Annotated in this window: 189 protein-coding genes, 3 tRNA genes and 1 other RNA gene (2 of these 193 running past the window's edge); 111 read left to right on the top strand and 82 right to left on the bottom strand. The window is 52.6% G+C overall.

The features are described 5' to 3' along the window. From ptsP to thyA, 3 genes are all read left to right on the top strand, one after another. Window positions 1-321: the 3' portion of a phosphoenolpyruvate--protein phosphotransferase gene (ptsP, locus tag MYB54_RS16965; RefSeq protein WP_248721090.1), read on the top strand. It extends 1,926 nt beyond the left edge of the window; only the last 321 of its 2,247 coding nucleotides appear in the window; the start codon falls outside the window, past its left edge; its stop codon occupies window positions 319-321. Between the two features lie 226 nt (window positions 322-547). After that, window positions 548-1,414 (top strand): prolipoprotein diacylglyceryl transferase, encoded by an 867-nt coding sequence (gene lgt / locus MYB54_RS16960; protein ID WP_010286783.1) that lies wholly within the window; start codon window positions 548-550, stop codon window positions 1,412-1,414. Between the two features lie 36 nt (window positions 1,415-1,450). Further along, window positions 1,451-2,245 carry a thymidylate synthase gene (gene thyA, locus MYB54_RS16955; RefSeq protein ID WP_039312476.1) on the top strand — a complete coding sequence of 265 codons (795 nt, stop codon included), beginning with the start codon at window positions 1,451-1,453 and terminating at the stop codon, window positions 2,243-2,245. Window positions 2,246-2,290: 45 nt separating this feature from the next. Here thyA and MYB54_RS16950 read toward each other — a convergent pair whose 3' ends face one another. Beyond that, window positions 2,291-2,527 carry a hypothetical protein gene (locus tag MYB54_RS16950; protein WP_014914409.1) on the bottom strand — a complete coding sequence of 79 codons (237 nt, stop codon included), beginning with the start codon at window positions 2,525-2,527 and terminating at the stop codon, window positions 2,291-2,293. A gap of 316 nt (window positions 2,528-2,843) precedes the next feature. On the opposite strand from MYB54_RS16950, the gene MYB54_RS16945 reads away from it, so the two are divergent. The 8 genes from MYB54_RS16945 (at window position 2,844) to recD (ending at window position 16,730) form a co-directional block, all read left to right on the top strand. Then, a complete protein-coding gene (locus MYB54_RS16945) occupies window positions 2,844-3,347 on the top strand; it encodes a prepilin peptidase-dependent protein (RefSeq protein WP_248721089.1) in 504 nt (167 codons plus the stop codon). Then, window positions 3,341-3,967 carry a prepilin peptidase-dependent protein gene (locus MYB54_RS16940; RefSeq protein ID WP_248721088.1) on the top strand — a complete coding sequence of 209 codons (627 nt, stop codon included), beginning with the start codon at window positions 3,341-3,343 and terminating at the stop codon, window positions 3,965-3,967. Before MYB54_RS16945 ends, MYB54_RS16940 begins: the two co-directional genes overlap by 7 nt. Continuing rightward, window positions 3,964-4,419: a YgdB family protein gene (locus MYB54_RS16935; protein WP_241262334.1), complete on the top strand. Its 456-nt coding sequence runs from the start codon at window positions 3,964-3,966 to the stop codon at window positions 4,417-4,419. Before MYB54_RS16940 ends, MYB54_RS16935 begins: the two co-directional genes overlap by 4 nt. After that, entirely contained in the window at window positions 4,406-4,801 is a 396-nt protein-coding gene (locus tag MYB54_RS16930) for a prepilin-type N-terminal cleavage/methylation domain-containing protein (RefSeq protein WP_039525072.1), read from the top strand. The genes MYB54_RS16935 and MYB54_RS16930 overlap by 14 nt, the downstream gene beginning before the upstream one ends. Window positions 4,802-4,858: 57 nt before the next feature. Further along, window positions 4,859-8,257 (top strand): exodeoxyribonuclease V subunit gamma, encoded by a 3,399-nt coding sequence (gene recC, locus MYB54_RS16925; protein WP_206555232.1) that lies wholly within the window; start codon window positions 4,859-4,861, stop codon window positions 8,255-8,257. Window positions 8,258-8,353: 96 nt separating this feature from the next. Further along, window positions 8,354-11,290, top strand: coding sequence for a pitrilysin (gene ptrA, locus MYB54_RS16920; protein ID WP_206555233.1), 2,937 nt, complete (start codon window positions 8,354-8,356; stop codon window positions 11,288-11,290). Further along, window positions 11,287-14,868, top strand: coding sequence for an exodeoxyribonuclease V subunit beta (gene recB, locus MYB54_RS16915; RefSeq protein ID WP_248721087.1), 3,582 nt, complete (start codon window positions 11,287-11,289; stop codon window positions 14,866-14,868). The genes ptrA and recB overlap by 4 nt, the downstream gene beginning before the upstream one ends. Then, complete coding sequence (recD, locus tag MYB54_RS16910; RefSeq protein WP_248721086.1) at window positions 14,865-16,730, top strand: exodeoxyribonuclease V subunit alpha; 1,866 nt, start codon at window positions 14,865-14,867, stop codon at window positions 16,728-16,730. Before recB ends, recD begins: the two co-directional genes overlap by 4 nt. A 157-nt stretch (window positions 16,731-16,887) precedes the next feature. Here recD and MYB54_RS16905 read toward each other — a convergent pair whose 3' ends face one another. Further along, entirely contained in the window at window positions 16,888-17,910 is a 1,023-nt protein-coding gene (locus tag MYB54_RS16905; RefSeq protein WP_371928248.1) for a LacI family DNA-binding transcriptional regulator, read from the bottom strand. A 314-nt stretch (window positions 17,911-18,224) separates the two neighbouring features. Between MYB54_RS16905 and MYB54_RS16900 the strand changes: the two genes are divergently transcribed. Next, complete coding sequence (locus MYB54_RS16900; protein WP_010286465.1) at window positions 18,225-19,421, top strand: L-talarate/galactarate dehydratase; 1,197 nt, start codon at window positions 18,225-18,227, stop codon at window positions 19,419-19,421. An 83-nt stretch (window positions 19,422-19,504) separates the two neighbouring features. On the opposite strand, the gene argA is transcribed toward MYB54_RS16900, so the two are convergent. Next, window positions 19,505-20,848: an amino-acid N-acetyltransferase gene (gene argA / locus MYB54_RS16895; RefSeq protein ID WP_170310700.1), complete on the bottom strand. Its 1,344-nt coding sequence runs from the start codon at window positions 20,846-20,848 to the stop codon at window positions 19,505-19,507. 436 nt (window positions 20,849-21,284) lie between these two features. Here argA and amiC point away from each other — a divergent pair, with 436 nt between their 5' ends. Continuing rightward, window positions 21,285-22,529 carry an N-acetylmuramoyl-L-alanine amidase AmiC gene (gene amiC / locus MYB54_RS16890; protein ID WP_248721085.1) on the top strand — a complete coding sequence of 415 codons (1,245 nt, stop codon included), beginning with the start codon at window positions 21,285-21,287 and terminating at the stop codon, window positions 22,527-22,529. Window positions 22,530-22,691: 162 nt separating this feature from the next. Here the strand turns inward: amiC and MYB54_RS16885 are convergent. The 3 genes from MYB54_RS16885 to MYB54_RS16875 all read right to left on the bottom strand — a co-directional run bounded on the left by MYB54_RS16885 (window position 22,692) and on the right by MYB54_RS16875 (window position 23,035). After that, window positions 22,692-22,768: transfer RNA gene (locus tag MYB54_RS16885), tRNA-Met, on the bottom strand. Between the two features lie 56 nt (window positions 22,769-22,824). Further along, window positions 22,825-22,901: transfer RNA gene (locus MYB54_RS16880), tRNA-Met, on the bottom strand. Window positions 22,902-22,958: 57 nt separating this feature from the next. Further along, window positions 22,959-23,035: transfer RNA gene (locus tag MYB54_RS16875), tRNA-Met, on the bottom strand. A 271-nt stretch (window positions 23,036-23,306) separates the two neighbouring features. Here MYB54_RS16875 and mltA point away from each other — a divergent pair. Further along, window positions 23,307-24,437, top strand: a complete 1,131-nt coding sequence (mltA, locus tag MYB54_RS16870) for a murein transglycosylase A (protein WP_039502769.1) — start codon at window positions 23,307-23,309, stop codon at window positions 24,435-24,437. A gap of 87 nt (window positions 24,438-24,524) precedes the next feature. Here mltA and MYB54_RS16865 read toward each other — a convergent pair whose 3' ends face one another. From MYB54_RS16865 to MYB54_RS16835, 7 genes are all read right to left on the bottom strand, one after another. After that, the gene (locus MYB54_RS16865; RefSeq protein WP_040034983.1) at window positions 24,525-25,442 is read right to left on the bottom strand and encodes a 4-hydroxy-tetrahydrodipicolinate synthase family protein; all 918 of its coding nucleotides are present in this window, start codon (window positions 25,440-25,442) and stop codon (window positions 24,525-24,527) included. Window positions 25,443-25,485: 43 nt separating this feature from the next. After that, on the bottom strand, window positions 25,486-26,187 hold the full coding sequence (locus tag MYB54_RS16860) for a TetR/AcrR family transcriptional regulator (RefSeq protein ID WP_039520853.1): 702 nt from the start codon (window positions 26,185-26,187) through the stop codon (window positions 25,486-25,488). A gap of 122 nt (window positions 26,188-26,309) precedes the next feature. Continuing rightward, on the bottom strand, window positions 26,310-27,512 hold the full coding sequence (locus tag MYB54_RS16855) for a M20 aminoacylase family protein (RefSeq protein ID WP_248721980.1): 1,203 nt from the start codon (window positions 27,510-27,512) through the stop codon (window positions 26,310-26,312). 49 nt (window positions 27,513-27,561) lie between these two features. Next, complete coding sequence (locus MYB54_RS16850) at window positions 27,562-29,283, bottom strand: ABC transporter ATP-binding protein (protein WP_248721084.1); 1,722 nt, start codon at window positions 29,281-29,283, stop codon at window positions 27,562-27,564. Next, entirely contained in the window at window positions 29,280-30,215 is a 936-nt protein-coding gene (locus tag MYB54_RS16845; protein WP_248721083.1) for an ABC transporter permease, read from the bottom strand. Before MYB54_RS16845 ends, MYB54_RS16850 begins: the two co-directional genes overlap by 4 nt. Before the next feature lies 1 nt (window position 30,216). Continuing rightward, a complete protein-coding gene (locus tag MYB54_RS16840) occupies window positions 30,217-31,203 on the bottom strand; it encodes an ABC transporter permease (protein ID WP_014914428.1) in 987 nt (328 codons plus the stop codon). Window positions 31,204-31,256: 53 nt separating this feature from the next. Further along, on the bottom strand, window positions 31,257-32,843 hold the full coding sequence (locus tag MYB54_RS16835; RefSeq protein ID WP_248721082.1) for an ABC transporter substrate-binding protein: 1,587 nt from the start codon (window positions 32,841-32,843) through the stop codon (window positions 31,257-31,259). A 409-nt stretch (window positions 32,844-33,252) separates the two neighbouring features. Here MYB54_RS16835 and MYB54_RS16830 point away from each other — a divergent pair, with 409 nt between their 5' ends. Together MYB54_RS16830 and tcdA are read left to right on the top strand one after the other, a co-directional pair. Next, a complete protein-coding gene (locus tag MYB54_RS16830) occupies window positions 33,253-35,511 on the top strand; it encodes a molybdopterin-dependent oxidoreductase (RefSeq protein WP_248721081.1) in 2,259 nt (752 codons plus the stop codon). Window positions 35,512-35,579: 68 nt separating this feature from the next. Continuing rightward, a complete protein-coding gene (gene tcdA / locus MYB54_RS16825; protein ID WP_010284764.1) occupies window positions 35,580-36,398 on the top strand; it encodes a tRNA cyclic N6-threonylcarbamoyladenosine(37) synthase TcdA in 819 nt (272 codons plus the stop codon). A 15-nt stretch (window positions 36,399-36,413) separates the two neighbouring features. On the opposite strand, the gene csdE is transcribed toward tcdA, so the two are convergent. Next, on the bottom strand, window positions 36,414-36,869 hold the full coding sequence (gene csdE, locus MYB54_RS16820) for a cysteine desulfurase sulfur acceptor subunit CsdE (RefSeq protein ID WP_248721080.1): 456 nt from the start codon (window positions 36,867-36,869) through the stop codon (window positions 36,414-36,416). 3 nt (window positions 36,870-36,872) lie between these two features. Then, entirely contained in the window at window positions 36,873-38,078 is a 1,206-nt protein-coding gene (csdA, locus tag MYB54_RS16815; RefSeq protein WP_248721079.1) for a cysteine desulfurase CsdA, read from the bottom strand. A gap of 183 nt (window positions 38,079-38,261) precedes the next feature. Between csdA and MYB54_RS16810 the strand changes: the two genes are divergently transcribed. From MYB54_RS16810 to rlmM, 4 genes are all read left to right on the top strand, one after another. After that, window positions 38,262-38,483 carry a YgdI/YgdR family lipoprotein gene (locus MYB54_RS16810; RefSeq protein WP_005975888.1) on the top strand — a complete coding sequence of 74 codons (222 nt, stop codon included), beginning with the start codon at window positions 38,262-38,264 and terminating at the stop codon, window positions 38,481-38,483. A 537-nt stretch (window positions 38,484-39,020) separates the two neighbouring features. Beyond that, window positions 39,021-39,944 carry a transcriptional regulator GcvA gene (locus MYB54_RS16805; protein ID WP_010296350.1) on the top strand — a complete coding sequence of 308 codons (924 nt, stop codon included), beginning with the start codon at window positions 39,021-39,023 and terminating at the stop codon, window positions 39,942-39,944. 140 nt (window positions 39,945-40,084) lie between these two features. Beyond that, on the top strand, window positions 40,085-40,480 hold the full coding sequence (locus MYB54_RS16800; protein ID WP_039276086.1) for a DUF423 domain-containing protein: 396 nt from the start codon (window positions 40,085-40,087) through the stop codon (window positions 40,478-40,480). Next, entirely contained in the window at window positions 40,473-41,573 is a 1,101-nt protein-coding gene (gene rlmM, locus MYB54_RS16795; RefSeq protein ID WP_010284783.1) for a 23S rRNA (cytidine(2498)-2'-O)-methyltransferase RlmM, read from the top strand. Before MYB54_RS16800 ends, rlmM begins: the two co-directional genes overlap by 8 nt. A gap of 54 nt (window positions 41,574-41,627) precedes the next feature. Here rlmM and xni read toward each other — a convergent pair whose 3' ends face one another. From xni to queF, 3 genes are all read right to left on the bottom strand, one after another. Further along, on the bottom strand, window positions 41,628-42,410 hold the full coding sequence (gene xni, locus MYB54_RS16790) for a flap endonuclease Xni (RefSeq protein WP_039525111.1): 783 nt from the start codon (window positions 42,408-42,410) through the stop codon (window positions 41,628-41,630). Between the two features lie 71 nt (window positions 42,411-42,481). Next, window positions 42,482-43,846, bottom strand: a complete 1,365-nt coding sequence (gene ppnN / locus MYB54_RS16785) for a nucleotide 5'-monophosphate nucleosidase PpnN (protein WP_010284789.1) — start codon at window positions 43,844-43,846, stop codon at window positions 42,482-42,484. Between the two features lie 436 nt (window positions 43,847-44,282). Continuing rightward, entirely contained in the window at window positions 44,283-45,131 is an 849-nt protein-coding gene (gene queF / locus MYB54_RS16780; RefSeq protein ID WP_040043720.1) for an NADPH-dependent 7-cyano-7-deazaguanine reductase QueF, read from the bottom strand. Between the two features lie 70 nt (window positions 45,132-45,201). Between queF and syd the strand changes: the two genes are divergently transcribed. The 6 genes from syd (at window position 45,202) to MYB54_RS16750 (ending at window position 50,815) form a co-directional block, all read left to right on the top strand. Continuing rightward, entirely contained in the window at window positions 45,202-45,750 is a 549-nt protein-coding gene (gene syd / locus MYB54_RS16775; protein ID WP_039467062.1) for a SecY-interacting protein, read from the top strand. A gap of 904 nt (window positions 45,751-46,654) precedes the next feature. Then, window positions 46,655-48,331, top strand: a complete 1,677-nt coding sequence (locus MYB54_RS16770; RefSeq protein WP_248721078.1) for an amidohydrolase — start codon at window positions 46,655-46,657, stop codon at window positions 48,329-48,331. Between the two features lie 294 nt (window positions 48,332-48,625). After that, window positions 48,626-49,072 carry a MarR family winged helix-turn-helix transcriptional regulator gene (locus tag MYB54_RS16765; protein ID WP_039284039.1) on the top strand — a complete coding sequence of 149 codons (447 nt, stop codon included), beginning with the start codon at window positions 48,626-48,628 and terminating at the stop codon, window positions 49,070-49,072. Between the two features lie 91 nt (window positions 49,073-49,163). Then, window positions 49,164-49,514: a YqcC family protein gene (locus tag MYB54_RS16760; RefSeq protein WP_014914442.1), complete on the top strand. Its 351-nt coding sequence runs from the start codon at window positions 49,164-49,166 to the stop codon at window positions 49,512-49,514. Then, a complete protein-coding gene (gene truC, locus MYB54_RS16755; protein ID WP_010284807.1) occupies window positions 49,507-50,292 on the top strand; it encodes a tRNA pseudouridine(65) synthase TruC in 786 nt (261 codons plus the stop codon). Before MYB54_RS16760 ends, truC begins: the two co-directional genes overlap by 8 nt. A 67-nt stretch (window positions 50,293-50,359) precedes the next feature. Then, window positions 50,360-50,815: a flavodoxin gene (locus MYB54_RS16750; protein WP_248721077.1), complete on the top strand. Its 456-nt coding sequence runs from the start codon at window positions 50,360-50,362 to the stop codon at window positions 50,813-50,815. Between the two features lie 72 nt (window positions 50,816-50,887). Here MYB54_RS16750 and MYB54_RS16745 read toward each other — a convergent pair whose 3' ends face one another. The 4 genes from MYB54_RS16745 to map all read right to left on the bottom strand — a co-directional run bounded on the left by MYB54_RS16745 (window position 50,888) and on the right by map (window position 56,033). Beyond that, window positions 50,888-51,277, bottom strand: coding sequence for a DUF3461 family protein (locus tag MYB54_RS16745; protein WP_010296391.1), 390 nt, complete (start codon window positions 51,275-51,277; stop codon window positions 50,888-50,890). Between the two features lie 278 nt (window positions 51,278-51,555). After that, on the bottom strand, window positions 51,556-52,383 hold the full coding sequence (dapD, locus tag MYB54_RS16740) for a 2,3,4,5-tetrahydropyridine-2,6-dicarboxylate N-succinyltransferase (RefSeq protein ID WP_039276072.1): 828 nt from the start codon (window positions 52,381-52,383) through the stop codon (window positions 51,556-51,558). Between the two features lie 28 nt (window positions 52,384-52,411). Beyond that, complete coding sequence (gene glnD, locus MYB54_RS16735; protein WP_039502955.1) at window positions 52,412-55,126, bottom strand: bifunctional uridylyltransferase/uridylyl-removing protein GlnD; 2,715 nt, start codon at window positions 55,124-55,126, stop codon at window positions 52,412-52,414. Window positions 55,127-55,238: 112 nt separating this feature from the next. Beyond that, window positions 55,239-56,033: a type I methionyl aminopeptidase gene (gene map / locus MYB54_RS16730; RefSeq protein ID WP_014914446.1), complete on the bottom strand. Its 795-nt coding sequence runs from the start codon at window positions 56,031-56,033 to the stop codon at window positions 55,239-55,241. A gap of 344 nt (window positions 56,034-56,377) precedes the next feature. Between map and rpsB the strand changes: the two genes are divergently transcribed. The 19 genes from rpsB to tilS all read left to right on the top strand — a co-directional run bounded on the left by rpsB (window position 56,378) and on the right by tilS (window position 77,978). Further along, window positions 56,378-57,103 (top strand): 30S ribosomal protein S2, encoded by a 726-nt coding sequence (gene rpsB / locus MYB54_RS16725; protein WP_010284816.1) that lies wholly within the window; start codon window positions 56,378-56,380, stop codon window positions 57,101-57,103. 134 nt (window positions 57,104-57,237) lie between these two features. Then, a complete protein-coding gene (gene tsf / locus MYB54_RS16720) occupies window positions 57,238-58,089 on the top strand; it encodes a translation elongation factor Ts (RefSeq protein WP_010296401.1) in 852 nt (283 codons plus the stop codon). A 155-nt stretch (window positions 58,090-58,244) separates the two neighbouring features. Then, a complete protein-coding gene (gene pyrH, locus MYB54_RS16715; protein ID WP_010284821.1) occupies window positions 58,245-58,970 on the top strand; it encodes a UMP kinase in 726 nt (241 codons plus the stop codon). Window positions 58,971-59,106: 136 nt separating this feature from the next. Further along, the gene (gene frr / locus MYB54_RS16710; RefSeq protein WP_010284822.1) at window positions 59,107-59,664 is read left to right on the top strand and encodes a ribosome recycling factor; all 558 of its coding nucleotides are present in this window, start codon (window positions 59,107-59,109) and stop codon (window positions 59,662-59,664) included. Window positions 59,665-59,908: 244 nt separating this feature from the next. After that, window positions 59,909-61,105: a 1-deoxy-D-xylulose-5-phosphate reductoisomerase gene (ispC, locus tag MYB54_RS16705; RefSeq protein ID WP_010284823.1), complete on the top strand. Its 1,197-nt coding sequence runs from the start codon at window positions 59,909-59,911 to the stop codon at window positions 61,103-61,105. 198 nt (window positions 61,106-61,303) lie between these two features. Next, window positions 61,304-62,065 (top strand): (2E,6E)-farnesyl-diphosphate-specific ditrans,polycis-undecaprenyl-diphosphate synthase, encoded by a 762-nt coding sequence (ispU, locus tag MYB54_RS16700; RefSeq protein ID WP_010284825.1) that lies wholly within the window; start codon window positions 61,304-61,306, stop codon window positions 62,063-62,065. A gap of 9 nt (window positions 62,066-62,074) precedes the next feature. Then, a complete protein-coding gene (gene cdsA / locus MYB54_RS16695) occupies window positions 62,075-62,932 on the top strand; it encodes a phosphatidate cytidylyltransferase (protein WP_014914450.1) in 858 nt (285 codons plus the stop codon). 21 nt (window positions 62,933-62,953) lie between these two features. Further along, window positions 62,954-64,309 carry a sigma E protease regulator RseP gene (gene rseP / locus MYB54_RS16690; RefSeq protein ID WP_010284833.1) on the top strand — a complete coding sequence of 452 codons (1,356 nt, stop codon included), beginning with the start codon at window positions 62,954-62,956 and terminating at the stop codon, window positions 64,307-64,309. Window positions 64,310-64,344: 35 nt separating this feature from the next. Beyond that, window positions 64,345-66,774, top strand: a complete 2,430-nt coding sequence (gene bamA / locus MYB54_RS16685; RefSeq protein ID WP_014914451.1) for an outer membrane protein assembly factor BamA — start codon at window positions 64,345-64,347, stop codon at window positions 66,772-66,774. Between the two features lie 177 nt (window positions 66,775-66,951). Then, window positions 66,952-67,449, top strand: coding sequence for a molecular chaperone Skp (gene skp / locus MYB54_RS16680; protein WP_014914452.1), 498 nt, complete (start codon window positions 66,952-66,954; stop codon window positions 67,447-67,449). 3 nt (window positions 67,450-67,452) lie between these two features. Then, window positions 67,453-68,475 carry a UDP-3-O-(3-hydroxymyristoyl)glucosamine N-acyltransferase gene (lpxD, locus tag MYB54_RS16675; protein ID WP_014914453.1) on the top strand — a complete coding sequence of 341 codons (1,023 nt, stop codon included), beginning with the start codon at window positions 67,453-67,455 and terminating at the stop codon, window positions 68,473-68,475. A gap of 101 nt (window positions 68,476-68,576) precedes the next feature. Then, window positions 68,577-69,032 carry a 3-hydroxyacyl-ACP dehydratase FabZ gene (gene fabZ, locus MYB54_RS16670; protein ID WP_010284842.1) on the top strand — a complete coding sequence of 152 codons (456 nt, stop codon included), beginning with the start codon at window positions 68,577-68,579 and terminating at the stop codon, window positions 69,030-69,032. A 4-nt stretch (window positions 69,033-69,036) separates the two neighbouring features. Then, on the top strand, window positions 69,037-69,825 hold the full coding sequence (gene lpxA / locus MYB54_RS16665) for an acyl-ACP--UDP-N-acetylglucosamine O-acyltransferase (protein ID WP_010284845.1): 789 nt from the start codon (window positions 69,037-69,039) through the stop codon (window positions 69,823-69,825). Window positions 69,826-69,828: 3 nt separating this feature from the next. Beyond that, a complete protein-coding gene (lpxB, locus tag MYB54_RS16660; protein WP_248721076.1) occupies window positions 69,829-70,980 on the top strand; it encodes a lipid-A-disaccharide synthase in 1,152 nt (383 codons plus the stop codon). 21 nt (window positions 70,981-71,001) lie between these two features. Then, entirely contained in the window at window positions 71,002-71,598 is a 597-nt protein-coding gene (rnhB, locus tag MYB54_RS16655; protein WP_010284848.1) for a ribonuclease HII, read from the top strand. A gap of 85 nt (window positions 71,599-71,683) precedes the next feature. Further along, window positions 71,684-75,166 (top strand): DNA polymerase III subunit alpha, encoded by a 3,483-nt coding sequence (dnaE, locus tag MYB54_RS16650; RefSeq protein ID WP_039467040.1) that lies wholly within the window; start codon window positions 71,684-71,686, stop codon window positions 75,164-75,166. A 12-nt stretch (window positions 75,167-75,178) separates the two neighbouring features. Then, window positions 75,179-76,138 carry an acetyl-CoA carboxylase carboxyl transferase subunit alpha gene (gene accA, locus MYB54_RS16645; RefSeq protein ID WP_010296434.1) on the top strand — a complete coding sequence of 320 codons (960 nt, stop codon included), beginning with the start codon at window positions 75,179-75,181 and terminating at the stop codon, window positions 76,136-76,138. A gap of 126 nt (window positions 76,139-76,264) precedes the next feature. Continuing rightward, window positions 76,265-76,654 carry a VOC family protein gene (locus MYB54_RS16640; protein ID WP_248721075.1) on the top strand — a complete coding sequence of 130 codons (390 nt, stop codon included), beginning with the start codon at window positions 76,265-76,267 and terminating at the stop codon, window positions 76,652-76,654. Further along, window positions 76,644-77,978, top strand: coding sequence for a tRNA lysidine(34) synthetase TilS (tilS, locus tag MYB54_RS16635; protein WP_248721074.1), 1,335 nt, complete (start codon window positions 76,644-76,646; stop codon window positions 77,976-77,978). Before MYB54_RS16640 ends, tilS begins: the two co-directional genes overlap by 11 nt. Before the next feature lie 142 nt (window positions 77,979-78,120). Here the strand turns inward: tilS and rof are convergent, their stop codons facing one another. Next, window positions 78,121-78,381, bottom strand: a complete 261-nt coding sequence (rof, locus tag MYB54_RS16630; protein WP_029367608.1) for a Rho-binding antiterminator — start codon at window positions 78,379-78,381, stop codon at window positions 78,121-78,123. Beyond that, window positions 78,368-78,568 (bottom strand): YaeP family protein, encoded by a 201-nt coding sequence (locus MYB54_RS16625; RefSeq protein WP_010285748.1) that lies wholly within the window; start codon window positions 78,566-78,568, stop codon window positions 78,368-78,370. The genes rof and MYB54_RS16625 overlap by 14 nt, the downstream gene beginning before the upstream one ends. Window positions 78,569-78,808: 240 nt before the next feature. On the opposite strand from MYB54_RS16625, the gene MYB54_RS16620 reads away from it, so the two are divergent. Continuing rightward, window positions 78,809-79,363, top strand: coding sequence for a YaeQ family protein (locus MYB54_RS16620; RefSeq protein ID WP_039284068.1), 555 nt, complete (start codon window positions 78,809-78,811; stop codon window positions 79,361-79,363). 73 nt (window positions 79,364-79,436) lie between these two features. Further along, window positions 79,437-80,132, top strand: coding sequence for an envelope stress response activation lipoprotein NlpE (gene nlpE / locus MYB54_RS16615; protein WP_205567207.1), 696 nt, complete (start codon window positions 79,437-79,439; stop codon window positions 80,130-80,132). A gap of 57 nt (window positions 80,133-80,189) precedes the next feature. On the opposite strand, the gene mutS is transcribed toward nlpE, so the two are convergent. Further along, on the bottom strand, window positions 80,190-82,754 hold the full coding sequence (gene mutS, locus MYB54_RS16610; protein WP_039502816.1) for a DNA mismatch repair protein MutS: 2,565 nt from the start codon (window positions 82,752-82,754) through the stop codon (window positions 80,190-80,192). Between the two features lie 521 nt (window positions 82,755-83,275). On the opposite strand from mutS, the gene MYB54_RS16605 reads away from it, so the two are divergent. Further along, window positions 83,276-83,650 carry a hypothetical protein gene (locus tag MYB54_RS16605; RefSeq protein ID WP_248721073.1) on the top strand — a complete coding sequence of 125 codons (375 nt, stop codon included), beginning with the start codon at window positions 83,276-83,278 and terminating at the stop codon, window positions 83,648-83,650. Window positions 83,651-83,981: 331 nt separating this feature from the next. After that, window positions 83,982-84,677: a hypothetical protein gene (locus tag MYB54_RS16600; RefSeq protein ID WP_146207457.1), complete on the top strand. Its 696-nt coding sequence runs from the start codon at window positions 83,982-83,984 to the stop codon at window positions 84,675-84,677. 202 nt (window positions 84,678-84,879) lie between these two features. Here the strand turns inward: MYB54_RS16600 and MYB54_RS16595 are convergent, their stop codons facing one another. Beyond that, on the bottom strand, window positions 84,880-85,359 hold the full coding sequence (locus tag MYB54_RS16595) for an Hcp family type VI secretion system effector (RefSeq protein WP_039552255.1): 480 nt from the start codon (window positions 85,357-85,359) through the stop codon (window positions 84,880-84,882). A gap of 197 nt (window positions 85,360-85,556) precedes the next feature. On the opposite strand from MYB54_RS16595, the gene MYB54_RS22110 reads away from it, so the two are divergent. Continuing rightward, entirely contained in the window at window positions 85,557-85,742 is a 186-nt protein-coding gene (locus tag MYB54_RS22110; RefSeq protein WP_039466968.1) for a DUF4225 domain-containing protein, read from the top strand. Between the two features lie 14 nt (window positions 85,743-85,756). Here the strand turns inward: MYB54_RS22110 and MYB54_RS16590 are convergent, their stop codons facing one another. The 11 genes from MYB54_RS16590 to fecI all read right to left on the bottom strand — a co-directional run bounded on the left by MYB54_RS16590 (window position 85,757) and on the right by fecI (window position 95,781). Continuing rightward, window positions 85,757-86,101: a hypothetical protein gene (locus MYB54_RS16590; protein WP_205594317.1), complete on the bottom strand. Its 345-nt coding sequence runs from the start codon at window positions 86,099-86,101 to the stop codon at window positions 85,757-85,759. Continuing rightward, entirely contained in the window at window positions 86,094-86,435 is a 342-nt protein-coding gene (locus tag MYB54_RS16585) for a hypothetical protein (protein WP_248721072.1), read from the bottom strand. Before MYB54_RS16585 ends, MYB54_RS16590 begins: the two co-directional genes overlap by 8 nt. A 75-nt stretch (window positions 86,436-86,510) precedes the next feature. Then, the gene (locus MYB54_RS16580) at window positions 86,511-86,990 is read right to left on the bottom strand and encodes an Hcp family type VI secretion system effector (RefSeq protein ID WP_205604483.1); all 480 of its coding nucleotides are present in this window, start codon (window positions 86,988-86,990) and stop codon (window positions 86,511-86,513) included. A 326-nt stretch (window positions 86,991-87,316) separates the two neighbouring features. Beyond that, a complete protein-coding gene (locus MYB54_RS16575) occupies window positions 87,317-87,946 on the bottom strand; it encodes a glutathione S-transferase family protein (protein WP_248721071.1) in 630 nt (209 codons plus the stop codon). 196 nt (window positions 87,947-88,142) lie between these two features. After that, window positions 88,143-88,910, bottom strand: coding sequence for a Fe(3+) dicitrate ABC transporter ATP-binding protein FecE (gene fecE, locus MYB54_RS16570; protein WP_248721070.1), 768 nt, complete (start codon window positions 88,908-88,910; stop codon window positions 88,143-88,145). Continuing rightward, window positions 88,911-89,870, bottom strand: a complete 960-nt coding sequence (fecD, locus tag MYB54_RS16565; RefSeq protein ID WP_248721069.1) for a Fe(3+) dicitrate ABC transporter permease subunit FecD — start codon at window positions 89,868-89,870, stop codon at window positions 88,911-88,913. Further along, window positions 89,870-90,865, bottom strand: a complete 996-nt coding sequence (gene fecC, locus MYB54_RS16560; RefSeq protein ID WP_248721068.1) for an iron-dicitrate ABC transporter permease FecC — start codon at window positions 90,863-90,865, stop codon at window positions 89,870-89,872. Before fecC ends, fecD begins: the two co-directional genes overlap by 1 nt. Beyond that, complete coding sequence (locus tag MYB54_RS16555; protein WP_248721067.1) at window positions 90,862-91,776, bottom strand: Fe(3+) dicitrate ABC transporter substrate-binding protein FecB; 915 nt, start codon at window positions 91,774-91,776, stop codon at window positions 90,862-90,864. Before MYB54_RS16555 ends, fecC begins: the two co-directional genes overlap by 4 nt. 89 nt (window positions 91,777-91,865) lie before the next feature. Next, a complete protein-coding gene (gene fecA / locus MYB54_RS16550) occupies window positions 91,866-94,214 on the bottom strand; it encodes a TonB-dependent Fe(3+) dicitrate receptor FecA (protein WP_248721066.1) in 2,349 nt (782 codons plus the stop codon). A gap of 92 nt (window positions 94,215-94,306) precedes the next feature. Next, on the bottom strand, window positions 94,307-95,263 hold the full coding sequence (gene fecR / locus MYB54_RS16545; protein WP_014914471.1) for a ferric citrate uptake sigma factor regulator FecR: 957 nt from the start codon (window positions 95,261-95,263) through the stop codon (window positions 94,307-94,309). Beyond that, window positions 95,260-95,781, bottom strand: a complete 522-nt coding sequence (gene fecI / locus MYB54_RS16540) for a ferric citrate uptake sigma factor FecI (RefSeq protein ID WP_043901961.1) — start codon at window positions 95,779-95,781, stop codon at window positions 95,260-95,262. Before fecI ends, fecR begins: the two co-directional genes overlap by 4 nt. 314 nt (window positions 95,782-96,095) lie before the next feature. On the opposite strand from fecI, the gene MYB54_RS16535 reads away from it, so the two are divergent. From MYB54_RS16535 to MYB54_RS16520, 4 genes are all read left to right on the top strand, one after another. Beyond that, window positions 96,096-97,718: an EAL domain-containing protein gene (locus MYB54_RS16535; RefSeq protein WP_014914474.1), complete on the top strand. Its 1,623-nt coding sequence runs from the start codon at window positions 96,096-96,098 to the stop codon at window positions 97,716-97,718. A 119-nt stretch (window positions 97,719-97,837) separates the two neighbouring features. Continuing rightward, entirely contained in the window at window positions 97,838-98,179 is a 342-nt protein-coding gene (locus MYB54_RS16530; protein ID WP_014914475.1) for a zinc ribbon domain-containing protein YjdM, read from the top strand. A 138-nt stretch (window positions 98,180-98,317) separates the two neighbouring features. After that, window positions 98,318-99,403, top strand: a complete 1,086-nt coding sequence (mltB, locus tag MYB54_RS16525) for a lytic murein transglycosylase B (RefSeq protein WP_014914476.1) — start codon at window positions 98,318-98,320, stop codon at window positions 99,401-99,403. Between the two features lie 489 nt (window positions 99,404-99,892). After that, window positions 99,893-100,618, top strand: coding sequence for a sulfite exporter TauE/SafE family protein (locus MYB54_RS16520; protein WP_205622685.1), 726 nt, complete (start codon window positions 99,893-99,895; stop codon window positions 100,616-100,618). Here MYB54_RS16520 and MYB54_RS16515 read toward each other — a convergent pair. The 6 genes from MYB54_RS16515 to MYB54_RS16490 form a co-directional block, all read right to left on the bottom strand. Beyond that, window positions 100,615-101,511 carry a LysR family transcriptional regulator gene (locus tag MYB54_RS16515; RefSeq protein ID WP_014914478.1) on the bottom strand — a complete coding sequence of 299 codons (897 nt, stop codon included), beginning with the start codon at window positions 101,509-101,511 and terminating at the stop codon, window positions 100,615-100,617. The two genes, MYB54_RS16520 and MYB54_RS16515, sit on opposite strands and share 4 nt — an antisense overlap. A 79-nt stretch (window positions 101,512-101,590) precedes the next feature. Next, window positions 101,591-102,298, bottom strand: a complete 708-nt coding sequence (locus MYB54_RS16510; RefSeq protein WP_014914479.1) for a GGDEF domain-containing protein — start codon at window positions 102,296-102,298, stop codon at window positions 101,591-101,593. Beyond that, window positions 102,285-102,737, bottom strand: coding sequence for a DUF1987 domain-containing protein (locus tag MYB54_RS16505; protein WP_014914480.1), 453 nt, complete (start codon window positions 102,735-102,737; stop codon window positions 102,285-102,287). The genes MYB54_RS16510 and MYB54_RS16505 overlap by 14 nt, the downstream gene beginning before the upstream one ends. Before the next feature lies 1 nt (window position 102,738). After that, on the bottom strand, window positions 102,739-103,293 hold the full coding sequence (locus MYB54_RS16500) for a SiaB family protein kinase (protein ID WP_014914481.1): 555 nt from the start codon (window positions 103,291-103,293) through the stop codon (window positions 102,739-102,741). A 13-nt stretch (window positions 103,294-103,306) separates the two neighbouring features. Continuing rightward, window positions 103,307-104,551, bottom strand: a complete 1,245-nt coding sequence (locus MYB54_RS16495) for a SpoIIE family protein phosphatase (RefSeq protein WP_043901823.1) — start codon at window positions 104,549-104,551, stop codon at window positions 103,307-103,309. Window positions 104,552-104,636: 85 nt separating this feature from the next. After that, window positions 104,637-105,830 carry an alpha/beta hydrolase gene (locus MYB54_RS16490; RefSeq protein ID WP_014914483.1) on the bottom strand — a complete coding sequence of 398 codons (1,194 nt, stop codon included), beginning with the start codon at window positions 105,828-105,830 and terminating at the stop codon, window positions 104,637-104,639. A gap of 212 nt (window positions 105,831-106,042) precedes the next feature. Here MYB54_RS16490 and MYB54_RS16485 point away from each other — a divergent pair, with 212 nt between their 5' ends. Both MYB54_RS16485 and uxuA read left to right on the top strand, forming a co-directional pair. Next, the gene (locus tag MYB54_RS16485) at window positions 106,043-106,777 is read left to right on the top strand and encodes an FCD domain-containing protein (protein WP_014914484.1); all 735 of its coding nucleotides are present in this window, start codon (window positions 106,043-106,045) and stop codon (window positions 106,775-106,777) included. Window positions 106,778-107,188: 411 nt separating this feature from the next. Next, on the top strand, window positions 107,189-108,385 hold the full coding sequence (gene uxuA, locus MYB54_RS16480; RefSeq protein WP_014914485.1) for a mannonate dehydratase: 1,197 nt from the start codon (window positions 107,189-107,191) through the stop codon (window positions 108,383-108,385). 103 nt (window positions 108,386-108,488) lie between these two features. Here the strand turns inward: uxuA and pelI are convergent, their stop codons facing one another. Beyond that, entirely contained in the window at window positions 108,489-109,532 is a 1,044-nt protein-coding gene (pelI, locus tag MYB54_RS16475; RefSeq protein WP_014914486.1) for a pectate lyase PelI, read from the bottom strand. Window positions 109,533-110,110: 578 nt separating this feature from the next. Between pelI and MYB54_RS16470 the strand changes: the two genes are divergently transcribed. Next, window positions 110,111-111,319, top strand: coding sequence for a glycoside hydrolase family 28 protein (locus MYB54_RS16470; protein ID WP_014914487.1), 1,209 nt, complete (start codon window positions 110,111-110,113; stop codon window positions 111,317-111,319). Between the two features lie 74 nt (window positions 111,320-111,393). Here MYB54_RS16470 and MYB54_RS16465 read toward each other — a convergent pair whose 3' ends face one another. From MYB54_RS16465 to MYB54_RS16450, 4 genes are all read right to left on the bottom strand, one after another. Continuing rightward, window positions 111,394-112,563: an HlyD family type I secretion periplasmic adaptor subunit gene (locus MYB54_RS16465; protein ID WP_039497311.1), complete on the bottom strand. Its 1,170-nt coding sequence runs from the start codon at window positions 112,561-112,563 to the stop codon at window positions 111,394-111,396. 11 nt (window positions 112,564-112,574) lie between these two features. Next, a complete protein-coding gene (locus MYB54_RS16460) occupies window positions 112,575-114,713 on the bottom strand; it encodes a type I secretion system permease/ATPase (RefSeq protein WP_205604494.1) in 2,139 nt (712 codons plus the stop codon). A gap of 39 nt (window positions 114,714-114,752) precedes the next feature. Further along, the gene (locus MYB54_RS16455) at window positions 114,753-116,180 is read right to left on the bottom strand and encodes a TolC family outer membrane protein (protein WP_205592539.1); all 1,428 of its coding nucleotides are present in this window, start codon (window positions 116,178-116,180) and stop codon (window positions 114,753-114,755) included. 396 nt (window positions 116,181-116,576) lie between these two features. Further along, the gene (locus MYB54_RS16450; RefSeq protein ID WP_248721065.1) at window positions 116,577-131,189 is read right to left on the bottom strand and encodes an Ig-like domain-containing protein; all 14,613 of its coding nucleotides are present in this window, start codon (window positions 131,187-131,189) and stop codon (window positions 116,577-116,579) included. 722 nt (window positions 131,190-131,911) lie between these two features. On the opposite strand from MYB54_RS16450, the gene MYB54_RS16445 reads away from it, so the two are divergent. The 7 genes from MYB54_RS16445 to MYB54_RS16415 all read left to right on the top strand — a co-directional run bounded on the left by MYB54_RS16445 (window position 131,912) and on the right by MYB54_RS16415 (window position 139,686). Continuing rightward, window positions 131,912-133,558, top strand: coding sequence for a multidrug ABC transporter permease/ATP-binding protein (locus tag MYB54_RS16445; protein WP_205541354.1), 1,647 nt, complete (start codon window positions 131,912-131,914; stop codon window positions 133,556-133,558). Window positions 133,559-133,764: 206 nt separating this feature from the next. Then, window positions 133,765-134,814: a type II asparaginase gene (locus MYB54_RS16440; protein ID WP_043901824.1), complete on the top strand. Its 1,050-nt coding sequence runs from the start codon at window positions 133,765-133,767 to the stop codon at window positions 134,812-134,814. A 408-nt stretch (window positions 134,815-135,222) separates the two neighbouring features. Beyond that, window positions 135,223-135,744: a shikimate kinase AroL gene (aroL, locus tag MYB54_RS16435; protein ID WP_014914494.1), complete on the top strand. Its 522-nt coding sequence runs from the start codon at window positions 135,223-135,225 to the stop codon at window positions 135,742-135,744. A gap of 139 nt (window positions 135,745-135,883) precedes the next feature. Beyond that, a complete protein-coding gene (gene ppnP / locus MYB54_RS16430; RefSeq protein WP_005975968.1) occupies window positions 135,884-136,168 on the top strand; it encodes a pyrimidine/purine nucleoside phosphorylase in 285 nt (94 codons plus the stop codon). A gap of 262 nt (window positions 136,169-136,430) precedes the next feature. After that, complete coding sequence (locus tag MYB54_RS16425; RefSeq protein WP_248721064.1) at window positions 136,431-137,711, top strand: nucleoside permease; 1,281 nt, start codon at window positions 136,431-136,433, stop codon at window positions 137,709-137,711. Next, window positions 137,708-138,709 (top strand): ADP-ribosylglycohydrolase family protein, encoded by a 1,002-nt coding sequence (locus tag MYB54_RS16420; RefSeq protein ID WP_014914496.1) that lies wholly within the window; start codon window positions 137,708-137,710, stop codon window positions 138,707-138,709. Before MYB54_RS16425 ends, MYB54_RS16420 begins: the two co-directional genes overlap by 4 nt. After that, window positions 138,709-139,686, top strand: coding sequence for a PfkB family carbohydrate kinase (locus MYB54_RS16415; RefSeq protein ID WP_248721063.1), 978 nt, complete (start codon window positions 138,709-138,711; stop codon window positions 139,684-139,686). Before MYB54_RS16420 ends, MYB54_RS16415 begins: the two co-directional genes overlap by 1 nt. Here MYB54_RS16415 and MYB54_RS16410 read toward each other — a convergent pair. Next, the gene (locus MYB54_RS16410; RefSeq protein ID WP_010281787.1) at window positions 139,660-140,406 is read right to left on the bottom strand and encodes a GntR family transcriptional regulator; all 747 of its coding nucleotides are present in this window, start codon (window positions 140,404-140,406) and stop codon (window positions 139,660-139,662) included. The genes MYB54_RS16415 and MYB54_RS16410 overlap by 27 nt on opposite strands. A gap of 536 nt (window positions 140,407-140,942) precedes the next feature. Between MYB54_RS16410 and MYB54_RS16405 the strand changes: the two genes are divergently transcribed. Then, window positions 140,943-142,733 (top strand): methyl-accepting chemotaxis protein, encoded by a 1,791-nt coding sequence (locus tag MYB54_RS16405; protein WP_039497326.1) that lies wholly within the window; start codon window positions 140,943-140,945, stop codon window positions 142,731-142,733. A 92-nt stretch (window positions 142,734-142,825) separates the two neighbouring features. Here MYB54_RS16405 and rdgC read toward each other — a convergent pair whose 3' ends face one another. After that, complete coding sequence (rdgC, locus tag MYB54_RS16400) at window positions 142,826-143,755, bottom strand: recombination-associated protein RdgC (RefSeq protein ID WP_010281791.1); 930 nt, start codon at window positions 143,753-143,755, stop codon at window positions 142,826-142,828. Between the two features lie 286 nt (window positions 143,756-144,041). Here rdgC and mak point away from each other — a divergent pair, with 286 nt between their 5' ends. Next, entirely contained in the window at window positions 144,042-144,953 is a 912-nt protein-coding gene (gene mak, locus MYB54_RS16395; RefSeq protein WP_039497328.1) for a fructokinase, read from the top strand. An 18-nt stretch (window positions 144,954-144,971) separates the two neighbouring features. On the opposite strand, the gene MYB54_RS16390 is transcribed toward mak, so the two are convergent. Together MYB54_RS16390 and sbcD are read right to left on the bottom strand one after the other, a co-directional pair. After that, window positions 144,972-148,655, bottom strand: a complete 3,684-nt coding sequence (locus tag MYB54_RS16390) for an AAA family ATPase (protein ID WP_248721062.1) — start codon at window positions 148,653-148,655, stop codon at window positions 144,972-144,974. Then, entirely contained in the window at window positions 148,652-149,878 is a 1,227-nt protein-coding gene (sbcD, locus tag MYB54_RS16385; protein WP_205592533.1) for an exonuclease subunit SbcD, read from the bottom strand. The genes MYB54_RS16390 and sbcD overlap by 4 nt, the downstream gene beginning before the upstream one ends. Window positions 149,879-150,172: 294 nt before the next feature. Here sbcD and phoB point away from each other — a divergent pair, with 294 nt between their 5' ends. From phoB to proY, 6 genes are all read left to right on the top strand, one after another. After that, window positions 150,173-150,862, top strand: coding sequence for a phosphate response regulator transcription factor PhoB (phoB, locus tag MYB54_RS16380; protein ID WP_005975981.1), 690 nt, complete (start codon window positions 150,173-150,175; stop codon window positions 150,860-150,862). Between the two features lie 27 nt (window positions 150,863-150,889). Then, window positions 150,890-152,212, top strand: coding sequence for a phosphate regulon sensor histidine kinase PhoR (phoR, locus tag MYB54_RS16375; RefSeq protein WP_039275418.1), 1,323 nt, complete (start codon window positions 150,890-150,892; stop codon window positions 152,210-152,212). A gap of 15 nt (window positions 152,213-152,227) precedes the next feature. After that, window positions 152,228-153,166 (top strand): PstS family phosphate ABC transporter substrate-binding protein, encoded by a 939-nt coding sequence (locus MYB54_RS16370; RefSeq protein ID WP_039525212.1) that lies wholly within the window; start codon window positions 152,228-152,230, stop codon window positions 153,164-153,166. A 244-nt stretch (window positions 153,167-153,410) separates the two neighbouring features. Beyond that, window positions 153,411-154,517, top strand: coding sequence for a cobalamin-independent methionine synthase II family protein (locus MYB54_RS16365; protein WP_039284165.1), 1,107 nt, complete (start codon window positions 153,411-153,413; stop codon window positions 154,515-154,517). 603 nt (window positions 154,518-155,120) lie between these two features. Beyond that, on the top strand, window positions 155,121-156,440 hold the full coding sequence (brnQ, locus tag MYB54_RS16360) for a branched-chain amino acid transport system II carrier protein (RefSeq protein ID WP_014914506.1): 1,320 nt from the start codon (window positions 155,121-155,123) through the stop codon (window positions 156,438-156,440). A gap of 141 nt (window positions 156,441-156,581) precedes the next feature. Next, the gene (gene proY / locus MYB54_RS16355; RefSeq protein WP_039516734.1) at window positions 156,582-157,958 is read left to right on the top strand and encodes a proline-specific permease ProY; all 1,377 of its coding nucleotides are present in this window, start codon (window positions 156,582-156,584) and stop codon (window positions 157,956-157,958) included. 199 nt (window positions 157,959-158,157) lie between these two features. Here proY and MYB54_RS16350 read toward each other — a convergent pair whose 3' ends face one another. The 3 genes from MYB54_RS16350 to MYB54_RS16340 all read right to left on the bottom strand — a co-directional run bounded on the left by MYB54_RS16350 (window position 158,158) and on the right by MYB54_RS16340 (window position 161,051). Beyond that, a complete protein-coding gene (locus MYB54_RS16350; RefSeq protein ID WP_039557128.1) occupies window positions 158,158-159,432 on the bottom strand; it encodes a mechanosensitive ion channel family protein in 1,275 nt (424 codons plus the stop codon). Between the two features lie 223 nt (window positions 159,433-159,655). Continuing rightward, on the bottom strand, window positions 159,656-160,258 hold the full coding sequence (locus tag MYB54_RS16345; RefSeq protein WP_010299049.1) for a peroxiredoxin C: 603 nt from the start codon (window positions 160,256-160,258) through the stop codon (window positions 159,656-159,658). 211 nt (window positions 160,259-160,469) lie between these two features. After that, a complete protein-coding gene (locus tag MYB54_RS16340) occupies window positions 160,470-161,051 on the bottom strand; it encodes an acyl carrier protein phosphodiesterase (protein WP_039274427.1) in 582 nt (193 codons plus the stop codon). Between the two features lie 131 nt (window positions 161,052-161,182). On the opposite strand from MYB54_RS16340, the gene queA reads away from it, so the two are divergent. The 5 genes from queA to secF all read left to right on the top strand — a co-directional run bounded on the left by queA (window position 161,183) and on the right by secF (window position 166,810). Continuing rightward, complete coding sequence (queA, locus tag MYB54_RS16335) at window positions 161,183-162,250, top strand: tRNA preQ1(34) S-adenosylmethionine ribosyltransferase-isomerase QueA (RefSeq protein ID WP_248721061.1); 1,068 nt, start codon at window positions 161,183-161,185, stop codon at window positions 162,248-162,250. A gap of 96 nt (window positions 162,251-162,346) precedes the next feature. Further along, a complete protein-coding gene (tgt, locus tag MYB54_RS16330; protein ID WP_014914511.1) occupies window positions 162,347-163,492 on the top strand; it encodes a tRNA guanosine(34) transglycosylase Tgt in 1,146 nt (381 codons plus the stop codon). A 126-nt stretch (window positions 163,493-163,618) separates the two neighbouring features. Then, entirely contained in the window at window positions 163,619-163,951 is a 333-nt protein-coding gene (gene yajC / locus MYB54_RS16325; RefSeq protein WP_010282033.1) for a preprotein translocase subunit YajC, read from the top strand. A gap of 27 nt (window positions 163,952-163,978) precedes the next feature. After that, a complete protein-coding gene (gene secD / locus MYB54_RS16320) occupies window positions 163,979-165,826 on the top strand; it encodes a protein translocase subunit SecD (RefSeq protein WP_071822569.1) in 1,848 nt (615 codons plus the stop codon). A gap of 72 nt (window positions 165,827-165,898) precedes the next feature. Beyond that, window positions 165,899-166,810 carry a protein translocase subunit SecF gene (secF, locus tag MYB54_RS16315; RefSeq protein ID WP_043901963.1) on the top strand — a complete coding sequence of 304 codons (912 nt, stop codon included), beginning with the start codon at window positions 165,899-165,901 and terminating at the stop codon, window positions 166,808-166,810. A gap of 75 nt (window positions 166,811-166,885) precedes the next feature. Here the strand turns inward: secF and MYB54_RS16310 are convergent, their stop codons facing one another. Beyond that, window positions 166,886-167,455, bottom strand: coding sequence for a SadB/YajI family lipoprotein (locus MYB54_RS16310; RefSeq protein WP_010282039.1), 570 nt, complete (start codon window positions 167,453-167,455; stop codon window positions 166,886-166,888). 219 nt (window positions 167,456-167,674) lie between these two features. Here MYB54_RS16310 and nrdR point away from each other — a divergent pair, with 219 nt between their 5' ends. The 6 genes from nrdR (at window position 167,675) to pgpA (ending at window position 171,887) form a co-directional block, all read left to right on the top strand. Then, window positions 167,675-168,124: a transcriptional regulator NrdR gene (nrdR, locus tag MYB54_RS16305; protein ID WP_010282042.1), complete on the top strand. Its 450-nt coding sequence runs from the start codon at window positions 167,675-167,677 to the stop codon at window positions 168,122-168,124. Window positions 168,125-168,159: 35 nt separating this feature from the next. Continuing rightward, the gene (ribD, locus tag MYB54_RS16300; RefSeq protein WP_248721060.1) at window positions 168,160-169,296 is read left to right on the top strand and encodes a bifunctional diaminohydroxyphosphoribosylaminopyrimidine deaminase/5-amino-6-(5-phosphoribosylamino)uracil reductase RibD; all 1,137 of its coding nucleotides are present in this window, start codon (window positions 168,160-168,162) and stop codon (window positions 169,294-169,296) included. 110 nt (window positions 169,297-169,406) lie between these two features. Then, window positions 169,407-169,883: a 6,7-dimethyl-8-ribityllumazine synthase gene (gene ribH, locus MYB54_RS16295; RefSeq protein WP_012773708.1), complete on the top strand. Its 477-nt coding sequence runs from the start codon at window positions 169,407-169,409 to the stop codon at window positions 169,881-169,883. A 24-nt stretch (window positions 169,884-169,907) separates the two neighbouring features. After that, on the top strand, window positions 169,908-170,327 hold the full coding sequence (gene nusB / locus MYB54_RS16290) for a transcription antitermination factor NusB (protein ID WP_014914514.1): 420 nt from the start codon (window positions 169,908-169,910) through the stop codon (window positions 170,325-170,327). 68 nt (window positions 170,328-170,395) lie between these two features. Then, on the top strand, window positions 170,396-171,376 hold the full coding sequence (gene thiL / locus MYB54_RS16285) for a thiamine-phosphate kinase (protein ID WP_014914515.1): 981 nt from the start codon (window positions 170,396-170,398) through the stop codon (window positions 171,374-171,376). Then, window positions 171,351-171,887, top strand: coding sequence for a phosphatidylglycerophosphatase A (gene pgpA / locus MYB54_RS16280; protein ID WP_248721059.1), 537 nt, complete (start codon window positions 171,351-171,353; stop codon window positions 171,885-171,887). The genes thiL and pgpA overlap by 26 nt, the downstream gene beginning before the upstream one ends. 68 nt (window positions 171,888-171,955) lie before the next feature. On the opposite strand, the gene dxs is transcribed toward pgpA, so the two are convergent. From dxs to xseB, 3 genes are read right to left on the bottom strand one after another with little or no spacing between them, the layout of a single operon-like run. Beyond that, window positions 171,956-173,821 carry a 1-deoxy-D-xylulose-5-phosphate synthase gene (gene dxs / locus MYB54_RS16275; protein ID WP_014914516.1) on the bottom strand — a complete coding sequence of 622 codons (1,866 nt, stop codon included), beginning with the start codon at window positions 173,819-173,821 and terminating at the stop codon, window positions 171,956-171,958. Between the two features lie 18 nt (window positions 173,822-173,839). Next, complete coding sequence (gene ispA, locus MYB54_RS16270) at window positions 173,840-174,751, bottom strand: (2E,6E)-farnesyl diphosphate synthase (RefSeq protein ID WP_014914517.1); 912 nt, start codon at window positions 174,749-174,751, stop codon at window positions 173,840-173,842. After that, window positions 174,748-174,996, bottom strand: coding sequence for an exodeoxyribonuclease VII small subunit (xseB, locus tag MYB54_RS16265; protein ID WP_010282080.1), 249 nt, complete (start codon window positions 174,994-174,996; stop codon window positions 174,748-174,750). The genes ispA and xseB overlap by 4 nt, the downstream gene beginning before the upstream one ends. Before the next feature lie 252 nt (window positions 174,997-175,248). Here xseB and thiI point away from each other — a divergent pair, with 252 nt between their 5' ends. Continuing rightward, entirely contained in the window at window positions 175,249-176,697 is a 1,449-nt protein-coding gene (gene thiI, locus MYB54_RS16260) for a tRNA uracil 4-sulfurtransferase ThiI (protein WP_014914518.1), read from the top strand. A 35-nt stretch (window positions 176,698-176,732) separates the two neighbouring features. Here thiI and yajL read toward each other — a convergent pair whose 3' ends face one another. Together yajL and panE are read right to left on the bottom strand one after the other, a co-directional pair. Then, entirely contained in the window at window positions 176,733-177,323 is a 591-nt protein-coding gene (yajL, locus tag MYB54_RS16255) for a protein deglycase YajL (protein ID WP_014914519.1), read from the bottom strand. Further along, window positions 177,286-178,194 carry a 2-dehydropantoate 2-reductase gene (gene panE, locus MYB54_RS16250; protein WP_014914520.1) on the bottom strand — a complete coding sequence of 303 codons (909 nt, stop codon included), beginning with the start codon at window positions 178,192-178,194 and terminating at the stop codon, window positions 177,286-177,288. Before panE ends, yajL begins: the two co-directional genes overlap by 38 nt. A gap of 188 nt (window positions 178,195-178,382) precedes the next feature. Between panE and MYB54_RS16245 the strand changes: the two genes are divergently transcribed. Continuing rightward, the gene (locus MYB54_RS16245) at window positions 178,383-178,874 is read left to right on the top strand and encodes a YajQ family cyclic di-GMP-binding protein (protein ID WP_014914521.1); all 492 of its coding nucleotides are present in this window, start codon (window positions 178,383-178,385) and stop codon (window positions 178,872-178,874) included. A 55-nt stretch (window positions 178,875-178,929) separates the two neighbouring features. Here MYB54_RS16245 and MYB54_RS16240 read toward each other — a convergent pair whose 3' ends face one another. The 8 genes from MYB54_RS16240 to MYB54_RS16205 form a co-directional block, all read right to left on the bottom strand. Then, window positions 178,930-180,294, bottom strand: coding sequence for an MFS transporter (locus tag MYB54_RS16240; RefSeq protein ID WP_248721058.1), 1,365 nt, complete (start codon window positions 180,292-180,294; stop codon window positions 178,930-178,932). 237 nt (window positions 180,295-180,531) lie between these two features. Continuing rightward, complete coding sequence (gene cyoE, locus MYB54_RS16235) at window positions 180,532-181,422, bottom strand: heme o synthase (protein WP_010282097.1); 891 nt, start codon at window positions 181,420-181,422, stop codon at window positions 180,532-180,534. Between the two features lie 14 nt (window positions 181,423-181,436). Next, the gene (locus tag MYB54_RS16230) at window positions 181,437-181,769 is read right to left on the bottom strand and encodes a cytochrome o ubiquinol oxidase subunit IV (RefSeq protein WP_010282099.1); all 333 of its coding nucleotides are present in this window, start codon (window positions 181,767-181,769) and stop codon (window positions 181,437-181,439) included. Next, entirely contained in the window at window positions 181,769-182,383 is a 615-nt protein-coding gene (locus MYB54_RS16225) for a cytochrome o ubiquinol oxidase subunit III (RefSeq protein ID WP_014914524.1), read from the bottom strand. Before MYB54_RS16225 ends, MYB54_RS16230 begins: the two co-directional genes overlap by 1 nt. Continuing rightward, window positions 182,373-184,364: a cytochrome o ubiquinol oxidase subunit I gene (gene cyoB / locus MYB54_RS16220; protein WP_014914525.1), complete on the bottom strand. Its 1,992-nt coding sequence runs from the start codon at window positions 184,362-184,364 to the stop codon at window positions 182,373-182,375. The genes MYB54_RS16225 and cyoB overlap by 11 nt, the downstream gene beginning before the upstream one ends. Window positions 184,365-184,368: 4 nt before the next feature. After that, a complete protein-coding gene (gene cyoA / locus MYB54_RS16215) occupies window positions 184,369-185,331 on the bottom strand; it encodes a cytochrome o ubiquinol oxidase subunit II (protein WP_014914526.1) in 963 nt (320 codons plus the stop codon). 425 nt (window positions 185,332-185,756) lie between these two features. After that, window positions 185,757-187,244, bottom strand: a complete 1,488-nt coding sequence (ampG, locus tag MYB54_RS16210) for a muropeptide MFS transporter AmpG (protein WP_014914527.1) — start codon at window positions 187,242-187,244, stop codon at window positions 185,757-185,759. 59 nt (window positions 187,245-187,303) lie between these two features. Continuing rightward, window positions 187,304-187,882 carry a lipoprotein gene (locus tag MYB54_RS16205; RefSeq protein WP_014914528.1) on the bottom strand — a complete coding sequence of 193 codons (579 nt, stop codon included), beginning with the start codon at window positions 187,880-187,882 and terminating at the stop codon, window positions 187,304-187,306. 324 nt (window positions 187,883-188,206) lie between these two features. On the opposite strand from MYB54_RS16205, the gene bolA reads away from it, so the two are divergent. From bolA to MYB54_RS16160, 9 genes are all read left to right on the top strand, one after another. Next, window positions 188,207-188,521 (top strand): transcriptional regulator BolA, encoded by a 315-nt coding sequence (gene bolA, locus MYB54_RS16200; protein WP_014914529.1) that lies wholly within the window; start codon window positions 188,207-188,209, stop codon window positions 188,519-188,521. A gap of 314 nt (window positions 188,522-188,835) precedes the next feature. Further along, the gene (gene tig, locus MYB54_RS16195) at window positions 188,836-190,140 is read left to right on the top strand and encodes a trigger factor (protein WP_248721057.1); all 1,305 of its coding nucleotides are present in this window, start codon (window positions 188,836-188,838) and stop codon (window positions 190,138-190,140) included. Between the two features lie 521 nt (window positions 190,141-190,661). Continuing rightward, complete coding sequence (gene clpP, locus MYB54_RS16190; protein ID WP_010282141.1) at window positions 190,662-191,285, top strand: ATP-dependent Clp endopeptidase proteolytic subunit ClpP; 624 nt, start codon at window positions 190,662-190,664, stop codon at window positions 191,283-191,285. Window positions 191,286-191,448: 163 nt separating this feature from the next. Then, complete coding sequence (gene clpX / locus MYB54_RS16185) at window positions 191,449-192,723, top strand: ATP-dependent protease ATP-binding subunit ClpX (RefSeq protein WP_010282142.1); 1,275 nt, start codon at window positions 191,449-191,451, stop codon at window positions 192,721-192,723. A 192-nt stretch (window positions 192,724-192,915) separates the two neighbouring features. Further along, on the top strand, window positions 192,916-195,297 hold the full coding sequence (lon, locus tag MYB54_RS16180) for an endopeptidase La (RefSeq protein WP_010282144.1): 2,382 nt from the start codon (window positions 192,916-192,918) through the stop codon (window positions 195,295-195,297). Window positions 195,298-195,494: 197 nt separating this feature from the next. Continuing rightward, on the top strand, window positions 195,495-195,767 hold the full coding sequence (hupB, locus tag MYB54_RS16175; RefSeq protein ID WP_005976031.1) for a nucleoid-associated protein HU-beta: 273 nt from the start codon (window positions 195,495-195,497) through the stop codon (window positions 195,765-195,767). A 268-nt stretch (window positions 195,768-196,035) separates the two neighbouring features. After that, window positions 196,036-197,916 carry a peptidylprolyl isomerase gene (ppiD, locus tag MYB54_RS16170; protein ID WP_119872111.1) on the top strand — a complete coding sequence of 627 codons (1,881 nt, stop codon included), beginning with the start codon at window positions 196,036-196,038 and terminating at the stop codon, window positions 197,914-197,916. 138 nt (window positions 197,917-198,054) lie between these two features. Beyond that, a complete protein-coding gene (locus tag MYB54_RS16165; protein WP_014914531.1) occupies window positions 198,055-198,420 on the top strand; it encodes a helix-hairpin-helix domain-containing protein in 366 nt (121 codons plus the stop codon). A gap of 105 nt (window positions 198,421-198,525) precedes the next feature. Further along, entirely contained in the window at window positions 198,526-198,924 is a 399-nt protein-coding gene (locus MYB54_RS16160; RefSeq protein WP_014914532.1) for an acyl-CoA thioesterase, read from the top strand. Between the two features lie 96 nt (window positions 198,925-199,020). Here the strand turns inward: MYB54_RS16160 and queC are convergent, their stop codons facing one another. Both queC and MYB54_RS16150 read right to left on the bottom strand, forming a co-directional pair. Continuing rightward, the gene (gene queC, locus MYB54_RS16155; protein ID WP_010282163.1) at window positions 199,021-199,716 is read right to left on the bottom strand and encodes a 7-cyano-7-deazaguanine synthase QueC; all 696 of its coding nucleotides are present in this window, start codon (window positions 199,714-199,716) and stop codon (window positions 199,021-199,023) included. A 162-nt stretch (window positions 199,717-199,878) separates the two neighbouring features. Next, a complete protein-coding gene (locus MYB54_RS16150) occupies window positions 199,879-200,955 on the bottom strand; it encodes a PLP-dependent cysteine synthase family protein (protein WP_180774632.1) in 1,077 nt (358 codons plus the stop codon). Between the two features lie 370 nt (window positions 200,956-201,325). Here MYB54_RS16150 and MYB54_RS16145 point away from each other — a divergent pair, with 370 nt between their 5' ends. The 5 genes from MYB54_RS16145 to amtB all read left to right on the top strand — a co-directional run bounded on the left by MYB54_RS16145 (window position 201,326) and on the right by amtB (window position 207,431). Next, a complete protein-coding gene (locus tag MYB54_RS16145; RefSeq protein ID WP_005976040.1) occupies window positions 201,326-201,787 on the top strand; it encodes an Lrp/AsnC family transcriptional regulator in 462 nt (153 codons plus the stop codon). A gap of 78 nt (window positions 201,788-201,865) precedes the next feature. Beyond that, window positions 201,866-203,635 (top strand): SmdA family multidrug ABC transporter permease/ATP-binding protein, encoded by a 1,770-nt coding sequence (locus MYB54_RS16140; protein ID WP_248721056.1) that lies wholly within the window; start codon window positions 201,866-201,868, stop codon window positions 203,633-203,635. Continuing rightward, window positions 203,628-205,406 (top strand): SmdB family multidrug efflux ABC transporter permease/ATP-binding protein, encoded by a 1,779-nt coding sequence (locus MYB54_RS16135; RefSeq protein ID WP_248721055.1) that lies wholly within the window; start codon window positions 203,628-203,630, stop codon window positions 205,404-205,406. Before MYB54_RS16140 ends, MYB54_RS16135 begins: the two co-directional genes overlap by 8 nt. A gap of 360 nt (window positions 205,407-205,766) precedes the next feature. After that, on the top strand, window positions 205,767-206,105 hold the full coding sequence (glnK, locus tag MYB54_RS16130; protein WP_002208627.1) for a P-II family nitrogen regulator: 339 nt from the start codon (window positions 205,767-205,769) through the stop codon (window positions 206,103-206,105). 39 nt (window positions 206,106-206,144) lie between these two features. Next, window positions 206,145-207,431 carry an ammonium transporter AmtB gene (amtB, locus tag MYB54_RS16125; protein WP_185893748.1) on the top strand — a complete coding sequence of 429 codons (1,287 nt, stop codon included), beginning with the start codon at window positions 206,145-206,147 and terminating at the stop codon, window positions 207,429-207,431. A gap of 139 nt (window positions 207,432-207,570) precedes the next feature. On the opposite strand, the gene tesB is transcribed toward amtB, so the two are convergent. Continuing rightward, window positions 207,571-208,434: an acyl-CoA thioesterase II gene (tesB, locus tag MYB54_RS16120; RefSeq protein WP_014914538.1), complete on the bottom strand. Its 864-nt coding sequence runs from the start codon at window positions 208,432-208,434 to the stop codon at window positions 207,571-207,573. A 212-nt stretch (window positions 208,435-208,646) separates the two neighbouring features. On the opposite strand from tesB, the gene MYB54_RS16115 reads away from it, so the two are divergent. Beyond that, window positions 208,647-209,228: a YbaY family lipoprotein gene (locus MYB54_RS16115; RefSeq protein ID WP_014914539.1), complete on the top strand. Its 582-nt coding sequence runs from the start codon at window positions 208,647-208,649 to the stop codon at window positions 209,226-209,228. Between the two features lie 19 nt (window positions 209,229-209,247). On the opposite strand, the gene MYB54_RS16110 is transcribed toward MYB54_RS16115, so the two are convergent. Then, window positions 209,248-209,568 carry an MGMT family protein gene (locus MYB54_RS16110; protein ID WP_010282239.1) on the bottom strand — a complete coding sequence of 107 codons (321 nt, stop codon included), beginning with the start codon at window positions 209,566-209,568 and terminating at the stop codon, window positions 209,248-209,250. Window positions 209,569-209,753: 185 nt separating this feature from the next. On the opposite strand from MYB54_RS16110, the gene ffs reads away from it, so the two are divergent. Further along, window positions 209,754-209,850: signal recognition particle sRNA small type (ffs, locus tag MYB54_RS16105), an RNA gene on the top strand. 583 nt (window positions 209,851-210,433) lie between these two features. Here the strand turns inward: ffs and MYB54_RS16100 are convergent. The 6 genes from MYB54_RS16100 to MYB54_RS16075 all read right to left on the bottom strand — a co-directional run bounded on the left by MYB54_RS16100 (window position 210,434) and on the right by MYB54_RS16075 (window position 216,648). Continuing rightward, window positions 210,434-210,637 (bottom strand): HHA domain-containing protein, encoded by a 204-nt coding sequence (locus tag MYB54_RS16100; protein ID WP_005976087.1) that lies wholly within the window; start codon window positions 210,635-210,637, stop codon window positions 210,434-210,436. 53 nt (window positions 210,638-210,690) lie between these two features. Next, on the bottom strand, window positions 210,691-211,059 hold the full coding sequence (tomB, locus tag MYB54_RS16095; RefSeq protein WP_010282247.1) for an Hha toxicity modulator TomB: 369 nt from the start codon (window positions 211,057-211,059) through the stop codon (window positions 210,691-210,693). A gap of 598 nt (window positions 211,060-211,657) precedes the next feature. Beyond that, a complete protein-coding gene (ykgO, locus tag MYB54_RS16090; RefSeq protein WP_005976091.1) occupies window positions 211,658-211,801 on the bottom strand; it encodes a type B 50S ribosomal protein L36 in 144 nt (47 codons plus the stop codon). Between the two features lie 17 nt (window positions 211,802-211,818). Beyond that, window positions 211,819-212,067, bottom strand: coding sequence for a type B 50S ribosomal protein L31 (locus MYB54_RS16085; RefSeq protein ID WP_014914542.1), 249 nt, complete (start codon window positions 212,065-212,067; stop codon window positions 211,819-211,821). 230 nt (window positions 212,068-212,297) lie between these two features. Next, window positions 212,298-215,426: an efflux RND transporter permease subunit gene (locus MYB54_RS16080; RefSeq protein ID WP_014914543.1), complete on the bottom strand. Its 3,129-nt coding sequence runs from the start codon at window positions 215,424-215,426 to the stop codon at window positions 212,298-212,300. A 28-nt stretch (window positions 215,427-215,454) separates the two neighbouring features. Then, on the bottom strand, window positions 215,455-216,648 hold the full coding sequence (locus MYB54_RS16075; RefSeq protein WP_248721054.1) for an efflux RND transporter periplasmic adaptor subunit: 1,194 nt from the start codon (window positions 216,646-216,648) through the stop codon (window positions 215,455-215,457). 164 nt (window positions 216,649-216,812) lie between these two features. On the opposite strand from MYB54_RS16075, the gene acrR reads away from it, so the two are divergent. Then, window positions 216,813-217,454 carry a multidrug efflux transporter transcriptional repressor AcrR gene (gene acrR, locus MYB54_RS16070; RefSeq protein WP_014914545.1) on the top strand — a complete coding sequence of 214 codons (642 nt, stop codon included), beginning with the start codon at window positions 216,813-216,815 and terminating at the stop codon, window positions 217,452-217,454. A gap of 56 nt (window positions 217,455-217,510) precedes the next feature. Here acrR and rsmS read toward each other — a convergent pair whose 3' ends face one another. Beyond that, the gene (gene rsmS, locus MYB54_RS16065; RefSeq protein WP_014914546.1) at window positions 217,511-217,681 is read right to left on the bottom strand and encodes a pleiotropic regulatory protein RsmS; all 171 of its coding nucleotides are present in this window, start codon (window positions 217,679-217,681) and stop codon (window positions 217,511-217,513) included. 37 nt (window positions 217,682-217,718) lie between these two features. Continuing rightward, on the bottom strand, window positions 217,719-218,255 hold the full coding sequence (gene priC, locus MYB54_RS16060; RefSeq protein WP_014914547.1) for a primosomal replication protein PriC: 537 nt from the start codon (window positions 218,253-218,255) through the stop codon (window positions 217,719-217,721). A gap of 208 nt (window positions 218,256-218,463) precedes the next feature. On the opposite strand from priC, the gene MYB54_RS16055 reads away from it, so the two are divergent. The 8 genes from MYB54_RS16055 (at window position 218,464) to hemH (ending at window position 226,910) form a co-directional block, all read left to right on the top strand. Beyond that, window positions 218,464-218,859 (top strand): DUF454 family protein, encoded by a 396-nt coding sequence (locus MYB54_RS16055; RefSeq protein ID WP_014914548.1) that lies wholly within the window; start codon window positions 218,464-218,466, stop codon window positions 218,857-218,859. A 217-nt stretch (window positions 218,860-219,076) separates the two neighbouring features. Then, complete coding sequence (gene apt / locus MYB54_RS16050; protein ID WP_014914549.1) at window positions 219,077-219,631, top strand: adenine phosphoribosyltransferase; 555 nt, start codon at window positions 219,077-219,079, stop codon at window positions 219,629-219,631. Between the two features lie 74 nt (window positions 219,632-219,705). After that, window positions 219,706-221,778, top strand: coding sequence for a DNA polymerase III subunit gamma/tau (gene dnaX / locus MYB54_RS16045; RefSeq protein ID WP_248721053.1), 2,073 nt, complete (start codon window positions 219,706-219,708; stop codon window positions 221,776-221,778). A 40-nt stretch (window positions 221,779-221,818) separates the two neighbouring features. Then, window positions 221,819-222,148 (top strand): YbaB/EbfC family nucleoid-associated protein, encoded by a 330-nt coding sequence (locus tag MYB54_RS16040; RefSeq protein ID WP_010286242.1) that lies wholly within the window; start codon window positions 221,819-221,821, stop codon window positions 222,146-222,148. Next, window positions 222,148-222,753, top strand: a complete 606-nt coding sequence (recR, locus tag MYB54_RS16035; protein ID WP_014914551.1) for a recombination mediator RecR — start codon at window positions 222,148-222,150, stop codon at window positions 222,751-222,753. The genes MYB54_RS16040 and recR overlap by 1 nt, the downstream gene beginning before the upstream one ends. 180 nt (window positions 222,754-222,933) lie before the next feature. Further along, window positions 222,934-224,817, top strand: a complete 1,884-nt coding sequence (gene htpG / locus MYB54_RS16030) for a molecular chaperone HtpG (RefSeq protein ID WP_180774649.1) — start codon at window positions 222,934-222,936, stop codon at window positions 224,815-224,817. Window positions 224,818-225,080: 263 nt separating this feature from the next. After that, entirely contained in the window at window positions 225,081-225,725 is a 645-nt protein-coding gene (gene adk, locus MYB54_RS16025) for an adenylate kinase (RefSeq protein ID WP_010286252.1), read from the top strand. Between the two features lie 222 nt (window positions 225,726-225,947). After that, window positions 225,948-226,910: a ferrochelatase gene (gene hemH, locus MYB54_RS16020; protein ID WP_157765230.1), complete on the top strand. Its 963-nt coding sequence runs from the start codon at window positions 225,948-225,950 to the stop codon at window positions 226,908-226,910. A gap of 103 nt (window positions 226,911-227,013) precedes the next feature. On the opposite strand, the gene ybaL is transcribed toward hemH, so the two are convergent. Beyond that, a complete protein-coding gene (ybaL, locus tag MYB54_RS16015; protein WP_014914554.1) occupies window positions 227,014-228,699 on the bottom strand; it encodes a YbaL family putative K(+) efflux transporter in 1,686 nt (561 codons plus the stop codon). Between the two features lie 668 nt (window positions 228,700-229,367). Between ybaL and ushA the strand changes: the two genes are divergently transcribed. Beyond that, window positions 229,368-230,686, top strand: partial view of a bifunctional UDP-sugar hydrolase/5'-nucleotidase UshA gene (ushA, locus tag MYB54_RS16010; protein WP_039499043.1) — the 5' portion only. Its footprint extends 331 nt past the window's final position; 1,319 of the gene's 1,650 nt are visible here — the first part of the coding sequence; its start codon is at window positions 229,368-229,370; its stop codon lies beyond the right edge, outside the window.

The raw sequence follows: 230,686 nt of genomic DNA, 5'->3' as shown, positions 1-230,686 counted from the left end.
CTGCATCCTTCCATGTTGCAGGCGTTGAATATGATCGCCGTCGAGTGCGAGCGGCATAATATTCCGCTTTCCGTGTGTGGTGAAATGGCGGGCGAAGCGCTCGGCGCACTGCTGCTAACCGGGCTGGGCTATCGCTCACTCAGTATGAACGGACGTAGCGTTGCGCGAATTAAATATCTGCTGCGCCAAATTACGCTGGCGGAATCGCAGGCGTTGGTGAAGCAACTACTCGGTGCGCAGAGTGCGACGGAAGTTCGACAGTGGGCCGCGATCTTCATGGAAGAGCGCGGATTGGGCGGCTTGATTCGCGGCGGACGCTAATCCGTCGCGGTGCGGTATTGACGGAGACATCAAGATTTAATTGCGAGTAAATGTTTAACAACGACTCAATGTTTTACAGAACTTTTCCCCTCCGCGATCAACGAGCGTGGGTGCGTATGCTATGATTCGCCACCGCGGTTCGCAGGAACAGATTCATTCTCCTGCCTTTTGCCTATCAATGACGATCCCAAAAGTAGGGATAACACAATAAAATATGTGGTGAATGATGACGACAAGCTATCTGGCGTTTCCTCAGTTTGATCCCGTGATTTTCTCAATCGGCCCGCTGGCGCTGCACTGGTATGGGCTGATGTATCTGGTGGGTTTTGTATTTGCCATGTGGTTGGCGGTGCGTCGGGCGAATAAACCGGGTAGCGGCTGGACCAAAGATGAAGTAGAAAACCTGCTGTATATGGGGTTCCTTGGGGTCTTCGTCGGTGGGCGTTTGGGCTACGTCCTGTTTTATGCCTTCCCGTCATTTCTTGAAAACCCGCTCTATCTTTTCAAAGTCTGGGATGGCGGTATGTCGTTCCACGGCGGCTTAATGGGCGTTATCTGCGTCATGCTGTGGTTCGCTCATCGTACCAAACGCCATTTCTTCCAGGTTGCTGATTTTATTGCTCCTCTGATTCCTTTCGGGCTTGGTGCTGGCCGACTGGGCAACTTCATCAATGGCGAACTGTGGGGACGCGTGACGACGGATACGCCGTGGGCCATGCTGTTTCCTGGTTCGCGCGGCGAAGATATGGCGCTGGCCGTCAGTAACCCGCAATGGCAGGCGATTTTCAATCAGTACGGCATGCTGCCGCGTCATCCTTCCCAGCTGTATCAAATGATGTTGGAAGGTGTGGCGCTGTTTATCATTCTGAATATCTTTATTCGTAAATCTCGGCCGATGGGCAGCGTTTCAGGGCTTTTCCTGATCGGTTATGGCATGTTCCGAATCATTACTGAATTCTTCCGCCAGCCGGATGCGCAGCTGGGGCTGTTCGGCGGCCTGTTCAGCATGGGGCAAATTCTGTCTCTGCCGATGGTGATCGCTGGTATTCTGATGATGGTCTGGGCCTACCGCCGTCAGCCTGCACAGCAATAATCCGCCGTCCTTCTTTAATATTTGTGGTGAGGTAGTATGAAACAGTATCTGGATCTGATGAAAAAAGTGCTTGAAGAGGGCACGCCGAAAGCCGACCGTACCGGCACGGGCACGCGTTCTATTTTCGGCCATCAGATGCGTTTCAACTTGCAGGACGGGTTTCCGCTGGTTACCACCAAAAAATGCCACCTGCGTTCGATTATTCATGAGTTGCTCTGGTTCCTGAACGGCGATACCAATGTTGCTTATCTGCATGAAAATAAAGTCAGTATTTGGGACGAATGGGCGGATGAGAACGGCGATTTGGGGCCGGTTTACGGTAAACAGTGGCGTTCGTGGGGCGCTGCCGACGGTCGTGAGATCGACCAGTTGAAGAATGTTCTGACCCAGTTGAGACAAGATCCAGATTCTCGCCGTATTATCGTGTCTGCCTGGAACGTGGGTGAGTTGGACAAAATGGCGCTGGCACCGTGCCACGCGTTTTTCCAGTTCTACGTGGCGGATGGCAAACTCTCTTGCCAGCTTTATCAGCGCTCGTGCGATATCTTCCTCGGTCTGCCGTTCAATATCGCCAGCTATGCGCTGCTGGTGCATATGGTGGCGCAGCAGTGCGATCTGGATGTCGGTGATTTCGTCTGGACTGGCGGCGACACGCATCTGTACAACAACCATCTGGAACAGACGAATCTACAGTTGAGCCGTGAACCACGCGCGCTGCCTAAACTGGTGATTAAGCGCCGTCCGGATACGCTGTTCGACTACCGCTTCGAGGACTTTGAAATCGAGGGATACGATCCACATCCCGCCATCAAAGCACCGGTTGCGATCTAAAGCCTCTCCCATGTTTTCGAGGGCCGCGTCATGCGGCCCTTTTTGTTATTTCTCTTCGTGCAACGGACCTACCGCTTCCTGAATCGATGGTGCTGGGGAGTTTTTAATCCCATCTGCCGCGATAGACATGAGAGTAAATAATTCTTCCTCACTGGTCATTTGCATTTTGCGGCCAGCATGAGATTTCATCTGTCGAGATGACACTGTTGCACGGTAATCTGTCGGCTCTTTATTCATAACCACCTCGCAAAATGACGATTTATTAGCCACATTGTCGCGCATTATTTACTCTTCCTCAATGTGCTATCTCCGATTTGAATACGATATGAACCAGTTGAGTAAATCATCTGCTTTCTCTCACCGTTATTGATTTCATTTCGATCTCCTCATCCTGAGTTCGATTCCTCCTTGCCACCGACTTACTCGGGGTGCGACATTACCTCCTTCACCGCGTGGTTTTTCCTGCTATTCCCTCGTTTTCCCTAGCTCCCCGCACGCTTTTTCTGTTGTTACACCGTTGCAGTAAAACATTGCGAGCCGCCGCGTATAACGTGGTTAACACGCTGTTTTTACAGATAAGACTCACTATCCTGACGCCATGAAAACAGGGAATCGACAACGGCGAGGGTTCACCTTGCTTGAATTATTGGTGGTGCTGACGATTGTGGCGCTAATGGCGGGCGGTGGTTTGCATGGCTGGATGCAGTACCAACAGGCAATCCGTCTGGAACAGAGTGCGCAGCAACTGCTGGACTTTTTGAGTCGGGTTCAGGCGAATGCTTACTGGCATAACGAAACCCGTACGGTGAAGCTCATACCGCAGGGGGAGCTATGGTGCATGGTGGCGGGGCAGAATGAAAAACAGGCAGAGGAGACGTGCCGTGAGAACCATTCGGGGCAGTTCGTTCGCCGTACGCAAGATGTTGTGCTGGCAAAGTTCACAAGCAACGTTTTTACGTTCTTTGGCTTGCGTAACGCGGCACAGGCTGGGCACATCTCGTTGTCGAATTCTGCGGGTCAGCTACGCCTCATCATCTCGGTGAGAGGACGTATACGTCTGTGCAGCGAGGCGCAGGTTGTCCTGGCGATTCCCCTATGCTGAAACCGCTCGTGTTTAAACAAACAAAATTGAGGCAACCAAGGCCGGAGTATAAGCAGCGTGGATTCACTCTGCCGGAAATCCTGTTAGCACTGAGTTTAGGGAGTCTGATTATGCTGTCGGCGGCGCAGTTGTATCCTCTGCTACGCAGTCAAAGCCAGGACAGCGCACAGCTTTTCCGGCTGGAGCAATTGTTCAGTCAGGTGGCGATGGGGGTTGAGAAAGATATCCGTCGTGCTGGTTTTTGTGCGGGAACCTGTCAGGGAAAGGCAATTAGCATAGGGAAGTATCCGGGCGAGGCGGAAAACAGCTGTCTGAATGTCTCTTACGATCTGAACCGAAATGGGGTTTGGGATGGTGGGGAACAGCAGGATGCCGAGTCTTTTGGCTATCGCCTGCGCGGTCGGTCGTTGGAAATCCAGAGTGGGGCGCATAACTGTCAGGGCGACAGGTGGGAGAAGCTGTTTGATCCGCAAGAGGTGGTGCTCACGGTGTTCCGGTTACAGCGCCTGTCTGCACAAAATGATGCGGCGTTATATGAATTACAGCTCGCTGGTTATTGGGCCAAGCGTCCTGCCGTTCGGCAGCATACTTCCCGCCTTATTCTTGGTCGCAACCAATGAGAAAAGGACATCAGGAGGGAAGTGGAACGCTGGCTATGGTGCTGCTCATCGCCATTATCGGCCTGCTGTTGATGTCTGGTTTGCAGCGCCAGCTTGATGCTGCCATTCAGGTGGGGAACGATGAACGGCACTATCTGCGAGCGTTCAATCAGGCATTGTCCTCGCTGAACTGGGGAAGGGGACAGCATTGGAGCACGCTAACGGAAAACTGGCAGTGCCAGCAGTTGTCGGCAGAACAGCTCGTAGTGTGCCTGCGTGCGGCCTCGGATGGAGAGCAAGGATTACTGCGTGGCGAAGGGGCTCTCCCTGCTTCAGCGCGACCGTTGACGTTGTACCAACGGGTGTCCTTTTCGGCACTGTCGTCGGGCCAGATTGCGATTAAACCATTGGGTAACGGCTGGCTGGATTTTTGTCCTGATAAGGAGGCGACACGCTGTGATGCAACGGAATAGCGCGCTGAACAAGGGGATTGTGAGCCACCAATCTGGCTTTAGCCTGCCGGAGACGCTGGTGGCGGCGCTGCTGTTTGCCGTGTCGCTGATGGGGCTACTGCAATATCACCAAATCTTGCAGCAGTCATTTCAACACCAGTTGCAGCAGCGTCAGGCCTGGCGATTTGCGATGCAGCAGTTGGAGGCCTATGAAGCGGGTGTTCGGTATAATCCGTCTGATATTGATAATACCGCGTCTCTTGCGAGTAAAAACTGGCAGTTTAGTGTGTCAGAGCAGCTCCAGAATGGAGAATGCCGTCAGGTAACGGCAAGAGTCATGACGCCACGTCGCTATCAGGCTACACTAAACCGTTGGTTTTGCCTGTCATCGCCTGTTGGGTAGGCATACTTGGGTAAACTATGAACTATAAATCGTAAGCCGCGGCGAGCAGGAGCCAGAATGTTTAGAATCTATCACTCTAATCAGTTAGATATCTTGAAAAGACTGATGGTTGAGCTGATAAAACGTCAGCCGCTTGCGGATCCCTTCCAGCAGGAAGTGATTTTAGTTCAAAGCCCGGGGATGGCGCAGTGGCTGCAAATTGAACTGGCTGGACACTTCGGGATTGCTGCCAATATTCAATTCCCGCTGCCCGGTGTTTTTTTGTGGAATATGTGTCGCCATGTGCTGCCGGATATTCCAAAAGAAAGCGCCTTCAGCAAGGATGCGATGACGTGGAAGCTCATGCATTTGCTGCCCGATTTGTTGACTCAGCCTGATTTTGCGGCCCTTAACCACTATTTGCAGGATGACGATAACCAGCGCAAGCTGCATCAGCTTGCCGGACGCGTAGCGGATCTTTTCGATCAATACCTGATTTATCGCCCGGAATGGATCAAGGCATGGCAAGAAGGGAAACAGGTTGACGATCTCGGCGGGAATCAGCTGTGGCAGTCCGCGCTGTGGCGCGCGCTGGTGGATTACACGCGCGAGCTGGCGCAGCCCGAATGGCACCATGCGATTCTGTATCAACGCTTTATTACTGCGTTAGAACAGGCAAGAACGTGCCCGAAAGGCCTGCCGCCACGCGTTTTTATCTGCGGTATTTCGGCGTTACCCCCCATCTATTTACAGGCGTTGAACGCACTGGCGCGCCATATTGATGTGCACCTGCTATTTACCAATCCCTGTCGCCATTACTGGAGTGACATTCAGGATTATAAATTTCTGGCGAAGCTAAAAGCCCGCAACCGCCGCTTACATCGCTTTGATGGCGAACAGACTGATGAAACCCGCCCGCTCTTTCGCGATCCTTCACAGGCAGAAACGTTGTTCAACGACGACGGTAAACAGTCGATTAATAATCCGCTGCTGGCATCGTGGGGAAAGCTGGGGCGCGATAACCTGTATCTGCTGGCTGATTTGGATAGCGTGCAGGAGATCGACGCTTTTGTTGAGTCGGATGGCGAAAATCTGCTGCAAACCTTGCAGCGCGATATTCTTGAGTTGGAAGACCACGCGGTAGTGGCCGTCAGCCATGAAACGCAGAACACCAGCATGCAAAAACGCCTGCTGGCTCTCGACGATCGTTCGATCGATTTCCACGCTTGCCACAGCCCGCAGCGTGAAGTGGAAGTGCTTCACGATCGGCTGCTGGCCATGATGGCTGACGATCCTGAACTGATGCCGCGCGATGTCATTGTGATGATGGCGGATATCGACAGCTATACGCCGTTTATTCAGGCGGTGTTTGGCAACGCGCCAGATAACCGCTACCTGCCTTTTGCCATCTCCGATCAGCGTGCGCGACATGCGCATCCCGCCTTGCAGGCGGTAATCAGCCTGCTAGATTTACCGACGAGCCGTTTTACGGCGGAACAGGTTCTGGCATTGCTTGAAGTGCCCGCGCTGGCCGCGCGTTTCGGTATTCAGGAAGAAGGGCTACGGCGTCTGCGCCTGTGGGTGGTGGAATCCGGTGTGCGCTGGGGACTGGATGACGACAACGTACGCGATCTGATGCTGCCGCCAACAGGGCAGCATACGTGGCGTTTTGGCCTGACGAGAATGCTGCTGGGCTATGCGATGGACAGTCAGGTCGGCGATTGGCAGGGTGTGCTGCCTTATGATGAATCCAGCGGATTGATTGCGGAACTGGCCGGTCAACTGGCTGAACTGCTGATGCAGATCCACCATTGGCGTCAGCGCCTGTCTCAGCCGCGCGTGCTTGTTGATTGGTTACCGTTATGTCGAGAGCTGATCGAAACCTTCTTTGACGCTGACAGTGAGACCGAAGCGGCGCTGGCATTAGTTGAAAAACAGTGGCAGTACGTGATTGGTATGGGCACGATGGCGCATTATCCGCAACAGGTACCAATCTCCCGGTTACGTGATGAACTGTCGCGTCGTCTCGATCAGGAGCGACTCAGCCAGCGTTTTCTTGCTGGTTCGATCAACTTTTGTACGCTGATGCCGATGCGTTCCATTCCGTTCAAGGTTGTGTGTTTGTTGGGCATGAATGACGGCGTTTATCCTCGAACGCTTCCACCTCTCGGATTCGATCTGATGGGGCGGAAAATCAAGCGCGGCGATCGTAGCCGACGTGATGATGACCGCTATCTATTTCTTGAGGCGCTGCTGTCGGCGCAGCACAAACTCTATATCAGCTATATCGGGCGCTCGATCCAGGATAATACGCGTCGCTATCCTTCCGTATTGGTCAGCGAACTGACGGAATATATCGCGCAAAGTTACGTCCTGCCGGGCGATGAAGCGCTGGATATCGATAGCAGCGCGGAGCGCGTGGTGAAGCACCTTTGCCGCGAACATAGCCGTATGCCTTTTGATGCGAATAACTTCCTGTCTGCACCGCAGCCGTTGAGTTTTGCGGCCGAGTGGCTGGCGGCGGCGAACCGAAAAGGGGAAGCTCAGCCTGATTTCGATCGCGAAGCGCTGTCCGCAAGAGCGAGTGATAGGGATGTCAGTCTGGACGATTTGAAGCGTTTTTATCGTCATCCTGTGCGAGCCTTTTTTCAACTGCGGCTTGGTGTGAGTTTTATGCTGCACAGCGATGAGCTGTTGGATGAAGAGCCCTTTGTGGTTGATAGCCTTAACCGCTATCAGTTGAATAGCGAGTTGCTTAATACCTTGATTAATGAAGGCGATACGGAAAAACTGTATCGCCGTGCCAGAGCCGCGGGTGAGTTACCCTATGGTGCGTTCGGCGAAATTTACTGGCAGGAACAGCAGCAGGAGATGGCGCAGTTGGCTGCGCGTGTGCGTGATGAATTAACGCCGTCGCTGTCGGTGAGTCGGGAAGTCGATATCCTCCTTGACGGCGTGCGCGTCAGCGGCTGGCTGAATCAGGTGCAGCCGGATGGTTTGCTGCGCTGGCGTCCCGGCACGCTTTCCATGAAGGATGGCATTACGCTGTGGTTGGAGCATCTGGCCTACTGTGCAACGGGCGGGCAGGGTGAAAGCCGACTGTATGGGCGGGAAGAGACGGCGTGGCGCTTTGCTGCCTTGTCGGAAGTACAGGCCAGAGAACATTTGGCTGTCATGCTGGATGGTTATCGTCAGGGAATGAGCAAGCCGCTGTTATTGCTCAATAAAGCGGGGAGCGCCTGGCTGGCTGAATGTTATGATCGCGAAAGCGATAGCCTGCGGTCGGATGAGGAGGCGCAGAACAAAGCGCGCGCCCGTTTACTGCAAGCATGGCAGGGCAACATGGGAATGCGGGGTGAGGGGGAGGATTATTACCTGCAACGCATTATCCGTGAGTTGGATGAAAAGCGAATGAATGAGGTGATTGAAGCGGCGCAAATCTGGCTACTGCCACCGTTCCGCTCTAATCTGGCGTGATGAGTTTGTTTTGGGTAATGCCCGAGTCGATTTCGAGGTGCGAGAAGATAACGCACTGTAACGTGAAAAGTGATGGATATGAAGTTGGAGAATTGCATGCGTAAACAGTGGGTCTGGATTACCGGGTGGTTTCTTTTATTCACATTCTGGCTTCCGGCGAGTTGGGCTGATACGGGCTGGCAGCCGCTGGCTCAGACGATTCGAAAAAGCGAAAAAGATCCGCGGCAATATCAGGCGATCAAACTGGATAATGGAATGACCGTTCTGCTGGTTTCCGATCTGCAGGCACCCAAATCGCTGGCATCACTGGCGCTGCCTATTGGCTCGCTGGACGACCCCAATAATCAACTGGGATTAGCGCACTACCTCGAACACATGGTGCTGATGGGATCGAAACGTTACCCAGAGCCAGAGGCGCTGTCCGAGTTTTTGAAAAAGCATGGCGGTAGCCACAATGCCAGCACGGCGTCTTACCGCACGGCGTTTTATCTGGAAGTGGAAAATGACGCACTGCGGCCAGCTGTCGATCGGATGGCGGACGCGATTGCGGAACCGCTGCTCGATCCGGTGAATGCCGATCGTGAGCGTAATGCGGTCAATGCGGAATTAACGATGGCGCGTTCGCGCGATGGTCACCGCATGGCGCAGGTAGGGGCGGAAACGCTGAACCCGGCGCACCCAAGCGCGCGTTTTTCGGGTGGCAATCTTGAAACCCTGAGCGATAAACCCGGCAGCAAACTGCATGATGAGCTGGTGAAGTTCTATCAGCAATATTACTCCGCCAACCTGATGAAAGGGGTGATTTACAGCAATCAACCTCTGCCTGAACTGGCGAAACTGGCGGTTGATACCTTCGGGCGCATTCCTAATCACAACGCCAGCGTTCCTGCGGTTACCGTTCCTGTGACGACGGAAAAGCAGCGCGGCGTAATGATTCACTATGTTCCTGCTCAGCCGAGAAAACAGCTGCGCATTGAGTTTCGCGTCAGCGATATTAGCCAGGAATTTCGCAGCAAGACGGATACCTACATAAGCTATCTGCTTGGCAACCGCAGCCAGAATACGCTCTCTGACTGGTTGCAAAAGGAAGGGCTGGTTGAGTCTATCGGTGCGGGTTCTTCGCCGATCATCGACCGTAATGGCGGCATGTTCGCTATTTCAGCCTCGCTGACCGATAAAGGCCTGGCACAGCGTGATGAAGTGATCGCTGCGATATTCCGTTACCTGCAACAAATCCGCACAGAAGGGATTCAGCAGCGCTATTTTGATGAGATCGCGCATGTTCTGGATCTGGATTTCCGCTATCCATCCATCAGCCGTGATATGGACTACATCGAATGGTTGGTTGATACCATGCTGCGCGTGCCGGTCGAACATACGCTGGATGCGCAGTATGTTGCCGATCGCTACGATCCGAAAGCTATCGCCGCACGACTGGACGAGATGACGCCGCAGAACGCGCGCGTCTGGGTCATCAGCCCGAATGAGCCGCATAATAAAGTGGCCTATTTTGTCGATGCGCCGTACGAGATGAATAAAATCCCGTCAGCCACATTCGCAAAATGGAAAACGCTGGGGCAGAAAATGTCACTGTCGTTGCCGACGATCAACCCCTATATCCCGGATGATTTCTCCCTGATCAAAGCCGATAAGGCGATCACTAAACCGACACTTCTGCTGAATCAGCCGGGGCTGCGCGTGCTGTATATGCCAAGCCACTACTTCGCTGATGAGCCGAAAGCGGAAATCACGCTATTCCTGCGTAATCAGGAAGCGCGCAGTACCGCCCGTAATCAGGTGCTGTTTGCGTTAAACGATTATCTGGCAGGTCTGGCGCTGGATGAACTCAGCTATCAGGCTTCGATCGGCGGCATCAGTTTCTCCACCCGTAGCAATGATGGTCTGGTGATTAGCGCCAATGGCTATACCCAGCATTTGCCACGGTTGCTGCTGACGTTGGCGGATGGCTACGCCTCCTTTACCTCGACGGAAGCACAGCTGGAGCAGGCGAAATCCTGGTACATACAGCAATTGGATGCGGTAGAGAAATCAAAAGCTTTTGAACAGGCGTTACAGCCGGTTCAGGCGATATCGCAATTGCCTTACTTTGAGCGTGCAGAACGTCGTAACCTGCTGAAGGATATCCGTTTACAGGACGTGGTTAACTACCGCAAAGACCTGCTGCAAAAAGCCACGCCGGAAATGCTGGTCGTCGGCAATCTGGCACCAGAACGAGTTACCGAGCTGGCGAATACGCTGAAGGCGCATCTGAAGGCTGGTGGCGAGAATCTGTCGCGCAGCGATGATGTCAAAGTCAGTAAGCCGCAGCTTGCTAATCTACAGCGCCCGGGCAGCAGCACGGATTCTGCGTTAGCAGCGGTGTATGTACCGACGGGGTATTCGGAAACGGAAAGCATGGCGTATAGCTCGGTGCTGGGGCAGATCGTTCAGCCTTGGTTCTACAGCCAACTGAGAACGGAAGAGCAACTGGGTTACGCGGTGTTTGCCTTCCCGACGACGGTCGGCCGACAGATGGGCATTGCCTTCCTGCTGCAAAGCAACAGCAAACAGCCTGCTTATCTGTATCAGCGTTATGAAGATTTTTACCTGAAAGCGCAAAAACGACTGCGTGAAATGAGTGAAGAAGAGTTCACGCAGTATAAGCAGGGCGTGATGAATGAACTGAACCAGCGTCCGCAAACCTTAGGTGAAGAGGCTAGCCGACTGCGTCGCGATCTGGATCGGGAAAACTTCGCTTTTGATTCACGCGAGAAACTGCTCGAACAAATCAAACCGCTGACGGTCACGCAACTGGCAGACTTCTTCCAGAAGGCGCTGAAGCCTGAAGGATTGGCGATTCTGTCGCAGGTTTCCGGCAGCCATCATGGTAAAGCCGACTATGCCGCACCGAAAGGATGGCATACCTACGCGGATGCGTCTTCATTGCAGAAAACGTTACCGCGTGAGAAAGCGCCTACGATGATCCCTGCGCCAGCAGCATCGACAGCGGTCGGTAAGGTTTCAGCAGAATGAAAAATGCCGCGCCGCAATCATTAGACGTTATGACGTTGCCGCTCCTCGGGGAGCGGCTGATTGAGGCGTCGGCCGGAACGGGGAAAACCTATACGCTGGCTGCGCTTTACCTGCGCCTGCTATTGGGGCTGGGGAAGCAAGCCGCGTATCCACGCCCACTACTGGTCGAGGAAATTCTGGTTGTGACCTTTACGGAGGCTGCGACCGAAGAGCTGCGGGAGCGTATTCGTGCCAGAATTCACGCGTTGCGCATCGCCTGCCTGCGTAAAAGCGCGCAGGGTGAAGAGGCAGAGAAGCCTAAAGATACGTCGCTAGCGCAGCTGCTGGCGGAGATTTCGGATCACCGCGATGCGGCCGACGTATTGCTGGCGGCCGAACGACAAATGGACGAAGCGGCGATCTACACGATCCACGGCTTCTGCCAGCGTATGCTCAGTACCAATGCGTTTGAATCCGGCGTGCTTTTCGAACAGGTGCTGATAGAAGATGAACAGCCGCTGCGCCGTCAGGCCTGCGCTGATTTCTGGCGTCGTTACTGCTATCCGCTGCCAGTCGAAGTCGCACGCATTGTCGGTCTGGAGTGGAAAGGGCCGGAAAACCTGTTGGCCGATCTGGCGCCTTATCTGCACGGTGAAGCGCCTGCGTTTCGCTTGCCGCCAGAAGAAGATGAAACGCTGCTGAGTCGACATGAGAAGATCGTGGCGACGATCGATGCATACAAACAACATTGGCTGGCGTCAGCCGCGGATCTGGAAGCGCTGATTAGTGCTTCTGGCGTCGATAAACGCAGCTACAGCAGTAAGCATCTTCCCAACTGGCTACAGAAAGTCACGCTGTGGGCAGAGCAGCCGACGCTGGATTATCAACTGCCGAAAGATCTGGTGAGATTTTCCCAGCAAACGCTAATCGAGAAAACGAAGAAAGGCGAACCGCCTGTCCATACCCTCTTTGAGGAGACCGAACGGCTGCTTGAAGCGCCACTGTCGCTGCGCGATTTAGTCATTGTTCGCGCGCTGTCGGCGATCCGCGAGTCGGTGAGTGAGGAAAAACGACAGCGAGCAGAACTGGGGTTTGACGATCTGCTGAGCCGTTTGGATGTTGCGTTGCAACAGCCTGGCGGGGAACAGCTTGCCAGCGCCATTCGCGAACGCTATCCGGTGGCGATGATCGATGAATTTCAGGATACCGATCCTCAACAGTACCGTATTTTCCGAACGCTGTACGTCGGGCAGCCGCAGTGTGGGCTATTGCTGATCGGTGACCCTAAGCAGGCTATTTATGCGTTTCGCGGTGCGGATATTTTTACCTACATGCACGCGCGCGGAGAAGTCGCTGCGCATTATACGCTGGGTACGAACTGGCGCTCGTCGCACCAGATGGTACATGGCGTTAATCGTCTGTTTGAACGCCTCGACTCTCCTTTTATTTTTCAAAACATTCCTTTCCTGCCGGTCAAGCCTGCTGAGTCTAAGCGCGGTTTGGTGTTTGAGGTCGCGGGGCAGCCTCAGCCTGCGCTGCAATTCTGGCTAACGGGTTCAGAACCGATTGGCGTAGGAGATTATCAACAGCAGATGGCGCGTCAGTGTGCGGCGCAGATTCGTGACTGGCTGGCGGCCAGTCAGCGCAATGAAGCCTGGCTGGTTACTGACGACTCCCGCCGTTTGGTCAGGGCATCCGACATGAGTGTGCTGGTGCGTAGCCGGCGTGAAGCCTCGCTGATTCGTGACGCGCTGAGCCGTTTGTCCATTCCCTCTGTATATCTGTCCAATCGCGACAGCGTATTCAGCACGCCGGAAGCCAGTGATATGTTGTGGCTGTTGCAGGCGGTGCTGGCACCGGAACAGGAACGCACGTTACGCAGCGCGATGGCGACGGCTCTGATGGGGCTGGATGCCGAACAGGTTGATGCATTAGGTCAAAGCGAAGCCGCGTGGGATGCGTTGGTAGATGAATTTGCGGGCTACCGTACTCTGTGGCGTCAGCGCGGCGTACTGCCGATGCTGCGTGCGCTGATGAACCAACATCAGCTGGCGGAGAACCTGCTGGCGAGCGCGGAGGGTGAACGCCGCATTACCGATATTCTGCATATCGGTGAGTTATTGCAGGATGCCTCTGCAACCCTTGATAGCGAACATGCGCTGGTGCGCTGGTTATCACAGCAGATTGTCCAACCTAATCCGCAGGCAGAGAATCAGCAGCTACGTCTGGAAAGCGATCGTCACCTGGTGCAGATCGTGACGATCCATAAATCGAAAGGGCTCGAATACCCGCTGGTATGGCTGCCTTTCATCAGTAACTTCCGCGTGCAGGATCAGGGGATTTATCACGATCGCGAGAGCTATCAGGCTGTATTGGATCTGCAAAACAATGAAGAAAGCCAGACGCTAGCGGAAGAAGAGCGGCTGGCGGAAGATTTACGTTTGCTGTATGTCGCGCTAACCCGTTCTATCTACCACTGTAGCGTAGGCGTTGCGCCGGTTCAGCGATCGCGTAAGAAAGACGGCAGCAGCGATATGCACCAGAGCGCGCTGGGCTATTTACTCCAGCGCGGTAAAGAAGCTGAAGCTGCCACGTTAGTCAGCGAGCTGGAAGGCATGGTTGGCGACGGTATCGCATTAACGCCGCTACAGGCGACGGAAGAACAGCGTTGGCAGCCGGATAGACCGGAACTGGCAGAGCTGCGGGCTCGCCACATCGAACGCCAGCTGCGCGACGGCTGGCGAGTAACCAGCTATTCGGGGCTTCAGCAGCAGGGTTCTGCAAGCGCGCAGGATCTGGTGCCGCGTCTGGATATCGAAGCGATAGGCGAGCGGCAGGAGGCGGATGAAACCCAGCTGACGCCGCATACGTTCCCGCGCGGCGCGAGTCCGGGAACGTTTTTGCATAGCCTGTTTGAAACGCTGGATTTTACTCAGCCCGTTGAGGATGACTGGCTAGCCGAGCAGTTGCAACTACAGGGATTTGAAGCGCACTGGCACCCGGTGTTAAAGGCGTGGATGGATACGCTTTTGCATACGCCGCTTAATGAGCAAGGGATCGTGCTATCGTCGCTGGATAACGCCGATAAGCAGGCCGAATTACAGTTCTATATACCGATTGATGCGCCAATACAGGCGGCGCAGCTCGATCGGCTGGCGAAACATCACGACTCGCTATCTGCACGCTGTCCGGCGCTCTCTTTTCAGCAGGTGAAAGGCATGCTGAAAGGGTTTATCGATCTGGTGTTCCGCTGGGAAGGGCGCTATTACCTGCTGGACTATAAGTCCAATTGGCTCGGCCCTGATGCCAGTGCGTACACCCAAACAGCCATGATGCAGTCGATGGCCGAACATCGCTATGACCTGCAATACCAGCTCTACACGCTGGCTTTGCATCGCTATCTCCGTCATCGCATTGCGGATTATGACTATGAGCGCCACTTTGGCGGGGTGTTTTATCTGTTTTTACGCGGCGTTGAAGCGTCTCACCCCGGCAATGGCATCTTTGCCTGTCGTCCCTCTGCTGAATTTGTTTTCGGGCTTGATGCGCTCTTTAAGGGAAAGACGCCTGACGATGCTGATACAGGAGTTCCCTCATGATTGCGTTACTTGAAATGGCGCTGACGCGGCGGTTACTGCGCCCGCTGGATGTTCAGTTCGCCAGAATGCTGGCGGATGAGACAAAGCCCGATCTGCTGTTGGCCGCGGCCTGCCTGAGTGCACATTCGGGCGCGGGGCACGTGTGTTTGCCGCTGGAGAACTTGCAGGCCCAGACGCTGTTTGACGGCCGCGAGCCTGAGCTGGCACAACAGCTGCTCACGGAGGCAGGGCTAAACACGGTTGCCGCATGGCGGCAGCGCTTACTGACGTCCGATGCCGTCAGCGACGGCAGCCAGCCGACGCCGCTGGTGCTGCAAGGAGAAAAGCTGTATTTACAGCGTAGCTGGCAGAGTGAAGGCCGCGTGGCGCGGTTTATCGCCAGCGAGCGCGATACGATCCCCGTTGATGAACCAGCGATCCGAGCGGTTCTGGATCGGCTGTTTCCTGACGTGGGCGAAGGGGTTAACTGGCAGAAGGTCGCTGCGGCTGTCGCCTTGACGCGCCGCATTGCGGTGATTTCCGGCGGGCCGGGAACGGGGAAAACCACGACGGTGGCCAAATTGCTGGCGGCGCTAATTGAGCTGAATACGGGAGAAACGTTACGTATTCAACTGGCTGCGCCGACCGGGAAAGCGGCTGCGCGGCTCACGGAATCGCTGGGGCAGGCTCTGCACCGTCTTGCGGTGGATCCATTGTTGCGGGATGCGTTTCCGCAGGAAGCGACAACCCTGCACCGGCTGTTGGGGGCGGTGACAGACAGTCAGCGCCTGCGTCACCATCAGGACAACCCGTTACATTTGGATGTGCTGATTGTGGATGAGGCGTCGATGGTCGATCTGCCGATGATGGCAAACGTGATCGCCGCGCTTCCGCCACACGCCAGAATTATCTTTCTGGGTGACCGCGATCAGCTGGCGTCCGTCGAGGCGGGTGCGGTGTTGGGCGATATCTGTCGTTTTGCCGAGGCTGGCTATAGCCGTGCACGGGCGCAGCAATTGCAGCGGCTGACGGGCTGTAAGCTGGATGAACGCGGTCCTGAAGGGCAAACGACAGTCAGTGACAGTATCTGTCTGTTGCGCCGGAGCTACCGTTTCGATCCGCATTCCGGTATTGGCCAACTGGCGCTGGCGGTGAACGGCGGCGATGATGCTCGTGTGCGTACGGTGTTAAACGGCGAGTTTGCTGACATTACCTGTAGCCCGTTAACCGAGGCTGAAGAGTATCAGGCCATGCTGGCGCAGTGTGTCGCAGGGTATCGTGATTATCTGCAACTTATTGCGACGGGAGCCACGCCGGACGCTGTGCTGCTTGCCTTCCAGCGCTATCGCCAGCTATGTGCATTGCGCGAAGGGCCATTTGGCGTAGCAGGGCTGAATCAGCGCATCGAGCAGGCTTTGCATCAGGCTAGGCTGATTCAGCGTAGCCGTAATCCGCTTAACCGCTGGTATCCCGGCCGACCGGTCATGATTGAACGTAACGATGCCGCATTAGGCCTGTTCAATGGGGATATCGGTATTGCCATGATGGGAGACAACGGAGAGCTGCGCGTATTTTTCCCGTTGCCAAATGGCGAAACCAAAGACGTTACGCCAAGCCGTCTGCCGCCGCATGAAACGGCCTATGCGATGACGGTGCATAAATCGCAGGGATCGGAGTTCGATCATACGGCGCTGGTGCTGCCGAACCACTATTTACCGGTGCTGACGCGAGAGCTGGTGTATACCGCCATCACGCGTGCACGCCAGCGTTTGTCACTCTATACCGATGTCCGCATTCTCTGTCGGGCGGTGAAAACGCCAACGCAGCGCTATAGCGGCCTGGAAGAGAGAATTAGCGCGCTGATGAATGGCGATACACCTTAACGCATTTGCGTTGCAGACTGGCAAGGCCCACGGCGGGCCGAGTCGGTAAAGGCAGCTAACGTACATGCAGTTTGACGTGTGGCGGATAGAACGTCAGGTGGTTAGAACGTCAAATGAATAGAGCGTCAAATGAATAGAACGTCAAATGAATAGAACGTCAGGCGGATTCGCGTTCAATCAGCGAAAAACCGATATCCACGATAGGGGAGGGCACGCTTTTCCCCTCAATCTTTTCTGCCAGCATTGCCGCCGCGTCGGTGCCGATCTTCCAGCGATCGACTCTGACCGTGGTAATGGTCGGTGTGCTGTGTGCAGCGAAATCGAGATCGCCAAACCCCATGACTGCCAGTTGCTTCGGTACGTCTAATCCTCTGGCGGCGGCTTCGATCATCACGCCCTGCGCCAGCGTATCGGAACTGCAAATAATGGCATCAAAGTCCTCTCCATCGGCGAGCAGATCGCTCAGCCCTTGACGTCCTAACGCCAGCGTCGCAGGCCACGGGGCAATGGCTTCATACACGTAGCTTCCCGGCTGTTTTTGTATGACGTCGTAAATCCCTTTCTTACGCAATCCGGCACGTGCGTCTTCAGTCCACACCAGACCGAAGCGTGAATGTCCTTTGCCCAGCAAATAATGCCCGATGGCGTTCCCGATGCTTTCATGAGAAAAACCGACCAGCATATCGAGCGGCGTCGGGGTGAGATCCCAGATTTCGACGACGGGGATCGTGGCGTTGAGCAGAAGACGTTTGAGCTCGGGCGTGTGGTGAATTCCGGTGAGGACGATGCCGTCCGGGCGACGAGAAAGCAGGGTAGCGACAAGCTCTGCCTCGGATTCATTGGTATAGCCAGCGACGCACAGCAGCATGTGGTAACCGCGTGCGGCCAGCTCATCGCTGATCGCCTGAACAGTATCAACGAACATGTTGTTATTGATTTGTGGCACCACTACGGCAATCAGCTTACTGCGTCGGGAGGCGAGCCCGCCCGCTAACATATTGGGGATATAACCCGTGGCGCGGACGGCTTCCATCACCTTGTTCACGGTTTCTGCACGAACAATCTTCGGATTGTTCAACGCGCGGCTGACGGTCATGGGCGAAATACCTGCGGCACGCGCCACATCTTCAAGCGTGGGAGCACGTGGCGGCATGCTGCTGGCGTTCTTATCGCGTTTCAATCACGGGTTCCCTTCTGAGGCTGCGCGCGCATTCACATGTCGCTGGATTATCGTTGATGGCACATCGGTTTACCAGTCGCCTGTGTTTCTGAAAACCTGCCGAATTGTCTCGCCTTTTCGGGCTAGCTGGGCTGTATTCCCGCTGTATCCTCTTACTTTTTTTGGTGATTGCGCAATCATTAATTTTGTCTCTCGATGCATGGTTTTATCGTGATAATGATTATTATGTGATCTGCATTGCATGTTTTTTCTTCATTTATCGCTATCTTCCTTCTGTTTATGAATGTTAGCGCAATCATTTTACGAGGTGAGACATGACCATCAGTGCAAATTCAGCAGCGGTTAGCTATGCAAAAGTCACGAACGTCAGAACGGCCGCCGAGTCGGGCGATCGAATCGAATGGGTAAAACTCTCTCTGGCATTTTTGCCGCTGGCAACGCCGGTGAGTGATGCGAAAGTACTGACCGGAAGGCAGAAACCGCTGACCGAAGTTGCCATTATTTTTGCGGAAATCCGCAGTCGTGATGGGTTTGAAGGAGTCGGATTCAGCTATTCCAAGCGGGCGGGTGGACAGGGCATTTATGCTCACGCGAAAGAGATTGCCGATAATCTGCTGGGCGAAGATCCAAACGATATCGATAAGATCTATACCAAGCTGCTGTGGGCTGGCGCATCGGTTGGCCGCAGTGGGATGGCGGTGCAGGCGATTTCTCCGCTCGACATCGCGCTGTGGGATATGAAAGCCAAGCGTGCGGGTTTGCCTCTTTCGAAGCTGCTCGGCTCACACCGTGATTCCGTGCAGTGCTACAACACCTCCGGTGGCTTCCTGCATACGCCATTGGATCAGGTATTAAAGAATGTCGTGATCTCCCGTGAAAGCGGTATCGGTGGGATCAAACTGAAAGTCGGGCAGCCGAATACGGCGGAGGATATCCGTCGCCTCACGGCGGTGCGCGAAGCGCTGGGAGATGACTTCCCGCTGATGGTGGATGCCAATCAACAGTGGGATCGTGAAACGGCGATTCGGATGGGCAGAAAGATGGAAGCCTTTAACCTGATCTGGATTGAAGAGCCGCTGGATGCCTACGATGTGGAAGGCCATGCGGCGCTGACGGCGGCGCTGGATACGCCGATTGCGACTGGCGAGATGTTGACCAGCTTCCGCGAGCATGAACAATTGATCCTCGGTAACGCCAGTGATTTCGTCCAGCCGGATGCACCGCGCGTGGGGGGGATTTCACCTTTCCTGAAAATCATGGACCTGGCCGCGAAGCACGGCCGTAAACTGGCACCGCATTTTGCGATGGAAGTGCACTTGCATCTGGCGGCGGCCTATCCGATTGAGCCCTGGCTGGAACACTTCGAGTGGCTGAATCCGCTCTTCAACGAGCAACTAGAGCTGCGCGATGGGCGCATGTGGGTATCCGATCGTCTGGGGTTAGGATTTACGCTGAGTGAACAGGCAAGGAAGTGGACAACGCTGAGCTGTGAGTTTGGCAAACAGCCATAAGCGGATGAAAACGTCGTGAGAGAATGAAAACAACGTGGCCGATTTTACGATCGGCCACGAGAAGTGTTATCGAGCGGAATAGCTCAGAGATCCAGCACCAGAATCTTCGAGCGACGCTGGTAGTTATACAGCGCCTGCTTTTTCTTCGGCAGCATTTCCACTTCGGCGGGTAAAAAGCCGCGCTCCTGGAACCAGTGGATGCTGTGCGTCGTCAGCACGAACAGCTTTTGCAGACCCTGCTGACGCGCCTGAGCGGCAACGCGCAGTAACAGCATATCGCCGCGCGATGAGCTGCGGTAATCCGGATGAACCGCGACGCAGGCCATTTCGCCGATGCTTTCTTCCGGGAACGGATAAAGTGCGGCGCAGGCGATAGTCAGGTTATCGCGTACCACGACGGTGAATTTGTCGATCTCCATTTCCAACTGCTCGCGTGAGCGTCTGACCAGAATGCCTTGTTCTTCCAGCGGGCGAATCAGCTCCAGAATACCGCCAATATCATTGATGGTCGCACGGCGAACCTGCTCGGCGCTTTCCATCACGATCTGCGTACCGATACCGTCGCGTGAGAACAGTTCTTGCAGCAGCGCGCCGTCGTCCTGATAGCTGATCAGGTGGCTACGGCGTACGCCGCTGCGGCAGGCTTTGACCGCGCCGCGCAGGAACCGGACCGTACCCGAATGGTAATCACCAGCCTGTTCCAGTGCATCAATACGCTGCTGCGCATCGTCAGGGAACAGCTCGGAAATGATGTTGCCTTCTTCATTGGTTACGCCCTGCGAGGAGCAGAAACCGATCATCTTTTCCGCTTTCAGCTTAATAGCGAGCTGGGTTGCGACCTCTTCCGAGGTTAAATTGAAACTTTCACCGGTGACTGAAACCGCAACCGGGCCGAGCAGCACAATTGCACCGCTATTCAGCTGGCGGTGAACGGCTTCTTCATCAATGCGGCGAATACGGCCGCTATGGCAGTAGTCCACACCATCATCCACGCCAAGCGGCTGCGCGATAATAAAGTTACCGCTGACGACATTAATGTGGGCACCTTGCAGCGGCGTGTTGTTCAGGCTCATCGACAGCCGGGCGGTGATGTCCAACTGCAACATTCCTGCCGCCTGCTTGACCAGTTCCAGCGTGGTGCTGTCGGTGATGCGGGTATTTTTATGGTAGAGAGGCTCGTAGTGATGCGTTGTCAGGTTGGCATCGATCTGGGGGCGAGCACCATAAACGACCACCAGCTTGATCCCCAGACTGTGTAGCAGCCCGATATCATTTACGATGCTAGAGAAGTTGGCATGTTCAATGGCTTCGCCACCTAACATGATGACAAACGTTTTGCCACGGTGGGCATTGATATAGGGAACTGAATGGCGGAAGCCCTGAACCAGTTCTGTACTCCGTTCCTTCACTGCGAGCCCTCTTTGCATTTTTATTCGTAATTTCTGTATTTTTATTCTTTATGACGTAAAAGGCAAGAGGAAGTATTAACCAGAAAAGTCAGGATTCTGTTTCATCTTGCTACCATGCCCTAAATAATTCGAGTTGCGTGAAGGCGGCAACCGCGCGAGTCCCCGGGAGCTTACATAAGTAAGTGACTGGGGTGAGCAAGGACAAATCGGCTTAGCCGATTTGAACGCCGCTTGCGGCGGCCCTTCAGGGCGAGGTTTAGAGATAAGCCGAGTATTGCCAACGCACATGCGGCTTGAAGTATGACGGGCATGCAAAGGATTTTTGCATGACAGCGTGGAGCAGATTCGTTAAAGTTTTTGACAATTTTTACCTTTATTCATTTTTTAATGGCCTATCCCGTGCATTCGCAACACAACAATGCAGGATAGCGCACAGCAATCAGATCGGAGTGGCATGTCTCATTCGAATCATCATCTGACTCGACGGCGTCTATTACAAAGCGCAGCAGCAACCTGGCTGTTAAGCGTAAGTGGTGTAGGAATAGCAGCGACGACGCAGGTCGTGGCCGTGCGCGTCTGGCCGTCCTCCGCCTACACCCGCGTCACATTGGAATCTAATCACCCGCTGAAATATAAACAGTTTAGTCTGAGTAATCCTGAACGCATCGTGGTGGATATCGAAAATGTTCATCTGAACAGCGTGCTGAAGGAGATCGCCAGCCAGTTTAAGTCAGATAGCGACCCGCTGATTAAAGAAGCGCGCATCGGCCAGTTTGATAAAACCACTGTGCGCCTGGTGTTGGAGCTCAAGCAGCAGGCGACGACCAAAGTCTTTACGCTGGGGCCAGTGGCTGAATTCAAGCACCGACTGGTGCTGGATTTGTATCCCTCGGCAGGGCGCTACGACAACGAAGACGATCCGCTGCTGGCGCTGCTGGAGGATTACAACAAAGGCGATCTGGAACGTACGCTGCCAGCAGAAGCGCCGAAAGCCGGGAAAGCCGGACGGGATCGTCCGCTGATTATCATGCTCGACCCCGGTCACGGCGGTGAAGATCCCGGTGCGATTGGCAAGAATAAAACGCGCGAGAAAGATATCGTGCTACAAATTGCCCGCCGCTTGCGTAAGCTGATCGACAATGAATCCAACATGAAAGCCTATATGACGCGTAATGAAGATGTGTTCATTCCGCTGCGCGTACGGGTGGCGAAAGCGCGTAAGCAGCGTGCCGATCTGTTCATTTCGATTCATGCGGATGCGTTTACTAATCGATCGGCAAGAGGATCGTCGGTTTTTGCCCTCTCGAAGAAAGGGGCAACCAGTACTGCCGCCAGATTCCTGGCAGAGACCCAGAACGAATCGGATTTGATCGGTGGCGTGAGCATGAGTGGCGATCGCTATCTGGATCACACCATGTTCGATCTGGTGCAGACCGTGACGATTGGCGACAGCCTGAAGTTTGGTAAAGAGATCCTGACTCGGTTGGGCAGGGTGAATCGTCTGCATAAAAACAGTGTCGATCAGGCCGGGTTTGCGGTATTGAAAGCGCCGGATATTCCTTCTGTTCTGGTTGAGACGGCATTTATCAGCAATCTGGAAGAAGAGCGCAAGCTACGTACCAGCCATTTCCAGCAGCAAATTGCGGAATCCATTTTTGCAGGAATTAAAGCCTACTTTGCCAGTCAGGCTGAGCGGTAGTTGATGTTGCCGATGTAGAACGCACGATGACCGCGCCTAACTGGCGCGGTTCAGAGGAATGATGTCTGGGGCATGGTACGTATAAATAGGTAGTACGTAGAAAACAAAAAAGCACCCATTAAGGTGCTTTATCGCGCAGTTCTTAATTTAAAGAACCTTAATTGGTTGCGGGGGCCGGATTCGAACCGACGACCTTCGGGTTATGAGCCCGACGAGCTACCAGGCTGCTCCACCCCGCGTCCGTAATGACTTATTTTACTGCTTTCACATTTCTTGATGGACGACTCACATCAATTGGTTGCGGGGGCCGGATTCGAACCGACGACCTTCGGGTTATGAGCCCGACGAGCTACCAGGCTGCTCCACCCCGCGTCCGTACTGACTTATTTTTACTGCTTTCACATCTCTTGATGGACGACTCACATCAATTGGTTGCGGGGGCCGGATTTGAACCGACGACCTTCGGGTTATGAGCCCGACGAGCTACCAGGCTGCTCCACCCCGCGTCCGTGGATGCGCACTATACTCTCCATGAGCATTGATGCAACCTATTTCTATAAAAAGCGCGGTATTGGGTTGTCAGGTGATTGATTTACCACCTGATAGGTTGTTTTATGACCGCTGCGTGGCGATAAGCAGAACTCCTGGCTTTTGTTACGCCGCGTGCCGAACGGCATACGCTCGAACCGTGGATTTATATGCTGTCCCATTCCTTTATCGATAGCCGTTTGTTATCGTTCGACGGTAAATTTTTTGATGTAAAAAGCGAGCGCAAAGATGAAGGGACGGTGGGGAAAATACGTGCTGACCGCAGTGGTCATTGCCATTCTGGCGGGGTGCCAATCCAGGCCAACCGATCGCGGGCAGCAATATAAAGATGGTCACCTCAACCAGCCTCTGGAATTGGTGAATGAACCTAATGCCAAAGGAAAACCGGTCAACGCACGGGATTTCATGACCCAGGTCTCTGAAATTCGGTCGGCGTCACCTAATCTGTACTCGCGCAATAATACGACCTTTCAGGCGATTGAAAACTGGATGATGTCCGGTGCCGATACTCGCGAACTGAGCAAGTTTGGTCTGAATGCCTGGCAGATGGAAGGCGTTGATAACTTTGGTAACGTGCAGTTTACCGGTTACTACACGCCGGTGTTGCAGGCGCGTCATACCCGTCAGGGCGAATTCCGCCATCCTTTATATGCCATGCCGTCAAAGGGCAAAAAGAACCGCCGACTGCCAGATCGTGCCGGTATTTATGCCGGTGCGCTGGATGAGCGTCTGGTTCTCGCCTGGACCAATTCGCTGGTCGATAACTTCATGATGGAAGTACAAGGCAGCGCCTATATTGATTTTGGCGATGGACGCCCGCTGACGTTCTTCGGCTATGCGGGCAAAAACGGCCACGCTTACCGCAGTATTGGTAAAGTGCTGATCGACCGTGGTGAAGTGCCGCGTGAAGAGATGTCGATGCAGGCCATCCGCAAGTGGGCGGAGCAGCACACCGAGTATGAAGTGCGTGAACTGTTTGAGCAGAATCCTTCCTTTGTGTTCTTTAAGCCAATGATGTCTGCGCCCGTCAAAGGCGCAAGCGCGGTGCCGCTGGTGGCGAAAGCCTCCGTTGCCTCTGACCGTTCGCTGATTCCGGCAGGCACGGCTCTGTTAATGGAAGTGCCGCTGCTGGATAACGTTGGTAAATTCACCGGCAAGTATGAAATGCGCCTGATGATCGCGCTGGATGTCGGCGGGGCGATTAAAGGCCAGCACTTCGATATGTATCAGGGCATTGGGCCGGATGCAGGTCACTCGGCGGGTTTCTACAACCACTATGGCCGGGTCTGGGTGTTGAAGAACGCGCAAAGCAGCCCGACGAACAGTTCAGGATCGCTGTTAGTCAACAATCCACAGTAATCGTTCTTTCGTCTGAAATCTCAGAAGTGGTGTTAGGATGAACCACTTCTGAGATGAAATACTTGCTCTCCACGCGCCAGAACAGAATCAGCTTTTAAAGCCGTATTTGCTGCTCAATCCTAATTCGTTCACGATACGAACGCCGGAATCCAACGCTTCGCCCTGCAAGCCCCGCAGCGGACGGCGCAGGCTGCCTGCCGGTAACCCGACTGCCTTCATCAATGATTTCACCGCCACGGGATTGATTGCCGAGTAGGTATAGTGCAGCAGCGGCAACAGATGCTGATACGCCTTACGGAAGCGTTCTGCATCCTCGCCGTTTTTCCACGGACGAGAAATTTCGGCTAGTTCTGCTGGTGCAATATTGCCCGTCATGTTGGCAGTTCCATGTCCCCCCAACGACATCGTTGGCACCACCAGACCCAGATTGGGCGAGTCGCAGCACATTACCGACACATCGGGATTGCCTGCCAGCACTTGTGCAACCTGGCCCACGCGGGTGGTGGATTCTTTATGAATAACGTAGTTTGGGTGTTGGAAAATACGCAGCAGCGATGTCCAGTGCAGATCCGTTTTTACACGTGGTGGGTTGTTATAAATCCCTAATGGCAAATCGGTCGCATCTGCAATTTCCAGAAAGTAGCTTTCGATGTCACTCTCACTGGCACAGATATAGGCGGGGGCGGCGATAATGGCACCGTCTGCGCCGTTGTCATGTGCATAGCGCACATAGTCAATGGTGGTATCGGTATTGTTACCGGTACAGCCATAGAACAGCTTCATTTTGCTGGTGCTGTATTGTGCGGTTCGGCGGATGATCGCTTTTCTCTCATCTGGGGACAGCATGGACACTTCCCCGGTTGAGCCCATAATCAAAACGGCAGCCGTGCCGTTGTCTTCCTGGAATTTTAATAACGCTTCAAATGCGCCGAAATCCACGCTGCCATCGTCATTGAAAGGTGTAATGAGGGCAACGAATGACCCTTCAATTTTTTCTCTGCTCATGTCTGTTTCCTGTCGGTTTAAACGTGTTACGAATAACGAAAAATCAGGACTGAAGGGATGTCTCAGTCAGTGGTTTGGCGGTAAAACCCGCCTCGACAAAACGTAATAGGTGCGATAGCACGCGATCGTCATCGCGGTTGTCACACAGCCCTTTGGAGAGCAGCGCCAGACGGCCAGAACGCGGATCGGCGTCGGTTAACACATGCATGGCGGCACCGCGGGCAAATTCATAACGCCAGATCACTTCCGCGCGCGATAACGCCGGTAGCGCACGAGAAAATGCATCGATAAAACGGTGAGCGACGTGATCGAACTGCGCTGAAAGCAGGGCAGTGACCTCCAGACCTGGCGTAGCCCGCAGATGCTGTAACAGGCGAACGACAATGCGTCCGCCGTCGGGCGTGCGAGCCGTTTTAACCAGCGGGCGCAAGAGCGCATCCAGCAGCGCGGCAACGGGCAGTTCATCACCGTGATTAGCCTTTTCCACCTCATCCAGCAGACGCGTTCTTTCGTCATTTAACGGGCCGAGAACGTTGTCCAATACGGCACGCAGTAACCCTTCTTTCGAACCAAAGTAATAATTCACCGATGCCACATTCACGTTGGTGGCTTCCGTTATTTCGCGAATCGTCGTTAGCTCACTGCCTTTGCAGGCGAAGATCGTGATGGCCTCACGCAGGATGCGCTGCTTAATGTCAGCCTCTTTTTCTTTGCTTTGATCTTTGGTTTTCAATAACGCCACCATGATTCATCCTTTTTGCTCACGCTCGCCGTCGGATGCACCGACGTCATGCATTGTTAGATTGAGGTCGTGGGGAAATGCGCTCCCGCTAGACTCGGTTCCTGATAACGTCAGTTCTGGATAACTCACTCCTTGGTAAACCCAGTCCTTGGTAAACCCAATTCTTGATAAACCAATGTCGCCCAATAGCGGATCCCTAATGGGATCAGCGCATCATTAAAGTCGTAGTGCGGGGTGTGTAGGTGATGCACGTTGGGCGCATTTTTTTCGCTGTTACCCAGCATCATGAAGGCACCGGGGCGCTGCTCCAGCATGTAGGCAAAATCTTCTGCACCCAGCAGCGGCGTCATTGCGGTGTTAACCTGTTCGAATCCGACGACCTGCGCGGCAGCGTTAACGGCTAACTGCGTGGCGTGCGTATCGTTAACCAGCGCGGGATACTGCCGTTCATAATGCACGTCGGCCGTTGCGCCAAAACCTTGTGCGGTGCTGTGTGCCAGCTCTCGCAGGCGCGTTTCCAGCAGGTGGCGAACGCTCGGCGAATAGCTCCGTCCGGTTCCTTTAAGGATGACGTTATCCGGGATAACGTTTGGGGAATGGCTGTCACCGCCCTGAATATGACCGATGCTGAGCACCGCCGCGTCCATCGCAGGGACGTTGCGGCTGACGATGGTTTGCAGGCCCAGCATAAATTGCGCGGCGGGCAGCGTCGGATCGATAGAGAGGTGCACGCCTGAACCACCGTGTCCGCCCGTGCCGTGAAACGTGACCTGCCAGGTGTCGCTGGCCGCCAGCATCGGGCCGCTGCGAATCGCGAATTGACCCACCTCGATACCGGGTTTGTTATGCAGGCCAAACAGTCGGTTGCAGGGGAACCTGGTCAGCAGGCCGTCATTGAGCATGGCAAGTCCGCCACCTAATCCTTCTTCTGCGGGCTGGAAAATAAAATGTACCGTGCCAGCAAAGTCGGGGTGCTGAGACAAATAGCGTGCGGCACCCAGCAGCATGGTGGTGTGCCCATCGTGTCCGCAGGCATGCATTTTCCCTGCATGCACCGAGGCATAGGGCAGATCCGTTTTCTCATTGATATACAGCGCATCCATGTCTGCCCGCAGGCCGATGCTGTCTTCACCGGGATAACGGCCACGTAGGGTGGCGACCACGCCCGTTCCACCGATGCCGGTGGTGACGGCAAGCCCCCATGCCGCCAGCTTTTCCGCCACCAGTTGCGCAGTAGCAACCTCTTCAAAGCCGATTTCTGGGTGCTGATGAATATGGTGACGAATCGCAATCAGCTCAGGTAAAAAATCCTGAATGACCGATTCCATCGCTGCTTGATCAATAGCGGTTGATGTATTCACTTGGCGTTCACTGTGCTTATCCATGCGCCTGCCTGCTCATCAGCTGTGGAGATACAGGCGTTTCGCGCTGCCCGCCGCCGGGGACGGCATCGATCAGTTTGCGGGTGTACGGGTGCTGTGGCTGATGCCAGATGCTGTGGTGATCGCCACTTTCCACGCAGCGCCCGTTTTGCATCACCATGACCCGGTCGGCGATATAGCGTACTACCGCGAGATCGTGGGAAATAAATAGCAGCGACAGGCCCATTTCGTTTTTTAACTCAACCAACAGATTGAGGATCTGCGCCTGAATAGAGACATCAAGTGCGGACACCGGCTCGTCGCAAATCACCAGCGAAGGACGTACCACCAGCGCACGGGCAATACCGATACGCTGGCGCTGGCCACCGGAAAATTCATGGGGATAGCGGCTCAGGCTGCTTTGCGGCAGACCAACACGATCGATGATATTTTTGATCGCCTGCTGTCGCTGCGCACGATCGCCAAGGCCGTGCACAATCAGCGGCGTTTCAAGGATATGCTGAATGCTGTGGCGTGGATTCAGCGACGCATAAGGGTCTTGAAAAATCATCTGTACCCGCTGACGCAGTGCTTTCAGCCGTGATTCTTTTAGCGTGGTGATGTCTTGCCCATCGAACACGATCTGCCCGTGTGAAGGTGGTAGCAGGCGCAGAATGGTTTTGGACAGGGTGGATTTACCACAGCCGGATTCGCCCACCAGACCGAGCGTTTCACCGGGCAAAATAGTCAGTGACACATCGTCAACGGCGAGCACCTTGCCCTGCGCGGTTGAATAGCGAGTATGAATATTTTTCAGCGAGAGCAGCGGTGGCTGGCTCGTATCGGTGGCTCGGTGAATTAAGGTGGGCGGCGTCAGCAGCGTAAAGCCTTCATCCATTGGCGCGTGATGGATTTCCGCCAGCCGATGGGTGCGGTAGTGCCTGTCCTGATCCATGTGCAGCGATGTCGCTAACAGCCCGCGCGTGTAGCTGTGCTTGGGGGCGAAATGGTGTGTGGATGACTGAAACAGGTCGGCTGCCTGTGCTTCTTCTACCTTTTGCCCGGCATACATCACCGCTACACGGTCGGCCCATTGCGCCACCAGCCCAAGATCGTGGGTAATCAGCAGCAGGCTCATCGAGAATTCACGCCGCAGGTTATCCAGCAGCGCCAGAATCTGTGCCTGAATGGTGACGTCCAGCGCCGTGGTCGGTTCATCGGCAATGAGCAGACGCGGACGGCAAGCCACTGCCATAGCGATCATGACGCGCTGACGCTGTCCGCCAGACAGGTTATGTGGGTAGTCATCCACCCGGCGCGCTGGTTCAGGGATCTTGACCAGATCCAACAGCTCGATGGCGCGCGTCTGTGCTTGTGCGGGCGTCAGCGTTTCATGCAACCGCAGTGTTTCGCTAATCTGTTGCCCGATGGAAAGTACTGGATTGAGCGAGGTCATCGGTTCCTGAAAAATCATCGACAGCGCATTACCACGCAGCTGGCGCATCTGCCGGTCTGGTAGAGTAAGTAGATCCTGTCCATCAAACAGGATGCGCCCGCTGATTGTTCCCGGTTCGGCGACCAATCGCATCAGGGACAGCGCCGTCGCGGATTTACCGCAGCCGGATTCGCCGACCAGCGCCAGCGTTTCTCCGGCGTTAATCGTCAGGTTGAGTCCTCGAACGGCCTGATGACCGGGAAAATCAACGCGTAAATCTTGAATATCGACCAGCGGCTTCATGCGCTTCTCCCCCGTAACCGTGGATTCAGGGCATCGTTCAATGCGTCGCCCACCAGATTCAGTGACAGCACGGTTAAGACCAGCGCGGTGCCGGGCAAGGCGGTAAGAAACCAGGCGGTACGCAGCGATTCTCGGCCCGCGCCGATCATGCTGCCCCAGCTCACGCGGTTCGGATCGCCAAAGCCCAAGAAGGAGAGTGCGGATTCAATCAAAATGGCCGAGGCGACCATGACCGACGTGGTGACGATGATCGACGGCAGCGCGTTCGGTAGCATTTCCTGAAAGATGATGCGCAGGCTGGAAAATCCCTGACTGCGTGCGGCTAACACAAAATCGCTTTCACGCAGCGAGCGAAACTCGGCCCGCACCAGACGTGCAATCGTCGGCCAGGAGGCAATACCGATGGCCAGTGAAATCAGCGTCACCGAAGGGGAACCGATGGCGACCAACACCACGACTAACAAAAAGGTCGGGAAGGTCTGGAACAGTTCGGTGATGTGAACCAGCAGGTCATCAACCCGACCGCCAAAATAGCCCGCCAGCGCACCGACGACGGTGCCAATTAACAGGCTGACGATGACCGCCGAGAAGCCAATCTGCAAAGAAACCTGTGAACCGTGGACGATTCCAGCGGCGACATCCCGGCCCATCGAATCGGTTCCTAACGGGAAATCAGGATTTTCGCCCGGCCACAAGAAAGGCTGAGCGACCATATCCAGCGGATCGCCGGGATACAGCAACGGTGCGAAAGCGGCCATCAGAAATACCGTAATCAGCAACAGCAGGCCAGCCATCCCGGCGGGGTTGCGGACAAATGCACGCACCTCCGGTGACAGGCGAAAAGGCATTTTTAACGGGCGAGTTGCTGCTGAGCTAACGCCGTCCGCTGCGGCTTTCTTCGGTGTGAGATTTTCAGGAGAAAAGTGATTCATATCAGCGCGCCTTAATTCGGGGATCGAGCCAGGATTGCAGTAAGTCCACCAGCACGTTAGCCAAAATGACTAAGAAGGCGGAAAGCAGCAGGACGCCTAACAAGACGTTGAAGTCACGTGCCATTACCGCTTCCAGCGCCAGACGGCCCAGTCCCGGCCAGCTAAAGACCGTCTCGACCACAGCCGCCCCGCCCAGCAGATTGCCGAAGTGCATACCGGCAACGGTCGTGATAGGCAGCAGCGCACAGCGTAGAATGTGCCTGACGGTAACCCACAGCGGCGACAGCCCTTTGGCATGTGCGGTGCGCACGAAATCCTGCTGGGCAATTTCCAACATGGCCGCGCGGGTCAGGCGGGCGTAAATGGCGATAAAAAAGCTGCTCAGTGCCACAACCGGAAGGATGGCATGCTGCAACATATCCTTGAAATATGCCCAGCCAGTGAGGTTCGCGCCGATGGTGATATTGCCGCCGCTTGGTAGCCAATCAAGATGTACGGAAAACAGAATCAGCGTCATCAGGCCGATCCAGAATCCCGGCGTGGAGTAGAGCAGAAGTGCGATCAGCGAGAGCAGGCGGTCGGGCCATTTACCCGCCCACACCGCCATGATCGTTCCCAGCGTTATGCCGATGATGATGGCGAAAACCTGTGACAGCAGCATCAGGAACAGTGTGCCCGGTAGCCGTGACAGGATCAGATCCATTACCGGCGCGTTGTAGCGAGGCGAAAAGCCGAGGCTGAACTGCGCCAAATTGCCCAAATAAACCGAAAGCTGTTGCAGTATGGGTTGATCGAGACCGAACTGAGCGCGCAGGTGTGCCATCGTCGCTTCGGTTGCATTGCCTGCCTCGCCAGCCAGCACATCCACGGCGTCTCCCGGTACCAGCTGCAACAGGAAAAACACCAGAATGATAATGCCAATCGCCGTTGGCAGCGCGTGAAGCAGGGTACGCCATAGTACGCGCCCGATTCGTTCTACTTTATTCATCACATACCTTCATGAGAGTTCCCCTGCCCGCGCAGGGGAATGTCGTATTACGATTACTGATCCAGCCACACGTCGGCCAGACTGCCGTTGACGCCCTGAATATCGGTGACGACGTTATGTACGCGCTTGTTGTAAATCGTCTGGCGCTTAATTTGGAGCAGGTTTAAATCGGGAATATCCGTGGCGATGATGCGCTGGAACTGCTTGTACAGCTCCACGCGTTTTTCAGGATCGGTTTCTACCGAGGCCTGCTCAAGCAAACGATCTACTTCTGGATTGCTGTAATGTGAGCCGTTGCCGAAAGGTACGCCCGGTTGATAGGTTTTTGACCAGTACAGACGCTGTACGCCCACGGCAGGATCGAACAGGTTCGAGATGGAACCATTGTTGAAGTCAAAGTCGCGGTCGGTATAAACGCGCTTAACGAAGGTGGCGAAATCCTGTGAGCGAATGGTGACGTCAATCCCCACTTTGGCCAGTGCGGATTTGAGGTATTCCGCCACGCGTTTGAAGCTATCGCCATAGGGCATGAAATCATGTACCAGCTTGAAGCGGATACCGTTTGCCTGACGTGGGAAGCCGGCTTCGTCCAGCAGTTTGTTCGCTTTGGCAATATCGAAGCCATAAGGTGACGGCGTGGCATCATGGAACTGCGCCAGCTCTGGCGTAATCGGCGTCGGTGAACTGACCGCATAGCCGTACCACACCACATTTTTCAACACATCAATATTGATGCTGTGCGCAATGGCCTGGCGAACCTTCAGATTCTTCAGGTAAGGGTTATCCAGATTGAACTCAATGCGGGTTTGCGTTGGGCTGTAACCGTAGCCAGCGGTTTCAATGCCCAGCTTGGGGTTTTTCTTGATGCGTTCAATTTCACTCAGCGGAACGGGAGAGTCGCTTCCCAGATCGAGCGCGCCGGTTTCAAGCGCAATTGTGCGAGTGGCGGCATCGGGAATAATCTTCACCACCAGTTTATCGACGTAAGGCTTGGGACTGTCCCAGTAGTTCGGGTTACGTTCATACAGGATATGGCTGCCACGAACCCATTCTTTGAAGACGAACGGGCCGGTTCCAATCGGTGCGGTATTGTGGGGATTCGACAGAATGTCTGTGCCTTCGTATAAGTGTTTCGGCACGATAGGCGCTTCGTTAGCGGAGAACGTGCTCAGCAGGTAAGGTGCGGGTTTTGACAGTTCCAGGATCGCGGTATACGGATCCGGGGTTTTCACTTCGGTGACGTTAGCAAACGTGCCCTGACCGCGTGAATTGTATTTTTTGACGGTCAGAATAGAAAACGCGACGTCCGCAGAGGTGAAGTCTTGCCCATCATGCCATTTCACGCCTTTACGCAAATGGAACGTATATTGTTTGCCGTCCGGGCTTACTGACCAACTGGTCGCCAGCTGCGGGGTCGGCTTCATATCGAAATCGTAATTCAACAGACCTTCAATCACCTTGGCGTTGACCTTCATCACTGCGCCGCTGGTGCTGACCAGACTGGTTAATACGGGCGGTTCAGGCTCGGCCAAAAAGTTCAGCGTGCCGCCGCGCTTTGGCGTCTGCGTTTCTGCCTGTGCGGCAAGGCCGAAGAGCGAAGACGTCAGAATCAACGCTGACAAGAATAGATTTTTTTTCATATTTCCCATCCGTATGCAGAGGGCAGCGTTGTGCGCTCCGCCTTTATTTTTTTAATGGCGTGTTTTGAATGATGTGTTTTGGGTGAAAAAACCGTTCTCTTCAGGAGGAAGAGAAATCAGGCTGAATTAAGTCAACATCGGGGCAGTAAAATAGCGTCATTACCGTTGCTGTGTGGCGTAATGGGTTTCATGCTGCGTTCCTGGTTTGAATAACGAAAAAATAATAAAACTGCCTGAACCACTTCTTTATTTTCTGGTTAAACCCTAGCCCAACGTGTGTTTTAAACGAACGTTTAAATATGGATAAGTAATGTCACATTACGCATAAGCTATTCACGCTTCTTGCTGTTGGGGACACAGATAATTCGAGTTATTATCCAGCCTGCTAATTACTTATCCTGAGGTTGTCATGGCGATTAAACGTTATCCACATCTTGCGCACTGGGGCGCGTTTACCGCTGTGGTTGAAGACGGCAAACTGATTCGCTGCGAGCCATTTGCCGACGATCCGGCACCGTCCGCCATGCTAGATTCCATCGTGCCGCTGGTGTATTCCGACCGACGTATCCGTCGGCCTTCGGTGCGTCGCTCCTGGCTTCAGAAACGCGAAAACAACGACAGAACGCTGCGTGGCCGGGAAGACTTTGTTGAAGTAGATTGGGACGTCGCGCTCGATCTGGTCGCGCAGGAAAATCGCCGTATCCGCGATCGCTACGGTGCGGACGGCCTTTTTGCCGGTTCTTACGGCTGGTCGTCTGCCGGGCGCTATCACCACGCGCGTTCTCAGGTTCGACGCTTCTATTTCTCCGGCGGCGGCGCGGTCGATCAGCAGGGCAATTACAGCTGGGGGGCGGCGCAGTTCTTCCTGCCGTACGTGATTGGCACCTTTCATCCGCTGACGGGCAAGGTCACCGAATGGCGCAGCGTTGCCGAACATTGTGATATTTTCCTCGCGTTTGGCGGTCTGGCGCTGAAAAACGCACAGGTGGCATCCGGCGGGGCCGGGCACCACACGCTTAAGCCCGCGCTGGAAGCGCTGGTGGCGAAAGGAATTCCGGTCATCAACATCAGCCCGATGCGCGATGACTGCCCTGAATTTGTGAATGCCGAGTGGATTCCAATTCGCCCGAATACCGATGTCGCCTTGATGCTGGCACTGGGCTATGAGATTCAGCGTTTGGGCGCTGACGATAAGGATTTCCTGCAACGCTACTGCGTCGGTTATGAACAACTGAGTGACTATTTGCACGGTCGCGGCGACGGCGTGGTGAAAACCCCCGAATGGGCCAGCGACATCACAGGCATTCCCGCCGAGCGCATCCGACGTCTGGCGCAGCAGTTGATCGGCGTACGCAGTTTCATTACCTGTTCTTACTCCGTGCAGCGCGCCCATCGTGGCGAACAGCCTTACTGGATGATGATTGCGCTGTCTTCCATGCTGGGCCAGGTGGGGTTACCGGGCGGCGGATTCTCCTTCGGCCACGGTTCGATGAACAGCGTCGGCAACGAGCGTATTTCAACGCCTGCGCCAGCGTCTCCATCAACCCCGAACGCGGGGAAGGCGATTCCCGTGGCGCGTATCGCCGATATGCTACTGCATCCGGGAACGCCTTATACCTTTCAGGGCGAAACCCACACTTATCCCGATATTCATCTGATTCACTGGGCGGGCGGTAACCCGTTCCATCATCACCAGCAGTTGAACCGTTTGGTGGACGGCTGGCGCAAGCCGGATACGGTGATTGTGCAGGATATCGTCTGGACGCCAGCGGCGCAGATGGCGGATATCGTGCTGCCCGTCACCACGACACTAGAGCGTAATGATATCGGTGGGTCGTCTCGCGATCGCTTTATCTTTGCCATGCATCAGGCGATTGCGCCGCAGCATCAGGCGCGTAATGACGTGGATATTTTCAGCGAATTGGCAGAGCGTCTGGGTTATGGCGAGGCGTTCACGCAAAATCGCAGCGAGCAGCAGTGGCTGGAACACCTTTATGAGGAATGCCGTTCAAGGCAGCGAGATGCCGCTGACCGCTGGCCGTCATTTGAGGATTTCTGGCAGCAGGGACATGTGGAAATCCCGATGGATGAAAAGCCGTTTGTGTTCTTTGAGGATTTCCGCCGCGATCCGCAGCAGCATGCGCTCAGTACGCCAAGCGGTAAAATTGAACTGTTTAGCTCAGCCATCGCCAGCTATGGCTATGCGGATTTTGCGCCGCATCCTGAATGGCAGCCTCCCGTTGAATGGCTGGGTGCCAAAAGCACGGAAGAGTGGCCGCTGCACTTTATTTCCATTCAGCCGTCCGACCGTTTGCACAGCCAACTGGCCGCTACACCGCAGGTTGCCGCGAATAAGACCGCAGGAAAAGAGACGCTTTACATGCACCCGCAGGACGCCGCTGCGAGGGATATCGTCGATCGCTCGCAGGTGGAAGTCAGAAACGCGCGTGGCCGTATTCTGGCGGGCGTACAAATTACCGACGGCGTCACACCGGGCGTGGTGATTATGTCCACCGGTGCCTGGTTTGAGCCCGGCTTCGGCCAGAAAACGTGGCATCCGGTTGAACAATCAGGAAATGCGAATGTACTGACGCTGGATATCGGCACGTCGCCGCTGACGCAGGGACCGAACGCCATGAGCTGTCTGGTGGATGTCGTGCGGGTTTAGCGCTATTCTGAGCCGCTTTTTCTCGCGGTTTTATTTTCCTGTGATTTTGTTTTCGTAAGGTTGGTTGAATGAGTACGCAATTATCCGAAGCCTATTTGCAACGCTTCGGCGGCACCGCGCGGTTGTATGGGCAACAGGCGCTGGCGCTGTTTTCTCAGGCTCACGTTTGCGTGATTGGTATTGGTGGCGTCGGCTCTTGGGCGGCTGAGGCGCTGGCACGTACCGGCATCGGCGCGATCACGCTGATCGATATGGATGATGTGTGTGTCAGTAACACCAACCGGCAGATTCACGCGCTGCGTCAGCACACCGGACAGTCGAAGACGGAGGTGATGGCCGAACGTATTCTGGCGATCAACCCGGAATGCCGCGTCACCTGCGTGGATGATTTCATTAGCGCAGAAAATGTGGCCGAGCTGCTCGACCAGAACTTCAGCTATGTGATTGACGCTATCGACAGCGTGCGTCCGAAGGCAGCGCTGCTCTCCTACTGCCGGCGCTATAAGATCCCGGTGGTGACAACCGGCGGTGCGGGCGGGCAGATCGATCCGACCCGCATTGAAGTCGTCGATCTGGCGAAAACGATTCAGGATCCGCTAGCCGCCAAGCTGCGTGAGCGGTTAAAGCACGATTTTAACGTGGTGAAGAACAGCAAAGGAAAGCTGGGCATCGACTGCGTGTTTTCCAGCGAACCGCTGGTGTATCCGCAGCCTGACGGTTCCGTCTGTGCGTCGCGCAGTACGGCTGATGGGGTGATGCGTATGGATTGTGCGTCAGGCTTTGGCGCTGCGACGATGGTCACCGCAACCTTTGGATTTGTTGCGGTATCTCATGCGCTGAAGAAGATGATAGCGAAAAGGGAAAGGGCGTCTGCGCCGCAGAAATAAATAGCGCGAATACCGCTATTTGTCCGCAGCCTCTTGTTCAGCAATCTCCTTGATTCTGGCGGCCAGCGCCGCCAGTCCGCTTGAACGCGAAGCGCTGAGCTGCGCGCGAAGCCCTAGCTTATCGAACAGCGCCAGCGGATCGTGCTGCAATAGCGCTTCTGGCGTTTCTCCCTCTACGGCGGTTAACAAGACCGCCAGTAATCCCCGCACAATGCGCCCGTCGCTGTCGCCGTAAAAATGCAGCCTGCCGTCTTCCTGACGTTGATGACCTAGCCAGACGCGATTTTCACAGCCGGATAATGAAATCTCCTCGGTTTTCAGCTCGTCTGGCAACGTTGGTAACGCCTTTGCCAGCAAAATGAGCTGCCGATAGCGATCTTCCCATGCGCGGCAGGCATCGAAGCGGGCCAGCAGGTCGGCGACAGTGGTGTGGTGGCCAAAAGGATGCGTGGTGTCAGTTGTCTGGGTCATGGTTTAGTCGATCAGTAATTCAAGGGCGTTGCCCACTGCGGCGATCAGCGCAGCAACATCTTGTTGGTTGTTATACGGGGCAAACGAAGCGCGGAGCGTGCCGCTGACACCGAGTGCGTCCATCAGCGGCTGCGCACAGTGATGTCCGGCGCGCAGTGCGATGCCGCTTTCGGCTAGCAGCGTAACCAGATCGCTGTGGTGCACATCGGCAATATCAAAGGACAGCACGCTGGAATGCGGGCTACGGAAGCTGCGAAAGCCGGGGAACTGCGCTAAATACGTTTCGGCAAGCTGCGCTAACTGCTGGCTATGCTGCTCTGCGGCGTGCCAATCCAGCGTAGTCAGCCAGTCGAGTGCCGCAGACAGGCCAAGCACGCCGGCAATGTGCGGCGTTCCCGCTTCAAAGCGCTGTGGAATCGCCTGCGGTTTGAAACTGTCAAAGGACACCTGCGTCATCATCTTCCCGCCGCCTTGCCACGGCATCATGCTTTCCAGCAAGGCGGTTTTGCCGTACAGCACGCCAATCCCGGTTGGGGCATAAAGCTTGTGTCCGGAAAATGCGTAGAAATCGATATCCAGCGCCTGCACATCGGGTGGGCAATGAACGATGCCCTGTGCGCCGTCAACTATCACCACCGCACCATAGCGGTGAGCCAGCGCAATCGCACGCGCCAGATCGGGCTGGCCGCCTGTCACGTTTGACATCTGTCCCAGCGCCAGCAGGCGGGTTTTTGGCGTGATCAGCGTGGCGAGCTGTTCGATATCCGGTAACAAGTCCGCGCCTATCGGTAACTTCACGATATTCGCGCCCGTTTGCTGCGCCACCATCAGCCACGGAATGAGGTTAGCGTGATGTTCCGTTTCGCTCACGACGATCTCGTCGCCGGGTTGAAGGCGAGGGCGCGCATAGCTCTGCGCGACCAGATTGATCGCTTCCGTCGTGCCTCTGGTCCAGACAATGGAACGCGGATCGTCTGCGTGGAGCAACGCGGCAACTTGCTCACGAGCGCCTTCAAAACGCTGCGTTAACGCCTGCGCGCCGCGATGCTGGCTGCGATGCACCGTACCACTCTCGCTGCCATAGAACGCCTGCACAGCATTAATGACGGGCTGCGGCTTCAGTGCGGTCGCGGCGCTATCAAGATAGACAGTTGAATGCTGGAGAGCGGGGAACTGTTGGCGAAAGGTGGCGGGGTTAAACGGTGTCATGAGCATCCTCTTTTGGAGGGCAGATCCTGTCCCATTTTGTCGAGAGAGACAAGTTTAGGACTATGCCTAATGCGATTTTATGGAAAAAAAAGCAACTATTGCTACGCTTTAAAGTGTTAATTTTCAGGATTTCCTGATGAATAAGGTTAACTAGAAAACATTTAAATTCATTGAGGGTTAACTATGAAGAATAAAATTTCTATTTTTGCCGCTATCGTGATGGCGTTTTCTCTGGCAGCCTGTTCCAGTAATTACGTCATGCATACCAATGACGGTCGTACCATCGTCGCAGAGGGGAAACCGAAGGTTGATGATGAGACGGGTATGATCAGCTATACCGATGCCTACGGTCAGCAGCAGCAAATTAACCGTGATAATGTGAAAGAAATGGCGAAAGGGAAATAGTGCCGTTTGCCCATCATCACACGTTGCCTGTTAAGCTGTGCCAGATGCTAGATCAGCGTGCCATGGCATTCAGGCGTGAATCGTAAGCAAAAAAAAGCACCGCAATTTGCGGTGCTACACAAAAAATCACTTTGGACAGACAGGGTAAATGTACAGGAAGTGAATAGGGTAGACTCGCTACCACATCTGCAAAAGGCAGACAAACAAATAGCAAACACAACATCACAACCACAAGCCAAAAGCACCTCAGGTCACCCCTCCGCACTTTTCGTTCCGGCCCAGGAAGTTGCGCTAATATAGGTATTTGCTGGTACATCCTCAACGGACAAATTATAATGTCTCGGATTACAAAAACTAATATATGTACCCGTCATCTTTTCGTTGTGGAGAGGTTGGTCGCTGTCGATTATTTTGATCGTGTAGACAGCGGATCGGCTGGGGCGATTTCCGATTGTCGCCTTTCTGCACCTTAAGCGTTATTGGGTACGAATGTGCCTGATAAATCGCTGATTTAGCGTAAACCAAAAGATTTCATTCATGTCAAAACGTCTCCCTCCGCTCAACGCATTGCGCGTTTTTGATGCGGCGGCTCGCCATTTAAGTTTTACCAAAGCGGCAGAAGAACTGTTTGTTACGCAGGCTGCCGTCAGCCACCAGATTAAGTCACTGGAAGATTTCCTGGGGCTTAAATTATTCCGCCGTCGTAATCGCTCCCTGCTACTGACGGAGGAAGGACAAAGTTACTATCTTGATATCAAAGAGATCTTCTCCTCTTTGAATGAGGCAACCCGTAAGCTGCAATCCCGCAGCGCCAAAGGCGCATTAACGGTCAGCCTGCTGCCTAGCTTTGCCATTCATTGGCTGGTGCCGCGTCTTTCGAGTTTTAACTCCGACTACCCAGGGATTGATGTGCGTATTCAGGCGGTGGATCGCGATGAAGATCGGCTGGCGGATGACGTGGATGTCGCGATTTTCTACGGTCGGGGAAACTGGCCGGGGCTGCGGGTAGAAAAGCTGTACGCCGAATATCTGTTGCCAGTTTGCTCGCCGGTGCTGCTGACGGGGAATCATCCGTTAAAAACGCCGGACGATCTGGTTGCACATACGCTGCTGCACGATGCGTCGCGTCGTGACTGGCTGTCCTATACGCGCCAGCTTGGCGTGCAGATTAACGTGCAGCAAGGGCCGATTTTCAGCCACAGCGCGATGGTGTTGCAGGCGGCCATCCACGGGCAGGGCGTCGCGCTGGCAAATAATGTGATGGCGCAGACGGAAATCGAAGCGGGGCGACTGGTGTGTCCGTTTAACGATGTGTTGGTCAGCCGGAATGCTTTTTATCTGGTATGTCATGACAGTCAGGCAGAACTGGGTAAAATAGCCGCCTTTCGCCATTGGATTCTGGCGCGGGCAGCCAGTGAACAGGAAAAATTTCGCTTCCGCTATGACAACGGCACGCGCTGAAGCCGTGTCAGCTGGCTGATTAACCGAATAACTCACGTAGATAACTACGTTTCAGACTGATGACAGATCTATTTGCAGAATGAGAATGGCGGTCTTTGTCAGCAACCTCGTTTATAGGTAATAACGTATAGGTAATAACGATGAATAGTCGTTTCATGCTGGTGTTTGCTGCTATCAGTGGCTTCACTTTTGTCGCGCTGGGCGCGTTTGGCTCTCACGTTCTCAGCAAAACGCTGGGTGTAACGGAGCTGGGTTGGTTGAAAACCGGCCTTGAATATCAGGCATTTCACACGCTGGCGATTTTGGCGCTAGCGGTTGCGATGCAACAGCGAACCAATCTGTGGTTTTACTGGAGCAGCGTTTTTCTGGCGTTGGGAACGGTACTCTTCAGCGGAAGTTTGTACTGTCTGGCGCTTTCTCACCTGAAACTGTGGGTTTATGTGACGCCGATTGGCGGAGCCTGTTTTCTGGTGGGGTGGATATTATTATTGATTGGCGCACTGCGTCTGAAGAGAAAGGCTGAACGCCATGAATAAAGTCATTTTGTATTGCCGTCCTGGGTTTGAGAAAGAGTGTGCGGCAGAAATAACGGAAAAAGCCACGCAGCATAATGCGTTCGGCTTCGCACGGGTAAAAGAGAACAGTGGCTACGTCGTGTTTGAATGCTATCAGCATGAAGATGCCGAACGTCTGGTCAAAACGCTGCCGTTTCATGAGCTGATTTTTGCTCGCCAGATGTTCGTGAGCGGTGAACTGCTACGCGACCTGCCGCCAGAAGACCGCATCACGCCCATCGTTGGTATGCTGACTGGAGCCATTGAACGCGCGGGAGAGCTGCGCGTTGAAGTTCCCGACACCAATGAAAGCAAAGAGCTGATGAAGTTCTGCCGCAAATTCACCGTGCCGCTGCGCGCGGCATTGCGCGAACACAAAATTCTGCTGGGTTATGAAAAAGCGGATCGCCCGGTGCTCCATGTGCTGTTCATTGCGCCCGGCTGCTGCTATGCCGGTTACTCTTATAGCAATAACAATTCACCGTTTTATATGGGGATCCCACGCCTCAAGTTCCCTTCTGATGCACCAAGCCGCTCGACACTGAAGCTGGAAGAAGCGTTTCACGTCTTTATTCCTGCAGACGAGTGGGATGAGCGTCTGGGCAGCGGTATGTACGCGGTGGATTTAGGTGCCTGCCCCGGCGGCTGGACTTACCAACTGGTTAAACGCAGCATGATGGTTTATGCGGTAGACAACGGCCCAATGGCACCGAGCCTGATGGACACCGGACAGGTGATGCACCATCAGGCGGATGGTTTCCGCTTCGAGGTACCGCGTAATAACGTGTATTGGCTGGTGTGCGATATGGTGGAGAAACCGGCGAAAGTCACCAGCCTGATGAGTGATTGGCTGATCAAAGGCTGGTGTCGTGAAGCGATATTCAACCTGAAGTTGCCGATGAAGAAGCGCTATGAAGAGGTATCGCAGAATCTTGCCGTGCTGCGCGAACGCCTAAGCGAAAATGGCGTTAATGCTGAAGTGCATGCCAAGCATTTGTATCATGACCGTGAAGAAATCACCGTGCATGTTCGTCGTTTCTGGAGCGCAGTGCCCGGCCGTCGCGACGAGCGATAGTCTCGATCTGGTGCGTATCTGGGAGTCACTCAGGTACGCATCCGTATTTATCTGCTAGTGAGAATGCGGCTGAGCGCTATTCTGCACCGGCAGCCTCAACTGTTGAAGATTGCCATTAAGCGTTAAATCGGTACGCAGCGTCGCAACCTGACGGCTGATCAGTGCCATTTCTTTATGCTGCTCCAGCTTCTTACGCCACTTCTCTGGTACGGTTTCCAACTGCTGATACAACGCCTCCAGACTCCCTGCCTGTTGCAAAAGCTGTGTGGCACTTTTAGGACCGATTCCTGCGACGCCCGGAATCTTACTGCTGCTAATGCCTGCCAGCCCCCAGTAGTCCGTAAGCTGCTGCGGTGACACACCAAATTCCTGTTCGATAAACGGCAGATCCAGCCAGCGTTTCTGAAAGTAATCCCTGATCTGAATGTGTGGTGCCAGTAGCTGGCAATACCCTTTGTCAGTCGACACGATCGTTGCCTGATGACCTGCGGATGACAGCTTGGCGGCCAGCGTAGCGGCCAGATCGTCAGCTTCATTGCCGGGACTATGCCAGCTTGCTACGCCGACGGCGGCAAATGCCGCTTTAATCTGCGGGAGTTCCTGCTTCAGATTCTCCGGCATTGGCGTGCGTCCTGCTTTGTAGTCCGGTAGGAGCTGGTGACGCCAGCTGGTATCGCGATCTTCATCATCAAAGACGGCGACAGCATGCGTAGGCTGACTGTTTTGTATGAGTTGATGCAGCGCATGTTGGCATGCTGTGATACAGGGAGAACCTTGTACCGCATGAATGCGACGTATCAGATTGAGCGCGTCGACAATCAGCAAATGGACGGGCATCGCGTAATTCCTGATGTGATAAGAGGGGGAAGCCAGGCTTCCCCACAGAGGTACGACCGAGCGGTAAACCGTTAGGAGCAGATTTCGTAGCAGGGGATATAGGCGCTGCCGGGCAGCTTCATGCGCTGTTGTGCGACAAAGCCCTGTAGCAGCGTATCCATGCTTTTCATCATCTGCGGGTCACCGTGAATTTTGTACGGCCCACGTTGCTCAATCGCCTGAATACCGACTTCCTTCACATTACCAGCCACAATGCCGGAGAACGCCCGACGCAGCGCGGCAGCCAACTCTTCAGCGGGCTGATTAGGATGCAGGTTGAGGTCGGCCATATTTTCATGTGTCGGCTCAAAAGGCAGTTGCAGATCGGGTGCGATGCGCAGTGACCAGTTAAAGCTGTAGGCATCGCCCGTGTGGCGGCGACTTTCTTTCACCTGCGGCATCGCTTTCTTCATCTGACGGGCGACTTCTGCGGCATCATTAATGATGATCGAGTAGTAACGACGCGCCTGACGGCCCAGCGTGCTAACAATGAATTCGTCCAGTACGCGGAAATAGTCTGCACTTTCCTCCGGCCCGGTCAGGATAATCGGCAGCACCTGCTCGCTGTTTTCCGGGTTCATCATAATGCCCAGCAGATAGAGGAACTCTTCCGCCGTTCCAACCCCGCCGGGGAAAATAATGATGCCGTGTCCGATACGGACAAACGCTTCCAGACGCTTTTCGATATCCGGCATGATAATCAGTTCATTGACCAGCGGATTCGGTGGTTCAGCGGCAATGATGGACGGTTCAGTCATGCCGATGAACCGTCCTTCTTTATAGCGCTGCTGCGCGTGACCGACAGCGGCACCTTTCATTGGTGCTTCCATCGCACCCGGACCGCAGCCCGTGCAGATATTCAGTTCACGCAGGCCGAGCTGACTGCCTACCTTACGGCCATACTGGTATTCGATTTCATTAATCGAGTGGCCGCCCCAGCAAACCACCATGTTCGGTTCTTCCCCGACGTGGAGCGCTCTGGCATTACGCAGGATAGAGAACACCAGATTGGTGATATGGGCGGAATTTTCCAGATTCAGGTTCTGATAGCGACCTGCGCTGGCGATTTGGCCATTGACGAACAGAATGTCGCGCAATACGGCGAACAGGTTAGCCTGCAAGGCTCGAATGATGTTGCCGTCAACGAAGGCGTCTTCCGGCGGGTTCACCAATTCCAGTTTGACGCCGCGCTCGCGGCGCAGCACGTTGATATCAAAATCTTCATAACGAGACAGCAGCTCTTTACTGTTATCTGTCTGGCTACCGGAATTCAGTACGGCGAGGGAACAGTTGCGAAACAAACGGTAGAGATCGCTGCTGGCTGTGCTTTTCAGCATGTCCACTTCCAACTGCGATAACAAATCCATCGATCCCAATGGGCTGATATGTGTAATCAATTTTGCTCCTTGAAACGCAATATAATTCGCGATGCCATGCTGGCTGCCGAGAGCACGTTCCGTTGTTACACGCTCGACGTTTCAGCAGCACGGCACGAATGTCATTCATTTAAGGCGCTACGCGCATGCGTTAAATACCGCGAGCCTAAATGAAACCTACTTGAGCACCGTTCAGACGTTATGGATCTTTTGTTGTCTGGCACACCACCTTAACGCGCTGCCATCATTTTTTCCAATGTTGGCGGCAGTCTGCTGCCTAACTTGCGTGACGCTACGCATATACCCGTCATACTTCAAGTTGCATGTGCGTTGGCTGCGTTCAGTTACCCGAATCACTTACTTGAGTAAGCTCATCGGGATTCCTTCGCTTGCCGCCTGCCTGAAACTCGAATTATTTAGGGTATCTTATCGTGCGGAGCTGTGATTTATCGGTCGGTTACTGGCGCGGCAGGCGGCCATTTGGCGCGTTAAACGGTGTGTTGCTGCGCCACGGATTGATGTCCAGCCCGCCGCGGCGGGTATAACGGGCATACACGCTGAGTTTTTCCGGCTGGTAGTAGCGCATGATGTCGTTAAAAATTCGTTCCACACACTGTTCGTGAAATTCGTTATGATGACGAAATGAGACAATGTAGCGCAGCAGTGCTTCACGGTTGATGCGCTTGCCGCAGTAGTGAATCTGTACTGAGCCCCAGTCGGGCTGATGGGTGATCAAACAGTTGGATTTCAGCAGGTGGCTGACCAGCGTTTCTTCAACGACTGGTGCGTCCTGTTCGTTGGTCGCCAGATAGTCGGCGTTGAAGTCGTAGCTGTCGATCTGAATGTCCTGGTCGTCGATGCACTCGCCTGTGAATCCCGCTATCGGCTGGCCTTCAAGCTCGCTGAGTTTGAAAAGCGTGATGCTGACATCCCCCTGTGCGCAATGCGCCAGATCCTTGGCTAACGTTGCGCGTACGCTTTCCCAACTGTCGAATGCCGTCTGATTAAAGCTGTTCAGATACAGCTTAAAACTTTTTGATTCAATCAGATTCAGGCTTTCCGCATTGAGATGCATTTCACCAACGGCTACCTGAGGCACGCCGCGATTGTTCAGCCAGGAAAGCTCATAGAGCGTCCAGATATCCGCGCCATGAAAAGGCAGGCTGTCAGGATAAATGCCGAGTGGATCGCGGTTCAGGCTACGTGGCACGGGTTGCAGAAGTGCGGCATCATAGCGGTCATGATAGGGAGTGGGTTTGCCCAGTGTCAGCCCGCTCAGGGCTTGATGCTTGTCATAGACGGACATGCTGTTACCTTGATGTGATAAGCGTGATGGCGAATAGTGTAACCTGACTAAAAGAGTGATGAGAAAAATTATGGAGCATGAGGTTGTTTCAGCGCTGACGGCGTTCACCCAGCGCTATGTTGCCTGCTGGCAGCAGGAAAAGGGGCATCTGCCCGCCAGTGAAGCACTTTACGGTATACCTTCCCCGTGTATTGTCGAAAATCATGACGATACGGTTTACTGGTTGCCACAGCCTTTTGTGCCTTCAGCCGCATTGGATGGTGTGGAACGTGCGCTGGAAATCAGCCTGCATCCTGATGTCCATGCTTTTTACACCGCGCAGTATGCCGGGGATATGACGGCGCAGTTTGATTCGCTATCGTGCCAGCTGTTGCAGGTATGGAGCGAAGAGGATTTCACCCGGATGCAGGAGAATTTGATTGGCCATTTATTAACGCAGAAGCGCCTTAAGCTCACACCGACGCTGTTTTTAGCAACGACCGATTCAGAGCTGACAATGGTGTCGCTGTGTAATGTTTCCGGGGAAATCATCCTGGAAGAATTCGGCACCAAAAAGCGTCAGACCTTAGCGCCAACGCTAGCGGTGTTTCTTTCTGGCCTTAATCCATTAGCGGTCTAATGGTTAATCGAATTTCACTTTCTGCTTTGTGAGAGATCTCTTACATTCTCTGTAAGAAATGTCTTATCTTTAATGTTGAAAATATGTTTCATTTTTATTTTTTCATTATTAATTAGATGATTATAAGAAAAATCCGCAAGGTCACTTAAGGGGTGTTGAGAAACACTGTCAATTACCCCTTGCTGAAAGCTGACAATTAATACATCTTATTACTTAAGTTAGTAACCGGTTACAGTGTGTGTAACCGTTACTATAAGTAACAAAATAACGTTACTGCACTCGGGTTATTTTCAGGAAGAAACATTGTTTCAGGAAGAGGCATTGTTTTAGGAAGAAACGCTGTTTTAAGGATAAACACTGTTTTAGGAAGAAACAGTCGCTTCAGGAAGAAGCGTTGTTTTCAGGAAGAAGAACGGTTTTCAGGAAGAAACATGGTTTCAGGATGAAATCAGGGACACCTCCAGGAAGGAGACCGAGAGCCGATTAGGAATATCGGTGGGGCAGGAGCCTAAAGGGATTGAATCACGGAAGATACAGGATGGAAACGTCAGGACGAAAGTGGGACGCCAGCAAGGATTGTGGGTTAGGACGACCAAAAAGGAAAAGTTTTCACGGATGAGCAGGGATGCAAATGTGTAGCGGGATAGCTATAAAACGAACCGGGGGTACTGAGCAATCAGTACCCCCAATTTTTTGCCTGTACTATTTTTTCCTGTACTACAAACCCCTTTCCCCCGAATGCAGGGATGTCGCGCTAGCGAATCAGCAATGCGCAAAACGTGATACCTAAGTCATCGCTGAATATTGACGTTGAATCAGCGTTCAGAATTTGCAGTTAGTCTGAAAATTTACTAAATTACGGTTTTAGTAATTTATCGGACTATTTAGCAAAGGAAACGCAGTGATGAAACTCAATGTAAAAATGCTGTCAGTCACACTGGGCCTGTTTACCAGCCACGCTTTCGCACACACCGTCTATGAAAATGCACGGATTTATACCGTTAACGATCGGCAGCCAACGGCGTCCGTTCTGGTGGTGGATCAGGGCAAAATTGTCTACGTCGGTGGAAATGATGGGGCAAAGCCATTCAAAGCAACGGCTACCGAGCTGGTGGATTTAGAAGGAAAAACGCTACTGCCTGGCTTTATTGAAAGTCACGCTCACCCTGCAACAGTCGCCGTGATGGAAGCGGGTGATTTTGTGTATGTTGACGGCGCAGCAGCCCTGCCGCAGATTCTTAGCCAATTAAAAGCGTATTTGTCCGCACACCCGAAAGCTAACTATTTGCTGGCGCAAGGATTTAATGTTGCCTCGCTGGGGTTGCCGCCAGGGGCGTTGCCGACTGCCGCTGATTTAGACACGGTGTCTGAGAGCGTTCCGATCGTGGTCTATGACAGCGGTATGCACGCCGGGTGGGCGAATAGCGCTGCGTTGAAGGTCGCCCACGTCGATGCGAACACGCCCGATCCTATTCCGGGTAAGCATTATTTTGAGCGCGATACCAAAGGCAACCCTACCGGTTTTATGCACGAAAGTGCGATGCACAATGTTGTCGATGCACAGCAATTTAACGCGGTAGAAAACGTTGCCGAGAAACTCCAACCGATTTTAAAGACCTACCACTCGCTGGGTTTTACGGCGATTACCGACGTCGGCGATACGTTTAGCACGACAGTGGCTGCCATTGCCCGCTTAAACGATCAGGGGAAGTTGAAGGTATATTATCAGCGCGGTTATTTTTATGATGCGGCCAAATCGACTGAACAAAATATTGCCAGCCTTAAAGCCCTGCGTGAAAAATATCATCAGGGTAATTTGTCGATGAATCTGTATAAATTATTTATGGATGGCACGATTGAAATGGATTCAGGAGCGATGTACCAGCCTTATCCCAACGGTAACGTCGTCGAGCCATTTTTAAGCCAGCAGCAGATTAACGACAATGTCGCTGCGGCGTTGAAAGCGGGCTTCTCTGTGCATGTACACGCGATAGGTGATAAAGCCCAGCAGTCGATTTTAGACGCCTTTGAGGCTAACAAAAAAATCAATCCGCAGTTGGCCCGCGTGATTGCCCACAATCAGGTATTTGAACCGCAGGGCGTGCAGAAGTTTGCTGCGATGAAGGACAATTTATTCCTGCAAACGACGCCAAACTGGACGGTGGTCAATGAAAAAGATGAGACCAAAACCAAAATTGGTCAGGATGCCTACAATCATCAATATCTGCTCGGACAAGCGGCACGCGAGGGCGTCGCGGTAACGTTCGGCTCTGACTATCCTGCGAATACCTTTGATGCAGTGAACCCGTTCAGTCAAATGTATCACGCCATCAAACGCGGTCAGCCAAATGCTGGCTACCTTCCTCCAACCGAGGCGGCAATGACGTTAGATCAAAGCTTGCGGGCTTACACGATTAATGGCGCGAAACAGCTTGGTATTAGCGAGATAACCGGCAGTCTTGAGGAAGGAAAGAATGCCGACTTTATTATCGTGGATACCGATATTGGCAGCGTGGGGCTGGAAAAAATGAAAGATACCAAGGTGTTGGCAACCTATTTCAAAGGGGAAAAAGTGTACTAACGTACATCGTACCCAATACCGTTCGTATCCAATACAATTTGTATCCACTATAGTGCGGCGGCATGGAAGGCCGTCGCCGAATGACTTCCCCGGAAGCTGGCAAGCATCAGTGACTGGGGAAGTGACAACGCTGAGTCGAGTGGTTGTCGTTCCCAATAGCGCAAAGCCTATGGATGGGACGGGTAATTCTATCAATGCCTCTGTCACCCGAAATATGTTGGGTAGATAATGCAGTGAGTGGATTTTATTATCCTGGCGATTTTAAGCGCTTAGCCCATTTGTAGGATATTTCATATGCATCGATTAGATGAGTTAGGCAGACAACTCAATCACCTTGATAACTTGTTTCAGCAATGGATGAAGAAGTTAGGCTTTAATCAAAACGCCTTTGCGGTGCTGCACTCTTTGGCGGTATCCCCAGATGGAAAATGCACGCAAAAATATATTTGTGAGCGATGGAGCCTGCCTAAACAAACCGTGTTTAGCATCTGCAAGTTATTCAAAGAACAAGGGCTGATTGATATCACCGAAAGCGAACATGATAAGCGGGAAAAGATCCTGACGCTGACTGAGCTGGGGAAAAAGCGCACTCAACCGATTTTGACGCAATCGCAGATATTAAGTGAGCGCGCTTTTGGGGCGCTGGGTCAGGAACGAACGCAGCAACTTTTCTCCAATTTAGAGGGATTTTGCACGCTGTTTGAGCAAGAGATGGAGAATGTACCTGGGGTGAGTGAGTAGCAGAGTTGTCTTTTCACTGGCGATTGGGTCAGGCTGATATCAGTGCTATGCTTTGCCGCCATTACTGTTGGCGTCAAGGGCGAGAAACCGCATGAGTAGAGAGAACCAGGTTCGTCAGTCATTATTCGATATTGAACGTGCATTGAGGGAAAGCCCTTTCTGGCAGGTTGTTCCGCCGGAAGAGGCGGCGTTTAACAGCACGGAGCCTTTCAGCCTCGATACCATGAAACCCGAAGAGTGGTTGCAGTGGGTCTTTTTGCCGCGCATGCATGCCTTATTGGACAGCGAGCTAGCACTGCCCGCTGAGCTGGTTTTACTGCCTTATTTCGAAGAAGCGCTGGAAGGGTCGCCAGAAGAGACGGCGGCGGTTCTGTTGCGTATCGGGCTGCTTGATGAGCTGTTCCGCCCGGATGCACAGGATGGCGCAGCGCACGATGCTTGAGATTATTTATCAGGATGAGCATCTGGTTGCCGTCAATAAACCCAGCGGCTGGTTAGTCCATCGTAGTTGGCTGGATCGCAAAGAAAAAGTCGTGGTGATGCAGACCGTGCGCGATCAGATCGGCCAGCACGTGTATACCGTTCATCGTCTCGACAGGCCGACATCCGGTGTGTTGCTGCTTGCGCTGTCCAGCGAGGTCGCACGTGCGTTATCCCAGCAGTTTGAATCGCATCAGATGCAGAAAATGTATCATGCCGTTGTGCGGGGCTATGTGCTGGATGATGGTGTGATCGATTATGCGCTCACCGAAGAGCTGGACAAGATCGCCGACAAGTTTACCAATCCTGATAAGGCACCGCAGCCTGCTGTTACGCATTACCGTTCCCTGGCGCAGGTCGAGATGCCGGTTGCCATCGGCCGTTACCCAACGGCACGCTACAGTCTGATGGAGCTGAAACCACAGACCGGGCGCAAACACCAACTCCGCCGCCATATGTCACATATCCACCATCCGATTATCGGTGATACCGCGCACGGCGACTTGCGACACAATCGCGGTATGGAATCGCACTTCTCCTGCGGCAGGCTCATGCTGCATGCCAGCGAGTTACAGCTGAATCATCCGGTGAGCGGGCAGCCATTGACGTTGCAGGCGCGTTGGGATGCGCCGTGGCAGGGGGTGATGACTCAGTTTGGCTGGCAGGGGATTCTCCCTGAGTTTGAAGGGGTTGAGTTTCCCGCCGACTCAGGTCAGGATAGCGAGCATTTCGTCGAGTAATAGCGGTCTTATTACCACCGTCTTATTTTTGTATTACATATATCGAATTAAAAAGGGAGTCAGAAGCATGGCGCAGATTGGTATTTTTGTTGGTACGGTCTACGGGAATGCATTGCTGGTGGCCGAAGAAGCCGAAAATATTCTCAGAGATCGTGGACACGAAGTTAAGGTCTTTGAAGATGCGACGCTGGAATCCTGGCTGGACTACCGCGAGCAGACGGTTTTAGTTGTCACGTCGACGACGGGACAGGGCCAGTTGCCTGATTCTATTGTTCCGCTTTACGCCGCACTGCGTGAAAAAGGCGGTTACCAGCCCGCGCTGCGCTATGGCGTGATTGCGCTGGGTGACAGCAGTTACCCGAATTTCTGCGCGGGTGGCCATCTGTTCGATGCGTTATTGCAGGAAATCGGTGCTAAGCGCCTGGGTGATGTTTTGGAAATTGATGCTGTCGATCATCCAGAACCAGAAGTGATGTCATGCCCGTGGGTTGAAGCATGGGCGGATTTAGTTGACGCGCAATGATGCCGTGCTGAAATGACAAACGGGAGCCTGATGTGCTCCCGTTTTCGTTTGCGGCCTGTTGAGATCATCGCCTTAGCGATTCTTGGTCAGCTTCTCTAAATCCGCTTCGATTTCGGTAATTTTGTTGGAAACGACGCTTTCCAGATGACGCAGATCGTCAAGGATTTTGCGTTTCAGATCGACTTCAACCTGTTCCTGCTGGCAGATCTTGTCTAATTCATCAATCACATAGCGCAGATTTGGGCTGATCTCGTTGATCTCTTTGTAGCCCTGTCCAGAGTTATCTGCCACGACGGTCTTGCGCTGGCGCGGATACTTGAACTTCACGCTTTTAGCGAAAAACTCGCCCTTATCTTTACGGAAATAGATCTTCAGGATGTCGTTGTTCGCTTCCTGACGCAGGCTATAGCGATCGATATCATCGGGATTGGTAATGCCCAGGCTTTTTAGATTGTCATACATAGCGTCACCTTCTCGGTTTTTAGATAGTCCTGATTATCATGCCAGCGAGAACCTACGCTGTTTATACTCGTCATACTTCAAGCTGCATGTGCGTTGGCTGCGTTCAGTCACCCGAATCACTTACTTGAGTAAGCTCATCGGGACTCCTTCTCTTGCCGCCTTCCTGCAACTCGAATTATTTAGGGTATACCCGCCATACCGAAGTATTTAGGGAACATATAAATAACTTATCGTTCGTACATAAAAAAACGGCGGGTGATTAACCCGCCGCTTCTAGTTTAGTCGATGGTGCGTAATAACTCATTGATACCCACTTTTCCGCGGGTTTTCGCATCCACTTTCTTCACAATGACGGCACAGTACAGGCTGTAGCTGCCATCTTTGGACGGGAGGTTGCCGGAAACCACAACGGAGCCAGCTGGTACGCGGCCATAGTGGATTTCGCCAGTTTCACGATCGTAAATACGGGTGCTTTGGCCGATGAACACGCCCATGGAGATGACGGAACCTTCTTCTACGATCACGCCTTCTACCACTTCAGAACGCGCGCCGATGAAGCAGTTGTCTTCGATGATGGTCGGGTTAGCCTGCAGTGGCTCCAGAACGCCGCCGATGCCGACGCCGCCGGACAGGTGAACGTTTTTACCGATCTGAGCACAAGAACCGACAGTTGCCCACGTATCCACCATGGTGCCTTCATCAACGTAAGCACCGATGTTGACGTAAGACGGCATCAGTACGGTATTACGTGCAATAAACGCACCTTGACGCACGCTGGCGGGAGGCACTACGCGGAACCCTTCACGCTGGAAACGAGCTTCATCATAGTTTGCAAATTTCATCGGCACTTTGTCGTAATAACGAGTTTCCGCGCCTTCCATTACCTGGTTATCGTTAATACGGAAAGAGAGCAGCACGGCTTTCTTCAGCCACTGATGGGTAACCCACTGGCCGTCGATTTTCTCTGCAACGCGCAGGGCGCCGCTATCCAGCAGACTGATAGCCTGATTGACGGCTTCACGCGTGACGGTGTCTGCGTTTGCCGGAGTGATTTCAGCGCGACGCTCGAAAGCCGTCTCAATGATGTTCTGTAATTGTTGGTGCATCCTGATTTCTCTTTCCTGATTGTAAAAATTAACTCAATGGTACTTTATCGTTTGGGTTAAGGGCTTCTGTCAACCGTTCTTGCAATTTAAGGCGTAAATCCGGCTTTAATGCCCGCCTGTCGCTGTCGGCCAGAATGAAAAGATCCTCTACCCGCTCGCCGATTGTGGAAATGCGCGCACCGTGCAGCGACAGGTTGAGATCGGCAAAAATTTCACCGATACGTGCCAGCAGCCCCGGTTGGTCAAGCGCGCTGAGCTCCATGTAGCTACGTCTGTCCGTATGTGTCGGCAGAAAGTTGACTTCGGTTGGCACGCTGAAATGACGCAACTTGGGTGACGGTCGGCGCACGCGCGGGTGTTGATAGTGCCGATGTGTCAGCGCCTGTTCCAGCGCGTGGCGTATCATTTCATGCCGATCCTGCGCCAGCGGGCTGCCGTCCGGTTCCAGCACGATGAACGTATCCATCGCCATGCCGTCGCGGCTGGTAAAAATCTGCGCATCGTGCACGCTGAGGTTGCGTCTATCCAGTTCACCGGCGACCGCCGCGAAAAGATAAGGTCTGTCCGGGCTCCAGATAAAGATCTCTGTACCGCCACGGCTGGCCTGATGGCTGATCAGCACCAGCGGTTTGTTGACATCATGCTCCAGCAAGTGGCGCGCGTGCCAGGCAAGCTGATTTGGCGAATGGCGCAGGAAATAATCGGCTCGGCAGCGGCTCCAGATGTGGTGCAGCGCTTCTTCATCAATATTGTCCATACGCAGCAGCGCCAGTGCCTGCAAGCGGTGATGCCGGACGCGTTCGCGTAAATCTGGCGTATTTTGCATGCCGCGGCGCAGTTGTTTTTCCGTCGCGAAATAGAGTTCACGCAACAGGCTCTGTTTCCAGCTGTTCCACAGCGTTTCATTGGTGGCGCAGATATCGGCAACCGTCAGGCTAACCAGATAGCGCAGACGGGTTTCGCTCTGCACTTCCGTAGCAAATTGCTGAATGACGGTGGGATCCTGAATATCACGACGCTGTGCGGTGACGGACATCAGCAGGTGGCAGCGCACCAGCCAGGAAACCAGCTGAGCTTCACGCGAATTCAGCCCGTGCAGCGCGGCAAACTCCAGCACATCCTGTGCACCCAGTTCCGAGTGATCGCCCCCGCGACCTTTCGCGATATCGTGGAACAGCGCGGCCAGCAGCAATAATTCGGGCTGCGGCAGGCGAGGGTAGAGCTCGACGCACAGCGGATGCTGTGGTCGCGTATCCTCGTCGGCGAAGCTTTCCAGCTTGAGCAGAACGCGGATCGTGTGCTCATCTACCGTATAGGCGTGAAACAGATCGAACTGCATCTGACCGACGATGTTCCCCCACAGCGGCATATATGCCCACAGCACGCTGTGGCGATGCATTGGCAGTAGCGCACGGCTTACTGCATGCGGGTGGCGCAGAATATTCATGAACAGCTGGCGCGCTTCTGGGATGGTGCAAAGCGGGCTGGCGAGATGGCGACGAGCATGGCGCAGTTGGCGCAGCGTGGTGGAGTAAATGCCGCTGATGTCACGGTTGCGTACCATCAGGTAGAACATGCGCATGATGGCTTCCGGCTTTTTGATAAACAGGTTTTCATCGCGCAGGTCCAGCAGATTGCCGCGTAGCTGAAATTCATCGTCAATCGGGCGGGGCTTTTCACTCGCGTCCAGCGCCAAAATTGCTTCGTCAAAGAGCTGCAACAGCATCTGGTTCAACTCGCTGACGCGACGCGTCATACGGTAGAAATCCTTCATCATGCGCTCGACTGGCGTGTTGCCTTCACCCTGATATTGCAGCAGCTGTGCGACGTTCAACTGCCTGTCGAACAGCAGCCGATTGTCGTAACGCGGCAGGATCAGATGCAGGGCGAAGCGGATGCGCCACAAAAAGCTTTGGCACTCGTTCAGCTCTTTACGTTCCGCCTCGGTTAGAAAGCCGAAACCGACCATTTCATTGAGCGAGGTTGCGCCGAAGTGACGTCTCGCGACCCACAGCAGCGTGTGAATGTCGCGTAGCCCGCCCGGGCTGCTCTTGATGTCGGGCTCCAGATTGTAGCTGGTGCTGTGGTAGCGCTGATGGCGTTCCTGTTGTTCGGCGATTTTTGCCGGGAAAAACGTGTCTGATGGCCAAAATTCATCACTGAATACGTTTTTTTGCAGCGAGAGAAAGAGGGCGACGTCGCCGCATATCATGCGGGATTCGATCAGGTTGGTGGCAACGGAAATATCTGCGCGTCCTTCCTGTAAGCACTCTTCCAGCGTTCTGACGCTATGGCCGACTTCCAGCTTCAAATCCCACAGTAGGGTGATGAATTGGCCGACGCGTTGGGAATGTTCTTCACTCAGCGCTGTCTGGCTCAATACCAGCACGTCGATATCGGAAAGTGGGTGTAGTTCACCGCGGCCATATCCGCCTACGGCGACCAGCGACGTTTGCGCGATATTTTCAAAGCCGTAGAAATACCATAGCCGCTGCAACAGGCGATCGATGAACAAGGTTCTGGCATCAATCAGCTTTTCTGCGCTGACTCCGGAGCGGAATTCTGAACCGAGCCAAAGCTGAAACAGTTCCAACTGCTGTTTTAACGTCTGACAATCTAGCATGTCATCCGCGTAGGTCAGCGGTGAAGCGGGCAACTGTGCGGGTGCAATGGGGTCTATAGGGCTGTTTGATGAGGCAGCGTCAGGTGGTGTACTGTCTGGCGAAAAGCGGTTATCTGTCATAGCGCAGCCCATAAAAAAACGCAGCGCGCGTTTTTCAACGTCGCTTGCGGCGGCCCGAAGGGGGGCGTACTTTTGCACGCCATAAAAAAGCCGGCATCTGCCGGCTTAGTGTTTACTGTTCATGCGTGATGATGTTGGGGATGGTGTCATCCTTTCGCAACGTCATTATTTCGCAGCCGTTATCGGTTACCACAATAGTATGCTCGTACTGTGCCGACAAGCTGCGATCTTTGGTTTTTACCGTCCAGCCGTCTTTCATCGTACGAATACGGTAATCACCGGCATTGAGCATAGGCTCGATCGTGAATGCCATACCCGCTTGCAGCACGACGCCACCGTCGTCTGCATCGTAGTGCAGCACCTGTGGCTCTTCGTGGAAGCCCTTGCCGATGCCGTGACCGCAATACTCACGCACTACGGAGAAGTTATTCCCTTCCGCAAATTGCTGGATCGCTTTGCCCAGCGTGCGCAGGCGAATGCCCGGCTTAACCATTTTCAGTGCCAGATAGAGGCTTTCCTGCGTGATGCGGCAGAGGCGCTCACCCAGAATGGTGGGTTTGCCGACGATAAACATTTTTGACGTATCGCCGTGGAAATCGTCTTTGATCACGGTGACGTCGATGTTGACGATATCGCCGTCTTTCAAAATGCGTTCTTCGCTAGGAATGCCGTGGCACACCACTTCGTTGATGGAGATGCAGACGGATTTCGGGAAGCCGTGGTAGCCCAGACAAGCAGAAATGGCCTGCTGCTTGTTGGTGATGTGATCGTGACAGATTCTGTCTAATTCGGCAGTGCTCACGCCCGGTACCACGTGGGGTTCGATGATTTCCAGGACTTCGGCAGCCAGACGGCCAGCTACGCGCATTTTTTCGATGTCTTCAGGAGTTTTAATTGAAATTGCCATTGATGATTGTCCGCAGGTGCTTATTAAGCACAAAAATTAAGAGCGATAACTAATAACTTATGTTACCAGCCATGCCGTTGGCTTGCCAAACTATCATTCTGATTTGTGGACGATTGAATAACAAATGTTGGTGTCGCTGGGGGATTTATGGTATAAAGCGCGCCGATGATCCGGCTGGATATCGGTTACACGGTATTCAACCACATCGACTAAACTCACTTTGTGTAAATAACACACACATGTCGGCACGTTCGCCGGGGTGCTCCTGAGGTGTTTCACCGGATGGGGTCGGCGCAATGGGACATGTGGAGGCATAACCCCATACTTAATTAATAGAGGTAATCATGGCAACTGTTTCCATGCGCGATATGCTCAAGGCTGGCGTACACTTTGGTCACCAGACCCGTTACTGGAACCCGAAAATGAAGCCATTCATCTTCGGTGCACGTAACAAAGTTCACATCATCAACCTTGAAAAAACTGTACCAATGTTCAACGACGCTCTGGCTGAGCTGAGCAAAATTGCTTCTCGCAAAGGCAAAATTCTGTTCGTTGGTACTAAGCGCGCAGCAAGCGAAGCGGTAAAAGATGCAGCCAACAACTGCGATCAGTTCTTCGTGAACCATCGTTGGTTGGGCGGTATGCTGACTAACTGGAAAACCGTTCGTCAGTCCATCAAACGTTTGAAAGATCTGGAAACCCAATCTCAAGACGGCACGTTCGACAAGCTGACCAAAAAAGAGGCGCTGATGCGCACTCGTGAACTGGACAAGCTGGAAAACAGCCTGGGCGGTATCAAAGATATGGGCGGTCTGCCAGACGCGCTGTTCGTTATCGACGCCGATCACGAGCACATCGCAATCAAAGAAGCTAACAACCTGGGTATTCCGGTATTCGCAGTGGTTGATACCAACTCCGATCCAGATGGCGTTGACTACATCATCCCTGGTAACGATGACGCAATCCGTGCAGTTAGCCTGTACCTGAGCGCTGTTGCTACTGCTGTCCGCGAAGGCCGTTCTCAAGATCTGGCTGTGCAGGCAGAAGAAGGCTTAGTAGAAGCTGAATAATAAGTCTGGCTCGTTGAGCCCTTATTAACCAGGTAGTACTAGTTTGGTTAGGGGCCTTTTTATGGCCCCTTTTTCACTTTTAAAGCTGTTTGGTCGTGACGACCAGGCAGAACAAATCTTCCGAGGATTTTAGAATGGCTGAAATTACCGCATCCCTGGTAAAAGAGCTGCGTGAGCGTACCGCTGCGGGCATGATGGAATGTAAGAAAGCGCTGGTTGAAGCTAACGGCGACATCGAGCTGGCAATCGAAAACATGCGTAAATCTGGCGCAATTAAAGCAGCTAAGAAAGCAGGTAACGTTGCTGCTGATGGCGTGATCAAGACTAAGATCGACGGTAACTACGCTGTGATCCTGGAAGTTAACTGCCAGACCGACTTCGTTGCTAAAGACGGTGGTTTCCAGGCATTTGCTGACAAAGTGCTGGACGCTGCGGTTGCAGGCAAAATCACTGACGTTGACGTGTTGAAAGCACAGTTCGAAGAAGAGCGTGTTGCTCTGGTTGCGAAAATTGGTGAGAACATCAACATTCGTCGCGTTTCCGCTCTGGAAGGCGAAGTTCTGGGTAACTACCAACACGGTGCGCGCATCGGTGTTCTGGTTGCCGCTAAAGGCGCTGACGAAGAGCTGGTTAAACACCTGGCTATGCACGTTGCAGCAAGCAAACCAGAATTCGTTAAGCCAGAAGACGTGTCTGCTGAAGTGGTAGAAAAAGAGTACCAGGTTCAGTTAGAAATCGCGATGCAGTCTGGCAAGCCGAAAGAAATCGCAGAGAAAATGGTTGAAGGCCGTATGAAGAAATTCACCGGTGAAGTTTCTCTGACGGGTCAGCCTTTCGTTATGGATCCAGCTAAGTCTGTTGGTCAACTGCTGAAAGAGCACAACGCTGACGTGACTAACTTCATCCGTTTCGAAGTGGGTGAAGGTATTGAGAAAGTTGAGACTGACTTTGCTGCTGAAGTTGCAGCAATGAGTAAGCAGTCTTAATAGCAAAAAAAAGAGCCGCCAGTTGGCGGTTCCTTTTTATCCAGCCCAAAGAGTTTTCGTTTGCTTGGTTTCCTGCATTCAGATAGGAGCCGAGTGGAACAGTTTTGATTTTTACAATCCCCCAATACGACGACAGCCTGTAGGATAAGAACACCATGGCAACCAATGCAAAACCCGTCTATCAACGAATCCTGCTGAAGCTCAGTGGCGAAGCTTTACAGGGAACTGAAGGTTTTGGTATCGATGCGAGCATTCTGGATCGCATGGCTCAGGAAGTGAAAGAACTGGTTGAGTTAGGCATTCAGGTCGGTGTGGTTATCGGCGGTGGTAACCTGTTTCGTGGCGCGGGTCTGGCTAAAGCGGGTATGAACCGCGTTGTGGGCGACCACATGGGAATGCTGGCGACCGTCATGAATGGTCTGGCAATGCGTGATGCGTTGCACCGTGCCTATGTGAACGCTCGCCTGATGTCTGCTATTCCGCTGAATGGCGTCTGTGATAACTACAGCTGGGCAGAGGCGATTAGCCTGCTGCGTAATAACCGCGTAGTGATCTTCTCCGCCGGAACAGGCAATCCTTTCTTCACCACGGATTCTGCGGCTTGTCTGCGCGGCATTGAGATTGAAGCGGATGTCGTATTGAAAGCGACAAAAGTCGATGGCGTCTATTCTGCCGATCCAGTGAAAGATCCTTCAGCGACGATGTACGAAACGCTAACCTATCAAGACGTGTTAGAACGTGAGCTGAAAGTCATGGATCTTGCGGCGTTCACGCTGGCACGCGACCATAATTTACCAATCCGTGTTTTCAACATGAACAAGCCTGGCGCACTGCGTCGCGTTGTCATGGGTGAAAAAGAAGGGACGTTGATTAGTCAGTAATAACGGCTCACGCCAATTATGGGGTACTATACTCCCCAGTATTGCGCCATACGCCAGCCGCGCGCTGGCATTAATTATTCACCGGGTCATGTACTGACATGGCCTGCCAGGCAACCAGTTTTCAAGGGTTCACAACGTGACTAATGAAATCAGAAAAGATGCTGAAACGCGCATGGACAAATGTGTTGAAGCGTTTAAAAACCAGATCAACAGAATCCGCACCGGCCGTGCATCACCGAGTATTCTTGATGGCATTCAGGTTGAATACTATGGCAGCGCAACGCCACTGCGCCAACTTGCTAACATCGTGGTAGAAGACTCCCGTACGCTGGCGATTTCGGTATTCGATCGTTCGCTTGGCCCGGCAGTTGAGAAAGCGATCATGGCTTCCGACCTCGGCCTGAACCCGTCTTCTGCTGGTACCGTAATCCGTGTTCCGTTGCCACCGCTGACGGAAGAGCGCCGTAAAGACCTGATCAAAGTGGTTCGTGGCGAAGCAGAGCAGGGTCGTATCTCCGTACGTAACGTGCGCCGTGATGCTAACGACAAGTTTAAAGCACTGTTGAAAGACAAAGCGATCAGTGAAGACGAAGAACGTCGCGCTCAGGACGACGTGCAGAAGCTGACTGACAACTTTATTAAGAAAGTTGACGTTGCTCTGGCAGAGAAAGAAGCGGAGCTGATGGAGTTCTAATCAGCCTGTTGAATAGTGCGTCGCAGGGAATCTGTGGGCTTGCCCTCTTTTTTCCGGCGGCGCTTTATTTTATGGTTATACAAGGAATGGGTGAAGGCTAGCCCCTCTGGGTAGTAAACAATTTTTTGCTGTGTATGTGCCTGCGGCTATCGTGACTGTGATCGATAGCAGAGATATATCATGGTAATCGTCTCAGACTCGTGTACCTTCCTGTCATCAAATCCGGTTATTCAGAGCATTTTTAATGAAGCAACTGACAATTCTTGGTTCCACTGGCTCTATTGGCGTCAGTTCGCTGGCCGTCATTAAAGCCAATCCCGATAAATTTGCCGTACGCGCGTTATCCGCCGGGTACAACGTCAAGTTGATGCTGGAGCAGTGCCTCACTTTCCAACCCGCCTATGCCTCAATGGCTGATGAAGCCTCAGCAACTGCCCTGCGCCAGCAGTTGGCGGAATATGGTTGCAAAACGGAGGTGCTGGCTGGCGAGCAGGCCGCGTGTGACCTTGCTGCATTAGAGGGGGTCGATCAGGTCATGGCCGCGATTGTGGGTGCGGCGGGGTTATTACCAACACTAGCGGCAATTCATGCCGGAAAACAGGTGTTGTTGGCGAACAAAGAATCACTGGTTACCTGCGGACGTCTCTTTATGGACGCCGTGGCGCAAAGTGGCGCACAGCTTTTACCGATTGATAGCGAACATAATGCGATTTTTCAGAGTTTACCTGAGCAAATTCAGCGACAATTAGGCTACGCTTCATTGTCGCAGCATGGGGTCGAACGTATTGTTCTGACCGGTTCCGGTGGGCCGTTTCGTGAAACTCCGGTGTCGGCACTGGCAGACATGACGCCCGATCAGGCGTGTGCGCATCCAAACTGGTCAATGGGGCGAAAAATTTCGGTTGATTCTGCCACGATGATGAACAAAGGGCTGGAGTATATCGAAGCGCGCTGGCTGTTTAATGCTTCTGCCGAACAGATGGAAGTCATTATTCATCCGCAGTCCGTGATTCACTCGATGGTGCGTTACCGTGATGGCAGCGTTCTGGCGCAGTTGGGATCGCCCGATATGCGTACGCCGATTGCCCATGCAATGGCTTATCCTGAACGTGTGGCATCAGGTGCAAAAGCGTTAGATTTTTGCCAGATTGGCGCGCTGACATTTTTGGCACCGGACTATGCACGCTATCCTTGTTTACAGCTCGCTATTGATGCTTGTAATCATGGTCAGTCGGCCACCACGGCATTAAACGCCGCAAATGAAATTGCGGTAGCGGCATTTTTGCAGTCGCAGATCCGTTTTACGGATATTGCCGCGGTAAATCGCCATGTTATTGAACAACTTACATTACCAGAACCCAGTAGCGTTGATGATGTTCTGTTTATCGACCGCTGGGCCAGACAGGTCGCAACACAGGCCCTGACACATTACGCGCGATAGCGGGATAGCGCCGTGGCACAATTTGTTCATGTGCGGTGGAGGTGGTATAGTCTGCGCCACTCAATGGTTGATTATGCGAAAGTTGTTTAATCGACCGTGAAGCTAAGCCGTGATCGTTCACGGCTTTTTTTGCGCTAACGGGGTCTGATGTTACGGAAGGACTGTTGTATTTCTTGCTTGAGGAAATAAGTACGCGTTATGCCGTCCGATAATCAAAAAAATACTAACGATCTGCCATCCGCCGGGCCGCGGCATGTTGCCATTATCATGGATGGCAATGGTCGCTGGGCAAAAAGCCGGGGGAAAATGCGGATTTTTGGCCATCAGGCTGGTGTAAAGGCTGTGCGGCGTTCGGTCAGTTTTGCAGTGAGCCAAGGGCTGGACGCACTGACACTTTACGCATTTAGCAGTGAAAACTGGAACCGTCCGGCGCAGGAAGTTTCCGCACTCATGGAACTGTTTGTTAGAGCGCTGGATAGCGAAGTGAAAAGCCTGCACAAGCACAATGTTCGCTTGCGGGTCATTGGCGATATCGGCCGCTTCAGTCCGCGTTTACAAGAGCGAATCCGCCGTTCAGAAGCACTGACGGAAAAGAATCAGGGGCTCACACTGAATATTGCCGCGAATTATGGCGGCCGTTGGGATATTATTCAGGGAGTACGGCAACTTGCAGAGCAGGTGCAGGAAGGCATTCTACGCCCTGATAGCATTAATGAAGCGTCATTATGTCAGTACATCTGTCTGCATGATCTGGCTCCGGTTGATTTGGTGATCAGAACCGGTGGAGAACACCGCATCAGTAATTTTCTTCTGTGGCAAATTGCTTATGCTGAACTTTACTTTACTGATGTCCTCTGGCCTGATTTCGATGAACAAGTCTTTGAAGGTGCGCTGAATGCTTTTGCACAACGCGAGCGCCGCTTCGGGGGAACAACACCTATCGATGCTGATGCATCCTAGGGGGAACTTTTGCTGAAGTATCGCCTGATTACTGCTTTTATTTTGATCCCGATTGTTATTGCAGCACTTTTCTTGCTGCCTCCTCTGGGATTCACGCTTGTTACGCTGGCTGTCTGTATGCTGGCGGCATGGGAATGGGGTCAGTTGGCAGGGTTTGCCTCTTATGGTCAACGCCTGTGGCTCGCGATCCTGTGTGGTTTCTTGCTGGCGCTGATGCTGTTATCACTCCCGGCCTACCATTATTCCGTCCATATTCCGCAAATCAGTATCGCGCTCTGGTCATCACTGGTGTGGTGGGGTGTCGCGCTGCTGTTGGTGCTGTTCTATCCGGCTTCCGCCTCATTCTGGCGTCATTCGCGTACATTGCGGTTGGTGTTCGGTATCATGACGATCGTGCCGTTTTTCTGGGGCATGGTCGCGCTTCGTCATTACAATTACGCGATTAACCCATTTGCTGGTGCCTGGTGGCTGCTGTACGTCATGCTGCTGGTGTGGGGCGCGGACAGCGGTGCCTACATGTTCGGTAAACTGTTTGGTAAGCGTAAGCTCGCGCCAAAAGTTTCGCCGGGCAAAACCTGGGAAGGCTTTCTCGGTGGTCTGGCAACCTCAGCGCTCATCTCCGTGCTGTTTAGCCTGTATGCGCCATTAACGGTAGCGCCATCGACGTTGTTGATGTGTTCTATCGCCGCTGCGCTGGCCTCGGTGTTGGGTGATTTGACGGAAAGTATGTTCAAACGCGAGGCGGGCATCAAAGACAGTAGCCATTTGATTCCGGGGCACGGTGGTGTGCTCGATCGTATCGACAGCCTGACTGCTGCGGTTCCTGTGTTCTCTTGCCTGATGCTGCTGCTGTTTAAAGTGGCTTAGAATAAAGCGGTAGAGCTATTTATGCTGAGTTTTCTCTGGAATCTTGCCGCGTTTATCATCGCACTGGGTGTGCTGGTCACTGTCCATGAATTTGGACATTTCTGGGTAGCGCGCCGCTGTGGTGTGAAGGTCGAACGCTTCTCCGTCGGTTTCGGACGTGCGCTATGGCGTCGTCGCGATCGTACCGGTACAGAATTTGTGATTGCGCTGATCCCGCTTGGCGGCTACGTGAAGATGCTGGATGAGCGCGTCGACACCGTTGCGCCAGAATTTCGTCACCAATCATTTAATAGCAAAACGGTCTGGCAGCGTGCGGCTATCGTTAGCGCGGGTCCGATTGCCAATTTCCTGTTTGCCATTGTGGCGTACTGGCTGGTGTTTATTCTCGGCGTACCGGGCGTGCGTCCGGTAGTGGGTGAAATACTGCCCAACTCCATTGCGGCGCAGGCGGAAATGTCGGCGGGAACGGAACTAAAGTCCGTTGACGGTATCGAAACGCCTGATTGGGATACTGCGCGTCTGGCCCTGATCGGTAAAATCGGCGATAGCGATGTTGTGATCGGAACCGCACCTTTAGGCTCTGATCGTGTCGTTCAGAAAACGCTGGATTTACGCGAGTGGCAGTTTGAGCCTGATAAGCAAGATCCTGCCGCTTCGCTCGGGATTATTCCGCGTGGGCCGCAAATTGAGCCGGTACTGCATCAGGTGCAGGCTGGGTCGGCGGCGGAAAAAGCAGGTTTGCAAGTCGGAGATAGGATCGTTAAAGTCGACGGGCAGGCGCTAGCGCAATGGCGTGATTTTGTTATCGCCGTGCGTGACAACCCCGGACAATCTATTGCTCTGGAGGTGGAGCGCAACGGCTCAACAGTCCCGTTGACGTTAACGCCAGACAGCAAATCTGTGGGAAGTGGCAGAGTTGAAGGGCTGGCAGGCGTTATGCCAAGTGTGACGCCGCTGCCTGAAGAATACAGGACTGTGCGCCAGTATGGGCCGTTCAGTGCGATCTACCAGGCAACAGATAAAACCTGGCAACTGATGAAATTGACCGTCAGTATGTTAGGGAAACTGGTTATGGGGGATGTTAAGCTGAACAACCTGAGTGGTCCCATTTCGATTGCTCAGGGCGCAGGAATGTCAGCAGATTATGGATTGATTTATTACCTGATGTTTTTGGCCTTAATCAGCGTCAATTTGGGGATCATCAATCTGTTCCCTCTGCCGGTATTGGATGGTGGACACCTGCTCTTTCTTGCGGTTGAAAAGTTGAAGGGCAGGCCGGTTTCTGAGCGTGTGCAGGACGTTAGCTATCGCATTGGTACAGTGTTGCTGATGTTGTTAATGGGACTCGCACTTTTCAATGATTTCTCTCGTCTCTAGGCGCGGGATTAGGTTAGGAAAAACGCATAACAACGATGGCGATCAAAAAGTTGCTCATAGCGTCGCTGCTGTTTAGCAGCGCAACCGTATACGGTGCAGACGGGTTCGTAGTGAAGGACATTCATTTCGAGGGCCTGCAAAGGGTTGCCGTCGGGGCGGCATTACTCAGTATGCCAGTCCGCGTTGGTGATACCATCGGTGACGATGATATCGGTAACACCATCCGTGCCTTGTTTGCGACCGGAAATTTTGAAGATGTTCGTGTCCTGCGCGATGGCGAAACGCTGATTGTGCAGGTGAAAGAACGTCCAACCATCGCCAGCGTCACGTTTTCCGGCAATAAGTCAGTCAAAGACGACATGCTGAAAGAAAACCTGGAGGCCTCTGGCGTGCGCGTCGGTGAAGCGTTAGACCGCACTGCGCTCACCAGCATCGAAAAAGGACTGGAAGATTTCTACTACAGCGTGGGCAAGTACAGTGCGTCGGTTAAAGCCGTTGTCACACCACTCCCGCGTAACCGCGTAGACCTGAAACTGGTCTTCACGGAAGGCGTTTCCGCCAAGATCCAGCAGATTAACATTGTCGGTAACAAAGCGTTCAGCTCCGACGAATTGATCTCTCGTTTCCAACTGCGTGATGAAGTGCCGTGGTGGAACGTGGTCGGCGATCGTAAATACCAGAAACAAAAACTGTCTGGCGATCTGGAAACGTTACGGAGTTTCTATCTGGATCGCGGCTATGCGCGTTTCAACATCGATTCCACACAGGTGAGCCTGACGCCAGATAAAAAAGGCATCTACATCACCATCAATATGACGGAAGGCGAACAGTACAAGCTGTCCGGCGTAGCGGTGAAAGGCAATCTGGCTGGTCACTCTGCGGAAATCGAAGGGTTGACGAAGATTGAACCGGGTGAACTCTACAACGGGACGAAAGTGACCCGGATGGAAGAGGACATCAAGAAGCTGCTGGGTCGTTATGGCTATGCCTATCCACGTGTGGTCACACAGCCGGAAATTAATGACGCAGACAAGACGGTGAAATTAAACATCAACGTTGATGCCGGTAACCGTTTCTATGTGCGTCATATCCGCTTTGACGGTAACGACACGTCTAAAGACTCCGTTCTGCGCCGTGAAATGCGTCAGATGGAAGGTGCCTGGTTAGGCAACGATCTGGTTGAGCAGGGCAAAGAGCGTTTAAACCGTCTGGGATACTTTGAAAGCGTTGATGTAGAAACGCAGCGTGTTCCCGGCGTGGCCGATCAGGTTGATGTCACGTATAAAGTCAAAGAGCGTAATACGGGGACATTCAACTTTGGTGTCGGTTTCGGTACAGAAAGTGGCGTGAGTTTCCAGGCTGGGGTCCAGCAGGACAACTGGCTGGGAACGGGTAATTCCGTTGGTATCAGCGGGACTAAAAACGACTACCAGACGTATGTTGAGCTGTCACTGACCGACCCGTACTTTACCGTCGATGGCGTTAGCCTCGGTGGCCGCATATTCTATAACAAATTTGAGGCATCAGACGCCGATCTGTCCGACTACACTAACGTGAGTTATGGCGTTGGTAGCACCTTGGGCTTCCCGATTAACGAGAATAACTCACTGCGTGTCGGTCTGGATTATGTGCATAACGATCTGTCGGATATGAGACCGCAGGTGGCGATGTGGCGTTATCTGGATTCCGTGGGCGTTAATCCATCTGTGGTTCAGGAAGGGAATAAATCTAGCGCTGACTTCAAAGCGAACGATTTCTTCCTGAATACCGGATGGTCGTATAACAATCTGGATCGTGGCTACTTCCCGACGAAAGGCACACGTGCGTCTGCGAATGCCAAGATTGCCGTACCGGGTTCGGACAACGAATACTACAAACTGACGTTTGATTCGGCGAGCTACTACCCGTTGAGCGATAGCGGTAACTGGGTGGTTATGGGCCGTACGCGCGCAGGTTTTGCGGATGGTATCGGTAGCAAAGAAGTGCCGTTCTACGACAACTTCTATGCGGGTGGTTCCAGTACGGTACGTGGCTTCCAGTCGAATACGATTGGTCCTAAAGCGGCGTATTACCGGTGTGCTGCGGGTGCGACGTCTTATTCCAATTGTCCGATTGATTCGACCAATCTGGATGACGCCGTTGGCGGTAACGCGATGGCGGTATTGAGTGCGGAACTGATCGTGCCAACACCATTCATCAGCGATAAATATGCGAGCTCCGTACGTACGTCCTTCTTTGTGGATGGCGGTACGGTATGGGATACCAACTGGAAAAATACACCTGCAACGATTGCCGCGGGCGTGCCGGATTACAGCAAGGCGAGTAACTTCCGTGTTTCCAGCGGTATCGCGTTGCAATGGATGTCTCCGCTTGGGCCATTGGTCTTCTCCTATGCCCAGCCGGTTAAAAAGTACGATGGAGACAAGTCGGAGCAATTCCAGTTTAACATTGGCAAAACCTGGTAGTGTGACGTCAATAGGTCGTATGCAGGGAATGTCGCATCATGATTCGTTGAGACGAGCCTTTCGTTGATATGAATAGTTCATGGGTATGAATGGTCGAACATAAGACCTTCATACCATGACGCGATGCTCATAATTAAAGTGTTAAGACACAAATTAGGTTAGGTTGAGGAGTTTATAGTGAAAAAGTGGTTATGTGCCGCAGGCCTCGGTTTAGCATTGGCTGCTTCAGCCAGCGTTCAGGCTGCTGACAAAATTGCCGTTGTTAACGTTTCCAGCATTTTCCAACAGCTGCCGCAGCGTGAAACCGTTGGCAAACAGCTGGAAAACGAATTCAAAGGTCGTGCTTCTGAACTGCAATCGATGGAAAACGATTTACAGGGCAAGATGCAGAAACTGCAACGTGATGGTTCTACCATGAAAGCGAGCGAGCGCAGCAAAATGGAGAAGGACGTCATGGCGCAGCGCGAGCAGTTCTCGACTAAAGCGCAGGCTTTTGATCAAGACAACCGCCGCCGTCAGATGGAAGAACGTAACAAAATCCTGAGCCGTATTCAGGATGCGGTGAAAGCCGTTGCAACCAAAGAAGGTTATGATGTTGTGATTGACGCTAACGCTGTTGCGTATGTCGCCAATGCGAAAGACATTACTGCCGATGTGCTGAAACAGGTTAAATAATACATGTATTCAATTCGACTGGACGCGTTAGCTCAACAGTTGGATGCACAATTACACGGTGATGGCGATATCGTCATCACCGGTGTTGCTTCTATGCATTCAGCAAAAACTGGGCAAATTACGTTTCTTTCCGACAGTCGTTACCGTGAGCAACTGGCCGGGACGCAAGCGTCAGCGGTCGTGCTGACGGAAGCGGATTTACCTTACTGTCAGGTTGCGGCGCTGGTAGTGAAGAATCCCTATCTGACCTATGCGCGTATGGCGCAACTGTTGGATACGACACCGCAACCAGCAACTGATATTGCACCGAGTGCGGTTATTGCTCCAGACGCGACGCTGGGCCAGAACGTGTCCATTGGTGCAAATGCCGTTATCGAATCTGGCGCACAGCTGGGTGATGGTGTTGTCATTGGCCCTGGCTGTTTTATCGGTAAAGATGCCCGCATTGGTGCCGGTACGCGTTTATGGGCAAATGTAACGATTTATCACCGCGTTGAGCTGGGTGAGCATTGCCTGATCCAGTCGGGAACCGTGATCGGTTCTGACGGCTTTGGCTATGCTAACGATCGCGGCAACTGGGTGAAGATCCCACAGCTGGGTACAGTCAGAATTGGCGATCGGGTTGAGATCGGTGCGAGCACAACCATCGATCGTGGTGCGTTGGATGATACGGTCATTGGTAATGGTGTTATCATTGATAACCAATGTCAGATTGCGCACAACGTTGTGATTGGCGACAATACCGCGGTAGCGGGTGGCGTCATTATGGCGGGGAGCTTGAAAATTGGTCGTTATTGCATGATCGGTGGTGCCAGCGTGATTAACGGGCACATGGAGATCTGCGATAAAGTGACGGTAACGGGAATGGGGATGGTCATGCGACCAATCACTGAACCTGGGGTATACTCTTCGGGCATTCCTTTGCAACCCAACAAAGTGTGGCGCAAAACTGCAGCGCTGGTGATGAATATTGATGAGATAAGCAAACGGTTGAAAGCCGTTGAACGAAAAGTCGATAACGTTTAATCACTCGCGTTTTATTTGCGGCCTGCCTGAAGACACCTAATTTAGGGTCTGCGCAGGCCGTGTTGTTGATGGCATCAGTTTTTATGGACAGGAAGAGTATTTTGACTACTGACACTCATACTCTGCATATTGAAGAGATTTTAGAATTATTACCGCACCGTTTCCCGTTTTTGCTGGTTGATCGGGTACTGGATTTTGAAGAAGGGAAGTTTCTGCGGGCGGTGAAAAACGTCTCTTTCAACGAACCCTTCTTCCAGGGCCATTTCCCGGGCAAACCGATTTTTCCCGGCGTGCTGATTCTGGAAGCCATGGCTCAGGCCACCGGTATTCTTGCGTTTAAAAGCGTAGGTAAACTGGAACCGGGTGAGCTGTACTATTTCGCCGCTGTAGACGAAGCGCGCTTTAAGCGCCCCGTGCAGCCAGGCGATCAAATGATCCTTGAAGTTGAATTCATCAAAGAGCGTCGCGGCGTTGCGCGCTTTAAAGGTGTTGCCAAAGTTGATGGCGAAGTGGCCTGTGAAGCGTCAATGATGTGTGCTCGCCGTCGGGAGTCCTGATAACGTGATTGATCAAACCGCCTTTATTCACCCTAGTTCGATTGTTGAAGACGGTGCCATTATTGGTGCTGGCGTTCATATTGGCCCGTTCTGCTATATCGGTTCTCAGGTTGAGATCGGTGCGGGGACGGTGCTGAAATCACATGTCGTCGTCAATGGCGTCACTAAAATTGGTCGCGACAACGAAATCTATCAGTTCACGTCAATTGGTGAAGTGAATCAGGATCTCAAATATGCCGGGGAACCGACCCGCGTTGAGATTGGCGATCGTAACCGCATCCGTGAAAGCGTCACGATTCATCGTGGCACGACACAGGGCGGCGGGTTGACTAAAGTCGGTAGCGATAACCTGTTGATGATCAACACGCATATCGCACATGACTGCGTAGTGGGCAATCGTTGTATTCTGGCGAATAACGCGACGCTGGGTGGCCACGTTTCCGTCGATGATTTTGCGATTATCGGTGGGATGACGGCCGTGCACCAGTTCTGCATTATCGGTGCCCACGTCATGGTTGGCGGATGTTCCGGTGTAGCGCAAGACGTGCCGCCGTATGTGATCGCGCAGGGTAACCACGCCACGCCGTTTGGCCTGAATATTGAAGGCCTGAAGCGTCGTGGATTCGAAAAAGACACCCTGCACGCGATTCGTAACGCGTACAAGCTCCTCTACCGCAGCGGCAGAACACTGGACGAAGTGAAACCGGAAATTGAAGCGCTGGCGGCTGAACACCCGGCTGTGCAGGCGTTTACCGATTTCTTTGCCCGTTCTACTCGCGGCATCATTCGTTAATCCATGTCATCACGTCCTTTGACTATTGGGCTGGTCGCCGGAGAAACTTCCGGCGACATCCTTGGCGCAGGCCTGATCCGGGCGCTTAAAGAAAAGGTGCCTGATGCGCGGTTTGTCGGCGTTGCCGGGCCACGTATGCAGGCCGAAGGCTGTGAAGCCTGGTACGAGATGGAAGAGTTGGCTGTCATGGGCATTGTTGAGGTGCTTGGACGACTTCCCCGCCTGCTGAAAATTCGGCGAGATTTAACCCAGCGCTTTAGCGAACTTCAACCCGATGTTTTCGTGGGCATTGATGCACCTGATTTCAATATCACGCTAGAGGGCAACCTCAAAAAGCGCGGTATCAATACCATTCACTACGTCAGTCCTTCCGTATGGGCATGGCGTCAAAAACGCGTTTTCAAAATAGGTAAAGCGACCAATCTGGTGCTGGCTTTTTTGCCTTTTGAAAAAGCGTTTTACGATCGTTTCAATGTACCTTGTCGCTTTATCGGTCATACGATGGCCGATGCGATGCCGCTGCACCCCGATAAGCTGGCTGCACGTGCGACGCTGGGTATTGCACCGGATGTACCTTGTCTGGCGCTGCTGCCGGGCAGTCGCGGTGCAGAAGTTGAAATGCTTAGCGAAGATTTTCTCAATACGGCTGTGTTACTACGCCAGCATTTTACCGATCTGGAAATCGTGGTTCCGCTGGTCAACAGCAAGCGCCGTGAACAGTTCGAGCGGATAAAAAGTAGCGTGGCGCCCGATCTACGCGTACATCTGCTGGATGGGCAAGCGCGAGAAGCCATGATTGCCAGTGATGCCGCTCTGTTGGCATCGGGTACGGCAGCGCTGGAGTGCATGCTGGCTAAATGTCCGATGGTTGTAGGGTATCGCATGAAGCCCTTTACCTTCTGGCTGGCGCAGCGCCTTGTCAAAACACCGTGGGTGTCTCTGCCGAATTTGCTGGCGGGACGTGAGCTGGTGGCCGAACAGCTACAGACGGACTGTACGCCGGACAAGCTGGCCGCTGCGCTGCTGCCTCTGTTTGCCGATACAGAAAAAATGGCTGAGCTACGCGCGACGTTTGTGGATTTGCACCAGCAGATCGGCTGTAACGCCGATGAGCAAGCGGCTCAGGCGGTGCTGGAATTAGTCAAGCCGTGTTAATAAAACCATGTTAATAAGATCATGAGTGAAATATTTGTCTATCCGCAGGCGAGCTGTATCGCTGGCGTTGATGAAGTGGGCCGTGGCCCTCTGGTTGGTGCGGTCGTAACGGCTGCGGTGATTCTTGACCCGACTAGGCCAATTGTCGGGCTGGCGGACTCCAAAAAGCTGAGTGAAAAACGTCGACTGTCGCTCTATGATGAAATCAAAGAGAAGGCATTGGCGTGGAGCCTTGGCCGTGCGGAGCCGGAAGAGATTGACCAATTGAATATCCTGCATGCTACCATGCTGGCAATGCAGCGTGCGGTTGCCGGGTTGGCTGTCGTGCCTGATTTTGTTCTCATTGATGGCAATCGTTGCCCGGCTTTGCCGATGCCCGCTCAGGCGGTCGTAAAAGGGGATAGCCGCGTGGCAGAAATCAGCGCGGCCTCGATTATGGCGAAAGTGACTCGCGATCGTGAGATGGTCGAGTTGGATCAACGCTTCCCCGCTTATGGTTTTGCCCAACACAAAGGCTATCCAACGGCTTTTCATCTGGAGAAACTGGCCGCACTGGGTGCCACTGAGTTTCACCGTCGGAGCTTCGCGCCAGTCAGACGTGCATTAGGTCTGGCGTAAACATCATCATTAACTCTCGGTATGGCGTGGGCACGTAAGCGTGCCGTTGCCATGCTGACTAATCGATAAATTCTGGGATCTGGAGATGGCCGAACCACGTTTTGTTCACCTGCGTGTTCACAGTGACTATTCCATGATCGATGGGCTGGCCAAAGTCGGTCCGCTGGTAAAAAAAGCGGCGGCACTCGGCATGCCAGCGCTGGCGATTACTGATTTTACCAACCTGTGTGGGCTGGTTAAATTCTATGGCGGCGCGCATGGCGCGGGAATCAAGCCCATTATCGGCGCAGATTTCTGTGTCGAAAGCGACGAATTGGGGGATGAGCTCGCGCATCTTACCGTCCTGGCCATGAATAATGCTGGCTACCAGAATCTTACGCTGCTGATTTCCCACGCTTATCAACGAGGCTATGGCGCTGCCGGGCCGACGATTGACCGGGATTGGCTTGTTGAACATCAGGAAGGGCTGATTTTACTGTCTGGCGGCCGCCGGGGTGATGTCGGTCGATTTTTGCTGCGTGGTAACCAGACGCAGGCCGAACAATGTCTGGCCTTTTATCAGGAACACTTCCCCCAGCGTTACTATCTGGAACTGATCCGCACGTCCCGCCCCGATGAAGAAAGCTATTTGCACGCCGCCGTCGAACTGGCGACGAAGCACGGGGTGCCCGTGGTGGCAACCAATGAAGTGTGTTTTATCAGCACCGATGATTTTGACGCTCACGAAATCCGCGTGGCCATTCACGATGGCTACACGCTTGACGATCCCAAGCGTCCACGTAATTACAGCCCACAGCAGTACATGCGTTCCGAAGAAGAAATGTGCGAGCTGTTCGCGGATATCCCCGAAGCGCTGGCGAACAGCGTTGAAATTGCCAAGCGTTGTAACGTAACGATTCGTTTGGGTGAATATTTCCTGCCGCAGTTCCCAACGGGCGACATGAGTACGGAAGACTTTCTGGTTCAGTGCTCGAAAAAGGGGCTGGAGGAGCGTCTCGAATTCCTGTTCCCCGATCCGGAAGTGCGCGCTGAGCGTCGGCCTGAATATGATGAACGTCTGGATATTGAACTGGGCGTTATCAACCAGATGGGGTTCCCCGGCTACTTCCTGATCGTAATGGAATTTATTCAGTGGTCGAAGGATAACGATGTGCCTGTTGGACCGGGACGTGGTTCCGGTGCGGGTTCGTTAGTGGCCTATGCGCTGAAAATCACCGATCTTGATCCGCTGGAATTCGACCTGCTGTTCGAACGCTTCCTCAATCCTGAACGTGTTTCCATGCCTGACTTTGACGTCGATTTCTGTATGGAAAAACGCGACAAGGTCATCGATCACGTCGCGGAAATGTACGGGCGTGATGCGGTATCGCAGATTATCACCTTCGGTACGATGGCGGCGAAAGCGGTTATTCGTGACGTAGGCCGCGTGCTTGGGCACCCTTATGGGTTTGTCGATCGTATTTCAAAGCTGGTGCCGCCCGATCCGGGCATGACGCTGGAAAAAGCGTTTGCTGCTGAACCGCAACTGCCGGAAATTTATGAAGCCGATGAGGAAGTTAAGGCCCTCATCGATATGGCGCGTAAGCTCGAAGGGGTAACGCGTAACGCGGGTAAACATGCGGGTGGGGTGGTGATATCCCCCACCAAGATTACCGATTTCGCGCCGCTATATTGCGATGCGGAAGGCAACCATCCGGTTACCCAGTTCGATAAGAACGACGTGGAATATGCCGGGCTGGTGAAGTTCGACTTCCTTGGCCTGCGTACGCTGACCATCATCGACTGGGCGCTGGGAATGATTAACGCCCGTCGCGCGAAGCAAGGGCTGGAGCCGATTGATATTGCGGCGATTCCGCTCGACGATAAGAAAAGCTTCGACATGCTGCAACGCTCGGAAACCACAGCGGTATTCCAGCTTGAATCGCGCGGCATGAAAGACCTGATCAAACGCCTTAAGCCTGACTGCTTTGAAGATATGATCGCACTGGTGGCGTTGTTCCGTCCCGGCCCGTTGCAATCCGGCATGGTAGATAACTTCATCGACCGTAAGCATGGCCGTGAAGCGATCTCGTATCCTGATATCGAATGGCAGCACGAGTCACTTAAGCCTGTGCTGGAGCCGACCTACGGCATTATCCTGTATCAGGAACAGGTCATGCAGATTGCGCAGGTTCTGGCGGGCTATACGCTGGGCGGTGCGGATATGCTGCGTCGTGCGATGGGGAAAAAGAACCCGGTCGAAATGGCGAAGCAGCGTGGTGGCTTCGAAGATGGTGCCAAATCTCGCGGCGTAAACGGCGAACTGGCGGTTAAGATTTTCGACCTGGTGGAAAAATTCGCCGGTTATGGCTTTAATAAATCTCACTCCGCGGCCTATGCGCTGGTGTCTTACCAAACGCTATGGCTGAAGGCGCACTATCCGGCAGAATTCATGGCGGCCGTAATGACGGCCGATATGGACAACACGGATAAAGTGGTCGGTCTGGTTGACGAATGTTGGCGGATGGGGTTAAAAATCCTGCCTCCCGACATCAACAGCGGACTGTATCACTTCCACGTTAACGACGATGGCGAGATTGTTTACGGCATCGGTGCGATTAAAGGCGTGGGTGAAGGCCCGATTGAGGCGATTATCGAAGCGCGTAATCAGGGCGGCTATTTTAGAGAGCTGTTTGATCTTTGCGCGCGTACCGATATTAAAAAGCTGAACCGCCGCGTGCTGGAAAAGCTGATTATGTCTGGGGCGTTTGACCGTCTGGGGCCGCATCGTGCCGCGTTGATGAATTCATTGCCTGATGCGCTGAAGGCTGCCGATCAGCATGCGAAAGCGGAAGCGATTGGTCAGGTGGATATGTTCGGCGTGCTGGCCGATGCGCCTGAACAGGTTGAGCAATCCTACAGCACGGTGCCGCCGTGGCCGGAGCAGGTGGTGCTGGATGGTGAACGGGAAACGCTGGGGCTGTACCTGACCGGCCACCCGATCACGCAATATATTAAGGAAATTGAACGCTATGCCGGTGGCGTGCGTTTGAAAGATATGCACCCGACGGATCGGGGTAAAATGACCACTGCCGTTGGGCTGGTGTTGGCGGCCCGCGTCATGGTCACCAAGCGGGGTAACCGTATTGGTGTCTGTACATTGGACGATCGTTCCGGTCGACTTGAGATAATGCTGTTTACCGATGCATTGGAAAAATATCAGCATTTACTTGAGAAAGACCGTATCCTTATCGCCAGTGGACAGGTCAGCTTTGATGACTTCAGCGGCGGGCTTAAAATGACCGTCCGAGAGTTAATGGATATCAGTGAAGCGCGGGAAAAATACGCGCGCGGGCTTGCTATCTCGCTGACTGACAGGCAAATTGATGACCAGCTATTAAACCGTCTCCGCCAATCGTTGGAACCCCACCGATCGGGGACGATCCCAGTGCATCTCTATTACCAGCGTGAAGATGCGCGCGCCCGACTACGTTTCGGCGCAGCATGGCGTGTAACGCCTGCCGATGCACTACTGAACGAGCTGCGCACATTAGTGGGTAATGAGCAGGTGGAACTGGAATTTGACTAATATAGGAATACTATGAGTCTGAATTTTCTTGATTTTGAGCAGCCGATTGCAGAGTTGGAAGCGAAAATTGACTCGCTGACCGCAGTCAGCCGTCAAGACGAAAAATTAGATATTAATCTGGACGAAGAAGTCCAGCGCCTGCGTGAGAAGAGCGTTGAACTGACGCGCAAAATCTTCGCCGATTTGGGTGCCTGGCAGGTTGCGCAATTAGCGCGCCATCCACAACGTCCTTATACGCTTGATTATATTAAGCATATCTTTACCGACTTTGATGAGTTGGCTGGCGATCGCGCCTACGCCGATGATAAAGCCATTGTTGGCGGGATTGCTCGTTTGGATGGGCGTCCGGTGATGATCATTGGTCATCAGAAAGGGCGTGAGACCAAAGAAAAGATTCGCCGTAATTTCGGCATGCCTGCACCGGAAGGCTATCGCAAAGCGTTGCGCCTGATGGAAATGGCCGATCGCTTCAAGATGCCGATCATCACCTTCATCGACACGCCGGGAGCTTATCCGGGCGTGGGCGCAGAAGAACGCGGTCAGTCTGAGGCTATCGCGCGCAACCTGCGTGAAATGTCGACGCTGCGTGTACCAATCATCTGTACCGTTATCGGCGAAGGTGGTTCCGGTGGTGCATTGGCTATCGGCGTGGGCGACAAAGTCAACATGCTGCAGTACAGCACCTACTCGGTGATTTCACCGGAAGGCTGTGCGTCTATCCTGTGGAAGAGCGCAGATAAAGCGCCGTTGGCAGCAGAAGCCATGGGCATTATTGCGCCGCGTCTGAAAGAGCTGAAACTGATCGATACCGTGATCCCTGAGCCGTTAGGTTCGGCGCACCGTAACGTCCCAGCGATGGCAGAGTCTCTGAAAGCGCAGCTGCTGGCCGACCTGCTCGACCTCGACGGCCTGACAGAAGAAGAGCTGTTGAACCGTCGTTATCAGCGTTTGATGAACTATGGTTACTGTTAAGTACAGTGGCTACTGCTGATAAGGTGATTGTCTGATTGATGTGTTATCAATCAGGCGATTCTGGCGTTACTTTGAAAATCCGTTGTCAGAAATGACAGCGGATTTTTTGCTATGAGGGTTTGAAGCATGCTGAAGCTTCTTGATGTCCATCACATTGCGGTTATTGCCTCTGACTATGAACGCAGCAAGGCGTTTTACTGTGGTGTGCTAGGGTTTACGTTGAACAACGAGATCTACCGTGAAGCGCGGCAGTCGTGGAAAGGGGATCTCTCGCTGAATGGGCGTTATACCATTGAGCTGTTTTCTTTCCCCCACCCACCTGCGCGCGTGAGCCGTCCGGAAGCCTGCGGCCTGCGTCATCTGGCTTTTGCGGTGGCTAACATAGAACAGGCTGTCGCCTCGCTGGAACAGGCTGGCGTTATTTGTGAACCTGTCCGGATCGATCCTGAAACGCAGCAGCGCTTCACCTTTTTCTCCGATCCTGACTGCTTGCCTTTAGAACTGTATGAGATCTGATACCGTGGACTGCACCGAACCTGATGATCGATTGCTCCAGACGATCGCGACGCAAACAGCCGGATGCGGGTCGATCTTGCTGGCCTACAGCGGTGGTCTGGATTCTAGCGTGCTATTGCATCTGCTGGTGGTTCTGCGTCAGCGTTCTGGGCTACCCATCCGTGCGGCTTATATTCATCATGGTTTAAATCCGCTGGCCGATAGCTGGGCTGAACATTGTCGTCAGCAGTGTGAACGCTGGCAGGTGCCCTTTGCCTCGCTGTCGGTGACGGTTGAGGCGCAGAACGGCGGTATCGAGGCTGCGGCCCGAACGGCACGTTATCAGGCGCTGCGAGCGCATCTGCAAGACGGGGAAACCTTGCTGACGGCGCAGCACCTTGACGACCAGAGCGAAACGTTTTTACTGGCGCTTAAACGCGGCAGCGGGCCTGCCGGGTTATCTGCGATGGCGGCTCAAGGTACGCTCGGTCATTATCGTCTTGTGCGTCCGCTGTTAGGCATTTCTCGCTTGCAGTTGGAAGCCTATGCGCAGCGGCATCAGCTTGACTGGATTGAAGATGACAGCAATCAGGATGAACGTTTCGACCGCAATTTTCTACGTCGTCAGATCTTACCGCGATTGACGCAGCGCTGGCCGCATTTCTCCTCCGCCGTCGCGCGTAGCGCCCAGCTTTGTGCCGAACAGGAACAGCTGCTAGATGAGCTGCTGGAGGAGTCATTGCAGGCGTTATGCCAGCCGGATGGCGCGCTGAATATTGACGGTCTGGTAACGCTAAGTCCGGTGCGTCGTTTTGCACTCCTGCGTCGCTGGCTGGCGCAGCAAGGGGCGGTGATGCCCGCGCGTGAACAGCTACAGCGACTCTGGGATGAGGTAGCGACGAGCCGTCAGGATGCGGAACCGATATTGCAACTGAATCAGATGCAGGTTCGCCGTTTTCGTCAGCATCTCTATCTGCTGCCGCTGATGCCGTCACTCAAAGACCAAATTATCCCGTGGCAGTCGCCGTCATGCCCGTTGTCGCTACCCGATAATCTGGGCACGCTGTCACTGGCCGATAGCGGCGTGGAGATTCGCGCGCCGGAAAACGATGAGTCGGTGAGTATCTGTTTTTCGACTAGTGGAACTGTGCATATTGTCGGCAGAGCCCACGGGCGACAAATCAAGAAACTCTGGCAGGAGCTGGGCGTTCCGCCCTGGTGGCGCGACCGTACGCCGCTGGTGTTCTACAACGAGCAACTGATTGCGGCAGTGGGACGATTCGTCACGCGAGAAGGGCAGGCGAGAGAAAACCAGCCGGTATGGCGCATTGTTTGGGAAAAGTAAGTTTGGGAACAATAAGCCAGGGGAAAAAAGCTGAGGGAAAAGCCTGACGCTGAGGCTAGTACTGAAATAAAACGGACAACCTGCGTTGTCCGTTTGGGAAGCATTGGTTCAGCGTTTGCCGCTGAATGAAAGGAGAAGTCTGTCAGGATTCGCTGACGACGACCTTCCCGATTTCAGGATGACTGAAACTGACGATGTGGTCGAGACGCAGTTCGCGCGTTGTGCCTGAGGCTTCAATCACCAGATATTCGACCTGCTTACGTGAGATCATATCACTGGCTTTACCGGTCACAACTTCACCATTGCGTAGTTCCAGCGTCAGCGTCAAATTCTGCTGACAGGTGGCTTCCAGGCTGTCGTAATCATCACAGTTGATGGGTTGATATTCATTACTCATTGACATAGTCACTCACCAATAAGTTAGCGGCGGCAAAAGCGGCCTGTTCCCTGACGGAGGATGGCAACGCATCATTCGCGGCAATGCCATCCAGGGTTTTTAAAACACAACCCAGCGAATCGGGTATATAGCCCAGATCGCCACTGGCGATCTCTGCGTATAAGCGACGTACTAATTCACAGTATTCTTGCACTATATCCTCCCTTAAAAGCTTAGCTCGGTAGATATTCATGCATCATCACTAGCTGCGGTGCGCGATGTTGTAAGCCTACGAAGATAAACTCTATTTATCAAACCGACTATAGCATAGGCACTAACAGGATATCAGTAGTCCTTAGAGGCCTAATCTATCGGTTACGTGGCAGATATCACCTTTACTGTGAGGATGGCGCTAACTCAAGTAAACTAGGAGGGAATAAAGACGAGGTCACTGATGGCATTAAAAGCAACGGTTTACAAAGCAGCAATCAATATTGCCGATATGGATCGGAATTTTTTTCACGATGCGAACCTGACGATAGCGCAGCATCCGTCTGAAACCGAGCAGCGTATGATGCTGCGGCTTTTAGCGTGGATTTGCCATGCTGATGAAAACCTGCGTTTTACCAAAGGACTCAGCGCAGATGATGAGCCGGAAATCTGGCGACGTAACGATACGATGGAACTGGAACTGTGGATTGAGCTAGGCCTGCCGGATGAAAAACGGCTCAAGAAGGCCTGCAATCAGTCCCGTGCCGTGGTGTTGTATGCCTACAGCGAGCGTGCGGCACAGGTTTGGTGGAGTGCGATATCGGGCAAGGTCTCTGGGTACAAGAATCTGGCTATCCGTTTTCTGGATGATAATCAGCTGGCTCAGCTTGCCGGACTGGTTCAACGCACGATGTCATTGCAGGCAACGATACAGGACGGCACGATCTGGTTGTCTGACGATAAGAATAGTCTGGAAATAGCATTTTCTGAGTGGAAAATTCCTCAGACTCAGGGATGATAACAGATTGGATATATTCCAGATCGTTGAGTAAGAACGATAAAAACAGGGCAGAGACGGCAGGAAAATAATGATGAAAAAACTGGCTATCGGTGTGCTGTTGATTGCAGGGATTTCTGGGTTGATCGGGTGTCATACCCGCTCGCAAGTTCAGGAAGAACCCCTTAAACCAATGGCACAAAGTTATCGTGGCGTTTTACCCTGCGCGGACTGCGGAGGGATTGATACGTCACTATTTTTGGAAAAAGACGGGACTTTTGTTCTTCGCGAACAGTATCAAACGACACGAGAGGGCAACAACACGTTCGCGTCCTATGGGCAATGGCGACGCACCGCGGACAAGCTGGTGTTGACGGATAGTTCGGGCGAAAAACGTTACTTCCGCCCGGTTGATAACTCTCTTGAAATGCTGGATCAGCAAGGGTTGCCCATTAATTCTTCTCTTCCTCGCCAACTGACGGCAACCAAGCAGGCATTGCCGGATACGCCGATGTCGATGAAGGGCATGTACCGCTATCTGGCGGATGCAGCGACGTTCTCTGACTGCGCAACCGGAAAAACGTTTGTGGTGGCGAGTAATGCCGTGCTGGAAAGGTTGTACCTTCGTACGACGGCGTCGGCGGGGGAACCGGTGCTGGTTTCCTTTACCGCGCATTTCGCCGTGATTCCATCAATGGAAGAAGGTCAGATGGTGAAAGCGGTGGTCCCTAACAGCAGTGATAACGCCCGCATGAACGCGAGGGCAAACTGCGATACACAGATAGACTAACGCAGCGTTAAAAAGAAAAGGCACTGATTCCAGTGCCTTTTTCGTATCGATTACGCGTTAGAGCATTTTCTTTAGCTGGTAAAGCCAATCCAACGCCTGACGCGGCGTGAGCGCATCAGGATCGATGGCTTCCAGCGCTTCCATTGCCGGTGACGGTTCGTCATTACTCAGCAGCGCTAGCTGCGCGCCATCGATATGGCTGGATGACGCATTATTCGATAGCGTTTCCAGCTCCTTCAGCTTCTGGCGCGCGCGCTTAATCACTTCTTTCGGTACGCCAGCCAATGCGGCGACGGCAAGGCCATAACTTTTGCTGGCTGCACCATCTTGTACGCTGTGCATGAAGGCGATGGTATCACCGTGCTCGCGCGCATCTAAATGCACGTTCACCACGCCTTCCATTTTTTCCGGCAGAGTGGTCAGTTCAAAGTAGTGCGTTGCAAACAGCGTCATCGCTTTGATGCGGTTCGCCAGATTTTCGGCACAGGCCCAGGCCAGCGACAGGCCGTCATAGGTGGAGGTTCCGCGACCGATTTCGTCCATCAATACCAGACTGTTTTCCGTGGCATTGTGCAGAATATTCGCTGTTTCTGTCATTTCGACCATGAAGGTAGAGCGGCCGGAAGCCAGATCGTCGGCGGCACCCACACGAGTGAAAATACGATCGACGGGGCCAATGACCGCCTGATCCGCAGGCACAAAGCAGCCGATATGCGCCATCAGCACAATCAGTGCGGCCTGACGCATATAGGTACTTTTCCCGCCCATGTTGGGGCCGGTGATAATCAGCATACGACGCTGTGGTGCCAGCGATAGGGGGTTCGAAATAAACGGCTCACGAAGCACCTGCTCGACAACGGGGTGACGACCGCCCGTAATTTTGATGCCGGGCTTATCACTCAGCGTCGGGCAGACGTAATTCAATGTATCGGCACGTTCGGCCAGATTCGTCAGAACGTCCAATTCTGCCAATGCGGCGGCGCTTTGCTGAAGTTCAGCCAGATGAGGTAACAGCAGATCGAAAAGCTCATCATAGAGTGCTTTTTCGAGCGCCAGCGCTTTACCTTTCGAGGTCAGAACTTTGTCTTCGTACTCTTTCAGTTCAGGGATGATATAGCGTTCGGCGTTTTTTAGCGTCTGGCGGCGTACATAGTGGATCGGCACCAGATGGCTTTGACCACGGCTGACCTGAATGTAATAGCCGTGTACGCCGTTGAAGCCGACTTTTAGCGTATCGAGCCCCAGTTTTTCGCGCTCGCGAATTTCCAGACGATCCAGATAATCGCTGGCACCGTCAGCCAGTGCGCGCCACTCATCAAGCTCTGCATGGTAGCCCGGCGCGATGACACCGCCGTCACGTACCAGCACGGGCGGTGCTTCGACAACGGCGCGCTCCAGTAAATCACGTAGCTCATCAAATTGCCCAATCAGGCTGACCAGACGACGAACGGAGTCGGTATCCAGTGGCGCAAGCTGCTCACGAATATCGGGGAACTGCTGGAAAGCGTGGCGCATACGAGCCAGATCGCGCGGGCGTGCCGTGCGCAACGCGAGTCGCGCCAGAATACGTTCCAGATCGCCGACCTGTCGCAGATAGGGTTGCAGATCGGGCGTGATGTCCTGCAATGCGCTAATGGCCTGCTGGCGCTGTGTGAGCGCATCAATATCGCGGCTGGGCATATGAATCCAGCGCTTCAGCATTCGGCTGCCCATTGCCGTCACGGTGCAGTCCAGTACAGCAGCCAGCGTATTCTCGACGCCGCCGGACAGATTCTGCGTCAGTTCAAGGTTACGGCGGGTGGCCGCGTCCATGATGATGCCGTCCTGCTGGCGCTCCATGGTAATCCCGCGAATATGCGGCAGCGAGGTGCGCTGGGTGTCTTTTGCGTATTGCAGCAGGCAGCCAGCGGCCCGTAATGCGAGCTTGGCCTGCTCTACGCCAAAACCGGTCAGATCGCGGGTGCCAAATTGCAGATTAAGCTGCTGGCGTGCTGTGTCGGGCTCAAATTCCCACAGCGGACGGCGGCGCAGCCCATGGCGATTTTCGATCAAATCCATGGACTCGAAAGATTCGGGGTAGAGTAACTCTGCCGGATTGGTGCGCTGTAACTCAGCCGCCATGGTTTCCCGATCGTCTGGTTCGCTCACGCGGAAACGTCCTGAGCTGATATCCAGAGTGGCATAACCGAACCCCCGACCGTCCTGCCAGATTGCGGCCAGCAGGTTATCCTGCTTTTCCTGCAATAGCGCTTCGTCGCTGATGGTTCCTGGCGTGACGATACGTACAACTTTGCGTTCTACCGGACCTTTGCTGGTGGCGGGATCGCCAACCTGTTCGCAGATAGCGACGGATTCGCCCATTTGCACCAGTCTGGCAAGGTAGTTTTCAACGGCATGGTGAGGAACGCCCGCCATCGGTATCGGTTCCCCTGCTGAGGCACCGCGCTTCGTCAGCGAGATATCCAGCAGTTGAGAAGCTCGCTTGGCATCGTCATAGAACAGCTCGTAAAAATCGCCCATGCGGTAAAACAGCAGGATTTCCGGATGTTCAGCCTTTAACCTAAAGTACTGCTGCATCATGGGAGTGTGGGCAGTGAAATCCTTGTCGGTAGAATCTTTCATATTGATTTTACTCAGTCTTAACGCTTTTGTTCGTTCAGGTGACGGCGCTGGGTTTGATGAAAAACCTTGCTGATGGCCCATCACCTGAGCATTGAAATGGAATGCCAGAAGTATACTGACTGACGGATGAAAAACATCACCCGCGAATGCGCTATCTTACCACTGGTGGCCGTTATTTGGCGTCAGACGACGTTACCAGACTGGGACCGGGATGCGTATGCGATTTTTCCTCTATTGCTCAGGCGCGCGAGGCGGCTCGCAAGTTTGCCTGGAAAAGGTATAAGGTCAATGAGGGAAGGATTAAGTCAGATCGGGGAACAATCAATGTTATTGAGCTTATAATGGGTGACATTTCTGCCTAATACCGCAGTCAACCATAGGGTAAGATTGCAGTAGCAAAAGAAGATGTTAGCCTCGACAATGGGTTCAAACAACTGGCTCGTCAGGAATTGAGAAAGTAACGGATTGAGCCGAAGGGCTGAAAGTTAGCTGATTAGCAAAACAGATAACCAAGGGAATGGATGATGGATAAAAGAGCACTAATCTTAAAATCAGGATTGACTGTCAGAGAGCTACTTCGTCTGAAAAATAACTATGTGTATGTCAAAAGCGATGATTTTAAATTTAATACCCTAACAAAGAAAGCCGAGTCCTTTGCAGACTATATTTTTATAGTTGCACGTTTATGCTGGGAAGCAATGTATCTTCCTTTCTTCATGAGCCTATTTTTTTCTGTTTATGATTTTTATAAAAATGGAAATGTAGTTGCAAGTTTAACAGTGTTTTTTATTCTTTTTTCTATAATTATTTTTTGCGTTTTAAAAGTTGAGAGTAATTATTATAGTATACGCATGATTACGGTTGTAAAATTAATTGCATTTAAGTTTTCATTATAGATAGTGAATGGTTTTACCTAGGTATGAGTTTTTTTTACTATTAATTTAGTTGTCAGCCATGATAAAAGTAGTGCTATTAATACAAGGAAGGTAATTAATGAATCTAAAGACGAATTCATTATGTTAAATGGGTTGGTTAGCTTTGCAATAAATAAGTAAACCTTTTCAGGTAAGTATTTAAATACTAGCTCAAATAAAAAGATTATATATATCACGCTAATTATTAAAAATAAAATTGTTTTTTTCACTTTATCCATCCTTCTTATTTTCCTCAACATAAGGTATCATTTTAAGTAAAAGGATTTTAAAGTCAAATTTTATGAGGTACGGGATGACTATTGCTTATCTGAAACAAAAAATGCAAGCAGACCGAATTATTGCGTTGAAAGTTGAGAATGCACTTGTGGAAATTAAGCAGGATCTTAGGGAAACTGCGGATACCTTATATTCTGGAGTAGAAAGAGTAAGTTGGTATGGTTCTTGTCTTTTCGATGATTATAAAGATGTTTGTCGGCAGTTAAGGAAAGAAGATTACAGAATGCTTATTGCTGTTAAGCAGGTGTATCTAAGAGATGATGTTGTTCTTGATATGGTTGAGATTTTTTTCAAAAAAAAGCTAATAAGAATAAGCGAGGAAAAACAAAATAGTATTTTACAGGAGGTTGCAAAAAAAATAGCTGAACACGCCTCCATTAAATTTAGCAAATTATCCCTTGCTTATGTAATTGCTAAAATAGTCAGAACATCGAGAGATTTTAATGATTCACATACCAAAATTATTAATAAAGGTAGTCTGGCTGTTGTACAGGTGGGAAGTTTTTATGGAAAAATGCAAAAAGCAGCGATGGCAGCAAGAAGATTAAAAAATATAGAGCCAGAGTATTATTGGGAGTTATATAATGAAAAAATCGAGTCGTTGTATTTTTTAATTGAACCTGAAATGTCAAAAATAATATACATGACTAACTCCGGTTATTATAATGAAGATGATGTCATTTATTTGCTAAACCAGGTTTTAAAAAAATGAAATGGATTGTTGAATGGTTAGGTCAGTCTTTTTTTTATTTTGTACCTGTTATCGCTATTGTTTTAGGTGGTGTTTTTTTTGTTAGTTTTTTTCCAAACTGCGGATTCTATCTTACCGTTATATGGGTGTTTATTGTTGTTTTTTTATATGTGAAATATTCTAAATGGTATTAGCAATGTTTAGAATATTTCACTGTCAGATGTTAGTATTTTACTGTTTCCCATAAAATGTAAGAACTGGTTCTTGCTACTACATGCTCCCATTCGATTGATGCAAATTTAAAAGAAATGCTTTCATGAGGTTGAACCTCATTATGTGTTAATGAATTCGGATAATGAAATTGTATACCTGCAATAACTGCATCTCTCAGCACCATTTTAAAGTAGAGCTCGTTGCCACCGGATTGGGACGTTCTGTAAAACAGAAATTCACAGGTTAGTTTTTCGTTATCGCTTAATGCCTGAGCCAGAAGTGGGGTGGCTTTATCTATTGGCTTTCTTATTTCAACGGGATACAAAGAAACGTTATCTTGCCTCGTTATCTGATTCATTAATTCATAGACGAAAATTTCATCTTCATGGGAAGCCTGATATTTATTGCCGATGGAGTCTGCACTTGAACAGCCCGCAGAGATAAGACCTTGTTTGATGCCAGTGAGTTTTAGATAGATCAAATTTGCCATTATTTATTCCTTAATGTTATCCATAATCCTGTCCCATAAATCCTTTTTCCTATGGGAGGGATAATTTCTGCATTTTTTAGCAAATGAGTCAATAGCCGTTATCGTATAATGTGTATGATTCAAATGGTTATTTATAATATAATTATCGTGATTATTATTTGTGTGGATGTTGATTTTTTATACAAGGCGAACCGGGAATGTGGTCCATAAGCATCGTAAAATTAACACTAAAACCTGATGCTTGGCGGCTTTTTAGATATATTCCCAGTGATTATTATAGAAAAATAAATACGATGAGCAGAGCATCGCTGATGTTGAAGATGATCGGGGCTGGAAATAAGATACGAATAATGTCTGATATATATAAAGATGACTCTCTTTAAGATAATGGGCTGGATTAGCCCATTTTTCCTTTTTTCTTTAGATAGGAGTATGATTTGTATGCTAAGTTCATTGGGATAAGGTAATATATAGTTAAAGTGAAAAATATCGTAAATATAAAATGAACCAATATTTCCACTCCATCATTGGATATGTTAAATAGGGCATTGATGATAAATGAAGAGATAAGAATTGCTAATATGAAAAACCCATTGAAAAATGCCTTTTTCAGTGAGTGTGTTAACATCGATAAGGTTTCCTCACTATTACCTCCACGAGAAATTAATTTTTTCATTTTAGTAATGTCGTTTTGTGTGAAACCATTCTCTAAGAGTTCCTTTTCTGTCTCTTGGTCATTCATGTTCATTCCCCTTTATTAATCTATATGACTTATATGCCAATTTCATTGGCCCTATGTGATAAACTAAAAAAAGAGAAAGCATCATGACAAAAAAATAAACAAAAAATTCAATTAAATCAGTCGGTGTATTAAAAGTAAAATTAATGGTAAATGCAGAAATTATAACAATAAACAAAAAACACCCGTTATAAAATCGTGTTCGTAATGTATGAATCAGTCTCTGTAGCGTTTCTTCACTATCCTCACCGCGAGAGATTATTTTTCTCATGAAGTTAATATCATTCTGTGTGAAACCATTCTCTAAGAGTTCTTTCTCTATCTCTTGGTCATTCATGGTTTTTTTCTCCTAACTTTTATTATACTTTATAGGGCGTAGCAATATGTTAACACTATCGCCCACGGTTATGTATTAGTAAGCTGAATCAGTCCATAAGAGGAAAGAACTGGTTCTTGCTACCACATGCTCCCATTCGATTGATGCAAACTTGAACGAAATGCTTTCCTGTGGCTGGGTTTCATTATGTGTTAATGAGTTAGGATAGAAAAACTGAATGTCATTGATAATGGCGTCTCTTAGCACCATTTTAAAATAAAGTTCGTTGCCACCCGCTTGAGAGGTCCTGTAGAACAGGAATTCACAGGTTAGTTTTTCGTTATCATCTAATGCCTGTGCCAGAAGAGGCGTCGCCTTATCTATCGGTTTTCTGATTTCTACAGGATTGAGGGAAACATTATCCTGCCGAGTTATTCTATTCATTAACTCATAAACAAAAATTTCATCTTCATGGGAAGCCTGATATTTATTTCCGATGGAGTCTGTACTTGAACAGCCCGCAGAGATAAGACCTTGTTTGATGCCAGTGAGTTTTAGATAGATCAAATTCGCCATTATTTATTCCCTAATGTTATCCATAATCCTGCCCCATAAATCCTTTTTCCTTATGGGTAGGTAATTTCTGCATTTTTTAATCAATGAGTCAATAGCGGTTATCGTATGGTGTATATCACTTACCATGATTGATTTCTGAAGTGATTAACATGCTAATTATTTTTAAATTAACTAATCAGAGGAGGGCAGGAGGGACTATACAACTCTTTATATTGGGCTGATTTATCAGTGTGAAAAGATAAGTGGGGGCTAGTTTTCCACAATAGTCTGGGCGCGCGAGGCGGTATGCAAGTATTCCCAATGGCGTGATGCCTCGCGCTGATCCCTTATTCTGCGCGTGATTCAATGGCCTGAGTTTTTTGCCAGCTCGGCAGATTTTTCAGGCGCTGTGAGTAGCGATGAATATTCGGGAAGCGCTCACCTGGAACGAGTCTCTCCACGACGGTGTTAATAACAAAGCCCAGCATAATATCTGCGCCGCTCAGCTGATCGCCCACGATAAATTCCCGTGAAGATAACGCATCGTCTAAGAATGAAAAGACTTTCTCGAATTCGTTGTCAGCGTAATCTTCGAGGAAATTCAGCGTGGTGCCGGTATTCTTTTCAAACTCGCCAAAGATCTTCAATAAAACCGGGAGCATGGCGGAGCTTTCCGCAAAGTGTATCCATTGAAGGTAGTCAATGTATTCGGTCGTGCTTGCATCCGGGGCCAGGTGTTTTGCGTGGCGATTGATCAAGTATTCAACGATAGCGCCGGATTCTGCGATGATCTTGCCATCTTCTTCAATCAACGGCGATTTACCTAAAGGATGGATCGCTCTCAAGGAGGCCGGTGCTAAATGCGTTTTTTCATCCCGCTGATATCTGACAAGCTCATAAGGTATCCCTGCTTCTTCAAGCAGCCAGAGGATACGAACAGACCGCGAATCATTAAGATGATGCAATTTTAATCCCATATCACGCTTCCTTAAATCCTGATGGTTTGAGCTGATCGCTATGATGTTGTTTCCATTACGCGTATTGATCCCATGTCACACAGGCAGAGTAGCGGTTCTGCTGGCTCGCGGCTAACAAGGCTATTTTTGAAGGGGCATAAATATTTTTATGAGGTGGTTATGCCCACGAATGCTGGATAAAAAATAGGACCCGCTATCACCGCACCACACACATTGGCTGTCCTGATACGGGTTCGGCGTGGATCTCCGCATCAATGCTGAACACCTGCTGTAGTAATGCCGGTTTCATTACCTCGTGCGGTGAGCCCTGCGCCATCACGCGTCCACCTGCCAGCATCACCAGATGATCGCAGTAGCGGCTGGCCTGATTCAGATCATGCAGGACGGTCACGACCGTTTTGCCAGCCTGATTGAGTTCACGCAGCAGTTTCATTAACTCGACCTGATGATTGATATCGAGGTAGGTTGTCGGTTCATCGAGCAGGACGACGGGCGTATCCTGCGCCAGCAGCATCGCCAGAAACGCCCGCTGACGCTGTCCACCGGACAAATCGGTTAACCGTTTGTCGGCGAGGTCGACGATGTGCGTCTTCTCCATTGCGAGCTGCACGCGCTGGCGATCGTCCGGCGATAACCGTCCCCACAGTGATAGCCAAGGGCTGCGCCCGTAGGCCACCATGTCACGCACGGTGATCCCCTCTGGCGTCAAATGCTGCTGCGGTAACAGCGCCAGATGGCGTGAGAGCTGGCGGGCAGAGAACGCAGAGAGCGGCTTGCCGTTGAGCTGAATAGCGCCGGATTCCGGGGTAAGCAGCTTGGCAAAGCACTTCAGCAGCGTTGACTTGCCGCAGCCGTTGGGGCCGAGCAGGGCAGTAATTTTTCCGGCGGGTAGCGACAGCGACAATCCGTCAAGAATACGCTTGTTGCCATAGCCCGCTGTCAGGTTTTGTGTTGTCAGTTCCATTTAGCGCATTCTCACGAGAAGCCAAAAAAACCAGGGCGCGCCGATAATGGCAGTGAGCACCCCTGCGGGTAATTCCATTGGCGGGTTCAGCGTGCGCGCCAGCAGATCGGCCAGCAGCAGTACCAACGCACCGGCAACGGCAGAAGTTGGGAGGAGCCAGCGGTGCCGCCCTCCCACCAGATAGCGGATCAGATGCGGCACCACGAGGCTAATAAAGCCGATAGGCCCGCACACGGCCACGCTGGTTGCGGCGAGCGCGACGGCGAGTGCCAATCCCCAAAACTGAATGCGTCCGATATTCACGCCCAGCGTGCTGGCGCGGTCGTCGCCCAGCGCGAGCAAATCCAGATCGCGGCAAAAACGTAGGCTGAGCGGAATCAATACGCAGAGGACAGGTAGCGCGACCATCACGAATGACCAGTCACGTCCCCACAGGCTACCCGTCAGCCACAGCAGCGCGTTGTTGATATCCTGCGGACGGGAGAGAATCAGGTAGTCGGTGACGCTTGCCCAGGTGGCAGACAGCGCGACGCCGATGAGTGCCAGCCGCATCGGGGATGATGTTCCCGCGATGATCCGTAGGAGCAGCAGCCCGGCAATGCCCCCGATAAACGCGAACAGCGGTAGCCAGATCACGGGCAGCGCAGGCACCAGCATCAGTGCGCCGACGGTCGCCAGACTCGCCGCGTGGTTCACGCCGAGAATATCCGGTGATGCCAGCGGGTTACGCACAATCCCTTGCACCAGCACGCCGGAAATAGCCAGTGCCGCGCCGACGAACAGCGCGAGCAGCACGCGGGGCAAACGGTATTGCGTCAGTACATAATGATGTTCACTGGCGCTATGCCAGCCACTCATCAGCGCCGACCACGGCAGCGGAATCGCGCCCATGCGCAGCGACAGAATGCTGGTGGCGAGTAGCAGCAGCGTAATCGAGATGAACACAATCATGGGGCGCATTATCCTCGCCTCCTTGCCAGCCACACGAAACAGGGAGCGCCGATCAGTGCCAGTACCGCGCCAGCAGGCAGTTCGCCCGGCCAGGCGAGCGCACGGGCAAGCAGATCGGCCAGTAACATAAACGCCGCACCCATTAGCATGCTCATGGGGAGCAGCTTTCTTTGGTCATAACCGATCCAGAAACGCGCCAGATGCGGAATTAACAGACCGATAAACGCCACCGGACCGGCGACGCTCACGCAGGCCCCCACCAGAATCAGCACGGCCAGATTGAGGATCAGGCGCAGACGACCTAAGTTGACGCCCAGCGTGTGGGCGCTCACGTCACCGATGTTCAGCAGATTAAGCTGGTTAGACAGCAGCAGGACAGCAGGAGTGACGGTGATGACGAACGGGAAGAGTTGCCAGAATTCCACCCAGCGCGCGTGCGATACGCCACCCGCCAGCCAGTAAAAAATGCCATAGGCGTGATCTTCCGCCAGCAGGAGCGTAATCCGCGTTAAGGCCATGCACAGCGCAGAAAGCGCGACGCCCGCCAGAATCAGCCGATTGCGATCGAGCGTTTGTCGCCAGCCGCCGCCTGCGGCCATCACCATCAGCCAGCACAGGCCGCCGCCGCAGGCGGCAACAAAGGCGATAGGGTAACCGGAGAGTGAAGAGCTGAATGCGCTGGTCAGCGCCATTGCCAGCGCCGCGCCGCTGTTGATGCCGAGCAGAGAAGGAGAAGCCAGAGGATTATGGGTCAACGTCTGAAGCAGGGCACCGGACAATGCCAGACTGGCGCCGATCAGGACGGCAACCAGACTGCGTGGCAGGCGCAGGTTGAGCACCAGTGCCTCGGGGAGCGAAGAAGGCGATCCCGTTACCAGTGCCTTGAGGGCACTCAAGGCGGGAATGGGGATCGCGGAATAACAGAACAGGCTAAGCCAGAACACGCCCAGCAGTGCCGCTATTGGCAATCCCCAACGCCAGAATGGGTGAAAACTTTGCCTCATTGCTCGCTGCTGACGCTAACGGGCTGATGCTTAAAAATTTTCACCGTATCGCTGCCGATGCGTTCCGCGGCAAAAATACCGCGCATCCGCGCCCAGGCATTGCTGTCAACGGCGGCAATCTGCTGCTTTTGCTGCGCTTCCAGCAGGTTCCAGAGCGTATCTTGCTGCCAACGTTTCACAATACTTTCTTCGCGATAGTGCGTCACGATCAGCCACTGTGGGTTAATCGCCAGCAGCTGTTCCAGATTGATGGAAGCCATCGGCGCATTGTTAATGGGTTTCGGGACGTTCAGGCCAAGTGCGGCCAGCACGCTGCCGGTGTAGGCATCGCTGGAGTACAGGTTAAACTGCTGTTCGCGTGAGGTGCCGAAGACCACATTTGTGCCTTGGGGAAGCTGGGTGGCGTAGGCTTTCATCGTCTCGCGATGCTGGGTCAGACGAGCCTGCATCACGCTGTCTTTCCCCAACACCTTGCCGATGATCTCCGCTGAGTGCAGGTTCTCTTCATAGGTTTCGTTGCGCGACTTCAGCAGCAGCACTGGTGCAATCGCTTTCAGTGCCGTGTAAATGCCGCTATGACGGCTGCTGTCGGCGATAATCAAATCCGGCTTCAATGCGCTGATGGCTTCCAGGCTCGGCTGTGCGCGCGTGCCTACGGAATGCCAGGGTTTAAGGTGTTCGCGGACTTCTGTCAGGATCCGGTCTGGATCGTTGTCATCGGCGATGCCGACCGGGCTGACATCTATCGCTGCCAGCGCATCGGCAAAAGACAGTTCCAGCACCACAATACGCTGAGGCGGCGTGTCGAGCGTAAAGGAACCTTGTTCATCCTGCACGGTTACCGCATTGGCGCGGCCCAGTCCGAACAGGCAAAGCGTAGTAATCAGTGCAACGCGAATTAGAGCAGACATAGCGTAACCCCATAGTGGTCATTATCGTGATCGAATAAGTCATGATCGTTAGTCAGGCCGGGCAGTTGCCCGGCGAGCGCGTATGGCGATCAGAATTTCAGCGAGCCCTGCATATAGAAGGTGCGGGGCTGACCGGCATAAATCCCTTTGTTGTTGTCATCGCTGTTCGAGCGTGTGTAGTAATCGTGGTCGAACAGGTTTTTCACACCAAAGGCCAGATTGAGATCCGAGAACTGCGGGCCAAAGTCGTAAGCTGCGCGTGCGCCCCACAGCATAAAGCCGGGGATACGTCCGGCGCTGCCATCGGCGCTTTCGGCAACGGTGTTAGCGTTATCGGCGAACTGGCTGGATTGGAACTCGCTGTTCAGGTTGAACGTCCAGTTGCCCGGCTGATAATCAACGCCGAATCCTCCCCGATGTTTTGAAGAGAAGGGCACCTGATTGCCGTAGGTATCGCCCGCTTCGCGAATTTCAGCATTCACATAGGCATAGCGCGCATAAACTGACACCGCGTCTAAGCGGGGTGACAACTCGGAGAGATGATAACGAGCCTGTGTTTCCAGCCCAGAATGGCGGGTTTTTCCCCGCGTGGTGACGGTGTTGTTGGTCTGATTGGAGTCATACTGGTTATTGAAGTTAACCAGAAAAACGCCCATTTCTGCCGTCAGCGCGCCGTCGTCGTAGCGGGAACCGACTTCCCAGGTGCGCGCTTTTTCTGGTTCCACTTTGCCGCTTTGAGCAGCCTTGCCAATTCGGCTGTACTGTACGGTGCCGAATGATCCTTCGGTGTTTGCATAAAGATTCCAACTCTCGTTAACGTGGTAGAGCACGTTCAAGGCAGGCAGCGGGGCGTTGTAACTGACCGCTTCGCCCGTGCCTTTCAGCGTGTTGTCCTGATGAGATTTGATGTGCTCAAAGCGCATTCCGGGCGTAATTGTCCAGTTGCCGATATCAACGCGGTCGTCGATGTACCAGGCGTGCGCTTCTGTACCCGCACGGGTTTCGCGATCGATAGGGCTGCTGGCGCTTGGCAGCGTCTTGCTGGCGGTGCTGGTGAAGTAACGCACCTCATGGGTGGATTCGATGACATAGCGGTAGCCGACGCCCACTTCATGAGCGGAAGAGCCGAGGGTAAAACTTTGGCTGTAGCGCGGTTCGATGCCACGTACCCAATATTCGCGTGGCGACAGGGTAATGATCGAATTCTGTTCCAGATAGCCACTGCGCAGCGTGCGCGTGTAGAAGCCCTGAATATTGAATTTATGCTGCTGATCCGGCTGGTATTGATAGCCCAGACTGGCGAGCTGACGACGCCCCCAGAAGCGATCGTACGGACGCGTTGACTGCCAGCGGTCCGCATTGTAATCGGCACGCGACAGGCCGCCCGGCATATCGGCGCTGCCATCGTAATATTGCAGCAGGCTGTTAAACGTGTGCACGTCGTTTGGCGCGTAGCGGCTTTTCAGCATCACGTCGTCAATGCGCGTCGCGCTGTGCTCGCGCCAGTCGCTGCCGCGCGTGCCGGAATAGAGCAGCGCCGAACCAAAACCGTTATCCGCCGTGCCGCCAACCAGCAGGTTGTGCGTTTCTTTCGGGTTGTGTTGTGAAGACGTCGGGCTGTGTTGGCCCTCTATGCCAGCGCTCATGCCAAATTCTTTCGGGATCGCCCGGGTGACGAAGTTCACGACGCCGCCGACGCTCTGTGGCCCGTAGCGTACGGCACCGCCGCCGCGCACGACATCAATGGCGTCCATATTGCCAAGTGAGATGGGCGCGAGGGAAAGCTGTGGCTGACCGTAGGGCGCAAACGGCACCGGAATGCCGTCCATCAGTACGGTGGAACGGCTGGCAAGGCGCGGGCTGAGACCACGAATACCAAAATTCATGGCCAGATCGTGGCTGCCCGTGCCGTTATTTTCCGGCGCATACACGCCCGGCATACGGTTTAAGACATCGCGCATCGTGGTGGCACCGGTCTTGGCGAAGTCCTCACGACGGATCACATCGCGTGCGCCGGCGTGTTCAAAGACGTCATTTTCACGCGCTTCCCCCAACCAGTCGCCAACGACCGTCAGCGTTTCTTCCGCTGCTGCTGGGATCGGTTCCAGCGTCCAGGCGTTATCGCCGAGCGCCTTCAGTTGCAGACCGCTACCCGCCAGCAGGGCTTTCAGACCGCCGTCAATGGTGTAGTCGCCGTGCAGGCCGTTGCTGCGTTTACCCTGCGTCAGGCTGGCATCGACCGACAGCGTAATCCCGCTGCGGGCGGCATAGTGGTTGAGCGCTTTGTCTAACTCGCCAGCAGCAATATCGTAGCGTGCGGTGGCGGGAACTGTCGCGGCGTGGGCCATCCCTGTCGTAAGACCGACTGTCGACAGCAGGCTGAGCTGTATCGCCATGGCTAAAGGGGTTGCTTTACGAAAGGCGCGTAAGAGCGTCATAACATCTCCATCATCATTTTTGTTCTATACACCTAAGTCGAATGAGAGGGAGAAAAAGGACAATCAAGAATGATAATTTTTTTCGTTATCGTTTAGCTTACGGGAAGGATATTGACCCAGTAACGAGTAATGTATTGAATTTTAACAGGAAGTGTTTTCTCGATGATCTGTAACACCGTATCGGTATTTTTCAGCGGGAAGGTGCCGCTTAACCGCAGCGTCGCGACCTCTGGGCTACAGCGCAGTACGCCGTGACGATAGCGCGATAGCGTCGCTATCACATCGCCGAGCGGCTTATTGCTGAAACTGAGAATGCCCTGCGCCCAGTTGCTGTCTTCTTCCTCTGCGGATTGGATTTCATCCAGAGCCCGCGCGCTGAAGCGCAGGCTTTCGCCCTGACGCACGATGCGCTCTTGGGCCGGATCGTCGGCCAGTACGACTTTCACCGCATGATGTTGCACGCTCAGTAGCGTGCTGTCGGATTCCTGACGGACCGTAAATTCAGTGCCGAGTGCGGTCAATTGCCCGTGTCGCGTTTGCACGTAGAAAGGGCGGCTGCTGGCATCCTGTCCGGTGGTAATCGCGATTTCGCCGTACCAGAGGTGAATACGCCGCTGCTGTGGATCGAAGCGAACATCGACGGCGCTGTCGGTGTTCAGCGAAAGCAACGTTCCGTCTTCCAGACGCTGCTGACGGATTGCCCCTTTCGCCGTGGTGTAATCGGCGCGAAGGCCCGTTCCGGTGTCGGAACGCCAAAGCTGCCACCCGCCACCAACGCCTAACAGCAGTAAAAGACTTTTCATCACTCGGCGGCGAGTAAGCTGCGTATCCTGAAGGGCGCGGTGAGCGACGTTGCCAGGCACGACGTTCATCTGGCTGCGCAGATTTTCTACCTGCGACCAGGCCCACTGGTGATCCCGATTTTGCGCATACCACTGCTGCCATTTCTCAGTTTGCTGGGGGCTCACGCGTTCGTCGCTCAGTACCGCATACCAATGCGAGGCGGAGCGCAAGGCCTGACGCTGGGAATCGGTTAGCGTCAGGCTCACAGCCCGTGCTCCAGACGGAACAGCAGGCAATGCTCCGTGGCTTTGGCAACGTATTTTTTGACGGAACTGATGGAGACATTCAGCCGTGTGGCGATCTCGCCGTAGGCCATGCCATCAAGCTGGGAAAGCAAAAACGCCTGTCGTGCTTTGTGGCTCAGGCCGTCGAGCATGAGATCCACCTGCTGGAGCGTCTCAAGCTGCTGTTGCTGGATCTCTGGTGAGGGCGCAAGCGCCTCCGGCAACTGCGCCAGCCTATCCAGATAGGCTATCTCCAGCGCATTGCGGCGAAAGAGATCGACCATCACGCGTTTGGCAACGGTACATAGAAACGATTTAGGATCGCGGATTGCGGTCAGCGACTCGCCGTTCATCACGCGCAGGAAGGTGTCCTGAGCAATATCATCGGCGTCAAAGGAGGATTGGAGCTTGCCCGTTAGCCAGTGCTTCAGCCAGCCGTGATGCGAACCATAGAGCGATTCGAGCGTCAGTTCAGCAGAGGGCGTGGCGTGGTCAGATATCATGGGCAGAAATAGAAAAAACGTATCGACGGTCAATAATAGGGCGCTATGTTAATATGATAATGGTTCTCATTACAATTAAATCACAGCGCGATAGCGATAAGAAAAAAGTGATAGAAAGCAACTGGCTGTTTTCTAAGGTAAATAGGAAAGCAAATAGAAAAGTAAATAGCGATGTCGCCTTTGCCTGAGAGGCGCTGTGGAACTCGACGGTTACCGATGTCTTAAAATCAGAATTATTTGAGATATCGATACATTGTCGAGAAGGGTTGTGTGCTATGTTGGATTTCTCATAATGATGCTGCGTCACTCCTATGAAAAAAAGCCTTCTAGCCTATTTTCAAACGCTCTATTTTAAGAAAAGTTTTTTCTTATTATCCTCCAGCCTGTTTTTTACTTTGGTTGCGCTTTTTGCGTTAGTGCTTGCGGTTTATTCGACATTTTCGCTCAGACAGTTTGAAAGTGAAGTGGATGATTTTTCTGATGTTACGGTTGAACATGCCGGGAAAATCATTCAGCAGGCCACATCCGCACTCGATATTTTAGAAAAAAACTATCCACCTTATTGTGATAGTCCGCATCTGGATTTATTGCGTAAAATTGCTTACGACAATGATTATATCCAGGATGTGGTCTATATCGATGGGAATCGGCCTCGCTGTTCTTCGATGCTGAGTGACATTAATTCGATGTTTCTTCCATCGCCCGATTTTCACTATAAAAATAGCTATAATATTTGGTACAAAATCGAAAGTCCGCTGAATAAAAATAAGCCGATGATTTATGTCGGCGCAACGCGTCATCTTGTGGTGCTAAATCCACGTTCATTTCTGGATGTCCCCTCCTACAGCTATAATATCCAGTACGCATTACTGGAAAAAAATAAGCTGGACGGTCGAGTTATTCTGTCGGACTCGATGAGTAGCCATATTTATTCCCGTTTGACTTCAGGGGGAAATAACCCCGATAGATTTTATATTGACGATAAATATTATGTCTTGAAACCCCTGCCGGATAGCGATCTTACTTTAGTAGTCCGGGCGGATAAACCTGCGAAATTTTCATTCTACCTAACGATTTTTTTCTCTGTTTTTCCCATTTTTATGCTGATGTCTCTGCTGCTATCAGAGATTATCACCAGAAAATTCCTGGTAATTCAAAGCCCGCGCTATGTTCTCAATCAGGCGCTGAGGCAAAAAGAATTTGAATTACATTATCAGCCGATTATTAAATTGGATACCGCTCAGGTCGTGGGGTGCGAAGCGCTGATTCGCTGGCGTCATTCGGACGGTCACCTGATTACGCCAGACTCTTTTATTCCCATGATTCGTCAGGTTGGCTTGATGAAAGCGTTAACTTTATTCGTCATTAATGAGGCGCTACAAACGGCCAGCGTACTGAAAAAAAGTTACCCTGACATGTTTGTCTCTATCAATCTTGAGGCGGCCGAATTTGAGGATATGTCCGTTTTCAATTATCTCGTGGAGCAGGTTGCCATATACGAACTCGACGGTGCTAATGTTAATGTCGAATTAACCGAATCATCGATGATCGAACCCCAGAAAGCGGCGCCGATGGTGGAGCTGTATCAGCAACAAGGCATTGATGTCGCGATTGATGATTTTGGTACTGGCTATTCCGGGCTGTCGTATCTTGAGCGGGTAAAAGCCAATAAGCTTAAAATCGACAAATCCTTTGTTGGGAATATTAGTGACCATTCACCGACTGATATTGTGCTGTCTCATATTGTTAGCATGGCGCACTGCCTTAATCTGCATATTGTTGCTGAAGGGATTGAGACTTCGAATCAGGAAGCCTATCTGAAAAGCCTTGGTGTGGCGTATGCGCAGGGCTGGCTGTATTCCAAAGCGTTAACGCAAGAAGACTTGCTTGCGTTTCTGGCGGCAAAAGGTGAAACAGCGTCGGATGAGCCGTAAAGTCACGATAAACGCGCTTCACTATCAAAAATACGCATAAAAGGGTAAAATATCGAAAATATGGTAGTTACCTAATGATATTTATTACTTTTTTATTGTGAATTTTTCAGGAGTTTATCATGCAACAGTTACCTCATTGTCCAAAATGCAGTTCTGAATATACCTGGCAAGAAGGCGAGATGCTTAACTGCCCGGAATGCGGAAATGAGTGGTCGGCGGCAGGCGATGCGCCAGCGCAGGATGACGCTTTAGTGGTGAAAGATGCCAACGGTAACCTGCTGGCGGATGGCGATACGGTAACGGTCATTAAAGACCTGAAAGTTAAAGGTAGCTCAACGCCGCTGAAAATTGGCACCCGTGTGAAGGGCATTCGTCTGGTGGAAGGCGATCACAATATTGATTGTAAAATCGACGGTTTTGGCCCGATGAAGCTGAAGTCCGAGTTCGTGAAGAAAAACTGATTCGGATGTAATAACGCGCGCGTCGGCCTTCTATTTGAGCGGCGCGCGGCATTTTTTCACCTCTGGCTGGTTTTTTCACATCAGACAATCCTTTACCATAGCCTGTATTGATTTCTTACCTGGCTATACGGATATCTGATGCGTCATTTGGTTCGTTTTCTCCCTCTGCTCGTTTTGCTCTCGGCCTGTAGCAGTCAGCCGGCCCCTCCTCCCGCAGAAGCGCCTTCAGGTAATCCTTTTAAAGGTGGCTTCCTGCTTGAACCCGCACACAATGTTCATCCGCTAGGCGGTGATTTTGCGACTAACCCGGCTACCGCACGGTTTGTCGATAAAATGGTGCTGGAGCACGGTTTTAACCGTCAGCAGCTGCATGATGTGCTGGTGCAGGCGAAAAGTCTGGATTGGGTGATTCGTCTGATGGATAAACAAGCCCCGACATCGCGCCCGCCTTCAGGGCCGAACGGTGCCTGGAACCGTTATCGCAATCAGTTTATTACGCCAGACAACGTGCAGAACGGCGTGGCGTTCTGGAATCAATATCAGGATGCGCTACAGCGCGCCCAGAACATTTATGGCGTTCCGCCTGAGATCATCGTTGGCATTATTGGCGTTGAAACCCGCTGGGGTCGAGTGATGGGGAAAACGCGCATCATTGATGCCCTGGCAACGCTGGCGTTTGATTACCCGCGACGTGCCGATTACTTTGCGGGCGAGCTGGAAACCTTCCTGCTGATGGCGCGTAAAGAAGGCAACGATCCGCTCAGCCTGCGTGGCTCTTACGCGGGGGCGATGGGCTATGGGCAGTTTATGCCGTCATCCTTCAAGAACTACGCGGTGGATTTCGACGGCAACGGACATACTAACTTGTGGGATCCGGTGGACGCGATTGGCAGCGTAGCCAATTATTTCAAAGCACACGGATGGGTGAAAGGCGCGCCTGTGGCGGTGCAGGCAAACGGTCAGGCTCCGCTGCTCCCGAACGGTTTCAATACCCGCTACTCGCTCACGGAACTCCAGGCCGCGGGATTAACGCCACAGCATTCGCTGGCGGGATACAGTGAAGCCAGCCTGCTGCGGCTGGACATCGGCACGGGCTACCAATACTGGTACGGACTGCCGAACTTCTACACCATCACGCGCTACAACCACAGCACACACTACGCGATGGCCGTATGGCAGTTGGGTGAGGCCGTAGGCCGCGCACGACAGAACCAGAGCTACTAAGCTCTTCCCTTTACAGGCTGTCTCTTCGTCATATTTTCAATGCAGACGCAGAGACAGTTTCGTGCGCCATAACGCGGTTATTCATATGCTATACCGAATACGCGCCCGACGCAGGGCGCTCAGTCGCCGCCGCCCTGCGAACCCAGGCTTCTGGCATAAATTATGCCGCTGCGCGGTGCCATCGGCATTCGTGACCGCTAACCGAGCCGCCAGTGACGCGTTCCCTACGCGGCACTGGCTTTCGCGACGTCCTGTCGCTCACTCGGCGGTCACGCCCACCGCTGCATAATTTTTTACGCCAGATAACGACAACCCCATGAGCAGTCGCCGCATCGCATGCGATGCGAAATCTCACTCTTCCTAATCCTCCTTTTGCCTCAAATTTTCCCTGAATCACCCTCAATACAATCCGCATAGACACCAGCAGCGTCTTCATCGGACTATTCCTGCATAGGGTTCTTCCTATGGCGCAACAAACCGAGGCGATGAATGACGACGATGATGGTGGTGTTCCTGCTGGCTGGCGTGGTGAAAGGCGTGATTGGTCTGGGGTTGCCGACCATCGCGATGGGCCTGTTAACGCTGGTGATGCCCGCCGCCAGTGCGGCAGGGCTCTTGATCGTCCCTTCGCTGGTGACCAACATTTGGCAACTTGCCTGTGGCCCTGCCTTTCTCAGCCTGATTAAACGATTTTGGACGCTGTTTGCCGGGATCATTATTGGGACGTTCTGGAATGGTCTGCCGGCGCTGACCTCATCATCGTCATGGACGAGCGCGGCGCTCGGCGGCATTTTAGTGGTTTATGGCCTGTGGGGAATCATGGCGACGACGTTGCCGCAGCCGGGACGTCATGAAATCTGGCTGTCGCCGCTGGTGGGCTACATCACCGGCGCTATCACGGCGGCAACAGGCGTCTTCGTCATTCCTGCCGTGCCTTACCTGCAATGCCTGCGGCTCAATAAAAACGATCTGGTGCAGGCGCTGGGGCTGGCGTTTACCGTTTCCACGCTGGGGTTGGCGCTACAGCTGATGCAGGGGATGGGGCTACAGGGCATCAATCTCTGGCAGTCGATGCTGGCGCTGATTCCCGCGCTGCTGGGCATGATGATGGGGCAACGCCTGCGCCACGCGATTAGCGAAGCGGTTTTCCGGCGCTGCTTCTTCATCGGGTTGATAGCACTGGGCGGATACATGGCGGCACGCGGGCTACTTTAACCTGCTGCGTTCTCTGTCGTAATAAACGTCACGAAATCCTGAACATAACCGGGCAGTGCGGAAAACTGGCGGGAGCAGACCACCAGATTACGCGTCGCCCAGTCGTCTGCTAGCGGGATCGTGCGAATCGCCAGCCGTTCCATCATGCGCTGTGCTGCATGTCGTGGAAGAATGCCAATACCGATACCGCTGTGAATCACCTGCGTGACGGCGTCGAAGCTGGCAAGACGCACGCGGTAATTGAGGCGTTTTCCTAACCTTTTGGCATGTTCGTCAATGTGTTCCTGCAAAGCCGCGCCTTCGCTAAGCCCGATAAATTCGGCGTCGGCAATGGCGGAAAAGGTGAGCTGCTGTGCGCCAGACCAGATGCTATCACGGGGAACGACAACCACCAGTTCGTCCTGACGAAACGGGCGCGTTTCCAGCCCGTCGAGCGGCACGGAATCGGCCACAATGCCAAGATCGGCGGTTTGATTGCGAATCGCATCGACGATATCGCGACTGAGTTTTTCATTCACCGCCACGGATATCTGCGGGCAGACCACCAGATAGCGGCCCAGCAGGGCGGGCAAATATTCATTCAGCGCCGCAGAGTTGCACAGCAGCGGAATATGGCCGCGCAGCCCTTTGCTGTACTGGTGTAATTCGCTGCGCATATGGTCTACCTGACGCAGGATAATATGGGCATGGTGCGCCAGCGAAAAGCCCGCGTCGGTGAGTGAGACACCCGCCTTTGAGCGTAGCAGCAGCGGCACGCCAAGTTCATCTTCCATTCCCCGGATTCGCTCACTGGCGGCCTGCACGGTCAGGCTGGACGCCGCTGCGCCACCGGTAATGCTGCCTGCTTTCTGAGTATTGAGAAACAGCCGGAGATCGGTTAAATCGAATCGCATAGAGGGAGTCTGTCTCGGAGAAGCCGATACCCCTATTATGGTCATGAGTCAGGGCGACGGCAATCGCCCAGCCTGCGACTTACTGAAACTCCACGCGATTTCTGCCTTTTTCCTTGGCCTGATAGAGCGCCGCATCTGCGGCACTGTAGAGCGCATCGAAACGGGTTTTCTGTGGGGCCCAGCTGACGCCAAAGCTGGCGGTGACGCGCTGTTGCGGCAGTACGCTGAGCGGCATTCTGTTGAGATCCTGATGCAGGCGGCTGGCGAGTGAGACGGCCTGCATGAGCGTGTGCCCTTCCAGCAGAATGGTGAACTCTTCACCGCCGACACGACCAATGCTGCTGGTGGTATTCAGCACGTTCTGCACGCGCGAGACCAGATCGCAGATCACGGCGTCGCCGGTGGGGTGACCATAGGTATCATTCACCTGCTTGAAGTGATCGATATCCAGCACGATGAGCGCGGCCTGATTGCGCTCCAGCGCGTGGTTGATGCGTTCAATAATCGCGCCGCGGTTATACACGCTGGTCAGCGGATCGTGGCTGGCTTTGTATTCCAGCTCGACGGCCAACTGATTGAGCTGCGCGTTCAGACGGTTCAGCTCTTTCTCCGCCCGGTCGCTGCGTGAAATCAGGCGGTGCGACTCGCGTACTAGCCGCTGATAGTGGTCGGTTAATGCCAGCAGCGTGTCGCGATAGACTTCGGCTGGCCTTTCCTGCTGGTTAGCGATATTGCGCGCGGCGAGCAGAATGTCGTATTCCGGTGTAAACAATTCAATTGTGCTCATGATTATCACTCAAAATGGTGCTGTGAAAGGTCAGGGCAGGGAAATCGATGTGAAGCTCTTCACCAAATTCTTCCGCAATGTCGTCGTCTTTGTCGTAATACCAATACAGCGCAATCGAGAGCGTCTGTTCCGCAGCCTGATTAAGCAGATTGAATAAACTGAACAGCATCTTGGTGCTGGAACTGTTGAAATAAATCAGGGAGACGTGAATTTCGATGCTCGGCAGTGCTTCATCCGGCGGCATCGTTTCGGCGTAGGCCGTCAACGCGTCCATATACGCCTGAATCTCGGTGAGCAGCGGGCGATAAAACGCCGCGGCGTTCTCAGGGTAAGATTCGCCGGAAAGATAGAGACGGTGTGTGTCAAAGTGAAAATCAACCGTCGGGGTACAGGATGTCCCCGAAATATGGAGGTTGCTTAGGGTTGTTATATTTTTCATGTCAAATGATTGCCTTCAGATAAAACGTAGATAGCCCCGTTGATACATCGGCCCGAAACGTAAACTGGAGTGGCTCACTGGCATCCCGCGCGACGGTCAATAGCCCCATGTCCGCGCCTTTGCTTGATGACGGGGTTTCATCACGCAGAGAGACTTTGTAGGCGAGTCGGATTTCATCAAGCGTCATGCCGCGCAGCGGTTCAAGACGTCCCCGCAGCGTCTCGACATCGTCGGGGTGTATCGGGTTGGCGCACAACAGGAAGTATTTCCCATTTTCGTAACCCAGACACACGGAGCCATGACGGACTTCGACGGTGTGATCGAGCGCGGTTAACGGTGCAGCGGAATAGCGGGTAATGTTCTGCACCATTTCGACGAACGTAGAGAACAGTCGGCGACGGATGCCGGCAGGAAGCTGCTTTTTCTCCAGCTGTAGCCGCATAGTTTCGGCCAGTGAACTGATGATGTTTTGTGAAAAATAGCCCACGTAATACAGCGTGATGTCATGCTGGTGTGAGGGCGAAAAAAATTCAGTGTATTTGATGTTTGGCATCATTCTGTCTGCCTGATTAAACAAAAGTCGAACAATGTCGGAAGCCCCAAAATGTTAAATCGTCTCGCCGGGTCTGATCGCCCTGGTAGATCTTGTGTGCCGACAGGAGCTGGTTAGCCAGTTCGCGCATCGGCTGATGTTGATGGTGCTGGAGGTACTCCTGTAGGCGACGTTTACCAAACATAATCCGGCGTTCCCCGCCGATTTGATCCGTCAAGCCATCCGTGGTGGTGAAGAACATATCGTTATCATGAAGCGGCAATTCATAGCTCGACCACTGGTAGTCATAAGGCGTTTCGGTGTAGCCGACCCCCATACGATCGCACTGGAGCGGCGTCAGTTGTCCGGTACCGCGTTGCAGCATGAAGGCGGGCATGCGCGCGCCGGAAAACGTCAGTGTGTTGCGCGTCATATCGCAGAACACCAGCATCGCGTCGCAGCCGTCGTTAGAGGTAGAAAGCTGACGCGCTTCGTCACGCTGCCCCAGCGTATCTTTGATATGACGGTTGATCGCCTGTAATAGCTGCGCTGGCAGCATCGGGCCGTGCTGTGTTAGCGCCTGTTCCAGCGCGGAAGAGAAAATCAGCGTCATGAATGCGCCGGGTACGCCGTGTCCGGTACAGTCCGCGACGGCGGCAAGCCAGCCGTTCTGATAGGTTTTAAAGGCATAACAGTCGCCGCCGACACAGTCTCGCGGTTCCCAGGCTAGACACCAGTCGGCAAGCGTGCGGGACATCGCCTGCGTTGACGTTGTCAGCATCGCTGTCTGAATCACGCTGGCATATTCGATGCTCTGCATAATTTGCTGATGTTGGCGCAGGTGCATATCGGAGACGGCCTTGATCAGATCGATGCCTAATCCGATACCGATATAACGCCCGTTCTCGGTGATCATAAAGCCGTCCGTCAGCGATTTATCACCGGTAATCACCGTTTGATCGGCGACGTCGTTCAACGATGCCAGCGCGTCGATAATCAGCGGGTTTTTATCCATAAACGCGATACAGCTCTTTTTGTCGTACAGCTCACGATAAAAAGGCCGAGACATCTGCGAGAGAAAAATATGGCGGTTGATGAGGCCGAAAGGGCGTCCATCCTCCACGACAGGCAGGCTGACCCATTCTTTATTCTTACTGAACAGCTGCAATACGGTGGCATTGTCGGTGTCAGGAGAAACATCCGGCAGAGGAATACAAAGATCTCGCGCCACCGGTGTACCCCGGAGGAGTGGTCGGGCGCAAGGAACGGGCATGGCGATCATGGTTAATCTTTGGGCGGATTTATCTTTAAGTCAAAATACCTGCCCTTGATGACCAAATGATGACAACTCCCCGTTTTCGGTAAGGCTATTGCGCGTCCAGTACGTTTGCCATGATCTGATTTTGCCAGTCGAAGTAGGGGTTAAAGGTCAGGCGCACATGGGTTTTGCCATTTTCCACGTATCCCCAGTCGGAATACCACAGCGTGCTGCGATCCTGACAGGTTTTTAGGTCGTTCAGGGGTTGGCCGTTGGCGCAGATGACGATCGCTCCGGTTTTGCCGTATTCCTTATTGTCTGGTGAGAACAGGAGCGACATGTGCGAGAACTGGCTGATGCGCCAGTCGGGCAGCGAGCCTGTCCGCACCAACACGCGTGAGGAATGGATACCGGCAGGGCGATCGCCATACCAGATCAGACGGCTGCGCGGGTGGGTAAACTGTTTATCGAACGTGTCGACAATGTACGTTGTATCGACGACGGAATCATGTTCCGCCAGCACGATTAGCACCGGTTTGTCATAAGACTTTTTGGCAAGCTCTGAACGCACCCCACTGCTGGAATAATAATATTGGGCGAAACCGTTGGTCGGCACACGCATATAGCGGGTTGCCAACTGCTGAGGATAGCCAGGGCGCGGCGGCATCAGCCAGTCGGTAAACACGGACAGCAGCGGCGTCATGAAGTCGTATTTTTCATTGGATTTAATCGCGGGCGAAAACAGCACCAGCCCTTTGATTTCAGGGTGTTGCAACGCGTATTCCAGCACCAGATTGCCACCGGTGGAAAAACCGCCCAGATAGACCTCATCGACTTCTTTACTGAGAATAGCGGCCTGTTCGGCGACGACTTCGCGCCAGTCATCGACGGTGACGTGCAGCAGATCGGATGGCTGGGTGCCATGCCCCGGTAACAGCACGGTTCTGACCAGAAATCCCTGTTCGACCAATTTTGGGGTGATGTCAGTGAATGAACCGGGTGAATCTCCCAATCCGTGCACCAATAAGATGGCTTTCTGTGGCTGACCGAGGGGGCGGGTTTCGCTGGGGGTGTTCCAGCGTAATTCCAGCTGTTTATCCGTGGTTTGGAAGGCGCGGTGTTGTTCTACCCAACGCGTCGTGTCTTGCTGATAACGCTCGAATGACGTTTGCCCTAGTGGCGCGATGTCGCGCGAACTGCTATTGCATCCCACGATAAAAAGCACACCGACCAGAGTGAACAGGCTCGCCATCACCTGCTTCCAGGTGGTCCACGAAACGAACCGGAATACGTTTATTGTCATTTATGCTCCTTGCCTATTGGGCAACATCAATCTGCTCGCGAACGGGGTAATGGCGTTTCGACAACACTATATCTGAAATTATTTCGCGTGCAGATTGCTCAACGTGCTGCGCTGTATGGCTTCATGTTATACTTCGGACAACTCTGGCGTTTTTTCTGTCTTTTGGTCAGGCCAATATTGCGGTGGCCGATGTTGAATAAAGGGATGGCGGTATGCGTTTATATCAGCAGATTGGCGACAATCTTCGCGCGGAAATTCTGAAGGGAAACTATCAGATTGGCGACCGCTTGCCTCCCGAGCGTGATATTGCTGAAACCTACAACGTCAGCCGCAGCGTGGTGCGTGAAGCCCTGATCATGCTGGAACTGGAAAAGCTGATTGAGGTGCGTAAAGGCTCTGGCGTTTATGTCATGCAACTGCCAAGCGCGCAGGGAAAAGACAGCGTGGTGGACAGCGGCTATGGCCCCTTCGAGCTGATGCAGGCGCGTCAGTTGCTGGAAGGTGAAGTTGCGGCGTTTGCCGCGATGCAGGCGACCAAGAGCGACATCTTAAAAATGCGGCAGGCCATTGAACAAGAACGGGCATCGCTTGAGAACGGCAGCGTGGATGAAAGCGCCGATGAACAATTCCATTGCCTGCTGGCGCAGTCCACTCAAAACAGCGTCTTAGCCAATATGGTGTATGAGGTGTGGCAGGCGCGTAAACGCAGCCCAATGTGGCAGGGCATTCACTCCCATACCGACGATTTCAGCTATCAGCGCCAGTGGCTGGACGATCATGAAAAAATCCTGCGTGCCGTGTCTCGGCGCGATGTGAACATGGCGCGTCAGGCAATGTGGCAGCATCTGGAAAACGTAAAAATTAAACTGCTGGAAATCTCGAACGTGGACGATCCGGCCTTCGACGGCTACCTGTTCGAGTCTGTTCCTTCTCGTCTGGAATCCTGATTCCCCTGTATACCCGTCATACTTCAAGTTGCATGTGCGTTGGCTGCGTTCACCCACCCGAATCACTTACCTAAGTAAGCTCATCGGGATGTCTTCTCTTGCCGCCTTCCTGAAACTCGAATTATTTAGGGTATATGTCCCTGTATGAATTTTCTCTCCGGCATCGCATCGGTGTACGGAGAGAAAAGATATCAGACCAAATAACCCATTCCTGACTCTTTTCCTCACGGTTTCAGCCTAAATACGCATGATGTTAGTCCAAAATGCGAATTTTTTGTGTAATTGGTCAATCAATTCGTGAGTTTCGTTTGACAGCCTGTCCCGGTGAGGTAGGCTTTTCCTATTCTCGACGAAAACTAACAAGCTCGACGAAAACTCACTATCTTGACGAAAATAAAAGGGTAACTCGGTATGGAACAAACCTGGCGTTGGTACGGCCCGAACGATCCTGTCTCACTGGATGATGTTCGACAAGCCGGAGCGACCGGCGTGGTGACGGCATTGCACCACATCCCCAATGGCGAAATCTGGTCGGTTGAAGAGATTGAAAAGCGCAAAGCCGAATTGAAGGCAAAAGGGCTGGTATGGTCGGTGGTGGAAAGCGTACCGGTTCATGAAGAGATCAAAACCCAGACGGGGAATTATCAGCAGCATATTGCCAATTACCAGCAATCGCTGCGTAACCTGGCGCAGTGCGGCATCGATACGGTGTGTTATAACTTCATGCCTGTACTGGACTGGACGCGAACCGATCTGGAGCATGTTCTGCCGGATGGTTCAAAGGCGCTGCGTTTCGATCATATTGCCTTTGCCGCTTTTGAACTGCATATCCTTAAGCGTCACGGTGCTGAAAAAGACTACACGGCGGATGAACAGGCACAGGCTGCCGACTACTTCCGTGCAATGAGCGAAGAGGATATCGCGCGCCTGACAGGCAACATTATCGCCGGGCTGCCGGGCTCGGAAGAGGGCTATACGCTGGAGCAATTCCGCGGCCGTCTGGCGGAATATGATGGTATCGACCATGTGAAACTGCGCGAGCACCTTGGGTATTTCCTCCGTGAGATTGTGCCCGTTGCGGAAGCCGTTGGCCTTCGCCTTGCCATTCACCCGGACGATCCACCGCGTCCGATTCTTGGGCTACCGCGCGTGATGTCGACGATTGACGACATGCGCTGGCTGAAACAGACGGTCGATAGCCTGCATAACGGCTTTACCTTCTGCACAGGATCGTACGGCGTACGGGCCGATAACGATCTGGTGACCATGCTGGAAACATTTGCCGATCGCGTGCATTTCACCCATCTGCGTGCGACCTGTCGCGAGAAGAATCCCAATTCCTTCCATGAAGGGGCGCATTTGCAGGGGGATGTGGATATGGTGGCGATTATCAAAGCCATTCTGGCGGAAGAATTGCGGCGTCAGAAGGCGGGCGATCGCCGTCCGATCCCGATGCGGCCAGATCACGGGCATCAGATGCTGGACGATCTGAAAAAGAAAACCAACCCCGGCTACTCGGCAATTGGGCGGTTGAAAGGACTGGCGGAACTGCGTGGCGTCGAGCTGGCGTTGAAACGCACGCTGTTTACCGAATTGCAGCAAGGGTGATGAAATGAAACAGACCGTGCTTATTCAAGCACGGTCTGCAGGTGACTGATGCGTCGGGACCCCAGAGGAGGTATTAATTTATATGTGAATTCTGCTGGCAGAATTACAGGGCTTTAACGTTTGAACGGCTGACTTTGCAGTTCTTGGTATCCCATTGTTCGCCGTATTTCTCGGTCTTCCCTTTCCCTTTCTCTATACCTTTAAACTCTTCACATACAGGTGGTTTACCCGCTTTGTAGCCTTTAATACGCAGATCGCGGATTTCAGCGACATCGCCAAAGTTACGGTTTACGCCAGCGATGCTGTCGATGGTGCCGTTAACGGTTGCGCTGATGATAGTCAGGTTGCGTGGGCCACCGTTGTTGGTGCAGTCACCGCAAGAGCGCCACAGTTTGCCGTGCTGACCGGTCAGGGTGAAGTTGCCCTGTACGATAGTGTGGCTGTTTTTGGAGTTCTGCTGCAGCACTTTGTCTGGCTTGCCGCCAGGGCCATTGGTGGTGTTATGGGCAACACCGCCGACGATGGTCATGGTGTTACCCAGATTGGTTGCCGCATCTTCACAAACGTCTTCCCAGATCACGTTTTCAATACGGCAGTTGCCTGACTTACAGTGGATACCGTCAGAACCGCCTTTTTCAGAGATGCGCAGGTTCTTAATGGTGGCATTTTCCAGCGTGATAACAGGAGGCTGCTTATCACTGTCGCCTGAACAGCTCAAACCCAGAGTAATACCACCGCAGTCGACGGTTTTGTTTTTAATTACCGCACCCGCTTTACATTCTGGACTGGCTGCCTTAAGCGGCGCTGCACGCAATGGCGCAGGTGCCGTTGAGGCGGCATTAGATTTCAGAACGCTATTATTACCGCTAACGGTATCCACCCAATACCAATAGTCTGACTGTGGATTGGCGGTTAAATCGGTAAAGGTTCTGTCTGTGGAATTGAGCTCTGCGATTTTTTCGCTGCCTGCCTGAGCACTACTGGTGCTGCGATACACATCCTGGCGAACAACATTGCCTGCATCGGTAGACCAGCTTAAATAGGTGGCATTGTCTTTTTTCAGCAGCATCAACATGGTGTCATCAGCTTGAGCCTGAAAAGAAATAGCAGCGGTGCATAAAAATATCGGTGTTAAATACTTAAACATGTGTTTTTCCTTGTAAATTAAACGGATATTTTTTCTCTTTATTTATTCCAAATAAAGAGGGAGTCCTTGCGCATCGAAAAGGATTATATAGCAGAGAATATGAAATGAATAATAATTCGGCGAAATTGTTGAGGTTAATCAGATTATTTAATTTAGTCTGTTATTATTTTATTTTTAATTTTATTTCTCGTTTATTATATTCTGTTTAATTATTTCTTTTGGATTAATAAATATTCGGAAGGTTCTTATTAAGAGAATAAGAAAAGTGAAGGATGTAGCGAGGTGAAAATCTTATCACTCGCCTACGGCTGTGCGTGATGGGATTCGGTTTGTTTCCACGTTTCGTTGATGTGCCATTTACTTTTCTGGTGATAATTTAATCATGCATAAAACTGGATGCTTCTTTTAATAAACATTGGCAAATTTTTATGTAAACGGAATTTTATTACTCTACATATTCATATGCGACAATTTTTAGTTTCTATAAAGACGTTTCATTTTTCTTAATTAAGAAAAAAGAATGCGCCATTCTTTTTTAGTCACAAGAAATTGCGGATATCTATAAGGGAAGGTTTGACATGGAATATCAATCAGGCAAGCGAGTTTTATCACTATCATTAGGGCTCATCGGGCTGTTCAGCGCATCGGCATTTGCTTCTGACTCACGAACGGTGAGTGAGCCGAAAGTACCGTCTTCCTGTACGGTGCTTAAAGCGGACAGTAGCACGGCCACCAGCACCATTCAAAAAGCGTTGAATAATTGTGGACAAGGAAAAGCGGTAAGGCTGAGTACAGGAAGTTCGTCTGTCTTTCTGAGCGGCCCGCTTTCCCTGCCTTCAGGTGTCAGCTTATTAATCGACAAAGGGGTGACGCTGCGAGCGGTGAATAACGCCAAGTCTTTTGAGAATGCGCCATCATCCTGTGGCGTGGTTGATAAAAACGGCAAAGGTTGTGATGCATTTATTACCGCCACGAGCACGACAAATAGCGGAATCTATGGGCCGGGCACGATTGACGGGCAAGGGGGCGTGAAGCTTCAGGATAAAAAGGTGAGCTGGTGGGATCTGGCTGCCGATGCTAAAGTGAAAAAGCTAAAACAGAATACCCCCCGGCTGATTCAGATTAATAAGAGCAAGAATTTCACGCTGTATAACGTTTCCCTCATTAACTCCCCGAACTTCCACGTCGTGTTCAGCGATGGTGATGGTTTCACCGCCTGGAAAACGACGATCAAAACGCCGTCCACCGCCAGAAACACCGACGGGATCGATCCGATGTCATCAAAAAACATCACCATTGCCCACAGCAGTATTTCGACAGGCGACGATAATGTGGCGATCAAAGCCTATAAAGGCCGTGCCGAGACGCGCAATGTTTCCATTTTGCATAACGAGTTCGGAACCGGACACGGCATGTCGATCGGCAGCGAAACGATGGGCGTTTACAATGTGACGGTCGATGATCTGAACATGAACGGCACCACGAATGGCTTACGCATTAAAAGTGACAAATCGGCTGCCGGGGTGGTCAATGGCGTTCGGTATAGCAATGTGGTCATGAAGAATGTGGCGAAACCGATCGTGATTGATACGGTGTATGAGAAGAAAGAGGGAAGTAATGTGCCTGACTGGAGCGACATTACGTTTAAAGATATTACGTCCCAAACCAAAGGCGTGGTCGTGCTGAACGGTGAGAACGCGAAAAAGCCGATCGAAGTGACGATGAAGAACGTCAAACTGACCAGTGATAGCACATGGCAGATCAAGAACGTCACCGTTAAGAAGTAACGCGATTAAAAAATCGTTCTGTCATAGCAGCGCCGTGCGGGAAACCGTGCGGCGCTGTTATAACAAGAGCGAATTTAACGCTCACGCAGCGCTTCATTGACCTTATTCAGCGGTTTAATCAGATAGTCCATCACGCTTTTTTGACCGGTTTTTATCTCCACGCTAGCGACCATGCCGGGCACGATGGGGAATTTTTCCCCGGCTTTGTTGGTCAGCTCTGCCTGCGTGGTGCGCACATAGACTCGATAATAAAACTGATCGCGCCTGACTTCGTCCTGAAGGGTATCCGGCGACACGCTTTCGACTTCGCCCGTTAAATTGCCGTAGATGGAAGCATCATAGGCGGTGATTTTGACCGTGGCGGGCAAACCCGGCCGGATATAGGCAATATCGCGCGGGTTGATGCGGGTTTCGATCAGCAACTGATCTTCCAGCGGTACAATTTCCATCAGCTTGCCGCCCGGTTGCAGCACGCCGCCCACGGTCGTTACCTGAATGTCTTTCACAATACCGCGTACCGGTGACGTGATGGTAGCGCGCTTGAGCTGGTCGGCTTTTCCACTGACTACTTCCATCTGGGCTTCCAGATCGGCGTTGTTTTTGACCTGTTCTTCCCGCGCCCGTACGGCATATTGGTTGTTCGCTTCGTCGATTTTTCCGCGAATTTCGCTAATCTGACGGCGTAATCGAATCACCTCGACGGCGCTGGCGGCACCGCGCTGTACCAGCGGCTCCGTCATCCGCAGCTCTTGCTCCACCAGCCGCATAGACTGTTGCAGATTGGCGACCGTTTCATCGCGATTGCGCAAGCGTGATTCATAAAGCTGACGTTCACGTGCGGCTAGCGCTGGCTCCTTCATGGTTTCTTCGCTGAAGATTAGCGGTGCGCCGCTGAGCTCGGCGTGCAGGCGTTCGGCGGAGGCGCGCAGCGTTTGCACGCGGGAGAAGGCTTCGCCGTAGACGGACTGGAAGCGGTTGATGTCCAGCTGCGCCAGTACCTGACCCTTCTCGACAACGTTACCCTGCTGCACATAGATCTGCCCGATGATCCCGCCGTCCAGGCTTTCAATCACCTGTGCGCGGGTCGACGGCGTGACTTTGCCGCTCCCGACGGAAACCTCATCCAGTACGGCGAAGGTGGCCCAGATAAAAAACGCGATCAGCCCCAGCAGGCTGAGCCAGATAATGGCGGAGACGCGTCGCCCCTGGCGTTTCAGGTCATCATGGATAGTGATGCTACTCATTGTCTTTCCCCTTACGCCACGCTCTGTGCGGTGTCTGCCGGTTTGCTGACCGCTTTCAGGATCTGATCGCGCGGGCCATCCGCCACGATGCGCCCGCCATCCATGACGACCACGCGGTCAACCAACTTGAGCAGCGCTGGGCGGTGTGTCACCAGTACCAGCGTGCGTCCCGTGAGCCAGCTGCTTAGCTGGTGGATAACGTGGCTTTCCAGCTGTTCATCCATCGACGCGGTGGGTTCATCCAGCAACACGATCTGGGGATTACGTAACAGCATCCTGCTAAGCAGGATCATCTGCCGCTGCCCGCCGGATAAACCGCGCCCGCCTTCATGAATAATGCGATCCAGACTGGAAGCATCCTGTTGGATCAGGCTGAGCGCGCCGCTAATACGCAGCACCTGCAACAGTTCCTGCTCAGTCGCGTGTGGGTTGCCGAGCATCAGGTTTTGCCGCAGGCTGCCGAAGAACAGGCGCGATTCCTGTGACAGAAAACCCAACTGGCGGCGGACATCTGCCGGATCGATCTGGCTGATATCAACGCCATCAATAATGACCTTGCCGCGCGTCGCGGTGGCCTGATTGGCAAGCAGCTTGAGCAGCGTGGATTTCCCCGCACCGACCTTACCCAGCAGCGCCACTTTTTCGCCCGGTTTGATCTCCAGCTTGCCGACCTGCAAGGCGGTATCGCCCTTTTCGGGGTCGTAGCTGTATTGCACGTTGTGCAGTTGGAAGTGTCCTTGAAGGATCGGACAGTGCGCCATTTTTCCCTCTTCCGGCCGATCCAGCGGTTTTTGCAGGAGGTCATCCAGCCCGGTCATGGCGGTTTTCGCATGCTGCCAGCGGGAAAATACCATTGTTAGCTGCATGAGCGGGGCGATGGTACGGGAGGAAAGCAGGCTACAGGCCACGAGCGTACCGGTGGTGATATCGCCCGCCATCACCAGATAGCAGCCGAAGACCAGCATGCCAGCATAGGTGAGCTGTTGAACGGTCGATGCCCAGCCGCTGAGCCGTGCGCCCCATACGCGCTGCTTCATCCCGATAGCGGCGCTGACTTCGTGAGTTTGTTCCCACTGGCGCTGGAAGTAGGGTTCGGCCTGCAACGCTTTAATATCTTCGATCCCTTCAATGGATTCGACCAGCACCGCATTGCGCAATGCGCTTTCACGCATCCCTTCTTTGGCGAGCTTCGCCATCGGCCATTGCAGCAGCAGGCCGGGGATGACAATCAGCGGGATTGCCAGCATGGGAATAAACACCAGCGGACCGCCGATCATCGCCATGATGCCGAGAAACAGCAAAACGAACGGCATGTCGGCTGCCGCCCCGACGGTCGTCGAGGTCAGCAGTTCACGCACCTGATCGATTTCTCGCAGCTGTGAAATAAACGAGCCAGTGGATTTCGGTCGAGCCTCGTTTTTTATCGCTAGCGCACGGGCAAACAGCATCCCCGACACGTTAAGATCGATGCTTTTTCCCATCAGATCGGAGACGATGGTGCGTGATAAACGGATGGCATACTCTAATGCGGCGGCCAGCAGCACGCCGAAAAACAGCACCCACAGCGTGGGGATCGACTGCGCCGGAATCACGCGGTCATACACCTGCATGGAGAACAGAATCCCCGCCAGTGCCAGAACGTTACCCACGATAGACGCGAGAGAAATTTCCCCGATCTGTCGTTTTGCGCCGCGAAAGTGCTGCCAGAACCAGTGCTTGCGGTATGGTTTGACGAAATCATCGATGCGGGTATCGCGGCCACGTTCTGCGATGCCGACCAGCACGATAATCCCCTGACTGTGTTTGATGAGTTCTGTCAGTTCGGCTTCGCGTTGCAGGTCGCCGCCGTCATTCAGCCAGTAGGTGGCGATGCCTTCCTCATTCAATGATTCGATGACGATCACGCCGCCGTCATCGGTTTCCGCCAGTACTGGTAAGATCTTGTTGCGCCAGCGGAGCTTCTCCGTGTGGCGCAGGCTGATGCTCAGCCCCATCAGGTGGCTGATTTGTTCTAACTGACGGGCGATTGGCTGCTGTTCGTACCAGCGCATCTGCTGGCGTACCGACTGGATATCGACCACCTGTCCATAGTGGGCGGCGGCGCGGGCCATGGCGGCAATCCAGATCTCCGTTTTCGTTGCTTGTGTCATTGATATTCCTGCATGTTCTTATCCGGCAGGCAAGCCGGCTTACAGCGACGGTAACGTCTCGCCAGTGGTTTCATGACGCTCAATACCCAGCATATCCAGCAGATTATCGACGGCAGCGGCGTAGTTAACCGTCGCCTCCCAGCCGTCGTATAATGCGCCGATGCGTGAGGTTTCGGCCTGCAACACGTCTTGTTCCACGCTGAGCAGGTCGTTCAGGCTGCGCTTACTGAGCTTGTACTCATCCTGATAGACGTTGCGGGTGTAGGTCGCGCTGGTGATTTGCTGCTGACTGGCTTTTTCACGCTGCTGCGCACCGATGAGATCGGCATAGGCCGTGGAGGCTTTCTGGTTCATATCCAGCTTTGCCGCTTCGACTTCGGCTTGCGCTGCTTCGCGCGTGCCTGACGCGGCATCAACGCGAGCACTGACGGCGCCGCCCTGATAAAGCGGGGCTTCTACCACCAGCTGTAGCTGATCGTCCCAGTAATTACGCCTGTCGGTTTCATAGCGGGTGCGGCCCGCCTGCACGGCAATGGTCGGCCAGTGTTGCGCTTCTGCCTGACGAATCCGGTGGCGCGATGCCTCTTGTTTGGACTGCGCGCTCAGCACTGCATTACTTTGCTGGTACGGGAGTGCCTTGAGCGTAATCTTTTGTTGCAGCAGCGCGCGTGGTAGATCGGGCAGGGCGGTGGGGATAACGCCGGTCAACACGCTGAGCTGCGCCAGCGAGGAGCGCTCCAGCGCACGGTACTGTTCCAGCGTCGCTCTCATACCCGCGATGCGAGTTTCCGCTTGCAGGATGTCGGATTGCGTACTGAGACCGGCCTCGGCGCGGAGCGTCGCGGTATCTTTTACCACATTGAGTGACGTGATATTGCGCTCGGCCGCCTGACTCAGTTCCTGATAGCGTTTGACTTTCAGGTAGGTGAGTAAGGTTTGCTGACCGACCGTGGTCATGGTGCCGTAGAGCTGATAGCGATAAGCATCTGACAGGCTGTGTTGTTCATCAATGCTGCCGCCCGTCTTCCCGAAATCGTACAGGAGCTGTTTCAGCGTAAGACCCGCCGTAGAATTGTTGCTCATCGTGCCGCCGGTATCACTTTGATCTGACCGGCCAACGTTGCCGCTTAGGCCGATTTGCGGGAACCAGGCGCTTTGTGCCACGCGCAGGTCGGCTTCGCCAACGCGAATTTGTGCCGAGGCCTGTGCGATTTGCGGGTTGCGTGCGAACGCGCGGAGAATGGCCTGCTTGAGATCCAGGCTATCGACCTGCTGCTCTGTTGGTGCGGCGGACCAGTCAAACGCGACGGTCTGCGCGAACGTTGGCGAACTAGAGAAGAGAGGAAGGCCACCTAAGGCCAGCCCGAGCGCCAGCACACCGCGCGGCGTGTGATGGCGTAATGTGCGCGTCAAAAAAGCGCGATTGCGTGGAAAAAACATGCCCCTGATAAAAAATGGTTTGTGCATCAATGACCCCTGTTTTCATCACTCTTTGTTTTAGTTCCTTTACACATATTTGTGCCGCTATCGAGGCAGTTTCGTACCGTCTCTTGGACACGTATCTATGCCGCTGCTGAGGCCATTTCGTGCGCGATAATGGCGCTTTTTTATGCTATCTCGTAGCACGCGCCCGACTCGGGACGGCTCAAACGCCGCTCGCCCCGAGACCCCAGGCTTTTGGCGGAAATTATGCCGCTGGCGCGGTTCCTTCGTAGGTATCAGGTTTAACGGACCGCTTGCGACACGTTCCAGACGTGGCGCAAGCTTTCGCCGCGTCCATGCGGCTCATCCTAAACCTGCTATCTCCTCAGCATAATTTTTTACGCCGGGTAACAGTAAAACCTCATCATAAGAGGACTGTCGTTACACCATATTGACGAGCAGGCCTTGCTGTACCAGTACATCTCCCAGGTTGTTGGCGCTATCCAGCGATGAATGGTGGTAGACGTCGAAACGCTGACCATCAATATCGCGCTGTCCTACCGTGCTCCAGACGCCTTCGCCCGGAATCAGGTTCACCTGATTGCCTTCTCCCCCGACGATCAGTAAATCGTCTTCTGGGCGGTCGGTGACATTCAGAGCGCGGTCGAGATCCAGCGTGATGCTGTTGGTACCGTTTTGGCCTAAATCGAAGACCTCCACGTTGTCGATTTTCAGCCCCAGCGCGGTAAGGTCCAGATTGAGATCGGAGCCATCCAGAACCAGCGTATCAATGCCGTTGCCGCCATCGATCTGGGTAAAATCGAGCGTTGAGAGCGTAATGAGATCGTCGCCTTCACCCCCTTCGACATCCTCGCCCGTTTGCACACTGCCGTCGGCAAGATTGATGACAACACCGCCGATGGCATAAACGCTGTCTTCCACTTCGGTGCTGGCGCTATTGTCGATGGTGTTCGTCTCGCTGAGCGCAGCCGCCGCCATTTTCGAGCTGACATTAAGAGGCTGCACATCCGTGCTTTCCCCGGTGTCGAGCGGTTCACTGGACAGCGAGGCCACCTGCGCGAGGCTACTATCGTCAACGTCCAGCGCCATCATGCTCATTAGCGGTAACCCGAGAGAGATACCGGAGGTTAATCCGGCGGATACGCCGGTGAAGTTACCCGCCTGATCGGTGACGGAGGCTTCAACCGCCGTACCCAGCAGCGCCGTCAAAATTGCGCCAACGTTCAGGACGTTGATCCCCAGCAGTGAACTGGTGAAATGCGCGCTCCACTTGCCATCGGCACCGACGGTACCCTGTAGCGTCTGGCCGAGCAGCGTGACGGTCACTTTGGCACCTTGCTGTACGTAGCGTGATGTTCCGCTGACGGTGATGCCGTTTGCCAGCAGGCCAACGGTGTTGCCAATCAGCGATCCCACTGCATCAATGCCCAACTGCGGCAACTGGTGCGTTTTCACGATCACGTTGCTGCTGGTGTTGTTGGTGTTGCCATAGCGGTCGGTAACTTTGACACCGACGGACAAATTGCCATCGGCGATGTTGAGCAGGTTAGCGCTCGGTACGCTGATGCTCCAGGTGCCGTTGCTGGCGACCGCGGCGTTAAGCACGAGCCCGCCCACGGTTAGCGTGACGCTACCGCCTGCCGCATTGGTTGTGGTTCCGCTGATGATCTGGTTTATGCCCGCTTCGGCCAGATTCAGGTAACCGTCCCCACCAAACAGGGAGCCGAGGCTGACCGTTGGCAGCGTGTGAACGCCCACGCCGATTGACGCTCCTGCGCTGGTACTTTTTCCTGCCGCGTTGGTCAGAGAGGCATTGAGGGAAAGCGTGCCGTCAGTCAGATTGTTGAGATCGAGTGAAGGCAGGCTGACGGACCAGCTACCGTTGCTTTGCACCACGGCAGAGTAGGTCTTGGTACCCAGTGAGATCTGGATCGTGGAACCTATCGCATTGGTACTGGTTCCGCTGATGACCTGACCTGCCGCCGCTTCGACCGCATTGAGCAGGCCGTCACCGCCAAAGAGCGGATTGATGGTCAGCGTCGGCTGGCCGTTAATCGCCACGCTTACAGTACCGGTTTGCGTGCCGACGTTACCTGCTGCATCGACCAGACGAACGCCGACGTTAGTGACGCCATCCGCAAGGGCTTTCAGGTCGAGGCTAGGGACCGGCAGGCTCCAACTGCCGTTTGCACCGACCGTTGTGGTGTAGGTTTTACTGCCCAGCGTGACGTTGATCGCGGTACCCGCTGGCACATTGGCCGTGGTCCCGCCGATGAGCTGCGTACTCAACAGACTAGGAAGATCTAGTACACCGTTGTTGAACAACGGATTGAGCGTGATTGTCGGTGGCAAGATGGCGATGTTGAGGCCGGTGCTGACGCCCGTGCTGTTGCCTGCCGGGTCGGTTACCGTCGCACTGACGGTGAGGTTACCGTTCGTCAGGCCAGACAGTTGCAGTGGCGTAACGCTGGTGCTCCAGGTGCCGTCACTGCCGACGGTGGCGTTCAGCGTCAGGGTGCCGATGCGAATTACGACGGACGATCCCGCGACGGCGTTAGTGGTGGTGCCGCTAATCGTCTGCGTCAGCGCGGCTTCTGCGGCATTGAGGAAGCCATCACCGCCAAACAGTGAGCCAAGGCTAATTGTCGGCAGGGTTTTGGCAATAATATTGATAGCGTTATTGACCGTGCCGATATTGCCGGACGTATTCGTGACCGACACATTCAGCGTGGTGTTGCCATCGAGCAGCGTGCTGAGATCGGACGGTTGCAGCGTCAGACTAAACGCGCCACCCGCCCCGACCGTAGACAGGAAGGTTTTGCCGCCAAGGGTAACTGAAACCTGCGATCCGGCGCTGGCATTGGTCACCACGCCACTGATGGTTTGCGCCACCAGCGCTTCTGCCGCGTTGATGAAGCCATCGCCGCCAAATACCGGGTTCAGCGTAATCACCGGCTGGGCGAAATCAAATTTGATGCCGGCAGTGCCGCTGGCGCTATTGCCGACGCTATCTGTCGCGGTAGCCGTCACGGTGAAATCGCCGTTGCCCAGACCTTGCAGCGTACCCAGTACGCTCGGGGTGACAGCGGCACTCCATTTACCATCCGTGCCGACAGTAGCGGTAGCGACTTGTGAACCCGCAATGCTAAGCGTAATGGTTCCGCCTGCCAGACCCGTAGCCGTGCCGCTGAGGGTTTGATTGACCAGCAGATCGGCCAGATTCAGCACGCTATCGCCAAAGACTGGATTCAACGTAATACTCGGCAAGTTCTTGATGACCGTCGGGACGTTGACTATCTGGCTGGCTGTGTTGCCCGCGTGATCGGTGACCGCGACGCCCAGCGACAGCGTTCCGTCCTGTAGAGCCTGCAAGTCGAGGGCAGGGACGGATAAGCTCCATGCCCCGCCTGCACCGACGGTAATCCCGGTGTAAATTTTGGTGCCCAGCGTCACGGCGACCGTTGCACCCGCGGCGATATTCACATTACTGACCACGCCGCTGATAATCTGGCTGGTTACGACGTCCGCCGCATTCAGCGCGCCATCCGTGAAGGCCACGACGGAGTTAATGACCGGCAGCGATTTCAACACGTCAATATCGACCAGTTGATTCTTCACGTTGCCGTGTGAATCGACAATATCCACACTTACTTGCAGCAGTCCGTTGCTCAGCAAACTGAATCGATCGGCCGGAATCGAAATACTCCAGGCACCATTAGCGCCGACGGTGCCTTCCAGTGCTGCACCGAGTCCGTTAATGACGACTTTCGCGCCGAGATAGTTGCCGGTTGCGTTACCGCTGATGACCTGTGTGACCAGTGATTCGGCCAGATTGAGGATGCCGTCGTTACCGAAGATATCATTAATGCCTGCGCCGAGCGTTTGGTTCAGTGCGACGTCCAGCGTGGCATCAAAATGCGCAGTGTTGCCGGCGGTATCCGTCAGCGTGACGCCGATGACCTGTGCCCCGTCTGTCAGGCTTTGCAGATCGGCGGACAGGATTGGAATACTCCAGTTGCCGTCAAGGCCTACAGTGGTGGTGCCCGTCAGCGGTCCTGCGGTTAAGGTTACTGTGGCCCCCACTTCTCCTCTGCCGGTAATCGCTGCGCCAGCCAGTGCTTCAGCCAGCGTCAGGATATTGTTATCGAACAGCGTGACGCTGAGCAGCGGGATGTCGGTATCAACGGTAACGACCTGCGTATCCGTTGTGGTATTGCCCGCTTTATCGGTGAGGGTCGCCGTGATGGTGTGGCTGCCATCCGCGAGCAACGCCAGATCGGCGGCCGGCACATTGACACTCCAGTTTCCTGTCACAGAAACCTGCGCGTTGTAGGTTTTCCCATTCAGGCTAATCGAGACGATTTGCCCGGCATCTGCGACTGAGGCGGTACCGGTAATCGCCTGTTCCGTCGTCATTTCCGTGGCATTGAGCACATTGTTCGTAGCCAGAGCGACAATATTCAAGTCGGGCGCGACGGTGTCCACGGTGACGATCGTGGTCAGGGTCGCGTCATTTGATGTCGCCGTTACGCTGATCGGCCCCTGACCGGCAAAGGTAGGCAGGGCTGCAATAGTGGTACTCCAGTTACCGTTGATATCGGTGATGGGATCAGGCTGAAGTGCTACCCCGTTGACCGAAACGAGTATGTTAGTCATCGCGGAAGCTGGCCCGATCGATCGACCGGAAATCGTGATACTGCCGCCGATCTCGACGGCGTTGATGATGTTGTCGGTCGAGATCGGGTTAATGGTCATCACCGTTGGAGGCGGTGTCAGGTTGACGTTAAAGTTAACGCTGGATGGGTCAGTTGGGTTCCCCGCTTTATCCTGGGCACTGACGGAAAGCGTGTGCGACGTATTGGGTAAAACCTGCAATGCAGAAGGCGGAATATTAACGCTCCACGTACCACCAGTAAGCACTTTCGTGGTGTAGTCGACGCCATTCAGCCTGACGGTGACGTTTTGCCCAACCTCCAGCCCGGTTGATGTCCCACTGACTGCCTGCGTGGCGCGGCTTTCGGTATAATTAAGACCGTCCAGACCCGCAAAAGTGGTAATGGTGACGGTGGGGGCCGCTTGCACGGCAAGGATTGCCTGAGAATTCAACGTAGCGCTGTTGCCCAGGCTATCCGTTGCCGTAATGCTGATAGTGTGGGTGCCGTCAGCAAGCTGGGAAAGCTGGGTTGGGGTAAGCGTTGCGGTCCATATACCTCCGCTAAGCTGTACGACAAGCGGCTGCCCGCCAAGTGTGACATTTACGCTTACCGCATCACCGGCGTTACCGCTTAATGTTCTGCCCGCCAGTGTGCCAGCTTCGACAATATTCAGATAACCATCGTCAAACGGCGTATTCAGCGTAATGGCCGGTGGGGTGAGATCGCTGGTAAAGGAAATCGGTGCGGAGCCCACGTTGCCAGCTGCATCGACGGCCGTCACCGTGATGGTATGTGAACCGTCGGCCAGTGAGTTCAACGCATTCGGCGGCAGCGTCACCGACCAGTTGCCAGCGCTGTCTACCGTCGCGGTGTAGCGGATGCCGTTGAGGTCGATCTCCAGTTTAACGCTTTGCCCGTTGCCGCCAATCTGCGTGCGGCCAGAGAAAGTGAGTGCAGAGGCAGCTTCGGCGCTGCTCAGAATATTATCGAGACCAAACGGGACCACGTCGATAAGCGGGGCTGGCAGCGTTTGCGCCGAACTCACATCGAGCGAGGCGCTGGTGCTGGTATTGCCGACCCAGTCGGTGACCTTGACGCTAATGCTGTAGTTGCCTTCGGTGAAGATGGCCAAATCGGCAGGGCTCAGATCTCTGGACCAGCCGCCCAACCCGTCAGCGACGGCGGTAAAGGTGGTTTCTGCCAGCGTGGTTTTATTGGTCACCGTTACGATGACTTCCTGACCCGTGCTGGTAATACCGGTTTTACCGGTTAATGTCTGGATGGCCTGAATTTCAGTGGCGTTCAGGATGCCGTCGCCAAACGGCAGATCCAATGTGGCTGCAGGCAGGGTGGTGGTCAGCACGCTTGCTGTGGCTGTTGTGGTGCTGGTGTTGCCCGCAGAATCGGTCACGATGACGGTGAAATTCACCGTGCCATCCGGCAGGTCGATCAGTGCCTGGCGACCCAACGATAATGACCAACTGCCGTCGGCATTCACCGTCGCGGGGAGGCTTGTGCCGTTAATGCTGACCGACACGGTTTGCCCCACGTTGCTGGTGAGTCCTGTTTGCCCGGAGAGCGTCACGCCCGGCTGCGCATCGGCCAGACTCAGTTTACCATCGCCGAAGGGGGTATCCAGCGACGCAACGGGAACGCCCACAATGACGCTGGTGAAGGTTCCGCTGCCTGAACCGGTATTGCCTGCATGGTCCGTGGCGGTCACGTTGATGGTGTGTGTCCCATCACCCAGTGCAGCGAGATCGGCTGCGGGCAGCGTCACACTCCACTGGCCGTTTGCCGCTACGGTCGCGTTGTAGGTGGAGGTGATCGTACCGTTGGTTACCGAAACCGACACGCTCTGGCCTGGATCGATGAACCCCGTCGTGCCCGTCAGGAGTTGATCGACCGTGCTTTCTGTCTGATTGAGCACGCCATCAACAAACGGGGTGGCGATACTGACGGCGAAATTGGTGTTGATGACGACATCCAATGCGCCGCTCGCACTGCCGGTATTGCCTGCACTGTCTGTGACCGTCGCACTGACCTGCATGTTGCCATCTGCCAGAATGCTTAGCGCATTGGCCGGAATCGTGGCGCTCCACAAGCCGCCCGCGAGCGTCACGCCCGTCGTGGTGTAAGTCCCTATCGTGACCTGAATGGTTGTCCCGACAGGCAGATTGGTGTAACTGCCGCCAATCGTCGTTGCCGTCGCCAGCTCCGCGACAGTCAGGACGTTGTTGTCATAGAGCGTATCCAGCGTCAGCGTCGGGAGCGATTGCGTTTTTAATGTGATATTAATGCTGGTGGCGCTGGCATTTCCGGCGCCGTCGGTCACGCTGGCCTCAAGGGTTTTCACGCCGTCGCCCAGCGCCAGCAGGTCGTTCGCTGCAATGGCGATTTGCCAGACGCCGTTGTTATCGGCGACAACGCTATATACTGCTGTACCGACCTTGACCGTAACCAGAAGGTTTGCTTCGGCCTTGCCGCTTAACGGAAGCCCAGCCAGCGCATCAGCCAAACCGATGTCGCTGGTGTCAACCAGCATATCGATAGACAGCAGCGGTGGGACAGTATCGACTGTAAACGGGTGGGTTGCCGTAGCTGGGTTCTGTGCGATGTCGTTTACTGCCGCGGTCACATTCTGGCTGCCCTGCGGCAGATTTTGCACATCGCTGGCGGGAACGGTGGTGCTCCAGCTACCGTCAGCGCCAACGGTCGCCAGATACGTTTTGCTATTCAACGTCACCGTGACGCGCTGTCCCACCTGAACATTCGTCGTTGAACCAGAAATGAGCAAGTCGGATTGCGTATCCTGCGCGCTGACGACATCGTTGCCGGACAGGGGAGCGATGGTGATGGCTGGCAGGTTAGTCGCATCGGTGATGACGGTAATGCTATGTGTTGCTGAACCGGGGTTGCCGCTCACGTCTGTTACGCTGGCATTCACGGTCTGCTTGCCATCAGGGAGGTTGCCGACATCTGTTGCAGGGACCTGTACGCTCCAACTGCCATCCGCACCCACGGTGGCGAAATAAATTCCACCGTTGAGTGTGATAGTCACTTGCTGGCCCTGTTCCACATTCTGGCTGCTACCGCTGATGGTCAACGGCTGGCCCGATTCGGCCAGATTGAGGTAGTCATCGGTCGACAGCGTGGCGATCGTCAGAGTCGGTGCTTTGGCCGGATCGGTATCCAGCGTAATCGAATGGCTTACCGTGCCGGTGTTGCCGGCAGCATCGGTCAAGCTGGCGGTGATTGCCGTGATGCCGTTCGGCATATTTTGCAGGTCGCCAGCAGGCACGGTGACGCTCCAGGTGCCATCGGCCTGTGCCAGCCCCTGATAGATCTGCCCGTTGATAGTGACATTAACAATGATAGGACGGCCGCTGTCGTTGATGGGCGACGTACCGCTGATCTCCAGTGGCAGAAGGCTTTCCTCAATGTTGATGATATCGTCAATGCCAATCGGATTGATGGTCAGCACCGGTGGGGTCAAGTCAACCAATGCGCCGCCCTGAACGGTGGAGGTATTGCCTGCCGCATCGCTGACGGTCACAGAAATGTCGAGGAGGCCATCTGGCAATCCCGTCAGAGCGGACGGTGGCAGTTGCAGGCTCCAGTTGCCACTACTGTCCACCGTGCCGGAATAGACCGTGGTGCCAATGGTGACGCTGACGGTTTGCCCGGCACCACGCAGGCCCGTTGTGCCGTAGAGTGTTTGTCCGGCCTGAGCGTCGCTGAGATTCAGGTAACCGTTGCTGAATGGCATATGCAGCGATGCCACCGGTGGATTGTGGATGCTGACGCCCAACTGCTGCGTCCCCGACAGGGCATTACCCGCCTGATCGACCGCCGTGACGTTAACCGTGATGACGCCATCTCCCAACACTTGCAGATCGCCAGGTTGAATGGTGGCGCTCCAGGTGCCGTCTGGCTGCACCTGTACGGTGTAGGTTTTCCCGTTGAGGATGACGTTGACATCCGTGCCCGGTGCCACGTTGACGGCACCGCCGTTAATCGTAATGCCGTTTGCCGCTTCCAGCACGTTTAGCTGGTTATCCCCGGTGATTGGCGCAATAGACAGCCCGCTCGCGTTAGTGTTAACCGTGACGGTGCTGCTGGATGTCGCGGTATTGCCAGAGACATCACTCACGCTGACGGTAATCGTCTGGCTGCCGTTAACCAGCAGTGCCATGTCGGCATCTGAAATCGTGGTGCTCCAGCTTCCATTCGACAGAACCTGTGCGGTATACGGTTTGCCATTGAAGCTAATCGTTACCGTCTGGCCTTGCTCAACGTTTTTACTGGTGCCGCTGAGCACCTGGCTGACCCGAGCTTCTGCCCCGTCAATAATGTTGTTGCCGGCGAACGTACCAATGGTGACGACCGGTGCGTTGAGCGGACTGGCATCGACGACAATGGTTTGCGTTGTGGTCGTGGTATTGCCTGCGGCATCGGTCAGGCGTGTCACGACGCTGTAATTGCCATCGGACAGGTTGCTCAGATCGGCTGACGGAATGGTGATGCTCCAGGTGCCGTCACTGCCGATGGTGCCGCTGTAGGTTTTGCCATTCAGCGTGGTGGTGACCGTTTGCCCCGCGCTGGACGGTGAGGCGGTGCCAGTGAGTAACTGACTGCTTTGTACCTCGGTGCTGTTCAGAATGTTGTCAGTAGCAAAGTTGCCCGCCGTTAAGGTAGGCGGTGTACGCGCCACGGTAACGTTACTGGTTAGGGTGCTGCTGTTTCCGGCTGCGTCGCTGACGCTCACCTGCAATGCGGTGGTGCCATTCGGCAGATTTTGCAGGCCATTCGCAGGCAGAGAAATCGTCCAGTTACCTGCCGTATCGACGAGCCCTGTGTACGTCACGCCGCCGAGTGTGGCGGTGACGGTTTGCCCTGGTGAGGCGATACCGGTTGTGCCGCTGAGCGTCTGAGTCACGCCCGCTTCTGCGGCATTGAGGATGCCGTCGCTGAACGGTGTGTTCAGCGTCAGCGCCGGGCTACTGTGAGTGAATACCTCGATGGTACGGCTGCCGCTTAACACATTCCCTGTACTGTCTACCGTGGTGACGGTGAGGGTTGACGTACCATCGGCTAATGCGCTGACGTCCGCCGCAGAAACGGTAATGCTCCAGGTGCCATTCGGCTGAACCACCCCATCGTAGCTTTTCCCGTTCAGCATAATTGTGACGGTGGTGCCCGCCGTCACGTTCTGACTACTGCCGTTGATGGTCAGATCTTGTGCCGCTTCGGCTTGGTTCAGTTTGTCATCGCCCGCGACGGTATCGATGGCGATACCGCTCAGGGAGGTATTCACCGTAATCGTCTGGCTGAGTGTTGCCGGGTTACCGCTGACGTCGTTGACGCCGATCGTGACGGTATGCGTGCCTTGTGCCAGATGAAGGAGATCGACAGACGGTACGCTGACGCGCCATTGGCCGTTGCTGTCAACCGTTGCGGTGTAGGTATTATCGCCGAGCGTCACGGTAACGCGCTGCCCCGCCTCGACATTCAGGCTGCCGCCGCTGATGATTTGTGCGACGTTGATTTCGCCTCCGTCGATGATGTTATTGAGCGCGATGGCGTTGACGGTGAGCAGAGGCAGATTGGCCGGACTGGCATCCAGCGTTAATGCCCCTGTGACGTCGGTGCTGTTGCCTGATGCGCCGGTCAATGTTGCTGTCACTGTGTAATTGCCGTCAGCCAGCGCCTGAAGATCGGCGGCGGGAACGGTAGTGCTCCAACTGCCGTCAGCCTGAATCTGCGCCTGATAATTTTTATTGTTGATCGTGACAATCACCGTGCGCCCAGCTTCTGACTGTAGCGCATTGCCTGAAATCGTCTGATCGTTCAGGCTTTCGGTAGCGTTGATGATGCCGTCGTTGGTCAGTGGTTTCAGCGTCAGAAGAGGGCGAACCGTATCGACGGTAATATCTCTCATGCTCTCTATGCTGTTGCCAGCAATGTCAGTTGCTTCTACATGGATGGTCTGTACGCCGGATGGGAGGGATTGCAGGTCGGCGGCGGGAAGCGCAGCACTCCAGTTCCCCTGATTATCCACGGTTGCCGTATAGGTTTTGCCGTTCAACGTGATGATGACGCTTTGGCCCGCCCCGGTAATCCCGGTTTTCCCAGTCAGGTTCTGCCCGCTGGCCGATTCGACGATATTCAGTATGCCGTCACCGAAAGGCTGGTCAATCGTTGGCTGTGGCAGGTTGTTAATATGGATATCAATATTGCGGCTGGCGGTGACAGGGACATCACCGGGGTTGGCGACGCTGGCGGTAATGGTCGCGGTGCCATCCGGCAAGGCGAGTATATCGCTGCTCTCGATTGTGACGCTCCAGCTCCTGTTTGCGGCAATCGTACCAATATAGGTTTTGCCATTGAGCGTGACGGTGACGCTTTCTCCCAGAGTCACGTTGACCGTCGAACCTGAAATGATCAGCGGCTGTGAGGCTTCCAGACGGTTGATCTGGTTATCAATCGCGACAATGCTGATGGAGATACTGTCATTATCCATATCAACATTGGACCAGTTCTCATGACTGCCCTCGTTTCCAGCCAGATCCGCGACCTGCGCACTGATGGACACGGTGCCCTCAGAGAGCTGCGCCATGTCGGCGGCGGGGATTTCTACGCTCCAGTTGCCACCGCTCTTGATGGCGGCGAAGTAGAACTTGTTGTTGAGCAGAATGGTCGCAACCTGACCGGTTTCCACGTTCGCGCTGGTACCCGTCAGCCACTGGCTGACTTTGAGATCGGCCGCGGTGATGACGTTATTCTCATTGACGAAGGCATTAACGAAGATCGTCGGCTGGAATGCCGGATCTGCGCTGAGTGTAATGGATTTCTCAACGCTGACGGTATTCCCGGCGGCATCGCTCAGCGACGCGGACAGTTTGTAGCTGCCATCGGCCATACTGCGTAGGGCGGCCGTAGGTAAGTTGATACTCCAGTTGCCATCGGTGCCAACAACCCCGGTATAGAACTGTCCATCGAAGGTGATAACGACAGTACGACCCGCTTCGCTGATTGAGGCGGTGCCGTTGACGGTCTGGTTGCTTTGCGATTCGACCAGATTGATGGTGTCATCGCCGGCAATGGTGCCGATAGTCAGGGTAGGGGCGGTAAAGTCGGTCGGGCTGATAAACGTCTGGCTAGCCTGATTGCCTGCGGCATCCTGTGCGGTTACCAACAGGGTATTGTTACCTTCCGGCAACTGCTGGAGATCGGCCGCAGGGACGGTGACTTTCCAGTTACCTGCCGTATCAACCGTTCCCGTATAAGATTTCCCGCCGAGGGACAAGATGACGGTCTGACCCGCACCGCTGATGCCGGTGTGGCCAGTAATCGTCTGGCTGACCAGCGCCTCTGCACCGTTCAGTGAACCGTTGCCAAACGGGGTATCAATCGTCGGTTGCGGCAGGGTGTGAATGTGAACGCCGAGCGTGTGACTGTCCGTTACGGCACCGCTTCCCGCCACATTCACGCTGGCGGTGACGGTGGCATTGCCATCTGACAGAAGCTGGAGGTCGGCACTGGGGATTTGCAGCGTCCAACTGCCGTCCGCGGCAACGGTGGTGGTGTAATTTTTCCCGTTCAGCGTCACGGTCACCGTCTGCCCCGTTGGGACATTGGCGGTATTCCCGCTGATCGCCAGCGGTTGCAGGGATTCTGCCCGGCTTAACAGGTTATCGCTGGCGATAATGTTGATGGCGATGCTGTCGCCAGACTTATCGACGTTGATATTCTGGCTTCCGCTCGCGGCGTTGCCCGCTTTGTTACTCACGTTAACGCTAATGCTGTGCGCACCGTCCGCCAGCAGGGCGATATCTGCGGTTGAAACGTTGATGCTCCAGATGCCGCCGGATTGCACGGTAGCAAGATAGGTTTTCCCATTCAGGCTGATGGTGACAACCTGTCCCGCCTCAACGTTGGTGGTGGTCCCGCTCAACTGCTGGCTGACTTTTGCTTCTGCGCCATCAATGACGTTATCGTCCGCGAAATTATTGATGGTAATGGTTGGCGCGGTGGTCGCACCGCTGTCAATGGTCAGCGGTCGGGTAACCGTTGTGGTGTTGCCTGCGGCATCGGTCAGCGTAATGGTCAGGTTCTGGGTACCGTCTGCGATAGCGACCAGATCGGCCGTTGGCAGCGTAACGCTCCAGTTTCCGTCGCTGCCAACGGTGGTGGTGTAGGGTTTGTCATTCAGCGTCACAGTGACCGTGCGACCGGCTTCGCTGAGCGAGGCTGTCCCGCTGACCACCTGATTGACGGCCAGTTCTGCGCCATTGAGGACGTCATCCTGAGCAATCGCGGAGACGGTGAGCGTCGGCGGCGTCGTATCCACGGTGATATTTTGCGTTACGATGGTTTCGTTGCCTGCGATATCGCGGACGACGATCTCCAGCACGCTGATATTGTCCGAGGGCAGGCTTTGCAGCACGTCTTTAGGGATCGTAACCGTCCAGTTCCCGTTGGCATCCACCGTTCCGGTAACGTAATTCCCGCCAATCGTCAGGCTGACAGTCTGACCCCTGCCGCTAATCCCCGTTTCCCCGCGGATGACCTGATCCTGCGCGGCTTCGGCGCCATTTAATACGCCGTCGGCGAAAGGCGGTGTCAGCGTAATGGAAGGGAGCGTGTTGATATGTACATCCAGCGTGCGGTCGACGGTGACGGTATCACCACTGATTCCCTGTACGCTGGCGGTAAGGGTATTACTGCCGTCTGACAGCAAAAGCAGGTCGGCGCTGGGGATGTCCAAAGACCATTTGCCGTCTGCTCCCGTGGTGGTGGTGTAGGGTTTCCCGTTCAATGTCACTGTGACGGTTTGGCCTGCGGCAACGTTGGCCGTTGTGCCATCAATCGTTAGCGGCTGCCCGGCTTCCACAGCATTCAGGCGATTATCAAATGAGATGATGCTGATGTTGACCGCTTCGGCGTTGGTGTCCACCGTGATGATTTGTGGCGGTAGTGTGGTGGTGTTGCCCGCTTTATCCGTTAATGACGCCACCAGATTGTAGGTGCCGTTAGTCAGCGCCTGAATATCACCAGAAGGAATGAACACGCTCCAGGCGCCGTCGCTCTCTACGGTGGTGGTATAGGTGATGCCGTTGAGTGTCACCGTCACGGTCTGGCCGACATCCGACAGGGAAGCCGTACCGGAGACAAACTGTGAGGATTGCAGTTCGTCGGCGGTGATCAGGTTGTTGCCGGTAAACGGTGACAGGGACAGCTCTGGCGGTGTGGTATCGACAATAATGGTGCGGTTGACCACGGTGGTATTACCGGCGCTATCACTGATCGTAAATGACATCGCGTGCTCGCCTTCACTCAGTGCGCGAAGGTCTGCGGCAGGTACGGTCAGGGTCCAGGTACCGGCGGCGTTAATGGTCGTGGTATATGTTTTTCCATTAAGCGTGATGCTGACGTTTCGGCCGACTTCACCGGTTCCGTTGAGGATCTGGCCGTTTGCCAGCTCTCCGACGGTGAGGTAGTTATCGCCCGTGAATTTATCAACGGTTAAATTCGGCGGCAGGGTATCAATGGTGAGATCGATAGTTTTCTCATGGATGACGCCGTTTGCACCCGGTACGCTCACTTTCAATGCATAAACGCCGTCTTGCAGCCCGGTAAATGCATCGGCTGGCAGCGTAAAGCGCCAACTGCCGTCGGCGGCAATGGTGGTAGTGTAAACCACGCCGTTCAGCGTGATAGTGACGGTTTGCCCTGCATTGACGCCGGTTGTTTTCCCGCTGAGGACATGGGGCTGGCCGATTTCCGTACGGTTTAGCCCGTTATTTCCGGCAAAGGCATCGACGGTTAAGGGTTCTTGCGGTGGCGGTGTGGAGCTGTTGTCATTGCTTGATGACGCAACCGCGACGGCGACCCCAGCGACAGCAGCTCCGCCGACGGCGACCGCACCCAGAATGCTGCCCAGTGTGGTTGCAGATAACGTGCTGGTGGTTGTGCTACCAATCAGTAATGACGTCATATCGCCCAGCGCGGTGTATTCTGGCGTAAGGGCAACGGCTTCCGCCGCGAGTGCGGCGCCTTCTGCCGCGGCTGCGCCGGAGAACTGTGCGTGGATGAGTCGGGTGCCATCGTCAAAAACCAGCTCGCTGTGATAACCGGCGGCATCCAGAGTAAAGAAGCTTTCATAGCGGACGGTGGTACCGTCTTTCATGTGCAAGATAAGATCGTTGCCAACACGCTCATAGCGAGACACCACGTCGGGTGTGCCAAAGATTCTGACGGTGCTGCTTTCAAGCAATTCGATATTCGTTGTTCCCTGAGGAACGGCGTTGATGAACTGACCACTATGACGCGACAGGATATTTGCATTTCCCGCAATAACATTCATATCTGACATGAAATAGCCTCTTGCTTATCTGCAACCATTGTCTTAATACCTCTCACGGCGGATTGGAGCCGCAACGGGAGACGTATGGGGATATGCACCGCCAACACAAAAAGAGGGGGTGCTAAAGCTGACCTGGTTCAGAAACAAAAAGCAGTAGTCGTCAAATATGATTAATAATATTGCTGTGTATCCCTCTGCTATGGGGATTAGGTTATCGGGGTCATATTCACCCAATTCTTGATATTTATAGGTGTGGCTTAACTAAAAATCCAACTTTTTTGAAATGTTTTGAAAATAAAAAATGTGACAATATTCTTACGTATTAAATAACTTAGCGACATTACCCTTCTAGTCTTATCATTACCACACTAATTATCATGTTAAATTACCATCTCTTAGCGCATTTTGTGGCGTGGCAATACGCCTTTTGTCCACATTTGAGCCGGAGGCGATGGGGGATACTTACCGTGAAGATAGCGTCTTTATCTATATTTGTTGTATCAATTTGTGTTTTTGTTAATGCGTGGCGTTAAACGAAACGTGTTGCCAGTAAAGTAATAACGAAGCGTGATAATCAATGACTTTTTCTTATGGTTGGTGCTGGCGGTGTCGGGTGTGGGGTTTGCAGATATGGCGTCTGGCGTAACGCTGGATATGAGAATTATTCTTGATATCACGGTCATCCCCATTACACTGCGGGCGATTGTTTTCATCAGAGAGACCAGGTTGTTATGGAGTTGCTCCGCATTGTTTACCAGCAGTACCGTTGGCCATTTCTGGCCGTTATCCTGTTAAGTTTGTTGAGTGCCGCGCTGGGCATTGGGCTTATTGCCTTTATCAACCTGCAATTGATTGAAACGGTCAATCAGTCGTTGAGCGTATTGCCACAATTTCTGGGCTTGCTGCTCCTCCTGATGGGCGTCACGCTGGTGTCGCAATTGGCGCTGACCACGCTGGGGCACCACTTCGTTTATCGTCTGCGTGGGCAATTTATCAAGCGTATTCTGGACACTAACATTGCCCGTATCGAACAGATCGGCAGTGCGCAGCTGCTTGCCAGCCTGTCCAGCGATATCCGCAATATCACGATTGCGTTTGTGCGTCTGCCGGAGCTGATTCAGGGCATTGTGCTTACCCTCGGTTCGGCCGCTTATCTGGCCTGGCTTTCCCCGAAAATGCTGGTGGTGACGTCCGTGTGGATTGCGATAACGCTCTGGGGCGGCTTTATGCTGGTTTCCCGCGTGTATAGCCATCTCACTAAGGTGCGAGAAGCGGAAGATCGTCTTCAGAAAGACTACGAAACCGTGATTAACGGGCGTAAAGAGCTGACGCTCAACCGTGAACGGGCACAGAAGCTGTATGAAGATATTTATCAGGCCAATGCGCAGGATTACCGACAGAACGTGATTCGCGCCGACACCTTTCACCTCAGTGCGGTGAACTGGTCGAACATTATGATGCTGGGCGTGATTGGCGCAGTCTTTTTCATGGCCAACAATCTCGGCTGGGCGGATACCAACGTGGCGGCGACGTACTCACTGACGCTGCTGTTTTTACGCACGCCAATGCTACAGGCCGTTGGCGCACTGCCGACGCTGTTGAGCGCACAAGTCGCGTTTAATAAGTTGAAACGTTTCGATTTGGCGGATTATCAGGAACCGTTCTCCGCTGCGGTTGCCCCTGCCGACTGGCACACGTTGGAACTGCGTGACGTGGTGTTTCGCTATGACGATTCCGGCTTTGAAGTCGGGCCGATCAATCTGGTGATAAAACGTGGCGAACTGGTATTTCTGATTGGCGGGAACGGGAGTGGAAAATCGACGCTGGCGATGCTGCTGACGGGGCTCTATACCCCGGTTTCCGGCTCGCTGCTGCTGGATAACCGCCCCGTTACGGCGGAAACGCGCGAGGATTACCAAAAGCTATTTTCTGCCATCTTTACGGATTTCCACCTGTTCGGACAGATGATGGGGCCGCACGGAACGGAGCCGGATACGGCGCTGGTCGATAGCTGGCTGGATCGTCTGAACATGCGGCATAAGCTGACGCTGGAGAAGCATCAGGTGATGAACTTACAGCTTTCTCAGGGGCAGCGTAAGCGTGTGGCGCTGCTGCTGGCCGTCGCCGAACAGCGGGACATCCTGCTGCTGGATGAATGGGCGGCCGATCAGGATCCGCAATTCCGCCGCGTGTTCTATCTTGAGCTGTTACCGCAGTTGCGTGCATTGGGGAAAACGATTGTGGCGATCAGCCATGACGATCACTACTTTGAACATGCCGATCGCCTGCTGGAAATGCATCAGGGAACGCTGTCAGAACTGACGGGCGACGCGCGTGAACAGGCCTCGCAGGATGCCGTGGCGCAGATTAGTCGGTAACGTTAATCAGCGCGGCGGAATGCCGCGCTGTGAGGCATCACACATCGTTAATGTGAAGTCTGACAGGCATATATTAATTCGTTGAATTCTGGGGCAGAATAAGCGCCAATGTTGGCAGGCTGCTAACAGAGTGGACGTTTTTTACTTACAGATCAGGCACCTGACGTATCTGGTCTGCCACTTAACTCAATAAGTTGGTATATGTTATGAAAAGGATGTTTAACGCATTATTCGTTGTTGTTTTTGTTTGTTTTTCGTCTCTGGCAAATGCGGCAGAAAACCTACCTAATATTGTTATTCTGGCAACGGGCGGTACGATTGCCGGTTCCGCTGCGGCCAATACGCAAACCACGGGGTATAAAGCGGGTGCGCTGGGCGTAGAGACGCTGATTCAAGCGGTGCCAGAGCTGAAAACGCTTGCCAATATTTCAGGCGAGCAGGTTGCCAGCATCGGCAGTGAAAATATGACCAGCGATGTTCTGCTGAAGCTGAGCAAGCGCGTGAACGAGCTGCTGGCACGCAGCGATGTTGATGGCGTGGTGATTACGCACGGTACGGATACGCTCGACGAATCGCCTTACTTCCTGAACCTGACGGTGAAGAGTGACAAACCGGTGGTCTTTGCCGCCGCGATGCGTCCGGCAACGGCAATCAGTGCTGACGGCCCGATGAACCTGTACGGTGCAGTAAAAGTGGCAGCGGATAAAAACTCTCGCGGCCGCGGCGTGCTGGTCGTGCTTAACGACCGTATTGGTTCTGCTCGTTTCATCAGCAAAACCAACGCTTCTACGCTGGATACCTTTAAAGCGCCAGAAGAAGGCTATCTGGGCGTGATTATCGGTGACAAAGTTTACTACCAGACGCGTCTGGATAAAGTTCACACCACGCGTTCCGTATTTGACGTGACCAACGTCGATAAACTGCCAGCCGTTGACATTATTTATGGCTATCAGGACGATCCAGAATACATGTATGACGCCGCCATCAAACACGGCGCGAAAGGGATTGTGTATGCGGGCATGGGCGCAGGTAGCGTATCCAAACGCGGCGATGCTGGCATCCGTAAAGCGGAAAGCAAAGGCGTTGTTGTTGTACGCTCCAGCCGTACCGGCAGCGGCATCGTACCACCGGATGCGGGCCAACCTGGTCTGGTTGCCGATTCTCTGAGCCCAGCTAAATCACGCATTCTGCTGATGCTGGCGCTGACAAAAACGACGAACCCCGCGGTGATTCAGGATTATTTCCACGCGTATTAATCGTCCGATCGGTTTGTAGTGTGATTAGCCCCGCTTTTAAACGCGGGGCTTTTTATACTCGTCATACTTCAAGCTGCAGGTGCGTTGGCGTCGTTCAGTCACCCGAATCACTTACTTGAGTAAGCTCATCGGGATGCCTTCGCTCGCCGCCTTCCTGCAACTCGAATTATTTAGGGTATATTTCCTGTCATTCCATTTTTACTTTTAGTTATTCAACTTTTCGTTTCCACTGAGAAGTCACTTCCCTCTCTGTTGATTTTATCGGTATGATTCAGCCCACGACAAAGCAGGTAATCACCCCTATTTATCTTTGATACCCGAAATAATTCGAGTGGCGGGACTGCCTACGTGCGTCCAGCTTGAAGTATGGCGGAGCGGGTGAATTAAAGAAGAAGGATACGTCATTACATGACACACCCCATTTTTATGGTTGGTGCCAGAGGCTGTGGGAAGACCACCGTTGGGCATCAACTGGCGCAGGCGCTAGGATATGACTTTGTCGATACCGACCTGTTTATGCAGCAGACCACCAATATGACGGTGGCTGATGTGGTTGCGCAGGAAGGCTGGCATGGGTTCCGCCAACGTGAAAGTCTGGCACTTCAGCAGGTGACGTCCAACCGCTGCATCGTCGCGACAGGCGGCGGTATGGTGCTGGCGGAAGCCAATCGGCGCTTTATGCATGATAAAGGCACCGTCATTTACCTCCACGCGGATGCCGAACTGCTGGCCCAGCGGCTGGAAGAAAATCCGCAGGATAACCAGCGACCGACGCTGACTGGTCGTCCTATCGCTGAGGAAATGGCTGATGTACTGGCCGCGCGCGAGGCGCTGTATCGCGGTGTCGCGCACCACGTCATCGATGCCTCACAAACGCCAGAAGCGATTGTGGCAAGCGTGTTGAAGGCACTGCGTCCGTCGGCAGCATAGGAAGGTGGACCGGGCACTGGCAAAATAATCACCAGTCAGTGTTACCGAACACCAACTTTCAATGAATAGATCGTGACAGTGGCTCGACTCTCCTTTTAAGATGAATTTCCTGAATTTTTTCGATGATAGGTGCCGCGCTATGCTGAATGTAAATGAGTATTTTGCAGGGAAGGTCAAATCAATCGGTTTTGAAGGCGACAGCATTGGCCGCGCCAGTGTCGGCGTCATGGATGCGGGTGAATACACCTTTGGAACCGGGCAGCCGGAAGAAATGACGGTGATCACCGGAGCATTGAAAGTACTGCTGCCAGGCGCACCGGATTGGCAGGTTTTCACACCGGGAGAAACGTTTTTCGTTCCGGGAAAAAGTGAGTTCAACTTACAGGTGGTCGAGCCGACCTCTTATCTGTGTAAGTATCTGTAATTTCTATTCTCTCTCTGTAGAGTAGATCATTCTCGCCGCGTTATGTACTACATAACGCGGCGTTTTCTTATGCGAGTCCTGCCTCATTCCCCTTTCTCCCCCCAACGCGGTTAGCGTCTTTCTCTGCCATTCTTCCCCTGATGGTAATAAATAATGCTGCAAAAATGTTAAGTAGCTCAAGTAATGAACGCAAAGGTATTTAAAAGGTATTATTAATTGGTATTTTAAAGGTGTACCTTACTCAGTCATGAAGGATGTAAATATGAAAACTACAGCAAAGCTGTCGTTCATGATGTTCGTTGAATGGTTTATCTGGGGAGCCTGGTTCGTTCCACTCTGGCTTTATCTGAGCAAAAGCGGATTTACGGCGGGTGAAATCGGCTGGTCGTATGCCTGTACTGCGATTGCCGCGATCTTGTCGCCGATTCTGGTGGGATCGCTCACCGATCGCTTCTTTGCCGCGCAAAAGGTGCTGGCAGTACTGATGTTCGCCGGGGCGATACTGATGTACCTGGCGGCGCAGCAAACGGAGTTTACATATTTCTTCCCGCTGCTGTTGGCCTATTCGTTGACCTACATGCCGACTATCGCACTGACTAACAGCATCGCTTTCTCGCATGTGGCCGATGTGGAGCGTGATTTTCCACGCATCCGGGTATTGGGAACCATTGGCTGGATCGCTTCCGGGATCGTCTGCGGCTTTCTGCCGACATGGCTCGGATTTAACGATATTTCGCCCACCAATATTCCTCTGCTGATTACGGCTGCCAGCTCCGCGTTGCTTGGCTTCTTTGCGTTTTTCCTGCCCAATACGCCACCGAAAAGTACCGGCAGGATGGATGTTAAAGTCATGCTGGGGTTGGACGCGATTGTGTTGCTGAAAGACAAAAACTTTCTGGTGTTTTTTGTCTGCTCCTTCTTATTCGCGATGCCGCTGGCGTTTTATTACATTTTTGCCACGGGCTTCCTCACCGAAGTCGGCATGAAAAATGCCACTGGCTGGATGACGCTGGGCCAGTTCTCTGAAATTTTCTTTATGCTGGCGCTGCCGTTTTTCACCAAGCGATTTGGTATTAAAAAGGTATTATTGCTGGGGCTAATTACGGCAGCGATCCGCTATGTCTTCTTCGTCTACGGCGACGCTTACCACTACTTCACGTATGCACTGCTGTTCCTCGGCATTCTGCTGCACGGCGTGAGTTACGATTTTTACTATGTGACCGCCTATATCTACGTTGATAAAAAAGCGCCGGTGCATATGCGTACTGCCGCGCAGGGGCTGATTACGCTCTGCTGTCAGGGATTCGGCAGCCTGTTGGGATATCGTCTGGGTGGCGTGATGATGGAGAAACTTTTTGCCCACGGTGAGCCGGTGAACGGCCTGACTTTTAACTGGACCGGCATGTGGCTGTTTGGCGCGGTGATGATCGCGATTATTGCGCTGATCTTCATCCTGTTTTTCCGTGAATCGGATAAGACGATCTCGACCATTGATGTAGACGGTGCAAAAAACAAGCATTTCAGTACAGAGGAAAGCAAATGAAACAAGAACGTATTCTCGGTGCCTTATACGGCCAGGCTTTAGGGGATGCGATGGGTATGCCATCGGAACTGTGGCCGCGAACGCGCGTGAAAGCGCATTTTGGCTGGATTGATCGCTTTTTACCCGGTCCGGCGGAAAACAATGCGGCGTGCTATTTTGGCCGTGGTGAGTTTACGGATGATACCTCGATGGCGCTGAGTCTGGCCGACGCCATCATTGAATGTGAAGGTGAAATCAATGCCGATGCGATTGGCCGGCACATCCTGCAATGGGCGGAATCGTTCGACGCATTTAATAAAAATGTACTCGGCCCAACCTCTAAAATTGCGTTGAAGGCGATTCGACAGGGCACGCCGGTCAGCGAGCTGGAAAATAATGGCGTCACGAACGGCGCGGCGATGCGGGCGTCTCCGCTAGGCTGCCTGCTGCCTGCGCACGATCTGGATGAATTCATCGATCAGGTGGCGCTGGCATCCAGCCCGACGCATAAATCCGATTTGGCAATTGCGGGAGCGGTCGTCGTTGCCTGGGCTATTTCCCGGGCGATCGACGGTGCCAGCTGGCAGGAGATTGTCGATGCGCTGCCGTCGGTGGCACGCCACGCGCAGGAAAAGCGTATCACGACGTTTAGCGCCTCCCTTGCCGCGCGTCTGGAGCTGGCGCTGAGTATCGTGCGTCGTGCAAACGGTACGGAAAGTGCCAGCGAGCAGCTTTATCAGTTGATTGGTGCGGGAACGAGCACCATTGAATCCGTTGCTACCGCCATCGCGATGGTGGAACTGGCACAGACCGACCCAAATCGCTGTGCGATTCTGTGCGCCAACCTTGGAGGGGATACCGACACGATCGGGGCGATGGCGACCGCAATATGCGGTGCGCTGCACGGGGTCACGGCGATTGATGCCGCGTTGAAGCAGGAGCTGGATGATATTAACCAGCTTGATTTTTGCCGCTATGCCAGCCTGCTCCAGCAATATCGATCAGCACGGGAGGTGTGATGAAGGCCAGCGAACTTGCCGCAAAACTGGATGGGCTAACGACACGTCAGCCGCTGACCATCATCGGGGCGGCGGTGATTGACGTGATTGCCGATGCTTACGCCCTGCCGTATCGCGGGTGTGATATCGAACTGAAGCAGCAAAGCGTGAATATTGGCGGCTGTGCCTTGAACATTGCCATCGCGCTTAAACGCCTTGGGATAGCCGCACAAAACGCTTTGCCCGTCGGGCAGGGCGTGTGGGCGGATATCATCCGTCATAGTCTGGAAAAGCAGAATATCACCACGGTGGTACAAACCGACTCGGGAGACAACGGCTGGTGTCTGGCGCTGGTTGAACCGGACGGTGAACGGACTTTTATGTCCTTCAGCGGGGTTGAGAACCAGTGGAGCGACAGCTGGCTGGCGTCGTTATCCGTCGCATCGGGGAGTTTGGTCTACCTTTCTGGCTATCAACTGGCGGCACCGTGCGGTGAACGTCTGGTGAGCTGGCTGGAAAATTTGCATAACGTCACGCCATTCATCGATTTTGGCCCACGTATTGCTGATATACCGGCAAGCCTGATGGCTCGCATTATGGCGCTTCACCCTGTGGTTTCCCTTAATCGTCAGGAAGCGGACGTGGCGGCGGACCTGCTCGGCGTGTCGGCTGATGTACAAACGCTGGGGCGAGCCTGGCAGGAAGCATACCGTGCTCCGGTGATTATTCGTCAGGACAAAGCGGGGGCGTGGTATTTCGATGCCGCTTCTGAGGGCATCGTTGCCCCGTTCCCCGCAACGGTGGTGGATACTATCGGGGCGGGGGACAGCCACGCAGGCGGGACGCTAGCCGGCCTGGCCGCAGGGTGGTCGTTGGCCGATGCCGTCACGCTGGGGAACGCCGTTGCTGCTTGTGTCGTGAGCCACCGTGGCGGAGACTGTGCGCCTACGCTGGCTGAACTGCGTGCGCGGTTACTCCTCGCAGACGAAAACGTATAGATCGCTGCGGCAATAGCTGATGCTGTACTCAATGGGCCGGTTCTGTGGGTCGAGTGCAATTTGCTTGATGACCAGAACCGGTACTTTATTATCAAGCTGGATGTGTGACTGAAACTCAGCATCGGGCATACGGGCGCTGACGCGGCTGCGCGTACGCTGCGGATTGATGTTCTGGCTACGAAAATAGTCATAAAGCGAGACGCCGATATCGTCAGCGTCAGCGATCAGATCAACAGGAACATACGATTCTTCAATCGAAACGGCGTCCTCATCCACATAGCGAATACGTTTCAACAGAAAAACAGGGGTGTCTGGCGCAATAGCCAACTGCTCGGCCACTTCCTTGCTGCTTTTTACGATCTGTTTGTTCACCCACAGCGTATTGGGCTTTTTGCCCCGCAGCACGACCTGCTGTGAAAATCCGCGCGCCTCTTTCAACGAATATTCAAAAATATTATTGATTTGCGTGCCGTAGCCGCGCACGCGGGTCACCACGCCTTCTTCTTCCAGCGTCTGCATCGCTTTGCGCACGGTAATGCGCGACACTCCAGCCAACTGGCTCAGGTCACGTTCTCCCGGCAGAATATTGCCATGTTCCAATGTGCCGCTGCGTACTGCATTTTTTACTGTTTCGGCAAACTTTAGGTAGAGTGGGGTATTGTCTGTTGCCGCAAAGCGCTGCGTAAGCTGTTCTATTAATCGAGTATGCGCGTGTTCCATTCTTCTCTGATCCTGATCGGCTTGCGTAGACGTCATAATACCACTGGTCTTATTACCTCTATACTGAAAATGGCAACCGCGTGTTACCACATAAAATAAAATGTTTTTAGTAATTTTTAGCATGTTGCTCTGTAATGAAAGTATCATCTATTCTTTGTAACGCTAATCATTAATTCCATATATGAGTTATTTTATTTAATGATTTTTATTAATTAACAGGGTAAAAGAATGTCACGATTATTAGGAATAATCCCTGATTTGTTAAAATGCAACACATTACGGCATGTGCTAATAATTTTACATTATGTGGTTAAGTAAGTTTTTTATTTTATTTATTTGCTTTAATTTGGGTGTTTATGTTGAATTTCCGATTGGAAATCCATTTGATGTCTTCTTTTTTATAAGAGTGTGGTTAAACGTAGTAACTATTTTTCTGAGTTTTAAGATAAATAGCGGTTGTTGAATGTGATCGCATTCAAGTTTTATTTTTCTCTGCCGTTATGGATAGTATAACTATTCTACGCAAAGAGTATTTTATGCTGAAAACGACCCGCTCCCGCATCCTTGCGGCCTGTTCGACCATTGTTGTGCTTTCACTTGTTATCAATACCTTTCTTAATTACACCATCGCCAATAACGCGAATAAGGAATCGATCCAGAATACGCTGAATGCGGTAGCCACTAGCCATAGTATTGCGATTAGCGACTGGGTTGCTTCTAAAACGCTGATGATTTCTGCGTTGCACGACCGTGTCATCACCGATGAGGATCCGATTCCGCTGTTTAAACAGATTGCGGCATCCGGCGGACTCCTGAATGTGTACATGGGTTATGCCAATGGCACGGCCAAGTTTGCCGATTCTGGCGGTATCCCTCCCGATTACAACCCTACTGTCCGGCCCTGGTATCAGCAGGCGGTGAAAGAGGGCAAACCGCTGGTCACTGCCCCTTACGTTGATGCGGTGACGAATACGCTGGTGGTTTCTTTCGTTGCTTCCGTGGTGGAAGGCGGAACGGTCAGAGGCGTCGTCGGTAGCGACGTCACGATGAAAAGCGTGATTGAAAACGTCAAAGCGATTAACCCAGCCAAAGATAGCTTCGGTGTTCTCATCGAGCGTAGCGGTCTGATCATTGCTCACCCGGATGAAAAACTGACGCTGAAAAATATCACCGACATTGCCCCTGGGATTGATCTGAACGACATTCTTTCAGCCGATAGCGCCCGTGATGTGGATTTTTCTGGCGTGACAAAGCTCGTGGTGGCAAAACCCATTGCGGGCACGAACTGGTTCATGCTGGTGGCGTTGGATAAAGCTGAAGCGACAGCGGGCATGAATTCTCTGCTGTCTACCTCTGTTATTACGCTAGTTGTTATCGCGCTGCTGGGCACGCTGGTGATTGGTTTCATCATTGCGTCTGCGCTCAAGCGTCTGCTGCAAATTCGCGACGCAATGGATGATATCAGCAACGGTAATAACGATCTGACGCAACGTCTGCCGGACGAAGGGCATGATGAAGTGGCGCAAATTGCCCGCTCGTTTAATATCTTTGTCGACAAGATCAGTCAGGTCATGATGCAGATTCGCGATATCAGCGCATCGCTTCAGGTGGCAGCGGATGAAATCTCGGCGGGGAACAACGATCTCTCTGCGCGTACTGAATCTGCGGCATCGAGCATTCAGCAAACCGCAGCCTCGCTGGAAGAAATTTCTGCAGCGGTCACGCAGTCGGCAGGTTCTGCGCAGCAGGTTAACGCGAAAGCGCTGCTGCTGTCGAAAGATGCCGGTACAGGCGGAAAAGTAGTCTCCGATGTGATTGTCACGATGGAAGAGATCGTGGTCGCGTCTGGCAAAATCGGCGATATCATCGGCGTGATCGATGGCATTGCATTCCAGACCAACATTCTGGCGCTTAACGCCGCGGTAGAAGCGGCGCGTGCGGGTGAACAGGGCCGTGGTTTCGCCGTGGTTGCTGGTGAAGTTCGCAGCCTGGCACAGCGCAGCGCGCAGGCTGCAAAAGAAATTAAAGAGCTGATTGAATCGACGGTCTCCAGCGTGACGTCTGGCTCTGTGCAAGTTCGTCAGGCCAGCGACACGATGAATGAAATTGTCGGCGGCGTCTCTACGGTGAGTTCGGTGATGTCTGAAATCACACATGCGGCTGATGAGCAAATGCGTGGCATCAACGAGATCAACAAAGCGGTCGCGCAGTTGGATTCGATGGTGCAGCAAAACGCCGCGCTGGTGCAGGAATCTGCTGCTGCGTCGGGTGCGTTGCAGACACAGGCTGAAGAACTGAACGCCGTTGTCGGAGCATTCCGAGTCTAACGGGTTCAGGCACTAAAGAGGTATTGCCCACCGGACATTGGCGGGCAATCACCGACTGCATTAACGATCGACTGTATTAAAAATCGACAGCATTAACGTTGGGCTTCTCCGCCCAGTGCTTCAATCAGATTCGCAATCAATGCCGCCAGCTCGCTGGTCATCAAAATAAAATCGGCATCAAACCGCTGAGCAAAATCTTCCCGATCGATATCGTCGTTTTGTTCCCGCAGCGTATCGGAGAACTTCAAGCGTTTTACCGAACCGTCCTCGGACAAGACCAACTGAATCCGTTCCTGCCAGTCCAGCGCCAGCTTGGTGACCAGTTTGCCTGCTTCAATGTGTACGGCGATTTCATCGCAGACCAAATCCTGTTTTTTACAGCGGATAACGCCGCCGTCTTCCAGAATGGCTTTCAGTTCTGCTTCATCCTGTAGCGCGAAACCTGCCGCTGGCTCACCGGAGCGAACCCACTCGGTCAGCGTCAGCTCGATAGGGTTTTCCATCGTCAGCGGCACAACGGGCAGCGAGCCCAGCGTTTTACGCAGCAGCGCCAGCGTATCTTCCGCTTTTTTGGCGCTGGCGGCATCGACCATAATCAGGCCGTTAACCGTATCGATCCACAGCCAGACTTGGCTGAAACGGCTGAATGCACGCGGCAGCAGGCTATGCAGTACTTCATCTTTCAGCGAGTCTTTTTCGGTTTTTTTCAGCTTGCGGTGCTGCTCCGCTTCCAGACGCTCGATTTTGGCCTGAAGGGTTTGCTTGATGACAGGGGAAGGCAGGATTTTTTCTTCTTTGCGGGTGCAGATAACGATTTGCCCATTAACGACGTGCGTTAAGGCATCGCTATGGGATCCCATCGGCGATACCCAACCCGTTTTCATCATATCCTGACTGCCGCACGGGGTGAACGCGAAAGCGCTGAGCCGTTTTTCCAGTTCGTCCGCAGACAAAACGTTATCTTTGGACAGCACGCTGTCCCGGCTTAGGCGGTAAATCATTAAGTTCTTAAACCACAACATGGTGTTATCCCTGACTGGGCGCGCAGGTTTGCACGCGGGTTTGTAATGTTGCGCGCATGATAACGAATTCGAAGCGGTTATGTGGAATAAAATACCGGGATTCAGAGGAATACCTATCACGCTTTGAATGGCAGTTGATTGGTTTCTCTGGTTATACCCGTCATACTTCAGCTGCATGTGCGTTGGCTGCACGACTCGAATTATTTAGGGTACTTATCCCTATAAGAACGTTTTCAGGTCGGTGGCGAATTGCCTCGGGCCTATTTACAACACGCGGGGAGACATCATGAGAATCGGTATCGATCTAGGCGGGACGAAAACGGAAGTCATTGCGCTGGATGATGAGGGGCAGGAACGTTTTCGGCAGCGTATGCCGACGCCAAGAAATGACTACCCGGAAACGCTGCGGACTATCGTCACGCTGGTGGAAATGGCTGAAAAAGCCACCGGCTCTCGCGGCAGCGTCGGCGTGGGGATCCCCGGTACGCTGTCGCCGTTTACCGGTAAGGTAAAAAATGCCAACTCCACCTGGCTCAACGGTCAGGCGCTGGATCTCGATCTCGCCACGCTGCTGAATCGGCCCGTGCGAGTTGCCAATGACGCAAACTGTTTCGCGGTTTCAGAAGCGGTTGACGGTGCCGGGGCTGGGAAGCAGACCGTCTTCGCCGTCATTATCGGAACCGGCTGCGGGTCGGGTATTGCGCTGAACGGCCAGGCACACGTCGGCGGCAACGGTATTGCGGGCGAGTGGGGACATAATCCACTGCCCTGGATGGATGACGATGAGCTGCGCTATCGGCAGACGGTTCCCTGCTACTGCGGTAAGTCTGGCTGTATTGAAACGTTTATCTCCGGCACCGGATTTGCCGTGGATTACCAGCGCCTGAGCGGCCAGCCGCACAAGGGCGAGGCCGTTATTGCCTTAGCGGAGCAGGGCGATCCCATTGCAGAACTGGCATTACAGCGCTATGAACATCGTCTGGCAAAATCGCTGGCGCATGTGATTAACCTGCTCGACCCTGATGTCGTGGTGCTGGGGGGCGGAATGAGCAACGTTGCTCGCCTCTATCAGACCGTGCCGGAAAAAATTAAACCGTGGATCTTCGGCGGTGAGTGCGAAACGCCCGTACTTCAAGCCATACACGGCGATTCCAGCGGGGTACGCGGAGCCGCCTGGCTTTGGCCGAAGACGAAGTAATTGCAGATCGAATGATGGCTACACGGCGTACTGCGGCGCCAGCCGGCTGACGCCCAGCCCGTTAATCTTCTGCACTTTGATCTGTACCGGAATACGCTCTTTCATGGCTTCGACATGGCTAATGACGCCGATGGTTTTACCGGAGGCGTTTAGGTTATCGAGGGCATCCAGTGCGATATCCAACGTCTCGGCATCCAGCGTGCCGAAGCCTTCATCCAGAAACAGCGAGTCGATGCTGGCTTTGTGGCTGACCAAATCGGAGAGTGCCAGCGCCAGCGACAAACTCACTAAGAAGCTCTCGCCGCCGGACAGCGTACGCGTATCACGCTCTGCGTCCGCTTGCCAGGTATCCATCACCAGCAGCTCCAGATCGTCACCGGGTTTCCGTTTTAACATATAGCGTCCATGCAGGCGGGAAAGCTGGAGATTGGCGAGATAAACCAGATGGTCCAACGTTAGCCCCTGAGCAAACTTACGAAATTTATGCCCGCTTTGTGAGCCGATGAGCGTATTAAGACAGCTCCAGTCGTCATACATTTGCTGACTTTGGGCGATCTCATTGAGCAAATCCTGCTGATTCTGACGCTGTTGTTTATCGTCAGCCAACTGACGCTGGAACTCGCCCTGTTGCCGCAGGTTGGTTTTCAGTGTTTCATCCAGCGCTATCAACTGCTGCTGTACCGCTTCCTGTGTGATGTCTTCCATCAGGGAAGCGGGGCGCTTTTGTTGATGGGCGAGCAGCTCACGTTCAGCCTGCTGGTTAAGTGCCGCCGCCTGCTGCAAACGCTGATACAGTTCTTCCTTCCATGCCTGCAACGTCTGGCGTTCCTGCTCATCAAGCAGCGCATTGAGGAACGTGGTTTCATCGGCGAAAGTGCTTTGCTGCAACGCCTGAGTAAAACGTTCGATCGCACTCTCATGCTGGCGTGTGCTCTGTTCATACTGCTGTTGCGTGCTAGCCAGTTCTCCCGTCAGACGGCTTAACGTCGTTTCGGTGTGCTGACGAGCTGACAGGGCTAGTCTGAGTGCATCGTCGTACTGCTGGCTGGTGCGCTGTAGCTGTTCGCGCACGGTAGCGATCTGCCTGTCCCCAAACAACACCAGCCGCGCTTGTTGGCTCGCGTTAAGCAACGCAAGGTGCTGTTCCAGGTGCTGTTGCTGCGTTTGGAACTGCTGTTTTGCCTCGGTCACGCTGCGATTCAGATGCTGAAGATCGCTTTCCAGCGTGGCTAATAGAGGAACTAAGCGAGATTGCTCCTGCTCTTTGGTTTTCCAGTCTTGCCACTCGTTCTCGCGCTGAGCCAGCCAGTCATTCTGGGCATCGGCCTCCGGCAGAGGAAGGTTTAAGGTTGCCAGCGTCTGCGTGATTTCCTGAGTATGCTGCGTGATCTGCTGGTGCACGTTTTGCAGCGATTGATCGATTTCTTGCTGCGTAACGTTTAGCGAGGCTTGCTGCTGGGTATTCAGCGCGATTTTCTGGTCGAGTTCCCGCTGCAATGCCTCTGCGGTAGTCAGTAAATCCTTACTTTCCTGCCACTGTTTTTGCAATTGCTCGCGTGCGGTAATCTGCTGTCGAATATCCTGTTCTTCAGCTTCATTTTGCGCAAGCCAGGCTGCGATCTCATCTGGCTGTTCCAACGTGTAGTTAACTTGTAAGCGCTCACTGACATCTTGCCACTGTTGCAGCAGGGCGTGATGTTCGCTATCGATCTGAGCGATTTCCTGTTGCAACAATTCCCGCTGTTGCGCTAGCGAGGCCAGCTGTGCGGTCGTATTCGCCAGCGCTGTCGTTAACTGGTTCACGTCCTGCTGTAGCGCCGTCAGGCGCTGCTGGGTTTCAGACGGTTGCAGCGCCTGATAGCGTTCAATAGCGGGATGCTCGGTTGAACCACATAGCGGACATGCTTCTCCGGCCTGTAACCGCTGACGTTCGGCTTCCAGCTTAACGATACGCTCTTCCTGCCGATACACCGTTTCCAGATCGACCAGATGCTGGCTGCGCTGCTCATGCTCGGATTGCTGCTGTTTCTTTAAGATTTCTGACTGGCTAATATGCCCTTGTACCTCATTCTGTTTGGCGAGGTACTGCTGCTTGCGAACATGCAGACGCTGGAACTGGTCGCTGATTGTCGCGAGTCGTTGGCGTTCAGCATGCTGGTCAATGCGTTGATTAAACTGCTGTTGCAGGACGGAAAGCGGCTGGTGCGCTTCCTGCTGTTGCCGTGTCTCATCGTGTTGCATGAACTGCTGACGGGCTGTATCAACGACCGCTTGTTGTTCACGCTGCTGTGCCGCCAGAGTCAGAGTCTCTTGCTGTAGCGTTGTCGACTGTGCTGTATGTTGCGCCTGTTTTTGCTTCAGCTTCTCTTGCTCGTCCTGAAGCTGGCGCAGTTGGCGAAACTGGGTGCGCCACAGAGGAAGTTGTTCTCCCCACTGCTGATGGTGCGCGTGTTGCTGGCGGTAAGACTGGATCTGTTCAAGCTGCTGTGTAGCCTGCTGCTGTTCCGCTGCCGTCTGGGTTTGTTTGCTTTCATCGGCGTGCAGACGAGCCTGCGTTTTTGCCAGCTCGTCCTGTTGCTGCGCTTTTTGCTGCTCCAGCGTGGCAATGCGATGGTCAAGTGGCACAACCTGTTCGTTGATCACCTGCTCTTGCTGCTGCCGTACCCGTTTGTGCTCACTAACATCCCGCTCTGCTTTTTCTTCCTGTTGGCGTAGCGCGGTTAACGTCACCTGTTCGGCGGCCTGCTTCCCGGTCAGTTGTTCAATACGCTGTGCCAGCGTGAGAGATTCCTGTCGGTAGCGCTCTCGTTCCTGATGTAGTGGCCTCAGTTTTTCTGCTGGTTCGCTGTGAGTTAACCTGTCGAGCTGCGGTTTAGCCTGCTGAATGGCGGATTCGGCGCTTGCATGTTGCGCCTGCGTATTGGTTTTCTGCGTGTGCTGCTGCGTCAGTTGCTCAAACCAGCGCAGCGTAGTCAGCGCTTGCTCACGTTCGACGTTGCCCCGTTGCTCCTGCTGGATCAACTCGGCAAGCTGTTCTTCCACCTGTTGGCGCTGGTCGTCGGTTAAAAGCTGAATGCCAGATGCGCGTGCCTGTAACGTGCTCAGTGCGACGTTTGCCTGCTTGTGCTTGTCATAGACGCGTTCGGAAATCAGGCCGTAAATGTCCGTGCCGGTCAGCTCTTCCAGCAGTTCCGCGCGGTCGTCTGCTTTAGCGTTGAGGAAGGCGGCAAACTGCCCCTGAGACAGCATCATGGATCGCGTGAAGCGGCCGAAATCCAGCCCGGTGAGCTGCGTGATCATCTCTTTCTTATCATTGAGCTTTTCACACAGAATTTTGCCGTCTTCAATGAGCGCGAGTTCGGCTTTGGGAGACTGCAAATTGCCGTCTGGGGCATTTCTTGCCCGACGCTGGCTCCAGAAGGCGCGATATCCGACGCCTTTAACTTCAAACTCGACTTCAGCAAGACACTCAGCGGTGTTACGCGTCATCAGGTCATTCTGGCTGGCGGAAAGCAGGCCAAGTCGTGGTGTTTCGTGGTACAGCGCCAAACAGATCGCATCCAGCAGCGTGGTTTTCCCCGCGCCGGTCGGGCCGGTAATGGCAAATAAGCCGTTGCTGGAAAATGGCTCCTGCGTGAAATCGATCTTCCATTCGCCTTTCAACGCATTAAGGTTTTTTAAGCGCAGACTGAGAATCTTCATTTGGCCGTCTCGCTATTGTCCAGTTCATCAATAACCTGATTAAACAGCGTGCGAACCCGCTGTTGGCGACTGTCTTCCATATCTGTCTCCGTGACCAGACGACGTTCAAAAACGTCATGTACGCTCAGTTCGTTTAGCGTTTCCTTGTCCTGTCGGGTAATAGCCTGCAGGCGTTGTTCACGGGTGCGGCGCAGCAGCAGTACCTCCACGGGCAGGTTCTCGGTCATCGCCTGAATGCGTTTTTGCATGTTGCTCAGATAATCCTGCGTGTTGATTTCAATATCCAACCACACAGGCTTATCGCCCTGATAGTTCTTGAAGGTGGCCAGCTGTTGTTCAATGTCGCTCAGGCTACCTTTAATCAGCTGCATCGGCTGAGTCATGGGAATCGGCAGGATGTCTATTTTCGGTGGCACGTCAGGTGCAAAGCTCACCAGACAGACGGATTTCTCGCTGTTTAGCTCATCAAAGCTCAACGGGATGGGCGAACCGCTGTAGCGAATATGTTCGCTTTGGGTCACGCGTTGCGGGCGGTGAATATGGCCGAGCGCGATATAATCCGCAGGGGGAAAAGCCTGAGCAGGGAAGGCATCGAGCGTACCAATATAGATATCGCGTACGGATTCTGAGGCGGTTGCGCCAATCGTCGTCAGGTGCCCGGTTGCGATAATGGGCAGCGGCAGGCCAAGTTCGTCGCGTTTTTGACAAGCCAGTTGGTAACACTGCTGGTAGTGCGCGGTAATCGCTTCCTGTAGCGCCAGCTGTTTTTCATCCCCGGATTGCCCGGCTTTGCTGGTCAACACATCACGTGGACGTAAAAACGGAATCGCGCAGAGCAGGGCTCCGGGCTGTTTTTGACGGTTTTCTAGCAGGAGCACCTGTTGGGCTGGATCGTCGCTGGCGCAGGCAATCACTTGCGTGTTCAGACAGGCCAGCAGCTCGCGAGATTCATTTAGCATCGCGACAGAATCGTGGTTACCGCCGAGAACGATGAGCTGGCAGCCTGTGCGCTGTAGCGCGACCACGAAGCTATAATACATTTCCCGCGCATAGCTGGGGGGCGAACCGTTATCAAAAATATCGCCAGCAACGATAATGGCATCGACCTGATGGTGTTCCATCTGAACAATAAGCCAGTTCAGAAAAGCCTGATGCTCAGCAGCGCGGCTTTTGGTATAAAAATATTGTCCTAAATGCCAATCGGCGGTGTGGATAATGCGCATCGTGTTCTCTCGATATTCATACCGCGTGGCGGTGGATGACGTTGTCATTATTTATTATGTGAAAGGGTGTGTCGTCGCTCTGGTGCTTTGTCATCGTAATGCCATGATTATATATAGCAGGGATGGCGGCTGTCGCGGTGGAATCAGACGTTTGGAAAGCGGCTCGAAAAATCGGATGTACGCGCTGTAACAATCGTGCAGAGCGGTCCGTGCGTTTTTCATAAATCTGTCATAAAACTGACGCATAATGCCTCCGCCTGCTAACAGCGACGATGATTAACGACAGGATTAACAATGGCAAAACGCATATTAGTCGTGGAAGATGAAGCACCAATTCGTGAAATGGTCTGCTTTGTACTGGAACAAAATGGTTATCAACCCGTTGAAGCTGAAGACTATGACAGCGCGGTAACGCAACTGTCGGAGCCATTCCCGGAACTGGTGTTATTGGACTGGATGCTGCCAGGCGGGTCGGGCCTGCAATTCATCAAGCATATGAAGCGCGAGGCGCTGACGCGTGATATTCCGGTGATGATGTTAACCGCGCGCGGCGAAGAAGAAGACCGCGTGCGCGGGCTTGAAGTGGGTGCGGATGATTACATTACCAAACCGTTTTCACCCAAAGAATTGGTGGCGCGTATCAAAGCCGTGATGCGCCGCATTTCACCGATGGCGGTGGAAGAAGTGATTGAAATGCGTGGCCTGAGCCTTGATCCTTCATCACATCGCGTGACGACCGAAGAGCACGCGTTGGACATGGGGCCGACGGAATTTAAACTGCTGCATTTCTTTATGACGCATCCTGAACGTGTTTATAGCCGGGAACAGTTGCTGAATCACGTTTGGGGCACTAACGTTTATGTTGAGGATCGTACTGTCGACGTCCATATTCGTCGCCTGCGTAAAGCGCTGGAAACCAGCGGACATGACAAAATGGTGCAAACCGTTCGGGGAACGGGCTACCGTTTTTCAACGCGTTACTGAGGTGATCGTAACCGGAGAAATATTAACGTGCTAGAACGTTTATCCTGGAAAAGGCTGGCATTGGAGCTAGCTTTTTTTTGTTTGCCCGCTTTACTGCTGGGGCTGATTTTTGGCTATCTGCCCTGGTTTCTGCTGGTCGCCGTATTAGGCTTACTGTGCTGGAATTTTTATAACCAGCTAAAACTCTCTTATTGGCTGTGGGTTGACCGCAGCATGACGCCGCCGCCCGGCCGCTGGAGCTGGGAACCGCTGTTTTACGGGCTCTATCAGATGCAGTTGCGTAATCGACGCCGACGCCGTGAGCTGGCGCTCCTGATCAAGCGGTTTCGCAGCGGTGCCGAATCCTTGCCCGATGCCGTGGTGATCACCACCGAAGAAGGAACGATCTTCTGGTGTAATCATCTGGCGCAGCATCTGCTGAATTTCCGCTGGCCGGAGGATAACGGTCAGAATATCCTCAACTTATTGCGCTATCCCGAATTCACGAATTACATGAAAGGACAAGATTTTAGCCGTCCTCTCACGCTGCAGTTGAATAATTCCCACCATGTTGAATTCCGCGTGATGCCCTATTCCGAAGGCCAGCTATTGATGGTGGCGCGTGATATTACGCAAATGCACCAGCTTGAAGGCGCCAGACGTAACTTTTTTGCCAACGTGAGCCATGAACTGCGTACGCCGCTGACGGTGTTGCAGGGCTATCTGGAAATGATGCAGGAAGAAACGCTGGATGCGGCGCTACGCGGAAAAGCGTTGAATACCATGCAGGAGCAGACCCGACGCATGGACGGGCTGGTCAAACAGCTGCTGACCCTGTCCCGTATTGAGGCGGCGACGGCAATCGATCTGAATGAAAAGGTCGATATTCCGTTGATGCTGCGCGTATTGCAGCGTGAAGCGCAGACGCTGAGTCAGGGGCGTCATGAGATCGTCTTTCGTGTGAACGAAAGCCTCCGCGTGTTTGGTAATGAAGAACAACTGCGCAGTGCGGTATCCAATCTGGTGTATAACGCGGTCAACCATACGCCAGCGGGAACGCGTATCGAAGTCTGCTGGCAGAAGATCCCACAGGGCGCGCAATTTCAGGTCAGCGATAATGGGCCGGGCATTGCGGCCGAGCACTTGCCGCGCCTGACGGAACGCTTTTATCGGGTGGACAAGGCGCGCTCACGACAAACGGGCGGCAGCGGGCTGGGGCTGGCGATTGTGAAGCATGCGCTCAGCCATCATGATTCTCGTCTGGAGATCATGAGTGAGGATGGTCTGGGCTCACGTTTTGTCTTTACGTTGCCGAATCGGTTGATTGTCCCTGCCTCTCTGGCTGAAAATACGGTGAAACCTTCAGCCTGACGGAAAACGCTATCTATGACATCCGCCACTCGTATTGCGGGCGCTTTTTTGCTGCTGCTCAGCGCGTTGTGCTCCGCACAGCCTCGTCAGATGCTGGCGGGTAACCTCTCCAGCGCGGGGTCGGATACGCTGGCTAACCTGATGGCCTTTTGGGCGGCGGATTTCAGCCAGCATTACCCGAATGTGAATTTACAGATACAGGCCGCCGGCTCGTCCTCTGCGCCGACGTCTCTGGCATCCGGTGCCGCGCAGCTTGGGCCGATGAGCAGGGCGATGAAGGCCAGCGAAATTGAGGCGTTCGTCCAGCACTATGGCTATCCGCCGCTGGCGGTGCCGGTGGCAATGGATGCGCTGGTTGTGCTGGTCAATCAGGATAACCCGCTACCTGGGTTGAACTTGTCGCAGTTGGACGCCATCTTTTCAATTACGCAGCGCTGCGGTAACCATCAGCCGATAAAACAGTGGGGTGATGTCGGCCTGCAAGGCAGTTGGGAAAAGCGCACGCTACTGCGCTATGGACGAAACTCGGCGTCGGGAACCTATGGGTTCTTTAAGCAAAAGGCGCTATGCCGTGGCGATTTCCTTCCTCAGGTTAATGAGTTACCGGGGTCAGCGTCTGTGGTACAAGCGGTTGCGGCGTCAACCGATGCCATCGGCTATGCCAGCGTGGGTTTTCGTACCAGCGGCGTGAGAATGCTGCCGTTAGCCGCACAAGGCACCGACTACATCTACCCCTCGACTGAAAATATCCGTAGTGGTTTATACCCTTACACCCGCTATCTCTATATCTATGTAAACAAAGCGCCCAGCCAACCGCTGGAAGCGTTGACGGCGGCATTTTTAGATCGTGTGCTGTCCGAAACGGGGCAAGCGCTGGTAAATCAGGATGGTTATTTACCGCTGCCGGAAGAAACGCGTCGTCAGGCGCGTCAGCAGATTGGCCTGCCGCAATAATTCCCCCTTTCCACTACGAATTTGTGATGTTTTCACGTCAACGTGAACTTTCTTCATGTGACGTGAAAATTCTTCCATTGCCCTGTGATTCGCCACGTGACAGGATAGTTTTAAATTTAGACGTCCAGATGGCTAAATAAGATTAAATGTAACTATCCCTCTGGGCAAATATTTCATATTGAAACTATCTGTCAGTACGCTTCTTTCCCGAAGATCGGTGCTGGCAACATGTCAGGAGCGACATATGGCGAATACCTTATCCCCTTTCCGTGCCGATAGCGTCGGCAGTTTCTTGCGTCCAGCAGCGATTAAGGAAGCACGTCTTCAGCATCAGGCGGGTGAAATTGATGATACCGCGCTGCGTAACATAGAAGATCGTGAGATTCTGCGGGTGGTAGAAAAGCAGCGTGAAGCGGGCCTGCAGGTTGTGACGGATGGTGAACTGCGTCGTGCCTGGTGGCATTTCGACTTCTTTGCCGATTTGAACGGCGTGGAGCGCTACGAAGCCGATCACGGTATTCAATTCAACGGTATTCAGACCAAATCCCATGCGATTCGCGTCGTGGATAAAGTGAGTTTCAATCCCCAGCATCCGATGCTCGATCATTTCCGTTATCTGAACAGCATTTCTGGCGATGCCGTCGCTAAAATGACGATTCCAAGCCCTAGCGTGATGCATTTCCGCGGCGGCCGCAAAGCGATTGATGCGACGGTTTATCCCGATCTGGCGGACTATTTCGACGATTTGGCACAAACCTGGCGCGATGCGATTCACGCATTTTATGACGCAGGCTGTCGTTTCCTGCAACTGGATGACACCGTATGGGCCTACCTGTGTTCTGACGATCAAAAACGCCAGATCCGTGAACGTGGCGAAGATCCGGCACAGCTGGCTCGGACCTATGCTGATGTGCTGAATAAAGCGCTGGCTGATAAGCCTGCGGATCTGGTTATCGGTTTACACGTCTGTCGCGGTAATTTCCGTTCAACCTGGATTTCTGAAGGCGGGTACGAGCCTGTGGCAGAAATTCTGTTTGGCGAAGTGAATGTTGATGCGTTCTTCCTGGAATACGATACCGAGAGAGCCGGTGGATTTGAGCCGCTGCGTTTTGTGAAGCCAGGCCATCAACAGGTGGTGCTGGGACTGATCACGACGAAGAATGGTGAGCTGGAACAGGCAGAAGTCGTGCAGGCGCGTATCGCGGAAGCGGCAAAATATGTCGATCTCAGCCAGATTTGCTTAAGCCCACAGTGTGGCTTTGCTTCAACGGAAGAGGGCAATAGCCTGACGGAAGAGCAGCAGTGGAATAAGCTGAAGCTTGTCGTGGATATCGCCAATCGCGTGTGGTGATACCGATGAGGTAGCGCTATCTCTGCAACAGGTATACAGAGGCTGGATCATTCGATCCGGCCTTTTTTGTGGCCGTTATCCAGCTTTCCACTCACGGTATTTTTGTGAAATATGTTTTTTTTATGATCGAACAACGCATTTTATTCCTTTTTTTGTCAGTTTTATTGCAATGAAATATCGATAAATGCGCAAATCATGTGTTATGCAAATCAGGATAAACCAATTTATATTCTTATTTTTTGGCATAGTTAGGCCATATACTCTGGTTTTTGGATCTCTGCTTGTCTTTTTACGCTATAAACGTTTTACTTAGCACCCAATATGGCTGTGCAAAAAATAACTCCTCTGTACTCGTCATACTTCAAGTTGCATGTGCGTTGGCCGCGTTCAGCCACCCGAATCACTTACCTGAGTAAGCTCATCGGGATTGCTTCGCTTGCCGCCTTCCTGAAACTCGAATTATTTAGAGTATATGACCGCCATCTTTCGCGTTTCCAGAGTGCTGGCGTCAGCTTCGAGCTAGCCCTTTGTGAATGGCTTCTGGCGGCGATAAACAGCACCGTTTTCTTTTTATCGATTTGATACAGGCAACACGACATAACTATGAGTCATCGTTTAACTTCCAAAGATATCGTGGCATTAGGTTTTATGACCTTTGCTTTGTTCGTGGGGGCAGGAAATATTATTTTCCCGCCGATGGTGGGATTGCAGGCGGGAGAGCACGTTTGGACCGCAGCGCTCGGCTTTCTGCTAACGGCGGTTGGTCTACCTGTGTTGACCGTGATCGCGCTGGCCCGGGTTGGCGGTGGCGTTGATGCGCTCAGCTCGCCGATTGGTAAAAAGGCCGGTGTTGTTCTGGCTACCGTGTGCTATTTGGCCGTTGGGCCACTGTTCGCCACGCCGCGCACGGCAACCGTCTCGTTTGAAGTCGGTCTTGCTCCTTTGGTCGGCAACGGAGCCTCTCCGCTGCTGATTTATAGTCTGATTTATTTTGCCATTGTGATCGCGATTTCCCTGTATCCGGGCAAACTGCTGGATACGGTCGGCCATGTATTGGCACCGTTAAAGATCATTGCGCTGGCTGTACTGGGCATTGCTGCGGTGCTGTGGCCTGCCGGTTCGCCTATCCCGGCGACAGAAACGTATGAGCAACTGCCGTTCTCTAATGGTTTCGTCAACGGTTATCTGACGATGGATACGCTGGGCGCAATGGTATTTGGTATCGTGATCGTCAATGCGGCGCGCTCGCGTGGAGTGACCAGCTCCGTGCTGCTGACGCGTTACACCATGTGGGCAGGATTAATTGCGGGGATCGGTCTGACATTAGTCTATTTGAGCCTGTTCCAGCTCGGTTCCGTCAGTGGTGAACTGGTGCCGCAGGCGCAGAACGGTGCAGAAATTCTCCACGCCTATGTGCAACATTCGTTCGGCAACATGGGAAGCAGCTTCCTGGCGTTGTTAATCTTCATCGCGTGCCTGGTGACGGCGGTGGGGCTGACTTGTGCCTGTGCTGAATTCTTTGCGCAATACCTGCCGTTGTCTTACCGCACGCTGGTGTTTGTGTTGGGAATGTTCTCGATGGTGGTGTCTAATCTGGGCTTGAGCCATCTGATTCAACTTTCCATTCCTGTACTGACGGCGATTTATCCACCGTGTATCATTCTGGTTTTATTGAGCTTTACGCTGCGTTGGTGGAATAGCGCTTCACGTATTGTGGCCCCCGTCATGTTAGTCAGTCTGTTATTTGGCATGATTGATGGTATAAAATCGTCGGCCTTCAAATCGCTGTTGCCAGAGTGGAGCCTCAACCTGCCGCTGAGCGAGCAAGGGTTGGCCTGGCTGCCACCGTCACTGCTGATCTTACTGGTTGCGGTAATTTACGACAGACTTTGTGGCCGTCAGGAAGTGACGGTACATCAATAATATCGTTAATGCCTGATAGCGCTGGGGCGGTAGGGATAGCGTACTGCTCCAGCACAAGGTTGGGTTTATGCACCACAGGTCTTTGCCTGTGGTTTTTCTTTTTGTAATGTTTTTCTTTATATAAGACAGGGTTGCTTATCAATGGAACAACCATCCTCCAAGCTCAAGCGTGGGTTAAGCACGCGGCATATCCGCTTTATCGCCCTTGGCTCGGCGATCGGAACCGGTCTGTTTTATGGTTCCGCGAGTGCGATCCAAATGGCTGGCCCCAGTGTGTTACTGGCTTATCTGATCGGCGGTGTTGTCGCGTATATCATCATGCGCGCACTGGGCGAAATGTCGGTGCACAACCCGCAGTCCAGCTCGTTTTCCCGCTATGCACAGGATTATCTCGGGCCATTAGCGGGGTATATCACCGGCTGGACCTACTGCTTTGAGATGCTGATTGTCGCCATTGCCGATGTGACCGCGTTTGGCATCTACATGGGCGTCTGGTTCCCTGCCGTGCCGCACTGGGTGTGGGTTCTGAGCGTGGTGCTTATCATCGGTGCCATTAACCTGATGAATGTGAAAGCCTTTGGTGAACTGGAGTTTTGGCTCTCTTTCTTCAAAGTCGCCACCATTATCATCATGATCGCGGCCGGGATCGGCATCATCATCTGGGGTATTGGCAATGGAGGGGAACCGACGGGGATCCACAACCTCTGGAGCAATGGCGGGTTCTTCAGTAACGGTGTGATGGGGATGATTCTGTCGCTGCAACTGGTGATGTTTGCGTATGGCGGAGTGGAGATTATCGGGATTACGGCCGGTGAGGCCAAAGACCCACAGAAGTCTATCCCTCGCGCGATTAACTCTGTGCCATGGCGTATTCTGGTGTTCTATGTCGGTACGCTGTTCGTCATTATGTCAATTTACCCATGGAATCAGGTAGGCACCAACGGAAGCCCATTCGTGCTGACGTTCCAGCATATGGGCATTACGGCGGCGGCAGGTATCCTGAATTTTGTTGTGATTACCGCGTCACTGTCGGCGATTAACAGCGATGTTTTCGGCGTTGGCCGTATGCTGCACGGGATGGCAGAGCAGGGGCATGCACCGAAGGTGTTTAGCCGTATTTCCAAACGCGGCATACCATGGGTCACGGTTGTTGTGATGATGATGGCGCTGCTGGTGGCGGTGTATCTGAATTACATTATGCCCGGTAAAGTTTTCCTGGTGATTGCTTCACTGGCCACCTTTGCGACGGTGTGGGTGTGGATCATGATTCTGTTTTCTCAGATCGCCTTCCGCCGTCGTCTGAGCCCGGATGAAGTGAAGGCGCTGGCGTTCCCACTGCGCGGCGGCATCGTGACCTCCGTGTTCGGCATCGTCTTCCTGTTCTTCATCATTGGTTTGATTGGCTACTTCCCGGACACGCGCGTGTCACTGTATGTCGGCATCATCTGGATATTGCTGCTTTTAGTGGGCTATGTCTGGAAGAAGAAGCGTCAGAATACGGTAGCGGCACAGAATTAAGTTAGTCGCTTGCTACCAGAAGAAGCGAGGTTGCTGACAAAGTCCGCAGAGCGGGAGTAACGGATAGATCGTAAAGACGCTGTGAATACGTCCATGTACGCTCGGCTTGCGCCATCCCTGGCGCAAACGCTTTACTCTTCTATTCCGTTACTCCCGTTTTCATTCGGTGTCAGCCGCTTTCGTTCCTTTGCATGAGATATTACGCTTTCGGGGCCGTCATTTGCTGCGCCATGACCCGCATATCGTGGCCGGTTGGGATTTGATGAATGCGGAGATCGAACTCCGGTAAGATCGCAAAGATATGGTCGAAAATATCAGACTGAATGCTTTCATAATCGACCCAGGCGGTTGTGTTGGTAAACGCATAAATCTCCAGCGGTACCCCTTCTGACGTTGGCGCAAGCTGCCGCACCATCAGCGTCATCCCCTTATGAATACCCGGATGGGTGCGCAGATAAACCTGAAGGTAGGCGCGGAAGGTGCCTAAATTCGTCAAACGACGGCCGTTCAGCGGTGATGTCAGGTCGGAGTCGGACTGTGCGTTATGTTGTTCCAGTTCACTCTTCTTGTTCTGAATATAAGGCGACAGCAGCTTGCTGCGCAGCAATCGCGCCTGCTCGTCTTCCGTCATAAAATGCACGCTGGTGGTATCGATATTGATACTGCGCTTGATGCGTCTGCCCCCAGATTCGGACATCGAACGCCAGTTCTTAAAAGAATCGGAGACTAACGCGTAGGTGGGAATGGTGGTGACGGTATTGTCCCAGTTTCTCACTTTTACCGTTGTCAGCCCGATATCGATAACAGCCCCGTCAGCGCCGTATTTGGGCATTTCGAGCCAATCTCCCAGCGTTAACATGTCATTGGCGGAGAGTTGGATGCCCGCGACCAATCCCATAATCGGATCTTTGAACACCAACATCAGGACGGCGGCCATCGCGCCTAACCCACTGATTAGAATCAGAGGCGATTTCCCGATAAGTAATGACACCACCATGATGCTGATAACGATGGTGGCAATCAGTTTCAGGCTCTGGAAGATACCGCGCAGCGGCAGCTGGCTGGCGACTTTGGTTCGGGCTGAAACGTTGAGCAGAACATCGAGGAGCGAGAACAAGGACAGCAGCGCAAAAACCATGATCCACACCTGGGAACAGATGATGAGCGCTTCACGGGTTTCACTCTGCGAGGGAAGCCACACAAAGACCTGAATATTCAGGATCACCCCTTGTAGCAAGAAGGCCAGCCGGTTAAACAAGTTGTGTTGCGTCAGCGCCTGCTTCCACCCGTGTCCCTCGGTTTTTCCCGGCTTATTGAGTGAGCGCAGTACCATTCTTTTCAGCACAACCTGATGAAAAATCAGGTGGATGACGGCAGAAATGAGCAATATCAGCCCGAGAACAATCAGTAACGCAATGAGGCTAGCGTGTTGTATTCCAGCTTCTCTCAGCCATAGCGCGAGATTTTGTTGCATGCGTTCTCCTTTTATTCCAGTGAATCTGTCGTGCATTAACACGATGTGGCTTTAAGGCTAAGGATTTAGCGCCCCTAGTCAACCTTTTGTATTATTTAAGATATCGTCGGGAAGAGACGGTGAGAGGTGAAGAAGAACCGAGGGATAACTTGCGGGCAAAGAAAAAGCCAGCCGCATCGCGACTGGCTTGGCCATCATATTGCCATGTCGGCAGGATGAGGAATTACAGCTTGTCTGCGTTCTCAGACAGGTATTTCGCTACACCGTCTGGTGACGCGCCCATACCGGATTTCCCTTTTTCCCACTGCGCCGGGCACACTTCGCCGTGCTCTTCGTGGAATTGCAGGGCATCAACGGTACGCAGCATTTCATCGATGTTACGACCCAGCGGCAGATCGTTCACCACCTGGTGACGAACTACGCCGTTTTTGTCGATCAGGAAAGAACCACGCAGTGCAACACCAGCTTCTGGGTGCTCAATGCCGTAGGCCTTCTGGATTTCGCGCTTGATGTCAGCAACCATCGCGTATTGCACTTCGCCGATGCCGCCTTTGTCCACAGGGGTTTTACGCCATGCGTTGTGAACAAACTCGGAGTCGAAGGAAACGCCAACCACTTCTACACCGCGTTTCTTGAACTCGGCATAGCGGTGATCGAAAGCAATCAGCTCTGACGGACAAACGAAGGTGAAGTCCATCGGCCAGAAGAAGATCACGGCAGCTTTACCGTTGATGTGCTTCTTCAGGTTGAAATTTTCGACGATTTCGCCACTGCCTAAAACGGCAGCTGCGGTGAAGTCTGGGGCTTGACGAGTTACCAGGACCATAATTACTCCTGTAGATAGCGGTTAATGATCGGATGATATAAAAAACAGCGAGTAGTATAGGGACTCTGCCTAAGTGAATACAGGCAAAGAGACCAATCAATGAGATAGCTTCTGTCTATTGAACTCATCGCTATTTCCTTTCAAGGGGCTAGATTAACCCTTTTGATGGAAAGGACAATACGCCGCGTAGAAAAACGGAAAAGTCGCGATCTTACAGCTGCTGCGCTTTCGCTAATTGCATCATCCGTGGATAAAACTGCCAGAAGAGTGTTTCAAATTGGTGATAGTGCTGCTCGATATCCTGAAAAGAGCCGGACAGCGCAGCCAGTTTCGGACGGCGTACCGACATTCTGTGTAGCACATCGGCGATAAACGGCAGCTCTGCGTAACGGGTCATCCAGCGTTCCGGCCACAGATAGCGATTCAGGTTCTGAAAGCGTTCCGGCGTTTGCGCCAGATGCGGCTCGATTTGTGATTGCGCCTCGTCGATAAAGGCTTGCAAGGGCGTGTCCGGCACCAGCTGTAGCCAGTGACGCGCAAGATAGTGATCCCACAGGACATCCAACGTAATCGGCGAAACGCGGCGGAATTCATCGCTGAAATACTGACGCGCCTGTTTGACTTCCGGCAGGCTGTCGGTCAGCGAATCAACGCGACGATGCAGACGAATACCCGCGACGATCTCGTCAGCGTAGCTGTCTTGCGGGTTGCCGCGCACAAAATCCGCCATCAGATTACCTAATAGGGAGCTGTCGGCCAGCGTGGCCAGGTGGAGGTGGGCAAGAAAATTCATCGTGACAGTATATACCTTTTCTATTGGATATCATGCATTCCACGACTCAGGTGCTTATTTCTTGCAGCCATGCGCTTGCGGCTCTAGACTAGGCCGCCCATTTTTAATGTATTACAGCTAAGTGAATTGCCATGCGTGTTGCCGATTTTTCGTTTGAACTTCCTGAATCATTGATTGCCCATTATCCACAAGCGGAACGCAGTGGTTGTCGCCTGCTATCGCTGGACGGGCCGACGGGAAATCTGACGCACGGCGTGTTTACCGATTTGCTGGATAAACTGAATCCCGGCGATCTGCTGGTGTTCAACAATACGCGCGTGATTCCTGCTCGTCTGTTTGGCCGTAAAGCCAGCGGCGGCAAACTGGAAGTACTGGTCGAGCGTGTGCTGGATGACCATCGGGTACTCGCGCACGTTCGGGCGTCAAAAGCGCCAAAACCGGGTACGGAACTGCTGCTGGGCGATGACGAAAGCGTCAAGGCCACGATGACCGCTCGCCACGATGCGCTATTTGAGCTGCATTTCGATGATGATCGTGATGTTCTGTCGATCCTGAATGATATCGGCCACATGCCGTTGCCACCTTATATCGACAGGCCTGATGAAGATGCTGACCGTGAGCTTTATCAGACGGTGTATAGCCAACGTCCAGGCGCCGTAGCGGCACCGACGGCGGGCTTGCACTTTGATGAGCCGATGTTGGCCGCGCTGCGCGAGAAAGGCATCGACATGGCGTTCGTTACGCTGCACGTCGGGGCGGGGACTTTCCAGCCTGTACGCGTCGATACGATTGAAGATCACATCATGCACGCCGAATATGCCGAAGTACCGCAGGACGTTGTTGATGCTGTTCTGGCGTGCAAAGCGCGGGGAAATCGTGTGATCGCCGTTGGTACTACCTCAGTACGTTCACTGGAAAGTGCCGCGCTGGCCAGTCAGAACGCGGCGATCGAACCGTTCTTCGGCGATACCAAAATTTTCATCTATCCGGGCTATCACTACCGCATTATCGATGCGCTGGTGACCAATTTCCATTTACCCGAATCGACGTTAATCATGCTGGTGTCGGCCTTTGCCGGTTACCAGAACACGATGTCTGCCTACCGCCAGGCGGTGGCAGAGCAATATCGCTTTTTCAGCTACGGTGATGCGATGTTTATTACGCACAATCCGATGGCCGAACAGGAAAACGTGGGCTAAATCCACTTTCCACATAATAGGAACGCCACAGACCACGCTCTGTCAGGCGTTAATACATCATTACCATCAGACTGTTTTTCTGATGCCGGAGGCTAAGTGAAGTACGAATTACAAACAACGGACGGCCGTGCGCGACGCGGTAGATTGATTTTTGAACGTGGCGTAGTGGAAACCCCGGCTTTTATGCCCGTGGGGACGTACGGCACGGTGAAAGGCATGACGCCGGAAGAAGTGAAAGAGACCGGCGCACAGATTCTGCTCGGCAATACGTTCCATTTGTGGCTGCGTCCCGGTCAGGAAATCATGAAGCTGCATGGCGATCTGCACGACTTCATGAACTGGCACGGCCCGATTCTGACGGACTCCGGCGGTTTTCAGGTGTTCAGCCTCGGCGATATTCGCAAGATTACCGAACAGGGCGTGCATTTCCGTAACCCGATCAACGGGGACTCGATTTTCCTTAGCCCGGAAAAATCGATGGAGATTCAGCACGATCTCGGTTCCGACATCGTCATGATCTTTGATGAGTGTACGCCGTACCCTGCCGATTGGGATTACGCCAAGCGCTCTATGGAGATGTCACTGCGCTGGGCAAAACGCAGCCGTCAGCGTTTTGATGAGCTGGAGAATAAAAATGCGCTGTTCGGTATTATTCAGGGAAGTGTTTACGAAGATTTACGTGATGTATCCGTAAAAGGGCTGGTAGACATTGGCTTTGATGGGTACGCTGTGGGCGGTTTGGCTGTAGGTGAGCCGAAAGAAGATATGCACCGTATTCTGGAGCACGTTTGCCCGCAGATTCCAGAAGATAAACCGCGCTACTTGATGGGCGTTGGCAAGCCGGAAGATTTAGTCGAAGGTGTCCGCCGCGGTGTCGATATGTTTGACTGTGTGATGCCAACGCGCAACGCACGTAACGGGCATCTCTTCGTGACTGATGGCGTAGTGAAAATCCGTAATGCGAAGCATAAAGATGATGTCAGCTCGCTGGATGAACACTGTGATTGCTACACGTGTCGCAATTATAGCCGCGCCTACTTGCATCATCTTGACCGTTGCAACGAAATACTCGGAGCACGACTCAATACCATTCATAACTTGCGTTATTATCAGCGTTTAATGGCAGGTTTACGTCAGGCCATTGAAGAGGGTAAATTAGAGCACTTTGTGGTGGATTTTTACCAACGCATAGGCAAACCGGTTCCGCCGCTTGCTGAAAAAGACGTTGCCGCAAGCAACTGATAGCCCGTTTGCTATGCATTGTATCTTGTTATGAATTGTATTTTGTTGTGAAGCGTTTTTACGATTATAAGGTTGATAACTTATCTTTTTGATAGCTTATCTTTTGACAAAAAAGAGGATATTTAAATGAGTCTTTTCATCTCCGATGCTGTAGCTGCAACCGGCGCTCCGGCTCAGGGAAGCCCGTACTCTCTGGTTATTATGCTGGCCGTTTTTGGTCTGATTTTCTACTTTATGATCCTGCGTCCTCAGCAAAAACGCGCCAAGGAACACAAAAAGTTAATGGATTCTATCGGCAAGGGCGATGAAGTCTTAACGACCGGTGGTCTGGTTGGTCGCGTAACCAAAGTGTCCGAAACTGGCTATATTGCGATTGCGTTGAACGAGACCAATGAAGTGGTTATCAAACGTGATTTCGTGGCTGCCGTGCTGCCGAAGGGCACGATTAAGGCCCTGTAATTTCCGATTTTCCCGAAGGGAACTGCCGTGTTAAATCGTTATCCTTTGTGGAAGTACCTGATGCTGGTCGTGGTGTTGTTTGTCGGCCTGCTCTACGCACTTCCTAACCTATATGGTGAGGATCCGGCGGTACAAGTTACTGGCGCGCGGGGAACCGCCGCCAGCGAAACGACGCTGATCCAAGTCCAGAATGTTTTAAAAGAACAGAACATTACCAGTAAGTCGATTGCATTGGAAAACGGTGCAATTCTGGCTCGCTTCTCTAACCCTGATGTTCAGCTCCGTGCGCGTGAAGCGCTCGTTAATGAGCTGGGCGAAAAGTTCGTCGTTGCACTTAACCTGGCACCTGCTACGCCAACCTGGCTGCGGTTGTTGGGCGCTGAACCGATGAAACTGGGGCTTGATCTGCGCGGCGGCGTTCACTTCCTGATGGAAGTGGATATGGATACGGCGCTGGGTAAACTACAAGAACAAACTATGGACTCTTTGCGCAGCGATCTGCGTGAGAAGAACATTCCTTATGCCTCCGTGCGTAAAATTGATAATTACGGTGTCGAAATTCGTTTCCGTGATGCTCAAACGCGTGATGAGGGCATCAACTATCTGACGACTCGTCACCGTAATCTGGTTCTCAGCAGCAGCGGCAGCAACCTGCTGCGCGCAGTGATGTCTGACGAACGTCTGCGTGAAGCACGTGAATACGCCGTACAGCAGAACATCAATATCCTGCGTAACCGTGTGAACCAACTGGGTGTTGCTGAGCCTCTGGTACAGCGTCAGGGTGCCGATCGCATCGTCGTTGAGTTACCGGGTATTCAGGACACGGCGCGCGCGAAAGAAATTCTTGGTGCAACCGCTACGCTGGAATTCCGTCTGGTCAACAGTAATGCTGATGCAACCGCAGCGGCGAACGGCCGTGTGCCGGGCGACTCTGAAGTGAAGAACATGCGTGACGGCTCACCTGTGGTGTTGTTCAAGCGTGTGATTCTGACGGGCGACCATATTACCGATTCGACATCGAGTACGGATGAATACAACCAGCCTCAGGTGAATATTTCTCTGGACAGCGCGGGTGGTAACACCATGTCCAACTTCACCAAAGACAGTATCGGTAAGCTGATGGCGACGCTCTTTGTGGAATACAAAGACAGCGGCAAGAAAGATGCAACTGGCCGTTCGATATTGGAAAAACACGAAGAAGTGATCAACGTAGCGACGATTCAGTCGCGACTGGGTAACAGCTTCCGTATTACCGGCATTGATAACCCGAACGAAGCGCGTCAGCTTTCTCTGCTGCTGCGTGCGGGTGCGCTGATTGCACCGATCCAGATCGTTGAAGAACGTACCATTGGACCAACTCTGGGGATGCAAAACATCACTCAGGGGCTGGAAGCCTGTTTGTGGGGCTTGATCGCATCGATCCTCTTTATGGTCTTCTTCTACAAGAAGTTTGGTGTCATCGCGACCAGTGCACTGGTTGCTAACCTGGTGTTGATTGTCGGTGTGATGTCGCTGCTGCCAGGGGCGACGCTGACCATGCCGGGTATCGCGGGTATCGTGCTTACGCTGGCGGTTGCAGTCGATGCTAACGTACTCATTAACGAACGTATCAAAGAAGAACTCAGTAATGGTCGCTCCGTGCAACAGGCCATTCATGAGGGCTACAAAGGTGCATTCAGTTCGATTGTTGATGCGAACGTCACGACGTTGATTAAAGTCATCATCCTGTATGCGGTTGGTACCGGTTCTATCAAAGGGTTTGCTATCACGACTGCGATTGGGATTGCGACCTCAATGTTTACGGCGATCGTCGGTACTCGTGCCATCGTTAACCTGCTTTACGGCGGTAAACGTATCAACAAGCTGTCTATCTAGGAGTGCGTTGTGGCACAGGAACAGGAATACAACATTGAACAACTCAATCATGGGCGTAAAGTCCATGATTTCATGCGCTGGGACACATTGGCATTTGCCATTTCCGGTCTGCTGATCATCGCTTCTATCGCGATTATGGGTGTACGTGGTTTCAACTGGGGACTCGATTTTACCGGTGGTACGGTCATTGAGATTAACCTTGAGAAACCGATCGATCTCGATGTCCTGCGTAGTTCATTAGAGACCTCCGGGTTTTCAGAGCCGCAGGTGCAGAATTTCGGTAGCAGCCGTGACGTAATGGTACGTATGCCACCCGTTTCTGGCAGCGAGAACGAAGCGCTCGGTAACAAAGTGCTGAAGGTGGTGAACGATACCTTCCAGCAGCATGCGACGGTGAAACGTATTGAGTTTGTCGGACCGAGCGTGGGGAGTGATTTGGCACAGGCGGGCGCATTGGCGCTGTTGTCTGCGTTGATTGCTATCCTTATTTATATCGGTTTTCGTTTTGAATGGCGTCTGGCGATGAGTGCCGTGCTGGCTTTGGCGCACGATGCGATCATCACGATGGGTCTGCTGTCTCTGTTCTCTATTGAGATTGACCTAACGATCATTGCGTCGCTGATGTCGGTAATTGGTTATTCACTTAACGATAAGATCGTGGTATCTGACCGTATTCGTGAGAACTTCCGCAAGGTTCGTCGTGGCACACCTTACGAGATTACCAACATCTCTCTGACACAGACGTTGCATCGTACCATCATCACATCGGCGACCACGCTGGCGATGATTGTGATCCTCATGGTCTTCGGTGGTGCATTGTTGCATGGCTTCTCGTTGACGATGTTTATCGGTGTGATCATCGGTACGATCTCTTCTATCTACGTTTCTTCCGCTCTGGCGCTGAAACTGGGTATGAAGCGCGAACACCTGATCGTTCAGAAAGTGGAAAAAGAAGGGGCGGACCAACCGTCTATCCTGCCTTAATCTGCTGACTGTAAACATAAAAAACCCCGCATTGCTGCGGGGTTTTTTGCATCTTAGCGTTGGGAAATGTGCTTACTAGGGGGACTCGGTCGCGGCAACAGGTGGCGGACTCTGTATTTCCTGAACCTGATGTAAACGAACAAAACCGAGTTCTTCCGGCGACAGGCCGCTCAGGCGCAATTCAATAATCGCTTCGGCTTTTGGTAACAGAGTAGGGGAGACGACAAACGACTGTGTTTGCGTGTCGCCAGCTAAAGGCTTCCCGCTCACAGGATCGAGCCGTCCCCAGTCAAGCTGTGCGCCAAAGGCCGGTAGCCCCTTCGCATCAAGCGTGCGAATGTGCAGCAACGCGCTTGTTCCGTTCGCTTCCGTCTCGATATTGCGTAACGACACGTTGAGTCTGCCAATACTGCTTTCCAGCACAGTGCTGGTTTGCGCTGCTGGCAGTAAATAAACGCCGGAGGTGGACTGGGAATTCAACGCATTTTGTCGCTCTAATGCCGTGGCCTGATCGGTCAGCGTTTGTAATTGCTGATTGAGCTGGCCTATCTGATTTTGCAATTTGGGCATCTGGCGCTGTTCAGCGCACCCTGCGAGCAAAATTAGCGCTGGCAGGAAGCTCAGTACGCGATATCGGGTTCTCATGTCTGTGGTTCCCCTTTCGATGTTTTTATTCATTGATCCGTTGATCCCTGTTGCTGAGTTTAGCTGTGATTAAGCCTAAGTCATAGGTGAGACAGCTTTTTTCATCCTATTACCGGAAGAGATGCGAAACCCTTCGCAACGTGGATCAGGAGTTTTGGTTAGTCCGTTAATTCAGGGTAAACTGTCGCTACGTTTAAGGATTACTGGTCAGGACACATCATGCATTGCCCATTTTGTTCCGCTGTTGATACCAAAGTCATTGATTCCCGTCTGGTCGGCGAAGGTTCGCAAGTACGTCGTCGTCGGCAGTGTCTGGTTTGTCATGAACGCTTCACCACGTTTGAAGTGGCTGAACTGGTGATGCCGCGAGTCATCAAAAGCAATGAAGTACGCGAACCTTTTAATGAGGATAAATTGCGTAGCGGCATGCTGAAGGCGCTGGAAAAAAGGCCGGTCAGTTCTGATGACGTCGAAATGGCGCTTAATCACATTAAATCTCATCTTCGTGCGACCGGAGAACGCGAGGTGACTACCAAGATGGTGGGCAACCTGGTGATGGAAGCGTTGAGAAAGCTGGATAAAGTGGCTTATATCCGCTTTGCATCGGTGTATCGCAGTTTTGAAGATATCCGCGAATTTGGCGAAGAAATTGCGCGTTTGCAGGATTAAGTCGCGTCGACGCAATAGAAATAAGAGGTTCGGGAATGAGCGCTTTTCAGGAAAACGGTCACTTGCCGCAGGATGAATTATACATGGCGCGCGCGCTAGAGCTGGCGCGCCGTGGCTGTTTCACGACAGCTCCCAACCCTAATGTTGGCTGCGTGATTGTTCGTGATGGCGAAATTGTAGGTGAAGGCTATCATTTTCGTGCTGGTGAGCCACACGCTGAGGTGCATGCGCTGAGAATGGCGGGGGAGCGTGCACGTGGTGCGACGGCCTACGTCACGTTGGAACCGTGTAGCCACCATGGGCGAACACCGCCTTGCGCCGATGCGTTGATTACGGCTGGCGTTTCCCGCGTGGTTGCTGCGATGCAGGATCCGAATCCACAGGTGGCGGGGCGTGGTTTGCATCGCTTACAGCAAGCGGGAATTGCCGTCAGTCATGGTTTGATGATGGCTGAAGCAGAGAAGGTGAATGTCGGTTTCCTGAAACGCATGCGGACGGGCTTTCCTTACGTGCAGCTTAAAATGGCGGCGTCTTTGGATGGGCGTACTGCGATGGCGTCGGGAGAAAGCCAGTGGATCACCTCACCGCAGGCGCGGCAGGATGTGCAGCGCTTTCGTGCGGAGAGTGCAGCGATTCTGAGTAGTAGTGCGACGGTGTTAGCTGACGACCCTTCTCTCACTGTACGCTGGTCAGAGCTGGGGGCCGATGTACAGAAACGCTATTCAGAAGCGGATCTCAGGCAGCCCGTGCGGGTGATTGTGGACAGCCAGCAGCGGGTCACACCACAGCATCGGATTATTAGCCAACCGGGTGAGGCCTGGCTGGCGCGCGTGCAGGCGGACGAACAAGCGTGGCCGCAGGGCGTTGAACAAGTGATGCTACCGCAGCACAATGGCGGTGTTGATCTGGTGGCGTTGATGATGGTGCTGGGGAGACGGCAGATTAACTCCGTCTGGGTCGAAGCTGGGGCCAGTCTGGCCGGTGCGCTGCTTAATGCTGGCGTTGTTGATGAACTTATCGTTTATCTTGCCCCCAAGCTGTTAGGTGAAAATGCCCGTTCGCTGTGCCTCTTACCCGGACTGGATCAGCTGTCTCAGGCACCGGAATTTGATATCGCAGACGTTCGCCAGGTTGGCCCAGATTTGCGATTGCGCCTGAAACCTAAATTCTGATGTGTATGTAAATACGTGGCGCAGGTCCGACAAAACCGGATACGTGCCAACAAAAATTATGATAGAATCCGCCCCCCTGCGGGCCATAAAGACCAGATACAAGGAAAGCTATGAACGTTATCGAAGGTGTTGTTGCTACTCCTGATGCCCGTGTGGCGATTGCGATTGCGCGTTTTAACCATTTTATTAACGATAGCCTGCTGGAAGGTGCGATTGATGCACTGAAGCGCATCGGTCAGGTTAAAGATGAAAACATCACCGTTGTTTGGGTGCCAGGTGCTTACGAACTGCCATTGACGGTTCGTGCGCTGACTAAAAGCGCGAAAAATGGCGGATATGATGCCGTGATTGCTCTGGGAACGGTCATCCGTGGTGGAACAGCGCATTTTGAATTTGTTGCTGGCGAATGTAGCTCAGGCCTGTCCTCTGTTGCGATGGACAGTGAAATCCCTGTTGCTTTCGGCGTTCTGACGACGGAAAGCATTGAGCAGGCGATTGAGCGTGCCGGTACGAAAGCGGGGAACAAAGGTGCTGAAGCTGCTTTGACCGCGCTAGAAATGATTAATGTATTGAAAGCGATTAAGTAAGCCTGATTAAGTAAGGGGAATTCCGTGAAACCTGCTGCTCGTCGCCGCGCTCGTGAATGTGCGGTTCAAGCGCTTTACTCCTGGCAGTTATCTAAAAATGATATTGCCGATGTTGAACACCAATTCCTGAGCGAGCAGGATGTCAAAGATGTCGACATTGCCTATTTCCGTGAATTGCTGGCGGGTGTTGCCACTCAGGCTGAGAAGCTTGATCAACTGATGGCACCTTTCCTGTCTCGTCAAATTGAGGAATTAGGACAGGTTGAAAAAGCGATTCTGCGTTTGGCGATGTTTGAGCTGAGCAAGCGCGAAGACGTTCCTTACAAGGTGGCGATTAACGAGGCCATCGAACTGGCTAAAATCTTCGGTGCTGAAGATAGCCATAAGTTTGTGAATGGCGTGCTGGACAAAGCTGCTCCGAGTGTACGGAAAGGCAAGAAGTAAAATGAATCGAATCAGGGCCGGATATCCGGCCCTGATCGCTTTTGAATGATAGGCTGGCTGGAAAGGTTATGGTTGAAGGTGAGTTTGACCTTATTGCCCGCTATTTTAATCGGGTCCGAAGTTCACGTCGCGATGTTGAGTTAGGCATCGGTGATGACTGTGCGTTACTGACGGTGGCAGATAAGCAGATGCTGGCGGTGAGTACCGACACGCTGGTATCTGGCGTTCATTTCCTACCTGATATCGATCCCGCCGATTTGGGTTACAAATCTCTGGCGGTCAATTTAAGCGATCTGGCTGCAATGGGCGCCGATCCTGCCTGGCTTTCTCTGGCCATTACCCTACCTAAAAGCAATAGCCAGTGGCTATCCGCGTACAGCGACAGCTTGTTTGAGCTACTTGATTACTATGGTATGCAGTTGGTGGGTGGTGATACGACGCGCGGCCCGCTGAGCCTGACGCTGACTATCCACGGTCTGGTGCCAGCAGGTCGGGCGTTGACGCGTCGCGGAGCCAGAATTGGTGACTGGATTTATGTTACTGGTTCATTAGGCGACAGCGCGGCTGGTCTGGCTATCCTCCAGAATACCCTGCACGTTGAGGATGAAAAGGCACGTCAGGGATTGATCCAACGTCACCTTCGTCCTCAGCCGAGAATTTTGCAAGGTCAGGCACTGCGCGATCTGGCCAGCTCAGCCATCGATCTTTCTGACGGCCTCATCTCCGATCTACAGCATATACTTAAAGCCAGCGAGTGCGGCGCGCGTATTAATCTGGAATCGATCCCACAATCTGATTGGCTACGGGGCTGCGTCGATGAAGAACAGGCGTTGCGTTGGGCGCTATCTGGCGGCGAAGACTATGAGCTGTGCTTCACCGTGCCGGAAATTAACCGTGGTGCGCTGGAACTGGCCTTGGGGCATCTCGGCGCTGACTACACCTGCATTGGGCAAATCGGGCCTTCCTCTGAAGGGCTACGCTTTTTCAGGGATAATAAAGCGACCGAGCTGAACTGGAAGGGGTATGACCATTTTAGCGAGCAAAACTGACTCTGCGAACAAGGCGAAAGGTGCTGAAGTGGCAAAACGCCGCTTACGGCTGAGTAACCCGTGGCACCTGCTGGCAACCGGGTTTGGCAGCGGTCTGTCTCCCTGGATGCCGGGTACGGTAGGATCGCTGGCGGCGATTCCACTGTGGTACTTCATGTCGTTCCTGCCGCTTGAATTGTATTCGCTGCTGGTCATGCTGAGCATTTGTATCGGTGTTTACCTGTGTCACCAGACGGCAAAAGACATGGGCGTTCACGATCACGGCAGCATCGTCTGGGACGAATTTGTCGGCATGTGGATTACCCTGATGGCGATCCCGGTGGATAAATGGCAGTGGGTGGCGGCTGGGTTTGTCGTCTTCCGCTGCCTGGATATCTGGAAACCCTGGCCGATTCGCTGGTTCGATCGCAACGTGCATGGCGGCATGGGGATCATGATCGATGATATTGTCGCGGGGGTGATCTCTGCGGGTATTATCTACTTCATCGGCTATCACTGGCCGATATTCTGACGCTATTGTGTTATTGAACGACTGACATTATTGAACCGGGGCCATGTGCCCCGGTTATCGTTAGTGGCTTATTCCATCCACTGCGCGATTCTGCGCTCGATGCCAGCGGCATCCAGACCCAGATCGGCACGGATTTCTTCCTGAGAACCTTGTGGGATAAAGACGTCCGGCAGCCCAATGTTCAGCACCGAGACAGCAAGGCGTTTCGCCATCAGGAACTCATTCACGCCGCTTCCTGCGCCGCCCATGACCGCATTCTCTTCCAGCGTCACAAACGTGCTGTGAGATTGCGCCAGCTCTTCAAGTAACGCTTCATCCAGTGGCTTAACAAAACGCATGTCGACGAGTGTGGCGTTTAACTTCTCTGCCGCAATCTGGGCTTCTGGTAATAGCGTCCCGAAATTCAGGATTGCGATCGTTTCGCCCTGACGACGCACCACGCCTTTCCCGATTGGCAGTTCTGATAGTGGCGTCAGCTCCGTCCCCGTACCGTTTCCGCGCGGATAGCGCACCGCCGTAGGGCCTTTCTGGTAGTGATAGCCCGTGTGCAGCATCTGGCGACACTCATTTTCATCGCTGGGCGTCATGATGATCATGTTCGGGATACAGCGTAAGAAAGAGAGATCGAACGCGCCCTGATGCGTCTGTCCATCCGCACCAACAATACCGCCGCGATCGATAGCAAACAGAACGGGTAGATTCTGGATCGCCACATCGTGGATGACCTGATCGTAGGCACGCTGCAGGAAAGTGGAGTAAATAGCGACGACCGGGTGATAGCCGCCAACTGCCAGACCGGCAGCAAACGTGACGGCATGCTGTTCGGCAATCGCGACGTCAAAATATTGCTGCGGATAGTCGCGGGAGAATTGCACCATGCCCGAGCCTTCGCGCATTGCAGGCGTGATTGCCATCAGCTTGCTGTCTTTGGCGGCCGTTTCCTGAAGCCATTGACCGAAGATTTTGGAATAGGTCGGCTGAGCACCTTCTTTGCTTTTCGGCAATGTACCGCTGGCCGGATCGAATTTCGGCACCGCGTGCCAACTGATCGGATCCTGCTCGGCAGGAGCGTAACCTTTGCCTTTCTTTGTCATGATGTGCAGGAGCTGCGGGCCTTTCAGGCTTCGCATATTTTTCAGCGTATGCGCCAGCGCCTGAACGTCATGACCATCAACTGGGCCGATATAGTTAAAACCCAGCTCTTCAAATAGCGTGCCCGGCACGACCATGCCTTTAAGGTGTTCTTCGGTGCGTTTCACCAGCTCTTTGATAGGCGGCAGGCCGGATAAGACCTTTTTACCGCCTTCGCGCAGGCTGGCGTAGAGCTTGCCGGATAGCAGCTGCGCCAGGTGGTTGTTCAGTGCGCCGACGTTTTCTGAAATCGACATTTCATTGTCATTCAGCACAACCAGCAGATCGGATTTGATGTCGCCCGCGTGGTTCATCGCCTCAAAGGCCATGCCCGCGGTAATCGCGCCGTCGCCAATCACACAAACGGTACGGCGGCCTTTGCCTTCACGCTCGGCCGCAACGGCCATGCCCAGCCCGGCACTGATTGAGGTGGATGAATGCCCGACGCTTAATACGTCATATTCGCTTTCATCACGCCATGGAAAAGGGTGCAAGCCGCCTTTTTGACGGATCGTTGAAATACGATCGCGACGGCCGGTAATGATCTTGTGCGGATAAGCCTGATGGCCGACGTCCCACACCAGATGATCGAAAGGGGTGTTATAGACGTAATGCAGTGCAACCGTTAATTCAACCGTCCCTAACCCTGAAGCAAAATGGCCGCTTGAACGGCTGACGCTGTCCAGCAAATATTGGCGCAGCTCATCGCACAGCTTTGGCAAGCTCTCTTTCGGCAACAACCGAAGTTCATCCGGTGTTTCCACTAACGCCAATGTAGGGTACTTCGCGGTATCAAAACTCATTAGAGACTCATTAGGTAATTACTTATCGCGTTCAACGATGAAATTCGCCAGCGCTTGTAATGGGGCAATATTCAGGGGAATTGAGCTGGATGCGACGAGGTCGTCAAGCGATGCCAGTGATTCCTGATAGAGCTCCTGTGCTTTTTTTCGTGCGTTATCTAACCCCAGTAAACTGGGATAGGTGCTTTTACCTAGCTGCTGGTCTGCACCCTGACGTTTGCCTGTCGTCGCGCTGTCGCCAACAACATCGAGAATATCGTCCTGAACCTGAAAAGCGAGCCCAATCGCATTAGCGTAGCGATCCAGATGGGGCAACGCGTCGCGGCCTGCTTCACCGGCTGCTAACGCGCCTAGTCGGACTGCAGCGCGAATCAAGGCACCGGTTTTGTGGCGGTGAATCCGCTCTAACGCGGCCAGATCGACCTGATGACCTTCCGCTTCCAGATCGAAAGCCTGACCACCGCACATGCCTGCGACGCCACTGGCGTGAGCCAATTCTGAGAGCATCGCCAGCCGATCGCGGTCAGAGACCTGTGGCATCGGTGCATCGGCCAAAATGGAGAACGCCAGCGTTTGTAATGCATCGCCTGCCAAAATGGCATTGGCTTCGCCAAATTTGATGTGGCAGGTCGGCTGTCCACGGCGTAAATCGTCGTCGTCCATCGCCGGCAGATCGTCATGAATCAATGAATAGGCATGGATACATTCGACTGCCGCGGCAGGGGCATCCAGACTCTCTAACGGCATGCCAAACAGTTCGCCAGTAGTATAAACCAGAAACGGGCGCAGGCGTTTGCCTCCTAAGAGTGAGCCATACTCCATCGCATTGACCAGTGGACTACTCTGAAAGGGGAGGTCGGCGATGAAATGCCCCAACATACGGTTCGTGCGTTGGTAATGCGCATTCAGTTTCGTGCTGAAATCGGTCATAGCGAGTCGTTATCCGGCGTAAACGGTGACAGCGGCGCTTCGGGATCGTCGCTCAGCAGGATTTGTACGCGCTGTTCCGCCTGTTGCAGTTTTTGCTGACCCTGGCGAGCGAGCTGGATGCCATGCTCAAACTCATTTAGCGCATCGTCCAGCGGCAGTTCGCCTGATTCGAGGCGGGTAACGATTTTTTCCAGTTCGTTCAGCGAGCTTTCAAAGCTGACTGGCTGCTCGGTCTTCTTAGGCATAGTGGTTTCAGAATCCTGGTGTTATACGCCGTTGGCTTGTGGCGGCAGAGCGTGGTGTTGCGTGTGGTCATCCGTGGATGCGCAACAATTATACGGTTAAAGCGCACAGTATATCTTCATATAATGATATACTCCGCGCCCTGGATGCTATTGGTAAAATCATCCCTGTTCTGGCTGATTTTACCGATAACGTGATTTTAGTGCTCAGGGTAAATTTATTTACGCCTTTCTGACCAAGTAACGACAGCCACCATGAAGTTTATCATTAAATTGTTCCCGGAAATCACCATCAAGAGCCAATCTGTGCGGTTGCGCTTTATCAAGATTCTAACCGGAAACATTCGCAACGTATTAAAACACTATGATGAAACGCTGGCGGTTGTCCGTCACTGGGATCATATCGAAGTTCGGGCCAAAGACGAAAGCCAGCGTGAGGCGATTCGTGATGCGCTGACAAGAATTCCCGGCATTCACCATATTCTGGAAGTTGAAGATCACGCCTATACCGACGTGCACAATATCTTTGAACAAGCGCTGGCGTTGTACCGTGAGCGGTTGGAAGGCAAGACGTTTTGTGTGCGAGTGAAACGCCGCGGTAAGCATGAATTCAGCTCACAGGACGTAGAACGCTACGTCGGCGGTGGTTTGAACCAGCACATTGAAACGGCGCGAGTCAACCTCACTGCACCGCAGGTCACCGTGCATCTGGAAATCGAGCAGGACCGTCTGCTGCTGATTAAGGGGCGCTATGAAGGTATCGGCGGTTTCCCGATCGGTACGCAAGAAGATGTGCTGTCACTGATTTCCGGTGGTTTCGATTCCGGCGTATCCAGCTATATGTTGATGCGTCGCGGATGTCGTGTGCATTACTGCTTCTTCAACCTTGGCGGTGCAGCACATGAGATTGGGGTGAAACAGGTCGCACACTATCTGTGGAACCGCTTTGGTAGCTCACATCGGGTGCGTTTTATTGCTATCGACTTCGATCCTGTCGTGGGTGAAATTCTCGAGAAAGTCGACGACGGCCAAATGGGCGTCGTGCTGAAGCGCATGATGGTGCGTGCGGCCTCCAAAGTTGCTGAGCGTTACGGTGTTCAGGCGCTGGTGACGGGTGAAGCGTTAGGGCAGGTCTCTAGCCAGACGCTGACCAACCTGCGTTTGATCGATAATGCCTCCGACACGCTGATTCTGCGTCCGCTGATTTCTCATGATAAAGAACACATTATCAAACAGGCTCGCGAACTGGGGACGGAAGATTTCGCCAAAACGATGCCAGAATACTGTGGTGTGATCTCTAAAAGCCCGACGGTGAAGGCGGTGAAAGCGAAGATTGAGGCCGAAGAAAGCCACTTCGATTTTGCTATCCTGGATCGCGTGGTGAGTGAAGCCCGGAATATTGATATCCGTGAGATCGCCGAGCAGACTAAGCAAGATGTGGTTGAAGTGGAAACGGTCGCGTCATTTGCGCCAACCGACGTGCTGCTGGATATCCGTGCACCGGATGAGCAGGACGATAAGCCGCTTGAACTTGATCAGGTCGAAATCAAATCCTTACCGTTCTACAAGCTGGGTACGCAGTTTGGCGATTTGGATCAGAGCAAAACCTATCTGCTCTACTGTGAGCGTGGCGTGATGAGCCGCTTGCAGGCGCTGTATCTGCGTGAGCAAGGTTTTACCAATGTGAAGGTATACCGTCCGTAATATAGAAAGGCGCGCAAGCGCCTTTTTCATCTACGTTAATCGCGATAGTTATGAATGCCCGGCGGCAGGATGAGCTGTGCGGCGACTTCGGCGGCTTTTTCTTTGCCCAGCAGTAAATCAATAATCTTCAAGGCGAAATCCATGCTGGTGCCTGGCCCCTGCGTGGTTAACAGATTCACGCGCGGATCGTAGACGACACGCTTTTCCATCCATTTTTCTGGCGCAATCTTATCCTTAAACGCAGGATAGCCCGTCATGTTTCCGACGGGGAACAGCTGATGATATTCCAGCACCAGCGCAGGCGTTGCACACATCGCAGCGACAATTTTCCCTTCCAGATGCGCTTGTCGAATGCATTCCACCAGTATTGGGCTATCGCGGAAGCACTCCGCACCTTGCAGCCCACCCGGTAACACCAGCACATCGAAAGGCCGATCGGCGACGGCAGCCAGTGGGGCATCCGCCAGCAGCCTTACCCCACGTGAGCAGACGATTTCCAGATTGCCATCGCTGGCTACGCTGGCAAGCGTGACCTGAATACCTGCCCGGACAAGCAAATCGATGGTCGTGACGGCTTCAGTTTCTTCACTACCAGGTGCCAGACACACCAGTGCCGATGCGGTCATAATCATTTTCCTTTTGCTTAATGTAGTCAAACAGACGGGCATTTTCGGGGAGCGTCAGGCCGTGGAGGCGCGCTCGGTGCAGTAAATACCCGGTAATGTAATCAATTTCGGTATGCCGCTGAGCGATGATGTCCTGCAACATCGATGAGGTGTTTGCCGCCGTGTTCTGAATAATTTGATTCACGTAGAGCAGCAGACTATCTCCCGATGTATGGAAGCCTTCCCGTTCCATGACGCTGGCCACTTCCTGACAAAGTGACACAATCAGTTCTGGATAGGCAGAAAGTTCGCCATTAGTGCAGTGATATTTCACCGTTAGCGGATTGATGACGCAGTTAGCCGCCAGTTTCAGCCAGCAGGTGGCGCTAATGTTGGTGTGCCAAGCCACATCAGGCAAGGCCTGATGCAGCACCTCAGCTACATGGCTTTGGCTGCTGTCACCGTTAAATGTGCCAATATGCGTTGTGCCTGCCGCAACGTGTACGACGTTATTGATGTCGCGTCGGGCGGCGTGGGTGGTGATACCGAGCACTAGCGGATGTTGTAGCGGCGGTAATTCTTCCCGTGTGCCCATCCCATTGTGCAAAAGTAGAATCGTGCACTGTGGGTTGAGCTGCGGCAACAGCACGGTAACGGCATCGGAAACCTGCCAGGCTTTTAGCGTCACCAGCAGAAGTTCGCTTTGGGCAAGGTGATCGGGGTCGTTCGCTGTCAGGTTGAGATTACAGTGCTGGCCGTCCAGCATAGTGACATTGACTGGACAATACGGTTGCGGAATGCGCAGCCATCCCTGGACATCATGCCCTTGCTGATGTAACGCAGCGAGCCAAAGTTGACCCAGCGCGCCACAGCCAAGAACGGTGATTTTCATGTACGTCTCCCCTATTTGATGCGGGCGCTGTCGTTCTGCCATGATAGGCTATCATTCATGTCACGATCTTGTGTTATTCGGCCTGTTTGCCGGATGCCGAGTAAAAATCGGGATTGTGTCTGGCATCTTGCTTATCGCAGAAGAGCGGTTATTATGCTCGCCAGCCAAATTTGTCAGGAGAGCGAATTATGCCATCTTTCGATATTGTTTCGGAAATTGATATGCAGGAAGTCCGTAACGCGGTGGAAAATGCGACGCGCGATCTGAGCACCCGTTGGGATTTTCGTAATGTTCCGGCCAGCTTTGAACTGAATGAGAAATCACAGAGTATCAAAGTGGCCAGCGAGTCTGATTTTCAGGTACAACAGCTGGTTGATATTCTGCGTGAAAAGCTGGTTAAGCGCGGTATTGAAGGCGGTTCGCTGGATATCCCAGAAGAAATGGAACACAGCGGAAAAACGTACAGCGTGGAAGCGAAGCTGAAGCAAGGTATTGAAACGACGCTGGCGAAGCAAATCATCAAGCTGATCAAAGACAGCAAGCTGAAAGTGCAGGCGCAGATTCAGGGTGAACAGGTTCGCGTCACCGGTAAATCACGTGATGACTTACAGGGTGTGATGGCGTTGATTCGCGGCGGGAATCTGGGGCAACCGTTCCAGTTTACCAACTTCCGCGATTGATACTTTTAGTCAGCCGCCGATGAACAGAAAGGCCAGCAAAAGCTGGCCTTTCTATTTAGTTCTGTCCTACCAGCTGTTCTAGCTGCTGCCGATTGGTCTTTTTGTTGTCGATCTTCACATAGGCGCTCTGTTCATCCGGTACGACGACAACTTCTGCAACGCCGGGTTGGGTACGTATTTTCTGTTCCAATTCACTATCGCGCAGCGCTAAATCAGGCAGTGTAATTCTGAGGCTGCTGAGATAAGGCGGTTCTTGCATGGTGAAGCTGACGAGTAGCCAGATGGCCGTAATGGCCGCGCCAGCCATAAAGACGGCAGACGCGCCATAAAGCTCAAACAGTCCGCCGCCGAGGCTCCCGCCAATTGCTACACCGATAAACTGCGTGGTGGAATAAACGCCCATCGCGGTGCCTTTATATCCCGCAGGTGATTCCTTGCTAATCAGCGAGGGCAGCAGCGCTTCCATGACGTTGAAGGCCAGGAAGAACAGCTGTACGCCGATGATAATTTGCCAAAGATGGTTGCCCGCCGACCATAAGACAACCTCTGCGGCGATCAGCACCACGATGCAGCCGATGAAGACCTGCTTCATTCGTCTTTTCACTTCCGCATAAATGATGAAAGGCACGACGCCGACAAAAGAGATCAGCATGGTGGTCAGATAGACTTTCCAGTGATCCTGCGGTGCTAACCCCACAGATTCCATGACTCGGGGGAGGGCGACGAAGCTCGACATCAATAAAATATGCAGACACATGATGCCGATATTCAGTTTCAGCAGGCGGCTATTGCTGAGCACTTTGCGGAAACTGCCGCGCACCATCGCCGATTCTCGATTCAGAACGTGCTCAGGTGCGGAAGGAATCAGCGTCAGAGTAATGACAATACCTGCGAGTGACAGAAGGGCGATGCCCCAGAAGAGCGCCTGTAAACCGAAGGCATGGGTAACGATAGGCCCAACGACCATCGCGATAGCAAAGGTGACGCCGAAGCTCACACCGATAAATGCCATGGCTTTGGTTCGGTTCTGCTCACGCGTCAGGTCGGAAAGCAGCGCCATAACGGCAGCGGAGATTGCCCCCGCACCTTGCAATGCCCGGCCAAGGATAATGCCCCAGATAGAGTCGCTCAGTGCAGCGATGACGCTACCGAGAGCAAAAATCAACAATCCCCCAACGATCAGGGGTTTTCTGCCGATGCGGTCAGAGGCCAAGCCGAAGGGAATTTGGAAAATAGCCTGCATCAGGCCATAAATGCCAATGGCAATACCGATCAGCGCTTCACTGGCACCCTGTAAGGCCATGCCGTAAGTTGTCAGGACAGGCAACACCATAAACATGCCAAGCATGCGCAGTGAAAAAACGGCTCCCAAGCCCCATGTGGCGCGTAATTCGCCAGGGGTCATTTTATTATCGTTCATGTGTACCTCTGAAAAGCAATTGCCACTATTTTAGTGCGTTCTTGGTCAGACAGTAAACGATAGGTTTGTTACGTGATTTGGCGGAGGAGAAAGTAGGGGAGGGGAAAAGAAAAAATGCAGGGGCGTTTTTCAACGTCGCTTTTGCGACGGCCCGAAGGGGACGTGCAGAAAACAGGACATAAAAAAACAGGCGGACAAGCCACCTGTTTTTCTTAATATATGTAACGCTACTTGTGATTAACGCAGGTAGGTCAGCATGATTTCATGCGCGGGTGCCATTGAATCCACAGACATCATGACGCTCAGTGACGTAATCGCGACAATGGAGAAAACAAACAGTTTTCTTGCCCATACACGATCATCAATCGCGTTTTTATAGCCTGACAGCGCCATACCCAACCACCAGACGCTCACTGCTGCGGCAACGATCAGATATTTATAGCCAGCATAGCCGCCGAGAGACAGCATCAGAGTCGCTACTGCAAACGCCACGATGTACAGCGTGATGTGGTGTTTCGCAACGGAGATGCCTTTCACAACAGGCAGTACCGGGATGTTGGCGGCCTGATAATCCTTGAAGCGAAAAATCGCAATCGCGTAGGAATGCGGCATCTGCCACAGGCTAAAGATCAGCAGCAGAATCAACGCGCCAGCGTCGAACTGGTTGCTGACGGCACAGTAACCGATAACCGGTGGTGCCGCGCCAGACAGGCTGCCAATCAGCGTGCCATAAACAGAATGCCGCTTCATGTACAGACTATACACACCGACATACACGACGAAGCCCATCACCGCCAGCCACATGGCCAGCGGGTTAGCCGCGATGTAAAGCAGAGCAAAGCCCGCAATACCTAACAGCGATGCGTAAACCAGCGTTACCTTCAGCGAAATCAGTCCCTTTACCAGAACCCGATTTTTGGTTCTCTCCATTTTCTTGTCGATGTCGCGGTCAATGACGTTGTTAAACACGCAGCCAGATGCAACGACTAACGACACACCCACGAGGGTGGCGAAAAACAGGGGATAATCAATGCGGCCTTGGGCCGCAAGGAGAAATCCACCGATAACGGAAATCAGATTTCCGAAAATAATTCCTGGTTTAGTAACTTGCAGGTATTGCTTAATCATCTTTTACGGCTCTGTTACTGGATCATCATATTGTGGTGTGCGCTCATCATAATCCAGATGGAGCCCACGACGACAATAGCGATAATCAGGACGGCAAACACAAGAGCCACCACGTTCCAGCGCTCTTCTGAGGACGTATTCAGGTGCAGGAAGTACACCAGATGCACCAGAATCTGAACCACTGCACATCCCACCACCGTGAAAAGGATGGCGCTATGCGAGGCAGTGCCGCTCATGACCATACTGAAAGGAATCACTGTCAAAATCACAGACAGAACAAAACCTATCACGTATGACTTAACGCTGCCGTGGCTGGCACCTGAATGATCGGTTGTTGAATGACTCATTACATTGCCCCCAGCAGATAAACAACGGTGAAGACACAGATCCATACCACGTCGAGGAAGTGCCAGAACAGACTCAGGCACATCAGACGTGTTTTGTTGGTTGCAGTCAGGCCACGTTTAGAGACCTGAATCATCATGATGACCAACCAGATCAGACCGCCCGTTACGTGGAGCCCGTGAGTGCCGACCAGTGCGAAGAAGGCTGACAGGAACGCGCTGCGATCCGGACCATAGCCTTCCACGATCAGATGATGGAACTCATAGATTTCCATCCCGATAAACACCAGACCGAACAGGAAGGTCACGCCTAACCAGGTATTAACCTGAGATTTGTTGCCCTTGTTCATGGCGATCATCGCCATGCCGTAGGTAATACTACTGAACAACAGCGCGAACGTTTCCACCAGCACGAAAGGCAGTTGGAAAAGCTCTTTCCCGCTCGGGCCACCCGCAGTACCGTTAACCAGTACCGCATAAGTCGCGAACAGTGACCCGAAAATAATCAGGTCGCTCATCAGGTAGACCCAGAAGCCGAATACTTTATTGGCGCCTGTGTCGTGGTGCCCATGCTCTGCATGGGCTGTATTGTGGTTAGTCAGAGTTTCAGTTGACATGTTTCACGCCTGCCTTACTGAGTTGATCAAAATTCTGATTCTCAATTTGCTCAATTTCTTTAACCGGCACGTAGTAATCCACGTCTTGATTAAAGCTATGCACAATCCAGGTCACAATCATGCCTGCGAAGCCAGCGATGGCCAGCCACCAGATATGCCAGATCATGGCAAAACCGAATACCAGGCTGAATGCGGAGATAATCACACCGGCGCCGGTGTTCTTCGGCATGTGAATCTCTTCATAGCTGGCAGGGCGCTTGTAAGCTTCACCTTTCTCTTTCGCTTCCCAGAACGCATCACGCTCGTCAACATGCGGCACGACAGCGAAGTTGTAGAACGGCGCAGGAGAAGAGGTTGCCCACTCCAGCGTACGCCCACCCCACGGATCGCCCGTCAGGTCACGGTTCTGGTGACGGTCACGGATACTGACGTAGAACTGGATCACCTGACACAGCACACCGATACCGATCAGCACTGCACCGATGGATGCCACAACCAGCAAGGCGTGGAATTCAGGGTTGATTTGCTGGCTCAGACGACGCGTCATCCCCATGAAGCCGAGGACGTACAGCGGCATGAAGGCAACGAAGAAGCCAATAATCCAGAACCAGAACGCACGTTTACCCCAGGTTTCGTTCAGGGTGAAACCAAAGGCTTTCGGGAACCAGTAAGTGATACCCGCGAAGCAACCAAACACGACGCCGCCGATGATCACGTTATGGAAGTGAGCAATCAGGAACAGGCTGTTGTGCAGGACAAAGTTTGCGCCCGGTACGGCCAGCAGTACGCCGGTCATCCCACCGATGGTGAAGGTGATGATGAAGCCCGTGGTCCACAGCATCGTGGAGTGAGATTGAATACGGCCTTGATACATGGTGAACAGCCAGTTGAAGATTTTAACCCCGGTTGGGATTGAAATAATCATGGTGGCTATACCGAAGAAGGCGTTGACGTTCGCGCCGGACCCCATGGTAAAGAAGTGGTGCAGCCAAACGATGAACGACAGAACCGTAATCGCAATGGTTGCCCACACCAATGAGGTGTAGCCAAACAGACGTTTTTTACAGAAGGTGGCAACCACTTCGGAGTAAACACCAAAGATCGGCAGCACCAGAATGTAAACCTCAGGATGACCCCATGCCCAAATCAGGTTGATGTACATCATCATGTTGCCACCCATATCATTGGTAAAGAAATGGGTGCCGAGGTAACGGTCAAGCGTCAGCAGCGCAATGGTAACGGTCAATATTGGGAATGCGGCGATGATCAGCACGTTGGTACACAGTGCCGTCCAGGTAAATACCGGCATTTTCATCAGCGTCATGCCAGGTGCGCGCATCTTCAGAATGGTGGCGAAGAAGTTAACACCCGTCAGCGTAGTACCGATACCGGATATCTGTAGACTCCATATCCAGTAATCGACCCCGACGCCGGGACTGTACTCCTTTCCTGAAAGCGGCGGATAGGCCACCCAACCCGTCTGGGCGAACTCACCGACCCCAAGAGAGAGGTTGATCAAGATAACGCCGACAACAAACAGCCAGAAGCTGAGGGAGTTCAGGAAGGGGAAAGCAACGTCACGCGCACCGATCTGCAAAGGAACCGCAAGGTTCATCAGACCAACGACGAACGGTGTCGCCACGAAGAAGATCATGATCACACCGTGGGCGGTGAAAATCTGATCGTAGTGGTGAGCGTTTAGGAAGCCTTCTTGCCCGGCAGAGGCCAAAACCTGCTGGCCGCGCATCATGATGGCATCGGCGAAACCACGAATCATCATCACCAGACCGACGATGATGTACATGATACCGATTTTCTTGTGGTCGACGGAAGTGAACCATTCGGCCCACAGCCATTTCCACTTACCGAAATAGGTTATTGCCGCCAGCAGCGCAAGGCCGCCAACGATGATCGCCGCCACGGTGACCATGATAATGGGTTCGTGATACGGAACCGCATCGAGTGTAAGTTTTCCGAACATCGTATTATCCCTCGGCTCCTTTGTGCGAGCTATGCTCGCCCATGTTCATACCCTCACCGTGTTGCATGTTTTCTTCGGGCTTCATGCCTTCACCATGATGTTGCATGTTCATGCCGCTGCCTGTGAATTTGCGAATAAGATTATTAAACAAATCCGGCTGGACACTGGAGAAGTATTCGACAGGATGGAATTCACTTGGTTTAGCCAAGGCGTTGAATTCATCCATAGTATTCAGTGTCTTAGGGGACGACCGAACGTTCGCAACCCACTGGTCGAACTCTTGTTGAGTTGGTGTAGCAATCGCGGTGAACTTCATACCAGAGAAGCCTTTACCACTATAGCCGCCAGAGATACCGTCATATTTGCCCGGTTCGTTAGCGATCAGGTGGAGCTTCGTCTGCATTCCGGCCATGGCATAGATTTGTCCACCAAGACGAGGGATGAAGAAGGAGTTCATCACGGAGTCGGATGTAATCTTGAACGCAACAGGTACGTTGGCAGGGAAAGCCAGTTCGTTAACCGTCGCGATACCCAAGTCCGGGTAAACAAACAGCCATTTCCAGTCAAGCGAAACAACTTCGACATTGATAGGTTTGACGTCTGACACCAGTGGCTTATAGGGATCAAGCGAGTGGGTCGTCTTCCAGGTAATCGTGCCAAGAATGACGATAATGATAATTGGTACAGTCCAAACTACTGCTTCTATCTTATTGGAGTGTGACCAGTTCGGGGTATATTTTGCCTTTTCATTGGAAGCACGGAACTTCCAGGCAAAAGCTATCGTCATAACGATAACGGGAATCACAACGATCAACATCAGCCCGATGGCAGTCAGTATTAACGATCTTTGCTCTAACCCGATCTCTCCTTTGGGGTTCATCAGCGCCATATCGCAACCGCTCAGCAGAGCAGTGGCTGCAAATAAAGACAGCATCCCAAAAATTGTATTGTATTTCTTGAGTCTCATCTAGCGACCTCAATAACAAGGGCTCTATTGTCATTTTACGCGAGCGGGCATTTTACGGGAAGGTTACTGCACTGTAAACATGATTAAGGTTATGTCAGCCGTTTGTTGCTGTTTTTTGCCCTTAATGTCACAAAGATAGCCAAAATAAAAATGGTATTGAAAAACAGCAAATTAAGAGGCTACCCCGATAAGAGTATGGATGGATAATAAGAAATTACAACTCACCGTAACGCTTATTTTCTATTTCCGATTTAGTGAAAATTTTTGTTCAATCTGCGTTTTTGATGACAAATGAAATTAGTTCTGGCGGATTTTTACGAGGAAATAAAATTCCAGCTAGCAAGATAATTATGGGAAAAATAATTAAATAAAGGAAAACTGTAATAGGTTCAGGCAGCAGATGCGCGCTGCCTGAACAAATATCGTCAGTGTGTTGACGGTTTTGACTCGCGCCGAAGTGACAGATAATCCAGCAAGCTACCGAAGAAAATGCCCAGCAGAGCGAGTGCGCCGCCTGCGGCGAGCAGGTATTCTGCTACCTCTGGCAGTGAGGACCATTCCAGCGCATTGCTGATCAGCAGCATGAGCCACAATGCCAGCACGATCGCACCCAATCCCAACACATATAAGGCTTTCTTGTAATAGTTCTGGAAGTTTGTGCGTAACTGAAAGGTGTCGGTTTTCTGGGTGAACTCCAACGTCTCACGGCAGATAAGCAGGATGGCCAGGCCCGGTAACGCGGCAAAAATCGAGAACAGGTAGAACCATGCCCAACCATAGGATTCGACAAACCAGCCTGCGATAGGGCCAACGTAAACCCGTCCGACGGCGGCAAGGGCGGAAAGCAGAGCAAACTGTGTGGCTGAGAACGACTTATTACACAGCGTCATCAATAGTGCGACGAATGCTGCTGTCCCCATACCGCCGCAGAGATTTTCCAGAAAAACAGCGGTAGCCATGGTGAACAGATTTTTGGCGGTGATAGCGAGCAGCCAGTACCCCGCGTTGGATACGGCCTGAAGAATACCAAACAGCATCAGCGCTCTGAACAGGGAGAGCCGCTGCATCAATAATCCGCCGTAAATGGCTCCCACGATGGTGGCGAAGAGTCCAAGCGTCTTATTAACCAGCCCGACATCACCCGCATTGAAACCAACGCCGCGAATCAGGAAGGTTGTCGTCAGGCTGACCGCAAAGGCGTCACCGAGCTTGTATAACACGATAAGCAGAAGAATGAGCCAGGCGTTGTTGCGTGCGAAGAAATCGCGCAGGGGGGCAACAATCGCTTGTTCCATGCTGCGTGGTGCTGGCTGACTATTCAGTGGTTCCGGTGCTAACAGGGTCGCGAACACACCGATCAGCATGAGTCCTGCCATTAACCAATAGGTGGCCTGCCAGCCGAAATAGCGATCGGCCATCCACAACGCCAGTCCACCAGAAACCAGCATCGCCAGACGATAACCTAATACCGAGGTGGCTGCGCCCGTACCGCGTTCTTCTGGGGGAAGTAAATCCGTCTTATAGGCATCAAAAACAATATCCTGAGAGGCGGAGCAGAACGCGACCAGAACCGCCAGCGCAGCCAGCCACCAGAGATCGCGAGCCGGGTTCATAAACCCCATACCAATAATGGCAGCAATCAGCATAAGTTGACTGAGTATCAGCCAGCCGCGGCGTCGGCCGAGAAACGGTGGGGTGTAGCGGTCCATCAGCGGGGACCACAGGAATTTGAATACGTAGGCCTGACCAACCAAAGAGAAGAAACCAATGGTTTTCAGATCGACATTCTCGACGGTCATCCAGGCTTGCAAGGTGCCGGAGGTCAATGCCAGTGGTAAACCGGAAGCGAAGCCAAGCAACAGCATAAAAAGCGAATTACGTTGGCTGAATAAAGCAATGATGCGACTAAACATGAAGAGTCCTTTCCCTTGCTCCGTGAGCGTTCAGGAGCAAGGGAAGCGGCGTACAGAAATTAACGGGCGTTTTCTTTGACGAAGCTGCTTACGCTGGTGTCTTGTGCCATGTCGTTGATGACATCGCCTAACACGGTGTTAACTGCATCGGTGATTTTTTCGTTGCTCGCAGTGAAAGCACCCTGAACGTTATAGGTTGAGCGGTAGTTCTTCACCTGCTTGTTGCCATTTGCCGCCTGAGAAATGATGGAGATATCCGCTTTGGTAGTGATGTTGTAGCGCAGGTTGCCTTCGGAGACATCGGCGTACAGGTGGTTAACCACGATCTGCAAGGCTACCGGGCCGCCAGTACCGATCATGTAACCACGCGCGGTCATTTGTTTCTCCAGCGCTTCTTGCAACAGGAAACGTAGATCGCGAGAAGGCGTCAGCGTAATCAGTTGGCCATCGCGATTCACTTTCGCCAGAGCCTGATCGGCGCGTTGGTCTGCACCATTGATACTAATCGTTACGCCCATCAGCGTCGGGTCCTGGGAAGGCAGGCTGATTTTGGGGGTGATGTTCAGCGTGTTGCTTTTTGCTGCACATCCTGCAAGCAGAATGACGGCCAGAAGAGGGAAAAATAATTTTTTTAACATTCGTATTTTCTCAGTAATGATTAGTGTGGTGAGCTGACAAATATTGTTGATATCATATCATCGCCACAGGCAGGAAAAAGAGCCGATAGCAGGTAAATTGTCCTGAAATTCATCTTTTTCATGCCGTTGACCCGGAAAAACGTTTTTATCACATCAATACCGCCGATGATATCTCCACTCTTCGCGACCCTTTTTCTTCTTTGTCATGCCGCTCTTAGGCATAACAGATTGAAAAAACGCTAAGGTTATACTGATTCGGACATCGGTGAATGACAGCAATGTCGCGTTGATATCACATTTTCCCCAAGCCGAAAGGGTAGTCGTATGATGCGTGAAACGATAGAAGAAAAGCTGCGTGTGGGTTTTGAACCCGTTCATTTAGAAGTCACTGATGAGAGCTATCGCCACAACGTGCCTGCGGGAGCGGAAAGTCATTTTAAAGTTGTGTTGGTCAGCGATAAATTCACGGGCGAACGTGTGATTGGGCGGCATCGCGCAGTCTATGCCGTACTGGCCGCGGAGCTGGCGGGGTCGGTGCATGCACTCGCGCTACATACGTATACGACAAAAGAGTGGAGCAGCTTGCAAAATGCCGTCCCTTCTTCACCGCCTTGCGGTGGCGCTGGCATCCTTTCTTAATTCATTAATATGGCCCGTTCCTGACATATCGGGGCGGGTTACTGACAAAAGTGTGAATCCGTTGCTGTAATAGTCTGCCCGCCGTTCTCGACTCATCCCCTCTATATCGCTATAATGCTGCGTCTATTTTTCCTGAATGTATTCGGGACGCTTCTGACTACAGGGACGGGGTTGGCAATTTCCCGGTTCTGCGAGGTTTATTTAAGCCTGTGCGCCTTGGTGCCAGCGCTGAATCAGCCCTGCTGTCGTGAGAGTTTTCGTCGCGAGAATAGTTTTGGGGTTGACCGATCACTGTGATTTTTTGAGGTAACAAGATGCAAGTTTCAGTTGAAACCACTCAAGGTCTGGGACGTCGCGTAACGATTACCGTTGCTGCTGACATCATTGAGAGTGCGGTGAAGAGCGAGCTGGTCAACGCGGCCAAAAAAGTACGTATTGACGGTTTTCGTAAAGGCAAAGTGCCGATGAATGTTGTTGCTCAGCGTTATGGTGCCTCCGTGCGTCAGGACGTATTGGGTGACCTGATGCAGCGCAACTTTGTTGACGCGATCATCAAAGAAAAAATTAATCCGGTTGGCGCGCCTAACTATATCCCTGGCGAATATGCTGTAGGCGGCGACTTCACTTACTCTGTTGAGTTTGACGTGTATCCGGAAATCGAACTGAAAGGTCTGGATGCGATCGAAGTTGAAAAACCGGTTGTTGAAGTGACTGATGCTGACGTTGATACCATGCTGGACACGCTGCGTAAGCAACAGGCAACCTGGAAAGAAACCGACCGCGCTGCGGCAGCGGAAGATCGTGCAACGATCGATTTCACTGGCTCTATCGACGGTGAAGTCTTTGAAGGCGGAAAAGCGTCCGACTTCGTTTTGGCAATGGGCCAGAACCGCATGATCCCAGGCTTTGAAGATGGCATCGTTGGACACAAAGCGGGTGAAGAATTCACTATCGACGTGAACTTCCCAGAAGATTACCACGCTGAAAACCTGAAAGGAAAAGCGGCTCAGTTCGCTATCGTCCTGAAGAAAGTTGAAGAGCGTGAGCTGCCTGAACTGACTGAAGAATTCATCAAGCGTTTCGGCGTGGCGGATGGTTCTCAGGAAGGTCTGCGTGCTGAAGTTCGTAAAAATATGGAACGTGAGCTGAAAGGCGCGGTGCGTAACCGTGTGAAAACTCAGGTTCTGGACGGATTGATCAACGCTAACGAAATCGACGTGCCAGTTGCACTGATCGATGGCGAAATCGACGTTCTGCGCCGTCAGGCTGCACAGCGTTTTGGCGGCAACGAGAAGCAAGCGCAGGAATTACCGCGTGAGCTGTTCGAAGAGCAAGCTAAACGTCGCGTTGTTATCGGTCTGTTGCTGGGTGAAGTTATCAGCACCAATGAGCTGAAAGCTGACGAAGCACGCGTTAATGCGCTGATCGAAGAGATGGCTTCTGCTTACGAAGATCCGCAGGAAGTTATCGAGTTCTACAGCAAAAACAAAGAGCTGCTGAACAACATGCGTAACGTCGCTCTGGAAGAGCAAGCGGTAGAAACCGTACTTGCTAAAGCGAAAGTTGTTGAGAAATCAGTAAGCTTCAACGAGCTGATGAATCAAACTGCTACAGCATAAACATTGTTGATTGCGTAGCAGGGAGCTTTCCCTATCAAAAGCCCGTGCCTTATGGCGCGGGCTTTTTGCTTATAGGTTTGTGCGATCTTGATGGTTATCGTTTCGATTGTACTTTATCTCTGGTGTTTACCCTCTCAGCCCCATCGGCGTATAGACGAGGAATGGCGGCCTGAAATTGCACTATTATTAAAGCAGACAAAGAATTTATGAGGTCAGGCAAAGGGTTAAACCGCAGGTTTGCCGTGCCGATAACGTGTTAAGAATAAAATAATTGGTTCTTTAATAGAGAACGATTGATAGTGTAAGCTTGAAATACAATGCGTGTGCCCCCACTCACTGAAGAGGAAAAGTAGGCACAGCAGGTAAGGATTCTCGGCCATATGGGTTGTTCAGCAAGAGCGAGGCAGGGTTCCATGGTCATCCCCCCCTATCTCTAGTAGAATTGAATAATACTATGATTGAACAGCGCAATGATTGAACAACGCTAAGAGTGCCGGACGCATTTTATCTAGGAGACGTGAATGTCATACAGTGGCGAACAAGAAAGACAAGCACCTCATATGGCGTTAGTGCCGATGGTGGTTGAACAGACCTCGCGCGGGGAACGTTCTTACGATATCTATTCCCGTCTGCTAAAAGAACGGATAATCTTCCTGACTGGTCAGGTCGAAGATCATATGGCGAATCTGGTTGTGGCACAGATGCTGTTTCTGGAAGCCGAAAACCCAGAAAAAGACATTTATCTGTACATTAATTCCCCAGGTGGCGTCATTACTGCCGGTATGTCCATTTATGACACCATGCAGTTTATCAAGCCAGATGTCAGCACGATCTGTATGGGACAAGCCTGTTCTATGGGCGCGTTCCTGTTGACGGCGGGAGCCAAAGGTAAACGTATTTGCCTGCCTAACTCGCGCGTCATGATTCACCAGCCATTGGGCGGTTTCCAGGGGCAGGCAACGGATATTGAAATCCATGCCAAAGAAATACTGAAAGTGAAAGCCAAGATGAATGAGCTGATGGCGAAACATACGGGTCAGCCTCTTGAAGCGATAGAGAGAGACACCGAGCGCGATCGTTTCCTCTCTGCCAGTGAGGCAGTAGACTACGGTTTGGTAGACTCCGTATTCACTAACCGTGGGTAATAATTCGCCATATTAGCGGTCTGGTGTAGCTAAAAATCAGTGTTCGACCGATAGTCTGTTGTGCGAGGTTATTTTACGCGTATTGGCTATAAGTATCGGCGTTCGTTGTAGCGGTATCGCTGTGGTTGGCCTGCGGGCAAAAGACGAAAAAGAGGTTTAACTCATGACAGATAAGCGCAAAGACGGTTCAGGAAAGTTACTGTACTGCTCTTTTTGCGGCAAAAGCCAGCATGAAGTGCGTAAGCTGATTGCCGGGCCGTCGGTGTATATCTGCGATGAATGTGTTGACTTGTGTAACGACATTATTCGCGAAGAAATTAAGGAAGTGGCGCCCCACCGTGAGCGCAGTGCGTTGCCGACGCCACACGAAATTCGCCGCCACCTTGACGATTACGTTATCGGCCAAGAGCAGGCCAAGAAGGTATTGGCCGTTGCGGTATATAACCACTATAAACGCTTGCGTAATGGTGACAGCAGCAACGGGATCGAACTGGGTAAAAGTAACATCCTGCTGATCGGCCCTACGGGGAGCGGTAAAACGCTGCTGGCTGAAACGCTGGCGCGCTTCCTGGATGTTCCGTTCACCATGGCGGATGCCACTACGTTGACCGAAGCGGGTTATGTTGGTGAAGACGTCGAGAACATCATTCAGAAGCTGTTGCAGAAGTGCGATTACGATGTGCAGAAAGCGCAGCGTGGCATTGTCTATATCGATGAAATCGACAAGATTTCTCGTAAGTCAGACAACCCGTCGATCACTCGTGACGTATCTGGTGAAGGCGTGCAGCAGGCGCTGCTGAAGCTGATCGAGGGCACGATCGCCGCAGTTCCACCGCAGGGTGGTCGTAAACATCCGCAGCAGGAGTTCTTGCAGGTTGATACCTCTAAGATCCTCTTTATCTGCGGCGGCGCGTTTGCGGGTCTGGACAAAGTGATCGAGCAACGTACCGATACAGGTCGCGGTATCGGCTTTAATGCGACGGTTAAAGGATCGGCTGACAAAGCAACAGAAGGCGAGCTGTTAAGCAATGTTGAACCGGGTGACTTGATTAAATTCGGTTTGATTCCTGAGTTTATCGGCCGTCTGCCTGTAGTGGCTACGCTGAGAGAACTGAGCGAAGAAGCGTTGATTCAGATTCTGCGTGAGCCAAAGAATGCGCTGACCAAACAGTATCAGGCGCTGTTCAACCTGGAAGGCGTCGAGCTGGAATTCCGCGATGAAGCGCTGACGGCGATTGCCAAGAAAGCGATGGCGCGTAAAACCGGTGCACGTGGCCTGCGTTCTATCGTTGAAGCAGCGCTGCTGGATACCATGTATGACCTGCCATCGCTGGAAAGCGTGGATAAAGTCGTCATTGATGAATCCGTGATTGCGGGCCAATCTGAGCCATTGCTGATCTATGGCAAGCCTGAGACACAGCAGGCGTCCGGCGAATAATTAATCAATTTGGCCGCATCAAAAAATAAAAATGGGGGATTTTATCCCCCATTTGTTTTTTACACGCATGCTGGTCGTTGAATGTGAGATATTTATCCCCATATACTCAAATACCTATTTGATGAAACCCGTGAAAACCGCGTTTCACGAGATTCCCATAACCTGGCGGAAACGAAACTAAGAGAGAGCTCTATGAACCCTGAGCGTTCCGAACGCATAGAAATCCCCGTATTGCCATTGCGCGATGTGGTGGTTTATCCGCACATGGTCATTCCGTTGTTTGTTGGTCGGGAGAAATCGATTCGGTGCCTTGAAGCCGCAATGGATCATGATAAGAAGATCATGCTGGTGGCACAGAAAGAGGCCTCAACGGATGAGCCAAGTATTAACGATCTTTTCTCGGTAGGGACGGTAGCCTCAATTCTTCAAATGCTGAAACTGCCGGACGGCACGGTAAAAGTGCTGGTCGAAGGGTTACAGCGTGCGCGTATTACGACGCTTTCTGACAGCGGTGAGCATTTCGCTGCACACGCAGAATATCTTGATTCCCCAGCGATTGATGAGCGCGAGCAGGAAGTGCTCATGCGCACGGCGATCAATCAGTTTGAGGGATACATCAAGCTGAACAAGAAGATCCCGCCGGAAGTGCTGACATCTCTGAACAGCATTGATGATGCCGCGCGTTTAGCTGACACCATTGCTGCGCACATGCCGCTGAAACTGGCTGATAAGCAGTCTGTACTTGAAATGTTCGATATCACTGAACGTTTGGAGTACCTGATGGCGATGATGGAATCCGAAATCGACCTGTTGCAGGTAGAAAAACGGATTCGTGGCCGCGTTAAGAAGCAAATGGAAAAAAGCCAGCGTGAGTACTATCTGAATGAGCAAATGAAAGCCATTCAGAAAGAGCTGGGTGAGATGGATGACGCACCGGATGAACACGAAGCGTTAAAACGCAAGATTGACGCGGCGAAAATGCCGAAAGACGCGCGTGAGAAAGCCGAAGCAGAATTACAAAAGCTGAAAATGATGTCACCGATGTCAGCGGAAGCGACGGTGGTGCGCAGCTATATCGACTGGATGGTGCAGGTGCCGTGGAATGCGCGCAGCAAAGTGAAGAAAGACTTGCTGAAAGCGCAGGAAATGCTGGATACCGACCATTATGGTCTGGATCGCGTGAAAGAACGCATCCTCGAATACCTCGCAGTACAGAGCCGGGTCAGCAAGATCAGAGGGCCGATTCTGTGTCTGGTAGGGCCTCCTGGCGTGGGTAAAACCTCGCTCGGTCAGTCTATCGCCAAAGCGACCGGACGTCAGTATGTGCGTATGGCGCTGGGTGGTGTGCGTGACGAAGCGGAAATCCGCGGTCACCGCCGTACCTATATCGGTTCCATGCCGGGCAAACTGATCCAGAAAATGGCAAAAGTTGGTGTGAAAAACCCGCTATTCCTGCTGGATGAGATCGACAAGATGTCTTCGGACATGCGTGGCGATCCGGCTTCTGCCTTGCTGGAAGTACTCGATCCTGAGCAAAACGTGGCGTTTAACGATCACTATCTGGAGGTCGACTACGATCTGTCCGATGTGATGTTTGTTGCGACGTCTAACTCCATGAACATCCCGGCACCGTTGCTTGACCGTATGGAAGTCATTCGTCTTTCCGGCTATACCGAAGACGAAAAACTGAATATCGCCAAACAGCATCTGCTGCCGAAACAGATCGAACGTAATGCGCTGAAAAATGGCGAGCTGTCGGTAGAAGACAGCGCGATTGTTGGCATTATCCGTTATTACACGCGTGAAGCTGGCGTACGTAGTCTGGAGCGTGAAATCTCCAAGCTGTGCCGTAAAGCAGTAAAAACGCTGTTGATGGATAAATCCACTAAGCATATCCAGATTTCGGGCGATAACCTTAAGGATTTCCTTGGGGTACAGCGCTTTGACTATGGTCGTGCGGACGATGAAAATCGCGTAGGGCAGGTGACCGGACTGGCCTGGACGGAAGTGGGCGGCGACCTGCTGACGATTGAAACGGCCTGCGTACCGGGCAAAGGTAAGCTGACTTATACCGGTTCACTGGGTGAGGTCATGCAGGAGTCGATTCAGGCTGCGCTTACCGTGGTTCGTGCCAGAGCGGAAAAATTAGGCATCAATGCTGATTTTTACGAGAAGCGTGATATCCACGTTCACGTTCCAGAAGGTGCGACGCCGAAAGATGGTCCGAGTGCGGGTATTGCGATGTGTACCGCGCTGGTTTCTTGTTTGACCGGTAATCCGGTGCGTGCCGATGTGGCGATGACGGGGGAGATTACCCTGCGTGGTCTGGTACTGCCGATTGGTGGTCTGAAAGAGAAACTGCTGGCTGCACACCGTGGTGGTATCAAGACGGTATTGATTCCTGATGATAACAAGCGCGATCTGGAGGATATCCCACAGAACGTGATTGCCGATCTGGAAATCCATCCGGTGAAACGTATTGAGGAAGTGTTAGCGTTAGCGTTGCAAAATGCGCCTTCTGGTATGCAAGTGGTCTCGACGCCTAAAGCCAAGACCAAAGCCAAGGCAAAATAGTGACCTGTCGCAAAAACCCTTGAGAAAATCAGGGCTGGTGAGTGAAATCGTGCTTGCCAGCTTTTTTTTGTACCGCTAAGTTAGAGCACTGTTAGTTTTAGCCGTAACTGGCTAAGCATGACAGCATTGATAATAAGTTACGTGTCGCGTCTTGGGACATTGAAGCGCGATAAGAGAATTCCAGAGGGGATGACAGAGTGAACAAGTCACAATTGATCGACAAAATTGCCGCAGATGCTGATATTTCCAAAGCGGCAGCAGGGCGTGTGTTAGATGCAATTATTGGTTCCGTTACCGAATCCCTGAAAGAAGGGGATGATGTTGCTTTGGTTGGTTTTGGTACTTTCTCAGTGCGCGAACGTGCTGCTCGTACCGGCCGTAACCCGCAAACTGGTAAGGAAATCAGTATCCCTGCGGCGAAAGTACCAGGATTCCGTGCTGGTAAGACGCTGAAAGACGCCGTTAACTGATTATTACGTCACAGGTTTGGCGGATAACCACTTTGGTCGCCAAACAATACCTGACGCAATGGTATTGGTAGGGTAAGATACGAGGCGCATCATTTTATGATGTGCCTTTTATTTATTAGGACTATACATACCCGGCACATGGCAGACGTGGCGGGCAATAAGCTTAAATGCGCCCTAGCCTTGTATTGGGCTATAGCAATCGCAAGGATGCATGGCTCCGGCCAGCGCAGGGAGTTTTATCCATTCTACAGCGGAGTGTTGTCACATTATGATGGACAATTTACGTACGGCCGCGAATAACGTCGTGCTCAAAATTATTCTTGCTTTGATCATCGCATCATTCGTTCTAACTGGCGTTGGTGATTATCTTATTGGTGGTTCAGGAGATTACGCTGCAAAGGTGAACGGGCAAGAAATTACCCGCGCACAGCTTGAGCAGGCGGTACAGAACGAACGCAGTCGTCAGCAGGAAACCTTGGGGGAGAATTTCTCTCTTCTGGCGAGTAATGACGGCTATATGCAGCAATTGCGTAGGCAGGCACTCTCCCAACTCATTGATGAAACCTTGCTGGATCAGTATGCCAACAAGCTGGGGTTGAACATCAGTGATGAGCAAATCAAACAGGCGATCTTTGACGTTCCTGCGTTTCAGACCGACAACCGTTTTGATAATGAAAAGTATCTGGATCAGGTTCGTCGCCTTGGCGTAACGCCGGATATGTATGCGCAGATGCTGCGTAAGCAGCTGACTTCACAGCAACTGATTCGCGGCTTTGGTAATACCGCATTCCTGCTGCCGCAGGAGATCGATAATCTGGTGAAACTGGCTGCACAAGATCGTGTTGTCCGTGTTGCAACCATTGATATTGCTGCCAAGGCGAAAGCGCAGACGGTTGCTGACGATGAGATCCAGAGTTATTACGATCAAAACAAAGGGAATTTCATCGCACCAGAAGAATTCAAAGTCAGCTATATCACGCTGGATGCGGCAAGCATCATGGACGGCGTGAAAGTAGACGATGCAGCCATCAACGATTTCTACGAGCAGAACAAGAGCGCCTATTCCCAACCTGAGCGCAAAAAATTCAGCGTGATTCAGGTGAAGAATGAGGCCGATGCAGCGTCTATTCTGGATGCGCTGAAGCAAGGTGGTGATTTCGCTACGCTGGCGAAAGAAAAATCAACGGACGTTATCTCGCGCCGCAACGGTGGCGATCTGGGATGGATGGACGAAAACAGCATGATTGATGAGCTGAAGCAGGCAAAACTGACAGAGAAAGGTCAGGTTTCCGAAGCGATTAAATCCTCTGTTGGTTATCTGATTGTGCGTCTGGATGATGTTCAGCCGCAGCAGGTCAAACCGCTGAGCGAAGTGCGTGCCGAGATCGCTGAGAAAGTGAAGCACGAGAAAGCGCAGGATGGTTACTATGCGCTGCAACAAAAAGTCAGCGAAGCGGCCAGCAATGACAACGAGTCTCTGGCTTCAGCAGAAGAAGCGGCTGGTGTGAAAGCCACGCAGACCGACTGGTTTACGCGTGAGAAAGTTCCCGCTGCGCTGAACTTCCAACCGGTAACGCAGGCTATCTTTAGCGGTGCTCTGCTGGGCGAGAACGGTGCTGCGGGCAACAACTCCGATGTGATTAACGTCGACGGCGATCGTGCTTTCGTTCTGCGTATCACTGAGCACAAGCCTGAAAGTACTCGCCCTCTGGATCAGGTTCGTACCGAGATCGTAGAGACGCTGAAACGTCAGAAGGCTGAACAGCAGACTCGTGTAGACGCTGAAAAAATTCTGGCTGAATTGAAGCAAGGTAAAGATGACGCGCTTAAAGCTGCGGGCCTGAGCTTTGGCGAGGCAAAAACGATGTCTTCTATCTCTCAGGGTGATGCAACGGCCGAAGCAATCTTTGCTATGCCACATCCAGAGAAAGATAAGCCATCTTATGCGATTACTCAGGATCAAGCCGGTAATGTCGTGCTGGTCGCGCTGGATAGCGTGACGCCACATCAGCTAAACGATGAGCAGAAAACACAGTTTGCTAGCCAGGTTCAGCAAGGTTCTCTGGGCGCGCTGTTTGATTCTCTGCTGTCCAGCTTACGCAGTGAAGCGAAAATCAAGATGGGCAATGCGGCGCAAGAACAGCAATAAGCTCCGCAAAAATTTGCAAATCGTTGCAACAACAAAAGGCCGCTTTCGCGGCCTTTTCCACATTTAAATTCTGCTGTTTGCGGTGTTGATGGGTCTGCGGCAAGGTAGCCGTGCTGTCACACACAAGGAGGAAACAGCATGAAAAAATCAGGAATAAAAGCACTGTGCTTAATCATTGGGATGAGCTTGTCTGGGTTGCCATTACTGAGTCAGGCGGCACCTAAAGCCGCCGACAGTACGGCAACAGCGGTGAAGTCTGCGCCAGCAGATCAGAAAGCGGAAAAAGCAACGCTTCCTGATGGTGATGAGGATAAGGTAAGCATTAATGCAGCAAGCGCCGCTGATTTGGCGGAAATAATGAACGGTGTTGGCCTTAAAAAGGCGGAAGCGATCGTGACCTATCGTGAGCAAAATGGTCCTTTTACTCAGATCGATCAATTAACTGAGGTCCCGGGAATTGGGGCGGCGTTGGTTGAACGAAATCTCTCTCGCTTAAAACTGTGATGTCAGTCGCAGCCCAGTCGAGCACTTCCTCTGGGCTGCGAACCTCTGCTAGGCTAATTATCAGGTCATACCAGTTGTTGGTTTTGTCACAGGAGTATTACCGTTATGCAGACTTTCATTACCGTTCGTGGTTATCACATTGATGTTTATCAGCACGTTAATAACGCGCGCTATCTGGAGTTTCTGGAAGAGGCGCGTTGGCAATGGCTGGAAACGTTGCCTGCTTTTGGCTGGATGCATAGCAACAATGTCGCTTTTGTCGTAGTGAACATCAATATCAACTATCGCAAGCCTGCTGTTCTCGGTGACGTGCTGCGTATTGATAGCGAGCTACTACAGATGAATACGAAAAGTGGCGTGATCAGCCAGAAGATAACCCGAGTGTCTGATGAAAGCGACGTAGCCGATGCCACGCTAACGTTTGTCTGCATCGATTTATTGACGCAAAAAGCACTGCCGTTGGAGGGAGAACTGCTGGAACACCTAAACGAGATTCGCCGTTAACATGAAGCAACAGGCCACTACCTGTACGGTGTGGCCTGTTGTTTTTACATGGCGTGATGGTTCTGCATGTAGAGTTCTGCATAGCGACGTGAAGTCTCAGCGTAACCCTGCTTTCTGCTTCAGCGATGCCATGATAGCCACTGAGTCGTTTTGATATTGCGCGAGCCCATTTGCTCGCAAATGGCAGGCGGCACATTGACCACACCCATCACCCTTGATGCCGTTATAGCAAGTTAACGTGTGGTAACGAACGGTATCGAGTTGCTGGTAATGATCCGCCAGCGCCCAGGTTTCGGCCTTATTAAGCCACATCAGCGGGGTTTCAAAACGGATATCGCGGGCAATACCTAAAACAATAGCCTGGTTCAGTGCCTTGACGAATTCGTCGCGGCAATCAGGGTAGCCGGAAAAATCGGTCTCACATACGCCGGTAATGACGGCCTCGGCACCAACCTGATAAGCGTAGATGGCAGCGAGCGTCAGGAAAAGAATGTTTCTTCCCGGAACGAAGGTGTTGGGGATGCCCTGCGCATTGGCATCGTAATCGGGGACTGGGATACTGTCACGCGTCAGGCTGCTGGTGGCGAGTTCGTTCAGCAAGCCGACGTCCAGAACCTTATGCGCTGTTGCCCCCAGTTTCTGACTGAGTTCCCGAGCGACATCAATTTCCGCGCGGTGGCGTTGCCCATAATCGAAGGTGATGCAGTGGACGTCATCATAATCTTGCAGAGCCTGAATCAGGCAGGTTGTGGAATCTTGTCCACCGCTAAAAACGACAACAGCACGCTTCATTCTTCATTCACCTTAACGCGACGTTAACCGCAATACGTCTGCAACGCACAGCGGTGTAAAGTCACTATTTTACCTGAAAAGCTATGTTATCTGAAAAAACACGCTATCTGAAAAACACGTTATCTGAAAAAACCTGTTACCTGAAAAATAGCTCGGCTGTCGTTACATCAGGCTGGATTCAGGGGAAAGGTGAGATATCTCTGGGTTGTTCAGCACATTGAGATAAGGGCTAATGTCGCCAATATTTTTTTCTACCCAACTGCTGTTGTAGTAGGTATCCAGATAGCGTTCGCCGCTGTCGCAGAGCAGAGTCACAATCGCACCTTGTTGACCTCGGTTCACCATCTCTTTGGCCAGTTGCAGCATTCCCCAGACGTTGGTGCCGGTGGAAGCACCTGCTTTGCGGCCTAACACGCTTTCCAGCCAGTACAGTGTTGCGATGCTGGCGGCATCCGGCACTTTGATCATGCTATCAATGACGTCAGGAATAAAAGACGGCTCGGCACGCGGGCGGCCAATACCTTCGATCCGACTGCCGCATGGGCCAGTGATGGAGCGATCCCGCTGTTGGTAACAGTCGTAGAAGACGGAGTTTTCTGGATCGACGACGACCAGTTGTGTATCCAGCCCCTGATAGCGAATGTAGCGACCGAGCGTGGCTGACGTACCGCCAGTTCCTGCGCTCATCACGATGTAATCCGGCACGGTATGCGGTTCACGTGCCATTTGGCGGTAAATGCTGTCGGCAATATTGTTGTTGCCGCGCCAGTCGGTAGCGCGTTCTGCGTAGGTGAACTGATCCATATAATGGCCGTTCATCTCTTGCGCGAGCTGCTCAGATGCCGCATAGATTTGTCCTGCCTGTTCAACAAAATGGCAGCGCCCGCCATAGAAAGCGATTTGCTCGATTTTTCTTTTTGCGGTGCAGGAAGGCATGACGGCGATAAACGGCAGGCCAAGCAAACGTGCAAAATAGGCTTCTGACACGGCGGTGCTGCCGGATGACGCTTCAATAATCGGCGTGCCTTCTTTAATCCAACCGTTGCACAGCCCGTAGAGAAATAAGGAGCGTGCCAGACGATGCTTCAGACTGCCGCTGGGATGTGTGCTTTCATCTTTGAGGTAAAAATAGATACCGGGATAATCCGGCAGGGTCAGACGGATAAGATGCGTATCAGCCGAACGCTGAAAATCTGCTTCGATAGCGCTGATGGCATTTTTAACCCAGGCATTAGTCATGATGAAAACTCGGTTAGGCAGTGATGCGAATAGAGTAACGAGTTTTCAGGATAAAAAAATTACCTTTTTATCTCCTTGTGACTAATTTAAGGGAATAATTTACCCTTATTTTCTTTATATATGGATTTTTTTTCTACTGAGGCGAATGGCGAGTTGCTATCTTTAAAATTATGATAACAGCGGGGTGGGGGTGCAACGAAGGTCGGTAAGGTCATTGCTATGTCGATGTTGCCAATAATGCTATCACCATGATTCTGGGCGGGAAGAACATTACTTTTCTCTCTTAATGGGGGAGAGTAGGGGGTGTTTTCTATCGGCGGCGCTATTTTTAGGTAAAACTACATTAGGTAAAACCATATTAGGTATAACTATGCTGGATAAAATTGATCGCACACTGCTGAATATGCTGCAACAGGATTGCACGCTTTCGTTACAGACGCTGGCCGATGCGGTTAATCTGACATCCACGCCGTGCTGGAAACGTCTGAAGCGTCTGGAAGAGGAAGGGATCATCCGGGCTCGGGTGGCGCTGCTGGATAATGAACGTCTGGGGTTAGGTCTGACGGCGTTTGTTTTATTGAAGACGCAGCAGCATAACCGCGACTGGTATCAGACTTTCACCCGCGTGGTGTCCGATATGCCGGAGGTGCTGGCTTTCTATCGTATGGCTGGCGAATACGATTACCTGATGCAGGTTCAGGTCGCTGATATGAAAAGCTATGATGATTTCTATAAACGGCTGGTGAATGGAATTCCCGGGCTGGTCGATGTAACATCTAGCTTTGCTATGGAACGAATCAAACATACCACGGCACTGCCCTTATCCCTGTGATTCATCATCCATCCGTCTTTTGTATAATCGCTTGTCTGAGTCTGTCATGACCCGTCTGGCTATTGGAATGAAAACCGCGTGAGACTTTTTGCTCAACTGAGTTGGTATTTTCGCCGTGAATGGCGGCGTTATCTGGGTGCTGTGGCGCTATTGATTGCGATTGCTATTCTCCAATTGCTGCCCCCTAAACTGGTCGGCGTGATTGTCGATGGTGTAACGCAGCACGGCATGTCGATGGCCGAAATGATGAAGTGGATTGGCGTGATGCTGTTGACTGCCATCATGGTCTATCTGCTGCGCTACGTGTGGCGCGTGTTTCTGTTTGGGGCGTCATACCAGTTGGCGGTTGAACTACGAGAGGATTTTTATCGCCAACTGAGCCGTCAGCATCCGGCATTTTACCAGCGCCACCGTACCGGCGATCTGATGGCGCGCGCGACTAACGATGTCGATCGCGTGGTCTTTGCCGCCGGAGAAGGCGTGCTGACGCTGGTCGATTCAATGGTGATGGGCTGTGCCGTACTGGTTGTCATGTGTACTCAAATCAGTTGGGAGCTGACCCTGTTGGCGCTGCTTCCGATGCCGGTCATGGCGATTTTCATCAAACGCTATGGCACCCAACTGCATAACCGTTTTAAATCCGCACAGGCCGCGTTTTCTTCGCTTAACGATCAGGCGCAGGAAGGCTTGACCAGCATTCGGATGATTAAAGCCTTCGGGTTGGAAAACTATCAGTCCGCGCGTTTTGCACAGGTTGCGGCGGACGCCGGTGCCAAAAATATGCATGTTGCCCGCGTTGATGCCCGCTTCGATCCCACCATTTATATTGCCGTCGGGCTGTCGAATTTGCTGGCGATTGGCGGCGGCAGTTGGATGGTGATTAACGGTTCGCTGACGTTAGGTTTGTTGACCAGCTTTGTCATGTATCTGGGATTGATGATCTGGCCGATGCTGGCGCTGGCCTGGATGTTTAATATTGTTGAGCGTGGTAGCGCGGCATATAGCCGTATTCGTCAACTGCTTGCGGAAGAGCTCGTGGTGAAAGACGGTGAGGAATCATTGCCTGCCGAGCGAGGCGTGCTGGAAGTGAATATCTCCGCGTTTCGCTACCCGGATAATACCCGTGATGCTTTACAGCATATTCAGTTTACGCTGGCACCGGGCAATATGCTGGGGCTGTGTGGGCCGACAGGCTCGGGGAAAAGTACGCTGCTGGCGTTGATATTGCGTCATTTCGATACCCAATCGGGAGAAATTCGTTATCACGATCGTCCATTGAGCGCCATTCGGTTGGATGAACTGCGCAGCCGTTTTGCCGTTGTGGGGCAAATGCCTTTTTTGTTTTCCGATACCGTGGCGCAAAACATCGCACTGGGTCGGCCTGATGCTACCCAACAAGAGATTGAACAGGCGGCGCGGCTTGCGAGCGTTCATGACGACATTCTGCGTTTACCTCAGGGTTACCAGACGGAGGTCGGAGAGCGCGGCGTGATGTTATCAGGCGGTCAAAAACAGCGGATCGCGATTGCCCGAGCGCTGTTGCTGGATGCTGAAATTTTGGTGCTGGACGATGCGCTGTCTGCGGTTGATGGGCGAACGGAACACCAGATTTTGCAGAATCTCAAAACATGGGGCGAAAAGCGGACGCTGATCATTAGCGCACATCGCTTGTCAGCTCTAACCGAAGCGAATGAAATCGTTGTGTTACAGCAAGGACAAACGGTGCAGCGTGGCACACACCGGACGCTGGCGGCACAACCCGGCTGGTATCGGGATATGCACCGTTATCAACAGCTGGAGGCGGCGCTGGATGATGTGCCGCAGTTGGAAGGAACGAGAAATGAATAGTCCTCAACAGTTTTGGCCAACCCTGAAACGTCTGCTGGCCTATGGTTCCCCCTGGCGAAAACCGCTGTTACAGGGCGTCCTGATGCTGTGGATTGCTGCAATCGCTGAAGTCTCAGGCCCTGTGTTGGTGAGCTATTTTATTGACGATTTGGTAGCAAAAGGCCAGTTCCCGCTGGCGATTGCGGCGGGCCTGGCAATGTCCTATATCCTGCTGCAAATCCTGGCGGCCTCGCTGCATTATTTCCAGACACTGCTGTTCAACCGCGTTGCGGTCGGTGTCGTCCAGCAACTGCGCATTGATGTGATGGATGCGGCGTTGCGCCAGCCGTTGAGTACATTTGATACGCAACCCGTAGGGCAACTGATTTCACGCGTTACCAATGACACCGAAGTGGTTAAAGACCTGTACGTCATGGTGGTGTCAACGGTATTACGCAGTGCGGCGTTGGTGGGGGCGATGCTGGTGGCGATGTTCAGCCTGAACTGGCAGATGGCGCTGGTTGCACTGATGATTTTCCCTGCGGTAGCGACGGTCATGGTGCTGTACCATCGCTTTAGTACGCCGATTGTGCGCAAGGTACGGAGCTATCTGGCTGACATCAATGATGGCTTCAACGAAGTGATTAATGGCATGGGCGTGATTCAGCAGTTTCGCCAGCAGGCCCGCTTTGGCAAGAAACTGGGGGCCGCCAGCCATGAGCACTATGAAGCGCGGATGAAGGCACTGCGCCTGGAGGGTTTCCTGCTGAGGCCGTTGCTGAGCCTGTTTGCCGCGATGGTGCTGTGTGGCTTGTTAATCCAATTCGGTTTCAGCTCAATGGGATCGGTTGGCGTCGGGGTCTTGTACGCGTTTATCAACTATTTGGGCCGTCTGAATGAACCGCTGATTGAACTGACAACTCAGCAAACGATGTTACAGCAGGCGGTTGTCGCCGGTGAGCGTATCTTTGAACTAATGGATGGCAAAAAGCAGCGTTACGGCGATGATGAGCGTCCTCTGGCGACAGGGCGTGTCGATATTGACGATGTCTCTTTCTCGTATGGCACAGAAAAACGCGTGCTACAGAATATTTCTCTGACGATACCAGAGCGCGGATTCGTCGCGCTGGTCGGGCATACCGGCAGTGGGAAAAGTACGCTAGCCAGTTTGCTTATGGGGTATTACGCGCCAGATGAGGGTGAGATTCGACTCGATGGCCGCCCGCTGTCGACGCTCTCTCATGCGGTCTTGCGCCAAAATGTGGCAATGGTGCAACAGGATCCGGTTGTGCTGGCGGAATCCATGTTTGTGAATGTGACGCTGGGGCGTGATATCAGCGAAGAGGCCGTCTGGCGCGTGCTGGAAGTAGTGCAGCTTGCTGAACTGGTTCGGGCTTTTCCTGAAGGGTTGCATACGCGCATTGGCGAGCAGGGGAATAACCTGTCTACCGGACAAAAGCAGCTGTTGGCGATTGCGCGGGTACTGGTGCAAACGCCTAAAATCCTGATTCTTGATGAAGCGACGGCGAATATTGACTCAGGTACGGAGCAGGCGGTGCAAAAGGCGCTGCGCATTATCAGGGAACAGACAACCTTGATTATCATCGCCCATCGGCTTTCCACTATCGTTGAGGCCGACACGATTATGGTGCTCCATCATGGGCAAACCGTTGAGCGGGGAACGCATGAGCAACTGCTGCAACAGCAGGGGCGCTATTATCAAATGTATCAATTGCAGCTCGCCGGAGAGGATCTTGCAGCCACCAGCACTGAGCCTTGTCCTGCGCACTGAGGCTTACCTGGGAGAGTATCTCGGTCTGCACCGCCTTGTGTGGTGCAGACTGACAGTCTATTCATGGCTTCGCACCATCAATAAGCATCGTGATTCTGGTTTTCCCCCGCACTGCACTGAAAATACTCTTCGTGCACTAAATTAGTGCAATTCTTGCCCGATTCTTCCTGCATTTTGTTCCCACCGGGTTTTCTTTTTGCCCTTTCTTATCGTTAATAGCGTTCTCTTTCCTGATTTGTGCCAGATAAATCATTTATGGCACACCCTTTGCTTTAGTCATGACGTAGACCGACTTCATAGAGCATGTAATCGAACAAGTGACGGGCGAAAGCCTGAACGTAATGGCTAGGGGGAAGATAAATGAAACTGGTTACTGTGGTGATAAAACCATTCAAGCTGGAAGATGTACGTGAAGCGTTATCTTCTGTCGGCATCCAGGGACTCACCGTCACTGAGGTGAAGGGATTTGGTCGTCAGAAAGGACACGCGGAGCTATACCGCGGCGCAGAATACAGCGTTAACTTTTTACCCAAGGTAAAAATTGATATCGCGATTGCAGACGACCAACTGGATGAAGTGATCGATGTTATCAGCAAAGCCGCGTACACCGGAAAAATTGGTGACGGCAAAATTTTTGTCGCCGAGTTGCAAAGGGTTATCCGTATTCGTACGGGTGAAACTGACGAAGCCGCACTTTAATAACACCTAGCGTAGATACGTAAATAGGGATGGATGAAAATGAAAAAACTACTCTCTTCATTAGGTTTTGGTGTGGCGGCATTACTCCCGTCCTGGGCAATGGCTGCGACACCGACGATTGATAAAGCGGACAACGCTTTTATTATGATTTGTACCGCACTGGTACTCTTTATGACTATACCGGGCATCGCATTGTTTTACGGCGGCCTGATTCGTTCTAAGAACGTTCTGTCCATGATGACGCAAGTGAGCGTAACGTTCGCGATGGTTTGTATCCTGTGGGTCGTTTACGGATATAGCCTGGCCTTCAGCGAAGGTAACGCCTTCTTCGGTGGTTTCAGCACCTTTATGCTGAAAGGCATCGGGATTGAATCCATCAGTGGCACCTTCTATCAGTTTGTACACGTGGCTTATCAGGCTTCCTTTGCCTGTATCACCGTTGCGCTGATTGTCGGGGCGATTGCTGAGCGTATTCGTTTCTCTGCTGTACTGATCTTTGTTGCGCTGTGGCTGACGTTCTCCTACCTGCCGATGACGCACATGGTATGGGGTGGTGGCTATCTGGCTGCTGATGGCGCGCTGGACTTCGCTGGCGGTACGGTGGTTCACATCAATGCCGCAGTTGCTGGGTTGGTTGGTGCTTACCTGCTGGGCAAACGTGCTGGTTTTGGCAAAGAGGCCTTCAAACCGCATAACCTGCCGATGGTGTTTATCGGTACGGCGATCCTGTACATCGGCTGGTTTGGTTTCAATGCGGGTTCTGCGGGTGCTGCGAACGGTATCGCCGCTCTGGCTTTCCTGAACACCGTTGTCGCGACTGCCGCTGCAATTCTGGCATGGGTTGGCGGTGAGTGGATGGTCCGCGGTAAGCCTTCTCTGCTGGGCGCATGCTCTGGCTGTATCGCGGGTCTGGTGGCAATCACGCCAGCAGCGGGTACGGTTGGTGTGGGTGGCGCACTGATCATCGGTCTGGCTGGCGGTGTTGCAGGCCTGTGGGGCGTAACGGTACTGAAAAGATGGCTGCGTGTGGATGACCCATGTGATGTGTTCGGTGTTCACGGCGTGTGCGGTATCGTTGGCTGTATCCTGACTGGCGTATTCACTTCTGCATCACTGGGCGGTACCGGCTATGCAGAAGGCGTAACGATGGCACACCAGATTTGGGTGCAGCTGTTCAGCGTGATTGTTTGTCTGGTGTGGTCTGGCGTGGTGGCATTTGTCGCCTTCAAGATCGCGGATATGGTTGTCGGCCTGCGTGTACCTGAAGATCAAGAGCGTGAAGGTCTGGATGTCAACAGCCATGGCGAGAGCGCTTACAACCAATAAGATCGCGTAAATTAATCAGTGAGATAGTCAGAATACAGTAAGCAGGCGTGGGGGAGACTCCACGCCTGTTTTATTATCAGTCTTAAACCAACCCCCTCCAGATGAGGTGGTCTTTTACGTTACGAGGCTGCCACAAGGTTTACGGCTGGCGACGACGTATGACGCCTTCCTGCACGCTGGATGCAACCAGCACGCCTTCCCGGGTATAGAATTGCCCACGAACGAAACCACGAGCACCGGATGCAGACGTGCTTTCTACGGTATATAACAGCCAGTCATCCAGCCGGAAATCACGGTGGAACCACATTGAGTGATCGATGGTAGCGACCTGCATACCCGGCTCCAAAAATCCAACGCCGTGAGGCTGTAAGGCCGTGAGTAGAAAATTGCAGTCAGACGTATAGCCGAGCAGATATTGGTGAATACGCTTATCGTCCGGCAGCGTGCTACTGGCACGACACCAGACGTGTCGCACCGGCTCGTCTACTTCACCTTTTAGTGGGTTATGGAATTTAACCGGGCGTATCTCAATCGGGCTGGCCTGAATAAATTTATCGTGAAAACGGGGCGGCAGAAGGTGCTGCATGTCTTGTGCGATTTCCTGCTCGGATTTCAGATTTTCTGGCGGTGTGACGTTTGGCATCACATTTTGGTGCTCGAACCCTTCTTCATGACTTTGAAATGAGGCCGTCATATAAAAAATAGGGCGGCCATTCTGGATAGCCCTAACGCGTCTGGCGCTGAAGCTGTTGCCATCGCGCAGGTTTTCAACGTCATAAATAATCGGTTTCTGGCTATCGCCGGGTAGCAAAAAGTAGCTGTGGAAAGAGTGAATGTTGCGCTCGACGGGGACAGTCTGTTTAGCGGCTGACATGGCCTGGCCGACGACTTGCCCACCAAAGACCTGACGCAGCCCCAAATCATCGCTTTGTCCACGAAATAGCCCTTCTTCGAGTTTCTCTAAATGCAGGAGGTCGAGAAGGTGTTGTAGTGATTGACTCATGGTATCGGCCCCAATGGATGCGAATAAATAATTATCTGTTTGTTTTTTAAGGTGTAAAATATTTCGTTATGGGTTTTTACTGCAATGAATGTGTGGGTTTCAGGAAAATATCAGAATTTTGCACCATCATTATTGTGTTGGGTGAATCATACTATTTATGAGTGCCGGTTTTCGATACCGGTAGTCTGACAATAATAAAGGAGACTGACCGAATGAAATTATGGCATATATTAGGCGGTATCACGTTATCGATGACTCTGGTTGCATGTGCACAGAGGAATGATTATGGCGTTTCTCCTCAAACTGGCGCACCTGTCACCTCTGTATCTTCACAACGCCCAGCTGTTGCAATGCCAGCGGTAACCGGTACGGTGAATATTCGTCAGCGCATTGCACTCCCTCACAACGCCGTTTTAACCGTTACGGTGTCTGATGCATCGCTGGCGGATGCACCTTCAAAAGTGATCACTCAGCGCGTGACGCGTACAGAAGGAAAGCAGGCACCTTTCCAATTCGAATTACCGTATAACCCGGCTGATATTCAGCCCAACGCGCGTATCTTACTCAGCGCAGCCGTTGCGATCGATAATCGCATCGTGATGGTGACGGAGAACGTCTTGCCGGTTATTAGCAACGGGGTAAATAACGCCGATTTGGTGCTGGTACCTGTCGCCTCTGTTCCCTTACCCGCGAAAAATCAGGGATCAATGATGTCTAACCCGACAAATCAGACTCCTCATATGCTTCAGGGGCAGCCTGACTCGTCATCTATGGCACCACAGACCATCTGGTAATTTATCTGGATACGCGCCGTTATGGCGCGTATTGCCAGCGATATTTCGCAAGATCAACTTTTCCCTGACGATTGAAAATGATGCCCTCCGCCTGTAGTGCTGACTTTTGACGAACATAGTCTCCACCGACCAGCGATATTTCGCCTTTACGATTGATTACCCGATGCCAGGGGAGTTTGCTGTCTTTCGGCAGACGTTTTAATACTCCGCCGACTTGCCTGGATGCTCTGGGTGAATCGGCCAGTTGCGCGATGTCGCCATAGGTCGCTATTTTTCCGTAAGGGATTGCCGCGACGATTTGAAAAACGCGCTGGCGGAAATTATCGTTTTCTTCTGACATCCGCGGATATTCCTGCTGTTCCTAAACCGATTGAACATCATAGTGGCACAGTGGGGTGGGTAAGAAAACAACGGTTAGTCGGTGTTAGCTTGCAATTGCCTATCCCATCGCCGATAATGCCCACCGCTTTGTGACACGTTGCGATTATCATGTGCAAGCTGTTATAAAGTCGTCAATGGAGGCCCTGTCGGTTCTCCCGCAACATTAACCTGTGGATTCGGTCAGGTCCGGAAGGAAGCAGCCGCAGCAGGAGACGTGTGTGCCGGGATGTAGCTGGCAGGGCCTCCACCATTTCAGCCCTCGTTAGCCGCTTCATCGCCAGACTGGTCTTCATCTCCTGCACATAAACGACATTCTCTGCCATAAACCCGTTGTCTGACATGCATAAACGCTGAGCCGCCATTCTTTGTTCGACAGGTGCCATTTACCGATCGCTGTTTCTTCGAGAGGATAACTGTGTATCTTTACCTGGCGAGTAATAATTGCGGTAATTATTATCTCCTCTGTTTTCATCATGGGAATACTATCAGTGATGCTATCGATGCGATTGTTATATACCCGTCATACTTCAAGTTGCATGTGCGTTGGCTGCGTTTAGTCACCCGAATCACTTACTTGAGTAAGCTCATCAGGATTCTCTCTCTTGCCGTCTTCCTGAAACTCGAATTATTTAGGGTGTGAACAATAAATGCTGGGGAAATAAGCATGAGATGTGAGGGAGAATTCATTTTTACTTAATATAAAAAATACAATTTGTTACAAGTCTTACGCAATTAATACGTTAAAAAGATAATAAAAACAAAGGCCGATAATATTATCGGCGCAGTGTAATTAATGTCAGTTTTTGTATGCGTTTCGTTAGGAATTAACGAACGTATCGCCATACTGCAGTAGGGACTTTGTCGTAGAGTTTGTTCATCGTCAGTTCTGCCAGGCGATGATCGGCTGCGGAAAAGAACATCTCCAGTTCATCATTAGAGAGTTCATACTTGTTTTTTTCAATAACGCGTTCGAGGGTGTCAATGGTTGTGCATTTACGCAAACGCATCAAATAGTCGATTTTTTTCATAATGGCCTATGCAAGCAGTACCTGGTGGTTAAAAAATATAAATAAATTATTGCTTAAGTTTTAGCAGGCGTACAGATGTTCTCCCCTGAGAACATTCCGAATAATTTTGCTTTGGACTTCTGCCAACGCCGTAGTTCAGCATCATTAATACCATAGTTGCTAAACAAGACGTAAGTATCATCCAAATACTTTTCAACCTGCTCTGAAAGCTCACTTTCGTTAGGGTATTTTATTTTAAATGTGAGAATAAACGTAGCGATATGCTCAATAAGTTCATTTAATTGGAGATTGATCGCAGATGTTGGATCATTGACCCAGCCGTGACTGCTATCGCCTAACGTCGCTATGCTTTCGTCACACAGATTCTCACATAAGAATCTGAGTTGGGCAATATCATAATGTTTTGGTGTGTACTCATCCATATCAATCCCTCCGTTAAGCCGTTATTCAGTGTTACTGCGGTTAACACCTGGTAAACAGGTAGACTGATGAAGCTTACAAGATAAAACGTTAACGCTGTTTCGTATTCATGTTGTTACAGACAGAGTGTTGAACCATTGTGATTTGTTCTGTAGTGAATGAGAAAACAGTGATTATCGTCCCTCCTAGTATCTACTATGTCGCGAAATAGGGTTGGCGTAAATACCAACATCTCATGACTTAACCTTAAGTATAGCTATACCATGGTGGTTACGGTTACGTCATTCTATATATGACTATAGCAAAAGCGTTCGTAAAATTCGCGGATAATAGGTAAGGTTTTCACTGCTATTTATTTTGATTAATCCTCAGATTTTTTTGTTGTAACAATGAGCATAGAATAAACTCGTCTGCGGCTTATTTAATTATTTCTATCTGAAAATATGAGAAATGGCAGAAGGAATGCGAAGAGATTGCTCAGCGGATAAGGGCTTTTGGCACTCGTTATCTTATTGTTTCAGCAGTTTTTTCATGCGAATCATCCCGTGCAGTCGTGTTAGCGTCATAACACTGACTGTATCGGGATGAAGTCGAGAAAGATTAACCTTTTTTCTTTTTTCCGCCTTGTACGGCCTTAAAGCGCGGGTTGGATTTGCATATAACGTAAACTCGCCCGCGACGGCGGACCACAATACAATCCTTATGACGATTCTTTGCTGAACGTAGCGAACTAAGCACCTGCATTTTATAGCCCTCTCTGATTACTTGAAGAAGTTGCCAAAGCGCTGCTGGAAGCGCGCTGTGCTGCCTTCTTTGGAATATTCTTTTTGCTTCCCGGTATAATAGGGATGCGATGCCGAAGAAACGTCAATGGTGACGTAAGGGTAGCTGGCCCCCTCCAGTTCAATGGTTCGATCGGTTTTAATCGTTGATCCCGTCTTGTAATAAACATCCGCGCTGGTGTCATGAAATACCACCGTGCGATAGTCAGGATGAATACCTGCTTTCATAGCCGCCTCATTTGTTATGTTATAACATATCTATCATGTTGCGCTTTTTTGACACGAGGATCAACCATTATGTTGTTGCAAGGCTGCAGCATTCTCTAAGTCACTATAGAGGCGGATAACGATGCAAACGGCTCTGTGCTCGTTTGGTGAGAATGAGCTGAGAGGAAGGGCAGGAAAGTAAAAAAGGCCGCTAGGCGGCCTTTAGGGGAGATATTGATGGATGTTCAGCCTTAGTGTGCTGTTGTGTCGTCTACTTTCTTGCCAAAACGGCGGCGGACAACAACAAAGAACACCGGAACGAAGAAGATAGCCAGCACGGTTGCTGTAATCATCCCGCCCATTACGCCAGTACCAACGGCGTTCTGTGCACCGGAGCCTGCACCACTACTGATAACCAGCGGCATGACACCGAGGATAAAGGCAAGTGATGTCATCAGGATTGGACGCAAACGCATACGAACGGCATCAAGCGTTGCTTCAATCAGTCCTTTCCCTTCTTTCTCCATCAGATCTTTAGCAAATTCGACAATCAATATGGCGTTCTTCGCCGATAGCCCTATGGTTGTCAGCAGGCCCACCTTAAAGTAAACGTCGTTTTCAAGACCTGTCATATTCGCTGCAATTAACGCACCGATGATCCCCAATGGAACAACCAGCATGACGGAGAATGGTATTGACCAGCTCTCATAAAGCGCTGCCAGACACAGGAACACGACAATCAGTGAAATGGCATAGATTGCAGGTGCCTGGTTGCCAGATAACCGCTCTTGATAGGACATACCCGTCCATTCGTAGCCGATACCTTGCGGTAATTGGGTCACGAAATTTTCCATCAATGCCATGGCTTCACCGGTACTCTTACCTGGCGCGGCTTGACCTTGGATCTGCATGGATGGTTGGCCGTTGTAACGTTCCAGACGCGGTGAACCATATTCCCAGTGGCTCTGCGTGAATGCAGAGAATGGCACCATTTGTCCGTTGCTACCGCGGATGTACCAGTTTTTGATGTCATCTGGCAACATACGGAAAGGGGCATCGGCCTGAACGTAAACTTTCTTCACACGACCGCGATCGATAAAGTCATTTACATAAGAACCACCCAGCGTGGTTGCCAATGTTGAACTGATATCCGACAGTGACACACCAAGCGCCTGTGCTTTTTCCTGATCGATATCGAGACGGAACTGTGGTGTATCTTCCATCCCGTTAGGACGAACTTGCACCAGGGTATCAGGACGTTGTGCCGCCATGCCTAGCAGTTGGTTACGTGCTTCCGTCAGTTTTGCATGCCCAAGGTTAGCCTGGTCAATCAACTGGAAGTCGAAACCTGTTGCGGTACCCAGTTCGATAATCGCAGGAAGGTTGACTGCGAAAACCATCGCTTCTTTATACTGGCTAAAGGCTGCGTTAGCTCGGCCTGCAATCGCCATAACTTTATTTTCTGCACCGCTTCGTTCACTCCAGTCACTCAGGCTGGCGAAGGCCAGACCGGCATTCTGCCCACGGCCAGAGAACCCGAAACCCGTCACGGTAAACACAGACTTGACGTTACCTTTCTCATTCTCGAGATAGTAGTTCGTCATTCTATCCATGATTTTCTGCGTGTTTTCCTGCGTTGCCCCTGAAGGCAACTGAACGATGTTCAGGAGAACACCCTGATCTTCATCTGGCAGGAAGGACGTCGGCAAGCGTAAGAACAGAAATGCCAGACCGACAACAATCAGCAGATAGATGACCAGATAACGGCCCGTGCTGCGCAGAATATTTGCCACACTATCGGTGTAGTGATGCGTGCTTTTCTCGAACAGTCTGTTGAACCAGCCGAAGAAGCCTTTCTTCTCACCGTGATCGCCTTTGGCGATTGGTTTTAGCAGCGTTGCGCAAAGCGCGGGCGTCAAAATCAATGCGACCAGAACCGACAGCACCATCGCAGACACGATTGTGATGGAGAACTGGCGGTAGATTGCCCCTGTGGAGCCACCGGTAAACGCCATCGGGACGAATACCGCGGACAGAACCAGCGCAATACCGACCAACGCGCCTTGGATCTGCTCCATGGATCGTTTTGTCGCTTCTTTAGGCGGTAGACCTTCTTCCGCCATGACACGTTCCACGTTTTCCACGACGACGATGGCGTCATCCACCAGAAGCCCGATGGCGAGAACCATCGCGAACATCGTCAGGGTGTTAATGGAATAACCAAACGCGGAGAGGACAGCAAACGTCCCCAACAAGACGACCGGCACCGCAATGGTTGGGATCAGCGTGGCACGGAAGTTCTGCAAGAACAGATACATCACCAGGAATACCAGTACGATGGCTTCCACCAGCGTTTTCACTACTTCGTTGATGGAGATCTTAACGAAGGGCGTTGTATCGTACGGGTAAACGACTTTCAGGCCAGCAGGGAAGAACTCTTCCGCTTTGGTCAGTGCATCTTTTACAGCGGTTGCGGTATCCAGCGCGTTTGCACCGGTTGCCAGTTTGATACCGATACCGGCAGCGGGCTTACCATTGAAACGCGCTATAACGTCGTAGCCTTCTGCGCCCAGCTCAACGCGAGCAACGTCTTTAAGGCGAACCTGAGACCCATCAGCGTTCACCTTCAGCAGGATTTTAGAAAACTCCTCGGCTGAATTAAGACGGGTCTGCGCAATGATCGAAGCGTTCAACTGCTGACCGGGAACCGGTGGAGCGCCACCCAACTGCCCTGCGGCGATTTGGTTGTTTTGCACTCGGATCGCTGCGGTAACATCGCCGGCTGTTAACTGGTAATTATTCAGTTTGTTCGGATCCAGCCAGATACGCATCGCGTACTGGGAACCAAACAGCTGCGCATCACCTACGCCGGATGTACGGCTGATTGGGTCTTTAACGTTAGCAGCCACGTAGTCAGCGATATCTTCCTGTGACATTTTACCGTCTTCACTGATGAAGGCGGCAACCATGAGGAAGCTGCTACTTGATTTCTGAACGTTAACCCCTTGCTGCTGTACTTCTTGCGGCAGCAGCGGCATGGCCAGTTGCAGTTTGTTCTGCACCTGGACCTGCGCGATGTCCGCGTCCGTACCTGCGTCAAAGGTCAGCGTAATCTGCACTGTACCTGAGGAGTCACTGCTTGATGACATGTACATCAGGTTATCGATACCGTTCATGTTCTGTTCGATAACCTGCGTCACGGAATCTTGCAGCGTTGATGCATCGGCCCCTGGATAGTTTGCTGTTATTTCAATCGCGGGTGGTGCGATCGTTGGATACTGGGCAATCGGTAATTTAACAATTGCCAGCAACCCCGTCAGCATCACCATGATGGCGAGTACCCATGCAAAAATGGGTCGATCTATAAAAAACTTAGCCATGAATTATACCGGCTCCTGTTAGAACGTCTTAAGACTTCGCGGGTTCTGCTGACGCTTGCTGCGCCTGCTGATTTTCTTGAGCGACTTCTTTAGCTTTTACCTGCGCACCAGGTCTGATTTTTTGCAGACCAGTGACGATAACGCGATCGCCCGCTTTCAAGCCTTCGGTAACCAACCATTTGTCACCAACTGCCTTACTGGTTTTAAGCGTGCGAGGTTCTACTTTATCGCCTTCTCCAACCACCATCGCTGTGGCCTGACCACGTGGATCGCGGGAGACACCCTGCTGTGGAACTAACAAGGCTGTTGGGTTAACGCCGGAATCGAGGCGCGCGCGTACAAACATTCCGGGGAGGAGGTTGTGCTGTGGATTAGGGAAAATGGCACGCAGCGTAATGGAACCGGTGGTTTCATCTACCGTGACATCGGAGAATTCTAATGTACCTGCCTCAGTATATTCAGTACCGTTTTCCAACAGCAGGCGGACATTGGCTTTGCCTTCACTTTGTTTCAGCGTGCCGTTTTCCAGCTCTTTCTTCAGTTGCAGGAAATCATTACTGGACTGCGTGACGTCAACATAAATCGGATCAAGCTGTTGAACGGTTGTTAATGCTGTTGCTTGCCCAGTTGCGACTAATGCGCCTTCCGTTACCGTTGATTTACCTACACGGCCTTCGATTGGCGAATTAACTTTGGTGTAAGCCAGATTGATTTGTGCGGTGTCCACTGCTGCTTTGGCAGCCTGAACGGCAGCATCAGCCTGACGAGAAGTCGCGACAGCCTGATCGTAATCCTGCTTGCTGACGTAGCTGGTGCCCAACAGCGGCTTATAGCGATTAACGGTCAAACGGGCAATTTCTGCCTGAGCCTGAGCCTGAGCGAGTGAGCCTTTGGCGCTGTTGTAGCTTGCCTGATATGTCGCGGGGTCGATCTGATACAGCGATGCGCCAGCTTTAACGTCAGATCCTTCAACGAAGTTGCGTTTGAGGATAATGCCGCCAACCTGTGGGCGAACCTCAGCAATGCGGTAAGCACTTGTGCGGCCCGGCAGCTCGGTCATTACATTCAGTGCTTCCGTCTTTAACGTAACAATACCCACTTCAGGCATCTGCTGCTGTGCGCCGCCTTGCTGGTTGTTGCCGTCATCACATCCTGCGAGCATTAAGCCGCCGGAAAGCATCAGAACTGCCGCCAGAGGCGTTAGCCCTCTGTTTTTGTTCATAGATAAACCTCAAGTGTCCGATTTGAAATTGACCAATGGATCACAAGCTCAAAACCCATTGCTGCTATAGTCTTATGTTCATGCTATGTTACATACATACTTGAATGTATGTAAATCTCACTTTCCTTCAAATACAGCGGTATGGCACGAAAAACCAAATTATCATGGCACGAAAAACCAAAAAACAGGCTCAGGAAACCCGACAACAGATACTGGATACTGCGTTAAGAGTGTTCTCTGAGCATGGTGTGTCCGCGACTTCATTGTCTGACATTGCCACCGCTGCTGGTGTGACCCGCGGTGCTATTTATTGGCATTTTAAAAACAAAGCCGAAATTTTTGACGGAATCTGGGCGTTGGCAGAGTCAAAAATAGATGAGTTTAAAATAGAGTATCAGACAAAATTTCCTGATAATCCACTCCGCGTGATGCGTGAATTATTGATTTATATGCTGCGTTTAACGGTTAGTGATACGCACTGGCGTTCCATTATGGAAATCGCTTTTCACAAATGTGAGTTTGTCGGTGAAATGTTGCAATCGTACAACGCGCGCAAAGAGCTCTATCTTTCCTGCTATGTCGATATTGAAGAAAATCTGATTGAGTGCATCCGTCTGGGCATGTTGCCGACGGATATCCATTCTCGTCGTGCGGCAATTGCGCTGCGTGCCTATTTTTCTGGTGTGATGGAGAACTGGCTATTTATGCCGGAAAGTTTCGATCTCGATCAGGAAGCCCCGTCGCTGGTGGATGCCTTTATCGATATGTTGCATTTTAGCCCGGCGCTACGTAAACCCGCTGAGTAAGCTATTGAACGACGGTGCTAGCACTCGTTGCCTCTACGTGCTGAGTTATTTTTGCTTTAGGTAAAGGATTTAGCGCCACCTTCTTCTTGTGATAGCTTCTTTTCAAAATCGGTGCGCACAATCTCTAATGCGGCCAGCACGATACGCGGTTCGATCTGGTTTTCTTCCAGCAGCATAATCAAATCGACCGCCAGCTTGACGTCGGGTGGGGCGTTTTCAAGTGACATAAACCAGTTCCTCTTTTTCCTCGGCGAAGCCGCCGCGCTATAGTCCTTGTTCCCGGCGTTCTATCTGACGCTCCAGCCGCGACAGCGCCTGACGGCAGCGTGACAGCCGTCCTTCCAGCGCCGCCAGCTCTTTTTGCAATCGCTGTTGTTCGCTGAAGAGCGTCTGCGTGGTGAGCAGGCTTTCTCTATCCTGAATCATGGAAAGTAAACGGCGTTCATAATCCTGATGTTCCGCCAGCTTGTGATACACATCTTCCGGCTGTGGGGCGGAATTTTGCTCCTGCCTGCGTAATGACTGCGTCGCCAGCTCCCGCTGCAATGCGGCTATCTGGCTGACTAGCTTTTCAGCCAGAAATGCCACGCGATCGGTGCGCTGTTCTGCAACTAACTGCTTTATCGCGTGCAGGTTTTGTTCAACTTCGGCGCGATAGTCACGTAGCCGAGTGCCGTAGCTGCTAAAAAGCTGACGATCAAAGCGCGATTGCGGCACGGCTTTATCCGCCAGCGGTTCAAGCTCTTTCGCCAGCGTGTTAATTTGTTGTTCAAGTGCCTGCAGCAATCGATGCGTGTTCACTTTTTTCCCTTACGGTAAGGCTGATGATTCAGCGAGTCGGCGCGTGGTAGATCGGCAGAGTGAGTCTGTGTCGCCTTAATACACTGCATGAGGATATCTTAACTAATTCATCGGGCAAGGTGGTGATAAAGTGTTATGGGTATTGTCGTAGACAAAGCTTATTGAGTAGATAACGCATAGTGGTAGTGAACAAAGTATAAAGGTGAATATGTATCGCGTGTTGCTGATGATATTGGGGTGGGTTTCCGTTGTGCTGGCAACGTTGGGCGTCGTGTTACCTTTATTACCGACAACGCCTTTCTTGCTACTGGCCGCCTGGTGTTTTGCCCGCTCGTCCCCGCGTTTCCATGACTGGCTGCTGTACCGCTCCTGGTTTGGCAGCTATCTGCGCCATTGGCAGAAACATCGTGCGTTGCCGCCGGGGGCAAAATGGAAGGCAGTCACCATGATTCTGTTAACGTTCGCGCTGTCGCTCTGGCTGGTTAAGCTCATCTGGGTCAGGATTTTGTTGTTGGTCATTTTGGCTATTTTACTGACCTTCATGCTTCGTTTACCCGTGATTGATCCAGAACAACAAACGCAGGGCGCAGATCCGAAAAGATAGCGTAAGCGGCGGCCTCTGTGACGGGAATACAAAAAATACGCACCCAGAGTGCGGATAGTTGCATTTACCCGTCACTTTGACTAAATTTGACCGTTTTCGTGCGCGGGTCGCCATTTTCCTCTTTGTCATAATGCCTCTTCATCACCTCATGCGATGATGAAAGCCTTGTGGTGACCGGCATTTGTATGTTCAGAATGTTTTATCAGGCACAACTATGATGACCGTAACAGCGCAGCAGCAGGCAGAATTAATTAAAAACAGTATCAAAAGCATCCCCGATTATCCGAAGCCGGGCATACTGTTCCGTGATGTCACCAGCCTGCTGGAAGATCCTGTGGCCTATGCAGCCAGTATTGAGATGCTGGCAAACCGTTACCGCAACACCGGTGTGACGAAGGTTGTTGGTACGGAAGCGCGTGGTTTCCTGTTTGGCGCTCCGGTTGCGTTGGCGCTGGGCGTGGGTTTTGTTCCCGTGCGTAAACCGGGCAAGCTGCCACGTCCGACTATCAGTGAAAACTATGAACTGGAATACGGTTCAGATACGCTGGAAATTCATGCAGATGCGATCTCCGCTGGCGACAACGTGCTGGTGATTGACGATCTGTTGGCAACTGGCGGTACGCTTGAGGCCACGGTGAAATTGATCCGTCGTCTGGGTGGTTCGGTCAATGATGCTGCGTTTATCATCAATTTGTTCGATCTGGGCGGCGAGCAGCGTCTGACCGAGATGGGCGTCACCTGCTATAGCCTGGTTGACTTCCCCGGACATTAATCATAACAGTCTCGCCGATAGCGGCGTGGCTGTGTTAGCATGATCGCCTCAATAACTCGACTGTTGCGGTATTGATGAGCTATCAGGTTCTTGCCCGTAAGTGGCGTCCCCAAACCTTTACCCATGTTGTCGGTCAGGAACATGTCCTGACCGCGTTGGCTAACGGCCTTTCCCTAGGCAGAATTCATCACGCGTATTTGTTTTCCGGCACCCGCGGTGTCGGGAAGACGTCGATTGCCCGTTTGTTGGCAAAAGGGCTGAATTGCGAACAGGGCGTGACGGCAACGCCCTGTGGTCAGTGTGACAACTGCCGTGAAATCGAGCAGGGTCGTTTTGTCGATTTGATCGAAATCGATGCCGCGTCTCGCACTAAAGTCGAGGACACGCGCGATCTGCTGGATAATGTGCAGTACGCTCCTGCGCGTGGGCGGTTCAAGGTGTACCTGATTGACGAAGTACACATGCTATCGCGCCACAGCTTTAATGCGCTGCTGAAAACGCTGGAAGAGCCACCTCCGCACGTCAAATTCCTGCTGGCGACCACCGACCCGCAAAAACTGCCGGTGACCATTCTGTCGCGTTGCTTGCAATTTCATCTCAAAGCGCTGGATGTCGAACAGATTCGTGCGCATCTGGAGCAGGTATTACAGGCAGAAAATCTCGTCAGTGAGCCGCGTGCGCTACAGCTTCTGGCACGTGCTGCCGATGGGAGCTTGCGTGATGCGCTGAGTCTGACCGATCAGGCCATTGCCATGGGGCAAGGTCAGGTCACGACCGCTTCCGTCAGCCAAATGCTGGGTACGCTGGATGATGAGCAGCCGTTGGCACTCATTGAGGCGTTGGCGAAAGGTGATGGTGCGCAGGTCATGTCGCTGTTAGACCAGGTCGCGGCGCGGGGTGTGGACTGGGAATCGCTGTTGGTCGAAACCCAGACGCTGTTACACCGTATTGCGATGGTTCAATTGCTGCCTGCGGCGCTGGGTGATGATTACGCTGCGGTTGAAGCCCGTATGCGGGAACTAGCGCGTGCGCTGCCACCGGCGGACGTTCAGCTTTACTATCAGACGATGCTCATTGGCCGCAAAGAATTGCCTTTTGCGCCAGATCGTCGGATGGGCGTTGAAATGACGCTACTGAGAGCGCTGGCGTTTCATCCCAGTCAGGTTATCGCTGAACCCGTGGCACCCGTAAGCGCCGCGCCTGCTCAGGTTGCGCGTGCGCCTTCTATTCAGCTTCCTGTACAGCAGCCCGGTGCTACAGCATCGGCGACGGTTCGTGCGCCAATTCAGCCAAGCAGTGAGCCGCATGAAAACGTGCAGCCTCCATCTTATTCTCCCGAACCGCCGATGGATGCCTCTGCGTATGCGCCACCGTTAGGAGAACCGCCTGCTTCAACGGGTTCGGCGGATCAATATGGTGAGGGCGAGCTGCCTGATGCGACTTCTCAGCTGTTACAGGCTCGCAGCCAGCTCCTGCGAAAACAGGGGAGTACGCCACCAAAAAAGGCTGATCCGGCAGCGTCTGACAATACGCGGCCGGCAACCTCAGCGCTGGAGCGATTAGCTTCTGTGACTGAGCGCAGCATTCAACGGCAAAACGCGAAGACATCTCCCTCCGAGCCCAAAAAGCCGGAAGCGTATCGTTGGCGGGCGCAGAATAAAGTCGAAGAAGAGAAGGTCGACGTCGCAACGCCAAAAGCGCTGCGTTCGGCATTAGAACACGAAAAAACGCCGGAGCTGGCAGCACGGCTGGCGGAAGAGTCACTGGAGCGAGATGCCTGGGCGGCGGAAATCCATCGCCTGACGCTGCCAAAGCTGGTACAACAGCTGGCACTCAATGCGTTTAAAGAGAGCGAAGAGGCAGGCAAGGTTCATCTGCATCTGCGTTCATCCCAGCGGCACCTGAATTCGCCGGCGGCGCAAAAGACGCTGGCGGACGCATTGACGGCTCACTACGGGCATCCTGTAGAATTACTGATTACTGAAGACGACAATCCGGCGGTGCGGACGCCGCTGGAGTGGCGTCAGGCCATCTATGAAGAGAAGCTGGCGCAGGCGCGTCAGTCAATTCTGGCCGATACAACGATTCAAACGCTGCGGCGTTTCTTTGATGCGGAACTGGACGAAGAAAGTATCCGCCCTGTTTAACCGCTGCGAGTACGCAGCCCGACGTGATAGAGAGAAAACTATGTTTGGTAAAGGTGGAATTGGCAACCTGATGAAGCAAGCCCAGCAGATGCAGGAAAAAATGCAGCAGATGCAGGAAGAAGTGGCGAATCTGGAAGTCACGGGCGAATCGGGTGCAGGTCTGGTGAAAATTACGATCAACGGTGCGCATAACTGCCGCCGTGTTGAGATCGATCCAAGCCTGATGGAAGACGATAAAGAGATGCTGGAAGATCTGATCGCTGCGGCGTTCAACGATGCCGCTCGTCGTATCGCGGAAACGCAGAAAGAGAAAATGGCAGCGGTTTCCAGCGGTATGCAACTGCCGCCGGGCTTCAAGATGCCGTTCTGATGCAGACCAGTCCGCTTCTTGAGTCATTGATGGAAGCGCTGCGCTGCCTGCCGGGCGTTGGGCCCAAGTCGGCGCAGCGCATGGCGTTTCAACTGCTGCAACGTAACCGCAGTGGCGGTATGCGTCTGGCGCAGGCGTTGACGCGGGCGATGTCCGAAATCGGTCACTGTAGCGATTGTCGGACATTCACCGAGCAGGACGTTTGTGCGATTTGCTCGAATCCGCGCCGCCAGCAAAACGGGCAGATTTGTGTGGTAGAAAGCCCGGCTGATATTCACGCCATTGAACAGACGGGGCAGTTTGCTGGTCGGTACTTTGTTCTGATGGGACATTTGTCGCCGCTGGATGGTATTGGCCCGGACGATATCGGTTTGGGGCGGCTGGAAGAACGCCTGCAGGTGGAATCGATAAGCGAAGTGATTTTGGCGACTAACCCGACGGTAGAAGGCGATGCGACGGCAAACTATATCGCTGAACTGTGCGCACAACACGGCGTGATGGCCAGCCGCATTGCACACGGTGTTCCCGTTGGCGGTGAGCTGGAAATGGTCGATGGCACCACACTTTCCCATTCACTTGCAGGTCGTCAGCCTTTCCGGTTTTAATCTGTCGGCTGCCAGTATGATTATCTGGCAGCCGCAGTCTTGTTTTCCTCTTTCCTCTCACCGTTTTCTTTTTTCGCTGAAATTTACCCCTTGAAATCACCTTGGTTTATCCCCACTTGCTACTTATCGTCAGTTTAATCAGCCTGAATAATATTAGGATTGAGGTAAGCAACAATGAGTATGAAAGGCCAAGAAACTCGCGGGTTCCAGTCCGAAGTTAAGCAACTCCTGCATTTGATGATCCATTCGCTCTATTCCAACAAAGAAATCTTTCTGCGTGAATTGATCTCCAACGCCTCCGATGCGGCAGACAAATTACGTTTTCGTGCGCTGTCTGCACCAGAACTGTATGCGGGCGATGGCGACCTGCGCGTGCGGGTGTCTACGGATAAAGAAAAACGTACGCTGACGATTTCTGATAACGGTATCGGCATGAGCCGTGACGAAGTCATTGATAATCTGGGTACGATTGCGAAATCCGGCACCAAGGCTTTTCTGGAATCTATGGGTTCCGATCAGGTTAAAGATAGCCAACTGATTGGCCAGTTCGGCGTGGGTTTCTACTCCGCCTTCATCGTGGCAGATAAAGTGACTGTGCGTACCCGTGCCGCGGGTGCGAATGCCGATCAGGGCGTGTACTGGGAATCTGCCGGCGAAGGTGACTACACCATCGCTGACATCACCAAAGACGATCGCGGTACGGAAATTACTCTGCATCTGCGCGAAGGTGAAGACGAGTTCCTGGATGACTGGCGTGTGCGTTCCGTCATCAGCAAATATTCCGACCATATCGCGTTGCCAGTAGAAATTGAAGCCCAGACGGAAAGCGAAGAAGAAGGCGGTGAGTCTACCGTTAGCTGGGAAAAAATTAACAAGGCGCAGGCTCTGTGGACGCGCAGCAAGTCAGAAGTCAGCGATGAAGAGTACAACGAGTTTTATAAACACATCTCCCACGACTTTACCGATCCGCTGAGCTGGAGCCACAACCGTGTGGAAGGTAAGCAGGAATATACCAGCCTGCTGTACATCCCTGCGCGTGCACCGTGGGATATGTGGAACCGCGATCATAAACATGGCTTGAAGCTGTACGTTCAGCGCGTCTTTATTATGGATGACGCCGAGCAGTTCATGCCGAACTACCTGCGTTTTGTTCGTGGCCTGATTGATTCCAACGATCTGCCGTTGAACGTTTCCCGTGAGATTTTGCAGGACAGCCGTGTGACGCAGAACCTGCGTAATGCACTGACTAAACGCGTGCTGCAAATGCTGGATAAACTGGCGAAAGACGATGCGGAAAAATACCAGACGTTCTGGCAACAGTTTGGTCTGGTGCTGAAAGAAGGCCCGGCGGAAGATGGCAGCAACCGCGAAGCGATCGCGAAACTGCTGCGCTTTGCCACCACGCAATCCGACAGCTCCGCACAGACGGTATCGCTGGAAGACTACGTTAGCCGGATGGTGGAAGGTCAGGACAAGATCTACTACATCACCGCAGACAGCTACGCGGCGGCGAAGAGCAGCCCACATCTGGAGCTGTTCCGTAAGAAAGGCATCGAGGTATTGCTGTTGTCCGAGCGTATTGACGAATGGATGATGAGCTACCTGACCGAATTCGACGGTAAATCCTTCCAGTCAGTCAGCAAAGCGGATGATACGCTGGATAAACTGGCTGATGAAGAAAACGATGCGCAGAAAGAAGCACAAAAAGCGCTGGAGCCGTTTGTTGAGCGTGTGAAAACCCTGCTGGGCGAGCGCGTTAAAGATGTGCGTTTCACCTACCGTTTGACCGATACGCCTGCGATTGTCGTAACGGATGCGGACGAGATGAGCACGCAGATGGCGAAACTGTTCGCAGCGGCAGGCCAGCAAGCGCCGGAAGTGAAGTACATTTTTGAACTGAACCCGGAGCACGCGCTCATTAAACGTGCGGCGGACGTTTCTGATGAGGCGGAGTTTGGCGAGTGGGTCGAGCTGCTGCTGGATCAAGCTCTGCTGGCCGAACGCGGTACGCTGGACGATCCGAACCTGTTCATCCGCCGTATGAATCAGCTGTTAAGTGCCTGATAGTGATATCCTCCAGACCCCGGTGTTAACCGGGGTCTTCCCCCCGATTTTACGTTTCCTTCCGTTATTGGGCGTTTCTTCGTCTACACTGAATGGCAACATTGGGCAGACGGCAAACCGTATTTTTAGGTATCTTGCTTTTTTTCATCTGCCTGCGCGTTGCTGAAGCGAGCCCGTTCCTTGAGCATAAGCGTCTGGAATGGTATGGTTTAGCGTTTTTCAAATTTATTTTATAAATATTACATAGCAAGGGGATTTACGCGATGCGTATTATTCTGCTGGGCGCTCCGGGCGCAGGCAAAGGTACTCAGGCTCAATTCATCATGGAGAAATACGGTATTCCGCAGATTTCCACGGGTGACATGCTGCGTGCAGCGGTAAAAGCGGGTACTGAATTGGGCAAGCAGGCTAAAGAAATCATGGACGCAGGTAAACTGGTCACTGATGAACTGGTCATTGCTCTGGTTAAAGAGCGCATCGCCCAGGAGGATTGCCGTAACGGTTTTCTGCTGGATGGCTTCCCACGCACCATTCCACAAGCTGATGCGATGAAAGATGCAGGCATCAATGTGGATTACGTTATCGAATTTGCAGTTCCTGACGAACTGATCATCGATCGTATCATTGGCCGTCGCGTTCATGCGGCGTCCGGTCGTGTCTACCATGTAAAATTCAATCCGCCTAAAGTTGAAGGCAAAGACGACGTGACGGGCGAAGATCTGACTATTCGTAAAGACGATCAGGAAGATACCGTGCGTAAACGTCTGGTTGAGTACCATCAGCAGACTGCCCCACTGGTTTCCTACTACCAGAAAGAAGCGGAAGCAGGTAACACACGCTATTTCAAAGTGGAAGGCACGCGTAAAGTGGAAGAAGTTCGCGCAGAACTGGAAACCATTCTGGGCTAATTTTTCTACACGAATCATACCCAAACATCTGAATGCCAGACGACCGTCTGGCATTTTTTCGTTCTGAAATCCTCGTTTGCTTTGTTTCCTCTATTGATAGCATTGGCGTTATCCCTGCTATCTACCCGTATTTGTTTAGCTTTTTTTCGCTACAATAGGCATTTGATGTTACGCACTGGCGGGCTGAGAGAAAGCCTGCTTCTCCATAAAAGGAAGACGGCGATGAAACAAGAGAAATACGGCGTGCTGATGGTGAACTTAGGGACGCCCGATGCCCCGACGCCGCAGGCGGTAAGGCGTTATCTGGCGGAGTTTCTAAGCGACCGACGCGTAGTGGATACGCCGCGTCTGCTATGGTGGCCGCTGCTGCGCGGCATCATCCTGCCAACCCGCTCACCGCGAGTGGCGAAACTCTATCAGTCGGTCTGGATGGAAGAAGGATCGCCGCTGTTGGTGATTAGCCGTCGACAGCAGCAGGCACTGGCCGCGCGTATGCCGGAAACGCCCGTTGAGCTGGGGATGAGCTATGGTTCGCCCAGTCTGCGTTCGGCGCTGGATAAGTTACTGGCGCAGGGTGTCACGCAGTTGGTTGTCTTGCCGATGTATCCGCAGTATTCCTGCTCAACCACTGCAGCCGTGTGGGATGGGTTAGCCGCGCAGCTGCGTGATAATCGTCAACTGCCTGCAATTCGCTTTATCCGTGATTATGCCGAACACCCTGCTTATATTGCGGCGTTGAAGCACCGTGTCGAGCAGTCTTTTGCTGAACACGGCGAACCCGACAGATTAGTGATTTCCTATCACGGCATCCCGGTGCGGTATGCCAATGAAGGGGATGACTATCCGCAACGCTGTCGGGCGACTACGGAAGCGCTGATTGCCGCGCTGGGGCTGCCGGAAGGCAAAGTAATGATGACCTTCCAGTCGCGTTTTGGCCGTGAACCCTGGCTGACACCCTATACGGATGAAACCATGCAGGGGCTGCCCGCGCAGGGAATCAAACACATTCAGATTATGTGTCCCGGTTTTGCCGCGGACTGTCTGGAAACGTTGGAAGAGATTCAGGAACAGAACCGTGAGATCTTCCTGCATGCAGGCGGAGAGGCTTTCCACTATATTCCTGCGCTCAATGACGATCCGCTGCACATCGATCTGCTGGAACAGTTAGTGAGTAAAGCAGAGTAGGGGCGAGGTTGCCTTGTCTGGTGATGTTTGAAGGCATGGCGTACAGCGTAAAAAAATGGCGGGCAAATTAAGCCCGCCATTTTTGTCTCTAACGTGTAGCTATTTAGATAGGGCACGCCTGAGGTGCAGGAGGGATCTCATCCAGCTTCAGCAGCGTGATCATGCTATTGGCGATTTCCCGCTCACCCATTACCACTTCGTTGGCACCGTGCTCGGTAATGTAGCTGACTTCATCGTCATAGTGCGCGCGGGCGATAATCTCCAGATCGGCGCGCTTCTCACGGGCTGCCGCGACGATTTCACCCGCCTCATAGCCGTTCGGAATGGTCAACAATAGCCAACGAGCGCAATCCAGACGCGCAATATCCATGATTTCAGGCTTGGTCGCATTGCCCAATACGGCTTTGATTCCCTGTTCACGCAGTGCATCAACACGCGTACGTGAGTTCTCAATCACAACGATGGGAATCCCAGCCTGATGCAGTTTGGCTCCAATCAGGCTACCAACACGGCCATAGCCAACCAGCAGCGCATGATTGCACATATCGACAGGAATCTGTTTCTCTTCCTCAATGGCTTCTTCTACGATCTGCTCTTCGATGGTTTCATGCTTCGCCAGATAGCGCTCAAGCAGCGTAAACAGCAGCGGGTTTATCATGATGGAGAGAATGGCCCCGGCCAGCACCAGATTCCGTCCTTCTTCGGACAGCAGCCCCAACACAATGCCGAGCCCAGCCAAAATAAAGGCAAATTCACCGATCTGCGCCAGACTGGCGGAAATCGTTAATGCTGTTCGCTTGGAGTGACCAAAGAGTCGAACCAGCACGAAGGCGGCGGCTGACTTACCGAACACGATAATAGCCAGCGTGATCAGCACGGAAATCGGGTCATTCAGCAGGATCATCGGATCAAACAGCATACCGACGGAAACGAAGAACAGTACGGCGAAGGCATCGCGCAGCGGCAGCGTGTCGTGCGCCGCACGCTGGCTGAGTTCAGATTCGTTCAATACCACACCAGCGAAGAATGCGCCCAGTGCAAAGGAGACATCAAACAGTTTCACCGCGCCAAAGGCGATGCCGAGTGCCATGGCTAACACCGCCAGCGTGAAAAGCTCGCGTGAGCCGGTGCTGGCGCTTTTTGCTAATACCCACGGCACCAGACGGCGACCAACGACAATCATCAGGGTAATAAACGCAATCACTTTACCGATGGTCCAGGCTAAATCGGTCAGCAGTTTGCTGGTGTCGGCATGCTCAGCGCCGATCATGTCGCCGAATGCCGGTAGCAGAACCAGCGTAAGAACCATCGCCAGATCTTCTACAATTAGCCAGCCGATGGCGATTTGGCCACGCTGGCTATCAATAAGCTGTCGTTCTTCCAACGCGCGTAGCAGCACTACGGTACTGGCGGTTGAGAGGCAAAGGCCGAAAACCAGGCCGCTCGCCAGGCTCCAACCCAGCATGGTGGATAACCCCATTCCAAGTAGCGTTGCCACGGCAATCTGGGCTATCGCACCGGGAATGGCGATGGACTTTACCGCCATGAGATCTTTCAGCGAGAAGTGCAGACCAACACCAAACATCAGCAGGATGACGCCAAGTTCAGCGAGCTCTGATGCCAGTGAGGTATCGGCAACGAAGCCGGGGGTAAAAGGACCGACAAGTACGCCTGCGGCAAGGTAACCAACAAGGGGAGAGATACGCAGGCGGTTTGCCAGAATACCAAGGAGGAAAGCAAGAACCAGCCCCCCAGCGATAGTAGAAATTAGCGGTGTTGCAGCATGCATCCCAACTCCTTGTGCCATAGGTGAAACGTCATTGAGCGGATTTACCCTTCTTGCCTTGAAGTTACAGCGTGGTTAGCGGCGCTTACGTACCCTTATCACTCTTATTATGTACCGAAAAGCGTATTGGGATTCGTTCGTTTGCTGTCTGGCTGCAACGCCAATTATTCTGGGTATACACAAATTCTATTGCATATAGCGAAATGTTGCTTGGATAAAAGTGGTATTTTATGAAAAATATCAGTTTCTCCAGTTAAAGGTAGTGTAACACAGATTTAAGGATGGTTTCTCGCGATAAGCATTGATAAACATGCGTAATTATTCTGATAGCGTGATGTTCTTGGCAGTAATGCCTTACTGCTTTCCTGTGTATTCAGCGGAATAATTTTATCCACCGGCGTAAAACGCCGGAAAACAGAGGATAAACGGTGTGATGCTGGATTATTCCGATGAAGCATTCATATTAGCAAGAGTTCGTGACGGCGTGACGACAGTGCCAAGCCAGCGTGATATCACTCTCTCTGCTATACCTCATCTGATTTTGTCGGCTATCGCACATTGCTGGCGGACAGCGTGAATACGCCTCGCGCATTGTTCATCTTGCTGTGCTAATTTGTGTGATGAATTTCTCAGTGGTCCCACTGGGTCTTTAAAATAAACGGAGATTTATCATGCGCTTTTCAATAAAAGCTCTGGGATGTGCGATGGCGGTATCGCTCGCACTAACACCTGTAATGTCAATGGCTTGGGAAAAAGACAAAACATACGCCATCACTATTTTGCATACCAATGACCATCACGGCCATTTCTGGCATAACGATCACGGTGAATATGGATTGGCCGCACAAAAAACGCTGGTCGATCAGATCCGTCAGGAAGTGGCGAGTAAAGGTGGCAGCGTACTGCTGCTTTCCGGTGGTGATATTAATACCGGTGTGCCTGAGTCCGATTTGCAGGATGCCGAGCCAGATTTCCGCGGTATGAACATGGTCGGCTATGATGCAATGGCACTCGGCAACCACGAATTCGATAATCCGCTGTCTGTCCTGCGTCAGCAGGAGAAATGGGCGAAATTCCCGCTGTTATCGGCCAATATCTACCAAAAAAGCACCAGTCAGCGCTTGTTTAAGCCTTATGCCCTGTTCGACAAGCAAGGTGTGAAAATCGCAGTTATCGGCCTGACAACGGATGATACGGCCAAATTAGGCAATCCTGAGTATTTTACCGATATCGAATTCCGTAACCCTTCTACGGAAGCGAAGCAGGTTGTTGAGCAATTGCGTAAGAGCGAAAAGCCGGATGTGATTATTGCCGCGACGCACATGGGGCACTATGACGACGGTAATCACGGTTCTAATGCGCCGGGTGATGTGGAAATGGCGCGTAGCCTGCCTGCTGGCTATCTGGACATGATTGTCGGCGGCCACTCGCAGGATCCGGTCTGCATGGCGCAGGAAAATAAAAAGCAGGTGGATTATGTGCCGGGCACGCCTTGTGCTCCCGATCGTCAGAACGGCACCTGGATTGTTCAGGCGCATGAGTGGGGTAAATATGTCGGCCGTGCCGATTTCACATTCCGCAATGGTGAATTGAAACTTGAGCATTACCAACTGATCCCGATCAACCTGAAGAAAAAGGTAGAGAAAGACGGCAAGACCGAGCGTGTTTTCTATACGCATGAAATCACGCAAGATCCTGACGTCATGAAAATGCTGACGCCGTTCCAGGAAAAAGGGCAGGCACAGCTGGGTATCAAGATCGGTAGCGTGAAAGGCAAGCTGGAAGGCGATCGCAATCAGGTGCGTTTCCGTCAGACCAATCTGGCGCACGTGCTGCTGTCTGCACAGCTTGAGCGTGCAGGAGCTGATTTTGCCATCATGAGCGGCGGCGGTGTACGCGATTCAATTGAATCCGGTGATATCACCTATAAAGATGTACTGAAGGTTCAACCGTTTGCCAACACGCTGGTTTATGTGGATATGAAAGGCAG

Origin of the sequence: Pectobacterium nicotianae (assembly GCF_023272715.1) — a bacterium.
In the GTDB taxonomy this organism is placed as follows: Bacteria; Pseudomonadota; Gammaproteobacteria; order Enterobacterales; family Enterobacteriaceae; genus Pectobacterium; species Pectobacterium brasiliense.
This window is presented reverse-complemented; position numbering and strand designations above follow the sequence as displayed.

What these genes read in the sequence shown, in the direction of transcription:
- pelI (WP_014914486.1), bottom strand. Translation starts at nt 109,532, where the DNA reads ATGTTTAAGTATTTAACACCGATATTTTTATGCACCGCTGCTATTTCT.
- MYB54_RS16150 (WP_180774632.1), bottom strand. Translation starts at nt 200,955, where the DNA reads ATGACTAATGCCTGGGTTAAAAATGCCATCAGCGCTATCGAAGCAGAT.
- MYB54_RS16245 (WP_014914521.1), top strand. Translation starts at nt 178,383, where the DNA reads ATGCCATCTTTCGATATTGTTTCGGAAATTGATATGCAGGAAGTCCGT.
- MYB54_RS16770 (WP_248721078.1), top strand. Translation starts at nt 46,655, where the DNA reads ATGAAACTCAATGTAAAAATGCTGTCAGTCACACTGGGCCTGTTTACC.
- MYB54_RS16365 (WP_039284165.1), top strand. Translation starts at nt 153,411, where the DNA reads ATGGCGAATACCTTATCCCCTTTCCGTGCCGATAGCGTCGGCAGTTTC.
- rseP (WP_010284833.1), top strand. Translation starts at nt 62,954, where the DNA reads ATGCTGAGTTTTCTCTGGAATCTTGCCGCGTTTATCATCGCACTGGGT.
- ampG (WP_014914527.1), bottom strand. Translation starts at nt 187,244, where the DNA reads ATGTTTAGTCGCATCATTGCTTTATTCAGCCAACGTAATTCGCTTTTT.
- htpG (WP_180774649.1), top strand. Translation starts at nt 222,934, where the DNA reads ATGAAAGGCCAAGAAACTCGCGGGTTCCAGTCCGAAGTTAAGCAACTC.
- dnaX (WP_248721053.1), top strand. Translation starts at nt 219,706, where the DNA reads ATGAGCTATCAGGTTCTTGCCCGTAAGTGGCGTCCCCAAACCTTTACC.
- recC (WP_206555232.1), top strand. Translation starts at nt 4,859, where the DNA reads ATGTTTAGAATCTATCACTCTAATCAGTTAGATATCTTGAAAAGACTG.
- fecD (WP_248721069.1), bottom strand. Translation starts at nt 89,870, where the DNA reads ATGCGCCCCATGATTGTGTTCATCTCGATTACGCTGCTGCTACTCGCC.
- recB (WP_248721087.1), top strand. Translation starts at nt 11,287, where the DNA reads ATGAAAAATGCCGCGCCGCAATCATTAGACGTTATGACGTTGCCGCTC.
- rsmS (WP_014914546.1), bottom strand. Translation starts at nt 217,681, where the DNA reads ATGTCACTTGAAAACGCCCCACCCGACGTCAAGCTGGCGGTCGATTTG.
- syd (WP_039467062.1), top strand. Translation starts at nt 45,202, where the DNA reads ATGGAGCATGAGGTTGTTTCAGCGCTGACGGCGTTCACCCAGCGCTAT.
- MYB54_RS16930 (WP_039525072.1), top strand. Translation starts at nt 4,406, where the DNA reads ATGCAACGGAATAGCGCGCTGAACAAGGGGATTGTGAGCCACCAATCT.
- MYB54_RS16940 (WP_248721088.1), top strand. Translation starts at nt 3,341, where the DNA reads ATGCTGAAACCGCTCGTGTTTAAACAAACAAAATTGAGGCAACCAAGG.
- phoB (WP_005975981.1), top strand. Translation starts at nt 150,173, where the DNA reads ATGGCAAAACGCATATTAGTCGTGGAAGATGAAGCACCAATTCGTGAA.
- MYB54_RS16350 (WP_039557128.1), bottom strand. Translation starts at nt 159,432, where the DNA reads ATGCAACAAAATCTCGCGCTATGGCTGAGAGAAGCTGGAATACAACAC.
- MYB54_RS16340 (WP_039274427.1), bottom strand. Translation starts at nt 161,051, where the DNA reads ATGAATTTTCTTGCCCACCTCCACCTGGCCACGCTGGCCGACAGCTCC.
- sbcD (WP_205592533.1), bottom strand. Translation starts at nt 149,878, where the DNA reads ATGCGCATTATCCACACCGCCGATTGGCATTTAGGACAATATTTTTAT.
- tesB (WP_014914538.1), bottom strand. Translation starts at nt 208,434, where the DNA reads ATGAGTCAATCACTACAACACCTTCTCGACCTCCTGCATTTAGAGAAA.
- rpsB (WP_010284816.1), top strand. Translation starts at nt 56,378, where the DNA reads ATGGCAACTGTTTCCATGCGCGATATGCTCAAGGCTGGCGTACACTTT.
- MYB54_RS16490 (WP_014914483.1), bottom strand. Translation starts at nt 105,830, where the DNA reads ATGACAATAAACGTATTCCGGTTCGTTTCGTGGACCACCTGGAAGCAG.
- glnK (WP_002208627.1), top strand. Translation starts at nt 205,767, where the DNA reads ATGAAACTGGTTACTGTGGTGATAAAACCATTCAAGCTGGAAGATGTA.
- tig (WP_248721057.1), top strand. Translation starts at nt 188,836, where the DNA reads ATGCAAGTTTCAGTTGAAACCACTCAAGGTCTGGGACGTCGCGTAACG.
- MYB54_RS16100 (WP_005976087.1), bottom strand. Translation starts at nt 210,637, where the DNA reads ATGAAAAAAATCGACTATTTGATGCGTTTGCGTAAATGCACAACCATT.
- thiL (WP_014914515.1), top strand. Translation starts at nt 170,396, where the DNA reads ATGGTTGAAGGTGAGTTTGACCTTATTGCCCGCTATTTTAATCGGGTC.
- uxuA (WP_014914485.1), top strand. Translation starts at nt 107,189, where the DNA reads ATGGAACAAACCTGGCGTTGGTACGGCCCGAACGATCCTGTCTCACTG.
- queF (WP_040043720.1), bottom strand. Translation starts at nt 45,131, where the DNA reads ATGTCCGTCTATGACAAGCATCAAGCCCTGAGCGGGCTGACACTGGGC.
- MYB54_RS16465 (WP_039497311.1), bottom strand. Translation starts at nt 112,563, where the DNA reads ATGAGTAGCATCACTATCCATGATGACCTGAAACGCCAGGGGCGACGC.
- MYB54_RS16765 (WP_039284039.1), top strand. Translation starts at nt 48,626, where the DNA reads ATGCATCGATTAGATGAGTTAGGCAGACAACTCAATCACCTTGATAAC.
- MYB54_RS16460 (WP_205604494.1), bottom strand. Translation starts at nt 114,713, where the DNA reads ATGACACAAGCAACGAAAACGGAGATCTGGATTGCCGCCATGGCCCGC.
- recD (WP_248721086.1), top strand. Translation starts at nt 14,865, where the DNA reads ATGATTGCGTTACTTGAAATGGCGCTGACGCGGCGGTTACTGCGCCCG.
- dxs (WP_014914516.1), bottom strand. Translation starts at nt 173,821, where the DNA reads ATGAGTTTTGATACCGCGAAGTACCCTACATTGGCGTTAGTGGAAACA.
- MYB54_RS16580 (WP_205604483.1), bottom strand. Translation starts at nt 86,990, where the DNA reads ATGGCGAATTTGATCTATCTAAAACTCACTGGCATCAAACAAGGTCTT.
- recR (WP_014914551.1), top strand. Translation starts at nt 222,148, where the DNA reads ATGCAGACCAGTCCGCTTCTTGAGTCATTGATGGAAGCGCTGCGCTGC.
- MYB54_RS16850 (WP_248721084.1), bottom strand. Translation starts at nt 29,283, where the DNA reads ATGAAGCCGCTGGTCGATATTCAAGATTTACGCGTTGATTTTCCCGGT.
- MYB54_RS16390 (WP_248721062.1), bottom strand. Translation starts at nt 148,655, where the DNA reads ATGAAGATTCTCAGTCTGCGCTTAAAAAACCTTAATGCGTTGAAAGGC.
- brnQ (WP_014914506.1), top strand. Translation starts at nt 155,121, where the DNA reads ATGAGTCATCGTTTAACTTCCAAAGATATCGTGGCATTAGGTTTTATG.
- secF (WP_043901963.1), top strand. Translation starts at nt 165,899, where the DNA reads ATGCGCTGGGACACATTGGCATTTGCCATTTCCGGTCTGCTGATCATC.
- mutS (WP_039502816.1), bottom strand. Translation starts at nt 82,754, where the DNA reads ATGAAAGATTCTACCGACAAGGATTTCACTGCCCACACTCCCATGATG.
- MYB54_RS16055 (WP_014914548.1), top strand. Translation starts at nt 218,464, where the DNA reads ATGTATCGCGTGTTGCTGATGATATTGGGGTGGGTTTCCGTTGTGCTG.
- MYB54_RS16510 (WP_014914479.1), bottom strand. Translation starts at nt 102,298, where the DNA reads ATGAGCACAATTGAATTGTTTACACCGGAATACGACATTCTGCTCGCC.
- map (WP_014914446.1), bottom strand. Translation starts at nt 56,033, where the DNA reads ATGGCAATTTCAATTAAAACTCCTGAAGACATCGAAAAAATGCGCGTA.
- MYB54_RS16225 (WP_014914524.1), bottom strand. Translation starts at nt 182,383, where the DNA reads ATGTCAACTGAAACTCTGACTAACCACAATACAGCCCATGCAGAGCAT.
- yajL (WP_014914519.1), bottom strand. Translation starts at nt 177,323, where the DNA reads ATGACCGCATCGGCACTGGTGTGTCTGGCACCTGGTAGTGAAGAAACT.
- cyoA (WP_014914526.1), bottom strand. Translation starts at nt 185,331, where the DNA reads ATGAGACTCAAGAAATACAATACAATTTTTGGGATGCTGTCTTTATTT.
- MYB54_RS16520 (WP_205622685.1), top strand. Translation starts at nt 99,893, where the DNA reads ATGACGACGATGATGGTGGTGTTCCTGCTGGCTGGCGTGGTGAAAGGC.
- MYB54_RS16945 (WP_248721089.1), top strand. Translation starts at nt 2,844, where the DNA reads ATGAAAACAGGGAATCGACAACGGCGAGGGTTCACCTTGCTTGAATTA.
- ribD (WP_248721060.1), top strand. Translation starts at nt 168,160, where the DNA reads ATGAGCGCTTTTCAGGAAAACGGTCACTTGCCGCAGGATGAATTATAC.
- clpX (WP_010282142.1), top strand. Translation starts at nt 191,449, where the DNA reads ATGACAGATAAGCGCAAAGACGGTTCAGGAAAGTTACTGTACTGCTCT.
- MYB54_RS16240 (WP_248721058.1), bottom strand. Translation starts at nt 180,294, where the DNA reads ATGAACGATAATAAAATGACCCCTGGCGAATTACGCGCCACATGGGGC.
- fecE (WP_248721070.1), bottom strand. Translation starts at nt 88,910, where the DNA reads ATGGAACTGACAACACAAAACCTGACAGCGGGCTATGGCAACAAGCGT.
- MYB54_RS16950 (WP_014914409.1), bottom strand. Translation starts at nt 2,527, where the DNA reads ATGCGCGACAATGTGGCTAATAAATCGTCATTTTGCGAGGTGGTTATG.
- MYB54_RS16075 (WP_248721054.1), bottom strand. Translation starts at nt 216,648, where the DNA reads ATGAACAAAAACAGAGGGCTAACGCCTCTGGCGGCAGTTCTGATGCTT.
- mltA (WP_039502769.1), top strand. Translation starts at nt 23,307, where the DNA reads ATGAAGGGACGGTGGGGAAAATACGTGCTGACCGCAGTGGTCATTGCC.
- MYB54_RS16750 (WP_248721077.1), top strand. Translation starts at nt 50,360, where the DNA reads ATGGCGCAGATTGGTATTTTTGTTGGTACGGTCTACGGGAATGCATTG.
- MYB54_RS16040 (WP_010286242.1), top strand. Translation starts at nt 221,819, where the DNA reads ATGTTTGGTAAAGGTGGAATTGGCAACCTGATGAAGCAAGCCCAGCAG.
- xseB (WP_010282080.1), bottom strand. Translation starts at nt 174,996, where the DNA reads ATGCCTAAGAAGACCGAGCAGCCAGTCAGCTTTGAAAGCTCGCTGAAC.
- MYB54_RS16620 (WP_039284068.1), top strand. Translation starts at nt 78,809, where the DNA reads ATGGCATTAAAAGCAACGGTTTACAAAGCAGCAATCAATATTGCCGAT.
- bolA (WP_014914529.1), top strand. Translation starts at nt 188,207, where the DNA reads ATGATGCGTGAAACGATAGAAGAAAAGCTGCGTGTGGGTTTTGAACCC.
- MYB54_RS16110 (WP_010282239.1), bottom strand. Translation starts at nt 209,568, where the DNA reads ATGTCAGAAGAAAACGATAATTTCCGCCAGCGCGTTTTTCAAATCGTC.
- MYB54_RS16835 (WP_248721082.1), bottom strand. Translation starts at nt 32,843, where the DNA reads ATGAAAAAAAATCTATTCTTGTCAGCGTTGATTCTGACGTCTTCGCTC.
- MYB54_RS16585 (WP_248721072.1), bottom strand. Translation starts at nt 86,435, where the DNA reads ATGAATGACCAAGAGATAGAGAAAGAACTCTTAGAGAATGGTTTCACA.
- MYB54_RS16370 (WP_039525212.1), top strand. Translation starts at nt 152,228, where the DNA reads ATGACATCCGCCACTCGTATTGCGGGCGCTTTTTTGCTGCTGCTCAGC.
- cyoE (WP_010282097.1), bottom strand. Translation starts at nt 181,422, where the DNA reads ATGATTAAGCAATACCTGCAAGTTACTAAACCAGGAATTATTTTCGGA.
- cyoB (WP_014914525.1), bottom strand. Translation starts at nt 184,364, where the DNA reads ATGTTCGGAAAACTTACACTCGATGCGGTTCCGTATCACGAACCCATT.
- MYB54_RS16085 (WP_014914542.1), bottom strand. Translation starts at nt 212,067, where the DNA reads ATGAAAGCAGGTATTCATCCTGACTATCGCACGGTGGTATTTCATGAC.
- MYB54_RS16410 (WP_010281787.1), bottom strand. Translation starts at nt 140,406, where the DNA reads ATGGAACACGCGCATACTCGATTAATAGAACAGCTTACGCAGCGCTTT.
- thyA (WP_039312476.1), top strand. Translation starts at nt 1,451, where the DNA reads ATGAAACAGTATCTGGATCTGATGAAAAAAGTGCTTGAAGAGGGCACG.
- ppnP (WP_005975968.1), top strand. Translation starts at nt 135,884, where the DNA reads ATGCTGAATGTAAATGAGTATTTTGCAGGGAAGGTCAAATCAATCGGT.
- dapD (WP_039276072.1), bottom strand. Translation starts at nt 52,383, where the DNA reads ATGCACCAACAATTACAGAACATCATTGAGACGGCTTTCGAGCGTCGC.
- MYB54_RS16605 (WP_248721073.1), top strand. Translation starts at nt 83,276, where the DNA reads ATGATGGATAAAAGAGCACTAATCTTAAAATCAGGATTGACTGTCAGA.
- panE (WP_014914520.1), bottom strand. Translation starts at nt 178,194, where the DNA reads ATGAAAATCACCGTTCTTGGCTGTGGCGCGCTGGGTCAACTTTGGCTC.
- argA (WP_170310700.1), bottom strand. Translation starts at nt 20,848, where the DNA reads ATGCAAAGAGGGCTCGCAGTGAAGGAACGGAGTACAGAACTGGTTCAG.
- MYB54_RS16810 (WP_005975888.1), top strand. Translation starts at nt 38,262, where the DNA reads ATGAAGAATAAAATTTCTATTTTTGCCGCTATCGTGATGGCGTTTTCT.
- MYB54_RS16860 (WP_039520853.1), bottom strand. Translation starts at nt 26,187, where the DNA reads ATGGTGGCGTTATTGAAAACCAAAGATCAAAGCAAAGAAAAAGAGGCT.
- MYB54_RS16445 (WP_205541354.1), top strand. Translation starts at nt 131,912, where the DNA reads ATGGAGTTGCTCCGCATTGTTTACCAGCAGTACCGTTGGCCATTTCTG.
- nrdR (WP_010282042.1), top strand. Translation starts at nt 167,675, where the DNA reads ATGCATTGCCCATTTTGTTCCGCTGTTGATACCAAAGTCATTGATTCC.
- rdgC (WP_010281791.1), bottom strand. Translation starts at nt 143,755, where the DNA reads ATGTTGTGGTTTAAGAACTTAATGATTTACCGCCTAAGCCGGGACAGC.
- MYB54_RS16345 (WP_010299049.1), bottom strand. Translation starts at nt 160,258, where the DNA reads ATGGTCCTGGTAACTCGTCAAGCCCCAGACTTCACCGCAGCTGCCGTT.
- xni (WP_039525111.1), bottom strand. Translation starts at nt 42,410, where the DNA reads ATGCCCGTCCATTTGCTGATTGTCGACGCGCTCAATCTGATACGTCGC.
- bamA (WP_014914451.1), top strand. Translation starts at nt 64,345, where the DNA reads ATGGCGATCAAAAAGTTGCTCATAGCGTCGCTGCTGTTTAGCAGCGCA.
- MYB54_RS16455 (WP_205592539.1), bottom strand. Translation starts at nt 116,180, where the DNA reads ATGCACAAACCATTTTTTATCAGGGGCATGTTTTTTCCACGCAATCGC.
- ybaL (WP_014914554.1), bottom strand. Translation starts at nt 228,699, where the DNA reads ATGCATGCTGCAACACCGCTAATTTCTACTATCGCTGGGGGGCTGGTT.
- MYB54_RS16855 (WP_248721980.1), bottom strand. Translation starts at nt 27,512, where the DNA reads ATGGAATCGGTCATTCAGGATTTTTTACCTGAGCTGATTGCGATTCGT.
- MYB54_RS16450 (WP_248721065.1), bottom strand. Translation starts at nt 131,189, where the DNA reads ATGTCAGATATGAATGTTATTGCGGGAAATGCAAATATCCTGTCGCGT.
- MYB54_RS16160 (WP_014914532.1), top strand. Translation starts at nt 198,526, where the DNA reads ATGCAGACTTTCATTACCGTTCGTGGTTATCACATTGATGTTTATCAG.
- MYB54_RS16845 (WP_248721083.1), bottom strand. Translation starts at nt 30,215, where the DNA reads ATGAATCACTTTTCTCCTGAAAATCTCACACCGAAGAAAGCCGCAGCG.
- MYB54_RS16515 (WP_014914478.1), bottom strand. Translation starts at nt 101,511, where the DNA reads ATGCGATTCGATTTAACCGATCTCCGGCTGTTTCTCAATACTCAGAAA.
- MYB54_RS16590 (WP_205594317.1), bottom strand. Translation starts at nt 86,101, where the DNA reads ATGAATGACCAAGAGACAGAAAAGGAACTCTTAGAGAATGGTTTCACA.
- amtB (WP_185893748.1), top strand. Translation starts at nt 206,145, where the DNA reads ATGAAAAAACTACTCTCTTCATTAGGTTTTGGTGTGGCGGCATTACTC.
- MYB54_RS16495 (WP_043901823.1), bottom strand. Translation starts at nt 104,551, where the DNA reads ATGATCGCCATGCCCGTTCCTTGCGCCCGACCACTCCTCCGGGGTACA.
- ykgO (WP_005976091.1), bottom strand. Translation starts at nt 211,801, where the DNA reads ATGCAGGTGCTTAGTTCGCTACGTTCAGCAAAGAATCGTCATAAGGAT.
- MYB54_RS16405 (WP_039497326.1), top strand. Translation starts at nt 140,943, where the DNA reads ATGCTGAAAACGACCCGCTCCCGCATCCTTGCGGCCTGTTCGACCATT.
- MYB54_RS16760 (WP_014914442.1), top strand. Translation starts at nt 49,164, where the DNA reads ATGAGTAGAGAGAACCAGGTTCGTCAGTCATTATTCGATATTGAACGT.
- MYB54_RS22110 (WP_039466968.1), top strand. Translation starts at nt 85,557, where the DNA reads ATGTGGTCCATAAGCATCGTAAAATTAACACTAAAACCTGATGCTTGG.
- lpxB (WP_248721076.1), top strand. Translation starts at nt 69,829, where the DNA reads ATGTCATCACGTCCTTTGACTATTGGGCTGGTCGCCGGAGAAACTTCC.
- MYB54_RS16745 (WP_010296391.1), bottom strand. Translation starts at nt 51,277, where the DNA reads ATGTATGACAATCTAAAAAGCCTGGGCATTACCAATCCCGATGATATC.
- MYB54_RS16165 (WP_014914531.1), top strand. Translation starts at nt 198,055, where the DNA reads ATGAAAAAATCAGGAATAAAAGCACTGTGCTTAATCATTGGGATGAGC.
- tomB (WP_010282247.1), bottom strand. Translation starts at nt 211,059, where the DNA reads ATGGATGAGTACACACCAAAACATTATGATATTGCCCAACTCAGATTC.
- MYB54_RS16115 (WP_014914539.1), top strand. Translation starts at nt 208,647, where the DNA reads ATGAAATTATGGCATATATTAGGCGGTATCACGTTATCGATGACTCTG.
- MYB54_RS16420 (WP_014914496.1), top strand. Translation starts at nt 137,708, where the DNA reads ATGAAACAAGAACGTATTCTCGGTGCCTTATACGGCCAGGCTTTAGGG.
- rlmM (WP_010284783.1), top strand. Translation starts at nt 40,473, where the DNA reads ATGAATAAAGTCATTTTGTATTGCCGTCCTGGGTTTGAGAAAGAGTGT.
- MYB54_RS16535 (WP_014914474.1), top strand. Translation starts at nt 96,096, where the DNA reads ATGAAAAAAAGCCTTCTAGCCTATTTTCAAACGCTCTATTTTAAGAAA.
- rof (WP_029367608.1), bottom strand. Translation starts at nt 78,381, where the DNA reads ATGTCAATGAGTAATGAATATCAACCCATCAACTGTGATGATTACGAC.
- tcdA (WP_010284764.1), top strand. Translation starts at nt 35,580, where the DNA reads ATGAGTACGCAATTATCCGAAGCCTATTTGCAACGCTTCGGCGGCACC.
- MYB54_RS16500 (WP_014914481.1), bottom strand. Translation starts at nt 103,293, where the DNA reads ATGATGCCAAACATCAAATACACTGAATTTTTTTCGCCCTCACACCAG.
- MYB54_RS16425 (WP_248721064.1), top strand. Translation starts at nt 136,431, where the DNA reads ATGAAAACTACAGCAAAGCTGTCGTTCATGATGTTCGTTGAATGGTTT.
- MYB54_RS16440 (WP_043901824.1), top strand. Translation starts at nt 133,765, where the DNA reads ATGAAAAGGATGTTTAACGCATTATTCGTTGTTGTTTTTGTTTGTTTT.
- thiI (WP_014914518.1), top strand. Translation starts at nt 175,249, where the DNA reads ATGAAGTTTATCATTAAATTGTTCCCGGAAATCACCATCAAGAGCCAA.
- lon (WP_010282144.1), top strand. Translation starts at nt 192,916, where the DNA reads ATGAACCCTGAGCGTTCCGAACGCATAGAAATCCCCGTATTGCCATTG.
- MYB54_RS16805 (WP_010296350.1), top strand. Translation starts at nt 39,021, where the DNA reads ATGTCAAAACGTCTCCCTCCGCTCAACGCATTGCGCGTTTTTGATGCG.
- hemH (WP_157765230.1), top strand. Translation starts at nt 225,948, where the DNA reads ATGAAACAAGAGAAATACGGCGTGCTGATGGTGAACTTAGGGACGCCC.
- dnaE (WP_039467040.1), top strand. Translation starts at nt 71,684, where the DNA reads ATGGCCGAACCACGTTTTGTTCACCTGCGTGTTCACAGTGACTATTCC.
- MYB54_RS16830 (WP_248721081.1), top strand. Translation starts at nt 33,253, where the DNA reads ATGGCGATTAAACGTTATCCACATCTTGCGCACTGGGGCGCGTTTACC.
- acrR (WP_014914545.1), top strand. Translation starts at nt 216,813, where the DNA reads ATGGCACGAAAAACCAAAAAACAGGCTCAGGAAACCCGACAACAGATA.
- tilS (WP_248721074.1), top strand. Translation starts at nt 76,644, where the DNA reads ATGAGATCTGATACCGTGGACTGCACCGAACCTGATGATCGATTGCTC.
- lpxD (WP_014914453.1), top strand. Translation starts at nt 67,453, where the DNA reads ATGTATTCAATTCGACTGGACGCGTTAGCTCAACAGTTGGATGCACAA.
- MYB54_RS16640 (WP_248721075.1), top strand. Translation starts at nt 76,265, where the DNA reads ATGCTGAAGCTTCTTGATGTCCATCACATTGCGGTTATTGCCTCTGAC.
- MYB54_RS16865 (WP_040034983.1), bottom strand. Translation starts at nt 25,442, where the DNA reads ATGAGCAGAGAAAAAATTGAAGGGTCATTCGTTGCCCTCATTACACCT.
- queA (WP_248721061.1), top strand. Translation starts at nt 161,183, where the DNA reads ATGCGTGTTGCCGATTTTTCGTTTGAACTTCCTGAATCATTGATTGCC.
- nlpE (WP_205567207.1), top strand. Translation starts at nt 79,437, where the DNA reads ATGAAAAAACTGGCTATCGGTGTGCTGTTGATTGCAGGGATTTCTGGG.
- fecC (WP_248721068.1), bottom strand. Translation starts at nt 90,865, where the DNA reads ATGAGGCAAAGTTTTCACCCATTCTGGCGTTGGGGATTGCCAATAGCG.
- MYB54_RS16575 (WP_248721071.1), bottom strand. Translation starts at nt 87,946, where the DNA reads ATGGGATTAAAATTGCATCATCTTAATGATTCGCGGTCTGTTCGTATC.
- MYB54_RS16840 (WP_014914428.1), bottom strand. Translation starts at nt 31,203, where the DNA reads ATGAATAAAGTAGAACGAATCGGGCGCGTACTATGGCGTACCCTGCTT.
- clpP (WP_010282141.1), top strand. Translation starts at nt 190,662, where the DNA reads ATGTCATACAGTGGCGAACAAGAAAGACAAGCACCTCATATGGCGTTA.
- apt (WP_014914549.1), top strand. Translation starts at nt 219,077, where the DNA reads ATGACCGTAACAGCGCAGCAGCAGGCAGAATTAATTAAAAACAGTATC.
- aroL (WP_014914494.1), top strand. Translation starts at nt 135,223, where the DNA reads ATGACACACCCCATTTTTATGGTTGGTGCCAGAGGCTGTGGGAAGACC.
- adk (WP_010286252.1), top strand. Translation starts at nt 225,081, where the DNA reads ATGCGTATTATTCTGCTGGGCGCTCCGGGCGCAGGCAAAGGTACTCAG.
- ispC (WP_010284823.1), top strand. Translation starts at nt 59,909, where the DNA reads ATGAAGCAACTGACAATTCTTGGTTCCACTGGCTCTATTGGCGTCAGT.
- MYB54_RS16800 (WP_039276086.1), top strand. Translation starts at nt 40,085, where the DNA reads ATGAATAGTCGTTTCATGCTGGTGTTTGCTGCTATCAGTGGCTTCACT.
- ppiD (WP_119872111.1), top strand. Translation starts at nt 196,036, where the DNA reads ATGATGGACAATTTACGTACGGCCGCGAATAACGTCGTGCTCAAAATT.
- MYB54_RS16485 (WP_014914484.1), top strand. Translation starts at nt 106,043, where the DNA reads ATGCGTTTATATCAGCAGATTGGCGACAATCTTCGCGCGGAAATTCTG.
- MYB54_RS16555 (WP_248721067.1), bottom strand. Translation starts at nt 91,776, where the DNA reads ATGTCTGCTCTAATTCGCGTTGCACTGATTACTACGCTTTGCCTGTTC.
- MYB54_RS16310 (WP_010282039.1), bottom strand. Translation starts at nt 167,455, where the DNA reads ATGAGAACCCGATATCGCGTACTGAGCTTCCTGCCAGCGCTAATTTTG.
- ptrA (WP_206555233.1), top strand. Translation starts at nt 8,354, where the DNA reads ATGCGTAAACAGTGGGTCTGGATTACCGGGTGGTTTCTTTTATTCACA.
- glnD (WP_039502955.1), bottom strand. Translation starts at nt 55,126, where the DNA reads ATGACAGATAACCGCTTTTCGCCAGACAGTACACCACCTGACGCTGCC.
- amiC (WP_248721085.1), top strand. Translation starts at nt 21,285, where the DNA reads ATGTCTCATTCGAATCATCATCTGACTCGACGGCGTCTATTACAAAGC.
- MYB54_RS16600 (WP_146207457.1), top strand. Translation starts at nt 83,982, where the DNA reads ATGACTATTGCTTATCTGAAACAAAAAATGCAAGCAGACCGAATTATT.
- queC (WP_010282163.1), bottom strand. Translation starts at nt 199,716, where the DNA reads ATGAAGCGTGCTGTTGTCGTTTTTAGCGGTGGACAAGATTCCACAACC.
- ispA (WP_014914517.1), bottom strand. Translation starts at nt 174,751, where the DNA reads ATGACCGATTTCAGCACGAAACTGAATGCGCATTACCAACGCACGAAC.
- yajC (WP_010282033.1), top strand. Translation starts at nt 163,619, where the DNA reads ATGAGTCTTTTCATCTCCGATGCTGTAGCTGCAACCGGCGCTCCGGCT.
- MYB54_RS16415 (WP_248721063.1), top strand. Translation starts at nt 138,709, where the DNA reads ATGAAGGCCAGCGAACTTGCCGCAAAACTGGATGGGCTAACGACACGT.
- MYB54_RS16530 (WP_014914475.1), top strand. Translation starts at nt 97,838, where the DNA reads ATGCAACAGTTACCTCATTGTCCAAAATGCAGTTCTGAATATACCTGG.
- mak (WP_039497328.1), top strand. Translation starts at nt 144,042, where the DNA reads ATGAGAATCGGTATCGATCTAGGCGGGACGAAAACGGAAGTCATTGCG.
- fecA (WP_248721066.1), bottom strand. Translation starts at nt 94,214, where the DNA reads ATGACGCTCTTACGCGCCTTTCGTAAAGCAACCCCTTTAGCCATGGCG.
- MYB54_RS16135 (WP_248721055.1), top strand. Translation starts at nt 203,628, where the DNA reads ATGAATAGTCCTCAACAGTTTTGGCCAACCCTGAAACGTCTGCTGGCC.
- MYB54_RS16505 (WP_014914480.1), bottom strand. Translation starts at nt 102,737, where the DNA reads ATGAAAAATATAACAACCCTAAGCAACCTCCATATTTCGGGGACATCC.
- csdE (WP_248721080.1), bottom strand. Translation starts at nt 36,869, where the DNA reads ATGACCCAGACAACTGACACCACGCATCCTTTTGGCCACCACACCACT.
- MYB54_RS16935 (WP_241262334.1), top strand. Translation starts at nt 3,964, where the DNA reads ATGAGAAAAGGACATCAGGAGGGAAGTGGAACGCTGGCTATGGTGCTG.
- proY (WP_039516734.1), top strand. Translation starts at nt 156,582, where the DNA reads ATGGAACAACCATCCTCCAAGCTCAAGCGTGGGTTAAGCACGCGGCAT.
- ispU (WP_010284825.1), top strand. Translation starts at nt 61,304, where the DNA reads ATGCCGTCCGATAATCAAAAAAATACTAACGATCTGCCATCCGCCGGG.
- pyrH (WP_010284821.1), top strand. Translation starts at nt 58,245, where the DNA reads ATGGCAACCAATGCAAAACCCGTCTATCAACGAATCCTGCTGAAGCTC.
- csdA (WP_248721079.1), bottom strand. Translation starts at nt 38,078, where the DNA reads ATGACACCGTTTAACCCCGCCACCTTTCGCCAACAGTTCCCCGCTCTC.
- tsf (WP_010296401.1), top strand. Translation starts at nt 57,238, where the DNA reads ATGGCTGAAATTACCGCATCCCTGGTAAAAGAGCTGCGTGAGCGTACC.
- MYB54_RS16470 (WP_014914487.1), top strand. Translation starts at nt 110,111, where the DNA reads ATGGAATATCAATCAGGCAAGCGAGTTTTATCACTATCATTAGGGCTC.
- mltB (WP_014914476.1), top strand. Translation starts at nt 98,318, where the DNA reads ATGCGTCATTTGGTTCGTTTTCTCCCTCTGCTCGTTTTGCTCTCGGCC.
- accA (WP_010296434.1), top strand. Translation starts at nt 75,179, where the DNA reads ATGAGTCTGAATTTTCTTGATTTTGAGCAGCCGATTGCAGAGTTGGAA.
- truC (WP_010284807.1), top strand. Translation starts at nt 49,507, where the DNA reads ATGCTTGAGATTATTTATCAGGATGAGCATCTGGTTGCCGTCAATAAA.
- ribH (WP_012773708.1), top strand. Translation starts at nt 169,407, where the DNA reads ATGAACGTTATCGAAGGTGTTGTTGCTACTCCTGATGCCCGTGTGGCG.
- lgt (WP_010286783.1), top strand. Translation starts at nt 548, where the DNA reads ATGACGACAAGCTATCTGGCGTTTCCTCAGTTTGATCCCGTGATTTTC.
- MYB54_RS16205 (WP_014914528.1), bottom strand. Translation starts at nt 187,882, where the DNA reads ATGTTAAAAAAATTATTTTTCCCTCTTCTGGCCGTCATTCTGCTTGCA.
- MYB54_RS16145 (WP_005976040.1), top strand. Translation starts at nt 201,326, where the DNA reads ATGCTGGATAAAATTGATCGCACACTGCTGAATATGCTGCAACAGGAT.
- MYB54_RS16595 (WP_039552255.1), bottom strand. Translation starts at nt 85,359, where the DNA reads ATGGCAAATTTGATCTATCTAAAACTCACTGGCATCAAACAAGGTCTT.
- MYB54_RS16080 (WP_014914543.1), bottom strand. Translation starts at nt 215,426, where the DNA reads ATGGCTAAGTTTTTTATAGATCGACCCATTTTTGCATGGGTACTCGCC.
- MYB54_RS16230 (WP_010282099.1), bottom strand. Translation starts at nt 181,769, where the DNA reads ATGAGTCATTCAACAACCGATCATTCAGGTGCCAGCCACGGCAGCGTT.
- rnhB (WP_010284848.1), top strand. Translation starts at nt 71,002, where the DNA reads ATGAGTGAAATATTTGTCTATCCGCAGGCGAGCTGTATCGCTGGCGTT.
- MYB54_RS16900 (WP_010286465.1), top strand. Translation starts at nt 18,225, where the DNA reads ATGACCATCAGTGCAAATTCAGCAGCGGTTAGCTATGCAAAAGTCACG.
- pgpA (WP_248721059.1), top strand. Translation starts at nt 171,351, where the DNA reads ATGACCATTTTAGCGAGCAAAACTGACTCTGCGAACAAGGCGAAAGGT.